We start from the raw sequence: 230686 nt of genomic DNA on the forward strand, positions 1-230686 counted from the left end.
CGTGTGTATTTCCCTTTCAAATATATAAATTAATTGAGGCTATATTCTATTAAATAGAGAGAAATGGAATACGATTAGGGCTATAAGCAATGTGATAAATATTATATAAAGCTTTAACTAACTTTCTATGCTCAATTTTTCAGTAGAAGATATAGAAGGAGCTATTGAGCTAGTTTTTTAGAAAGCATTGTTGGAAACAGACTTTTTATTTTAGCCATAATTTAATTCCTATTAATGAAATAGCAGCACAAAGAATACAAACTCCGTAAATAATACGTTCTTTTTTTACTTCTAATTTAGCACGCTCACGAATTAGCAATTTTATTTTTTGGAGTTCTTTTTCAGATACAATTTTAAAATTCAGTTGTTCTGGTTTCTTGTTAGTCGAGTAAATCCCTTCACGATTATTCTCTTTAAACTTACCTCGATTTGAAGGACGTTGAGCTCGGTTCTGTTTCATCCGATTAATCATATCCAATACATGTCCTGCTCCAGCTCCCATTTTATTTTATAATTTAATTATAGTATAGGCTATATTTAAGGAAGGTTAAAAACTTGTTTTGCTAAGCTACATCTAGAATAAGTTTTTATTGCACTTCGATATATTATAATCAACTAAATATAGTAAATAATTTTTTATTTTAAGCAGGAATAGCTCCAAAAGTGAGTATAATAAGGACTAATAATAGTTATCAATTTTAGAAGTTTACTTTAGTGATTTTAGTTTCTCCGATAACAATCCCCTTATTTAATTCTGGAGTTCCAGAGTAGCTTACAGTCGCCTCTCCGTATGAATTGACTTTTAGTTTATCGGAAACATTCAACTGAAAAGAGCCATCGCCATATGCTGTTAATTTCGTTTCGTTGCTAGAAACATTAGATACGTTTATAGTGCCTTCTCCATAGGCTGTAAATCGCTGATTTTTAACTACTCCATCCTTTATCTCTAAATAGCTTTCTCCATAAATAGAGACCATTAGTTTATTTATATCCACAGAGTTTATATAAACTTGTGATGTGCCAAAAACTTTCAAGCGGAGCTTATCTGCTACTATATTATCTTCAAAAACAAACCTTTCTTCCCCTCTTAAATCGACAGTGCTTAATTTTTTGTAGTTTATAATTGCTCTCACAACGGTACCATCATAACTAGCATATTCAAGTTTATTTCCACTTATATATTCTTCATTATCATCACCAGTTATTTTTGCGCCTTCTAAATATACATTAAGCGTATTATTTTTTACATAAACGTTTAGGTTTTCCATCGGAACATTTATAGACTCTATGGTTACAGATTCTGTGTTGGCTTCTTTAAAAACAACTTGTATGTGCGGACTAATAACAACTCTTTCAAAATTTGCAACAGCTATTTCCTTATGTTGCGCAGTAGAATAATTGGAATATAATAAGAACGCGATCATTAAAAATATGGTAAAGATTGCCTTTTTTGAGTTATCTTTTAACTGAAAATGTGTTTGATTACTAAACATCTTTTTTTTGGTTTTAATGGTTATACCTATCTTAAAGATGATTTATTTCTTGTATTGTTACAGTTTTTAATTATTTAAACTTTTATAAGTGATTAATCAACCTCTGAATTAGATTTAGAATTCATTAGAAAAGTCTTACTTTGGTATAAAAATTATCTTTTAATGAAACCCATTTTTACAAGCTTACTTATTCTCCTTTTTTCATATTCTTATGCACAGCAAACTCAGTACATAGATATAAAAAAGGGAACTGTTAATATTACTATCGATCCTGATGCAGAAACTGTTTCTGGGGAAGTCATTTATACTTTTAAAGTCATAGAAACAACGGATACTCTTGTTGTTGATGCTCTGAATATGGAAATTAAAAGTCTTTCTTTAAATGATAAAGAACTTGCTTATAGTAATACTGGGTCGCAATTAATAATAAATAAAACCTTAAAACCTCGTGAGAATAATAGTTTAAAAATAGCATACAAAGCATCTCCAAAAAAGGCTTTGTATTTTGTTGCTGAAGATAATGACGATCAAAAGCAAATATGGACGCAAGGGCAGGGGAAATACACTTCCAATTGGTTACCGAGTTTTGATGATATGAATGAAAAGGTGGAGTTTGATCTTTCTATTACCACCAATTCGTTATATAAAGTAATGGCCAACGGAAAGCTGATTGATAAGAAAGTAAATAACAATACAACCTCTACTTGGAAGTTCGATATGCAACACCCGATGAGCAGCTATTTGGTGGCTCTTGCTATTGGGGATTATAATGTAAAGGAGGAAGTTGCTAAATCTGGAATCCCTTTACAGCAATACTATTCTCCTGAAGATGAAAAATATGTTACTTCTACATATAAGCACTCTAAGCGTATTTTCGATTATTTGGAGGAGGAAATAGGTGTTCCTTTTCCGTGGCAGAATTATAAACAGGTTCCTGTAAAAGATTTTTTGTATGCGGGAATGGAGAATACTTCATTGACCATCTTTTCTGACTCTTATTTGGTGGATTCTATAGGTTTTGTGGATAGGAATTATATAAATGTAAATGCACATGAATTGGCACATCAGTGGTTCGGAAATTTGGTAACAGAAGAAAGTAGTACGCACCATTGGTTACAAGAAGGTTTTGCTACTTATTATGCCTTGCTAGCGGAGAGAGAAATTTTTGGAGAGGATTATTTTTATGAACAACTTTATAGCTCGGCTAAGCAATTAGAGGTTTTAAATGATAATGGAGGCGAGAGCTTATTAAATCCTAAAGCGAGTAGCCTTACTTTTTATCAACGGGGTGCCTGGGCAGTCTTCGCTTTGCGTAAAAAAATAGGGGATAGGGCTTTTGAAAAATCCGTTAAAAAGTATCTTAAAGACTATGCTTATAAAAATGCTAATACCCACGATTTTATAAATATAGCTGCGGCAAAGAGTCAGATTAAGTTAGAAGATTTTGTGGAGAAATGGCTAGTAAACACAGAATTTCCTTTGGAAGAAGCAGAACAATTATTACTTGAAAATGAAACTTCTAAAACTTTGTTAGCGATAGATGCTATGAGTAAAGAAGAAGTAGTAACGTATGCACAAAATAATTCTAAAATTTTTACTTCTGAAGAGCAATCTGCTATTGCAACACATATTCTTAAGCGACTTATACCAACTTCTGAAGCTGAGAAAACTATTTTTTTAGCAGCATTACAATCTGAAGTATTAAAAACTAGACAAACGGTAGCGCTTTATATGAATCCTATTCCTGAAGAATTTAAAACTGATTTTGAGAAGTTATTATCTGATGGGAGTTATCTGACCATAGAAAAAGCGCTAATGAAGTTATGGGTTAGTTTTCCTTTTGTAAAAGACAGAGCTCAGTTTCTAGATCAAACAAAAGGTATAACAGGATTTAGAGATAAAAATGTAGAAACATTATGGCTTACTCTGGCTTTAATTACGGAGAATTACCATCAGAATGATAAGAAAGAATATTACGATACATTAGTGAGCTATACAGATCCAACGCAGCATTATGAAGTTCGTCAGCATGCTTTTCAATATCTTTATCAGATAAAAGGCTTTGATGAAGCGGCACTTAAAAGTTTAATTCAGGCTTGTAAGCATCCTGTGTGGCAGTTTTCAAAGTTTTCTAGGCAATTGCTAGAAGAGTTATTAACGGATAAAGATTATAGAATTGTTTTAGAAGGAATTGTAAATGATTTGCCTTCCGAAGAAAAAGTTTTTTTAGAACAGAAGCTGAAAGATAATTAATAATGAAAGCACTCGTAATTTCAGGAGGTGGATCCAAAGGCGCTTTTGCCGGCGGAGTAGCCCAGTATTTAATAGAAGAGCTAAAAATAGATTACGATTTATTTTTGGGAACGTCTACGGGGAGCTTATTGGTAAATCATTTGGCGCTAAATGAGGTGGAAAAAATAAAGGAAGTTTATACCTCTGTAAATAATGAGAGCATTTTTAATATTTGTCCATTTCGAATTAGAAAAAAATATGGAGTGGAGCAAATTTCTATTCATCATTTAAATGTAGTTCGTAATTTTTTAAGAGGAAGTAAAACGTTTGGTGAGAGTGAGAACCTAAAAAAATTAATTCGTAAAACCTTAACGGAAGAGGAGTTTTTACAATTAAAGCACAGCACAAAAGAAGTAATAGTTACGGTTTCTAACCTTTCTTTAAATCAGGTAGAATATAAATCTATCAATGATTTTAGTTATGATGATTTCTGTGATTGGGTTTGGATCTCTAGTAATTATACTCCTTTTATGAGTTTAGCGCGGAAAGAAGGTTGTGAGTATGCCGATGGAGGCATCGGAACTATGGTTCCTATTGAAGAAGCTATCCGCCGTGGTGCTAAAGAAATTGATGCTATTATTCTACAGACAGAAATTACGCAGCTAAACCGACTCCCATCTAGGAATCCGTTTTCATTATTAACGACTATGTTTAGTTTTATGTTAGATAGAATAGAGCATCAGAATATTCGGATTGGGAAATTTGTAGCCTCTAATAACGATGTCATTATTAATTTTTATTATACACCGACGGTATTAACTACAAATTCCTTAATTTTCGAAAAGGTTAAAATGACTCGTTGGTGGCAAAGTGGATATGATTTCGCGAAGTTTAAAAATAAAGAAACGAGTCAGCTATAATTTTAAAGCAATTCCGTTGGAATTTTCATAATTATAACGTACCATAATCAACCTAAAATAAAAATATGCGAGCACTAGTTATAAGTGGAGGAGGAAGTAAAGGGGCATTTGCCGGCGGCGTTGCACAATATTTAATGGAGACGGAAAATAGAGACTACGATTTATATTTGGGAACTTCTACAGGGAGTTTATTAATTCCGCATTTAGCGAATAACGATATTGAAAAGATTTATAACGTTTATACTTCTGTAACACAACGTAAAATTTTTAGTAATAACCCTTTTGTAACCAAAAAGCGTGGTGATGAAGAGTATGTTGCAATTAATTACCTAAATGTTATGTGGCAGCTAATAAAGCGTAAGCGTACTTTTGGGGAGAGTAAGAATTTAAGAAAACATATAAGGAAACATTTTTCGGAGGCTGATTATAATCGCTTAAAGGAAAAAGGGAAAAATGTAATTGTTACAGTTTCCAATCTATCTATGAATCGTGTGGAATATAAATCGATTATGGACTATGAGTATGAAGATTTCTGTGATTGGATTTGGCTTTCTTGTAATTATGTTCCATTTATGTCGCTCGCAGAAAAGAATGGATTTGAATATGCAGATGGCGGTTTAGGATGTGTGGTTCCAATTCGTGAAGCCGTTAAAATGGGAGCTACGGAAGTAGATGCTATTATTTTGGAGACCGAGAATATGGAGCATAAAAAAGTATTAGGAAAGAATCCATTTTCACTAATGGTAAATCTCTATAGTTTTGTGTTGGACCAATTAGAGTCTCATGACGTTGTCGAAGGAAAATTGGCAGCTTTAAATAAGAATGTACGACTAAACACTTATTTTACTCCAACGCGACTAACAGAAAACTCTCTTTATTTTAACAAAGAATTAATGGCAGAATGGTGGGTACAAGGAAAAGAATACGCAAAGGAGCGTGTAAAGGCTCAAAAGGGCGCTAAAACAGTAGATTTGGCAGGATAGTCTGTTAGTTACTGGTTGTTATTATTAAATAGGTTTAGTGTGTTATGAAATTTCTCCCTTTTTAATATATACATAATACGCAGGGTATTTATTTCCTTCTTTATCAATTAACCATGCCTTAATCATAGTATTACCTTCTTGAAGTGGTAGATTAAAAACTGAACTTGTGTCTGAACTTGATATTTGCTTAGTATATGTTTTATTTCCTATTTGCAATTGCACCTTTACAGCAGGAATAGCAATACCTTCGCCTAGTAAGACTAGATTACCCTTATTATAAATATCCCCCTGTTTACTTTTAGGTAGCGATTCTGATATAGGATGATTTACTTCTTTTGCCCATCTCCTTATTTCAAAAATGTAATTAGCTTTTTCGGCAATCTTTATAGGCCAAAAACCACTATTGTTGGCAGCCCTTAATATATGTGTTTGGTTCCAAGTGGGGGGAGTTGATTTTTTTAAAACCCATGCATCAGATGTGAGGACAGTTTCTAAATCGTGTTCTGTACCAACAATTGGTCTTGGGTAGGGTTGATCCATTACTTTGACTTCATTCCAAAAAGAATCATATTCCTTTCGTAAGCTATCTACTATTTGAGGATATTGATCTGCTAGATTCTCTTTTTGACTGGGGTCTTTTTTAATATTGTATAGTTCAGCACCATTTATAAGTCCCCAATTAGATGTATACACTAAGCTATTTTTCCATTTGATATAAGTTTCTTCTGTATTTTGATAATGCTGAAAAAGAGTTCGATCTTCCCAATTAAACGATGAATTATTTAGTAGAGGCATCAAACTACGCCCGTCAAATTTAAGGTGTCCTTTTTTTGGTGTTTTCAAGTCACAAAGGTCAATTAGCGTAGGGAGAATATCGATATGAGAAGTAAATTTAGAAACATCTTTTTTTGGAGTCATATTTCCTTTAGGCCAATGAATCATTAACGGAACACGATGGCCACCATCAAACATACTCCCTTTTTTACCACGCATACCTGCATTAAAAATTTTATCACCTCCAGATGTACCATTATCAGACAAAAATATGATGATTGTATTTTCATCTAAATTATTCTTCTTCAAGAAGGTTCTTAAATCTCCTAAGTTCTTATCAAACCTTGTTATTGTAGCCATAAAATCTACTTCTGACTCCCAGTCAGGAGAACTTTTATCTATGTTACTGTACATATTTGTCCACTCTTTTTTAACGTTCCATGGAAGGTGTGGAATATTTGTAGCTAGATATATAAAAAAGGGATTATTCATATTCTTGGAAATAAATTTCTTTGTTTCATTGAAAAAGTTATCGTTGCCATAACCATGAAATTCCTCCCATTTTCCATTTCGCATATAGTGGTCGTTCATTTTATCATTGCTCCAATAGTCGCTCGCTGTCCCTGTACCTCCGTCACCATGTCCAACCCATTTTTGAAAACCTCTGTCAATAGGACGGTAGGGGTAATTTTGTCCTAAATGTCATTTTCCGAATAAAGCAGTTTTATAGCCACTTTCTTTGAAGAACTCCGCCATGGTAGTTTCTTCTTTATTTAGGTGATTACGTAGATATACAGTAGAACGAACATGAGTTCTATCAGACATTCTTCCTGTCATTAAAGCTGCTCTTGTTGGTGCACAAAATGCATTTACATGGAAGTCTGTAAATCGTATACTTTCTGAATATAGAGTGTCTAAATTGGGTGTTTTTATAATAGGATTTCCATGAATTGCGATATCACCATAACCCTGATCATCAGTCATAATTAAAATTACATTAGGACGATTTGTACTCTGAGCGTGATTAAATTGTATTGATAAAAAGAATAGTATAAAGAATATTTTTCTTAAAGAAAGAAAGTCTGGCTGAGATAGCTTCATCATTTGTATGTTTATATCATATAAGTAACGAATATGTAATCCGTCGCTTATATACAAGATACAATGAATACGAACTCAAAACCAAGTATTATTTATGCAGAATATAATACTTTACTGGCTGATGGGAATTAATTCTATAGTATGCTATAGTTGGTTATGTATGTTGACTTATAGCCATTTTTTTCTTTTGAAATAGATAAATGGTAAGATGGCAGAAATTATCATTGCAACAATAACAATAGGATATCCATAAGTGGCATCGAGTTCTGGCATGTATTTAAAATTCATACCGTAAACTCCAGCGATAAAAGTAGGAAGGGAAATACAAACGGTAACTACGGTAAGCATTTTAAAAATATAATTCTGTTCTAAATCGATTTTACTAGAGATATTTTCTTTTAAATCGTCCAATCGATCGAAATTAAATTGGATATAATCCGAAATCACATTCAGATCATTTAATTCAGCTTTTATCTCTTTTTTAAGTCCCATTTTTTTATCCCAATCACTTCTCATGTATAGCGTGTATACCCGAGTAGTTTCAATAAGAGATTCTTTTATCAGCAAGTTATTAAAGTTGTATTCTGTAATGATATCCATTTCATAACCTGAAAATTTGTTTTCGATTAACACTCTATTTGCTAGCATTTTAATTTTCTTGGTTTGACTTTCTGTAATGTCAGCAAAATAGTCGGAGATGAATTCGAATTGGAACTTAAAAATACTCTCTGAGTTGGATTTCTTCTGAAAGGATAAAAGTTTATTCGGATAGATTTTATTGAAATAATCGTCTAGAGATGCACTTGTAAAAAGAAACAGCCCTGCTTTGGAAAGTATTATAAAAATAGGCTCTTCTACCATTTTATGATCTATGTTATAAAAGGGAATCGAAAAGTGAAATGAAGCTTGATTGTCATCCTCTAAAAAGTGAGAACTGATTTCAATATCTTCAAAATGCTTCATGATCGTGAAATCGAGTCCATAATTTTTTTCTAGCCACTCTACATCCGAAGTACTGTAATCTATGAATTGCATGATATAGAAATCCAAATCAGAAACAACAATTTCACTTGTGTTTTGTATTTTGAGTAGTTCTTTTTCTTTTGACAAGATCTCAATCATGATAAATATTTTTAAGAAGGAAACTAAATGTTTAACTGTGTTTTGTAGCTACCAAATAACTTCTAGTTTAGAAAACAAGTTAGTAAAAGAATGAGGAATATTTTATAATAAAGTTAAAATAAATCTTGATTATTACATTCTAAAAGGAATGTTATATTGAGTTTAATTAAGAAATATATTTCCTATGAGTACAAACAAGTAAGAGAGGAGTAGCATCCGAGCACATAAAAAAAAGAAAAGCCCCTAAAAGTGTTATTACTTCTAGGGGCTTTGTATATTTTTCAAGTTTAGCTTAGCTAAATAAATCTCGAATTTCTTTTTTAATATAACCTAATGCGGCGCTAGAAGGAGGTTGTTTGTCTAAAAGGTTGTTTAAGACTTCTTCTCTGAGTTTGTCTGCCGTTTCAGAATTCATTCCAGCTTTTCTAATAATTTGGATTGTTGCATTTTTCGATGCTTTGATAACGTTCCAACATTCATCAGAAATATAAATCTGTTGTGCTAAATTATGGTCAAATTCATTTTCAATATTTGCAATAAGCTGTGCTTCATATAAATTCTTATCTGTATTCTCAGGAGAAACTCTAATTAGCAGTTTAGAAGGGTTTATACGTTCTAAAAACAAAGCCATCCTTTCGTATGCTTGTAGGCGGATTGGAAGTGTGTTTTTATCCATTTCCTTATGGAGTAAAAAACGTCTTCGTCCTTCTTCATTTTTAGTATGAAGATTAAAAAAGTAAAAAGCTATAGCTCCTGTAATTAATGCAGGAAGTAGGAAAAATAATAGGTTGATGATGTTTAATTCGTTCATGGGGATTTTAATTAATAACGTACTTGTTTATGTTTAAACTTATCTATTGCAGTTTTTGTGGTATAATGACCGCCTAAGTGAGGGCAATTTAATAAACTTTCTGTCCCAGTAAAAGGAACTTCTACTTTATTATACCCATATACGTTTGCTAGGGGTTGGGTTAAACTTTTATCTCCTAAGTTAACATCTACATCTTCCATAGTAAGTTGTGAAGGATGCTCGTAACCACAAGCATGTGTGATTTCTAAAAGTTCTTTTTTAAAGTTTTTAAAATAATAACTTACTCGTTCTGCTTTATCTTCAATATTAATTCCTGCTTGTAGCCATTTATTTTGCGTAGCCACACCACTAGGGCAAGTATTATTATGACACACTTTTGCTTGAATACAACCAATACTCATCATAGCTTCTCGTGCTACATTCACTAAATCTGCTCCCATAGCAAAAGCCATTGCAGCTTTAGAAGGGAAACCTAATTTTCCACTTCCTATAAAAACAATTCTTTCGGTTAGGTCTTGGTCCTTAAATACACGATACAAATCGCTAAATGAATATACCCAAGGTAAAGAAACATGATCTGCAAAACTAGGAGGAGCTGCTCCTGTACCTCCTTCACCGCCATCTACGGTAATAAAGTCTGGGCCTCTATTAGTTTTTTTCATGATGGTAGCAAGTTCACGCCACTGTTCTAATTTTCCTATTGCCGCTTTTATTCCAACAGGTAAACCTGTTTCTTTAGCAATCGCCTCTATAAAATCTACCATTTCTGGCACTGAAGAGAATGCAGAATGGTTAGGTGGTGATAATACATCTTGCCCCATTGGGACATGGCGAATTTCAGAAATCTCTTTTGTAATTTTTGATGCTGGTAAAACTCCACCCTTACCAGGCTTTGCACCTTGAGAAAGTTTAAGTTCTATAGCTCTTACCTGTGGATATTCTTTAACAAGAGCTTTTAATTTTTCCATGGAGAAATTCCCGTTATCATCTCGAACACCAAAATAACCTGTTCCAATATGGAAAATTACATCAGCTCCTTTTTTATGATACGGAGAAAGTCCGCCTTCCCCAGTATTATGATAGGCATGAGATAAATAAGCTCCTTTATTTAAAGATTCTATTGCGCGAGCAGATAGAGAACCGAAACTCATAGCAGAAACATTAATGATAGAAGCAGGGCGATAAGGACGCTCTCTTTTATTATAACCTCCAATGAGTTTAGCACAAGGTAAAAAATAAGGATCACTAGCATTTGGATGATCCATTTTTATCTTATAAGGCATCATTGCATTGTTTATAAATACATAATGCGACTCATGAATATCTCTATCTGTACCAAAACCTTCATAGTTGTTTTCGTTTTTTGCTGAAGCATAAATCCATCCACGTTCAATTCTATTAAATGGAAGTTCCTCACGGTTATTAGCAACAATATATTGCCTTAACTCCGGCCCTATACTCTCTAGCATATATCTAATGTGGCCTACAACTGGGAAATTATGAGTAATAACATGTTTTTTATTAAAGAAAATATCTCTAATAGCTATAAGTCCTAATGCGATGAGTACCCATACCCACCAGCTTATATTTTGTAAAAATTCTAGAATCGTTTCCATTTTATTGTGCTAAATAATCGTTTACTATTTGTGTGAAAGCTTTTACTCCTAATATAAGCCCGCTTTCGTCTATATAAAAATCTGGAGTGTGGTGAGGAGCTGCTTCTGTACTATTTATGGGCATTCCCCCTAAGAAGAAATAAAACCCAGGTACTTTCTCTTGAAAGAAAGAAAAGTCTTCACCTCCAGTAGTTGCTTTTACTAACTCTACATTGTCTTTTCCAGCCACTTTCTCTAACGAAGGTAACATTTGTTCTACTAATTTCTCGTCATTATATGTGATAGAAGTGAAATTTTCTATTTTAAGGGAAGCTTCGCCTCCATAGGCCTTTGCTATAGTAGGCACCATTTCTTCCATTCTTTTTAAAATTAACGCTCTCATTTTAGGATCCAATGTTCTTATAGTTCCTATCATTTGTGCAGTTTCAGGAATAATATTAAAGCGTACGCCACTAGTAATTTTTCCGACAGAAATGACTGCCGCTTCATTCACTAAAGGAGCGTCTCTACTAATAATAGTTTGTAGTCCATCTATTATTTTTGCTGAAATTAGAATCGGATCAACACCGCTCCATGGAGCAGAGCCATGAGTTTGTTTTCCTTTTACATCAATAACAAAACGCTCTACAGCTGCCATTGTGCCTCCGGGCTTATATCTTATGGTTCCCACTGGGGTAGCAGAATTTATATGGAGTCCAAAAATGGCATCTACTTTAGGATTTTCTAATACTCCTTCTTTAATCATCAGTTTAGCTCCACCTTCTTCACCAGGCGGTGGGCCTTCTTCAGCAGGTTGGAAGATAAACTTTACAGTCCCAGAAAAGTCGTTGTTTTTACTAAGAATTTCTGCAACTCCCATCATAATGGCAGTGTGTGTATCGTGTCCGCAGGCATGCATAACACCAGTTTCTTCCCCTAAAAAATCGGTAACTTCATTAGATTTAAAAGGGAGGTCGTTTCTTTCTTTTACAGGGAGCGCATCTATATCTGCACGTAAAGCAATTACTTTGCCTGGTTTATTACCTTCTAAAACAGCAACAACTCCAGTTTTTGCAACACCAGTAGTTACTTTTAGTCCAAGGTCACTTAAGTGTTTGGCTATTACTTTTGAAGTATTATACTCACGGTTTGATAATTCCGGATGTTCGTGAAAATAGCGTCTCCATTCAATAACTTTATCTTCAATTGCAGCGATATCAGAATCGATATCCTGCTGTGAATAGCTATTATAACTCACCATTATCAGAAATAATGTCAAGATATTGAGTTTAATCATTTATATAAATCTATAGGTTATATTAAGTTAAATAGAATATAATACGAAGGTATTTATTTTTCAGTAGTAAATATACCTAATTTTAAAGTTATGTTTAAAAATATTTATGGATTCTATTAAAAAATAACAGCATAATAATTAACTTGAACGCCCAAATAAATTGCATATTTTTGCTTATATTATTAGCAATAAAATCTACTTATTATTGTAGTTTACAATACCTATAAAAACTTAGAATTCGATTGGAAAAGTATTTAGCAGAGTTAAATGACGCGCAACGAGCGCCAGTATTACATAAAGATGGTGCTTTAATGGTTATTGCTGGAGCAGGATCAGGGAAGACCAGAGTATTAACATATAGAATTGCCTATTTAATGAATCAAGGGGTGGATGCTTTTAATATCTTATCCTTGACGTTTACAAATAAGGCTGCCCGCGAGATGAAAAAGCGTATTGCTGATATTGTGGGGAGCAGCGAAGCAAAAAACTTATGGATGGGAACATTCCATTCTGTTTTTGCAAAAATACTTCGTATTGAAGCTGATAAATTGGGGTATCCTAGCAACTTTACTATTTACGATACTCAAGACTCTCAACGTCTTATAAACTCCATTATTAAAGAAATGGGGTTGGATAAAGATGTTTATAAATATAAGCAGGTTCAAAATAGAATCTCCTCTTATAAAAATAGTCTGATTACCGTTAAGGCATACTTTAATAATCCTGAGCTAATGGAAGCGGATGCGATGGCAAAAAAACCACGCTTAGGAGAAATTTATAATCAATATTGTGAACGTTGTTTTAAAGCGGGAGCAATGGATTTTGATGATTTATTACTGAAAACAAATGAGTTATTAACTCGTTTTCCTGAAGTTTTACAGAAGTATCAAAATAGATTTAGATATATTTTGGTGGATGAGTACCAAGATACAAACCACTCGCAATATTTAATTGTAAAGGCTCTTTCTGATAAATTCCAGAATATCTGTGTTGTTGGAGATGATGCACAAAGTATTTATGCTTTCCGAGGTGCCAATATTGGGAATATAATGAACTTCCAGAAGGATTATGATAATGTAGAAATGTATCGATTGGAGCAAAATTACCGCTCTACACGAAATATTGTAAATGCAGCGAATTCTGTTATTGAGAAAAACCAAACGAGGTTAGATAAAATTGTATGGACAGATAATGATGATGGGAACGCTATTCTTGTTCATCGTTCTGTTACCGATGCTGAAGAAGGACGTTTTGTAGCTTCTACAATTTTTGAAACTAAAATGCAGAATCAACTTTTAGATAAAGATTTTGCTGTATTGTATAGAACCAATTCACAGTCTAGATCGATAGAGGATGCATTGCGAAGAAAAGACATTCCTTATCGTATTTATGGAGGACTTTCTTTTTATCAACGGAAGGAAATTAAAGATGTATTGTCTTATATGCGACTCATTTTAAATCCTAAAGATGAAGAAGCTTTAGTGCGTGTAATTAATTATCCTGCTCGTGGAATAGGACAAACAACAATAGAGAAACTTACGGTGGCTGCAAATCATTATAAGCGTTCTATTTTTGAGATTATGGAAAATCTGGATAAGATTAACCTTAAGATTAATTCTGGAACTAGAAGGAAGCTTGAAGATTTTACAACCATGATTAAGAGTTTTCAAGTAACAAATCAATCTGCAGATGCTTTTGTGTTATCAGAACATGTTTGTAAAAAAAGTGGTTTGTTACAGGAGTTTAAAAAAGATGGTACTCCAGAAGGGATTGCTCGTATGGATAACGTCCAAGAGCTTTTAAATGGTATTCAGGATTTTGTTGAAGGGCAAAAAGAGATTGTTGATGCAACGGGAAGTATGTCCGAATTTATGGAAGATATTGCCTTAGCAACCGATTTAGATAATGATACCGGTGATGACGATAGAGTAGCTTTGATGACAATTCACTTAGCAAAAGGATTAGAGTTTCCTTATGTTTTTATAGTTGGTATGGAAGAAGATTTATTTCCATCGGGAATGAGTATGAATACCAGAAGTGAATTGGAGGAAGAGCGTCGTTTGTTTTATGTAGCGCTTACTCGTGCAGAAAAACAAGCCTATCTTACATATACGCAAAGTAGATACCGTTGGGGGAAACTAATAGATGCTGAACCGAGTCGTTTTATAGAAGAGATCGATGAGAAATATATTGAGTATCTAACGCCACCATTAGATGGAAATTACCGCTATAAACCGTTAATCGATTCTGATATTTTTGGAGAGGTAGATAAGAGTAAGTTCAGATTGCGGAAACCAGTTTCTAGTACACCGCCGTCTTCTCATAAACCATCGCAAGAGAAATTGCGTAAGTTGAGAAAATTAAAGCCAGATTTAGGAGAACCATCTGTGAATACAGCTTCTATGGATAGTGAGTTAGCCGTAGGAAATAAAGTTTCTCATACACGTTTTGGAAAAGGAGTTATTATTAGCTTGGAAGGTGTAGGAAACGATAAAAAGGCAGAAATCCGTTTTGATACTGGCGGATTGAAAAAATTATTATTGCGTTTTGCAAAGCTTGATATTATTGGATAGGGGTTGAGTTTGAAGGTTCAAAAGTTCAAAAGTACAAAAGTTTGAAAGTTGAAGGTGTTTAGCTGAAGAACTAAAAGGTTTGGTGCTAAAACCCAAAACCAATATCTATTACATTAAAAACTAAAAAAAATGGCGGAATTAATACGTATTTATGAAGAGAATCCTAACCCTAAAGAGATAAATAGGGTAGTGGATGTGTTGCGTAATGGCGGACTCGTTATTTATCCTACCGATACCGTTTATGGGTTAGGTTGTGATATTACAAATTCAAAAGCCCTCCAGAAAATTGCACGTATAAAAGGGGTGAAGCTCGATAAGGCTAACTTTTCATTTATCTGTGCCGATTTGAGTAATATCTCAGATTATGTGCGTCAGATAGATACTGCAACTTTTAAGATATTAAAAAGGACTTTGCCAGGCGCTTACACTTATATATTACCTGGAAATAATAGCCTCCCTAAAGATTTTAAAAAGAAAAAAACAGTTGGGATTCGGGTTCCAGATAACAGAATTGCAAGAACTCTTGTGGAGCAATTAGGAAACCCTATTGTATCTACTTCTATTCGTGATGAAGATGAGCTTATTGAATATACAACAGATCCAGAATTGATTTTAGAGAAATGGGATAACCTTGTAGATATTGTTATCGATGGTGGGTATGGAGATAATGTCGCCTCTACAGTTATTGATCTTTCTGGTGATGAACCTGTTATTATTCGTGAAGGAAAAGGTTCTATTGATGATGTTTTTTAAATAATTAATAATATGATTGGAAGTAAAGTACTTTTTATAGGCTACGTTTGGCCTGAGCCAAATTCTTCAGCTGCAGGAAGTAGAATGCTTCAATTGATTGATTTTTTTAAAAGCACTGGTTCAAAAGTTACATTCGCTTCTCCAGCAAAAAAAGGAGCTCATGTTTTCGATCTTGAGACAATTGGTGTCCATCAGCAGGAAATAGAATTAAATAACGGCTCTTTTGATACTTTTTTAGAGAAATTACAGCCTACAATAGTTGTTTTTGACCGCTATATGATGGAAGAGCAGTTTGGTTGGCGTGTTGCAGAACATGCTCCTAATGCGCTAAGAATATTAGATACCGAGGATCTTCACTTTCTAAGATATGAAAGAGAACTAGCTCTAAAAGGGAAATCTAAAGCTGATAAAAATGCACTTTTAAATAGTGAACGTGCAAAGCGAGAATTAGCGGCTATTTATAGATGTGATCTTACGTTGATTATTTCTGAAGTTGAAATGGATATTTTAAAAGAGGTTTTTCAAGTTGATGAAAAGCTACTTCTTTATTTACCATTTCTTTTAAAAAAATCAGAAAAGAAAGAGATTCCTCTCGAAGATAAACAAGACTTTATTTTTATTGGTAATTTTATTCATGCTCCAAATTGGGATGCGGTATTGGCGCTCAAAGAAACGGTATGGCCACTCATAAAAAAGGAACTCCCAAAAGCGAAGCTGCATGTGTATGGTGCTTATGCTACCGAGAAAGTATATAATCTTAATAATTCTGCGGAAGGATTTATAGTTCATGGATGGGCAGAAGATGCTGTTGAGGTTATCAGCAAGGCTAAAGTTATGCTAGCTCCCTTACGTTTTGGCGCAGGTTTAAAGGGTAAATTAGTAGAGGCAATGCAAAGCAATACACCTAGTGTTACCACAACTATTGGGGCAGAGGGAATAAATGGTTCTTATAATTGGAATGGTTTTATTTACGACAATCCACTAGATTTTGCGTATGCCGCCGTTTCTCTATATACTGAAGAAAGTAAGTGGGAACAAGCTGTTAAAAATGGGCATAAGATATTAAATATGCGCTTTGATGTTTCTGTTCATAAACTAAACCTAAAAACTGCAATAGATTCTATTAAAGAAGAGTTAGAACAGCATAGAACTACAAATTTTATTGGCAGCATGCTGCTGCAACAAACTACACAGGCAAGTAAATATATGTCGAAGTGGATTGAGACTAAAAATAAAAAGTAAGCTACAAAAAAGGTTTTATAAGTATGGTTTCTGCTTTACTTATTGTAAATGTCCTTTATATTTTAAAATGATGAAGACTTTCTACTACTTCGTTTTTCATGTACCAATCATTATGAACTAAATCCATAGCGTCTACATTGGAGCTTCCGAAATCATAATTTCTATATTTATCTAAAAAGGAAATTAGTTTTTCTGTATTCTGAATTGAGTTTAAAAAGCGTGCAATGGTAACATGAGATGTCTTTATAGCATATCTTTTATCGAGGCTTTGTTCTAGCGTAGTGCTTTTAAAATCAGCACGCAATCTATCTCGAAAATCATTTAAAATAGTAGATTCTGTAAAACCTTGAACCATTATTCCAGATGGAGAAGCTGTAATACCTTTATAGTCAATTTTAAAAGGTTTAATTTCTGAAATACAATTTTTAATTATAGAAATGTATTTAGAAGGATCAATATCAGTAAGACGGAAGCCATTATAACATGAAATAATCGACATTACGGTAATGTGTACATCGGTTTCGGGGTAAAAGTATTGATTAGGAATAACAAGCTTCAATTCTTTTAAAAAGGCTTCAATATTGGCTTTAACTTCTGCGTTAGGACGAATTACAAGCGTAATACCACGTCTTTTATCCGTTGGATTATTTATTAAAGAATCGGTTTGATAGTTATCTGCTAAAATCTGAGTTTTAGCGTGCTCATACATTTCAGAATAATGTGTTTTTAAATTTATCAAAACTAGGTAAACATATTTTTCAGATCTTCTGTAAGTCTAATCGGGCGTTTATTTTCCTTATTTATTAAACACCATTCTGTTTTAGAATGCAACAGTAGTTTATCAGTTTTATTATTATAAATTTCTACGATTCTTGTTGAGGTCACTCCAGCGGCTTTTTTGATATAAGTTTTCAGTAATAATTCGTCCCCTAAAAAAGCTTGTCCTTTATATTCTATGTAATGCGTAAGAACCATCCAGATGTAATTCTCCAACATTTCTTCGGTAGCTTCCGTTAACCAATGGTTTTTAGCTACATCCTGTACCCATTGTATATAGCGAACATTATTCACATGAAATAAATCATCTAAATCGTCTTCCTTTACTGTAATAATCTCTGTGAATTCTTTCAAAATCTAACTTTTAACTATTAGCTACTAAATAGTAATTCTATTTCTTCTCTTTTATAGTTACTTCAAACATTTTATCCCAGTTTTTTCCGGTAACGAAGAAAGTTTCAGTTTTTGGATTGTAGGCAATTCCATTAAGCACATCTAAATCGGCATGTTGCTTTACTTTATCTTTTAAGCCTCTAAAATCGATTACACCAATAATAGCACCCGTTTTCGCATCTATAATCATAGCGCTATCTTTTAAATATACATTGGCATAGATTTTTCCATCCACATATTCCAACTCATTTGCCTTATTAAAAACAGAAGTATTCGTTACCGTTTCTATAAAATCTTCTTCCACTAATGTCTCTGGATTAAGAATCCAGATTTTATCACTTCCATCGCTTTTAAAGATCCTTTTACCATCATTGGTGTGTGTAAGTCCCCAACCTTCCTTGCTCTTGTTATATTTAAAAGAGTCTATTTTTTCAAAAGTATTAAGGTCATATATAAATCCAGTTCCTGCTTGCCAAGTGAGCATATATATTTTATTGTCGATAATAGTTATACCTTCCCCAAAGTAGGTATCGTCTAAATCAATTTTCTTTAATACATCTCCAGTTTTATAATCTACTTTTCGAAGCGAGGAAATACCTTTTCTTCCTGTACTTTCGTATAAAGTGTCATTATGAAATTCTAGCCCCTGCGTATAAGCTTTCATATCGTGAGGATAGGTGTTTATAATCTCATAAGTATATACTTTTGGAGCTTCCGAAGCCAAAGCAGTGATATTTTGTGAAACGGTAGCTTTTTCTCCTTCATAAAATACAGTAGCTTCTAGGGTTAAGATTCCTAACTTATCTGCATTTAGTTTAAAAGTGTTATTGTTTACATCTATTCTTTTTTTATTCAATTGATAAGAAACAGAGTCGATTTCTTTATTTTTTTTATTCTGAAAATCGATTTTAAGGGTGCTTCCTTGCTGAATTTTACCTGATTCGGCCGTTACTTTAAGGGAAAATAACTTTTTTTCAGAAGATTTTTCAGAGTTACATCCACTTGCAGATGCTATTAAAAAGCTGATGATTAAAAACTTACAAAAATACATGGGCTATTATTAATTTTTAAGCAAGTTATTTAATAAAATTAAGATTGAAAAATTATTGTGAGAAGATAAAAAGTTTGTAAATTTGCCCTCGGCAAGTCCTACACGACTAGCTCCTATAGAATCCCCCAGGGCGGGAACGCAGCAAGGGTATATGGTTGTAGCGGTGCGATGTAGGTAGCTTGCCTTTTTTTATGCCTTAATTTTAACTTCTCTTTACAAACTTTTCCTTTTATTTAAGTTATATTATCGATACCTATAATCACAAAGATTTTTTAATTGTTTGTTGTCTGCAATAAATAAATTATAACTTTGTTTATGGTATTTGTTTTTTAACGTATAAAGACAAATTAGAGCATTATATTTACTTAATAATTAATTGTAAAACTAGAATATAAATAAGCTATGAAATTTTTTATAGACACAGCAAATCTAGAGCAAATTGCGGAAGCTGAAGCACTAGGAGTTTTAGATGGAGTTACTACAAACCCATCTTTAATGGCAAAAGAAGGAATTACTGGAAGAGAGAATATCTTAAAGCACTACGTAGATATCTGTAACCTTGTAGAAGGAGATGTTTCTGCGGAAGTTATAGCTACAGATTATGATAGTATCATTAAAGAAGGAGAAGAATTAGCTGCATTGCATCCACAGATCATTGTAAAAGTACCAATGATCAAAGATGGTGTAAAAGCAATAAAATATTTTTCTGATAAAGGAATTAAAACAAACTGTACATTGGTATTTTCTGCTGGACAGGCACTTTTAGCTGCAAAAGCAGGGGCAACATATGTATCTCCATTTATCGGTAGATTAGATGATATTTCTACTGATGGATTAGGACTTATTGCAGATATCCGTTTGATTTATGATAACTATGCTTTTGAAACGGAGATTTTAGCAGCTTCTGTACGTCATACAATGCACGTTATAGATTGTGCTAAGTTAGGAGCAGATGTAATGACAGGACCACTTTCTGCTATTACAGGACTTTTAAAACACCCACTTACAGACAGCGGATTAGAAAAATTCTTAGCTGATTACGAGAAAGGGAATAAATAAAAATGAAAATAATATTAATAGGAGTTCCTATTCAAAAAAAAACCTGCCGATCGGCAGGTTTTTTTAGTTCTTCATGCTTTCGCTGAGACTGGTTTCAAGATTTTTGTGCTTATAGATATCTCCAAAGCCATCCATAATTTTACCAGTTTTATCAACTACAATAATTTTATTAAGGCTCTTAATTACCAAAGTACCTAAGAGTTCTTCCATATTATCTGTTTGATATTGATCTAGAGTGTCACCAGTTTTTGAGATGTGAGCTAAATTTTTCAACCACTCATTGCGGTCTTCATTTACATTTATCCCAATATAATTATAGTTAGGATAATCTCTCTTCAATCTATTTATTCTTGTTAAAACGTTTGCTTGATGATTCTTCTGGTTATAATTCCAGAAATAGAAAATCGTATTCTTTTTATAAGTGCTAGAATCTATTGTTACCTTATTTCCTTTCATATCTACCAAATGGATAGGAGGGAGCATAAGTCCTTTCTGAAGGTTCTGAACATTTTTGTAAAAAGTATTTATTTCTTCTTCATGCTGGTTGTCTTTTGCATGTTTATGGAAAGCTTCAATAAACTTCTTATTGTTTTCTGCGGAATGTCCTCCAAGTAAATAAGAGTAAGCAACGTTTCTATTAAGGTTATCTTTTATAGTTTTATTTTTTGTAACCGCGCTATCTATTAATTCAAGCTTATGAGTACTGTAATGTAAAGAGCGCTGTATATGGTTTAAATCACCATTACATTCATCTTTACAGTGATTATATGAAAGGTTATTAAAATGAGTTACTAGATAGTTAAAATAAGGTCTGTAAAACATCAATAGCGTATCATTATAATCTACATCACTTCTAAAACTATAATAGCTAGCTGGTAGTTCAGGTGCTTTCTTTAATCCGTTACGTCTCTTATTTATAAAAGGATACTCTTCCATATCGGTAAAATATCTATAGTTTATTGCACCTTGAGCAATATGTCGAGCTTTTACAGATAGTGGTTGCTTTATATTAATATCGTTTAGAAGCTCTTCTTTCATTAATTTTAAAGAGTCGATTTTCTTTAAAAACTCTGAAGGAGGTAATTCACTAAACTTATTTACAGCCTTTTCTTCATCTTCATATATAAGAAACATGTCGATTAAGAAGTTATTTTTTTCTGAACCTATTCCGGAGTATACTAAAGATTCATCAAAATCTAAGGTGTTAAGACGCATGAGTAAGCTGTCTCCCTTTTCTAATATAATATACTGATATTCATTATGGTCAAAATGATAAAGGCCTTCTTTTACTTTATCAATTTCAAAGAAAAAACGATTGTTAATGTCTAATTTTGAGGAGTCTATGATGCTGTTGTCATAATATAAATGGACATAGTCTGAGCCTGGGTTTACAATTTCTCCAGCAAAATAAGTTTTGGTGGGAGCATCTGTACAACTGTAGGTGAGGGCAATAATAAACGCTAAAAAAGAGTACTTCATATAACGATGTCATGTTTATAAGCATCAGTTCTAACAAATCTATAAAAGCCCAGTATAGTATAATGTTAATAGGAAGTTAAATAAGTGTTTTTAACGTTTGCTATTGTACCCTATTTGTCTAGTTATTTTGTTACTTTTGCGCAGTGAATAACTAAAAACAATTGTGAATGTTATCAGTTTCTAATTTATCTGTACAATTTGGGAAGAGAGTTTTGTTTGATGAAGTAAATGTTGCTTTTACTCAAGGGAATTGTTACGGAATTATTGGTGCCAATGGTGCCGGAAAATCTACATTTTTAAAAATATTATCAGGGAAACAAGACCCAACTAGTGGTCATGTTCATTTGGAGCCTGGTAAACGTATGTCTGTTTTAGAACAAGATCACTACGCTTATGATGAAACTCCAGTTTTAGAAACCGTATTGAGAGGTAATAAACCATTGTTTGCTATAAAGAAAGAAATGGACGAGCTGTATGCCGACTATTCTGATGAAAATGCTGATAGAATTGGGGAGTTACAGGTTCAGTTTGAAGAAATGAATGGATGGAATGCTGATAGCGATGCTGCTGCTTTATTATCCAATCTAGGAATTTCTGAAGATCTTCATTATAGTTTAATGGCAGACCTTGATGGGAAGCAAAAAGTACGTGTTTTATTAGCGCAAGCATTATTTGGAAGTCCAGATGTTTTAATTATGGATGAGCCTACGAATGACTTGGATTTTGAAACTATTAGTTGGTTAGAAAACTTTTTAGCGAATTACGAGAATACTGTAATCGTTGTATCCCATGACCGTCACTTTTTAGATGCTGTTTGTACAAGTATTGCAGATATCGATTTTGGAAAGTTAAACGTATATAGTGGTAACTACACATTCTGGTATGAAAGTAGTCAGCTTGCTGCAAGACAGCGTTCTCAGCAAAATAAAAAGGCTGAAGATAAAGCAAAAGAATTGAACGAATTTATTCAGCGTTTTAGTGCCAATGTAGCGAAAAGTAAGCAAGCTACATCTCGTAAAAAAATGTTGGAGAAGTTAAAAGTTGACGATATTAAGCCTTCTAGTAGACGTTATCCTGCTATTATTTTTGAGCGTGAGCGTGAAGCTGGAGATCAAATATTAAATGTACACGGACTTTCTGCTAGTATAGATGGCGATGTGTTATTTAAAGGAGTAGATATTAATCTTGCTAAAGGAGATAAAGTAGCTATTATCTCTAAAGATTCTCGTGCTACGAGTGCTTTTTATGAGATTATTAACGGGAATGCAGAAGCAGATAGCGGAGAATATAAATGGGGAATTACAACAACCCAAGCATATTTACCATCAGATAATGCTTCGTTCTTTGATAATGACGATACGTTAGTAGATTGGTTGCGCCAATATGCTAAGACAGAAGAAGAAAGAGAAGAGGTTTTTGTACGTGGATTCTTAGGGAAGATGCTTTTTAGTGGAGAGGAAGCCTTAAAAACAGGGCGTGTACTTTCAGGAGGAGAAAAAGTACGTTGTATGTTGAGTAGAATGATGATGATACGTGGAAACGTATTAATGTTGGATGAACCTACAAACCACTTAGATTTAGAGAGTATTACAGCTTTTAATAACTCTTTAAAGAAGTTTCCTGGAACGATTATGTTAACTTCTCATGACCATGAGTTTACACAAACGATAGCCAATAGAATTATTGAGCTTACTCCAAACGGAACTATAGATCGTTACTTAACTTTTGATGATTATATGAGCGATGATTCTATAAAAGAACAACGTGCAAAAATGTATCAGAAGTAAGATACTTTTAAATTATAATTAGAAAGCCTGTCAATTTTTATTGACAGGCTTTTTTAGTTGAAATTGCCTAGCCCTAAATTTGTTATGTAGGGCGAATGACTGGATATAAATATTAATTAGCTTCTATAAACTGTATTATTTCATTTAATGCTACGTCATCTATTTTATAGTAAGAGGAGGACATTTCTAATGCTGAATGATCAATCTTCTCTTCTGTTAAATAATGATTTAAGTTTTTAAGTACTTCAACCTTTATGTGTGGATTGTTAAAGCTGGCTAACAATTCACTATTGGCTTTAGGGTCTACAAAATTATCTTCTGCTCCTATTATATAAAGAATAGGGATTTTAGCGTTTTTATATGTAGATTCATAATCTTGTCTTAAGAGATCTTTCATGCTTGGAAATGTCCAAAGAGGAAACCGAGTATAATTGCTTCTTTTAAAACCATGTTTTTTAGTTTCTTTTTTTATTTTTTTTGATAATGTTAAATCGTCATCATTAACGTTTTTACGAACTACTTTTTGAGCAACGGTAAATATTTCTATTTTTTTATTCAAATCGTCATATATAAGTTCATCATCAAAGCGATTAACTCCAGTTCTCATCTGGTATTTTAAAAACTCACCATTTTTTTGAACGGGAGCTGCCCACTGTACTAGAAAATCAACATTTTCATTTTGTTGAAGGGCGCCTATTGTTGCCATTCCACCTTGGCTATGCCCAATTAGGCCTAAAGACTTATTCATTACAGATTTATCGTTTCTTAAAGCTCTAATGCTAAAGAGTAAGTCATTTGTTATTTTAGAAATGCCATAGTTAACTGGAGAGTTGTCTCCTTCAGATTTACCAACTCCACGCTCATCATATCTGTAGACTGCTATATTTTTATCTAACAAAGCTTGAGTTAATTTATAATGACTGTGTCTTGTATCTAGGCCAGAACCTGGAACTATTATGACTACTTTTTTAAAGTCTATTTTTGGAGTTATTAAGGTGCCTGATAATTGTATATCTTCCTTTAAATTTTCGAATGTTATTTCATGAAAATTATATTTTTCTTTATTGGTAATCTCTTTTTCATATTTAAATACTTTTTGAGCATTACTTGTAAAGAATAGGCATGTGAAGATAAATATTAATAGTTTTCTAATCATTATTATTAAGTTATAAAAGCACCTTTAATAGCAGTCTACTTTTTTGAGTGCTTCTTCTTCTTTAAAATCTATTTTTGTGCTGTTTTTGAAAACAAACTTTCCGTCTTTTTCTTCCGATTCACCATAACCAGGAATATAAGTGTTGTTTTTCTTCATAAAAACTACTTCACGAATGGAAGTTGTTCCTTCTGATTTATATGTGTAATCGGCTTTTAGAATAGAACCATTTAGCTTTCCTTTAATGGTACCGTTGCTTTTATCTTTTTCAAAAAACTTATAGTTTAAAATACCGATTATAGCATTATCTTCATTTTCTATTCTTAGCTGAATAGAATCTTTACCTCTGGTATATAAATAGCATTCTACGGAAGGAATGTCTGATAAAATACTATCTTTTGGTGCTTGATTCAACTCAATAATATTACTCTCTTTACTTTCTTTTTTACAGGAGAAACTTAATATTATGATGAATAAGAAACTTAGCTTTAGTATGTTTTTCATGGGAAGGTTTTAAAATTGTTTTTGAAAAGTAATAAAAAAAGCTGAATGGAAAAATGATCCATTCAGCTTTAAAATATATTTATGATTTTTGGGATATATTATTTTAATCCGCCTACCATATCTTCTGGTTTCACCCATTCGTCAAATTCTTTCTCGGTAAGATAATTCAATGTAACGGCAGCTTGTTTTAATGTAGTACCTTCTTCATGTGCTTTATTTGCAATTTCAGCAGCTTTATAGTATCCAATTTTAGTATTTAAAGCAGTTACAAGCATTAAAGAGTTGTTTAATAGTTCTTTAATTCGCTGTGTATTAGGCTCGATACCGCTAGCACAATGTTCTTCAAAACTAACACAAGCATCTCCAATAAGTCTAGCCGACTGTAATAAGTTGGAAGCCATCATTGGTTTAAAAACGTTAAGCTCATAATGACCTTGAGTACCACCAACAGTGATAGCAACATCGTTACCCATTACTTGAGCACAAACCATAGTTAACGCTTCACATTGAGTTGGATTAACTTTTCCTGGCATAATAGAACTTCCTGGTTCGTTAGCTGGAATAATAATTTCTCCAATTCCACTTCTAGGACCAGAAGCCATTAATCTGATATCGTTTGCTATTTTGTTAAGAGAAACAGATAATTGTTTTAGTGCTCCATGTGTTTCTACAAAAGCATCGTGAGCTGCTAATGCTTCAAACTTATTATCAGCTGTTTTAAAAGGGTGTTCAGTAAACTTAGCAATAAATTCCGCTACACGTTTCGCGTATCCTTTAGGTGCATTTAAACCAGTTCCTACAGCAGTACCTCCAAGAGCAATCTCAGAAAGGTGATCCAATGTATTATTTAATGCTCTAAGACCGTGGTCTAATTGAGAAACATATCCAGAAAACTCTTGACCTAAAGTTAGAGGAGTAGCATCCATAAGGTGTGTTCTACCTATTTTTACTACGTTTTTATACTCTTCAGATTTTTTCTTTAGTGTGTTTCTAAGCTGTGTAACTCCAGGGATTGTTTTTTCAACAACCATTTTATAGGCTGCGATATGCATTCCAGTAGGGAAGGTGTCGTTTGAAGATTGAGATTTGTTTACATCATCGTTTGGTTGTAAAGTTTTATCTCCTTCTCCTATCTTTTTTCCTGCAATTTGGTGCGCACGATTAGCAATCACCTCATTAACATTCATATTACTTTGTGTACCAGAACCTGTTTGCCAGATTACAAGTGGAAACTGATCGTCGTGTTGTCCTGCTAGTATTTCATCACATACCTGCGCTATAAGGTCTCTTTTGTCTATTGGTAAAACTCCCAATTCACAGTTGGTATAAGCAGCAGATTTTTTAAGATATGCAAACCCATAAACTACCTCTAAAGGCATTGATGCAGGCTCACCAATTTTAAAATTGTTTCTAGAACGTTCTGTTTGCGCTCCCCATAATTTATCTGAAGGAACTTTAACTTCCCCCATTGTATCTTTCTCTATTCTAAAATCCATAGTTGTATTCATCTATTTTGATGTACAAATTTACATTTTTATTCTTTTGAGAATTTCAATTTTCACATTATTTAGTATTAAAATACATTTAAATTTAAGCCTTCATTTTTATAAAAGATAGATTTAAATGTATTTTAAACATTCTCAAAATTTATATTAATTTGACCCTTAATGAGGTATAAAACGCTGTTATTCGTTTGCTAGAAAATCTAACTTAGCTCCTTCTACAACATTATCAAGATATTTTTTCAGAAAAAAGAAATTAGTAGCTTTCTTAACACCAATAGCTTTTACAAATTTATTGTAATACTTTTTATCTGTTTTTACCTTCTGAAGATCTGTTTTAATAAGCTCTTTGTTTAGATCATTAATTTGATCTGGAGTATAAGACGCTATGTTTGTAGCATAGTTTTCGAAAAGCTCTGTTTTCTTAACGGAAACTTCTCCACTTTCATCAAGGTATTTATTGAATACAGGAGAGAATGCTTCTCTTTCTGCAGACGTTAATTGAAGCTCTTCGTAGATGAACGATTTTACTTCAAGATTTAAATTTGATTTAATTAGGTTTAGATAATCTTCTTTATCCTGCGCTTGCAATGTTAAAACGCTTAATAATAATGCTGTTACTAATACTAATTTTTTCATGTGTTTATATTTATTTTATTTAACTTCTAAGTAATCTTCAGATTGATCAAAAGCTTCATCAACTCTATCTTGGATAAAGTTTATGTTACCACTTTGGTCGCCTCTAACAAGCCCATTGATTCCTGCTCCCCAAACAATATCGATTTCTTTATCTTCTTCATTTAAAGTGGTAGCATCTCCCATTTCGATCAAAATAGTTCCTTCTGTCCATTCATAATAAACTGGGTACCATCCACCTGGGTAGAAAGGATCGTAATATCCCCACCAATCGTACCATCCGTCCCAAATTATATCTACATCAGCATACGTTGTGGCAACAGCCTGTGCAGCTATAATTAAATCAGGAAGATTGGAATCATCTATAGAAGACACTTTTGTGTATCCTAATGAAGCCATATTAGTTTCAATACTAGATAAAATGGCAGCGTCAAAATCTCTTGTTATATTAGGATTAGAGTTGCCAATACCGTTAGGATCTTCAATCCATCTGATTTCGTCTACAAGGTAATAAGTAGAAGGGTTTTCTGTATTCCAGTAAGTTTCAGTATTTTTTGTAATAACCTGATCGTAATCAGAAATGTCGTCATCATCATTATTACAACCAACTAAGAATAGGGTAGCAGTAAGAAAACTGAGTGCAATTAGTTTTTTCATTTTAATATATTTTTAAGTTAGTTTTCATATTTAATCAGTTTACTAACCTATATTAAGCATCTGTTTAGGTAGCACATACGAGTAGTTGGAAGATTAATATACTACTGTAAAATTAATTAAAAGACTTTTATTAGCCACTTTTTTTAATCTATAATTCTGAAAAAATACTATAGTTTGTATTTAATGCTGAAATAATTAAATTTAATTGGCTTTAAATTAAGAATTGTCCTTATCTTTGAGCCGAATTCAGAAAAAAAATTTCCGGAAACTATGTTTGAATTTGATCAATACCTTGGCTTTTTAGCATTCTTATCCATTCTAACTATTGGATTTTGGTTAATGATATTTTTATTAACCTTTGTTATTCCTTATTGGTTAGGAGGATCAATCATCGAATTGATTAAAGAGAAAAGAGCGGCTAAAAAAGCAAAGCGAGACGAATAAAAAAAGAAGCCTATTGGCTTCTTTTTTTGTATCTATACTTTTTGGATTACGCTATTTTACAGCGTAATTGTTACTTCTTTTTATTGAATATATAGGTTTGTTTAATATACAAGCAAGATTATCTATTGTTCTTTCCTAGCTTTAATTTTATGAATCTTACAGCGTATTGAGAACTAGTAAATATCTCTTATATTATTCTATTGTTAAAATTTATCAAGCTATGTAGATCTACAGAAACTTAGCACTTAGATATTATAATTTTTGATTTTGAATTATAGCTTTTATATAGTTCGAAGTCAAAAAAAAAGAAGCCATCGGCTTCTTTTTTTATCTTTATATCTAACAGTTTTTATCCTTCAAATTCTCCACCGTCGTCACCTCCATTACCACCATTTCTATTTCCACGTTCTCCACGTGTGTTTTTAGGTTGGTTGAATCTATAGATAAACGATACTGTAAATTGACGTTGTCTCCACTGGAACTCACTATCCGATGTAAACGATAGTTGTCCTGCATCGTTATAAGACTCTGTAAAAGATTGTCTCTTACGAGAGTTGAACAAGTCGTTTACGTTCATAGAAATTGTAGCATTGTCATTTAAAATATCTTTACTTAATGCCATGTCTATAGAATACATTCCTTCAGATTTTGTCTGAGAGTTTTCTCTTGGTCCCATGTAAAAACCATTTGTTTGCCAGTCTATGCTTTGTGGAAGTTTTACTTTAGCACTTAAACGAGAAAACCAACTTGTACTCTCTGTTCCGTAATCAATTCCGTTATAATCACCTTCAGTAATAAATTTAAAGAAGTTAAAACTTCCATTAAACTGTAACCATTTTATGGCATTATACATAACTCCAACTTCACCACCATAACGCTGATTGGTAGCAAGGTTTATAGGGATGGTTCTAATAATATTAATACCATCTGAAGTTTGCTGTCCTGTTTCTGTTTGTACTCTCTCAAAAGCGTCTGTTTCTCTTTGGTAATAAACAGAGGATGTTAGCGTAAGTTTTTCCCATCTTTTTAAGTATCCAAGATCAAAAGCATCTGCAAAAGCAGGGTTTAGATCAGGATTACCTTGAAATACATTTGTTCTACTAGATCTAGAAGGAAAGGGGTTAATAAAGAATCCTCTAGGTCTATTAATTCTTCTATTATAACCTAAAGTAATGTTTTCTCGGTCGTTAATTTCATAACTTATGTTTACAGTAGGGAAGAGTCCTAAATAATTTTTATCAAAATCTGGATCAAAGTCAAAACCAAGTGTATCTACAAGTTCTTCATCTGTAAGATCAGATTCAACCTTTCCTTTAAGTCTCGTGTTCTCTAAACGTAATCCTAATAAAACAGAAAACTTACCAAATTTATCACCATATTGAGAGTAAACAGCATTTACATTTTCTGTATATGTAAATTTATTTGTTAGGTTATAATTAGTCTCAAATTCGCCTGTAGCTTGGTTAAATTGATTTAATTCATAGTCATTAACCGTTTCCTCAAAATTACCACGGTATCCAGCTTCAAATTGAGCATCTCCCATAGGAAGAACATAATCTGCTTGTAATAAATATTCGTTTTGAGTTTCTCTTTCATTTACCTCCTCTAAAGCGATAAGCTCTTCTGTAGGTAGAATTTCATTCTCATCGATATTGGTTAGAATTTTCTCATTATCGTAAGAATATTGAAAATCTGCCGTTAACTTATGTCCATCGTCATTAAAGTTATTGGTATAATTAAGAGAAGCTTGGTAAGTTTCATCATCTTCATTTTCAATCTCTCTACGAAGTGTAGAGCTATCAAAACCAGATTCTTTATATCTTAATGTGTTATTGTCTGTTCCATCCATTTCATCAGATTGGCGTGTAAATATACTCCCCGTAATCGATGATTTATCAGTTAAGAAATATTCCATTCCCAGATTAATATTCACACCTTTATCCTCTCTATACATATCTCTATCCTCAGTAATTCTTGTAAAATCAGAATTCAAGAAATAATTATTATCAAAATAAGCATTTCCAGGTGGTTCTCTGTAATAGTAACCTATAGTTGTAAAAAGGTTGTATTTATTAGTTCTAAGATTAAGATTAGCATTTACTTGACTGCTAGAAGGGTATCCTGTATTTAAATTTATAGATCCATTAAAACCTAATGTTTTTTCTTTCTTTAAAACGATATTAAGAATACCAGCAGTACCTTCAGCATCATATCTAGCTGAAGGACTTGTAATAACTTCTACTTTCTCTATAGCATCTGCAGGAAGTTGTTTTAATGCGTCTGTAGATCCATATCCTGCAATTGCAGAAGGTTTTCCATTAATTAAGATACGTACATTTTCGTTTCCTCTTAAACTTATAGCACCTTCTACATCTACGGTTACAGAAGGTACATTTCCAAGGGCATCACTTACAGAAGCACCACTAGTGGTAAGATCTTTACCTATGTTGTATACTTTTTTATCGAGACGTATTTCTACGGTGGTTTTCTCACCAACAACTTCTACAGCGTCTAATTGTGCAACATCTAGCGCTAATTTTATAGTTCCTAAATCTTTAGATTCAGAAAGATCTTGATTGTTAAGTGTATAAGGACGGTAAGAGATATACTCTAATCGGATGTTATATTTTCCTGCTGGAGCTTCGACTTTAAAATTTCCCTTTTGGTCGGTAACTCCACCAGTTACTTTACTTGGGTCGTCAATGCTTTGTAGAACAAGCGTAGCGTATTCTAAAGGTTCTGCAGTTTCTGCGTCTATTGCTTTCCCTGTAACAGTAATTTGTTTTTTTTCTCCTCTATCCGGTCGTTGAGCAAATAAAAATGTAGAAAAAAGTGTCGCTGCAAGCATGCAGTAATGTCTAAATTTCATAGTTAGCGTATTAGTAGTCGTTTAGTAAGTTTGACGCCAAAATTAGACCATGGTTTAACCTTAAAGGGTTAAATTTTTCATAAAATTGACTTAATATTTTCAACCGGTCTACCTATTACCGCAACGTTATTTTTTATAACTATAGGACGCTCAATTAGTTTAGGATTATTAAGCATAGCCTCAATAACTTCGTCATCTGTTAAAATTTTATTTTTAAACTCTTCTTTCCAGATGCTTTCATTTTTTCTTACCAAATTGATTGGCTTGATACCCAAACATGTAATAATATTGCGAAGCTCTTTTTCTGATGGAATCTCTTCTAAGTATTTTACAATTTCATACTCTTTTCCAGATTCTTCTAAAACCTGAACTCCTTGTCTTGATTTGCTACAACGTGGATTGTGATATATTTTAATCATAATTTTAATTTATTTGAAAACTTAATTTTCCCAAAGATGAATATAATTATTGGTGAAGATTTAAAATTACTATCTGTTTAATTTATGGTTTGATAAAAAACAATTATTTTACTCTTCGTCTCTTTGTCCCATCATCATTAAATAGGATTTTAAAAACTCATCGATATTACCATCCATTACCGCATCAACATTTCCTGTTTCATGCGTTGTACGAACATCTTTTACAAGTTTATATGGATGCATTACATAGTTTCGAATTTGAGAACCCCATTCAATTTTCATTTTTGAAGACTCAATTTCATCTCTAGCAGCTTGTCTTTTCTTAAGCTCAATTTCATATAACTGAGACTTTAGCATTTGCATCGCTTTTTCTCTATTTTCCAATTGAGAACGAGTTTCAGAGTTATGGATTATAATTCCAGAAGGGTGGTGGGTAAGAATGGCTTTTGTTTCAACTTTATTTACATTTTGCCCTCCAGCACCACTAGAACGTGCAAAATCCCATGAGATTTCTGATGGATTAATATCAATCTCAATAGAATCATCTGCCAACGGATATACATATACAGAAGCAAAAGATGTATGTCGCTTGGCGTTACTATCAAACGGGGAGATTCTAACCAATCTATGTACTCCATTCTCTCCTTTAAGCCATCCAAAAGCAAAATCTCCTTCAAATTCTAAAGTGACTGTTTTTATTCCGGCAACATCTCCCTCTTGTAAGTTGAGTTCCTTTATTTTATAACCATTTTTTTCACCCCACATTAAATACATTCTCATAAGCATAGACGCCCAATCGCAACTTTCCGTTCCACCAGCACCAGCCGTAATTTGTAATACGGCGCTCATACTATCTCCTTCTTCAGAAAGCATGTTTTTAAACTCCATACTTTCTATTAGAGATTTTGCTTTTTCGAATTGATTTACAAGGTCTTCTTCCGTAGCTTCTCCTTCTTTATAGAACTCAAATAAAACATCTAAATCGTCAACTAGGGTATTGGCTTTATTATAATCTTCAACCCATTTCTTTTGGGTTCTAAGCTCTCTCATTATTGCCTCCGCTTCTTTTGGTTTATCCCAAAAATCTGGAGCAAAGGTTTTTTCTTCTTCATTTTGGATTTCAATAAGCTTTTGCTCAATATTGAGGTATCCCTTTAAAGCGTTCGTTCTTTCTGCAAGATTTTTTACCTGATCGGTAGTAATCATATCTTCTTATTTTCTTCAAAAGTAAAACACTTTTTTAAATGATAAGAAGTTTTTCATGGATGTGTCTTAACTTTGTGTAAAATATATAGTTTTTATGAAAATAAATCTGATAAGCGATACAGTAACCAAGCCATCTAAGCAAATGTTAGAAGCTATGATGAATGCAGAAGTTGGAGATGATGTTTTTAAAGATGATGCTACTGTAAATGAGCTGGAAGCTAAAGTAGCTGATATGTTTGGAATGGAAGCTGCGTTATTTTTTCCTAGCGGAACAATGGCAAATCAAACAGCAATAAAAGTACATACGCAACCTGGAGAGCAACTTATAACAGATAAAGATGCTCATATTTTTAATTATGAAGGGGGAGGAGTAAGTTTTAATAGTGGTGTTTCATGTAAGCTTATAGACGGGAATAATGGGAGTTTTACTGCTGAAGATGTTATAGATGCTATCAATCCCCCAGAATTTTATCATAGTCCTTTAACTAGTTTGGTTTCTCTTGAAAACACGGCAAATAGAGGAGGAGGAGCTTGTTGGGATTTTAAAGAGATCTTAGAAATAAGAAAAGTATGTAACGAAAATTCTTTGGGTTTACATTTAGACGGAGCAAGATTATGGAATGCTTTAGTTGCAAAAGGGGAAACGCCAGCGCAATATGGTAAAGTATTCGATTCTATTTCTGTATGTTTAAGTAAGGGCTTAGGAGCTCCAGTGGGTTCTGTTTTAATGGGGTCTAAAGACTTTATGGGGAAAGCATTACGAGTTAGAAAAGTTTTAGGAGGCGGAATGAGGCAGGCAGGATATTTGGCTGCAGCTGGTATTTATGCATTGGATAATAATATAAGCCGACTTAAAGAAGACCACAAAAGAGCCAAAGAATTAGCAGAAGTTCTTTCTAAAGCGCCTTATATAAAAGCAATAGATCCTGTAGAAACTAATATTGTAATCTTCTATTTAAAGGAAGGAATAGATTGTATAAAATTTATGGATACGTTGCATGAGAATGATATTTCAATCATTAATATGGGGCAAGGGAAGTTAAGAATGGTTACTCATATTGATTATACTCAAACCATGCATGAGAAAGTGCTAGAAGTACTAACAAATAGCAAATAAGATAGTTATTCATAAAACAAAACTGTCTCAAAAGTATTGTTTTCAATAATATATAGTTTTAATAGTTCTAACTGTATATTGTTGAGATTACCTTCGAGACAGTTTCTTTATTTTATATTGACATGTGAATTATACAAATACTTCTTGTTGTATACCTTCTACTTTAGCTTTTGATATATTTAATTGATTTATCAATGCAGTACTATCTGTTGGTGAAAAAATAGCATTATCAAGAAATATAGACGTGTAGTATTCAATCCCTTCTAAAAGATTTTTTGTGTAATTACGAATATGCTTCTCCTGTTTTCTGTCTAACACATTTGGCATTTCCTTAATCTCATTTATTAAATAATCAATATAGATATTCAATTCTTTAATAAACATATGTGGACGGTCTGTTCTAGAAATTACGTTTGTTTTTCCATAAATATGCCCAACCATTTCCTCTAGCTTTAATACTTTAGAGTAATATGCCATGTTTGGACCAGGACAAATAGATACGCCTTCTCCTTCTTTTTTAGTGTCTAAATCATTTGCTAGAAGAGCAGAAGTTCCTAAACCTACACAAATACAAGATTTCTCAACTATTTTATCATAAGCTTTTTTGTAATCTTCTGGATTTAGATTTTCCTCTTCAAGAGCCTCTATTTTTTTATGCTGATATTGTCTTGAAGCGGTACAAATAGACTTATCTGTAAACTCTTTATTTAATGAGACATATTTTTTAGGACAAGAGCTTCCAGGTCGTCCTTTATTTATCAATTTGTCTTTCTCTAGGTCTTTAGTATTCCCTCTTAAATTATTAAAGGGAACTCCTAAAGGTGAAATATTACTTAGATATAAGTCATTTTCTTTAGCATTAGCTAGTTTTTCTAATGTTTTTGGATCTACTGTAGTAGCTTCAGGAACTAATAAGAAAGGAGAACCCCAACCTACAGAATCAACCTTATAATAATCTAATAGAAACTGTTGCTCTTCATGCGTTCCTACACCTCCTTGTGCGGTAACTTTAATAGCTAGTGGCTCTGTTGGGCAATCGATTTCCTTTTCTGAAAGTGCTTTCTTGTAAATTTCATGAAGTTCTTGCTTTAAGTCTTCTTTATTACTTTTAAAAACTTCTAATATAGGACCTAAAAGAAATCCTTCCGTAGCAAAAGCATGTCCGCCACAATTTAAACCAGATTCAATTCTATACTCAGAAACCCAGATTCCCTTTTTGGCTAAGAATTTCCCTTGAATAAGTGCAGAACGGTAATCACTTACTTTTAAAACGATTTTCTTTTTTAATGTATTGTCTTTAGGATAGAAATCATCAAACTGCTCAATATAACCGTATAATCTAGGATTCATTCCGGCGGAAAGTACGAGAGATCCAGTAACATCACTTTCTGCAAAACCTCTAAGGGCAGCATGTGCGTCGTTATATATGGAAGGGAGCTGTTCGTTATCTTTATAATTATCCTTATCGATTTTGGTCATAATATTTACATCAATACTTCCTTTATTGATGTTTTTATGAATCCATTTTCTAATTTCTGAAATACATTCTGTGTTGGCTAGTTTGTCTAAAAACTCTTCTTTTACTCCTTCAGAAGGCAATAAATTGAAGTATTTTTTTAACTCATCTATCTTATCTATAGATGCATTTTTTAGTTGATCAATTTTTTCATCAACCAATCCGTTCATCATATTAAGGTAAGAAGTAATTCTTTTGGCTCTGTAGTCGTCTATTTTTTCAGTTATTTCTGAATACATGAGATCATATTTTTCACAATAGTTCTTTCTCATTTTTTCAATCAGTATATCATCAACTAGAGAAATAACAGAATCGATCCCGTAATGCGCTACTTTTAATGGAGAGTCTATTGTAAATCCAATTCCCATAACAGGGATATGGAAAGAATGTGTGTTGGTTGTCATAATGATGTTAATATTAAATTAAAAGGAGCTGATTACAGCTCCCTTGCAATATTATCCATCTTAAGGCAATAAAAAAATGATAAATATCAGTATTAGGTGTTAATTAACTTGAAATAAAATGATGTAGAAAATAAGTAAATTTTTTGTGTCAAATTGCTGTTATAGAAAGCTTTAAAACTTACTGTAGATCTTTAATTATAGCTTTTTTCATGCTGTTTTTAATAGTATTTATGCTATTATTCATACCTGCTTCCGAGGAGTAAGACCCACTTTTACCAATAGAAATACCACCATTATTCTTTATAATAAAATAGAATTTTCCATCTACCGTTGTTTTACGTTCATAGCTTGCTATAGAGTTGTTAATGATGATATTAATATCTGAATCTAGATCATCTTTATCACTATAGTTTTTACTTATAAAAATGAGTTTACCATCTGAGTTGCAGAGGTGGAAATAAAAATTATTATTTTTTTTATTGAAAAAAATTTTAAACATATAGTAAATAATTTATATTTGCACTCGTAAAAAAACAGCAAATAGGTTATTAATTAATTTTAAGGTTCTATTTATCAATAATTTACTCAGTTTTAATTTGATAAAGAAGAAAGTTTTACTTAATTTTATGTTAAATACACTTCCCTCAAGCACTATTTGCTGCTTAATACTAATCATTTTAATTTAAAAAGAATTATGAAAAGAATTTTATTTTTATTCTTATTAGCATCTAGTTATGGGGCATTTTCTCAAGACTTACCGGCAAATCCAGAACCGGGTAAATGTTACGTTCGTTGTACAACTCCAGACGTATATGTTAATGAAGATGTACAAATTATGGTAAAACCTGCGTATAAGGTTTTAAAAACGTATCCTGCGGAATACAAAACAGTAACAGAGCGTGTTCTTGTAAAGGAAGCAAGTAAAAAGTTAACTATTATTCCTGCACAATGGGGAACTGAAACGGTTTCTTTTGTTTCTAAAGAACGTTCTAATGAATTGGAAGTTATTCCAGCAACATTTTCTCCAAGTTCAGAAACTATAGAAATGAAACCAGCGTATGCACAATGGGAATTGGGTGCTCCAGCTCCAGATTGTGATTCTTCAAACCCAGACGATTGTAGATACTGGTGTTATAAAGGATATCCTGCTGTTTACGAAACTTTTCCTAAAGAAGTGTTGAATGTAGATGCATCAACAGTTTCTTCACCTGTAGCAGAAAAATCTAATTCATACACAAAGAAAGTTATTGTAACTCCTGCGAGAGTAGAAGAAGTTGAGATTCCTGCTGAATATGATGAAATTACTAAAGTTGTTTTAGTAAAAGATGCTTATTCTGCTGAAGAAACAGTTCCTGCAGTTTATGAAACAGTTTCTCGTGAAGTTCTTAAAGAAAAAGGAGGATTAACTACATGGAGAGAAGTAGAGTGTAAGCTTGTTGAATACAATGCTTTACCTATAAACTGGAACTTAGCTAGTTATACATTAACTCCAGAAGCTAAAAGAATTATTGATGAAAACTTAATGCCTGTTTTAAAACAAAACCCTGGTGTTAAAGTTGAATTAGCTTCTCATACAGATTCAAGAGGTTCTAAAGAAAGCAATAAATTACTTTCTGAAAGAAGAGCTCAAGCAGTAGCAAATTATTTACAAACTAAAGGTGTAAATTCTAGTTTGTTAGTTGCGAATGGTTACGGAGAATCAAAACTTAAAAATAGATGTTCAGACGGTGTATCTTGTACAGAACGTGAACACGCTGTAAATAGAAGAACTGAATTTAGATTGATAAATAACTAACCAACTTTCTTTATCTAAATTCATAAAAAGGAGCTGCAAACGCAGCTCCTTTTTTGTTTAAATCACTTGTCTCTTATACTTTGGTAATTTGGGTATGAAGAGACTTAAAAAGCTGTATAAGACCATAGATATGCTTGTTAAGTTTCATATAGAGCTATTTTGAATATTGTTAATGATTTGTTTCTAAGAGCTAATAGTTTTACTTAAAGTTAATAAGAGAAACGTATTGTTGTGTCGATTTTACTACTAAAGATAGAAGAGAGGAGTGCGTATAGATAAAATATAAAGGGTTTTACTTTTAAAAGTAAAACCCTTTATTATAATAGATAATCAAATAGTATTTTTTAATATAGACTATTGATATTTTTTTATCATTTCAAAATAATGACGTGGGTCTCTTAGTGAGTTATAACCTTCAACTTCGTTCATTTTTTTCCCTCTTGGATTAAGAAAAACTATTTTAGGAAATACTTTGTCAGAATTATAAGTTCCTAATAATTCTTTATTCTTTTTTAATTGTTCTTCAGAGATAATATCTACTCTCCTTGGAATATCAACTTTAACGAGAACATAGTTTTTAGAAAGCTCCTTAAACTCTTTACTGTCAAATAAATCCTCTTTTAGCATTTTACAAGGACCACACCAGTCGCTTCCAGTAAAATACATCATGATATTCTTTTTTTCATGCTTCGCAATACTTTTTGCTTCAGAAAAATCTGTCTTCCATTCTACATCGCTAGTGCTTGTAGCAAGGATTGTGGTTAAGAATAGGGATATTATAAATTTCATTACTAAGGTATTTTTTCAAGGTTAATAACAAAGACTACGCCAAACTATTTAAACATATCCATTCCAGGGATATCTGGCATTCCATCTTTGGCAGCTGCACCAAGTTCAGCTTCATTGATCTTACTAGCTTGCGAAATAGCTTTATTAAGGTATAAAACCAAATAATCTTCTAATTGCTCTTTATCTTTCAACAGTTCGTCATCTAAACTTATCGATTTTAATTCTCTGTTGGCAGTCATTTCTATTTTAAGAAGTTTATCTGTACTTTCTTCAGAAATAGTAACCGTATCTAATCGTTTTTTTGTCTCTTCAATTTTTTTCTGGGTTTCTTTTAATTTACCCATCATTCCCATAAGGTCTCCAAACATAATATTATAATTTTTGTAACTGCAAAATTACTAAATTAGTAGTTAACAATCTTAATTTAAATAATTATGGGTATCCGTCCTTTAATTCTTGTACTATGTCTTATTTTTGTGGCTTCCTGTAAAAAGAAAGAAATTAAAGACATGAAAAATATAACTCCTCCAATTGCCGAAAAGAAGCCTAAAAGATTAGAAAAACATGGAGATGTTAGGGTGGATGATTATTATTGGATGAATGATAGAGAGAACCCAGAAGTTATTGATTATCTAGAGAGAGAAAATGCTTATTTTAAAGAAATGACTGCGCATACAGATTCTTTTGAAGCCGATTTATTTAAAGAAATGAAAGGCCGTATAAAAGAAGATGATGAGTCGGTTCCTTATAAATATAATGGATACTGGTATATTACAAAATTCCAAGAAGGGAAAGATTATCCTATTTTTCTCCGTAAAAAGGACAGTGAAGGTGCGGAAGAAGAAGTGATGTTCGATTGTAATGAAATGGCAAAAGGATACTCTTATTTTAACTTAAGAGGAATTAATATTAGTCCAGACAATAAATTAGCCATTTTCGGAGTAGATACATTAAGTAGAAGAAAATATACCCTTCAGATAAAAAATCTACAAACAGGAGAGATTTATCCATTAAAAATAGAAAATACTACGGGGGGAAGCACATGGGCAAATGATAATAAAACATTCTTTTATACCCGTAAAGATGATCAAACTTTAAGATCGGATAAGGTTTATAAGCATGTTTTAGAACAGCAGAAAGAAGAAGATGAATTAGTTTATCATGAAAAGGACGAAACATTTAATGCTTTTGTTTATAAAACTAAATCTAAGAAATATATCATTTTTGGCTCTGGAAGTACATTAACCTCAGAATTTAGTTTCTTGGATGCTGATAATCCTGACGATCAGCTTACCGTTTTTCAACCTAGAATAAGAGGGCTAGAATATAGTATTTCTCATTATCAAGATGCTTTTTATATCATTACAAATGCCGATAAGGCGACCAATTTTAAATTGATGAAGACTTCCGTAGCGAAGACTACAAAAGAGAATTGGGAGGAAGTTATTCCGCATCGTGAGGATGTTTTACTGGAAGATATAGATATTTTTAAAGATTATTTAATAGTTAGCGAGCGTTCTAACGGACTAAATAAAATAAAAGTATCGCGTTGGGATGGAACTAATGAATATTATATCCCTTTTGATAATGAAACTTATACAGCTTTTACATCAACAAACTTAGAGTTCGACACAGACACGCTTCGTTATGTTTATAACTCATTGACGACACCAGCGAGTACAATCGATTTTAACCTGATTACAAAAGAAAAAACAGTTAAAAAAGAGCAAGAAGTTCTTGGAGGGAAGTTCGATAAAGACAATTATGAATCTGAGCGTGTATGGGCAAAAGCTGCAGACGGTACGATGATTCCTATTTCTATAGTTTATAAAAAGGGAATAGAGAAAAATGGTAAGAATCCATTATTATTATATGGATATGGTTCTTATGGAGCCACTATAGACCCTTATTTTTCAACTGTAAGACTTTCTTTATTGGATCGAGGTTTTATTTATGCAATAGCTCATGTTAGAGGAGGGGAATACCTTGGTAGAAAGTGGTATGAAGACGGAAAGTTATTGACAAAGAAAAATACATTTACAGATTTTGTTGACTGCTCTAAATTTCTAATTAATGAAAATTATACTTCAGAAAAACATTTATATGCAATGGGCGGTTCTGCTGGAGGATTGTTAATGGGAGCGGTTATAAATATTGCTCCAGAACTCTATAACGGAGTGATTGCAGCGGTACCTTTTGTAGATGTTGTTACAACCATGTTGGACGAATCGATACCGTTAACAACAGGAGAATATGACGAATGGGGAAATCCGAATGACAAAGAATATTACCAATATATAAAGGAGTATTCTCCTTATGATAATATTGAAGAAAAAGAGTACCCAAATTTATTAGTGACAACAGGATTGCACGACTCTCAAGTACAATATTGGGAACCAGCCAAGTGGGTAGCAAAGTTAAGAAGTGTTAAAAAAACTGATAAACTTTTATTGTTCCATATTAACATGGATGCAGGCCACGGGGGAGCTTCAGGGAGATTTGAAGCTTTAAAAGAGGTTGCAGAAGAATATGCTTTCCTCTTAGATTTGGAAGGAATAGGGCAGTAATTAAAAAAAATAATTAAATTTGCATGGTTTGGAGGAATTCAAAACTATTTTGTATCTAACCAAATTGTTTATATGAAACAAAAGATAAATGCTTACGATAACGTTTTAGATTTAATAGGGAATACCCCATTACTAAAGCTTAGAAAAATAACCCAGAATCTTATTGGAAATTTTTATGCAAAAGTAGAAGCTTTCAATCCGGGTCATTCTAGTAAAGATCGTATAGCACTCCACATTATTGAAGAAGCAGAACGTAAAGGAATTTTAAAACCTGGAGACACAATCATAGAAACTACTTCTGGAAACACTGGTTTTAGTATCGCTATGGTAAGTGTAATTAAAGGATATGATTGTATTCTTGCCGTTAGTTCTAAGTCTTCCCCTGATAAAATAGATATGTTACGCGCCATGGGTGCAAAAGTGTATGTTTGTCCAGCACATGTTAGTGCAGATGATCCAAGATCGTATTACCAAGTGGCGAGGCGTATGCACGATGAAATGAAAGGTTCGGTTTATATAAATCAATATTTTAACGAGCTTAATATCGATGCACATTACCAATCTACAGGGCCAGAGATTTGGGAGCAAACAGCAGGACAAGTAACACACTTTATTGCTTGTAGCGGTACAGGAGGAACTATTTCTGGAACAGCTAGGTTTTTAAAAGAGAAAAATCCCGCAATTAGAGTTATAGGAGTTGATGCTTATGGTTCTGTGCTTAAAAAATATCATGAAACTAGAGAATTTGATTCCGATGAAATCTATCCATATAGAATAGAAGGTTTAGGAAAGAATTTAATTCCAACAGCAACCGATTTTGATGTTATTGATAAATTTATCAAAGTTTCAGATGAAGAAAGTGCTCACACAGCTCGTGAGATTTCTAAAACTGAAGGTTGTTTTGTAGGGTATACAAGTGGTGCTGTTATGCAGGCAGTAAAACAACTAGCAGAAGAAGGAGAATTTGACGAGAATAGTAATGTTGTTATGATTTTCCCTGATCATGGTTCACGTTATATGAGTAAAATTTATAGTGACGATTGGATGCGTGCTCAAGGTTTCTTTGATGCTATTAATACAGAAGAAACACAAAAAATAGAATATATAAAGTAAATTTTGAGATGTCTAATTTCAGTTTGGTCGATAAAGTAGAGAACATCACCAAAAAGGAATTTAAAGAAAGGTATCTTTCAACCAATACACCAGTAATATTTAAAGACTTAGCCAAAGATTGGAGAGCGACTACGAAATGGACTTTTGATTTTTTTAAAGAAAATTACGGAGATTGGGAAATTCCTATGTATGATGATTCTTATCATAACCCAGGAAATGGTTATATGAAACCCGTTTCTCATAAAAAATTTAGAGATTATCTAAATATTATAGAAACAAAACCCACAAATCTAAGATTTCATAATTTTCAAATAATGAAACGAGCTCCTGAGCTTGCAGAAGATTATGAAACGCCTACAATTATGGATGGTTTTTTAAAATTCGCTCTGATGTTTTTTGGAGGTAAGGGCTCAGCACTAAACCTTCACTATGATATTGATTGCTCACATGTGTTTTTAACACATTTTCAAACGCAGAAAAAAGTATATTTATTTCCGCAGGAACAGTCAGAATTGTTATACAAATTACCTTACACCAATCACTCACATTTGGATGTTTTGAATCCAGATTATAATAAATACCCTGCTTATAAATATGCCAAAGGCATGGAAGCAACGATAGAGCATGGGGAAACACTATTTATTCCGAAATTGTGGTGGCATTATGTTTATTATGCTGAAGGAGGTTATTCTTTAGCTTTAAGAGCTAATGACTCATTAAAAACCAAAGCGAAAGGACTTTCAAACTTGGTACGTCTTTTTACCGTTGATAATGGAATGAATTACATCGCTGGAGAGCGTTGGAAAAATTACAAAGATGAAAAAGCTGAAGCAAATGCCATCAAGGCAGTGCAAGAAATAACATCAGCTTAAATAGTTCAGCTTTGCTATAAAAACATATAAATGAAAAACATATTAATTACCGGAGTTTCCTCTGGAATAGGGTATACAACCGCAAAATTATTTCTAGATAAAGGTTTTTTAGTCTTTGGAAGCGTTCGAAAAAAGGAAGACGCAGATAAGTTGTCACAAGAGTTAGGAAGTAATTTCCATGCTTTGTTATTTGATGTTATAGATGAAGCAGCTATAAAAGAAGCTGTTATTGAAGTCGAAAAGATCTTAGATGGAAGCTCTCTAGATTGCTTAGTAAATAATGCTGGAGTGTCTGTTAATGGACCTTTAGCTTACATTCCAATCAAAGAGTTTTCAGATCAGTTGGATATTAATGTTCTAGGTGTTCTTCGTGTTACCCAAGCTTTTTTACCACTTCTAGGCTTTGATAATGATCGTCCTAAAGGAAGAATTATAAACATAAGTAGCGGTTCTGGAAGAGTAACAAGACCATTTATGGCACCATATTCTGCATCTAAATATGCTGTAGAAGCACTTTCTGATGGTTTTAGAAGAGAATTAAGTGATTTTGGAATTGAAGTTTCTATAATAGAACCAGGACCTATAAAATCACAAATTTGGAGCAAAGCCAAAGCAGATGCCGATACGCAAGTAAATAAGTATAAAAATACTCCATACGAGAAAATCTACGATAACATGGATAAAGCAGTTCAAGGTATGGAAGGAATTGCATTAGATGCTAGCGAAGTGTCGAATTTAATCTATGGGATATATGAAGGTAAGAAAAGGAATACAAGGTATCTTGTAGCCCCTAAAAAATGGCTATTTTGGCTAGCTATTAATGTATTTTCAGACAAGTTCTTAGACAAGATGTTTAAAAAACAGTTTAAGAAACTTGTAGAAGAAAAGTAAATAATTTATGATAAGAGTTTAAATTTAGTTACTTTTGCGTGCTGTAAATTTAACGTTTATTTGAACATAAAAGAAACTCCATTTACATGAGAGATTTATTTGATAGGATTATTGAGAACAAAGGACCATTGGGAAAATGGGCTTCTCAGGCAGAGGGATATTTTGTTTTTCCAAAATTGGAAGGCGAAATTTCAAACAGAATGAAATTTAATGGGAAAGAAGTTATTACCTGGAGTATCAATGATTACCTTGGTCTTGCTAATCACCCAGAAGTATTAAAAGCAGATGCAGAAGCAGCTGCAGATCACGGTGCTGCGTACCCAATGGGTGCCAGGATGATGAGTGGACATACAGACCTACATGAACAATTACAAAACGAACTTGCTGAATTTGTTAACAAAGAGGCTACATATTTATTAAATTTTGGTTATCAAGGAATGGTATCTTGTATAGATGCTTTGGTTACTAAAAATGATATTATTGTATACGATGTAGATTCTCACGCCTGTATTATCGATGGAGTTCGTCTTCATATGGGTAAACGTTTTACATATCAACACAACGACATAGATAGTCTTGAAAAGAATCTAGAGCGTGCTACTAAGATGGCTGAGCAAACTGGAGGAGGTATTCTTGTTATTTCTGAAGGAGTTTTTGGAATGAGAGGTGAACAAGGTAGATTAAAAGAAATTGTAGCTTTAAAAGACAAATATAACTTTAGATTGCTTGTTGATGATGCTCATGGATTTGGAACACTTGGTGCAACAGGTGCTGGAGCAGGTGAGGAGCAAGGAGTGCAAGATCAAATTGATGTTTACTTTGCTACTTTCGCAAAATCTATGGCCAGTATAGGAGCTTTCTTAGCTGGAGATAAAGAAGTAATAGATTATTTAAAATATAATTTACGTTCTCAAATGTTCGCAAAATCATTACCAATGATTTTTGTAAAAGGAGCATTAAAGCGTCTGGATATGTTAAGAACAATGCCAGAACTTAAAGCTAAACTTTGGGAAAATGTAAACGCACTTCAGAATGGATTAAAAGAAAAAGGTTTTGATATTGGAACAACGCAGAGTTGTGTTACACCAGTATATCTTAACGGTAGTATTCCTGAAGCAATGGCGCTTGTTAAAGATTTAAGAGAAAACTACGGTATTTTCTGTTCTATTGTTGTGTATCCTGTAATACCTAAAGGTCTTATATTATTACGTATGATTCCTACAGCTACACATACATTAGAAGACATTGAAGCTACTTTAGATGCGTTCTCTGCTATTAGAGATCGTTTGGAAAATGGTACTTACAAAAGACTGTCTGCTGCTGTAGAAGCTGCAATGGGAGATAAATAGTCCTTATTCTATCATATATAAGAAACCCGCTTTATAGCGGGTTTTTTGTTTTTGAGATATTTTTTTGCTGAATTTTGATATTGGGTAGTTAAAAGAGTGATTATTTAAAAATTGTTTTATATTTTATGCATAACCAACTAACTACCTATTTAAAATGAATATTGGATCATTTAAACATATATACTTTTCTACATTATTAAACATCTTCCTTTTATTAATCATTACAACGGCTCATGCTCAGAAGGAAAATGCCAATCAAGCTAAAGACTCTATTAGAGAGCTTCCTGAAAAGGAAAGCGTTCTACCTGAAAGTAAAGTTTATAAAGACAATCCTATAGGAGATTATAATGAGGCGTATTATAAGGTAAGTAGGTTGAATAATGTAATGGGGCTTCCTCCAAATAAATATAATTTACAGACGCCTCAAGCTACTTTGGAGCATTTTATTGTTCATTGTCGTAATCAGGATTACAAAGCGGCAGCTTATGCATTAAATCTCAATTTATTGCCAGATAATATTGATGAAAAAGCGATCCAAGAACTAGCACAGAAATTATATATCGTATTAGATTCTCGGGTTAAAATTGATTGGGATGGATTATCAGATCGTCCAGATGGACAATCGGACATTCAGACAACCACAAATCAGGCTATTGCTGGGAATCCACGTCGGAGTGTAGTTTTTGGTGCTGTAGATCTAGGAGAAAGGGATATTGTATTAAGATTGCAACGTGTTAAATATAAAGAGTATGGTGCTTTTTGGTTGGTGTCATCTAATACAGTAGAAAATATTGAAGATTTATATACAGAATATGGTCCAAGAAAATTAGATCGTATGATGCCAAGTTGGGCAAGGTTTAAACTTTTTAATGCTCCGATATGGAAATTAGTGGGGACATTTATATTGATGGGAATATCCTTTTTAGTTGGATGGATATTTTATAAGCTTTTAAAGTTTATTTTCAAACGTTTTAAAAAAATATGGCTAACTACCATAGCATCAAAATTGGCAAAGCCAGGCGCGATAGCTTTTGGTGTATTATTTTTTTATATCACTTTGAATGAGTTGATATCGTTTGCAGGGCCTTTTGCAAGCAATATTTATACGTTATTATTGATATTAGTGGTAGGTTCTATAACTTGGTTTATCATGAAGTTTATAGATTCTTTTATGATTTATGTTGCTGAAAACCAAATAGCAGATGTTTCTATGGAAGAAAATTCTGAGGCAAGACAATCGTTAACTTATATTTCAGTAGCTAGAAGAATCATAACATTTCTGGTAACAATAATTGGAATTTCAATTGTGCTATCTCAATTTCGTTCCTTAGAAAAATTAGGAATATCTCTGCTTGCTTCAGCAGGGGTTGTTACTGTAATTTTGGGTGTAGCTGCACAAAGTACGCTTGGTAATATTATTGCAGGGATACAGATAGCTATAACTAAACCAGCAAAGATTGGAGATACTGTTATAATTAATGATAATTGGGGTTATGTTGAAGATATTAGGTTTACATATATGGTTGTTAGAACATGGGATTTACGTCGCTTAGTGGTGCCATTAAAGGATATTATTTCAAAGACTTTTGAGAATTGGTCTATGACAAGCGCCAATCAAATCCGACCTATTACTTTATATGCTGATTACCATGTTGATGTAGATAAGATTAGAGAGAAATTCAAGGAATTTTTAGAATCTTCCGATAAGTGGGATAGAGAGACTTCACCAAGTGTTCAAGTAGTAGAAGTAACAGACAAAGCTATAAAAATTAGAGCGCTATGTAGTGGTAAAGATGCTACAACGTCATGGGATCTACACTGTGAGCTTAGAGAAAAATTGGTTAAATATATAAGTTCCTTAGAAAAAGGAAATTACCTTTCCAGATCACGTTTATTGGTGGACACAAAATGGGATCAAAACCAAAATAATCTCTAAGCTGAGTTCTAAGATTACTTTATAACTTCTTTGTATAAGTACGCCATTTCTTTATTAATTTAGGATCATAATCCTTCCAAAGAGCTTGTACTTGATTATTAGTTTCTAACTCAGGATTTGTTTCTACGATTTTTATTCCTCGGTTAACAAAGACTTCGTTTACTTTATAAAAAATAATAGCGGTTAGCCCTTTTCTCATATATTCTGGATCAATACCAATAAGAAGCATGGTCGCTTTATCATTTTTCTTCTGAGCCTTTAAGAGATGATAAAAACCAAAAGGGAAAAGTTTGCCATTTGCTTTTTGTAAAGCTTCAGCAAAAGAAGGCATTATAACAGAAAAACCAACAAGTTTGTTGTTTTCATCAGCAATAAGATTAACATAATCAGGATCCAAGAACTTTAAATATTTGTTCTTGTAATGTTCAATTTGATAAGGCTTTATAGGAACAAAAGATTCTAAATCCTTATGAGATCTATTCATTAAATCAAAAATATCCTGCGCATATGGAAGTAGAGACTTAGTAGTAGGAAGGTCTATAAGTTTTAGATTATATTTCTTCATTATGAGGTTTGAAAATTTTTCCAATCGCTCATAAACTTCTGTTGGAGCTTCTATTTCAAACTCTTTCCAATCCACCTCCTTAGAAAACCCTACGTGCTCCATAAGGTTCGGATAGTATGAATAATTATAATTTGTGGTCATACTTCCAATCCTGTCAAAGCCTTCAATCATCATTCCGGCTTTATCCATGTTAGAAAATCCCGCTGGACCCTCTATGTATTCAAGATCGTTCTGTTTTCCTATTTCAGCAACTTTATTAAAAAGCGCTTCTGCAACATTTGGGTCTTCGATACTATCAAACCATCCAAAACGAAGCTTTTTCTTTCCTAGGTTATTAACCTCATTCCAATTAATAATAGCACATACACGTCCAACAATTTGTTTGTCTTTATAGGCTAAGAAAAACCATGCTTTAGCATCTTTAAAAGCTGGATTTTTCTCTCTGTCAAAATTATTGATTTCTTCATTAATAATTGGTGGAACCCAATTCTTGGACTTTTTATAAAGAGAGAAAGGGAATTTTACAAATTGTTGTAATTCCTTTTTAGTATTTATTTCTTTAACGTGAATCATATATTATTCGTTAGTATCGATCTCCTCAAAAGGATTTTTATTTTTTCTATTTTTCTTAGCTTCTTTGATAAACTCTTTGTCTTCATCAGAAAGGTTATCAATGTTTTTAGGTTTGTCTTTATGGTTATCTAAACGATAAGAAAGACCTATAGATCCGAAGAATCGGGAAGGAGTATCTTTTATATTTATTCCTAAAGAAGCATCTACCTGAAGATTTTTTTCAAATAAACGGGCAGCACCTGCTCTAAAAATACCATCTCCGTATGCGTCGCTTTTGTAACCTTGGTGTTCTACAAATATAGAATATCTTGGATCTGGAAGTGCATGTGTAAGTGTAATTACATAATTAAAAAGTGGATCGTCAGAAGTAAACTTATCATAAACAAAATTCATAACCAACACCCAATTTGCTGTAAAATGATTCTGAGTAGCAATCATTACTTTTGGGCTTACTTGAGGATCATTAGGGTAAAAAGCATTATCTCCAAAGTTGAAGTTAGCTCCAGCGTATACAGCAACAGCAGGAATTAAATCACGCCATTGCACATGGTTGTTAGCTTTCCAGCTGTAAAGATTAGGCTTGTTATTTTCTGGGTTTTTATATGGATCATAGACTAAGTATTTTACTCCGATAGTGTTTTGTGTGAAATTACTTCGTGTGTAATCTACGCTGGGAGAAACTGATAAATCAGTTAAATTTTCTTTTATAAAAGTACCATCTAAAATAACCTCTAATTGCTCAAACAAAAAACCATAACGAATAGCGTAATCGACCCCATAACGATTGGCTTCGGTTTCTAAAAGAGAATGGTCTTGACGTTCGTAATAGAAACCAGCTTCTCCTTGGAGAACATTCTTTCCAACAGCAAAAGCACTGTAGGAAGCACCTGGGCGGTTAGAATTAATTACTTCGGTATATTGGGCGTAGGATAAATTGGTAATAAAGAATAAAAAGACAACAATAAAGTATAATCTGTTCATGTCAAAATTTGGTTTAATTCTTATTTTTTGATAAAAATAATTAACAGCGAATTTACTATTAATGATAATTAAAGGGGGTGTAAATATCGTGAAAATATCTCTTTTTATATAGCTATTATATTCCATATACTTTACTAAACTCTTTTTTTAGTGATTTTATTATTTTTTTAAGGAATTATATCCTGTTTTATGGTCAATCTATTGTATTTTTGAAAGTATTTTCAAAGAGGAATTCAATGCAATTATTAAGAACAATTTTAATTATACTTCTTGTTTGGTACGGTTTCAAAATACTATCACGTTTGTTTGGACCTTACTTAATAAAATACGCATCTAAGAAGATGGAAAAGAAGTTTAGTCAACAATTTGGGCAACAACAAAATCAGAATCGTCAGCAGACAAACTACAAAGAGGGAGAAACGGTAATCGATAAGAAACCTCAGAATTCAAATACAAATTCTTCAGGAAAAGTTGGAGAATACATAGAATTTGAAGAAATTGACTAATTAAACATTATTTTAATGACCAACCAATTAAAAAAGATACTGCCACATTTTGTGGTATTTTTAGTTTTTATACTCATCTCCTTAATATATTTTTCTCCTGTTTTACAGGGTAAGAAGATCTTCCAAAGTGATATTGTTCAATATATCGGGATGTCTAAAGAACGTAATGACTTTAAAGATAAAACTGGAGAAGAGTCATATTGGACAAATAGTGCATTTGCAGGGATGCCAACCTATCAATTAGGAGCTAATTACCCTCATAATTATATTAAAAAGCTTGATAAAACAATTCGCTTTTTACCAAGACCAGCAGATTATTTATTCTTATACTTTATAGGCTTTTACATACTTTTATTAGTGCTAAAGGTAGATTGGAAATTAGCTGGAATAGGAGCCTTAGCTTTTGGTTTTTCTACCTATTTAATAATAATTTTAGGTGTTGGTCATAATGCTAAAGCACATGCAATAGGTTATTTCCCTTTCGTATTAGCTGGAATTTTGTTGGCTTTTAGAAAGAAGTATATAGTTGGTTTTTTATTGACTGCTTTTGCAATGGCTTTAGAGATAAATGCCAATCACTTTCAGATGACTTACTATCTATTTTTATTAGTGTTGGTATTGGGAGTGGTCTATTTAATTGATGCATTTAAGAAGAAAGAATTGCCTCATTTTTTTAAAACTATTGGAATTCTTTCTGTAGCCGTTATTATTTCTATCGCTACAAATGCTACCAATTTAATGGCTACACAAGAGTATGCGAAGTGGAGTACAAGAGGGCAAAGTGAGTTAACTATAAATCCAGATGGATCTCCTAAAGAGCAGACAGGCGGTTTAGATAAAGAATATATTACAAGTTATAGTTATGGACTTTTTGAGTCTTTAAATCTTTTCGTGCCACGGCTTTTAGGTGGAGGAAATGATGAAAATTTAGACAAAGATTCTAATAGTTATAAGTATTTAGTAGGGCAGGGAGTACCGCCAGCTCAAGCACAAGACTTTGTTAAAAATCAAGCAGCTAGAATGATGTACTGGGGAGACCAACCAGGAACTTCAGGACCTGCTTATGTTGGAGCTGTAGTTATATTCTTATTTTTAATAAGTTTATTTTTACTGAAAGCAAAGCTTAAATGGTGGCTTGTTGCAGGTTCGATAGTATCTTTAATGTTGTCGTGGGGACATAATTTCAATTTCCTCACTAATTTAATGATTGATTATTTCCCGTTATACAATAAATTTAGAGCTATTACCTCGATACAAGTGATTTTAGAACTTTGTATTCCTGTGTTGGCAGTACTTAGTTTAAAGGCTCTATTTGATAAAGATGTAGAGAATTCTCAGAAATTAAATGCCTTAAAGTGGTCTTCTATTATTGCTGGAGGAACAGTGATTTTATTATTTCTATTGAAAGGAACTTTTGATTTCGCTCATGCAAATGATGCATATTACCGCCAACAGTTTGATCAAATGGGAATGAATCAGTTGATGAGTAATATAAAGAAAGATAGAATGTCTTTATATACCTCAGACCTTTTGAGAACTTTTATTTTAGTAGTTATTAGCGCTGGAGTTATTTGGATGTTTATCAAGCAAAAATTAAAGGCTAATTACGCAATAATAGCTTTTGGTTTACTTTTTATAATTGATTTAGTAGGGATAGATAGACAATATGTAAATGATGATAATTTTGTTTCTGCTAGAGTTTTAGATAAGCCTTTCCAAGAATCTGCGATAGATAAGCAGATTTTAGAAGATACAGGATATTATAGAGTTTTCAATTCTCAAGAAAGTATCAACGGAGCAAGTACTTCTTTTTATCATAAATCAATTGGAGGATATCACGCAGCAAAACCTAAGCGTTTACAAGATTTATTTGAATATCAAATAGCGAATAATAATGTTGGAGTTCTTAATATGCTTAATGTAAAGTATATTATTAGGGCTAATGAAAAAGGAGAAGTATATCCAGCTACCAACCCATATGCAAATGGGCCTGCTTGGTTTGTAAGTAAATTGATTCCTACAGATAATGCTGATGCTGAAATGAAAGCTTTAGGAGATTTAAATGTAAAAACTGAAGCTGTTTTTAACCAAAGTAAGTTTTTAGATATTTCTGAAAAAAATTATGAGGTTGATAGTTTGGCGAGTATAGCAATCGTAAATTATAAACCTAACGAGATAAAATATAAATCATCAAATTCGAATGATGGTTTAGCTGTTTTTTCTGAAATGTATTATCCTCATGGCTGGAAAGTAACTATAGATGGACAAGAAGTTGATGAATTTAGAGTAAATTATGCTTTAAGAGCATTAGCTATTCCTGCTGGAGAACACGAGATAACTTTTAAGTTTGATCCTGAAGTTGTAAAGACTGGAAGTACTATAAGTTTGACTAGTAATCTGTTATTATTCTTACTACTAATTGGAGGTGTTTTTTATCAGCAAAAAAATAAAAGGGAAAAAGAATCTTAAATATCTTGAAGTTCTTAAAGGGCTTTAATGTTTTGAAGTTGTAGATTTATTCACTCTTAAATTTTACGGATGAAAAAAATTTTAATCATATGTTACTATTGGCCGCCAGCGGGTGGGCCAGGAGTGCAACGTTGGTTAAATTTCGTAAAGTATTTACCTGAGTTTGGTGTTGAACCAATAGTTTTTGTGCCTAAAAATCCTGATTACCCTATGGAAGACGCTTCTTTTCTTTCTAAAGTTCCAAAGGATATTAAAATTATCAAGCAGCCTATTTTTGAACCTTATAAACTGGCCGCTTTTTTATCAAGTAAGAAGGCCAAACAAATTAGTAAGGGAATTATAACAACAAAAAAGCAGACATTTTCAGAGAAGTTTTTATTATGGATTCGTGGTAATTTTTTTATTCCTGATGCTCGAATATTCTGGGTAAAACCTTCTGTTTCCTATCTTAAGGATTATATCAAAAAAGAAAAAATAGAGACTGTTATTACTACAGGTCCGCCGCATAGTGTTCATTTAATAGGAATGAATTTAAAGGAGCAGTTAGACTTTAAGTGGATAGCTGATTTTAGAGACCCATGGACTAATATTGGATATCATTCTGAGTTGAAACTTTCCAAAAGAGCTTCACAAAAGCATAAAGAGTTAGAAGCAAAAGTTTTAAATAGAGCAGATCACGTAGTAACAACTAGTTTTACTACAAAGGAAGAGTTTGAAGCAATAACTAAAAAGCCAATAGAGGTAATTACCAATGGATTTGTTACAAATAAAGTAGCTGTTAAATCGTTGGACAATAAGTTTACAATTTCACATATAGGTTCGCTTTTATCGGGAAGAAATCCAGAGAATTTATGGGGTGTAATAGAAGAGCTCCTTACAGAAAATATAGGCTTCAAAGAAGACTTTAATTTGCAATTAGCAGGTGTAATAAGTGATGATGTCCTCGCTTCTATAAAAGAGCATGTACCTAGCGAGAATTTAAGCGTTTTAGGATATGTGTCACATAACGATGCTATTAAGTTACAGCGCTCGGCACAAGTATTATTGCTCATTGAGATAGATGCAAAAAAGACCCGAGGGATAATTCCAGGTAAATTATTTGAATATTTTGCTGCGGAACGTCCTATTTTAGCTTTAGGGCCTGAGAAATGGGATGTAGAGCAGTTATTAAACAAAACAAATGCAGGACTTTATTTTAATTATGGGGATAGAGATAAATTAAAAACAGCTATACTTTCACTTTATAAAGCATATAAAAATGATAATTTGTATGTAAATTCGGTTGGCATCGATAAATACCACCGTAAATCGCTTACTGAACAACTAGCGGGTATCATATAATATCATGGGAATAGTTTTAAATCAGACCGTTAAAAACACATTTGTTACCTACATAGGTTTTGCAATTGGAGCTGTTAGTACCCTTTTTTTATACACAAATTTTCTTTCTGATAATTATTATGGATTGGTAGCTTATTTACTTTCCGCTGCTAATATCATGATGCCTATTTTAGCTTTTGGAGTCCAGAATACTCTTATAAAGTTCTATTCGTCGTATACAAATAGTAAAGAGCAAAATGCCTTCACGGGTTTTATGTTTTTATTGCCATTGGTCATTATAATTCCCGTTGGATTATTAGGAATAGTATCTTATAATTATATAGTGTCTTATCTCACGGAAACTAATAAAATCTTAGAGCCTTATGTGTGGACCATTTTTATATTGGCTTTTTCAATGGCCTATTTTGAGGTTTTCTTTGCTTGGGCAAAAGTGCATATGAAATCTGTTTATGGTAATTTCTTAAAAGAAGTTTACCATCGAGTAGTAGTAATGATTTTACTTTTTCTTGTTCATCTTGATGTTCTTAGTATTCCAATGTTTATATATTCTTTAATTGGCGTATACTTCAGTAGAATGATTTTAATGTTAATTAGTGCTTTTATAATCAAGAAACCTGCATTTATATTTCGTTTACCTACAAACTATATAAATGTATTAAAATATTCTTTTTTAATAATACTCACAGGTTCTATCGCTGCAGTATTACTAGATATAGATAAGGTTATGCTTGGGCAATTTAAAGAAATCGAAAATATAGCATATTATAATGTAGCGGTCTTTATTGCCATAGTAATAGCTGTTCCGGCTAGAGCGATGCACCAAATTACATATCCGATTACAAGTAAACTTCTAAATACAAGAAATTTTAAGGAGCTCGATGTGCTTTATAAGAAGAGTTCGATAAATCTATTTATTGTTGGTGGATTTATTTTTTTATTGATAATATTAAATATAAATGAATTGTATAAACTCCTGCCAGAGCAATATAGTGGGGGAGTGGTTGTGGTTTTTTTGATATCCCTAGCTAAGCTTTTTGATAATCTAATTGGGAATAATAACGCAATAATATTTAATTCGGATTATTATAGAATGGTATTATTTTTTGGAGTGCTCTTAGCGATACTCACAGTTCTTCTTAATGTCATCTTTATTCCTATTTGGGGTATAAATGGAGCAGCATTGGCTACTTTTTTAGCTTTTACACTTTATAATATCGTTAAACTCTATTTTGTAAAGGCTAAACTTAATTTACAGCCATTTTCGCTGAATACTTTCAAAACTGCACTACTGATAACCATTTTATTAGTTAGTTTTTATTTCTGGGATTTCAACTTTTCTCCTATTATAAACATCATCTGTAAGTCTTTATTAGTGAGTTTAATCTTCGTATTCTCTCTTTATAACCTTAAGCTTTCAGACGATATTAATGCCGTTATAAATAAATATATTAAATAAAAAATCCGCTAGCTATTGCATGCGGATTCTTGTTATTAACGAACTATTAAATTCCACTAAGTGGGTTAATGCTGTGTTGTAACATTAAATTGTAACAACTTATTTTATTAGTAATCACTGGTTCTACTAGATGTAGTAGATCTTGTAGATGAAGATCTGCTTGGAGAACTGCTACTACGAGTTGATTTAGAAGATGAAGCTCTAGATGAACTACTTCTGCTAGTACTCGTTGGTGTAGATTCTCTTGAAGTTGAGTAATTACTATTTCCAGAACTTCTACTGCTACTAGATCTAGAAGTTGATGTACTTCTTGAGTTAATAGGTGTACTTGAACTTCTTGTATTTGTTGGTGACGCAGATCTACTGTAGCTACTTCTTCCTGTGTTATTACTTGAATTAGTGTTGCTGCTTCTAGAATAGCTAGGAGAACTACTTCTGCTAGAGCTATTAGTATTTCTAACTTCAGTACCTCTATTAGTTTCGTATGCTAAACTTCTACTACGTACATTATTTTGTACCTTACTATCGTTTCTCACAGTTACTCTTCTATCATTTGAATAAAGAGATTTACGACTGTTACTTTCTTTATAATGATATGTTCTACCAACGCTTGCATAAGATCTTCTTCTGTTATCATTATAAGGTTTGTAATACGTGTATCTTACAGGTCTGTAATATCTTCTGTAAGGTTGACGATTTACCATACAATAGCTAGGACGAGGTCTTTCAAAATAACGATGATAAGGACGGTATACATAAGTTCTATTATAAGCATTTATATATCCTCTAGAATTTACATATACACCATTATTATTGTAATATACCTGTAATCCTCCAATTCTACTTACAAAATTACCACGGTAAAATACGTCTAAGGAACCAATTCTGGTAACACGACCATAAAAATCATAATATATAGGAGTGTTCTCTACTTGAATTACAGCTCCATAATCATCATACTGTACATAAGGATCGTAGCGATAACCTGAATTAAATGTAATGCTAATGTTGTCTGTATGTAATCCTGTATGAATAATTTCAGGAGTATCTATATAAAAGTCAAATTCTCCATCAGGGTAAACAGAGAATGTTATTCCATTTTCTACAAATATAAAAGAACTGCTATATGCAGGATTGTAATTGTTATTAGCTTCATCAGATTTTGCAACAGCTGTTCCACTAAGAAATATTGACAATAGTATTATTAATGTATGTTTCATATTTTCTAAGTTTTAGGTTGAAAATTAATCTTTCGATTACTCTTCTCTTATACCAATACAAACTGTGTGCCAAAAAGGGTTATTGACCGAATATATGAAAATTTCTTGTAAGATTTTACTTTGAAAAATACTATAAAGCAAAAGAATATCTTATTAGTAAACTTTACAGTGTTAATATATGTTGTAGTAAAGGAGTGTGTTGAAGGTGAAGCGTGTTGTTTTAAATAGTTTTAAGTAGTAGTGCTAAAGCAAAAAAATAACTGGAGCAAAGCTCCAGTTATTTTTTTAAAAACTATAAATATTTTTAATCTGAGCTACGATTAACTCAAAGAAGATTGAGTTTTTGTTTTTCTATATAATAAAAAAAAACATTAGTCCTCATCTTCTTCCTGATCTTCAGGAATATCTAAATTATCTGTTTCTAGCGTATCATCATTCGCAAATTCATCATCGTCATCGTCTTCAAACTTCTCCATTGTATTAGCAAGACGTGTACTTACTTTTACTAAATAGATAGTTTCTTCTGTTCTTACTTCAACAGCCTCAACGGTTTCATTATTTGCATTTTTAAATTTAATGATGTCATCATCACCATATCCATCAGGATATTTGTCTACCAGCATAGATAGAATCTCGTTGGTTAATTTTTTGTAATCTACAATTACACGTTTCATAATATTGATAATTAATGCAGGTTCTTAAATATTTTATTAAAGTTACATATCTAAAAGATATGCAAAAATAAGTGGAGCAACAATAGTTGCATCCGATTCTATGATAAATTTAGGCGTGTCTATATCAAGTTTACCCCATGTTATTTTTTCATTTGGAACGGCTCCAGAATATGAACCATAACTTGTGGTAGAGTCGGAAATCTGACAGAAATAGCTCCAAAAAGGAGTTTCTGGTCTTTCCATATCTTGATATAACATTGGAACAACGCAGATAGGAAAATCTCCAGCAATTCCTCCTCCGATTTGGAAGAAACCAACTCCGTTTTCAGAATTTTCAGTATACCAATCTGCTAAATATGCCATATACTCAATTCCGCTTTTTACGGTAGAGGCTTTTAATTCGCCTTTCATTACGTAAGAAGCAAAAATATTTCCCATAGTGCTATCTTCCCATCCAGGAACTACAATTGGAAGGTTTTTTTCAGCAGCAGCATACATCCATGAATCTTTTAAATCGATTTCATAGTATTCTTCTAATACTCCAGATAATAACATTTTATACATAAACTCATGTGGAAAATAACGTTCACCGTTTTCTTCCGCATCTTTCCATATTTTAAAAATATGCTTTTGTAGTCTTCTAAAAGCTTCCTCTTCAGGAATACAAGTATCTGTAACTCTGTTTAGTCCTTTTTCTAATAAATCCCACTCTTCTTTTGGAGTAAGGTCTCTGTAATTTGGTACGCGTTTATAATGAGAATGAGCTACTAAATTCATAATATCCTCCTCAAGGTTTGCTCCAGTACAAGAAATGATTTGCACTTTATCTTGACGTATCATTTCAGCAAAGATCTTTCCTAGTTCTGCAGTACTCATAGCCCCAGCTAGAGTTACCATCATTTTAGCTCCGCTTTCTAGTTGTGCTTCATATCCTTTTGCGGCATCTACTAATGCAGCAGAATTGAAGTGGAGGTAATATTTTTCTATGAAATTTGAAATTGCTCCTTTATTATTCGTCATCTTCGTCTTGATTTTTTGAGTTTGCGTACTTAAATTTATAAGCTAACATTTTATAATACAACTTTGCAGCTAAGAAATCTGAAGATTTTTCGTTTTCATTAGGACAAAGCTCTACAATATCAAAGCCAACTACATTTTTCTTTTTAAATACTCTTTTTAAATAATCTAATGTCTCATACCATAGTAAACCTCCTGGCTCTGGAGTTCCAGTTGAAGGAAGTATAGATGGATCAAAAGCATCTAAATCTATAGTAATAAATACATTTTCACTCATTTGATGAATAGAATCGTCTACCCAATCATCGCTAAGATTAATATCTTCAGCAAAATAAGTTTGATCTTCTACCATATTATCAAGCTCAGAAATATCCATACTACGTATTCCTACTTGAATAAGTTTTGTGGTCTTACTAGCCTCATAAACAGCACATGCATGATTGCATTTGCTCCCTTCATAAGATTCTCTTAGATCTGCGTGGGCATCTATTTGTAGCACGGTAAGATCGTTAAACGACTCATTAAGAGCTCTAATAGAACCTATAGAAATAGAATGTTCTCCTCCAAAAAGGGTAACAAACTTTTCCTGTTTTATATAGTTTTTAGTTGTTTTATAAACTGCTTCTACCATTTTCTCCGGAGAGCTATTTTCCGTAATCGCAGGAGCCAAGTAAACGCCTTTTTTATAAGGTTCGCTTCGTGTCTCAATATCAAAAAGCTCCATGTTTTCAGATGCATCTAAAAAAGCATCGGGACCCTTATCGGCTCCTTTTTGCCATGTGCTTGTACCATCGTATGGCACTGGAATGAGTACTACTTGAGCGTCATCCAAACGTGCGTACTTTTCCGGGATACCGGCATAATGTTTCTTACTCATCGTAACCTAAGATTTTTAAAAAGTCGTTTGCTGTTTGTTGTTCAGAAAAAAGTTTAGTGGTAATATTACCTTCATCATCTTTATTGATAAGAATGTGTTTTGGAGAAGGGATTAAACAATGTTGTAAGCCTCCAAAACCACCTATAGTTTCTTGATATGCACCTGTATTAAAGAAACCAATATACAATGGCTTCGCTTTATCATACTTAGGCATATAAATGGCATTCATGTTTTGCTCAGAGTTATAATAATCATCGCTATCACAGGTCAGTCCTCCTAAAAGTACACGTTCATATTCATCATTCCAACGGTTTATAGCGAGCATAATAAATCGTTTACTAATAGCCCAGCTGTCTGGTAATGTAGTAATGAAAGAGGAATTAATCATGTTCCACTTTTCACGATCGTTTTGTTGCTTCTGATATAAAACTTCATAAATAGCACCTCCGCTTTCTCCTACGGTAAAACTTCCGAATTCTGTAAAAATATGAGGAACAGGAACATTTGCCTCATCACAAGATGTTTTTATCTGGTTGATGATTTCATTTACCATATACTCATAATCATAATCAAATGCTAATGAGTTTTTAATAGGAAATCCTCCTCCAATATTTAATGAATCTACTGTAGGACAAATTTTACGTAATTGGATGTACACTTTTAAACATTTTAGAAGCTCATTCCAATAGTAAGCATTATCGCGAATCCCAGTGTTTATAAAAAAGTGAAGCATTTTTAAGTTCACCTTTTTATTGTCTTTAATCTCACGATTATAAAATGGTACAATATTTTTGTATCCGATTCCTAGTCTACTTGTATAGAATTCAAATTTAGGTTCCTCTTCCGAAGCAATTCTAATCCCTACGTTAAAAGGTTCGTTTATAGATTCTTCTAAAAGGTTTAGTTCTTCATAGTTATCTATAATAGGAATACACTTTTTGTGGGAACCATTAATTAGTTCCGCAATGTTTTCTATATACTTATCTCTTTTAAAGCCATTACATAGCACATAATTATCTTTAGACAACTTGCCTTTTGCAATTAGGTTTTTAACAATATCAATATCAAACGCAGAAGAAGTTTCTATGTGGATATTATTGTTTAAAGCCTCATTTAATACGTGACTAAAGTGCGAGCTTTTTGTACAATAACAATAGTGATAATCTCCTTGGTAGTTATGCTTTTCGATAGCATTTTTGAACCAATATTGAGCTCTTTTAATATTGTTAGAGATTTGAGGTAAATATGTAAACTTTAATGGAGCACCATATTTTTTAACAAGTTCCATAAGATCGATGTCATGAAACTTTAACTGGTTACCATCTAGTTTAAATTCCTCTTGAGGGAAATAGTAGGATTGATCTATAAGATCGAAATACTTCGTCTTCATAGTTGCTTTTTTGTAATATTAAAAAAATGATATTTATTTTATTTTAAATTTATGTTATAAATAGCATTTTTATTCAAATACGCAAATAGGCAGGGAGGTAAGCTATAGATATAATAGCAGATTTTTTTAAAATGTTTTTGGAAGTTAAATTTAAGGACCGAGACCTTGTTTTACAAGATACATATAAATAGGACTTCCTAATATTTATACACACGGAGTTTAAAAAACAGCTCATTAAATTCTATAAAATACAAGAGCAAAAATCACTATTTTTTTTTAATACGCAAGAGAAAAAATTAATTTTTATAGTATTCTAAAGATTTGATTAATAAGTCTTTATTTACAGTGACGTCTAATTTAGGTTTTGAAATGTTTTCTAAGAGGACAAAATTGACATTACCATGCGCATTTTTCTTGTCGAATCTCATCAGCTTAATAATGGCATCCATATCTTCATTTGTAATAGTTACTTTGTCAAAATATGAAAGAAAGTTCGCTTTTACTTCTTCTAATTTATCTTTAGGAAAATCTAAAAGTTCAGAGGAAAGATAAGTTTCCATGATCATTCCAATAGCAATAGCTTCTCCATGTAAAAGAGTTGTTTTTTCTTCTGACTGCAAAAAATAAGATTCTACTGCATGTCCTAAGGTATGTCCGTAGTTTAGTATTTTTCTAAGTCCATTTTCACGAGGATCTTCAGTAACAACTTCATTTTTTATGACAACAGATCTATGTATAAGCTGGTCTAAATCTTCAGGAGATAATTGATTCATGTTTTGTAATTGCTTCCAATAGGTTTCATCATAAATGAGACCGTGTTTTAGCATTTCTGCCAATCCACTTCTTAATTCATTCTGCGGAAGTGTTTCAAGGTATTCAGTATCAATTAAAACCATAATAGGGTTAATAATAACGCCAACTTGATTTTTTAATGGACCTAAATCTACGCCTGTTTTACCTCCAACGGAAGCATCTACCATAGAGAGTAGTGTTGTAGGGATATTTAGGAAATCTATACCACGCATATATGTTGCGCCAACAAAACCTCCTAAATCTGTAACCACACCACCTCCTAAATTTATAAGTAACGATTTACGATCGCCTCCAAGTTCAGAAATAACTTTCCAAACTTCACTACAGGTTTCAATTTGCTTATTCACTTCTCCAGCTTCAATTTCGATAATTTCAAACTCAGGAAGTGTAGTTAATTTCCCAAGAAAAACAGGTAAACAGTTTGCATGTGTATTTTCATCAACTAATATGAAAATTTTAGAATAACCTTTTGTTTCCAAATGAGCATTAAGTTCCTCATAAGATTTTTCATTGAAATGTACTTGGCAACCGTTGCTGTTAATAGAATTAAGCATGAATCTTGAATATAAATTTAGTTACTAGCAAAATAACGAGTTTTTCATGTAAAAAAGTAAAATATCTAACACTATATTTGCAAAAATTTATAGCGGTTTATTGAATGAAGAATTTTTTTGATAACACGGAGATTGCTTTTAAATTAAAAAGCGACTCTGAACTTGAAAGAGCTTACTTTTTATTTAAAATGATAGCTCACCAACCTTTAGTTAGGATTGGAACTGCGGTTACAAATTTTGCTATTAAAGCACACTTGCCAGTAGAGGGTTTGATTAGGGCTACTGTTTTCGATCATTTTTGTGGAGGTGTGAGCGAGTTGGATTGTATGAAGACTGTAGATGCTATTTATACTGCAGGAGTATGTTCTGTTTTGGATTATTCTGTTGAAGGAAAAGAAACGGAAGAGGAGTTTGATGCTGTAGTTGCTAGAACTTTAAAATTAATAGATTTTGTAAAGGAAAAAGAAGCTATCCCTTTTGCAGTTTTTAAACCAACAGCATTGGGTCGTTTTGATCTTTATGTGAAGGTTGGAAATGGAGATACACTTACCAGTGAAGAGAAGGAAGAATGGGAGCGTGTTATATTAAGGTTTGATACCGTATGTAAAAAAGCATATGAATTGGAAGTTTCTTTGCTTATAGACGGGGAGGAAAGTTGGATGCAGACTGCTGCTGATACTATTGTGGAGCAGATGATGCGTACTTACAATAAAGAAAGAGCGGTTGTTTATAATACACTGCAATTATATAGATGGGATCGTTTAGATTATCTAAAAGGTTTACATGAAAGAGCTAAAAAGGATGGCTTTATTATAGGAATGAAGTTTGTTCGTGGAGCTTATATGGAAAAGGAAAATGATCGTGCGGAAGAAAAAGGATATCCAACGCCAATATGTGCTTCTAAAAAAGAAACGGATGATAATTTTAATGCTGCCGTTCGTTATATGATGGATAACCTAGATACTATGGTATTATTTTTAGGAACTCATAATGAAGACAGTACTTTGTTAGTATTGTCTATTATGGAAGAAAAAAATATAGCTAAGAATGACGATCGTGTTTGGTTTGGGCAATTATATGGAATGAGTGATCATATTAGCTATAATTTATCACATGTAAAATACAATGTAGCTAAGTATCTCCCTTTTGGGCCTGTTAGAGACGTGATGCCATACCTTATTAGACGTGCAGAAGAAAACACTTCTGTGGCTGGGCAAACAACACGCGAATTAACTTTATTATCTACAGAAAGAAAACGAAGAAAACTATAAGAAGCTTATTCTATAGTTTCCTTTTTGATATCAAGAATATCAGCAACAAATTTACAATTCTTTACAACGAGCTCTACGGGCTCGTTGTTTATTTTACCGTTTATGTAATAAGTGCTACATTTATCTTCCGATGATGTTTGACTACGAGCAATATCGCTTTTATCAAAATTAACATCACCATAAGTTAATACGGAATCTATCTGTTCTTCAGTGATAGTTTTATTGTCTAATAACTGCTGCATATTAGGAGCAAAATTGATTTTCTCTTGTGTTCTTATGGATTTTAGTGTTCTGCAATTTGGAAGATAACAGAATTCTGCTCTTTTCTCTTTGAAAAAATAAGCAAGGAAAATCAGTCCTAGAGCAAGACCGATAAAAAAGAAACCGAATCTTTTTATTAGTGGCATAGTATTTAAAATATCAATAGATTTATATCGCGGTGAGAAAGGTCAAACCATTCTGCAACCGATTTGCTTGTTAAAATTCCGTGGTAAAAATAAAGTCCATTTCTCAGTCCTTTATCAAATCTTAGAGATTGTTCTAATCCGCCATCTTCACCAATTTTTAATAGATAAGGAGTAAAGATATTACTTAGAGAAACCGAAGCTGTTCTAGCATATCTTGCAGGAATATTTGGTACAGAGTAATGAATAACACCGTGTTTTGTAAATGTTGGTTTATCGTGTGAAGTTACCTCACTAGTTTCTATACATCCGCCCATATCGATACTTACATCAATAATTACAGCTCCTTTTTTCATGTTTTCAACCATGGTTTCAGAAACAACAACAGGAGCTCTATCAATACCTCTTACTGCGCCTATAAGAACATCACAACGCTTTAATGCTTTTAATAAATTTTTAGGCTGTAGGGTAGAGGTGTATAACATCCGACCGAGATTATTCTGGATACATCTTAACCTAGTTATGGAGTTGTCGAATATTTTAACGCTAGCTCCAAGTCCAATTGCGGATCTAGCAGCAAATTCACCCACGGTACCAGCACCAATGATAACGACGTCAACAGGAGGTACTCCAGTAATATTTCCAAACATTAATCCGTTACCGCTATTCGCATTTGTCATGAGTTCTGCTGCTATTAGGACAGAAGCAGTTCCGGCAATTTCACTTAATGCGCGTACAGCAGGATAGTTTCCATCATCATCTTTTATAAATTCAAAGGCTAATGCTGTAATTCGTTTATTGGCAAGGGTTTCAAAATATTTTTTACTTCTCGTTTTTATTTGTAATGCAGAAATAAGTATGGTCTGCGGATTAATTAGTTCTAATTCAGAAAGTGATGGTGGCTCTACTTTAAGAATGATAGGGCAGGAAAATACTTTTTTAGTATCAGTAGTAATCTCTGCACCAGCTTCACTGTATTCTTTATCAGAATAATTGGCATGGAAGCCTGCTTTAGACTCTATAATCACACGATGTCCATGTGATGTTAATGCATTTATAGCGTCGGGAGTTAAGCAAACTCTATTTTCTTGATAGGAAACTTCTTTGGGGATCCCAATAAATAATTCCCCTTTTTGCTTTAGCAATTCTAGGGTCTCCTCTTGAGGAATAAGTTCCTGTTTTGTAAACGGAGTATTAGGATATGACATGGTATTTTCTTAAAAACTCAAAGGTAGTTAAACTTTTTAAGTCTAAAAGAATTTGTTGTCCTTTTCAGGGTCACTTTCTAGGTTTTCGTATTCTTTTAGCTCTTTATCTATCTTATCTAGATCTATTCCATGGACAACTTTATCAAATAATTTTAATCTGATAAGGTATACTACGGGAATAACAATCATCATTACTGGAATAATATAGTATATTTCAAACTCATCTATATATTCAATGTCATCATTTAAAGAGCTTACCAGTTGAAAGATATACATACTGATAGGGATTAGAATAACGTGATACCACCAATGTTTACAGGTGAAAAACCATATAATTAAGAGTAGTAATGGAACAAACTTATTCATGAAGTTCCATGCTGCCATATATAATGAAGAGTAATAAGAGGTTTTGAAGGTAACAAAAAAGGTTTCCCAAGTCTGTTCTTGTGGAAAGCTTTCGTATAGGTAAAAGATATAAGGAGATATAGCTATAATAAAAGCCATGACTGAACCTAAGGCTAGTACTCTAGCTTTATTGCTTTTTTCTAGCTCAAAGGAGTTTTTACTCTTTTTTTTCAAAATTATAAGATTTGGATCTAAACACAAATTAAGCGAATCCAAAAAACATAAACAAATATTTAATTACTTTATGGAATCTTATTTAAGTGAAGAGTTACCCGTTAGAAGGCATTTCTATATTAGCTTTTTTAACTCCTTGATTATAATACATACCATCTTGATATGCAACTCTATCATTAGAGCATGAAGTTAATGATATTGAAAACAAAGTAATGACAGCTCCAGTGATAATTATTTTAGTTGAAGACATGTTGGTTAATTTTGGGGTTGTTTAAGTTTATTTTAATTATCCGTTAGAAGGCATTTCTATTTTAGCTTTTTCAACAGCTTGTGTGTTGTAAAGACTTTCTTGGTCAGCAACGCTATCATTTGAACAAGAAGTTAGAGAAATAGAAAGTAAAGCGATTGCAGCTATAGCGAAAGTTGTTTTTTTGAAAGACATAATAGTGAGTATAAAGGGTTGTTTAAGTTTATTTTAATTATCCGTTAGAAGGCATTTCTATTTTAGCTTTTTCAACAGCTTGTGTGTTGTAAAGACTTTCTTGATCAGCAACGCTATCATTTGAACAAGAAGTTAGAGAAATAGAAAGTAAAGCGATTGTAGCTATAGCGAAAGTTGTTTTTTTGAAAGACATAATAGTGAGTATAAAGGGTTGTTTAAGTTTATTTTAATTATCCGTTAGAAGGCATTTCTATTTTAGCTTTTTCAACAGCTTGTGTGTTGTAAAGACTTTCTTGATCAGCAACGCTATCATTTGAACAAGAAGTTAGAGAAATAGAAAGTAAAGCGATTGCAGCTATAGTAAAAGTTACTTTTTTAATAGGCATTTTAAGATAGTTTTAGGTTTTTTGATGGGTCAAACATACCAAAAACTTAGATGCGGAGAATAAAAACATTTGTCGTACATTAGTAAGTTTTTAATATACAACTAGTTCTGTCTTATTTTGTAGTAAGTAAATATAGTTTTTTAGTTGATTACCAGCGTTCTTTCATCGTTTAAGTGTGTTTTAATATCGATGACCGTCACTTCTTTAGGTAGAAAATCCATGATTTTATCAGGCCATTCTATAAAACACCAAGCATTACTATATATGTAGTCTTCAAATCCAATATTATGGATTTCCTCAACATCTTCTATCCTATAAAGGTCAAAATGATAGATTGTATCATTCGTTCCTTGGTATTCATTAACTAGTGAGAAAGTAGGACTAGAAACATGGTCTTGACTTCCTAATTCCTCAACTATTTTTTTTATCAAGGTTGTTTTCCCTGCACCCATTTCACCTTTAAATAGGATTATTTTATTTTTAGCGTGTAGAACAATCTCTTTGGCTATTTTGTCTAATTCATCAAGTGTGTATGTTCTTGTAATCATCTTTATAGTCTTTAAGCAAATTTAGTAATACTTTATATTTAATTCCTTTTTCTATACCTTAGAAATTATATTGATTAAATTTGAACTTAAATAAAATATAAAAATTGAATTTAAAACGCAGAAGAAGGGTAAGCTATGATATGCTAATTGTAGTTATTATTGTAGTATCATCTTTTATGGTTTATGCACATGTTTTATGTCCTGTGGATGATAATTGGGTAACTAGCCTATTTAGTTTTACTACCAGTTATTACTCTACAGTGGAGATGTATTGTTTTCAGGTTTTATTGTTCTTGTGTAATACAATTTTCTTGTCAATATGGTATATTACATGTAGATATTGGTGGAAGTCTTCTGTTTTTATTCTGCTTGTGGTTGGTTTGTATAAATTATTTGTGGTTGTTTTTTCTGAAGTCCAGCTGTCAGATATAGTTAATAAGATAGTCGTACTTTTCCTTACAATATTAGTGAGTTACGCTGTTTATTTAATTTCTAAAAAGGTGAATTACCCTCTTTGGAATAGGCTTAATCTAGATGCTATAGATTCAGAAGAGATTTTAAAATATAAATTTAAGAACACGAATCATTATTCTCGCGTATTAAATAGTTTTAATGAAGAAGCTTATGTTTCTAATGTAGATGATCTTAAACAACTGGTTGCGAAAGCTGTTTTAATGTCTGAAGATGAATCAAAAGAAGAGGAGGATAAAGATACATTCTTTAAAAACCCACTAAAGAGGAGAACTCTTGGAGGATATTTGATGTTCTTTTTAATTATATCAATTGTTTTCATTGCTAGAATTTACAAACTAACACCTAGAGATGCTACAATATGGGATTTAGGTTTTATGGAAATTGGATCATTTGAATTTCAAAGTGTTCGAATCTTTTTTTGGTTTACCTTAATAAAAGTAACCTCCTTTATTATATTAACAATATGGTTTTTGAGTAGTAGGTATTGGTGGAAGTATTTTTTATTGATTCCATTAACAATAGTAAGCTACCAAATTATAGCTGTGTTTAACGTAAACGAAAAGTTTGTTCATGAGAATGAAGTATGGCAAGCTTTTCCAGTATTAATACCTTTGATGTTATTTTTAGTATTCCTTTCTTTTAAGCTGAATAATTTCACTAAAGTAGAGAAGTTGAAAAATAAGATTAAAGCAGAAACCTTTAAGGTGATATCTTTTTTAGCTAAAGATGAAGAGAGTTGTTCTGAAGATAAATTGGCACTAGCAGCTTTAATTGCAGATAAAGATTCATATGAACCAACAGAGTATTTAAAAAAGTTAGAAGAACTGAATGATAAATTAAAAGCAAAAAAAAGCATCCAATAGTTAAAAGGATGCTTTTAAGTTTTAAACACTAAAGAAATTAGCTTAGCTAATTTCTTTTTTAGTAGTGCTAATTTCAGTTTTAATCTTGTCCATCAAGTTTTTCATTTCGTCTTCTTGATGTGCTTTAATTTTTTGTTCTATTATCGCTTCCACTTCTTTGTATGTAAGCTTCTTTTCTGGGTTTTGTACTTCCGAAGAACTAGAGTCGGTTCCAAACATGGTTCCGTGACCAGTAACTACCCAGTTAATGTTTACAAATGGATACTTTTCTACAATTCTTTCTAGAATATCGCTCCCTACGGATGCATTATTCTTTTTCATACGTAGTGTGTAACCATTAGATGCGCCAATAGACATATCAAATTGTCTAGCGCTCATTCCAAGAGATTGGATAATAGAAAAAATTCTATCAATTGCTTTTGCCATTGTTTTAATTTTGAGGGTTTGGCCAAAAATAGAAAAAAAACTATGTTCGATGCAAGTTTTTTCTTTTTTTTGCATAATATTAACACTATACGATATCAAAACCACCAAATTTGGTGTAGTCTAAGATGTATGGTTTTCTACAAAAAATAGTATAAATGCATTATTTGCGCTATAAAACTTCCCTTAATTGGCTTTTCTACTTCGGACTCAGTACTACATAAGGAATAATAATTTCCTCAAGAGAGATTCCGCCGTGCTGGTATGTGTTTTTAAAGTAGTTTACATAATGATTGTAATTGTTAGGGTAAGCGAAGAATAAATCTTCCTTGGCAAAAATAAAAGAACTACTCATGTTAATTGTAGGTAGTTTAATTTCCTTCGGATTTTTAACTCCGAGAACCTCTTTGTCTACATAAGAAAGACTCCTTCCTGTTTTGTATCTCAGATTTAAACTTGTATCCCTATCTCCAATTACTTTAGAAGGTCTCTTTACATTGATAGTCCCGTGATCAGTAGTGATGATGAGCTTGAACCCTAATTGTTGAGCTTGCTGGATAATATCTAATAAAGGTGAGTTTTTAAACCAACTTTGAGTTAAAGATCTATATGCTTTATCGTTTGAAGCAAGCTCTTTTACAACTTCCATTTCTGTCTTAGAATGAGACAGCATATCTACAAAGTTGTATACAACTACAGTTAAGTCGTTGTCTTTTTGAGATTTAAAATTTTGTGCTAATTGTTTTCCTAATTTTAAGTTTGATATTTTATGATACTCCCATTTAATATCTAACCCTAATCTTTTAATTTGTGACTCAAGGAAAGCTGCTTCATGTAAGTTTTTACCACCTTCATCTGTATCGTTTTTCCATAATTTTGGATATAATTTTTCCATTTCGGAAGGCATTAGCCCTGAAAAAATGGCATTTCTAGCATATTGCGTAGCAGTAGGAAGGATGCTGAAGTAAGGAACTTCTTTATTTTTTTTGTAGTAATTGGTTACAGTCCCTTCAAAGGTTTTCCATTGGTCATACCTTAAATTATCAATTACAACGAGTAAGGTTGGTTGTTTTTTATCAATCTCTTTAGCTATTAATTCTTTAAATAATGTATGAGACATTACAGGGCCATCTTCTCCTTGAAACCATTTCGGATAGTTTTTTTCAATGAATTTGCAGAATTGAGTATTAGCTTCCGTTTTTTGAGATTCTAATATTTCTGTCATCCCCGTGTCTTCAATGTCTTCTAATTCAATTTCCCAATAAATTAATTTCTTATAAAGATCCACCCATTCATCAATAGAATTAACCATTGTTAAATCCATTGCTATTTTACGAAACTCTTGTTGGTAACTAGAGGTCGTTTTTTCTGAAACGAGTCTAGAATGATCTAAATTCTTTTTTAAACTTAAAAGAATCTGATTAGGGTTTACAGGCTTAATTAAGTAATCGGCAATTTTAGCACCAATAGCCTCTTCCATAATATCTTCCTCCTCACTTTTGGTAATCATAACAACTGGGAGAGTTGGTTTTAAGCTTTTAATTTCACTTAAAGTCTCTAAGCCTGAGAGACCTGGCATGTTTTCATCTAGAAAAACAATATCAAAGTTTTGACCTCTAACTTCTTCTATAGCTTCAGTTCCACTTTGACATGTACTCACTTTATAATTTTTCTTTTCTAGGAATAAAATATGCGGTTTTAGAAGTTCAATTTCATCATCTACCCAAAGTATCTTTATATCATTCATTCTATTGATGTATATTTGTACGTAATTTTACAATTCATTTAGTTTGAACACAGCAAACAAGCTCAAAATATTCAACGATCCAATTTACGGATTTATTACCATCCCTAACGAACAGATTTTTGATTTAATCGAGCATAAATATTTTCAGCGATTACGGAGAATTTCCCAAATGGGACTTTCTTACTTGGTATATCCAGGAGCGCATCATACAAGATTCCATCATGCAATTGGTTGTATGCATTTAATGCAGAAAGCCGTTCAAGTGCTTAGATTTAAAGGTGTTGACATTTCCGAAGAAGAAGGGAATGCTTTGCTAGCGGCCATACTTTTGCATGATATTGGTCATGGTCCTTTCTCTCATGCAATGGAGCATAGTATTGTAAATGGAATCTCCCATGAGCATATTTCGCTTCAGTTTATGGAGGAGTTAAATAAAGAGTTTAACGGAACTTTAACGCTAGCCATCAAAATTTTCAAGGGAGTTTATCATCGAACGTTCATGAATCAGCTAATTTCAGGTCAATTAGATATGGATAGAGTTGATTATTTGAAGCGCGATAGTTTTTATACAGGTGTTTCTGAAGGAAATATAAATTCCGAACGAATCATCTCTATGTTAAATGTTGTAGATGATAAATTAGTAGTAGAAGAAAAAGGGATTTATTCAGTTGAAAAATTTCTTGTTGCCCGCCGATTAATGTACTGGCAGGTGTATCTACATAAAACAAGCTTAGCGGCAGAGCAGCTGTTAATTAGAATATTACAACGAGCTAAGCAACTTCATCACAATGGAAAATCTCTCCATGCAAGTAGAGCTCTTCAGTTTTTTCTAGATAATGAAATAGGAAAATCTGACTTCAATGAAGAAATATTAGAGACCTTTTCTCGTTTGGATGATGTTGATATTTTATCAGCAATGAAAGAATGGCAATTTAGTGACGATTTTGTTTTATCTAATTTATGTAAAATATTATTAGAGCGAGACCTTCTTAAAATTAAGATTAAGAAGAATCCGATAAAAGAAGCTAAATTAGCAGATCATATTGAAGATTTTATTAATAAATATAACGTAACCGAAGAGGAGGCTAATTACTTTGTTTTTAGTGGTTTAATAGAGAATCAGGCGTATTATGTAGACAAGCAAAATATACATATTTTAATGAAGTCTGGAAAGATTGTAGATGTAGCTAAAGCATCCGATCAATTAAACCTTAAAGCCTTATCAAAAACGGTTACAAAATATTACATGTGCTATCCTAAAAAATAAATAGTACTTTTTTTATACTTTTGCGTGGAAATGAAATTTACAGCAACTCAAATAGCAGGAATATTAGAAGGTGAAATTATAGGCGATCCAGATGTGGAAGTGTCTAAACTTTCTAAAATCGAAGAAGGAACTCAAGGATCGTTAACTTTTTTAGCGAATCCTAAGTATACTCATTATATATATTCAACAGAAGCATCTGTGGCTATCGTTAATAAAACGTTGGTTTTAGATCATGATGTAAATACAACCTTAATAAAAGTTGACGACGCATATAAGTCGTTTTCTAAATTATTAGAGTATTACAATGAGGTGAAGTTGAATAAAACAGGAATAGAGCAACCTATCTTTTTAGCATCTTCTTCTTCATACGGAGAAAATGCATATATCGGGGCATTTGCTTATATAGGAGAAAATGTAAAGATTGGAAACAATGTAAAGATTTTTCCAAACGCCTATATCGGAGATAATGTTACGATAGGAGATAACGCAATCATTTTTGCTGGCGCTAAGATTTATTCTGAATCTATAGTAGGTAAAAATTGCGTAATCCATAGCGGATGCGTAATTGGAGCAGATGGATTTGGTTTTTCTCCAGATGATAAAGGAGAATTTCAGAAAGTGCCACAAATAGGAAACGTTATTCTTGAAGATTATGTAGATGTTGGTGCAGGAACAACTATAGATAGAGCAACTTTAGGATCTACAGTTATTAGAAGAGGTGTAAAACTCGATAATCAGATCCAGATAGCTCATAACGTTGAGATAGGAGAAAATACTGTTATTGCAGCTCAAACAGGAATTGCAGGGTCTACCAAAATTGGTAAGAACTGTATGATTGGTGGGCAAGTAGGTATTGTTGGGCATATTACAATAGGAGATAGAGTTAGAATTCAGGCACAGTCTGGTATCGGAAGAAATGTAAAAGATGACGAAGTTTTACAGGGGTCTCCAGCATTAAATTACGGCGATTATAATAAATCGTACGTACACTTTAAGAATTTACCGAAACTTGCAGATAAAATTAATCAACTAGAAAAAAAGTAAAAGATATAACAATGAGTAATCAGGTTATAAAACAGAAAACCATAGCCAAAGAGGTATCCTTAACGGGTGTAGGCTTGCATACTGGAGAAAATGTAATAATGACATTTAAACCGGCTCCAGAAGATCACGGATTTGCGTTTAAACGTTTAGATGTAGAAGGAACGCCTATAATAGAAGCAGATGCTAACTATGTTGTGAATACACAACGCGGTACGAATCTAGAGAAACAAGGAGTTAAAATTCAGACTTCGGAGCATGTGTTGGCAGCTTTAGTAGGTTTAGGAATAGATAATGTTTTAATTGAATTAAATGCACCTGAACCTCCAATAATGGATGGATCTTCTAAGTACTTTATAGAAGCGTTAAAAGAAGCTGGAATTGTAGAACAAGAAGCAGATCGTGATGAGTTTATAGTTACTGAAGTTATTTCTTACATTGACGAAAAATCAGGAAGTGAAATAACAATTGTTCCTTCTGAAGAATACCAAGTAACGGCAATGGTGGATTTTGGAACTAAGGTTTTAGGAACTCAGAATGCAACATTGACTAACTTAGAGCAGTTTGAAGATGAGATTGCAGATTCTAGAACTTTTAGTTTTTTACATGAAATTGAAACATTATTAGAGCATGGCCTAATTAAAGGAGGTGACCTTAATAATGCTATTGTTTATGTAGATAAAGAGCTGTCTAAAGAAACAATGGAAAAGCTAAAAGTAGCTTTTAATAAAGATTCTATTTCTGTTAAGCCAAACGGAATATTAGATAATTTAACGCTTCATCATCCAAACGAGGCAGCAAGACATAAGTTATTAGATGTTATTGGAGATCTTGCATTAGTAGGAACTAGAATTAGAGGAAAAGTTTTTGCAAATAAACCTGGGCATTATGTAAATACTCAGTTTGCAAAGAAACTTTCTAAAATTATAAAAGCAGAGAAAAGAAATAAAGCTCCAAAGTACGATCCAAGTATTCCACCATTAATGGATGTGAATCAGATAATGAAAATGTTGCCACATAGACCACCATTTTTATTAGTAGATCGTATTTTAGAATTATCAGATACACATGTTGTGGGAATGAAAAATGTGACTATGAATGAACCTTTCTTCGTAGGACATTTTCCTGGAGCACCTATTATGCCGGGGGTTTTACAAGTAGAAGCCATGGCGCAGACTGGAGGGATCTTAGTACTTAATACAGTTCCAGATCCAGAGAATTACCTTACATTTTTCATGAAAATGGATAATGTTAAGTTTAAAAGACAAGTACAGCCAGGAGATACATTGGTTTTCAAAATGGAATTGATATCTCCTATCCGTAGAGGGATTTGCCATATGAAAGCGCATGCTTATGTTAATGGTCAGCTTGCAACAGAAGCAGAGCTAATGGCTCAAATCGTAAAAGTTAAAGAAACAGACAAGAAATGAATCAGCCACTAGCATATGTGCATCCAGGAGCGAAAATCGCTAAAAATGTAGTGATAGAGCCTTTTGCTACTATTAATAATAATGTAGTAATTGGAGAGGGCACTTGGATAGGAAGTAACGTTACCATTATGGAAGGGGCTCGAATTGGGAAAAATTGTAATATTTTTCCTGGTGCTGTAATTTCAGCAGTTCCCCAAGACATAAAATATAACGACGAAGATACCATCACCCAAATTGGAGATAACACAACTATTAGAGAATGTGTTACCATTAATAGAGGGACTACCGATAGAATGAAAACTGTAATCGGAAAAAATTGTTGGATTATGGCATATAGCCATATTGCTCACGATTGTATTGTTGGAGATTACTGTATTTTCTCAAACAATAGTACTCTTGCAGGGCATATTACTGTTGGAGACTATGTAGTTCTTGCAGGAATGACAGCTGTGCATCAGTTTTGTTCTATTGGAAATCACGCTTTTGTAACTGGTGGTTCATTAGTACGTAAAGATGTTCCTCCATACGCTAAAGCAGCGAGAGAACCTTTATCTTACGTAGGGATTAATTCAGTAGGATTACGCAGAAGAGGGTATTCAACAGAGAAAATTAGAGAAATACAAGATATTTACCGAATATTATACCAAAAGAATTACAATAATTCTCAAGCTGTAGAAATTATCGAAGCAGAAATGGAAGCCACTCCAGAGCGTGACGAGATTCTTCAGTTTATCAAAGATTCTCAACGTGGAATCATGAAAGGGTATTTTAGTTCAAATTCAAATCATTAAAATAAAATTATGGCATCTACATCAGATATTAGAAAAGGATTATGTATAAGATATAATCACGATATATATAAAATCATTGAGTTTTTACACGTAAAGCCAGGAAAAGGACCTGCTTTTGTTAGAACAAAATTAAGAAGTGTTACTTCAGGAAAAGTATTAGATAATACATTTTCAGCAGGACATAAAATTGAAGATGTTCGTGTAGAAACAAGATCTTATCAGTTTTTATATCCAGAAGGAGATACGTTTCATTTTATGAATACAGATGATTACAATCAAATCACTATTCAGAAAACAGCAATAGACAATCCAGATCTTTTAAAAGAAGGAGAAGTAGTTACGATATTATTTAATACAGAAGATAGCATGCCACTTTCTGTAGATTTACCAGCACATGTTGTTTTAGAAATAACACATACAGAGCCTGGAGTAAAAGGTAATACAGCTACCAATGCAACAAAACCTGCAACAGTAGAAACTGGGGCAACGATAAATGTTCCTTTGTTTATTAATGAAGGAGATAAGATAAAAATTGATACTGATAAAGGTGCTTATATGGAGCGCTATAAAGGATAAGTTTTTATAATATTTTTTTTAATCATATTTTGTTGATTTTAGTATATCAGAATAGTTTACGATGAAGTTTCCTCAAAAGCATACCTTAAAGCAAATAGCAACTATCTTAAGTTGTGATTATGTTGGTCCTGATGATTTTCCTATAACAGGAATGAATGAAATACATGTGGTAGAGCCAGGTGATATTGTTTTTGTTGACCATCCTAAATATTATGATAAGGCGCTAGAATCTGCCGCTACCGTAGTTCTTATAAATAAAGAGGTTGAATGTCCGCCAAATAAGGGATTGTTAATTTCTGACGATCCATTTAGAGATTTTAATACGTTAACAGCTTTTTTTAAGCCTTTTGAGAAGGCTACAGCTACCATTGCTGCTTCAGCAAAAATAGGAGAGGGAACGGTTGTACAGCCAGGAGCTTTTATTGGTAATAATGTAGTCATCGGAAAAAATTGTTTGATTCATTCTAACGTTAGTATTTACGACAATTGTATTCTTGGGGATAATATCACTATTCATGCTGGAACTGTTTTAGGAGCAGATGCTTTTTATTATAAAAATAGACCAGAAGGATTTGATAAATTATTGTCTGGAGGACGTGTAGTTTTAGAAGATAATGTAGATTTAGGAGCTCTTTGTACAATAGATAGAGGAGTTACTGGAGACACTTTAATAAAAGAAGGCACGAAGATAGATAATCAGGTGCAAATTGGACATGATACTGTTATAGGTAAAAAATGTTTAATAGCCTCACAAGTAGGAATTGCTGGTTGTGTAATTATTGAAGATGAAGTGACCATCTGGGGGCAAGTGGGAATTGCTAGTGCAATTACAATAGGATCTAAGGCAGTTTTATTGGCACAGTCTGGTATTAGTAAATCTTTGGAGCCTAACAAAGCGTATTTTGGTTACCCTGCTGAAGAAGCAAGGAAGAAATATAAAGAATTGGCATCGATACGAATGATACCATCAATTATTGAAAAATTACGATAGAGATATGGGACAGTCAATAAAAAAGATTGCAAAAGATTTTTACGAACTTGAGCCTATTAAAAATAGAGCTATTTTAATGGATTACCTCCATGATGATTGTGAGCTTTATTGGAATAGTAGCAAAGGTTTTACTAAATTAAACAAGGAAGAACTTGTTGCTTTGGCCTCAAATATGGAAAATGCATATCATTCTGTAAGAACAGAGATAAGTCATTTGTTAAAAGATGGGAATAGTGTTACGGTACGTTATACCTATCATGTAAAAACAATTGAAAATCCAGATGAAGAGCAGCCATTAGCTCATTTTATAACTATATGGGAGTTTAAAGATGATAAACTTTACAAAGGGTATGAGATTAGTCAGCTTGCTGATGACAACCCCGTAAACTTAAATTCTTTTATTCCAACAAGTCAAAAAAATTAACATAAGTAAAATAATTATTTATTTTTTGAAGTAGATTTCTTAAATCGTATTCAAAAAACTATTTTTGTATAGCTTTAAATAAAATATAACCCTAATGAGTGTATTAGTAAATAAAGATTCTAAAATAATAGTACAAGGATTTACAGGTAGTGAAGGAACTTTTCATGCCGAACAAATGATTGAATATGGTACCAACCTAGTTGGTGGTGTAACTCCAGGAAAAGGAGGTCAAGAGCATTTGGGTAAACCAGTTTTTAATACTGTTAAGGAAGCGGTAGATAAAGTAGCTGCAGATGTATCAATCATTTTTGTTCCGCCAGCTTTTGCTGCTGATGCAATAATGGAAGCTGCTAATGCAGGTATCAAAGTTATAATTACTATCACGGAAGGTATTCCTGTAGCAGATATGATCAAAGCTTCAGACTATATTAAAGATATAGATTGTAGACTAATCGGGCCTAACTGTCCAGGTGTAATTACACCAGGTGAAGCTAAAGTTGGTATTATGCCAGGTTTTGTATTCAGTAAAGGTAAAGTAGGAATTGTTTCTAAATCTGGAACGCTTACGTATGAGGCTGCAGATCAAGTTGTAAAACAAGGTCTTGGTATCACAACTGCAATTGGAATTGGAGGAGATCCAATTATCGGAACTACAACTAAAGAAGCTGTAGAATTGTTAATGAACGACCCTGAAACAGAATGTATTGTTATGATCGGGGAAATTGGAGGTCAACTGGAAGCAGATGCTGCTCGTTGGGTGAAAGAAGACGGAAATAGAAAACCAGTAATAGGATTCATCGCGGGAGAAACTGCACCTAAAGGTAGAACTATGGGTCATGCAGGAGCTATTGTTGGTGGTGATGATGATACTGCTGAAGCAAAGAAACGTATTATGGGAGAATGTGGAATCCACGTTGTAGATTCTCCTGCTGAAATAGGTAAAAAAGTAGCTGAAGTTATGGGCTAAATAGCTCATATATAAAATATTATCTATATATTTATCCATCCCCTGATTTATTTAGGGGATGGATTTTTTTTTAACCAAACTATTTAAAATATGACACTTAAACTATCAAGACTCCTCCTGTTGACTATTTTATTTGTTTCTGTTAGTTGTAAAAACAATTCAGAAGAAAAAATAGTAGCAAAAACGCATACTGATGCAAACGGGTATACTTATGAAACCGTTGAGAACGATCCAACAGGATTACGCCTGTATACACTAGAAAATGGATTAAAAGTTTATCTAAGTAGAAATACAGACGAACCAAAGATTCAGACTTTTATACCTGTCAGAGCTGGTTCTGTTTATGATCCTGCAGATAATACTGGGTTAGCTCATTATTTGGAGCATATGGTTTTTAAAGGGACTCATAAATTTGGAACTACAGACTGGGATAAAGAAAAAGTACTTATTGATGAGATTTCAGATTTGTATGAAGCTCATAAGAAAGCTACCGATACCATAGAGAAAAAAGAAATATATAAAAAAATAGATAGTGTTTCTCAATTAGCTTCGCAGATAGCTATTGCTAATGAGTATGATAAAATGACGGGTTCTATAGGTGCGGAAGGTACAAATGCATGGACTTCTGTTGAAGAAACGGTATATGTAAACAAAATTCCTTCTAACGAATTGGATAAATGGCTTACTTTAGAAAGTGAGCGTTTTAGTACGTTGGTGCTTAGGTTATTTCATACAGAGTTAGAGGCAGTGTACGAAGAATTCAATAGAACACAAGATAGCGATCAGCGAAAAGAATATTATGAGATGCTTTCTACGCTATTTCCTAAGCATCCATACGGGCAGCAGCCAACTATAGGGATTTCAGAGCATCTTAAAAATCCATCTATGGCAGCTATTAATAATTATTTTGATACATATTATGTACCTAATAATATGGCAGTGATTCTGGTAGGAGATTTGGAGTTTGACGAAACTATAAAAATGGTAGATAATGCTTTTGGAGATTTCAAGCCCAAAGATGTAACCTATCCAGAGCGTCCTACAGAAGCTCCTATTACTGCTCCTATCGAAAAAGAAGTTTTTGGACCAGAAGCAGCTAGAGTTAGTATTGGTTACAGAACTCCTGGAATAGGAACAGAGGATGAAAAGTATGTCACTCTAATCGATATGCTTTTAAGTAATAGTCAGGCTGGATTAATTGATTTAAACCTTAATCAGAAGCAAAAAGTACAGCGAGCGGGGAGTTATCCAAACTTTAATAATGATTATGGGGTGCATACTTTATATGGATATCCTAAGTCTGATCAATCTCTGGAAGAAGTAAAAGATCTTTTACTATCTCAAGTTGATAAAATTAAAAAGGGAGATTTTGACGAATGGATGATTCAAGCTGTAGTTAACGATCTTAAGTTGTCTCAGATAAGAAGGTATGAAGATGCTTCTGGTGTAGCTTATGCCTATGTAGATGCCTTTGTTCATTTTCAAGATTGGGAAGATGAAGTTAAAAAGTTAGAAGAGCTTAGAAAGGTTACCAAAGAAGAATTAGTAGCGTATGCAAATAAGACATATATTGATGATTATGCTGTTGTGTATAAAAGACAAGGGGAGAGTAGAGATCTCGTAAAAGTAGAAAACCCTCCAATTACTCCAGTAGCTTTAAATAGAGATAAACAATCAGATTTCTTACAAGCATTCAATAAAATTGAGGTTCCGCCTATAAAGCCACAACATATAGATTTTGATAAAGCTATTAAAGAAACTAATACTGATAATGAATTAGAGGTTTCTTATATCGAGAATAAAGCGAATGATTTAGCTGAAATAGATATCATTTTTGATATGGGTAAAGATAACGATAAGAAGCTGCAATATGCAATTGGTTATGTTGAGTATATCGGAACAGATAAATATTCTCCAGAAGAGTTGAAAAAAGAATTCTATAAGCTTGGAATTGAATACAGCGTACGTGCTGCAAACGATAAGGCGTATGTTACAATTAGCGGACTTAGCGAGAATATGGATAAAGGATTGGAGTTGTTAGATCATTTATGGTCTAATGCAGTTGCAAATCAAGAGAGTTATGATAAGTATGTTCAGAATATCGGTAAGAGCAGAGAAGATAGCAAAGCTAGTAAAGGGAATATCTTGTGGAACGGACTAATGAGTTATGGGCAATATGGTGATAATTCTAGATTAAGAGATATTTATACCATTGATGCTCTTAAAGATATTAACCCTGAAGAATTGGTGAATATTTTTAAAGATTTGAAAAACTATAAACAACGTATTTTTTACTTCGGAAATAATATTGATGGGGCAATTGCTTCTTTAAATGAAAAGTATACGGTACCAACTACTTTAAAAGAATATCCAGATGCTAAGTTATATTTAGAAAAAGAAACTGGCGGTCATGTTTACTTTGTAGATTATGATATGGTACAAAGTGAGATGTTATTCTTAGCAAAGGGAGAAACGTTTGATCCAAAGCAAATGGCGGCTTCATCTTTATTTAATACTTACTTTGGTAGCGGATTGTCTTCGATCGTTTTTCAAGAAATAAGAGAGTCTAAGTCGCTTGCTTACTCTGCTTTTGCAGCATATAGTAATGCTTCTGAAGAAGGAAAACCTAATTATACGTATGCTTATATCGGGACACAAGCTAATAAAATGCCACAAGCTGTAGAAGCTATGATGGAATTGATGACAGATATGCCTGAAGCAAAAGAACAATTTGAATCAGCTAAAGAGTCTACATTAAAGAAATTAGCGTCAAACCGAATCAATAAGCAGGATATTTTTTGGGAATATGAGCGTTTAAAGAAAAGAGGAATTACAGAGGATACAAGACAAGCAATGTATAATGAGATTGAAAAAATGACTTTTGATGATCTAAAAAGTTTCTTTGAAGAGAATATAAAAGGAGAAACTTATGATGTAATGGTAATAGGGAACAAAAATGATGTGGATATCGATGCATTAAGAAAATTAGGAGATGTTGAGGAGCTGGAAGTTGATTATTTATTTAATTATGAGCAGCCAAAACCTCTAAAATCATAATAACATATAATTTGTAGAACTAAACCCTGCATTTTTGCAGGGTTTTTTGTTGAGAAAACATGGTATTTGCTATATTTGATATTCAGTAACAAAAACAAAAAATCTAAATATTACAGATGAAACTTTTAGAAGGTAAAACAGCGATTATCACTGGTGCTAGTCGTGGTATAGGGAAAGGAATTGCAGAAGAGTTTGCAAAACAAGGTGCTAATGTAGCGTTTACTTATAGTTCGTCCGAAGGACCAGCAAAAGAGTTAGAGAAAGAATTGTTGGCAAGTGGTGTAAAAGCAAAAGCTTATAAAAGTAATGCGGCAAGCTTTACAGAATCTCAAGAATTGGTAGATCAAGTAGTAAAAGAATTTGGAGCTATAGATATCCTTGTAAACAACGCTGGAATTACTAAAGACAACCTTTTAATGCGTATTTCTGAAGAAGATTTTGATAACGTTATTGAAGTAAATCTTAAGTCTGTTTTTAATATGACAAAAGCAGTGCAAAGAACTATGCTTAAGCAGCGAAAAGGTTCTATTATTAACATGAGCTCTGTTGTTGGAGTAAAAGGAAATGCAGGGCAAACAAACTATGCAGCGTCTAAGGCGGGAATTATTGGTTTTTCAAAATCGGTGGCTTTAGAACTTGGTTCTAGAAATATCCGTAGTAACGTTGTGGCTCCAGGATTTATTGAAACTGAAATGACAGGGGCTTTAGATGAAAAAGTAGTACAAGGTTGGAGAGATGCTATTCCATTAAAAAGAGGGGGTAACCCAGAAGATATAGCTAATGCATGTGTTTTCTTAGCATCAGATATGTCTAATTATATCACTGGTCAAGTATTACAGGTAGACGGAGGAATGCTTACTTAATATTTCCTTCGCTAGATGTAAAATTAATATTTCGAGGTATTTCTCGAAATTCTTGATTATACAATAGTAAAAACTATAATTTAGAGCGTAATCGGGTTTAAAGATTTGCTTACGCTCTAATTAAAGTTTGATTTTCATTTTTCTTTATTTTTGAAGAAATAAATATCCCATTTTAATGATAGGAGCAAGTCCTGTAATTTATGCTTTACTAGCTGCCGTTATTTCTTTGCTAATTGCCTTTTTCTTGTATAGAAAAAGAAGTCGAAAAGGTAAAGTTTTTATAGCGATGGCAATTCTTCGGTTCGTAGCTATTTTTACATTATTACTGCTCTTAATAAATATAAAATTCTCTAATAAATCCTTTTATACTGAAAAGCCTTATTTGTCAATTCTGGTAGATAACTCAAGTTCAATTAAAGAATTGGGTTATGAAGATACAGCAAGAGAATTATTGAATGAGTTGACTAATGATGAAGAGCTGAATAATCGTTTTTCAATAGAAGAATATTCTTTCGATACTGATTTATTACCACAAGATAGTTTATCGTTTTCTGGAAATCAGACTAATATTTCAAATGCATTACAAGCTTTAGAGAATATCAATCGAGGTTCAAACGGTGCGGTTTTGATGCTTTCGGACGGGAATCAAACTTATGGAGCGGATTATGCTTTCACTTCTAAGAGTCTTCAGCAGGAAGTATATCCAGTTGTGTTAGGAGATTCTACAACATATAACGATCTGAAGATTTCACAGCTGAATATAAACAAATATGCATATTTTAAAAACAAGTATCCTGTAGAGATATTTTTAAGTTTTGAAGGGAAATCTTCTGTTAAATCGGTGCTTAAAATTTATAGAGGGAACCAATTGCTATATTCAGAAAAGGTTTCTTTTGATGAAAAAAACACTTCCAAAGTTATAAAAACAGAGCTTCTAGCAGATAAAATAGGAGTACAGACTTTAAAAGCTGTTTTGGAGCCTCTTTCAGAAGAGAAGAATAAAGAAAATAACAGTAAATTATTTGCTCTTGAAGTTATTGATCAGAAAAATAACATTGCAATAGTTACTGCTACAAAGCATCCAGATATTGGAGCTTTAAAAAAAATTGTAGAAAGTAATGAGTTTCGAACGGCTTCTATCGTAGATGTAGGTGCGTTTAATGCATTGGAGAACAACTTTCAATTAGTAATTTTATATCAACCAACAAATTCGTTCAATACCGTTATTAAGGAGCTAAAGAATCGAAAACAAAACTATTGGATTATATCTGGAGAGGATACAGATTGGAATTTTCTTAATAGAGCTGAGCTTGGTTTTAATCATGTTTTGAGTGGTGGGAAAGAGGAAGTGTTGCCTCTTTATAACGATACCTATAATTCTTTTCAAACTGAAGATATTGGTTTTGATGATTTTCCACCGCTAACTGCACGTCTTGGAGGAATTGATTTTCTTGGAGCTTCTCACACATTGTTATATAAAAAAATAGGAAGTATAGCTACTGATGATCCGCAATTGGTGACTTTTGAAAAAAACGAACAAAAAGCTACAATATTACTGGGAGAAGGAATTTGGAAATGGCGAGCAGCAAGTTTTATTGAAAATGAAAGTACAGCATCTTTTGATACTTTTTTTGGGAAACTAATTCAGTATTTGTCTTCAACGGAAAAGCGAGCGCGATTAACAATAACGAGTGAATCTTTTTATTATGGTAATTCCCAAGTAAAAATAGGAGCTTCTTACTTTGATAAAAACTATGTTTTTGATCCTAATGCAACAATAAAAATAGAAGTAAAAAATAAAGAAACAGGTGCTGAGATTGTATATCCTATGCTTTATAAGGGGTCAGGTTATGAAGTAGATTTAAGTTCACTTCCTGCATCAGCGTATAGTTTTACGGTGCGTGTAGATTCAGAAAAGATCTCAAAATCTGGGAGTTTTACCATTTTAGCATTTGATGTAGAAAAGCAATTTGTAAATCCAGATACTGGGAGGTTAAATACACTGGCAGAGAATACAGGAGGAGTATTATATTTTAGCGATACTTTTTCAGATTTAAAGCAAGATCTTTTAACGAATTCTAAGTACCAATCTGTACAAAAAAGTAAGGAAAATATTGTACCTTTAATAGATTGGAAATGGTTGCTTCTAGTAATCATTATAGCACTTTCTTCGGAATGGTTTCTAAGAAAATACAATGGCTTAATTTAAAATTATATCATAAAATCGTAGGTTTTCAGATTATATTAATTATACTGTGACTTACTTTGATTGAGATTAAAAATTAGAGCATTGTATCCTATAAATAAATAGCACAAATAATTTTATTAATAATTCACTTAAACTTTTAAATACTAAAAAATGGATAAATTACCTAAGATTGGGATTCCTATTATTATCATTGCAATAGCAGTAGTTATTATACTTTTTAAATCTGCAGTAAACATTGGTTCTGGAGAGGCTGGAGTTCTTTTTAGACCTTTTTCAGATGGGGTGGTTACAGATGAGCCAGCTTTATCAGAAGGGTTTCATATTGTGGCTCCTTGGAATAGTGTTACTCTTTATGAAGTTCGTCAGCAAGAGCTTTCAGAAAAAATGCAAGTATTATCTTCAAACGGACTGGAGATTAAATTGGATGCTTCTATATGGTTTCAACCACAATACGATAATTTAGGTGTATTGCATCAAGAAAGAGGAGTAGATTATATTTCTCGTGTATTGCAGCCTGCAATTAGATCTGCAGCTAGAAGTGTGGTAGGTAGATATACACCAGAACAATTGTATTCTAGTAAAAGGGATGCGATACAGGAGGAGATTTACGATGAGACGAGAAAGATATTATCGAATCAATATGTGCAATTAAATCAGATTTTAGTTAGAGATGTTACGCTGCCTGCAACTATTAAAGATGCGATAGAACGTAAACTTCGTCAGGAACAAGAGTCGTTAGAGTATGAGTTTAGAATAGAGAAAGCAGAGAAAGAGGCTCAAAAGCAAATAATCGAAGCGCAAGGTAAAGCAGATGCAAACCAGATTTTAAGTGCATCTCTTACAGATAAAATTCTTCAGGATAAAGGAATTGAAGCTACAATTAAATTATCAGAGTCTCAAAACTCTAAAGTTGTTGTTATTGGTAGTGGAGATGATGGGTTGCCTATTATTTTGGGGAATCAATAAGATAATATAACAATAAGTGTCAGCAATATCAGCTGATGTAAGGAATAATGAAAACTGGGTTTTTAAGTAAGCTCAGTTTTTATTATTTTAAAGAGTCTTTAAGTTTTTGTGCTTTTCCTTTCCAGTCATCTCTTTTAATGCGTCCTGGAAAAAACTCAATGAGTTCAGTTACAATTTCAATATCTCTATCGTTCAATTTACTTAATTGATCGTATTTGTAGATCCCAATTCCGTTTAACTTCTTTTCAATAAAAGGGCCAATTCCTTCAATCAATTTTAAGTCATCTTTAGCTTCTTCAGAGGCAATACCTATAACATTAAAATCGAGTTTAAGATTCGAAGAAGGCTTTTTGATAGTAGTAACCTTAAGTTCCTTATCCATAGACATTCCACTTCTTCCTCGAGTTTGTACCGCTTTTATCTTACTGTCTTCAGCAAAATTAATAGCTTCACTTTTAAGGTTGTTTACCAACGTACTTTTATCTAGCAAGCATTTTTCAAGTTCATTTTTATATTTATTATTCTTTAGGGCTCTGCCTATAAACAAACCAATAAAAAAAGCTAAAGTTACTATTGCGGGAATAAAATAGGGGTTTGTAGTTAAATTTGATGGGTCTATCTGTGCTATCATAGGGGGTATGTGAGGTAATAATTTTTACTAAAGTATAAAATAGTACCAAAGTTTTCAATCTTTTTCGAGAATAAAATAGCAATTAGAGGAATATAAGTCTAATAGAGGCAAAAAAAAACTGACGTTAAAACAAATGCTTAACGTCAGAGATTATAAATAATTTATTTTTTAAGCTTATAGCTTTTTTAGATCATCACGAACTTCTAAGTAAAAGGCATTGAAATCTGGATGTAAGAAAATGTATGATACATTTCCACCTCCAGTATTTGTAGTCACTTTTAATCTTGTTGGTGCAATTTCAAAATCTTCTTGAAGTGTTTTTGTAATAGCAGAAGCTCTTAAAGAGTTAATTCTCCAATCATCACCAGCGCTCTGTGCTGATACTGATAATTCTGGGTACTTTGTTATTGTAGCTGCAAGTCTTCCAATAAAGTCTTTGGCAGAAGCTGTTACTTCAGGATTGTCTTCTTTTCCGCTGAAAAGAGTAGAATTTTCCATTTTCACGATAATAGATCCTTTTTCAACTCCAATTTGAGCGTTTTCTCCTAGTGTTTTTTTAAGGTCTGTTAATACTAATAATGCTACAGAGTCGTTAGCGCTAAAAGTATCTCTAATTCCTTTTATTTGTTTTTCTCTTTTTCTTAAAGCTTCTAAAGTTCTACTAATACTGTTGGATTGTTGTGTGGAAGTAGATAAGAAATTGTTCATATTATCTAAAAGTCCCTTATTGGTTTCTTCTAGTTGCTCCACCTGAAATTCTAAGCTTTTAACTTTATTCTGTGATACAGCTAAGTCAGATTGCGTTTGTTTTAAAACTTTAACCTTGTCGTTTAAGGTTGCAACTTGTTCTTTTAATTCCTTTTTACTCTGAGCAGAAAGGGGGGTATTAATTGATAATACTAATAAAAGCAAAGTAATAGTAAAAGTTCTCATTATAAGTATTTGTTTATTTTAAATGCAGCACAAGATATTATTTTTTAATAAGATGACATAAAGAAGAATGCAAACCTTTAAATTTTTCTGTATTTTTTATTCAGAACGACTTTTTAGGTTTTATTAATAGAAAAAATATAACTTTTCTTATTAAAATCGAGAGATTTAATATATTGTGATAAAAAAACTCAATATTATTTGCATATCTTTTTTATAATGATTTAAATTTGTAGAAGATTATAATAACAATGACAATATATACATCACATCATCATCATTTTCATACTTGCGCTCAAGCGAGGTGAGATTGTTATGTGTGATTTTTACATAATAAAAACCCGTTTGAGTAATCAAACGGGTTTTTTTATTGATTTTTTTTAAATAAAACCGTACCAAGAAATAAGTATTTTTATAAAAATTATGGAAGAAAGAAAAATAAAAATTGCGATTCAGAAGTCAGGAAGGTTAAATGAAGATTCTCTGAAAATCTTAAAAGACTGTGGTATTTCTATAGATAATGGAAGAGAGCAGTTAAAGGCTTCTGCTAGAAATTTCCCTTTGGAGGTAATGTATTTACGAAATGGAGATATCCCTCAGTATTTAAGAGATGGAGTTGTAGATCTAGCTATTGTTGGCGAAAATCTACTAATTGAGAAGGGTAAGGACTTACAGATTGTAGAAAAGTTAGGATTTTCTAAGTGTAAAGTTTCATTAGCAGTTCCAAAAGGTAGTGACTTCACTTCCGTTAAAGATCTTGATGGAAAAAAAATAGCTACGTCTTACCCAAATACGGTAAATGAGTTTTTGCAGAGAGAGAAAATCAATGCAGAACTTCATATAATTAGTGGTTCTGTAGAAATAGCCCCTAATATTGGACTTGCAGATGCTATTGTAGATATAGTATCTAGTGGAAGTACCCTTTTTAAAAATAACCTTAAAGAGGTAATTACAATTCTTAGAAGTGAGGCTGTTCTAGTTGGTCCACCTATAATCGATGAAGAAATTAGGGCTGTTGTAGATAAGCTGAGATTTAGAATCCAGTCAGTTTTAAAAGCTAGAGATTCTAAATATGTATTGCTTAATGCTCCAAATGATAAAATCGATAAGATCATAGAATTGCTTCCAGGAATGAGAAGTCCTACTGTATTACCTCTTGCAGAAGAGGGTTGGAGCTCTATTCATACCGTTATCAATAAAGATAGATTTTGGGAGATTATAGATGAACTTAAAGCGGTTGGAGCTGAAGGGATTTTAGTTTGCCCAATAGAAAAAATGGTAATGTAGTAAGTAGATTTATTTAAATCATAATAAAAATAAAAAATGAGCAACATATATAACCCAAAGCGAGAAGAATGGTCGGAAATATTACAACGCCCTACGCAAACTATTGATGATATTGAGGCAACTGTATATGAGGTTTTTAATGAAGTAAAGCAAAAAGGAGACGAAGCTGTTAAAAAGTATACCAGCCTTTTTGATGGAGTAACTTTATCTTCTAACATTGTTTCTGAAAAGGAAATAGAAGAGGCTAATAGTCTTGTTTCTGAAGAGTTGAAAGCGGCAATTGCATTAGCTAAATCTAATATAACAAGCTTTCACAAAGCACAAAAAACAGATAAAGTAACAGTAGAGACAACTGCAGGAGTATCTTGTTGGCAAGAAAAACGTCCGATAGAAAAAATTGGACTTTACATTCCAGGAGGAACTGCGCCTTTATTTTCTACAATTTTGATGTTGGCTATTCCTGCTCAAATAGCAGGTTGTAAAGAGGTTGTTTTGTGTACACCTCCAAATAAAGAAGGTAAAGTAAATCCTACAATTTTGTATACAGCAGCGCTATGTGGGGTTAGTAAAATATATAAAGTAGGAGGGATACAAGCTATTGCAGCAATGACTTTCGGAACAGATTCTATCTCTAAAGTTTATAAAATATTTGGACCAGGGAACCAGTTTGTAACAGTTGCAAAGCAATTGGCAACACGTTACAATGTAGCTATCGATATGCCTGCTGGCCCGTCAGAGTTATTAGTAGTTGCAGATGAAACAGCAAAGGCTGCTTATGTGGCTTCAGATTTGCTTTCTCAAGCGGAACACGGTGCAGATAGTCAGGTGGTTTTGGTTTCTACTTCTAAAGATTTGATTGAAGCGGTTTCTGAAGAAATAGAATTACAGATAAATGAATTGCCAAGAGTAGAAATAGCTAAGAAAGCTATTGAAAATTCAAGATTTATTTTAGTAGATAATGATGAAGAGGCTTTGGAGTTGATTAATGAATATGGTCCTGAGCATTTTATAGTGGTTACGAGTAACGAAGATTTTTATGTAAACGGAGTTACCAATGCTGGATCTGTCTTTATAGGAGATTATACTCCAGAAAGTGCTGGAGACTATGCTTCGGGAACAAATCATACGTTGCCTACTAATGGGTATGCAAAGCAATATAGTGGTGTTAACCTTGATAGTTTTATGAAGAGTATGACTTTTCAGAAAATATCGAAAGACGGAATTAAAAGTATAGGTCCTGCAATTGAGTTAATGGCAGAAGCAGAAGGTTTACAAGCACATAAAAATGCTGTTACATTACGTTTAAATGACTTAAAATAAGGGAAAGTATATATTGGTTAACGAACAATAGAAAATGACATTCGATATAAATAATTTGGTTCGCGAGAACGTAAAGAAACTGAAACCTTATTCGTCGGCGAGAGATGAGTTTAAGGACTTTGATAAAGAGATGGTTTTTTTAGACGCTAATGAGAACCCGTTTAACAATGGTGTAAATAGGTATCCAGATCCACAACAGCGTTCTTTAAAAGATGTTTTGGCGCAACAAAAGCAAATAAAGACCTCTCAGGTTCTTTTAGGGAATGGGAGTGATGAAGTTCTAGATCTTATTTTTAGAGCTTTCTGTGAGCCTAAAAAAGACAATATTATAACGCTTCCTCCAACCTACGGAATGTATAAAGTGTTGGCAGAAACAAATGATATTGAAAATAGAGAAGTACTACTTACAGAAGATTTTGAACCTAATGTAGAGGCGATCATAAAAGAAGCTGATAGCAACTCTAAGCTTTTATTTATTTGCTCTCCTAATAATCCTACTGGAAATATATTCAATATTAAAAAGGTAGCGCAGTTGCTCCAAAATTTCTCTGGTATTGTTGTAATTGATGAAGCATATATTGATTTTTCTGAAGCTCCAAGTTGGGTTTCTAAATTATCAGAGTATCCAAATTTAATAATAACGCAAACCTTGTCTAAAGCATATGGAATGGCTGGAATTAGATTAGGGATATGTTATGCTTCTGAAGAAATAATTTCAGTAATTAATAAAATAAAACCTCCTTATAACGTAAATGAGCTAACTCAAAAAAGGGCTTTAGATAGAGTTCTTGATGTAGAGTCTGTTAAAAATGAAATCAACTCAATTTTAAGTGAAAGAAGTGTTTTATATAAAGCTTTACTTGAAGTTAATTTTGTCGATAATATTTATCCATCAGATTCAAATTTTGTACTAGCTAAAGTTGATAATGCAGATTTACGTTATCAACAATTACTCGAAAAAGGGGTGGTTATTCGTAACCGTTCTTCACAGCCACTTTGTGAAAACACACTCCGATTTACGATAGGAACTCCTTCAGAAAACAAACAATTAATAGAAGTTTTAAAAGAATTATAATGGCAAAAAAAGTGCTTTTTATAGACCGAGATGGGACACTCATAAAAGAACCCGCAGATGAGCAAATTGATGCTTTTGATAAATTAGATTTTTACCCGCAGGCGTTTACATATATGAAAAGAATTGCGGAAGAGTTCGATTATGAATTGGTAATGATTACAAATCAAGATGGACTCGGTACCGATGTGTATCCGGAAGATACATTTTGGCCTGTTCATAATTTTATAATGCGATCTTTTGAGAATGAAGGGGTTGTTTTTAAAGAAGTGTTTATAGACAAGACTTTTGCAAAAGATAATGCGCCTACAAGAAAGCCAAATACAGGGCTACTAACTAAGTATTTCTCTGAAGAATATGACTTGGCTAATTCTTTTGTGATTGGAGATCGTCTAACAGACATTGAGTTAGCTAAGAATTTAGGTTCTAAAGGTATTTTTATTAATGATGAAAGTTATTTGGGAGCTGATGAGATATCGGTAAAAAGAAATGACCTTGATGCTTTTATAGCCTTGGAGACAGCTAGTTGGAAAGAAATATATGACTTCTTAAAACTAGATAATCGTGTTGCTGAGATTACAAGAAAAACGAATGAAACGGATATTTTTATAAAACTTAACCTAGATGGAACCGGAAAGAGTGATATAGCTACAGGTTTAGCGTTTTTTGACCATATGTTAGATCAGATTTCTCGTCACGGGCAAATGGATCTAACGGTTAAAGTTAATGGGGATTTGGAGGTAGATGAGCATCATACAATAGAAGATACTGCAATTACATTAGGTGAAGTTTTTAGTATGGCGTTAGGAAATAAGTTAGGTATAGAACGATATGGATTTTGCTTGCCTATGGACGATTGTCTAGCACAAGTTGCTATCGATTTTGGAGGAAGAAACTGGTTGGTTTGGGACGCCGATTTTAAAAGAGAGATGATAGGGCAGATGCCTACAGAAATGTTTTATCACTTTTTTAAATCGTTTACCGATGGTGCAAAAGCTAATCTAAATGTAAAGGCTGAAGGGCAAAATGAGCACCATAAAATAGAGGCAATTTTTAAAGCTTTTGCCAAAGCAATTAAAGTAGCTGTTAAAAGAGATACTGAAAAAATGATTCTCCCTTCCACTAAAGGGATGCTTTAAGTAAATCATTTAATTATCTGGTAATAAATACATTAAATTTAAATATAGAAAATATACTCATAGCGAATTTTTAACTTTTAATTTGAATTTTTAAAACATAATAGTGAATATAACAATCATAGATTACGGAGCAGGAAACATACAAAGTATAAAATTTGCTTTCCAAAGAATAGGTATAAATCCTGAGTTAACTCATGATGCTGAATTGATAATGAAGGCCGATAAAGTAATTTTTCCTGGAGTTGGAGAAGCGAGTAGCGCAATGCATAAATTGGAAGCTACTAGTCTAGATGTTTTGATTCCAAAATTAAAACAACCTGTTTTAGGAATTTGCCTAGGGATGCAATTAATGTGTAATGCATCAGAAGAAGGAGCTACAAAAGGATTGGGTATTTTTGATGTTGATGTAAAAAAATTCAGCAATAAAGTAAAGGTGCCACAGATTGGATGGAATCAGATTTCAGATTTAAAAACGCCACTTTTTAATGAAATTTCAGAAAAAGAGTATATGTATTTAGTACATAGTTTTTATGCACCAATTTGTTCAGAAACCATAGCAACTTCTAATTATGAATTAGATTATTCGTCTGCATTGCATAAAGATAATTTTTACGGAACACAGTTTCATCCAGAAAAAAGTAGTTTAGCAGGTCAGCGAGTTTTGGAGAACTTTTTGAAATTATAGTGAAGTTAGCCAATTGGCAGAATTGCAAAAGGTGTAAAGAATAAGATAATTCTAAAAGAAAAAAAATGAGAATAATACCCGCAATAGATATAATAGAAGGCAAGTGTGTGCGTCTTTCTAAAGGAGATTATAACACCAAAAAGATATATAATGAGCACCCGTTGGAAGTGGCTAAAGAGTTTGAGGCGCATGGGATAGAGTATTTGCATTTGGTGGATTTAGATGGCGCAAAGAGTAAGCACATTGTAAACTATAAGGTTTTAGAAGCCATAGCTAGCAAAACAAGTCTAAAAATAGATTTTGGAGGCGGATTAAAATCTGATGAAGATTTAAAAATAGCTTTTGAAAGCGGTGCAAATCAAATTACTGGAGGGAGTATTGCAGTTAAGGAGCCAAGTGTTTTTGAAAGTTGGATCAATAACTACGGAAATGATAAGATTATTTTAGGAGCAGATGCAGATAATGAAAAAGTAGCTGTTTCTGGATGGCAAGAAGAATCGGATGAAGAATTATTACCTTTTATATCAAAATACCTTCAAAAAGGGATAGAATATGTAATTTGTACCGATATTAGTAAAGACGGAATGTTGGAAGGACCTTCATTTGCGCTTTACAAGAAGATTATAGAGACTTCTAAAGAAATTAAACTAATAGCTTCAGGAGGGATTTCTGCCTTTGATGAGCTTCCTAAATTGGCCGAAATAGGTTGTGAAGGAACAATTATTGGGAAAGCTATTTATGAAGGTAGAATTAGTTTAAAACAGTTGGAAGATTATATTTTGAATAAATAAGAACATATTGCTGTCTCCATTTTAGGGAGATGGTATTAAAAATTAGAAAAATGGAAGTAAAAGACAGTAATGGAAATGTTTTAAATGACGGTGATTCTGTACACTTAACAAAAGATTTGAAAGTAAAAGGGATGTCGAAAACCTTAAAACGTGGTAATGCGATTAAGAACATCCGTCTTACAGGTTCTCCAGATGAGGTAGAATGTAGAGTAGGGAAAAGTACAATAGTATTAAAAACACAATTTTTAAAGAAGTCCTAAATGCTAACAAAACGGATTATTCCTTGTTTAGATATTAAGAATGGTCGTACGGTAAAGGGCGTTAATTTTGTTGACTTAAGAGATGCTGGTGATCCAGTAGAGTTGGCCAAATTATATGCTGAAAACGGTGCTGATGAATTGGTTTTTTTAGATATTTCTGCTACGGAAGAAAGAAGAAAAACACTGATAGATTTGGTGCTTCGTGTGGCAGAGAATGTTAATATTCCATTTACAGTTGGTGGCGGAATATCTTCAGTTGAAGATGTTGACGTTTTACTTAAATCGGGGGCTGATAAAGTATCTATAAATTCTTCAGCAGTTAAAAATCCGCAGTTAATAAATGAGCTTTCAGCTAAATTTGGAAGTCAGTGTGTGGTTGTCGCTATTGATGCTAAACAAATTAACGGACAATGGAAAGTGCATTTAGTAGGTGGAAAAGTACCTACGGAGCTTGATTTATTTGACTGGGCAGAAGAAGTAGAAAAACGTGGAGCTGGAGAGATATTGTTTACTTCCATGGATAATGATGGTACAAAAGACGGCTTTGCAAACAAGGCATTAGCAAAATTATCTACAGATTTAAATATCCCGATAATAGCTTCAGGAGGAGCAGGGAAAATAGAACATTTTACAGATACTTTTGTTGAAGGAAAAGCTGATGCAGCATTAGCGGCAAGTGTTTTTCATTTTAAAGAAATAGAAATCAATGACCTAAAGGAGGTCTTGAGAGAAAATGGTATTCCTGTAAGATTATAATAGATTTAGAAGAAGTATAAAAATGAAAATAGATTTTAATAAAAACGGCGACTCTTTGGTTCCAGCGGTAATTCAAGATGTAAACACTAAAAAAGTGTTGATGTTGGGATACATGAATGAAGAGGCATACAAACAAACCTTAGAAACTGAAAAGGTGACTTTTTTTAGTAGAACGAAGCAACGTTTGTGGACAAAAGGAGAGGAAAGTGGAAATTTTTTATTGCTGAAAGACATTAAAGTCGACTGTGATAATGATACTCTTTTAATTCAAGTTTCGCCTGTTGGTCCTGTTTGCCATAAAGGAACAGACACATGTTGGGAGGAAACTAATGAAGCTAGTTACGGATTTATTAGTAAGTTGGAAGCGATAATTTCTGATAGAAAAGAAAATAAAGATAATGAAGAGAGTTATGTAGCGTCACTTTTTAGAAGTGGAATCAATAAAATAGCTCAAAAAGTAGGAGAGGAGGCTGTTGAAACTGTAATTGAAGCCAAAGATGATAATGCAGATTTGTTTTTAAATGAAAGTGCAGACTTACTTTTCCATTACCTTATTTTACTACAAGCAAAAGGATATACTTTAAAAGACATTGTAAAAGTGCTTGAAGAGAGAAATTAAGTTTTATTATCTTTATAAAAAGCATTATTAAAATTTATGAGTAAAAAGAAGATAGATCTTAAGAAAGCGATACGTAAACCATTTAAATCGCTCCGAAAAGTTGGTAAAGCTCCAGGAACGATCACTTATATGGGGCATCGCGAAGGTGGAGAGAATAAGATTACTGTAACAGACTATTCTGATGATTTTTGCGTAACAAAAGATTTTGATGATGTTAAGGAGGCTTTTGTATTTCGGGATACAGATACCGTTTCTTGGATAAATGTTCAAGGATTAAGTAATGAGGTTGAAATAGAAAAGCTTGGGGAGTACTATAAAATTAATCCGTTAGTTTTAGAGGATCTTGTAAATACTAATCAGCGGCCTAAAATCGATGAGTACGACGAATATGTGTTTTGTGTTTTAAAAATGCTGTATTTGGATGATGATTGTAAGTTGATTACAGAGCACGTAGCTGTTATACTTTGTGAGCATACAGTACTCTTTTTTCAGGAGGTGGAAGATGATGTTTTTAATGGAGTTCGAGATCGTTTAAATAATAAATATGGTAGAATTAGAACCAGAAATGCCGATTACCTTTTCTTTGCACTTATAGATGCGATTATTGACCAGTATTTTGTTGTTTTAGAGAATATAACGAATCAGATAGAAATTCTAGAAGAGGAAGTTTACAATAACCCAGAACCAGAGGTGGTAAATCGAATCCAACGACTTCGAAAAGAGGTTTTGCATGTAAGAAAGAATATATATCCAGTTAAAGAGATAACCAATCGTTTAACAAAAACCGATCACCGTTTAATACACAATGAAACAAAGGTTTTCCTGAGTGATGTACACGATCATAGTATTCAGATTCATGAAACTTTAGAAATGCTTCGAGAAATGAGCATGAGTTTAATGGAGATGTATATGAGTAATGTAAGTAATAAAATGAATGAAGTGATGAAAGTATTAACTATTATGTCTAGTATTTTTATTCCGCTTACATTTATTGCAGGGGTGTATGGAATGAACTTTCAATATATGCCTGAATTACAAGAAAGGAATGCCTATTTCGTAGTTTTAGGTGTTATGTTGGTTGTATTTATTCTGATGGTTATATACTTTAAACGTAAGAAGTGGCTCTAATTAAACGCTTTTTATTTTATAATAAAATTAGACATCATTACTAAAGCAGCAAGCACTAATCCCATTCCGATTAGCTTTTCGAGTGTTTTATTTTTCATTTTTAAATTTAACCGTTGTCCTCCTAATGCACCAGCTGCAAAGCCGAGCATAATTGGCCATGCTTTATCTAATTCAATATGGCCTAGCATAAAGTGGCTAAATGTACCCGTTGTGCTTGTAATAACAATCATAAATAGAGCAGTGGCTGTTGCTATTTTTGCTGGCATTTTAAAAACTTTTAGCATAATTGGAGTTTTTAAAAATCCGCCACCAATTCCAAACAGACCGGCTAATGTTCCTGCTAATAGCCCAAAAAACAAAACCATCCAAGCACTAAATCGGTAAGCTACATGGTTTCTTTTATTCTTAATAATATATCTAGGCTTGTATTTATTTAATCGGTAGAAAAACCCTCCATTTCCTTTTTTGTCTTTCTTCCCCTTTTTTAAGAAGAAAGAGATTCCGAGGAATAGCACTAATACAGCAAATAAAACTTCTAATCTTTCTGCTGAAATATAAGATAGTAGTAGACTTCCAATGACCACACCCAAAATGGTAGGGATTTCAAGGAGAATTCCCATTTTAAAATCGACATATCCTTCTTTTCTATTTAAATAAGTAGAAATTAAAGAAGAAGGAATGAGAGAGATCATAACTGATCCAACGGCAGTCGTTAGTGGAAAATGAAAAACAGTAATAAGTATGGGAACCATAAATATTCCACCACCAAAACCAACTACAGATCCAAACATGCTTATGGTGAAGCTGATTAAAATTAGAATAATAGTGATGATAATTGCTGTTTCCATGCGTTTTGATATAATATAAAGTTACAAATTTAAAGTATTTCTTTTGTAAGAAAATCTATTAACTAGATAGGGAATTTTAATAATCTCATCAGAATTAATTTAAAAGTAGATCTAAAAATTGAAACTTATAGATTATCATTTTGTGAATAGATTCTTAGATTAAGTGTTTTTTAACTTTCATTCTTATTTATAACTCTATTTTTGTAACCGTGATGTTAAAGAGTTTACACATAAAATGTGGAGTACATTATTTTGTGCTGATATTGCTAAGTATTTTATTACTAGCATCACCATGCGCTGCCAGAAATTCTATGCAGGATTTTGCAGGTATGAAAAAAACTTCTACGCTTAATAAAAGCAAAGCAACCAGTTTCTTTGGTGCGTGTACTGCAAATAATAAACTTTATAAAGTAGAGAAAGCCAAAGTAAAAAAAGATAAAATTTTTCTTTTTACGCGCAACTTCTTCAGGTTTTGTATGACGCCTTCTTTAGAGGTGTATCATAGTAAAAAACGTTATCTCTTTGTTCTATATAGCTATAACTACCTGGAGATTCCTATGTATATTTTGTATCGAAATATGAAAAACTTATCTCGCATAAACTATTATTGACTTACAGAAGATTTAGTTCTTCTAATGACTATTTAAATATTCTATTGTAAATGAATATCAGTCTTTGTAAGTGTATGTTTTATAGTTAGATAATATATTTTAATTCAAAATTTAATTCAATGAATAGAATTAGTAATCAGTCATTTTCTATGGCTGGACTTTTTACATTATCCCTACGTTTAGTAGTGGGATGGACATATTTTTCTGCCTTTTGGAGGCGATTAATTTTAAAGGACAAGCTAGATCCTGAGCTCCCTGGATATATAGGAGAAAAATTTAATCACTTTCTGCCAAACGCTTTAGGAATCAAGCCAATTATTCAATACTTAGTTGAGAATCCTGATCATTTATGGTTTGCAATGATGAGCTTTACTATTATAGAAGGTATTGTAGGACTTTTTATAATGTTTGGTTTATTTACTCGTGCGATGAGTGTAGGTGTTTTTGGATTAGCCATGGGAATTTTATTGGGTTCTGGGTGGATTGGGACTACATGTTTAGATGAGTGGCAAATTGGTGTTTTGGGAATTGCAACCGGGTTTACGTTGTTTTTAAGTGGTAGCGGATACTTTTCTTTAGACCGCTATATTATGAAAAATGAATTTTCAATTACTAAATGGAAGTATTGGAATTGGATTGGTTCCGGTAGCTTACCTATTAATCTTAATGTTTATAAGCGAATTGGACTAGTAGGAGCTATCATGATTTTATTTATGACTCTTTATACGAACCAATATTTTCATGGCGGACTTTGGGGGACATTGCATAATAAATCTGTAAAACCTAAAGTGGAGATTCTCGAGGCTTCCATAAAAGGATCACAATTGACATTTGATGTATATCGAGTGGAAGGGGTGGATGTTTACGGCTCTTTTTTAATAGGGATATCTGTAAAGGATCAAAAAGGGAATGATGTTTTTCATATAGATGGAGAAACATTAGCGGCACTAGAAAACGATCAGATAGATAATTTTTATATCGCTAAGGTGAAGCCAGGTAAACATAGTTTAATAATTCCTTTAGGAGCCAAAGCAACCATAAACTTAAATAATAACAAATTCAATCAACTTCCAAAAGGAGATTATACACTAGTACTTACAGATATTAGTGGAGTTACTTGGAAAAAAGAATTAAAAATAAAATAAAATAAAATAAAATGAAAAGAATGAAAAGAATGGTAAAATTTTTAGGATTGATAATAATGCTAGCCTTTGTGGGTAATGTAGTAAATGCACAAGAGGGACAAAAAGATGATTTTAATAACTATTTTGTTTTAACTAGAAAATTAGAACAATTAAAGCCGATTGCTTTAGCAGCCAAAGAGCTAAAGATTGAAGACGGTAGTGATTATGGAGAGTTTCATGTAGTTATTTGCGGTAAAGTAGTTGAGCAATTAGTAGACAAAGAACTTATGAAATCATATTTAGACTTGTTATCAGAAAATGGTGTTCATGTTTTTGCTTGTGGATTTTCATTGAAGAAGTTTAATTTAAAAGAAAGGAAATTAGTCAAGGGGATTGATGTTGTAGAAAATGGAATTCTATATGCATTTCAAGTTCAAAAAAAGGGATTTTTAAATGTGAGTTTATAATCAAAAAAAAAGAGACTGATTTTTACCAGTCTCTTTTTACTATATGCTGAATTATTTTAAAAGCCCTTCTAATGTAGCCCATTCCGTCCATGAACCGTCATAAATAGTTTTTTTACAGCTAATAATATTCTCGGAGGCTAAAAGTAAAATGCATGCTGTAATTCCAGAACCACATGAAAAAACTAATTCTGAAGGATTCATTTCAATAATATCTTTAAAAACAAGTTTTAATTCGGTGTCTGTTTTAAAACACCCGTTTTTTAATACTTCAGTGTATGGAATATTTATGGAATTTGGAATATGACCACTTTTTAACTCCTTACGAGGATCTTCCTCAGTATTATTGAATCTTCCTTTCGATCTAGCATCAACTGTGATTATATTTTCAGAAGAAATATGTTTTTTTATAAAATCATGCTTCCTAATAGCATCTATACTTGGTAAATCTATTTTAAAATTACTGGATTTTATTGTTGTATTATAGTTGTTGACGATATTATATCCGTCGGCAATCCATTTCGTAAGGCCTCCATCTAATATATATACATTATTAATGCCTATAGTTTTAAACATCCACCAAATTCTAGGGCTTGTATAAATGCCAGTCTTATCATAAATAACAATAGTGCTGTCTTTCTGAATTCCGAGTTCTCTACATCCTTTTTCGAACTGTTCTATGGATGGAAATGTGCTCGTAAATTTAGCCTCTAAATCACTAAACTTATTTTTTATGTCAAAATACTGAGCATTTTTTATGCATTTTCCTTCGAGTCCCTTAGGAACTTTAGCTGGAAATGTAGCATCGAGGGTAATCAAATTAGGATCGTTTATGCTCTTAGCTAACCACGTTGTGGAAACAATATTTTTATTCAAAATTAAGGTATTAATCAAATAGATCTGAAGAAAGGTAACGATCTCCACGGTCACAGATAATAGCTACAATAACTCCTTTATCAATAGTTTCTGTTAGTTTTAATGCTGCTGTAACTGCGCCACCGCTACTCATACCAGAAAACACACCTTCTTTTTTAGCAAGTTCTTTGGCCATATTTCTAGCATCTTCTTCGCTAACTTCAATTACTTGATCTACTTTTTTAGGATTGAATATTTTAGGTAGATAAGCTTCTGGCCATTTTCGGATACCAGGAATTTTTGAGTTATCTGTAGGCTGTACACCTACAATTTGCACCTGATGATTTTTTTCTTTTAAATATGTAGAAGTCCCCATTATAGTTCCTGTTGTTCCCATTGAAGAAACAAAATGTGTAATTTCTCCATCAGTATCTCGCCATATTTCTGGTCCTGTAGTTTTATAATGAGCTTTCCAGTTGTCATCATTTCCAAACTGATTAAGCATAACATAGCCTTCATTTTTAACTTTGTTTTCTGCATAATCTCTAGAGCCTTCGATACCAACATCGGCAGAAGTAAGGGTTAGTTTTGCTCCATAAGCACGCATAGTCTGAATCCGTTCTTTAGTAGAATTCTCTGGCATTACAAGCTCTAAATCTAAATGAAATAGGCTCGCAATCATCGCAAGTGCAATACCTGTATTTCCACTTGTTGCTTCTATTAATTTTGTGTTTTCAGAAATATCACCTCTTTCTAAAGCACTTTTAATCATATTATATGCAGGACGGTCTTTTACGCTCCCCCCAGGATTATTACCTTCTAACTTTAGTAAAAGTTTTACACCGGGTTTATTCAAAAGTACTTTAGCTTCCACTAAAGGAGTGTTTCCTATTTGGTCTAATATAGAAGTACTATTCATTAGTAACAGTTTTAATTTTAATATCTGGAGTATGAGAAACTATCGAATTTGCAGGAATGGATTTTGTAAGCCAAACGTTCCCTCCAATAATACTATTCTCTCCAATAACAGTATTTCCTCCTAAAATAGTAGCATTTGCATAAATGGTTACATTATTTTCAATAGTAGGATGTCTTTTTGTGTGTTGTAAATTTTTAGCAACATATAAAGCTCCAAGAGTTACCCCTTGGTAAATTCTAACATGTTCTTTTATAATGGCAGTTTCTCCAATAACAATTCCTGTAGCATGATCTATAAAAAAAGATTTTCCAATTACAGCGCCAGGATTGATATCTACACCGGTAAGCCTATGTGCATACTCGGTCATAAGTCTTGGAACCAAAGGGAAACCAACATCATAAAGCTCGTGGGCTAATCTATATATTGCAATTGCATAAAATCCAGGGTAACATAAGTATACTTCTTCTTGAGAAAGTGCAGCAGGATCATCTTCAACAAATGCCTTAGCGTCAAGATTTAGTAGTTCTAATATATGCGGTAATTTTGCGGTGTAATTTTCCCAAACTTTAGCGCAAGGTTTTTCCACATCCCAACAAGCTAGGTCTACCAATTCTTCAAAAGTAACCTCTAGCTTTTTCATATTTTCAGCTACAGGGGTTTCAGCATCAAAAAGCGTATAGAAAAGTAGGTCTGTAAACTTTTCTGCTGTTTCTTTTAATCTGAACTTTAGATTGGGTTGTTGTTTATGTTTTTCGATACTATCAACAATTGGATTTCCCATTACAATTTCTTTTTAAATCAAAATTAAGAATAAATATAGCCAAAGCATATTCAATTTGTATAACTTTATCAGAGTATAACAAAACAGTTAAGTCGTATGTCGGATACTCACATTTCATCTTCCGTGTATAATTTTTTAAATAAGTTAAAAAAGAATAATAATAGGGAGTGGTTTAATGAGCATAAAAAGGAATTTAAACAAGAAGAACAGAAGGTAAAGTCTTTTTACATTGACCTGATGTCAAAATTAAGGATGCATGATGAAATAGATGACATGAAGATGTTTCGTATTTATAGAGATGTTCGTTTTTCTGCAAACAAGCAACCTTATAAAGAACATTTGTCTGGAACGTTTAGTAGGGTGAAACCAAGATTAAGAGGAGGCTATTATTTACATATAGAGCCAGGAAATACTTTTTTGGCCTGTGGATTTTGGGCTCCTGAAAAAGATGATTTAAAGCGTATTCGAAAGGAGTTTGAATTGGATGCTGAAGAAATCCGAGAGATAATAAACAATCCTAATTTTAAAAAGGAGTTTGGAGCGTTAGAGGGAGAAGAGCTTAAAACAGCTCCAAGAGGCTTTGATAAAGAACATTCTGCTATAGATTTAATAAAGAAAAAGCAATATATAGTTACTAAGAACTTTACTGATAAAGAAGCAATGTCTCCTGGTTTTATAGATAAAGTAGACGAATCGTTTAAAACAGTTCGCCCATTTTTTGATTATATGAGCGATGTTTTAACGACAGATCTTAACGGTGTATCTACCTTAGATTAGTGTATTTTAAGTATTTGGAAGCTATTTGTATTAAAAGTAATAGTATCACCTACTTTCTTGTCTAATAATAACTGTCCAACAGGAGCTTCTTTAGATATCGCAAAGTATATGGTGTCGTCTAATGTTATTTTACCTAAAGGAATCGATAGAAAGAAATTACCATTGCTACATTCTACTAAGCTTCCTTGTTTTACAGTATCGTTGGACTGAAAAATATCAACTTGCTTTAATTTAGCCTTTAAAGAGTTTGCTTCTTCTAAGTATTCTAGAGTTTTTGTAAAGTTACTTCCGTACCCACTACCACTGCTGCCTTCATCTTCATCTCCTTTGGTTCTGTCTTCATTTTCTACAGACTCCTTTATGATGTTTATTTCAGCTCTGTAACGCTCTATTCTTTCATTTAAAGTGGTTAGGCACTTTCTATATAGTTGTTCTTTTAGCATTATTTATTATTATGATGTTGTAGTGTAAAAATAATAAATAATGATTTTAATTTGCAGGAAAGAATACTATAATCATATAGTTTTTTTCTGAAATAAAAGCATATAATCTAGCTCCTCAAAAGGATTATTTAAGGAGCTAGATAGCTTATGAATTGTTTAATTAAACAAGGACTTCGTTTTCTAAAAGCTGAATTTGATCTTTTAAGCGCTCTACAACAATGTTCATCATACGTTTATTTAAAGCAGATGAATTTTCAATGTAGATATTGTATTCATCAACAGTAAACTGACCTATAACCATCCCTTTTAGGGAATTTCTAAACTTGATATCTTTTTGAATTGCATTTTCAATGTATTGAAATCGCTTTTCTAGCGTATAGGTAAAAAAAATACCCTTGTGTTTTTGGGCATAATTTTTAAAAGCTTCTATTAATAAATCGTTCTGTAATTTGATAATGGGTCTTAACGTAGCGTTTTGAAATCGCTCATCTTTGCTCATTGTATCATAGATAATTGCTGATGGAATTTCTGGACGTACACTGAGTAAATCCGCTGTTCTAGTGTCCATAATAAAGAAGTTTTCTTAAAGATATAAATTTATAGAGCGCTATAATTTGGGATTCAAGGATAGTTTTCAACTATCTTATAAACAAATAACATTCTTTTATGAATAGAAAAATATTCAAATTGGTAACTTAGTAAAAAACATAAATAATGATATATTCCATAAATCCATATACTGAAGAGAAAATTTATAGTTTCACTCCTTTAACATCTAGTGAGGTTTCTGATAAAATTGATGCTGCAGATTCTGTCTACAGAGATTGGAAGGAAACATCTTTTGAAGAGCGTGCAGAATTAATGAAGCAAGCTGCGGCAATATTGAGAGACCGAAAGAAAATTTATGGAGAAGTGATTTCTAAAGAAATGGGGAAACCTATTACTCAAGCAATTGCTGAGGTAGAGAAATGTGCATGGGTTTGTGAGTATTATGCTGAAAACACTGTAGATTTTTTAGCTGATGAGATTATAGATACAGATGCTCAGAAAAGTTATGTCTCTTATGAACCTCTTGGTGTTCTTCTAGCGGTGATGCCATGGAATTATCCATTTTGGCAAGTATTTAGATTTGCTGCTCCGGCATTAATGGCTGGGAATGCAGCTGTTTTAAAACACGCATCTTCTGTGATGCAAAGTGCAAATAATATACAGGAGGTATTTGAAGATGCAGGTTTTCCTATTGGACTTTTTCAGAATCTGGTTATTGGAAGTGATGCGGTGTCGGAAGTTATAAAGAATAAAAAAATAAAAGCAGTTACTTTAACAGGAAGTAAGCCTGCCGGAAGTGCTGTAGCTGGCACAGCAGCGAAAGAGATTAAAAAAGCAGTATTGGAACTCGGTGGGAGTAATGCTTTTATTGTTTTGGACGATGCAGATTTGGATAAAGCTGTTGAGGTTGGTGTAAATGCACGCTATCAAAATACTGGTCAGAGTTGTATTGCTGCCAAGAGGTTGTTATTACATGAGAAAGTTGCGGATGCATATTTAGAAAAATATGTGGCAAAAGTTAAGGAACTTAAAAGTGGGGATCCATTAGATGAAAATACATATATAGGCGTCATGGCTCGAGAAGGCTTAGCAAAAGATATAGAAAAGCAGGTGAATGATTCTGTAGAAATGGGAGGGAAGCTTTTAATAGGCGGTAAGCGTAATGGAGCATATTACCCTCCAACTATTGTTGCTGATGTAACAGATGGCATGCCAGTTTTTAATGAAGAGACTTTTGGTCCTGTAATTGGTGTACGAACATTTAAAACAATAGCTGAAGCGATAGAGATCTCTAATAACTCTGAATTTGGTTTAGGGGTTTCCCTTTTTACAGAAAATATTGATAAAGCATTAGAGATAGCTCCTAAATTTGAAGAGGGAGCAGTATTTATTAATGAATTGGTGAAATCGGACCCTAGATTGCCATTTGGGGGGATTAAAACATCAGGTTTTGGAAGAGAGTTAAGTAGTTTTGGTATTAGGGAATTTATAAATGTAAAAACGGTATATGTAAAATAAATAAAGCCTCCTAAATTTAGGAGGCTTTAAAATTATAAGCGGATTATTAAATATTAATATCCAGGATTTTGTGTTAAAGTAGGTTGTCCACTTTCATCGATACTTAAATCAATTTGCGCTTGTGGAATAGGGTAGTATTCACTTTTTCCAGGAATAAATTTCCCTCCACGAACATCAGTAGTAATACTACCTTGATATGCAAAGTAAGCATTTAAGGTTTTTTCAGCTGTTCCCCAACGTACTAAATCGAAGAAGCGGTGTCCTTCCATAGCTAATTCTAATTTTCTTTCGAAATAAATAGCTTTAAGAGCGTCTTCTTTTGATCCGAATTGCGCCATTGTATAGTCGCTAATATTGTAATTAGCAGCGTATGTATTTGGATCGAATCCAGCAAGAGGATCACTTTCATCAATATATTCTTTTAAGAACCCATCTGGATTGGCAGCTCTTTCTCTTACTCGGTTTACATACCCCATAGCAACAGAAAGGCTTCCAGTTTGTGCTTCTGCTTCTGCAGCCATTAGTAGTACATCAGCAAAACGAATAATATGAACATTAATAGCTGTTCCAGGAGCCCAAGATGTCTGATCAGCATATAAATCTTGTGTTGCTTGCCAATAAATGTTTTTCTTAGGAGCATAAGGTCCACCATAAGCTTGATCTCTTACCCATGCAGCACCAGGATGATCTCCCCAATCATGAAAAGGAACACCTCTACGTCCAGCCGTCCAATCTAATCTAGGATCTAGCGATCCTGTGTATGGAGTAAAGCTTTCATTAGCGCCAATCCCCATATCATTTTTAACCGGATTCTGATTAAAATTATCTAAATCTGGTAATCCAGTAGTTTCATCAGTTTTATAAGAGTTTACGAGGTCTTGTGTAGGTTGTAAAAATCCGCAACATCTAAATGGACTGTTGTATGGAAAGTTTAATTTACCACCTTGATTGGAGTTGGTAATGTTACCAGTCCCATCATTAGCAACCATTTGAATGTCAAACACTGTCTCTGCATTGTTCTCTGTAGCAGCGTCAAAATTATCTTTAAAATTGGCTACTAGATCGTACTTAACTCCGCCAGAATTTACACCCATGTTTATTACATCAGTAAAAATAGCTTTAGCTTCTGTAAATTTCTTCTGATAAAGATATGCTTTCCCTAAATATGCAGCTGCCGCCCATTTATTTGCTCTTGCAAACTCTCCTTGCGTTGCAGGTAAGTTATCGTAAGCAAATTGAAAGTCAGCTTCAATCATAGGCCAGATATCTTGATCATTCGGTTGCTTTGGATTTTCTGTAGTTTCATCTATCCAAGGAACCATATTGAACATTTTTTTAAGTTCAAAATAATAATGACCTCTTAAAAAACGTGCTTGTCCAGCTAGGTTTTTTCTATCAGCATCAGAAATATCATCTGCAGCATTTATGAGTTTTAAAGTATTATTACATCTAGTAACTCCTTCATAAGAAGCATTCCATTTTGAATTAAAGAATCCATTAGAAGGGTCAGAGGTAAACTTTGCTATAGGGTCGATGGCGGATTGATCCCCTCCAAAACTTCCTTTACTAGCAGTACCTCCAGCAACAGCTCCGTAGATCCAATTATCAGGAGCGGCTTCCCATGGATTTCCTCCTCCAAGAGAACCGTCATTTCTTTGTCCATCTAATGCCCCGTATGCTCCAATTAGAAGCTTTTCAATACCAGGCTGATTTGCAACAACATCTTCACTAAGTGCACCCAATGCAGGTTGGTCTAGAAAACTATCTGCGCATGAGCCAAAAAGCATGAGGAGTGTAATAATAGGTGCGTAGATGCGTCCTATCTCTTTTATAACTTTCATATATATAAATTTTTTAGATTTCATGATTAAAATATTACGTTAAGACCTAATAAAAGTTGTCTTTGATTAGGGTAAGCCCCTTCATCAATACCAAAATTCACCGTACCTCCAGAAATCTCAGGATCCAATCCAGAATAATTTGTAATGGTAAAGGCATTTACAACTTGCGTGTATAACCTTAGCTTAGTGATATTCATTTTCTCTAACAGCGAAGAAGGTAATGTATATCCTAATTGGATTTGACGTGCTCTTAAATAAGAACCATCTTCAACGAAGTATGAATTAGGAACACCAGCTGTACTAAATGAACCTGTAGTTTCCTGAATAGGAGCAGATGCATTTGTATTTTGCGGCGTCCAAGAGTCGTATAAAGCTGTTTTACTTTTAGCTCCTTGGAAAGAACTGTTGAAGTCTGTCCACCAACGTACATTGTTCCATATATCATTTCCGTGTGACCCATATAAAAACATACTAAAATCTAAGTTTTTATAGATAAGTTCGATGTTAATACCGTATGTAAAATCTGGATTTGGATTTCCGATAAATGTACGGTCATCTTTGTTCACAATATTATCACCATTAATATCAGCATATCTAAATCTACCAACCGCAACATCGTTTTGGTAATTTGTATCTGGATTTCCAGTAGCAGCTACTGCAGCTGCATTAGCTTGATCTATTTCGTCTTGTGTATCCCAGAAACCTTCAATTTGGTATCCAAAAAATTGACTTACAGAATGTCCTACTTGGTTTCTTATAAGGTTGTTCCCAGGAAAACGCCGACTTTCTCTGTCAAAATAGTTTTGACCATCAGATACTTTTGTGATTTCGTTATCATAAGTAGTGAGTGTAAAAGAAGTATTTAATCTAAGTTCATTACCGATTTTAAAATAGGTAGATAAATCTAAATCAAAACCACTATTTGTCATTTCAGCAACATTTGCAAAAGGAACCGTTGCGGAACCAACTGTACCTGGTAAATCAGGATTGTATAAAAGGTCTTCGATATCTTTTCTATAATAGTCAGCAGTAAGTTGAACAGTATTATTGAATAAAGTTAAATCGATACCGATATTTGAATTGATATTTTTCTCCCATCCAGCGTTTGGATTACCAATTCTAGATTGTTGGAATCCTTCAGCAATAGAACCATTACTTCCTGAGATAGGGTAGTAAGAAGTTCTATTATTCCCACCAAAAGTAGTAAATGCATTCTCTGGAGCAACGTTAAGCTGATTCCCCATAATACCGTAACCTCCTCTAATTTTGAAATCATTTAACCAGTTACTTTCTGGGAAGAAATTTTCATTTGTAACATTCCATCCAGCACTTACTGCAGGGAACCATCCGTATTGGTCGTTTAAGAATCTAGACGATCCATCACGACGAATCGTACCACTTATTAAATAGCGGTCATCAAAATTATAATCTACTCTACTAAAGAAAGAAGATAAGGCATCTGCATATTTAAAACTATAGTTAGTTTGCGTACCCGAACCTGTAGTTAATGTTACGTAATCTGGATCAAAAGAGAAATAGTCTAACATTGTTCCACCAACTTCTCTTCCTTTATTCTGATAGGCCTCTGTACCTACTAAAACAGTTAGATTGTGTTTGTCATTGAAACTGTTTTGATACTTAACAGTGTTTGTCCATGTCCAGTTGAAATTCGTTGCTGCAGCTTCTGTGTATGAGTTCGTTGGATTATTTTCAGCATTTTCATATTCAGGAAACTGAAAAGAATTAAAGCTATTAGAATAATACTGTCCTCCAAAACTAGTTCTAAAAGTAAAATGCTTTAGAAAGTCTATTTCAGCAAAGATATTTCCGAAAACTCTAGAAGAGACACCTCTATTATTTTTAATTCTATCTTGAATTGCAACAGGGTTTCTAGCATTACCTAATTCTTGTCCAAAAGAACCTGCAAAATTACCCATAATATCATAAACAGGTATAATTGGTTGTTGTCTAAAGGCCATACCGATAGCACTTCCTTCTGTTAGCGCATCAATTTGTGGATTGTCACGAATGGTAAAACTCATGTTTTCTCCAATTCTTACATTTTCTCCTAAATTATACGTTGCGTTGGCACGAATCGTATATCTTTTTAGATATGTATTTTCTAAAGTACCTTCTTGATCAAAATAGTTTAAAGAGAATAAGTAGCTTCCTTTATCGGTACCATTACTAACAGATAAGTTATGACTGGTAATACTAGCTGGGCTAAATATTTCTTGGAACCAATTTGTACCTTCTTTATTAGCTTCTACGATACGATAAAAATTACCTAAATCATCAGAATTTGTATAATTAGGATTTACATTGTAAAGCGATTCATCTACACTATTAACTCCTTCAGGAGCAATATAGTTTGGTAATACAGGATTTGCACCGTTTCCGTATTGAGCGCTAGAAGGAGCTTTTCCTGGATTTGTGTTACGCTGCGCTTGGAAATTTAACTCAGCCATTTCTTGTGGGTTAAGAATATTCCAAGGGTTTCCTTTTTGCACCAATTGCATTCCGTAATAGGTGTCGTAAGTAACCTTCATTTTTCCCTTACCTTTTTTAGTAGTAATAATAATTACACCATTAGCGGCACGAGAGCCATAAATAGAAGCAGAAGCAGCATCTTTTAGTACTTGCATTGTTTCTACATCATTTGGGTTTAAATCACCAATACCATCAGTAGGAATTCCATCTACAACATATAGAGGTGTATTATTACCAAAAGTATTTGCACCACGAATTTTTACTTGAGGAGCTTCCCCTGGTTGTCCACCACCAGTAATGGTAACCCCAGAAACTCTACCTTGAAGCTGACTTGTAACTTCGGCAGTGGGTTGTTGTACTAGTTCATCTGTTTTAACAACAGAAATAGCACCTGTTAAATCTTGTTTACGTTGCGTACCGTAACCAACCACCACAATTTCATCAAGTGCAGTAACATCTTGAGAAAGTGTAGCATTAATAGTTGTTTGTCCATCTACAGGGATTTCTTTATTCTGAAACCCTATGTAGGAAAAAGTAAGAGTAGCATCACTACTTACAGTAATAGAATAGTTTCCATCAAAGTCTGTAGTGGTACCATTGGTACTTCCTTTTTCGATGACGTTAGCTCCAGGAATTGGTGTTCCTGTTTCTGCATCGATAACAGTACCTGTAACTTGTTGTTGATCTTCTGATTTTTCATCAATCAGGTTCCCTTTGTTAGCATAAATACTTACACTGAAGAGCATGAGTATTAAAGGGAAAAATAGCTTTTTGAAAGTTGTCAAATAGTTTTTCACACATTTAATTTTGGTTAAACAATAGTTAGTTTTATTATGTTAATTAAATCATAATATGGATAAATGTAGCTAAAAAATATTCATTTTGTAAAAATTTTATGTGATATTTTATCAAATTAATGATTAGTGGTATTGATAATTAGCAATGTTTCAATGGAAAATTTTCGTACGTAAATTTTCTGCTAAGTATTAATGAAATATTAATAGAAAATTAATGAAACACTATTTGATAAATTTTAAAGATGATTGTATTGATCGCTATTAGTATCTTTAATGATTTTATAATAAATAATTAGTTTATGAAGTTTGGTAAAGTAGAAAATCCTGAAAACGTAGATTTTAGTCTAAAAGAAGATCACCCTAAAACGGCGATAACGTTATCCAAAAACCGCATAAATAATACTGCTGTAAATGTGCATGTTGGATGTGCAAAATGGAATAAGCAAGATCTTAAGAATTTTTATCCTCGTGGAACAAAAGATGAGCTTATTTATTATGCAACACAGTTTAATTCTATTGAAATGAACTCTACATTTTATAGGAATTTCCCAATAGCACAATTTGAGAAGTGGCATGATAAAGTCCCGGCTGACTTTAAGTTTTTCCCTAAAGTGAATCAGATGGTGAGTCACATGAAAAGATTGATTGATTTTGAGAGGTATTTACCTGAATATTTGGATGGTGTTGTTCATTTTAAAGAAAAGTTAGGAACGATATTTTTACAAATGCATAATAACTTTGGACCAAAGAATTTTGATAGAGTAGTGTCGTTTATTGAATATTGGCCAAAAGAGCTGCCATTAGCGGTTGAGTTTAGGCATACAGATTGGTTTAATGATGAAGTAGTTGCAAATGAATTGTATAGCTTATTAGAGGAAAACAATGTTGCAAATGTATTGGTTGATACTGCGGGAAGAAGAGATTTAATGCATATGAGATTAACAAATAATGAAGCATTTATAAGATATGTTGGAGCCAATCATCCAAGTGATTATGACCGATTGGATAGTTGGGTACAAAGATTAAAGAAATGGCAATCGGAGGGATTGTCTAATATTAACTTTTTTGTACATCAGAACTTAGAAGAGGCATCTCCTTTATTATCAGCATATTTTATCAAAAAGCTTAATAAAGAGTTGGGCACAGAATTAATTATTCCAAAAACAAAAGACGATGCGCTGCCAACTCTATTCTAAGTTTAGAATTACTTATTTACTTTGTTATCAAATCCTGTAAACCTATTAATATCAGAACCAGAAGGAGCTTCAAAAATCTCTAAGTCGAAATGAGGAACTGCTGCTATGATGTGCTCAAAAATATCGGCCATTATGCGCTCATAGTTTTCCCATCTTTTATCACTAGAAAAGACATATATCTCAATAGGAATTCCTTGCGGAGTAGGAGCTAGATGGCGTGCCATCATAAGCATATCTTTATTAGTAGCAGAATGATTCTGCAAGTATAAATCGCAGTACTTTCTAAAGATTCCAAGATTGGTTTGATTTCTTCCGTTAACGATATTTTGTTCTTTATCGTAACCTTGATCTTTATTGAACTTATTGATATCTTTTTGACGATGGTCTATATATTGTTTTATAGCTTGAATACTGTTATATTTTTCAAGGTCTTCAGAAGTAAGAAACTTAACGCTAGAAGCCTTTAAGAAGATAGCTCTTTTTATACGTCTACCGCCACTTTCTTGCATACCTCTCCAGTTTTTAAAGGAGTCGGATATAAGCGCATAAGTTGGAATTGTGGTAATAGTATAATCAAAATTCCTAACTTTTACAGTAGCAAGGTTTATTTCGACAACATCACCATCTGCATCATATTTTTCCATTGTAATCCAGTCTCCAATACGAACCATGTCGTTAGCTGAAGTTTGGATACTCGCTACAAAACCTAATATAGTATCTCGAAATATTAATAGTAAAATAGCAGAAGCGGCTCCTAATGTAGTTAAGAATTTTGCTATTGAAAGTCCTGTTAATTCAGAAAAAATAAAAAGTAAACCAAAGAACCAAATAAAAATAATGACTACTTGTGCATAGCTATCCAAAGGTTTGTCATAAAAACGATCTGTAGTCCTAAGATAATTCTTTGTAGTTCTTACAATACTTCGCAATATAAAAACTACTAATAATATTAAGTATATATCTGTAGCTTTAGTAAAGAAAACTAGCAGCCCATGATAGTCTGTAAACACATAGGGAATTACATTCTTAATAAATATAAAGGGAGCTATGTGTGCGATGTATTTAGGGAAGTTACTTTTTACCAAGAAATCATCAAAAGTAGTTTTACTTTTATTGGTAAATGCTAAAAAGAATTTTACCACAAAAGTTCTAATGATAATATCAAGTAAATAAACTATAGCTGTAACGACTAAAATATTTGCGATCAGATTTAGCTTTTGGGCGGTACCAATAGCATAATCATGGTCTATTAACCAGTCGTGGATATAGCAACTTAAGCGAGATATTAATTCTTGATTTTCTTCCATAGGAGATTTATATACGATACAAAGTTACTTTAAAAAATAGAGAGTAAATTTAATTATTACCTAGTTTTAAACTTTTTACTTTTCTTTTTATTTGGATTAGAGAATAATCGCTTAAAAAAGCCATCTCGCTTTTCTGGATTACAGTCTAAACTTTCTAAAATTTCTTTTGAAGGAGTATCGAATTTAGCTTGTGTAATGGAACTTAATTTACTGTTGTTATTCATTTTTTGCATCCATCTACCAAAAATAGGAAGTGCGGCATTTGCACCTTGTCCCATTGCAGTTGTTTTAAAACCAATTTGATGATTATCTAAACCGACCCAAGTTACACTCACCAAATTTGGAGTGATACCAACAAACCAAGCATCTTTATTATTTTGTGTAGTTCCTGTTTTTCCAGCAATATCATTTTTTAATCCATAGCTATTTCGGAGTCTAGTGGCAGTACCGCTATTTATTGTAGACTTCATCATTTCCAGCATTACTTCTCTAGTTGTATCCGAGAATGCTTTCTCATTTTTATCCTCCCGTTTATTTTCCATCAGAATATTTCCTTTATCATCTTCAATTTTATTGATGAAAAATGGATTCGTAGGAACGCTATTATTAACGTATGTTGTGTAAGCTTTAGCCATTTCCATAAGGGTTACTTCTGCTGTTCCAAGTGCCAAAGAAGGAACCTCTGGAAGGGTAGTGGTAACTCCCATTTTCTGGGCTTGTAATATGGTATTTTTAATACCAGCTTTCTCCAATACTTTTACGGCAATGGTATTTATAGAATTACTCAAAGCATGCTGCATTGAATAATTCATATATTCCTCTTCGTCATCATTACCAGCATTTTTTGGTTCCCACCCTTTCATATTTTCGTATGCTACAGGTTCGACGGAAAAATAGGTGCAAGGGGAAATACCATTTTCTAGGGCGGCAGTATATACAATAGGTTTAAATGTAGATCCAACCTGTCTCTTACTTTGTATTACATGGTCATATTTAAAAAACTCATAATCAATCCCTCCGATCCATGATTTTAGTGCTCCATTTTTTGGATTAATAGCTACAAAACCACAATTAAGAAATTTTAAATAATGTTGAATACTATCTATTGTACTGAGATTTTCTTTTGAAATTCCTTCCCAATTAAATACAGAGACCTCTTTCTTTTTCTGAAGGGAGTCTATAATTTGGTCATCTTCTAAACCTTTAGCTTTAAGTTTTTTGTAAGCGATGTTTTTTTCAATTTCAGGTTTAAGAATAGCCTCATCAATTAACCAAGGAGCATTTTCACCATAACTATCTTCAAATTGATTTTGAAGTTTACTTAAATGCTCTTTTACAGACTCTTCAGCTAATTGCTGCATGTCATAGTTTATAGTAGTATAAATTTTAAGTCCGTCGGTATAAAAATTTATGGCTGTATCCTTTTTTTCATTATAATCTTTAAGCCAATCTTTTAAGTAAAGACGTACTTGTTCTCTAAAATAAGGAGCAATCCCTTCATTGTAGCTATATTCTTGAATAGATAGTTTTAAAGAATCTTTAATAAGTGTATCATAAGCTTCTTCGTTTATATATTCATAATTTTTCATCTGGCTCAATACAACATCTCTACGGAGTTTACTGCGCTCTGGAAATAACTTCGGATTGTAATAATAAGTAGCCTTTAAGGACCCAATTAGGGTAGCTGCTTCTGGAGTTGTTAAATTCGCAGTAGATTTATTAAAGAAATGTTTTGAAGCACTTTCAATTCCATACGTATTATCGCTAAAAGGCACAGTATTTAAATAATGCAATAGAATCTCATCTTTAGAATAGACATCTTCTAGTCTTTTTGCGATTATAGATTCTCGAAGTTTATGAACGATAATTCCTAAAGAACCAAGGTTTTTTCGGGGATATAAATTTTTTGCGAGTTGCTGTGTAATTGTACTTCCGCCACCAGAAGATTTATCTTGAAGCAATATAGATTTAAAGAATACACGTAGTAAACTTCTATTATCCACACCATTGTGCTCATAAAAACGAGCATCTTCTGTAGCTACCAACGCATTAATTAAGTTTTTTGGAATACTATCAAAAGGAATAGGTTGTCTGTCGTTTATATATATCTTTCCGAGTAATTGTCCGTCATCGGCTAGAATCTCTGTAGCTTGATCAAGTTTTAGATCCGATAATTCTTCTTCAGAAGGCATATGTCCCCAGGCGCCAAGGTATACACTAATTACAAAAATTATGAAAAGAGCAATTATACTTCCAAAAGCAATTAATAGTTGCTTTTTATATTTTTTAAGGTAGGTTTTTATCATAATAACAAACAAACAAAAATATTAGTCAAAGTATGGTTAAAGGACTATTAAATCTGAATAGCCAAAATCATACAATCGTACTATTTATACGAAAAAAAATCCCGCTTGGATGAAGCGGGATTTAATTATTATATAGATTAGGTATTATCCTAAATACATTTTTAAGATTTTACTTCTTGAATTATGTCTTAATCTTCTAATTCCTTTTTCTCGAATTTGTCTTACACGTTCTCTTGTTAAGTCGAAAACATCACCAATTTCTTCAAGTGTCATTGGTTGTTGGTCTCCAATTCCGTAGTTTAAGCGAATCACATCAGCTTCACGAGTGGTAAGCGTTTCTAAAGCTCTATTTATCTCAATATTAAGTGAGTCATGAAGAAGTTGTAAATCTGGTGTCGGAGATTCTCCAGAGCGAACAACATCATATAAATTTGATGTTTCTCCTTCTTTAAGTGGAGCATCCATAGAAAGATGTCTCCCAGAGTTACGCATAGATTGCTTAACATCTTTAACCGTCATTTCAAGCTCTTTTGCAATTTCTTCTGCAGATGGAGCTCTTTCATGTTCTTGTTCTAAGAAAGAATATGCTTTATTGATTTTATTTATAGAGCCAATCTTATTAAGTGGCAACCTTACAATTCGAGACTGTTCTGCAAGCGCTTGAAGTATAGACTGACGAATCCACCATACGGCATAAGATATAAACTTAAAACCACGGGTTTCATCAAATCTTTTAGCAGCTTTTACAAGTCCTAAATTCCCTTCATTAATAAGGTCAGGAAGTTTAAGTCCTTGATTTTGATATTGTTTTGCTACTGAAACAACAAAACGCAGATTTGCCTTAGTCAACTTTTCCAAAGCAATTTGATCACCTTCTCTAATCCGTTGTGCCAATTCTACCTCTTCATCGGCTGTAATCATATCAATTTTACTAATATCCTGAAGATACTTATCTAATGATTTAGATTCACGGTTGGTTACCTGCTTTATTATCTTAAGTTGTCTCATATATTTTCTCTATATTTTTGATGCGAACTCCATTAGTAACACTTTTTTTTCACAAAAGCAAATTATATCGTGTCTTAATTCGTTTTACGTCAGTATTTTGGCTTAATTTTAAGAATTTAGTGGTTTTGGAGGTGATTTTTGCGATTTTATTCTAAAAAAAAGTGCCTGAGAATTATTTCATCTCAGGCACCATAAATATTTTAGAAACTATAAAATTACTTAATTTCTAGTACTTCTATTTCAAATGTAAGGTCTTTTCCTGCCAATGGGTGGTTTGCATCAACAACGATAGAATCGTCTTTTACATCTGCAACTACTAATTGGATTTCTCTACCATCTGGAGTACGAGAAACAAGTCCCATACCTTTTTGTGGTTCGATATCTTCTGGAAGCTCCTTTTTAGGAATCTCTTGAAGTAATTCTTCTCTAACTTCACCGTATGCTTCAGAAGATGGAATATTGATAGTCTTTTTTTCGTTAACCGCCATATTTAAAATTCCATTTTCAAACCCAGGGATTAATTGTCCTTCACCAAGAGTAAACTCTAAAGGCTCTCTCTCTAATGAACTATCGAAAACTTGACCGTCTTCTAATTTTCCTGTGTAATGAACTTTAACTGTGTCGTTTTCCTTTACTTGACTCATATAAAAATTTTAATTGCGTTTGTATTATGTTACAAACCTTAGTTTTTACTTAAGCAGCGAAACTACAGTAAAATTCTGGAAGCGCAATAGTAATTATGTTAAGGATTGTTTAAAAGGTTTATAATCAGAAGTTTTAATATGAAACGTGTATAAATAAGAGGTTTCTTTGTTAATCTTGTGTTTATCCTGGCCTAAAATTTCAATTTAACCATAAAACTAGCTAAATTTGCACGTTTAACCATTTACCATAATTATAAAAGCATGCTAGCGATTGAAGAAGTAGAAAAAAAGGAGCTTTACGATTATCAAAAAGGGGCTATAGACAAGATTTTTGATCGTATAGAGAATAAACCTAATAATTATCATCTTTTATATCAACTACCAACAGGTGGGGGAAAGACGGTTATTTTTTCTGAAATAGTAAGAAGATATATTCAGGAATATAAGAAAAAGGTTGTTGTTCTTACGCATAGAATTGAGTTAAGCAAGCAGACCTCAAAGATGTTACGTGGCTTTAATGTTAAGAACAAGGTTATTAATAGCAAGGTAAAGGAGCTCCCAGATCAAGGAGAATATATGTGCTTTGTTGCTATGGTAGAAACTCTTAAAAACAGGCTTAATGATAATAAGCTGGAAATAGAGGACGTAGGACTTGTTATTATTGATGAGGCACATTATAACTCTTTTAGAAAATTACTTTCTTATTTTAAGAATAGTTTTATTCTTGGGGTTACTGCTACGCCATTAAGTTCGAATATTAAACTTCCTATGAAGGATAATTATAATGAACTTATAATTGGAGAAGCTATAAAAACATTAATAAACAAAGGGTTTTTGGCGAATGCTGAAACTTTCTCTTATGATGTAGGTTTAGGAACATTAAAAGTTGGTATTAACGGAGATTATACCGTTAAATCTTCTGAAGCCTTGTACTCAAATTTAGAGATGCAAGAGAAACTTTTATATGCCTATGAGCAAAAATCTAAAGGAAAGAAAACCCTTATCTTTAATAACGGGATTAATACATCTTGGTATGTTTATGAAATGTTTAGAGAAGCGGGTTATCCTGTTAGGCATTTAGATAATACACATAGTAATAAGGACAGAAAAGAGATTTTAAAGTGGTTTAAAAATACTCCAGATGCTATTTTAAGCTCGGTAAGTATATTAACTACAGGTTTTGATGAACCTTCTGTTGAAACAATTGTTCTAAACAGAGCAACACGTTCTCTAACCTTATATTTCCAAATGATTGGGCGTGGATCCCGAGTTTTAGATGGAAAAAATAAGTTTACAGTATTAGATCTTGGTAATAACGTAGCTCGTTTTGGACTATGGAGTGAACCAGTAGATTGGCAACATATCTTTAAATATCCAGATTTTTATCTTGAAAATATTAAGGATGATGAGGAGATAGAAAGTAATTTTGTTTACGAGATGCCTTCAGAACTCCGTAAGAAATTTGCTAAAACTGAAGATGTGACTTTCAATATTGAAGATTTCTATGATGAAACAATAAAGAAAGGAATGCGCTCAAAAACAATTTTAGAGAAATCTTTAAAGCAACATACAGAAATGTGTGTTGATAATAGTGAAGATGCTTACGATGCTAGAATGCTAGCCATGGAATTAAAAGATGATATTGATAGTAGAATAAAGCGTTATTCACATTGTATAAGTAAAAGTACTAAGAACTATCGCGATTGGTTGGCTGAAGATTATTTCAGAAAACTACGTATGAATATTGTAAAAGAATATCAGTCGTAAATAAAGGCGTTGTGGAAATGTAATATTCACAATGTTTAAACTAAGATTGAGACTTTAAATAATATGCTTATTACATAGTATAAGCACAAAAAAAATAGGCTGCCTTTTCTGGCAGCCTATTTTTTGTTATAAATCTATATTATTTCAAACTAGCTAATAATTTTTCAGCTACTAGCTCAGAAGAGGCTGGATTCTGACCAGTAATAAGATTTCCGTCCTGAAGTGCATACGCAGCCCAATCGTCTTTTTTAGAATAGATTCCGCCATTCTTAGCTAGCATATCTTCAACTAAAAACGGAACTACATCTGTTAATTGTACCGCTTCTTCTTCTGTATTAGTAAAGCCTGTTACTTTTTTACCTTTAACTAATGGATTTCCATCTTCTCCTTTTACATTTTTTAATGCACCAGGCGCATGGCAAACAAATGCTATCGGTTTGTTTTGAGAATTGAATTTTTCGATCAATTCAATAGAAGTAGTGTCGTTAGCTAAATCCCATAACGGACCGTGACCACCAGGGTAAAATACAGCGTCAAAATCATTTGGATTCATTTTAGCTAATACTTTTGTATTTGCAATTCTTTTTTGGGCTTCTTCATCTTTATCAAAACGTTTTGTAGCTTCGGTAGCAGCGTCTGGAGAGTCACTACTTGGATCTATTGGCGCAGCACCTCCTTTTGGCGTTGCTATTGTAATATCTACTCCTTTATCTAATAATGTATAATAAGGATTGGCAAATTCTTCTACCCAAAATCCTGTTTTCTTTCCTGTGTCTCCTAATTTATCGTGAGATGTTAATACAAATAATACTTTCATTTTTTTCTTTTTATAGTTTTTTCTCTTCTGAAATTCTTTCAGAAATAATAGCATTGAAAATGAATTAGTAGGCCATTTTCACAATCTTTTCAACCTTATCAGGAGTAAGCGATTGATGCTCTCCTAATCCTAACCAACCGCGATCTGTAAAACGTTTTGCGATCTCCTCTGCGGTACCTTCATAATCTTTAGTGTAATCAGACAATTTTGTTTCGATCCCCAATTGATGGAAAAAAGTTTCTGTCTTTTCGATGGCAACATAAGCTTTATCATCTGTACTACCATCTGTTATATTCCAAACACGCTCGGCATACTGCGCTAATTTTTCCTTTTTAGCTTCAAAATTATATTTATAATGACTAGGGGTAATTACTGCCAAAGTACGTGCATGATCAATACCAAATAGTGCTGTTAATTCATGACCCATTGCATGCACAGCCCAATCGGTAGGAACTCCTTTTTGAATCAGCCCATTTAATGCCATTGTGCAGCTCCACATAAAGTTGGATGTTGCTTTATAATCTGTAGGGTCTTCTAATACTTTTGGAGCAACTTCCAATAAAGTCTGTAAGATGCTTTCTGCAAAACGATCTTGGAGTAAGGCTCCAATAGGATACGTCATGTATTGCTCTAAAACGTGCGTAAAAGCATCTGTTAAACCATTTGCTAACTGACGTTTAGGAATAGAAGAAATTACTTGGGGATCTAGTATTGAAAACTCTGGAAATAACCCAGGGCCACCCATAGCAAGCTTTTCTTTAGTTTCTTCTCGAGTAATTACTGCTCCAGAATTCATCTCAGAACCTGTTGCTGGAAGCGTCAAGACTGTACCGAAAGGCATTCCTTTTTCTGTTCTAATTTTATTGGATAAAATGTCCCATGGCGTATCTCCATTATACAATGCAGCGGCAGATAAAAATTTAGTTCCATCAATAACAGAACCTCCTCCAACAGCTAGTAAGTAAGTAATGTTTTCATCCTTAATAATTTTAAGGGCTTTCATTAGAATGCTGTATTCTGGATTTGCAGGAATTCCTCCAAATTCTATTACCTCAAGATTAGATAATGCCTTTTTTACTTGCTCATAGATTCCATTTTTCTTGATACTTCCGCCGCCATAAAGCATTAATACTTTTGCATCTTCTGGAATCTCTGTATTTAATTTTTCTATAGTGTCCTTTCCAAAAATTATTTTGGTAGGGTTCTTAAATTCAAAATTATTCATTTGTTATTTTTTATGCTGATTAATATTATTAGATTTTAACTATCATTTTCCCTTTGTTTTTACCGTCAAATAAATCGATAAAAGCATTTGGAATATTATCAAAACCATCAACAATGGTCTCGCTATAAGTTAGTTTTTCTTCAGATAACCAACCAGATAAGTGTTTCATAGCTTCTGGGAATTTATCAGAATAATTAGAAACAATAAATCCTTGCATCAACGCGCTGTTTTTCACTAAGAAAGGTTGTACACTAATGCTTTTAGGTAATTCAGTTTCATTGTAAACAGAAATAGCACCACAAATAACGATTCTAGCGAATTTATTGATATTGAATAATAGAGCATCAGAAATTGGTCCACCCACATTATCAAAATAGATGTCTACACCATTTGGAGCAGCTTCAGCAATAGCGCCTTTAATGTCTTTAGTAGTATTATAATTTATACCAGCATCAAATCCGAATTTGGATTTTAGCATTTCAATTTTTTCATCAGTTCCTGCAACTCCAATAACACGAAGTCCTAATATTTTTCCTATCTGACCAACAACACTTCCAACAGCACCAGCAGCACCAGAAACTACAAGTGTTTCTCCAGCCTTAGGTTTACCGATTTCATTAAGTCCTAAATAAGCAGTCATTCCTGTCATTCCAAGAATACCCAAATAAGCACTTAAAGGAGCTTTATTTCCATCTACTTTTAGAAGTCCTTCACCATTAGAAACTTGTTTTGTTTTCCAATCTAACATTCCTGAAACAAAATCTCCTTCATTAAACTTACTGTTCTTAGAGGCTACTACTTTAGCAATTACACCCGACTGAATAGGTTTATTAAGCTCAAAAGGAGGGACATAAGATTTAGCATCACTCATTCTCCCTCTAAGGTATGGATCTACAGAAACATATGTGGTTTCTAGAAGTAACTCGCCATCGCTAATTTTTGGGTCGTTATCTTCAGTTACAAATTCAAAATCTGAAGTTGTAGGTCTTCCTTTTGGTCTATTTTTTAATAATATTGTCTTAGTCATAACTCTATTTTTTATTTTAAATTATTATTTAAACTACTTGTTACAAGCTTTTATACTGTTCCAAGCTGATTGATATGCTTCTTCTAAGTGAGATTTATTAAGTTTAAAATCTCCTCGTTTTTGGGTAATCATTAAATACGACAACGGGTTGATGGAATAGGCATACAATAAGTAATCTGAAGAATTTTTTATGATTCCTTCATTTCTACCACGTTCCCAAAGGTCGAGTAGGGGTTGCAAATGTTTAATGCCTTCTTGTCTACTAGGTTCATCTATAATAGGCGTATTGTCGCATTGTGCTAAAAACATTGCGTGTTCACACTCCTTAAGTTTAAAATCTGCAATACGCTTCCATATAATTTCAAAACCTTTTTCTATAGTCATTTCCTCTTTATAGGTAGCAAATGCATATTTTGTATAGGAAGCTTTAACTTCGATATAAGTTTTGTTTACTAGATCTTGCTTATTTTCAAAATATAAGTAAATAGTAGCAGGAGAGACGTTCGCCATTTTTGCAATTTTACTCATTGGGGTTGCATGAAAACCATTATTATTTACTAATTCAATGGTAGCCTTTATTAATGCGTTACGTTTATCTATACTTTTTTGAAGTGTTGCCATATCATTTTAAATTCTATAGCAAAGGTATAAAAAATGAACGTTCATTCTTTTTTGTTAACAAAGATTTATAATGGAGGTGAAAATAGGGGAAGGTTTTTGCTGATAGGTGTTGGTGATTAATGCAGAATTTTAAGTTATAAAAACTTTATAATGAATGCTTAGCATTATTAAATATTATCATAGGGATAATTTATTTGAGCCTACCTGTAATTAGGTAATCTGAATAAAGAGAAGTTTTAGATTAATGGTAATCGCTTGGTGTTACGAGAAGATTGGTAATAATGCATCAATAATTATAAAGGAAACTTGCGCCTTTATATTTGCACGAAATGATTAACTAATAACTTTATAATCATGTAGCAGTTAACAGTACTAAATTTACTTAAAAGTGTGACGTTGTTCTTGAGTTAGTGAAGCGTTTAATAAAAGATTAAAAGAGCGGATGTTATTAAAATTACGAGTAATTTTTTCTGCGACTGCAATTCCTGAGACTCCAGTGTCTAAAATTTCTTTTACATCTTCTAAGGTGATCCCACCGCAACCAATAATAGGAGTCTTCGTTTTTAATACATCTACAATTGCGTTATAACCACTTAGTCCTATAGCTGGATTTAAAGTGTCTTTTGTAGTAGTCGCTCTAAAAGGAGCTAAACTAATGTAATCAACTTCTTTTTTTAGTAATGTTTCGCATTCCTGTAAATTATTTGCAGTTCCACCAATCATTTGCCAAGTATATAAGTACTTCCGAGCAATAAGTGGGCAGGTATCTGTTTGACCTAAATGAACGCCATCTGCTTTAACTTCTTTGGCTACTTTATAAAAATCATTAATAATCAATCTTGTTTGGAAGTGAGCTGTAATTTCTCGAGCTTCTTTAGCAAGCTTTAATACTTTCTTTTCTGAAGTATTTTTAATTCGTAGTTGTACCAATTCAGCACCAGAAGTGCAAGCCTTTTGAATGTTCTCTAAATGCTCTTTTGGAGCGTTTCCTTGGGAGATATAATGTAATTTAGGTATAATCATAACTTCAATATAATACCGTTATTAATAGCAATCTATTCAGACACTATTTTAGCATATTCCATGAAATAAGACTCAAAACGTTGTAAAACGGGATGCATCTTTTCTGAATACATTACAAATTGACATCTTTGAATACTTTGCGTGATCGACATAATAGCATTGTAAGCGGTAGTTTTAGTTAGAAACTCAGCATCATCAATACTTAAGATCTTTAAATCGGCAATGTTAACTCCATTTAATAAAAGTAGCTTATTCATTGATTCAGGAGTAGAAATAAGAATATCTATACCTTCAAATATCTCTGATTTTTGTACATCGATATGGAGCTGCTCATAACCAACATAAACACGTAACGAATTATATTTAGTGTAGTTTATAAAAGAGTCATATAACTCTAATGCTTTCTCTTTATTTTCTACAAGAACAATAGCTCTAGGACTATTACCAGCAGCTTCACACTTTAACTTTTGCAACGTTGTCAATATTAGCGTAGTCGTTTTACCGCTATCTTTTGGTGCTGTGCAATAAACATTAGCACCACTTTTTATAACAGGAATACTATTGCTTTCAAAAGAAGTTGGAGTTGTTATTTTTAGACGCTCTAACGTCTCTTTTATATCGGAATGTAATTTTCTAAAAGGCATGTGGCAAATATACTACTTTATAAAAGCTAATTCATTGCTTTTGGAGAGTTGTTTTTCTTTTGAAATTTAAATGATAAGCTAAAGGTGAAATTGATAGAAGTTGCATAAATAAGTTAGAAATTACATCATAAAATTTTAATTATAAAAATGTTTATAGCGTATAGTTTGTTATAAAAGCTATATTTAATTAAAAAAGCGGTAACTTGCAAAAACTAATAAAATATATCCTTAAATAAAAGAATGGCTAAATCCCAACAGACGTATAACAAAACAGAAAAAGAGAAAAAGCGTTTAAAAAAGCGTGAAGACAAGAGAAAGAAGATGGAAGCCCGCAAGGCGGAAGCTAAAGAATCTAATAAGAAAGGAATTGAATTTGCTTATGTAGATTTCAATGGTAATTTAACAGATACTCCACCAGATCCTTCTATGAAAGTAGAAGTGGATGCGGAAGATATCGAAATTAGTATTCCAAGAATATCTGATGAGGATAGAGAAGCATTTGATCCTGTAAGAAAAGGGACTGTTTCTTTTTTTGATACTTCAAAAGGATTCGGATTTATAATTGACGCTGAAGATCAAGAGAAATACTTTACTCATGTAAGTGGTTTGATTGATGAAATTGCAGAAAATGATAAAGTTTCATTTGAACTTGAAAAAGGACTTAAAGGCTTAAATGCTGTTAAGGTAACTTTACAAAAATAAGATCCGCTTTTTATACTCCAAGCTTGGAGTTATTATACTTTAAAAGCTTAAACAATATTATAATAAATACCCGCCTGAAGGAGTTTTCTTTCAGGCGGGTTTGTTTGTATGCGGTGTAGTGTTTGTGTTTTTATATAATTGAAATCTGTTTTTTCTAAAATGTATATCATATGAGCTAATTAATTTTCAACATAAAATCTTTATTTAAACATTCTATTTTTATATAACTACCTGTTTTAATGGGAGGTATATTTTCGCAAACATCAACATATATAGTCTATACATACAAAAAGGGTGCTTTTGCAACATAAAGTTTAGTTAACTAATAATAGCGTGTATATTCGTATTGAGTTTAAGGTGCTTTTGTGAGCCCCAAATACAAAAGCATCTAAACATTATAGATTTCCCCTAATCTATGAATACTACTTTTAAAACTCCCTAGGTAATGCTTAGGGAGTTTTTTATTTCTAAAATCTAAATATTTTAATTTTTATGTAATTATTCTTGTCATTTACTGACTAATAGTAAATTATATAAAAATTATGTATCTTTTATAGGTTAATAAATACTACTAAAGTTTATGAAAAAACTAATTAACATAAAACCAATTTTATTTTTACTATTCCTATTATGCACTACACATAATATGTTTGCTTTTCAGGTAGATTTAATGAACAGTTACCCTCCAGATTCTTTACTTTTTAAAGAGTATAAAGGAGTTATTATAGATGATAAAACAGGAGACGAATTAGTATTTGCAACACTTACAATTGAAGATACCAATATTAGCTCTATTACAAATTCTGAAGGGGAGTTTGCGTTAAAGGTTCCAGACTCATTATCGAGTTCTAGTGTGTTAGTTTCTTTCTTAGGATATAAAGAAAGAAAAATTCCAATTTCGTCTTTACAAGAGAGAGAAAATGAAATTTCATTAATACCAGTTTCTATCGAACTCATGGGAATAGATGTTACAGCCCCTAAAGATGCTTTAGAATTAGTAAAGCGGATGTTAAAAAAGAAAGGCGATAATTATATTGAGTTTCCTGTTAAGATGACTGCATTTTATAGGGAAACTATAAAAAAGAGGAACAAAGATGCTTCTCTCTCAGAAGCAGTAGCTTATATTTATAAACAACCAAATTCATCTGGAAAAAAAGATTATATTGAGTTATATAAATCTAGAAAAAGTACCGATTACCATAGGTTAGATACCGTAGCGTTGAAGTTACAAGGAGGACCTTTCACGCCACTATATGTGGATATTATGAAGTACCCAGAATATATTTTTACAGAGGATCTTATTAAGCATTACGATTTTAAATTTACTACATCTACTACCATAAATGAAGAACCTGTCTATGTAGTTAGTTTTAAGCAAAAAGAAGGAGTTATTGATCCATTATTTTACGGTAAGATATATATCAGTTCTAAGTCAGAAGCGTTAATGAGCGCTGTTTTTAATCTTAATGTCGATAATAAAGAACTTGTAAGTGATCTTTTGGTAAGAAGTAAACCTAATGGAATAGATGCATATCCAACGGAGGCATTGTATAGAGTGGATTATAGAATTAATGAAGGAAAGTATTATTATGGCTACGGAAATGTTCAATTAGCTTTTGTGGTTGATAGAAAGGGGAAATTATTTAATTCTAAATATTTTGTGAGTAGTGAGATGGCTATTACAGATTGGGAAGAAAGTGAAGCGGGTAAAGATTTGAGATATAGAGACCGAATGAAGAGTTCTATTATTATTGTAGATGAAGCGTCTGGGTTTTCTGATCCTGAATTCTGGGGAGCGTATAATGTGATAGAACCAGAAAAATCTATAGAGTCGGCAATAAATAAAATTCAGAAGCAATTAGAACGCGATAGTGATTAATTCGCTGTTGATTGCATAATTTTAAATTAAATAGCGGTATTAATTTTATTTAAGAGTTAATAATAAGCGCCAATCTTTTAAGATTACTAAGTGTAATTTTTAAAAGATTGGCTTTTTTTTACATTTTTAATTTTCAAATTAACATAAATTAAGTGTTTGGCATAGAATTGGATATTATTTTTACGGCCATAATGGGGTTTATCAATAATAAAGAGATAAAATTTTATTAAAACATTGATGTTTAGGTTTTATAAAAAGCTTTATCTAATTATATTTATCGCTGTCATGAATTATTAATGATAATATGAGATTTTTAGTAACTATAATTATTATACTTTTTGGATCTGTTGCTTACGCTCAAGGGGATTTGCCAAATGCGCCAATTCCATTAGAGGGGCTTAATGCTACGCAACAACAAAATGATGATGCTAAGAAAGAAAAACCATTAGATATTAAAGCTGTTCCAGATTTGGAGATTCCAGATGCTCCTGAAGCTCCTAAAGAGCGTTCTGCAACAGATATTGCTAACAAAGAAGTAAACCTTTTGGCACCAACAGAGGTTTTTCTAGACCCAGGAGAACGTTTTCAGAAGAAAACTAATAAAGACTTCAGCAAAGGAGACAATCAGAAGATTGGAGCCACAACAACTCAGTATTTTGGAGATTTTAAAACGAATGCCAAAGCAGTAAAAATATTATGTAGAGACCACCAATACGTAGATGGAGATCGGGTGAGTGTTATTGTAAATGATAAAGTGGTGGTTCCTAATGTATATTTAGATTCTAATTTTAAATCATATTTTCTTGAGTTAGAAGCTGGCTTTAATAAAATTGAGTTTAAAGCTTTAAATCAAGGAACTTCAGGGCCTAATACCGCACAATTCGCAATTATAGACGATCAAGGAGTGCAGATATCTTCCAATATTTGGAATTTAGCAACTGGAGTAAAAGCATCTATACTGATAATTAAAGAATAGCAAGAACATACATCTTCTCAAAAGCTTTTATAAAATCTTAACGCGCCTTAGATAGAAAAAATCTAATCAATTTTATATCTTTAGAGTACAGTATCTTAATATCTCATTATATTATAGTTAATGGGTATAGATTTCGTATCATTTTAAAAATATAAATCATGGAACGTGTATTAATAGCTATCGATTACAACCCTACTTCAGAAGAAGTTGTAAAAAAAGGATATCAATTAGCAAAAAAGTTAGGAGCAGAGGTTTGTTTAATGCATGTAATAAGTAATTTGCAGTATTATGGTATCCAATATCCTAGTTTTATGGGGTATGATACAATGAATATTCCTTACGATCCAAGTATCCAAGATGAGATGAAAAATGTAGCTAAAGATTTCTTAGATACGGCTACAAAACATCTTAACGATTCTACTATTTCTTCTCACATTGCAGAAGGAGATACTGCAGACGAAGTCCTAGAATATGCAAAAGAGTGGGATGCTTCACTTATTGTAATGGGGACACATAGCCATAGTACATTAGAAAAGATATTAATAGGTACAGTTGCATCTTCTGTGTTAGAGCACACTAAAATACCTGTTTTCATGGTTCCTATTAAAAAGGACTAAATTGGAACAACTTTCAATTAATAATTTTATTGCTGAATTTCCTTTTTCTGATAGCGAAATAGAATCTCCATGGAATTTCACTTCACTAATAAAAGAGTACATTCTTAAATATATTAAGTCGTTAAATGACGATTTCCAGATTACAAACAATATAGCGATTCATAAAACGGCAATTATAGAGAATGGTGCAGTACTTAAATCTCCAGGCTTTATAGGAGCAAATAGTTTTGTAGGAGCGAATTCATATTTAAGAGAAGGTTTTTTTATTGCAGACAATGCTCATATTGGAGCTAATTGTGAGATTAAAAGCAGTTTTATAGGAAAATCTTCTGCTATAGCACATTTAAATTATATAGGAAATACTATTATTGGAAACAATGTAAATTTTGAAGCTGGATCTATTGCTGCCAATCATTATAACGAAAGGGACGATAAATCGATTTTTGTTTCTTATAACGGACAACTAATAAAAACAGGAGTTACCAAATTTGGTTCTTTAGTAGGAGACGGTTGTAAGATAGGTGCTAATGCAGTTTTATCTCCAGGAACACTCATTTTAAAGAAAACAATTGTTAAGCGTTTAGAGCTAGTAGACCAAACTACTGAACAGTAGCTATATAAACTTATTTTCAAAATTATTATATAAATATATTAGTCAGTAATAACATTAATTTAACGTTAGATAATCATATTAATTGTAATATTGCAATAAACAAATTGATATGGGATTAACAAAGGCAGAAATTTTTACGGAAGAGCAAAATGAAATTGCAAGTATTGCCAAAGTATTAGGGCATCCTGCTCGAATAGCTATTTTACAATACCTTTTTAAAACAGAGGCGTGTATCTGTGGAGATTTGGTAAATGAAATTGGATTAGCACAGCCTACAATATCTCAGCATCTAAAGGAGCTTAAAAATATGGGGATTATTAAAGGAACCATAGAAGGTACTAGCGTTTGTTATTGTATTGATAAAGATAATTGGCAACGTGTATCTGGTACTTTAGGAGTTTTTATTAATAAGAAGCCTTTTTCTATAGATGATTGCTGTTAGGAGGCAACATAGAGCTAGACTACTAACGTTCAACGAAAATTAAAAAAATCACATTTAAATAAATAATAATGAAATTATCAGAATTTAAATCAGAATTAAAAGGAAGAAAAGAGATTGCTTTTCAGTTACCTAACGGAAGTTTAGTACCAAGTCATTTCCACGTTACGGAAGTAGGGGCAATAACTAAAAAGTTTATTGACTGCGGAGGAACTTTAAGAACAGAAGAAGTAATTAATTTTCAACTATGGGAAGAAAATGATTATGATCATCGTTTACACCCTGAAAAGTTAGTTAACATTATAGAACTTTCAGAAGAAAAGTTAAATCTTGAAGATCATGAGATCGAAGTAGAATACCAAGGAGAAACTATCAGCAAATATGGACTTTCTGTAGCTGGAGATGCTTTTCTTTTGACAACGAAGCAAACAGATTGTTTGGCTAAAGATGCTTGTGGTATTCCTGAAAAGAAAAAAGTTGAATTATCATCTCTAAATGCCGATGCAGGAAATTCTTGCGTACCTGGTTCTGGATGTTGCTAAATTAAATATACTATGTATCAAGATATTCAAGACGTAATCGCTTCTTTTAGTGGTAATAATGTTCCTAATGAGCGTAAAGAGATACTTAATTCTTTAGTAAACTTTATTAACGACAAATACGCTGATAGTAAGCAGGTTAATATTAATTTTATTTGTACTCATAATTCAAGAAGAAGTCACTTGTCTCAAGTATGGGCACAAGCGATGGCTAATTATTTCGATTTAAAGAATATCTATTGTTATTCGGGAGGGACAGAGCAGACAGCTATGTTTCCAATGGTTGCAGAGACCCTAAAATCTAGCGGTTTTAAAGTGAATCCTATTTCAGAAGGAGATAATCCTGTGTATACAATTAAATACAGTGCTAATAATCATCCTATCATTGCTTTTTCAAAGAAGTATGATGATGTATTTAATCCTGAAAGTGGATTTGCTGCTATTATGACTTGTTCGCAAGCAGACAGTGGTTGTCCGTTTATTGCAGGTGCTGAAAAAAGAATTCCAATAACTTATGAAGATCCAAAAGCATTTGATGGTACTCCAGAGCAAAAAGAAAAGTATCAAGAAAGAAGCTTGCAAATAGCTGAAGAAATGTATTATGTCTTTTCTAATATAAATAAGTAATGAAGGATAAAAAGAAATTAAGTTTTTTAGACAGATACCTAACGCTTTGGATATTCCTAGCAATGGGAATAGGTGTTTCTTTAGGTTATTTTTTTACTGATATTCCGGAGTATATTAATTCATTTAATAGCGGTACTACAAATATACCTATCGCTATTGGGTTAATTTTAATGATGTATCCTCCATTAGCAAAAGTAGATTATGCATTGCTTCCAAAAGTTTTTAAAAACGTAAAAGTCTTATCGATTTCATTAGTCTTAAATTGGATTATTGGTCCTTTTCTAATGTTTTTTTTAGCGATTATATTTTTACAGGATTATCCAGAATATATGGTAGGATTAATATTAATAGGACTTGCAAGATGTATTGCAATGGTATTAGTATGGAATGATCTTGCAGAAGGGAGTAATGAATATGGGGCTGGATTAGTAGCTCTTAATAGTATTTTCCAAGTATTTGGTTATAGCTTCTATGCGTGGTTTTTTATAACGATACTCCCTCCATATTTTGGGTTTGAAGGCGCTATTGTAGATATTCCAATAGAAACAATTGCAGAAAGTGTAGCGATATATTTAGGAATTCCTTTTTTACTAGGATTTTTAAGTAGATATATTTTAGTAAAAGTAAAAGGAGAAGATTGGTATACAAATAAGTTTTTACCATTTATTTCTCCAATTACATTGATTTCACTTTTGTTTACGATTGTTATAATGTTCTCTTTAAAAGGAGAGCTTATCGTAGAAATCCCAATGGACGTTATTATTATAGCTATTCCATTATTGATATACTTTACAGTGATGTTCTTTATAGGTTTCTTTGTTAGTAAAGCAAAAGGAACTCCTTACGAAACGAATGTTGCAATTGCTTTTACAGCAGCCGGAAATAATTTTGAACTTGCAATTGCTGTAGCTATTGCTGTTTTTGGCCTTAATTCTGGACAAGCATTTACAGGGGTTATTGGTCCTTTAGTTGAGGTTCCAGCACTTATTCTTCTAGTGAAAGTAGCTTTCTGGCTTAGAAAAAAATATTATCCAGAATCGGTATAACTATTTTAATGATTCCTGTATTTATTTTATGGTTTCTACACTATGGAAACTTTAAAATAAGTACAGGAATTTTTTATTGAATAATATTTACAACCAATAATTGTAAATAGGCTTTAGTCATCCTCTTATTCACTTTTCATTGAGATTATTAATAATATATAATTCCTCATCGCCATTTTCTTAACACCCTAATTTCAGATTATATTTAGTAATTCAGAAAACTTATAGTATATTTATTATAATAACTTTTAAATACTAACTGCTTACCTAGATTTAAGGTTTATAATGATAGAAGTTAATATAAATTGCGACTTAGGGGAGGGTACTTCAAACGAAGCGTCCATAATGCCTTACATACAATCTTGTAATATTGCTTGCGGTGGTCATGTAGGAAATCGTAATACGATAGCGGAAGCAATTCAAATAGCTTTAAAAAATGATGTCGCTATTGGAGCTCACCCTTCTTACCCTGATGTTGAGAATTTCGGAAGAGTTTCTATGTCTATTTCAAATGAAGACCTAGTAAATACCATACAAAAACAGATGAAGCTCTTTGATGAGGTTTTATCTGAATATGATGCTACATTACACCATATAAAACCACATGGCGCTCTTTATAATGACATAGCAAAAGATGATAAATTAGCAATTGTTTTTTTATCCGCAATAGCGGATTATAAAAATAGAGCAGCTATTTACGTTCCCTTTGGGAGTGTTGTTGCAAAAAAGGCTTTAGAAGAAGGCTTTACAATATATTATGAAGCTTTTGCAGACAGAGCTTATAATGACGATTTATCTTTAGTAAGTAGAAAACTACCGAATTCATTGATAACAGATAAGAATCAGGTTTTGGAACAGATCATGCATATTAAAAATAAAGAAGCTGTAATAAGTATAAATAATAAAGCAATACCGATGGAGGCTGCTACATTTTGTGTACATTCGGATACAGAAAATGCTATAGAAATAGTAGAATTTCTTTATAAAAATTTTCAAACCGCTAACATTGGATAAGTTTAAATTAGAGTATCGGAGATTCGGAAATAAGGCCTTATTAATTGAATGGCCTAGAATGGTTAATGAATCCATTTTAAATGATATTATAAAGTTTAAGAAGCTCATTTTAGAAAATTTAGACGCCTATGAACTTATTCCAGCATATAATTCTCTAACTATTATTTCTAGTGAAGAAATTGATCATGACTCTCTGGTCAAAAAGTTAAAAGAGATTTATAAGCAGAATTATACCCAAGCTAAAATTCAGCGAAAATTATGGCATATTCCTGTTTGTTACGATACAGAGTTTGGAATTGATATGGAAGATTACTCTCTTTCAAAAAAAATGAGTATCGAAAAGATTATAGACTTACATGTAGCGCCATTGTATACTATTTATTGTATTGGTTTTTTGCCAGGGTTTATGTATTTAGGAGGGTTAAATAAGGCTTTACATCATCCAAGGAGAGATACCCCGCGCTTACAAATTCCTCAGGGTTCTGTAGGAATTGGAGGAGAGCAAACTGGTGTTTATCCTCAAGTTTCTCCTGGTGGTTGGAATATTATAGGAAATTCTCCAGTCAAAATTTTTAATGCTGCAAATGAAAATCCTTGTGGTGTGAGTGTTGGCGATAAAATAAAGTTTTATTCTATAGATAAAGCGGAACATGAATTAATAACAATTCAGGTAGATGCTAATATATTTCATTTAAAAACATATGAATTAGATGATACAAGTAAATAAACCTGGGTTTTATTCTTCGGTACAAGATTTAGGGAGATTTGGATATCGAGATAAAGGGGTTCCAATAAGTGGAGTCATGGATTCTATTTCTGCAAAATTTGCGAATAAATTATTAGGGAACGATGAAAATGATGCTGTCTTAGAAATTACAATGACGGGACCTGAATTAGTTTTTAGTAGAGCAACAGTTATTGCTATTAGCGGAGCCATTATATCTCCTAAAATAAATGGTGCTGAGATTTATAATGATGAGGTTTATGAAATACAACCTGGTGATATTTTAAGTTTTGGTGAACTTAAAACTGGATTTAGGTGTTATTTAGCTGTCCAAGGAGGATTTAATACGGAGACTATTTTGGGGAGTAAATCTTGGTATGTTTCATTAACAACGTATTCTCATCTTTTACAAGGAAAAAAAATTGAAGTTGATGAAAGTAGTAAACAGGATATTAAGGATGATTTACCAGGAATGAATCATAATTTCGATTCTAAAAAATTGGAAGTATACAAAGGGCCAGAGTTTCATTTGTTAACGGAAGAGCAGGAGCAGCAGGTCTTAAACGGAATTTTTAATATTGCTAAAGAGAATAGTAGAATGGCATACCAATTAAAACAGCAACTTTATCCTCATAATTACTCTATATTAACTTCCGCAACCACTCCAGGAACTGTACAGTTTACGCCAGCAGGAAAACTAATTATTTTAATGAAAGATGCACAAACTACAGGCGGGTATCCAAGAGTATTACAATTAACAGATAACGCAATAGCATTATTGGCTCAAAAAAGAACAGGGGAAGAGGTTATCTTTTCTTTGAAAGAGTAACTGTTATGATATCATTTTATTAGTATTTATTTCTTCTGAAAGAAGAGTTAAAATATCGAGTTTGTTTAAAGAAAGCGATATTTCATTGGCTTTTTTATTTAAAATCTTATGGTTCAATAAAGAATGCCATATCTTATTAATATGATCGGCATGATTTGTATTTTCTTCATAATTGATTATTTCTTCTTCATATGCTTTTAAAATTAGTTCCTTGATAATAATACGAGAGGTATTGATTCTTTCTTCAATAGGTTTTAAAGCATTTGATAGTGTTTCTGTAATTGTTGGAATTAAAGCGGAAGCACGTTCTAATTGATATTTCTTTAATGGAATTCTTTGATCTATAGCAGTGTTAAATCCTAAAACTTCTATTCTATGTGCTGCAATATGTGTATAATCTGCTATTTTGTTTTTTCTTAAAACATCTTCTATGTCTTTTAAAAAGCTATATAGTTCTTCTGAAGCAGAGATATCTTCTTCCTCAATTAAATTTAAAATCCTCTCAAGAGAATAACTTGTTTTTAACTTTATTTTGTTGTGAATGTCTAAATAAGAAGTCTCCCTTTTCATAGCCTGAATTTTTATTTGCAAGATATAGAATATACACATTGATAAAAAGGGGGAAAATCCTGATATATTAGTTTATTATAATCAGTAATATTATATGTTTTCTGTGCTCAAGCATATTTACTTTGTTTACGAACATCTGTTGTAATGTATTTTCAAATATTATGATTATAAAAATGGAGATTACATATTCTGATTACAGAGAAACCTAAACTTTAATCGAATAAATCCTAAATATATATTTAATAAAAATTAAAATATATATTTTAGTCAAAGAGAGTTATAAACTCTCCACTTTAAACCAATAACAAAACTATTAATGATGGAAAAAAAACCTAAAAAGTGTATCACTTCAAAAAAGGCAAAAAAACTTCAAGACAGGTACGTTAAAGTAATTGAAAAGGCTTTAAAAAAGGAATTCAAGAAAGATATCTGTAGAGACTTCAGCTGGTCTTTAGAAGAGCTAGAGGATTATATTGCTTATGTAAAAAGTGAAGCTAAAGAAAAAGGGTACAAAGATCTTGGACTCCGATTTTTTATGGGGAAATATGAAGATGATGAAGAGAAAGGAGATGTAACTATGTTTATAGCTCCAACGGGAACCAAAGAGAATATGGTTCTTAAATCTGCAGTGAGTGATGACGACGATGATACTATTGAAGATATTGATCCTTACAATTCTGGACACAGTAGAATCCCCCCAAGAAATTACTAAATGCTGGATTTTTTACTGACAGATTATTTTTATCACTTAGAGATTATTGCGGCAATTGTTGCCACTTTAACCTATAAAAAATATCTACACACACCGTGTAGATATTTTTTGTTTTATTTATGGGGAGTAGTCATAATTGAGACTATTGGTCTTATTCCTGTATTACATTATTTTAATCCTTCGTCGGAGTTTATAATATGGTTAACAAGCATTTTTAAAGAGAAATATGTAGTCGTTAACGATTGGTTGTATAATACCTACTTTATACTTCATTATTTATTCTATTTGGCTTTTTACTGGAGGATTTTAAAACTTGAAAAGTTTAAAAACATAGTAAAATTATTAGTGTTAGCATTCATTATTGTTGCTGTAGGGGATGTGGTTTATAATTTTAATGAATATAGCAGTCAATATTTAATAACGTTACGTATTGTGGGAGCTATATTTTTAACTATAGCTATTTTTCTTTATTTTATGGATATAATTTATAATGACGAATTATCTAAATTTTATTTGACCCTACCATTTTGGATTTCGATTGGTGCATTGATATTTAATCTATTAATTGTTCCAATAAGTATTTTTTCTGACATGATGTTTTCATCAGATCTTTTTTATGAATGGTTCCATATCATACTAAATATCTCTAATTATTTTCTTTATTCTTTTTTTATTATTGGATTCATTGTTCATACATATCGAGAAAAAATAGAGCAATCGTTTCATAAAAGATGAACTCAAAAAGGGTGAAAGTACCCTTTTAGCATTTATGTGATATATTAAATTTGCAATGTTTATAATAATAGTATTTGATAAAAAAACAGTAAACTATAAATCCCCAAACAACAAACCTTAGTGTTTATAATATATATGGAAAATGAAAAAGAGATTGTAAGTCTAATTATATATGTAAGTGCACTTATAGTTATTCTCGTAATATTTGTAGTTGCCTTTTTTTTAGTTTACCAACGAAGAAAAACTCAACTTCTCTTAGAGAAAGTAGAAGAGCGTCGGAAGTTTGAGCACGAACTGGCAAAAGCACAAACAGAAATTCAAGAACAAACATTTAAAAATATAAGTTGGGAATTACATGATAATATAGGTCAGTTGCTTACGGTTGCAAAAATGCAATTAAATATGTTGCAAAGCGGTTTACCAGAGGAAAAGCAAAAATCTTTTGATGAAGCTTCGAATGTTTTAGGACAAGGAGTAAATGAGATTAGGCAACTTTCTCATTCCTTAAACACTAATTTTATTTCGAAAATAGGGTTACAAGAATCTTTGGAAAGAGAAATAAATAGGTTTAAAAGGCTTAATTTTCTTGAAGTTGAATATGAAGTTGAAGGAGATCCTTATGCTGTTAATAAGAAGGATGAGATTATTATTTTCAGAATTTTCCAAGAGTGTTTTTCTAATGTAGTTAAATATTCAAAAGCTACATTATTAACTATTAAATTATCCTATACATCAAATCAATTATCAGTAGTTGTAAAAGATAATGGAGTAGGTTTTGATATTAATGAAGAAAAAGAGGGGACAGGATTGTTAAATATGAAGATGCGCGCGGCGCTTATTGGTGCAAATTTTTCTATTCAAACTCAAAAAAATGAAGGAGTTTCAGTAACTTTGGTGTATCCAACGAACTAAGACTATAATGAAAAAGTATTCCATTGCTATTGTAGATGATCATCTTTTGTTTGCTAAGTCTCTTACATCTTTAGTAGGATCTTTAGACAATTATGAGGTTTCTTTTCATGCAAAAAATGGAAAAGAGTTTATTGAGGCTCTAAAGAATAGTTCAAAGCCAGATATCGTTCTTTTAGATATTAACATGCCAATTATGAATGGAGTTGAAACTATGGAATGGCTAAAGGTAAATTATCCACTCCAAAAAGTTATAGCGCTTTCGATGGATGATCGAGAAGAAACGATTATTCAAATGCTCCGTTTGGGTGCTAAGGGGTATCTTTTAAAAGATATTCATCCAGATGTATTTGAAAGTGCTTTAAATGATGTAATTCTTAAAGGTTTTTATTATTCTGATAAAATTACAAACAAGCTTTTAGATCGGATTGATAAAAAGGAGAGTAAGGAGAACGGTATAAAGTTAAAAGACAGAGAGATTCAGTTTTTAAAACTTGCCTGTACAGAAATGACTTATAAAGAAATAGCTGCTGAAATGTGTCTGTCTCCGAAAACTATAGATGGATATCGTGAGAGTCTTTTTGAAAAGCTCGAAGTTAAAAGTCGAATTGGAATTGTACTTTATGGAATAAAAAATAAGTATATAGAAAATTAAAGAAATAACTATATACTTATTTTAAATCAAATATATTTTACGTGTATTTATTCACGTTTAAATGAGTGTCGTGCAACCATTATTCTTTATAATACTCCAATAATTCTTTTAGTTTATCTATAGAATCTTTAAGTCCGCCTTCTCTATTTCTTAAGAACCAAGTTGTTTCTTGATTTTCAATAATAGGAGCTAATTCAGCGGCTAAACTATCCTTTTCTATCGTTGGGATATTTTTGGTAGCATAATCATTAGCTTTTAATCGAGCTTCTCCTAAATGCGCTCCATGTAATGCTAAAGCTGCTGCTTGTTTGGTTTCTTTTAATACAATTTCAGCATCTTTTGAACTAGGTTTTCCTTTAGCTAAGATAGCTAACGCATCATTAACTTCTTTTTCTGCTGCTTGCAATCCTTTTACTGTTAAGTGTTTTGTTTGAAAGTGACCTTTCATGGTCCATTTAAACCTTCTTAACATTAAGTGAAATGCATTAGCATTTCCATTTGGAATATCAGCCTTTAAATAAGCGTCTCCAAGCATAAGTATCGCTTTACCAGTATTTCCAGTTGGATCTTTAAACACATAATGGTTTAATTGAAACTCAAGGTTCTTTGTAGCCTCTTCTTTATAATTCCAAGAATACGAAGCTCCAAGCAATAATGGAGCGTAGGTTACAGAAAGTGGCTGAAAGTGTCCAAAATCCCCCCAATTAGTATTTAAAAATCCTTTAGCTTCATTTTTATATCCCTCTACAGCGGCATTCTTTAGATTTATAAAGGCATTGGTATTTCTTCCAATTTCAGATCGCCACGTAGAAGTCCCTGGGCAAACGTAAAAATCTAGACCTGCTTCTTTAAATTTAGGAAGGTTTTTATCAAAAGGGTAAACGTCATCGTAACCCCAAACAACAGCAGTCATGTTTTTTGGAATGTCTTTTATTAACTCAGGATGATTTAATATTATATCTCCCCAAAACTGAGCTTTAAACCCTTGTTTATTAACTTCCGTATTTAGCTTTTTTAAGTAGTTTAAATATACTTGTCCTTTGCCAATTTTCTCGCATTCTTCTTTTGATCTACCTTCGCATAATTCTACGGTTTCGTCTCCACCAATATTAAAATATTCACTAGAAAAATTAGGGAGTAATTCTTCATAGAGGCTTTTCATTAGCTCTAAGGAGGCAGGATCTGTAGTATTTAAACTTGTACGATTTCTGTTTCCCCATATAGTTTTACAGTCGGTTGGACACTCTGCAAGGTCTAAGTATTCATCATGCTTCAACCAGTTCTCCATATGCCCAAAAGAGTTCTGATTAGGAACTAGGTCTATGTGTCTTTCTTTACAATATGCATCTAAGAGCTGGATTTCTTCAGCAGTAAGAGGGCTAGCATCTTTCCATACTTCCTTATGATCTTTATACGCAAAAGTATGTTCTATGTATAATTGCAGTTCATTTTGCTTCCAAAAAGCAAGTTTATCGATTAACTGATACAAAGTTTCCATAGTTGGAACTTTATCGCGACTTACATCAAGCATAACACCACGACGAACAAAATTTGGCCAATCGTTTATTTCTAGACAAGGAAGCGCCTTCTTTTCTGTAGTTGAGTAAGAGAGAAGTTGTAAAAGTGTTTGTTTTCCGTAATAAAGACCTGCGGTATTCTGTCCAGTAATAGAGATAACACCTGGTTTAATTTTTAAAATATATCCTTGAGGCTTTATATTAAGAGAATCAATTGTAAAATCTAAATCTAACTTTGGAGCTCCTACTTTAGGGAATAACTTTAGCTTCCCAGTAAAATCTTGATGTTCCAAGAGAGTTACTATTTTTGATATATAATGAGAGTTACTATCAGAATACGCAGCACAAGTATCACTAATTGTTATTTCTTGAGGCGGATTGATAAGGTACTTTTCTAAATCTTGTGAAGAACTATAGAAAAAAGTAAAACAGATAAAAAAACTTAGTAAGATGCTTTTCATAATTTTAAATAAACATTGAGGTTAGAAAGATACTAATTAAACATAAAAGTAGTAATAGTATGACTCTTTTGTAGTAAGATATTCTATTTTTGACTTTTAATTATGGCACGAGAATTGACTATACAGAGTGAAATAAACGATCTCGGCTTTAGTTTGAATACGAACTCGCAGAGTTTTAAGGCAATGAGATACTACTGAAAACAAGAATCGAACTCATTCTGAATGACAGAATGACTTATAAAGAACTATGAGTAAAAACAAATTTATAAATATGGACAGTTTGTCATTGCAAAATATTGATGATGATGCAGAGTTAATCCCATTGATGACTCCAGAAGATGAAGAAGAGATAAACAATGAGACGCTACCTGAAACACTACCTATTTTACCATTAAGGAATACCGTACTTTTTCCAGGGGTTGTAATCCCAATTACAGCTGGAAGAGATAAATCTATAAAGCTAATAAAAGACGCTTCTAATGGTAGTAAAGTTATAGGAGTTGTTTCTCAAAAGGACGAAAATGTTGAAGATCCAGAAATTGGAGATCTTAATACTACAGGAACAGTAGCTAGAATACTACGTGTTTTAAAAATGCCTGATGGGAATACTACTGTTATAATTCAAGGGAAAAAGCGTTTTGAAATAGAGGAAGTTACAAGTACGGAACCTTATTTTACAGCTAAAATAACAGGATTACCAGAGGAAAAGCCTGAGGCTGATAATAAGGAGTTTGCAACAATAATAGATTCTATAAAAGAACTAGCATTGCAAATTATTAAGGAGAGTCCAAATATCCCTTCAGAAGCTTCATTTGCTATAAAAAACATTGAAAGCGATTCATTTTTGATCAACTTTATTTCTTCAAATATGAATTTGGAGGTAAGTGATAAGCAAAAGCTTCTTGAAAATAAAAACTTACATGAAAGAGCGCTTGCGACTTTAAAATTTATGAATGTTGAGTTTCAGAAATTAAATTTAAGAAACGATATTCAGTCAAAAGTACGTTCTGATTTAGATCAGCAACAACGTGAGTATTTTCTTCAGCAACAAATGAAAACCATCCAAGAAGAATTAGGAGGGGGGTCTTATGAAGAAGAAGTGGAGCAAATGCGTGTTAGAGCTAAGAAAAAGAAATGGGACGCAAAAGTAAAAGAGCATTTCGATAAGGAGCTAGCAAAGTTACAGCGCATGAATCCGCAGGTAGCAGAATATTCTATTCAGCGTAACTATTTAGACTTATTTTTAGATCTTCCTTGGAATAAATTCTCTAAGGATAAATTCGATTTAAAAAGAGCTGAAAAAATACTAGAAAAAGATCATTACGGATTAGAAGACGTTAAAAAACGTATCATAGAATACTTAGCTGTACTAAAGTTAAGAAACGATATGAAGTCTCCAATATTATGTCTTTACGGACCTCCAGGAGTTGGTAAAACATCATTAGGGAGATCTATAGCAGAGGCCTTGGGGAGAGAATATGTGCGTATTTCTTTAGGAGGATTGAGAGATGAAGCAGAAATAAGAGGACATAGAAAAACGTATATTGGAGCAATGCCAGGAAGGATTATTCAATCCCTAAAAAAGGCAGGGACTTCAAATCCTGTATTTATTTTAGATGAAATAGATAAGCTTTCTTCAAGTCATAATGGTGATCCTTCTTCTGCAATGTTAGAAGTTTTAGATCCAGAGCAGAACAAGGAATTTTATGATAATTTCTTGGAAATGGGATACGATCTATCTAAGGTTATGTTTATTGCTACTGCAAATAACCTTGGGGGGATTCAGCCAGCATTAAGAGACCGTATGGAGATCATTAATGTTACTGGTTATACTATCGAAGAAAAGGTTGAGATTGGTAAACGTCATTTACTTCCTAAACAATTGGAAGAGCATGGACTTACTAAAACAGATCTTAAAGTAGGGAAGAAAGAGCTTGAAAAAATAGTTGAAGGATATACTAGAGAATCTGGAGTTAGAGGTTTAGAAAAGCAGATTGCTAAGATGGTACGTTATGCTGCTAAATCTATTGCGATGGAAGAGGAGTATGATGTTAAGGTAAGTGTTGAAGATGTAGAGAAAGTATTAGGTGCTGCTCGTTTAGAAAGAGATAAATATGAGAATAATGATGTTGCAGGTGTTGTTACAGGACTAGCTTGGACAAGTGTTGGTGGTGATATTCTCTTTATAGAATCTATACTTTCTAAAGGTAAAGGAACGCTTTCTATTACTGGGAATTTAGGGAAAGTGATGAAAGAATCGGCTACCCTTGCCATGGAATACATTAAATCGAATGCAGAAAGTTTAGGAATAGATCCAGAAGTTTTTAGCAAATACAATGTACATATCCACGTTCCGGAAGGGGCAACTCCAAAAGACGGACCTAGTGCTGGGGTGACGATGTTAACTTCTTTAGTTTCGTTATTTACTCAGAAAAAAGTTAAGAAGAGCATTGCAATGACTGGAGAGATAACACTTAGAGGTAAAGTGTTGCCAGTAGGTGGAATCAAAGAAAAAATCCTTGCAGCAAAAAGAGCTCGTATTAAAGAGTTAATTTTGTGTAATGAGAATAAACGTGACATTTTAGAGATCAAAGAAGAGTATTTAAAAGGACTTACCTTTCATTATGTAAATGAAATGAGTGAAGTTATTGATCTTGCAATCACGAATCAGAAAGTTAAAAATGCCAAAGAATTATAATAGGTGTTAAGACAACTCCATTGGATAGTATCCATTTACTATCCAATGGAGTTTTCAAAATAATAAAGCTCAACAGATGAAAAAGATAACCATTGCCATAGACGGATTTTCATCCACAGGTAAAAGTACAATAGCAAAACAATTAGCTAAAAAGTTGAACTATGTGTATGTAGATACAGGAGCAATGTATCGTGCGGTAGCATTATATGCGCTTAATAATGGTTATATTGATGAAAAGGGGAAAGATCTAACTGGATTACTACAAAATCTCTCAAATATTACCTTAAATTTTAAGCTTAATGAAACTACAGGTAATGCAGATATGTATCTTAATGATGAGAATGTTGAAAAGGAAATACGCACGTTAAGAATTTCTAATGTTGTAAGTATTGTAGCTGCAGTTTCTGAAGTCCGTAAAAAGTTGGTAGAACAGCAAAAGAAAATGGGAGCAGAAAAAGGAGTTGTAATGGATGGAAGAGATATTGGAACTGTTGTTTTTCCTGATGCTGAATTAAAATTATTTATGACAGCTTCTGCTGAAACTAGAGCTCATAGACGTTATAAAGAGCTTGTTGATAGAGGAGAAGATGTGAACTTTAAAGATGTTTTGAAAAATGTTCAAGAGCGAGATCATATAGATTCTACACGAGAAGATTCTCCGCTTTTAAAAGCAGATGATGCTATTGAGTTTGATAATAGTGATATGGGATTGGAAGAGCAATTTGAACGTGTTTATAATTTCTCTCTTCGTATTATAGAGAAACAGTAGTCTAGGTTCTTCTTGATATCTGGCAAGGAATGTTTATGGATCAAAATCAGAAATTACCTAAATCTTTGCTCTATTTGATGGCCTTTGGAGCCGGGCTCATCGTTGCAAATAATTATTACAATCAACCTTTACTAGGTTTAATAGCTAAAAGTTTTCAGGTTTCAGAATCCGAAGTAAGTAATATTCCTCTATTTACTCAAGTAGGATATGCTTTTGGATTACTATTTCTAATTCCGTTAGGAGATAAATTCAACAGAAAGAAATTAATGTTAGTAGATTTTCTACTGATCATAGTTTCATTGATTATTGCTGCCACTTCATCTTCGCTAATAATTCTGATAATAGCCAGTTTTATGATTGGTTTTTCTTCAGTTATTCCTCAATTTTTTGTTCCTATGGCTGCGCAGCTAGCTAATCCTAATGAGCGAGGAAAAGCGATAGGCATTGTTATGAGTGGTTTATTAATTGGGATACTTGGGAGTCGCTTTATTAGTGGCTTTGTTGGAGAATATTTTGGTTGGCGTGCTATGTATTATATAGCAGCTGTAGCAGTTTCACTATATGGTATTTTGATTTATTTTAAGCTCCCTGCTATTACTTCAGAATTTAAAGGAACTTATAAGGAGTTGATGAAATCTATTTGGTTTTATTTTAAATCTGATAGCACTTTACGTTTAGCTTCTTTACGTGGAGCTATAGGTTTTGCTGGATTTAGTGCTTTTTGGACCACTCTTGTTTTTTTATTAGAAGATGTGTTTAATTATGGTAGCGGTGTAGCGGGAGCTTTTGGAGCCTTGGGTATCTGTGGAGCTTTAGCAGCGAATGTAATGGGGAAATTGAGCGACCGAATGAATAAGAATAAAGTAATTCTTATTGCTATTATAATTATGATATTCGCATGGTTGGTATTTTACTTTTCTACGGCATCTATTATAGGATTGGTAATTGGTGTTATTTTACTTGATATGGGACTACAATCGTTACACATTACGAATCAAAGTATCATTTTATCTGGTAGCCCTGAAGCAGGAAATCGGATCAATACCATATATATGGTAATTTACTTTATTGGTGGAGCACTTGGCACCATAACTGGAGCTCAGATATGGGAAATGTTCCATTGGAAAGGAGTAGCAGTGCTAGGAATGACCTATACCGTATTCATATTGTTTTTTCATGTATTGTATAAAAAACCAATCAATACACAGTCTTAAGATGATAAAGATTGATTTTTGTCTTCCTAATTATTTGAATATCAAAAATTAAGTTGTAAATTTGCACTCCTTTTTAGCAAACCAAAGAGAAAAAAAGGGTTTTTAAATAATTTATATATAAACATCTTCTGTGTTTAAATTTTGCTAATCTCTTGATTTAATACAGAATACAAATCTTAATCAGCAAACATGGCTGAATCTAAAGAAACACAAAAAGAGCAAGTTGCAGAAACTAAATCTGCAGAAGCTACACAAGAAGTAAAAGAAACAGTTTCTCAGGAAGAGTTTCTTAAAAACTTTAACTGGCACAATTACCAAGAAGGTATTGACCAAGTTGAAGATTCTAAATTACAAGAATTCGAAAACTTAGTTGCAGAAAACTTCGTAGACACCGCTGATGAAGAGGTTGTTGAAGGAACTGTAGTTCACTTAACAGACAGAGAAGCGATTATTGATATCAATGCGAAGTCTGAAGGAGTTATTTCTTTAAACGAGTTTCGTTACAATCCAAACTTAAAAGTAGGAGACAAGGTTGAAGTTTTAATCGACGTTCGCGAAGATAAAACTGGACAATTAATATTATCTCACCGTAAGGCTAGAACTATCAAGGCTTGGGATAGAGTTAATGCAGCTCATGATAAAGCTGAAATCGTTAATGGTTTTGTTAAGTGCAGAACTAAAGGTGGTATGATTGTAGACGTATTCGGAATCGAAGCGTTCTTACCTGGATCTCAAATTGATGTGAAGCCAATTCGTGATTACGATGCTTATGTTGGTAAAACAATGGAATTCAAAGTGGTTAAAATTAATCATGAGTTCAAAAACGTTGTTGTATCTCACAAAGCTCTTATCGAGGCAGATATCGAAGAACAGAAAAAAGAAATCATCGGGCAGCTTGAAAAAGGTCAAGTTCTTGAAGGAACCGTTAAGAATATTACATCTTACGGGGTATTCATCGATCTTGGTGGCGTAGATGGTCTTATCCATATTACAGATCTTTCTTGGTCTCGTATCAACCATCCAAATGAGGTTGTTGAATTAGATCAGAAATTAAACGTTGTAATCTTAGACTTTGATGATAACAAGTCTAGAATTCAATTAGGTCTTAAACAATTACAGAAACACCCATGGGAAGCTTTAGGTGATGAAGTAAAAGTTGGTGATCAAGTTAAAGGTAAAGTAGTTGTTATTGCAGATTACGGTGCGTTTATCGAAGTAGCTGACGGTGTTGAAGGTCTTATCCACGTTTCTGAAATGTCTTGGTCTACACACTTACGTTCGGCTCAAGATTTCGTGAAAGTTGGAGATGAAGTACAAGCAGTAGTGCTTACTTTAGATCGTGAAGATCGTAAAATGTCTCTTGGTATCAAGCAATTAACGCCAGATCCATGGACAGATATTACAACTAAATATCCTGTAGGTTCTAAGCACACAGGAATCGTTCGTAACTTTACAAACTTTGGAGTTTTTGTTGAATTAGAAGAAGGAATTGACGGATTGATTTATATCTCTGATCTTTCTTGGACTAAGAAAATCAAACACCCATCTGAATTTGTAAATGTTGGTGATAAGTTAGAAGTTGAAGTTCTTGAACTAGATGTTGATGGACGTAAACTAAGCCTTGGTCACAAACAAACTACTGAAAACCCATGGGATAAGTACGAAACAGAATTTGCTGAAGGTACTATTCACAATGCGGAAATCGGAGAGATTGTAGATAAAGGTGCTACTATCGATTTCAATGAAGATATCGTTGCTTTCGTTCCATCTCGTCATTTAGAGAAAGAAGATGGTAAGAAGTTGAAAAAAGGAGATACTGCTGATTTCAAAATCATTGAGTTCAATAAAGAATTCAAAAGAGTAGTTGCTTCTCATACAGCTATCTTCAAAGAAGAAGAAGAGAAAAATGTAAAAGCTGCTACAAAACGTAGTAACCAAGCAGAGAAAACAACTCTTGGTGATGCTAATGCAGAGCTTCAAGCATTAAAAGATAAAATGGAAGGGAAATAATAATTTCCAATTCATTTAAAAATTAAACCCTCCAATTTTTGGAGGGTTTTTTTATGCTTTAACTTTAAATTAAAGTCTGAATATTCACTTGATAATTAATATTTCTGTTACGTTGTGTAGTTATTAACTCACTGCTTCTTTGTATACTTTTAAGCAGCGTTCTCTCGCTTCTTTATGGTCCACAATAGGATCCGGATATGTAAGTTCATTTAAATCTGTCACCCAAGTATTAATATATTTTAAATCTTTATCGAACTTTTTAATTTGAGTGGTAGGATTAAAAATTCTAAAATAAGGAGCAGCATCAACGCCACTTCCTGCGGCCCATTGCCAATTACCAACATTACTAGAAAGTTCGTAATCTAAGAGCTTTTCTGCGAAATAAGCTTCTCCCCATCGCCAATCGATTAGCAAATGCTTGCACAGAAAACTAGCAACAACCATTCTAACTCTATTATGCATGTATCCAGTGGTATTCAATTCTCGCATTCCAGCATCCACTAATGGATAGCCAGTTTTCCCTTCACACCACTTCTTAAATTCAGCTTCATTATTTCTCCATTCTATTCGATCATATTTCTCTCTAAAAGCATTATTTACTGTCTTAGGGAAGTGCCATAGAATCTGCATAAAAAACTCTCTCCAAATCAGTTCATTCCAAAAAGTTTGCTCTTCAGCTTCTAACGCTTTCTTTAATATTTTTCTGATACCTACTGTCCCAAATCTTAAGTGTACACTTATGTTAGAAGTTCCATTTTCAGCAGGAAAATCTCTGTTCTCCTTGTAGTTATCAATTAGTGTAGGAGTAATATCGTAGTCTTTTACTTCAACTGTAGATTTTGTAAAACCTATTTCAGATAAACTAACATGTGGTAAGCGTGTATTCTTAACTAAGTTGTTTAAATACTGACTCGTATAATGAACGTTTAAATTCTTTTTACTGAAGTGTTCTCTCCATTTTTTCATGTAAGGAGTATACACAACATAAGGGTCTCCGTCGTCTTTTACTACTTCATCCTTTTCAAAAAATACTTGGTCTTTATAAGTTTCAAACTCTATTTTTTTACTAGCTAATAATTCCTTTATTTCTTCATCTCTTTTTTTAGCGTATGGCTCATAATCACGGTTTGTAAAAACTTTATTGATATTATATGTAGATGAAAGTTCCTTAAATATTTCTTTAGGTTCCCCGTAGAATAGTGCTATAGAACTATCGAGCTTATCTTGTAGTTCATCTCTCATATTTTGTAGAGTTTTAAAAATAAAACTTACTCGAGCATCATTTTTTGGGAGATCTTCAAGTATTTTCTTGTCGAATATGAAGATTGGCATTACTGGATTCTCAGCTTTTAAAGCTTCCAAAAAGCCCACATTATCGTCTAATCTAAGATCTCTACGGAACCAAAAAATATTAATATTATTTTCCATCTGAATAGTTTTCCATACAAAAGTAGTATAATTTTGTTTATTATTTAGTGATTTTCATTAAACAATATCGTTAGTATTATTTAAGATTTTGTTAACATTTCAACTTTACTTAATACGTAAATTCGTGTGATAAAAAACTAATTAAAAACAAACAATGAAAAAATTAATCTTACTAATTTGTGCTGTTTTAGGGTCTTATGCTTTAAACGCACAGGTAACAACGCCGCAGCCAAGTCCAACTTCAAAATTGGAGCAGAAAGTTGGTTTAACAGAGGTTACAATAGCCTATTCAAGACCATCTATGAGAGGTAGAGCTATTTTTGGAGAATTAGTGCCTTTTGGTGAAGTCTGGAGAACTGGAGCTAATCAGAATACAATAGTTACTTTTAGCGATGATGTGAAAATAGGAGGGAAAGATGTGAAAAAAGGGAGTTATGCGCTTTTTTCTAAGCCTAACAAAAATAGTTGGGATGTATACTTTTATAATGATACTAATAACTGGGGAAATCCTGAAAAATGGGATGACAGTAAAGTAGTAGCCAAAGTTACAGCTACACCTTATGAATTACCTTTTGAAGTTGAAACTTTTACTATCGATGTAGATAACTTAACTAATAATGGTGCTTCTTTAGGAATCGTTTGGGAAAATACATATGTGGGAGTTCCTTTTGAAGTTCCAACTAAAGAGAAAGCTACAGCAAGTATTAAAAAAGTAATGAATGGGCCACAATCTGGCGATTATTATGCTGCAGCTGTTTACTATTTACAAGAAGGTCAGGATTTAGATCAAGCTCAAGAATGGATGGATAAAGCTATTTCTGAACAAAAAGAAGCTCCTTTTTGGATGTTAAGACAGAAGTCACTTATTCAAGCTAAACAGGGAGATACAAAAGGAGCTATTGAGACTGCGAAAAAGTCTTTGGCTGCTGCTGAAAAAGCTGGTAATAAAGACTATGTAAAGCTTAACCAAGATTCTATAGCAGAATGGGGAGCTAAATAGTTTTTATATTATAAATGAATTTGAAAGAGACTGCTTAAATGCAGTCTTTTTTGTTTTTAAATGAAATTTTTTAGTTTTCTTACAAGGTTTAATTTTCCTTCATAAGGGGCATATTTCAATGGGATATCCAACCATGTTCCTCTTCTTACAACCGACTTATGATGTGAGAAAACATCAAAAGTTAGATTTCCATGATAGGCTCCAATACCACTTTGTCCAACACCACCAAATGGGAGTCTCTTGTTTACAAAATGCACAATAGTATCGTTTATAACACCTCCTCCATAAGAGAATTGGTTCATTACTTTATTAGAAAAGTTCTTGCGACTCGAAAATACATATAAAGAAAGGGGCTTCTCATATTTGGAAATAACATCACTAATTTCTTCTTCAGTATTATAACTGATAATCGGTAGCAATGGTCCAAAAATCTCCTCTTTCATAACATCACTATCTAAACTAGGTTCCGTTATTAAAGTTGGAGAAATATAGCAATCAGTTCGATCAATTTGACCTCCAAAAGTGACTTTTTCATAGTCGATTAAATCGGCTAGTCTGTCAAAATTACGTTGGTTTACAATTCGAGGGTAATCAGGAGAATTCTTCGGGTTATCAGAATATGCAGCGATTATTTCTTCCTTTAAAAAGGCTATCAACTTATCTTTAACTTCGGAAGCTACCAGAATATAATCTGGAGCGATACAGGTTTGTCCACCATTTAAAAACTTACCCCAAACAATTCTTCGTGCTGCTTGTTGTAGTTTAGCTGTTTCATCAACAATGCATGGGTTTTTCCCTCCTAATTCTAAGGTTACAGGAGTAAGGTTATTAGCTGCAGCTTGGTAAACAATTTTTCCCACTTGCGGACTCCCAGTAAAAAATATATAATCCCATCGTTCTTTAAGCAGTGCTGTAGAAGCATCTTTATCACCTTGAGTAACACTTACATAGTTTTCAGGAAATACTGCACTGATAATTTCTGAAATTATATTAGCCGTATTTGGGGTTAACTCCGAAGGCTTAATCACTGCTGTATTTCCCGCTGCAATGGCTCCAATTAAAGGGGATATGGCTAATTGAAACGGATAGTTCCAAGGAGCAATAATTAATACTGTTCCATAAGGTTCTTTAATGATTTTAGCAGAGGAGGGGAAGTTGATTAGCGAAGGTGATACCGCTTTTGGCTTTGCCCAAGAGTAGATCTTTTTTATGGCATCATTGAGTTCTCCTAAAATATATTGTGTTTCACTTAATAATGATTCAAATTCTGATTTTTTAAAATCTGCATACAAAGCATCGCAAATGTCTTTCTCACGAATTTCTATCTCAGATTTTAATTTTCTTAGAATATTTTTTCTCGCTTTTAAATCTCTTGTAGTCCCTTTGTTATAGTAAGCTTTCTGCTCTTCTAAGACCTGTTTAATTTGATTTTCCATTTGCAATTAAAGTAAAAATGTTTTTTCAAGTTAGAAATTATATCTAATATTGTAGTAATGAAAACGCAAATAATTAATATCATTTCTATTCTAGTCGCTGTGATTATTTCACGGGGATAGGAAGGAGTGTATATTATATCAATATAGCAAGCCTTCCTTTTTGGAAGGCTTTTTTAGTTTATGGCAATACCTAAAAACTATATTGTTATAGTAAAATAGCTAGCTAAGGATTGATTGATAAAGTAAATAAACGCTCTTAAAAAAGGTAAATAAAAGCGTTTGAATGTCCTAAAAATATACATTTAAATAGCTGTATATCAGTAATGTAGTTATTTATTAAGGGTGTTGGATTTAAAGTTAAAAAAGAAATGCTTTAAAATTTATAAATACAATAGTATATTTTTGAATAAAATTAGATAATACTTTAAAATTTAACATATAAAGTGAATTTAAAAAAATTTAGTCACCAAGTAACACAAGACCCAACGCTTCCAGCTGCACAAGCTATGTTACACGCATTGGGCTTAACAGATGAAGATTTACAAAAACCTTTTATAGGGATTGCAAGTACAGGTTATGAGGGAAACCCTTGTAATATGCATCTTAACGACCTAGCAAAGCATGTTAAAAAAGGAACTGCTAATGCAGACACGGTAGGATTAATTTTTAATACTATAGGAGTTAGTGATGGTATTTCTAACGGAACACCAGGAATGAAGTTCTCACTACCTTCTAGAGATATTATTGCAGATTCTATGGAAACTGTAGTAGAGGCTATGAGCTATGATGGTTTGATTACAGTAGTAGGTTGTGATAAAAATATGCCAGGAGCTTTAATGGCGCAATTGAGGTTAAATAGACCGTCTATTTTAGTGTATGGAGGAACGATTGCTTCTGGATGCCATAATGGAAAAAAATTAGATATTATATCTGCATTTGAGGCTTATGGCCAAAAAGTAGCAGGAACTATAGATGAGTCAGAGTACAAAGAAGTGATTCATAAAGCATGTCCTGGAGCTGGAGCTTGTGGTGGGATGTATACTGCAAACACAATGGCTTCTGCAATAGAAGCTTTAGGGATGTCATTGCCTTTTAACTCTTCAAATCCTGCGATTAGTAATAATAATCTTAAGGAAGAAGAGTGTGTAAAAGCAGGAGAGGCGCTTCGTTTATTATTAGAAAAAGATATTAAACCTTCTGATATTGTTACTAAAAAATCTTTAGAAAATGCCTTTAGATTGGTAACAGTTCTTGGAGGTTCTACGAATGCCGTTCTTCACTTTTTAGCAATTGCTAAAGCTGCTCAGGTAGAATTTACTTTAGACGATTTTAAAAAGATAAGCGATAATACTCCATTGCTAGCTGATTTAAAGCCTAGTGGTAAATATTCAATGGAAGATTTGCATGGTGTAGGGGGAATTCCTGGAGTGCTTAAATATATGTTAGATAACGATATGCTTCATGGAGATTGTCTAACGGTAACAGGTAAAACTATAGCTGAGAATTTAAAAGATGTTCCAAATTTAATTGCGAATCAAGAGATTGTAAAAACTTTAGACAAGCCTATTAAAGAAACAGGACATATTAGAATATTATTTGGAAATCTAGCTACAGAAGGTGCTGTTGCTAAAATTACAGGTAAAGAAGGCTTGTCTTTTAGAGGAACTGCAAATGTTTTTGATGGAGAAGATGCTGTAAATGAAGGGATAAAAACTGGAAAAGTAAAAAAAGGAGATGTCGTCATTATCCGCTACGAAGGGCCAAAAGGTGGACCAGGAATGCCGGAAATGCTAAAACCGACTTCTTCAATTATGGGAGCTGGTTTAGGTAAAGAAGTAGCATTAATTACAGACGGGCGTTTTTCTGGAGGATCTCATGGTTTCGTAGTGGGACACGTAGCACCGGAAGCACAAGTTGGAGGTAATATCGCTTTAGTAGAAAACGGAGATATTATTGCAATCGACGCTGTTAATAATACTATTAATATCGAGATTTCTGATGAAGAGCTTGCAAAAAGAAAAGAAAAATGGAAAGCTCCAGCTTTAAAAGTACAAAGAGGAGCATTATATAAATATGCAAAAACAGTTTCATCAGCTTCAAAAGGTTGTGTAACTGACGAGTTTTAGAAAAAATCCAATACTGTTTTATTATTCAGCAATAAAAAGACTAGAATACTAAAACGTCAATTTGATAATTGCGGACTCGATTCGTAACTAATAGATTGTTACTTATGGAAGTAAAGACATTAAGAAAAGAAGAAAGTAAAACCGGAACTAAGATAAGAGTTACGGGAGCAGAAGCAGTAATCCACTGTTTACTTGCCGAAGGGGTAGATACACTTTACGGTTATCCGGGAGGAGCTATTATGCCAATTTATGATGAACTTTATAAGTTTAAAGACAAACTTCATCATGTATTAACAAGACACGAGCAGGGGGCAACTCACGCTGCTCAAGGTTACGCTAGAGTTTCTGGGAAAGTAGGTGTTGCTATGGCTACATCTGGACCTGGAGCTACAAATCTGATTACTGGTATTGCAGATGCTCAGATAGATTCAACCCCAATGGTTTGTATTACTGGGCAAGTAGCACGTCATCTTTTAGGTTCGGATGCATTTCAAGAAACAGATATTGTTGGTATTTCAACACCAGTAACAAAATGGAATTATCAGATTACAAATGCTTCTGAAATTCCGGAGGTAATGGCAAAAGCTTTTTATATAGCTAGATCTGGACGTCCAGGACCTGTGTTAGTTGATATTACTAAAAATGCACAATTTGAGGAGTTTGATTTCGATTATCAAAAATGTACAGCTATCCGTAGTTATACTGCAAATCCAACTGTAGAAGCTTCGAAAATAGAAGAGGCTGCAGCTGCTATTAATAATGCTAAAAAACCTATGATTGTATGGGGGCAAGGTATTATTTTAGGAAAAGCAGAAGCAGAATTAAAAGAATTGGTAGAGAAATCTGGTATTCCTGCTGCTTGGACAATTTTAGGAGCCTCCGCTTTACCATCTACGCATCCTTTAAATGTAGGTATGGTTGGTATGCATGGTAATTACGGCCCTAATGTTTTGACTAACGAATGTGATGTTCTTATTGCATTGGGAATGCGTTTTGATGATCGTGTTACGGGAGATTTATCTACGTATGCTAAACAAGCTAAAGTTCTTCATTTTGAAATAGATCCTGCAGAAATTAATAAAAATGTGCATGCAGATGTTCCTGTTTTAGGAGATGTAAAAGAGTCTTTAAAGCAATTGCTGCCACTTATTAAAGAAAATAAGCATGAAGCTTGGCACAATGAGTTTAAAGAAAAATATAAAGTAGAATTCGATCAAGTAATAAATGGTGACCTTAATCCGACTACGGAAGGAATTACCATGGCAGAAGTTATTGAGCAGATTAATGTTTGCTCCAATCATGATGCTGTAATAGTTTCAGATGTTGGACAACACCAAATGATAGCTTGTAGATATGCTAAATTCAATAAGTCTAAAAGTAACATTACTTCTGGAGGATTAGGAACAATGGGATTTGCTCTTCCAGCAGCAATTGGTGCTAAAATGGGAGCTCCAGAGAGAGAAGTTGTTGCTATTATTGGAGATGGAGGTTACCAAATGACAATTCAGGAATTGGGTACCATTTTTCAGACACAAGTTCCAGTAAAAATTGTTGTTTTAAATAACGAATTTTTAGGAATGGTACGCCAATGGCAACAGTTGTTTTTTGACAAACGCTATGCATCCACAGAAATGATAAATCCAAATTTTGTGGCTATTGCTGAAGGATATCATATTCAAGCTAAAAAGGTAACTAAGCGAGAAGATTTAGAGGACGCTATTAAAGAGATGATAGCTTCTCCAGACGCATATTTCCTTGAAGTTTGTGTAGAAAAAGAAAATAATGTGTTCCCGATGATTCCTACAGGAGCTTCGGTTTCAGATATTCGTTTGAGTTAATATAAATTAGTTTATAAAGTTGTAATGTAGCTATGGATGTTATCTTTTTCAGGGTAATAAACATTGTAAAACATTCGGATAATAGCATGTAAAATGGAAGAAAATAAATCATATACAATATCGGTTTATTCTGAAGATAATGTGGGTTTATTAAATAGAATATCAGGAATATTCTTAAAAAGACACATTAATATAGAGAGTTTAAATGTATCTAAATCAGAGATTGACGGAGTATTTAAATTCACAATAGTTATTTTTTCTACGGAAGATTGGGCTCGTAAAATTGTAGGACAGATCGAAAAACAGATCGAAGTAATTAAAGCATATTACCATACAGATGATGAGACTATTTTTCAAGAATCAGCGCTTTTTAAAATAGCATCTAATTTATTATTTGATGAGCGTAAGATTCAGAATATTATAAAAGATAACCATTCAGAAATAGTAACAGTTTCTCCAGAGTTTTTCGTGATTTCAAAATCAGGAAGACGTGAAGAAATTGAAGTAATGTACGAACAGTTAAAACCATATGGAATTATGCAATTTGTTCGTTCAGGAAGAATATCAGTATCAAAATCAGAAATGAAAATTTCGAGTCTATTAAAAGACTTCAATTAAAGAATTAAACAACTAAAATTTATAATTAAAAATGGCAAATTATTTTAATACACTTTCACTTAGACAGCAATTAGAGCAATTGGGAGTTTGTGAATTTATGGATATTTCAGAATTTAGTGACGGTGTAGAAAAGTTAAAAGGCAAAAAAGTAGTTATCGTGGGATGCGGTGCGCAGGGTCTTAACCAAGGTCTTAATATGAGAGACTCTGGATTGGATGTTTCTTATGCATTGCGTGAAGGAGCTATTAAAGAAAAGAGACAGTCGTTTGTAAATGCATCAGAAAATGGATTTACGGTAGGGACATATAAAGAATTAATTCCTACTGCAGATTTAGTTTGTAATCTTACGCCAGACAAGCAGCATACAGATGTTGTGAGTACGATTATGCCACTTATGAAAAAGGGAGCTACTTTATCTTATTCTCACGGTTTTAATATCGTTGAAGAAGGGATGAAAGTTCGTGAAGATATTACAGTTATTATGGTGGCTCCAAAATGTCCTGGTTCTGAAGTTAGAGAAGAATATAAAAGAGGATTTGGAGTACCTACACTTATAGCTGTTCACCCAGAGAATGATCCTGAAGGAAAAGGATTAGAGCAAGCTAAGGCTTATGCAGCTGCTACTGGTGGACATAGAGCTGGAGTTTTACGTTCTTCTTTTGTTGCTGAAGTAAAATCTGACCTTATGGGAGAGCAAACCATTTTATGTGGATTGTTACAAACAGGTTCTATCTTGAGTTTCGATAAGATGATAGAAAAAGGAATTGATGCTGGATATGCTTCTAAATTAATCCAATACGGATGGGAAACAATTACTGAGGCTCTTAAATATGGTGGGATCACTAATATGATGGATCGTCTATCAAATCCTGCTAAAGTAGAAGCTTTTAAAATTTCAGAAGAATTAAAAGTAATAATGCGTCCTCTTTTCCAAAAACATATGGACGATATTATGAGTGGTCACTTTTCTAAAACAATGATGGAAGATTGGGCTAACGACGATAAAAACTTACATACTTGGAGAGCTGCAACTGGAGAAACTGCTTTTGAGAAAACACCTGCAGGAGATGTCGCTATTTCTGAGCAAGAATACTTTGACAATGCGGTGTTGATGGTAGCATTTGTAAAATCTGGAGTTGAATTAGCGTTCGAAACGATGACTGAAGCTGGAATTATTGCCGAATCTGCGTATTACGAATCTTTACACGAAACACCGCTTATTGCTAATACAATTGCAAGAAAGAAATTGTTTGAAATGAATCGTGTTATTTCAGATACAGCAGAATATGGTTGTTACTTATTTGATCATGCTTGTAAGCCTTTATTAAAAGACTTCATGAAAAATGTAGATACTAATATTATAGGAAAAGCTTTTTCTGATGATAATGGTGTTGATAATAAAGAGCTAATAGAAGTAAACAGTCAGATTCGTAATCACCCTGTAGAAGAGGTTGGAGCGTGGCTACGTTCTTCTATGACTGCCATGAAAAAGATTGTTTAATTCTTATGGGAGGATTTTAGCCTTGTTTAATACAGGCTTTAAAATTCCTAATTCTATATAAAATTATGCAGACAAAAACAGTTTACATACCAAAATTAGAAGATGTTAGAAAAGCTGCTGCAACCCTAAATGGGGTTGCAGCAGTTACACCTTTAACCTATAGCTTGCGCTATTCTAAAGAGTTTGAGGCTAATGTTTTACTTAAAAGAGAAGATTTACAGGTAGTTCGTTCGTACAAGATTCGTGGTGCTTATAATAAAATAAGTTCGCTTACCGAAGAAGAAAGAGCAAAGGGAATTGTTTGTGCTTCCGCAGGAAATCATTCCCAAGGAGTTGCATATTCTTGTAAAGAGTTAAAAATTAAAGGTACCATTTATATGCCTTCTCCAACACCAAGGCAGAAGATTGAGCAGGTAAAAATGTTTGGTGAAGATTACATAGACATTGTTTTAGAAGGTGATACTTTTGATGATGCCTATAAAGCCGCAATGAAAGAATGTACACGCGTTGGAAAAACTTTTGTTCATCCTTTTGATGATGAAAAAGTTATTGAAGGTCAGGCAACTGTTGGATTGGAAATTCTTGAGCAAACTAAAAAGAGAATCGATTATGTGTTTGTTGCCGTTGGTGGTGGTGGACTAGCTTCTGGTTTAGCGAGTGTTTTTGATGTACTTTCTCCTCAAACTAAAATAATAGGAGTGGAGCCTCAGGGAGCCCCTTCTATGAAAACATCTTTAAAGAATAAAGAAAATACGGAACTTAAAGAGATAGATAAATTTGTAGACGGCGCAGCAGTACAGCGTGTTGGAGACAGAACATTTGCTATCTGTCAGTATCTCTTGGACGAAATGGTAACCGTTCCAGAGGGTAAAGTTTGTCAGGAGATTTTAGATCTTTACAATAAAGATGCAATTGTTGTAGAACCAGCGGGTGCATTAACACTATCTGCTTTGGAGCAATATAAAGATAAGCTTAAAGGTAAGAATGTTGTATGTGTGGTAAGTGGTAGTAACAATGATATTACTAGAACTGCGGAGATAAAAGAACGTGCGTTGCTATATGCTAATCTTAAGCATTATTTTATAATCCGATTCCCGCAGCGTGCAGGAGCTTTAAAAGAGTTTGTTGCTGAAATATTAGGGCCATCAGATGATATTACTCATTTTCAGTATACAAAAAAGAATGCTAAAGAAAATGCTCCAGCGGTGGTTGGAATAGAACTAAAATCGGAGGCCGATTTAGAACCGCTAATTGCACGTATGAAATCTAAAAATTTCTTTGGTGAATACTTAAATAATAAACCTGATCTTTTTCAGTATTTAGTATAAAATAAAGGATCATATTTAACATTATTAATACATTAAGGATGTATAAACATTTTTAATTTCCCCCTAAAAATCACGTACTTTACTATTTAGTGTATAAAAATATAAAGCAGTATTTCCTGCTAAAAAAGATACAAACTATGGAAACTAAGACTAAAAATTTTCAAGAAATACCAGAAAAATATCAAATAAAAGAGCTTGTTCATCAAAACAAGTTTTTGGTTGGGGGACAACTAAAACCGTGGACAGGAAAAACTACGGAGGTATATTCTACAATTTCATCTACAGAAGATTATAAACCTACACTTTTAGGAACGATTCCATATATGACAGAGCCAGAGGCTAACGAAGCTTTAGACGCTGCTGGAGTTGCTTTTGATAAAGGTAAAGGTTTGTGGCCTACAATGAAAGTTGGAGACCGTGTTGCTTGTATGGAGAAATTTGTAAAGCAAATGGAAACCAAGCGTGATGAAGTTGTAAAACTCATTATGTGGGAGATTGGGAAAACACTTCCTGATTCTGAAAAAGAATTTGATAGAACTGTAGAGTATATCTATGACACTATCGAAGATTTTAAGCAACTGGATCGTGATTCTGCGAACTTTAAAAAGCGTGATGGTATTTATGCTCATATCCGCAGAGGACCATTAGGAATTGTTCTTTGCTTGGGGCCATATAACTATCCGCTGAATGAAACTTTCGCACTTTTAATTCCCGCTTTAATTATGGGGAATACGGCTATTTTTAAGCCTGCAAAACACGGTGTTTTATTGATTACTCCTTTATTAGAAGCTTTTAAAAATAGTTTTCCAAAAGGAGTTGTTAATATTGTTTACGGTAGAGGTAGAGAAGTAGCTGCACCGATTATGAAATCTGGGAGAGTAGATGTTTTAGCTCTTATTGGAAATAGTAAATCTGCAGTAGCACTTCAAGATCAACATCCACATAAAAACAGACTTCGTTTGGTTTTAGGATTGGAAGCAAAAAATCCAGCGATAGTTTTGCGAGATGCAGACTTAGATTTGGCTATCAATGAGTGTATTGCAGGAACATTGTCATTTAATGGTCAGCGTTGTACTGCTCTAAAGCTTGTTTATGTTCATGAAGATGTTATTGAAGAATTCAATAAGCGTTTTTCTAAGCGTGTAGACGAATTAAAGTTTGGAAATCCATGGGAAGATGGTGTAAAATTAACGCCATTACCAGAGGAAGATAAACCTAGTTATATCCAAGAGCTTATCGATGATGCGAAAGCAAATGGAGCTAATATTATAAATGCTAAAGGAGGAGAAGTTACAGATAATTATATCTTCCCTGCGGTTTTATATCCTGTAAATAAAGAGATGCGCGTGTTTAAAGAGGAGCAATTTGGACCTGTTATTCCAATCGTTCCTTTTAAAGATATTGAAGAACCTTTAAATGACGTTGCGAATTCTAATTACGGACAACAAGTAAGTCTGTTTGGAGCAGATATTAGAACGCTAGCGCCGCTAATAGATACTTTGGTAAATCTTGTTTGTAGAGTTAATTTGAATAGCTCTTGCCAGCGTGGACCAGATGTGTACCCATTCACGGGTCGTAAAGATTCTGCTGTTGGGACATTAAGTGTGCACGATGCTCTGCGTTCTTTCTCTATTAGAACTTTTGTAGCTTCTAAAGATAATGAGTATAACAATCGTATTTTAAATGATTTATTAGGAAGTAAAGCCTCTAACTTTATAAGCACTGACTATATTTTATAAACTTAAACCCTACGCCCAATAAAACGTTAAAGAAAGTAGGGTTTAAATTTCTGAAGAAGTATAAAACTATTCTAGGTTCCTTAAATTTTGAGCAAGAAGTAAATCGTTGAGTTTTAACAAAAACTAATTATATAAAGTTGAATGCTTTATAACCCAAGTGAAATTCATTGTATAAAAGAAACCCCAAAGATTTAATGTCTTTGGGGTTTCTTAAATTATAAAATAAGTCTTTATTCTTCTGAAAATTCTTTTTCTATTCCTGCTAAAATTTCTAGTGCTTTTTCATGCTCATCTTTGTGCACAAATAATTGCACCTGATTGATAACAGAAGGACCAAAACCAGCTAATCGAGCTGACTCTGTTTCATTTTTAATCACAGGACTTATAGCGACTTCTTCAAGTCTGCTTTGTAATAACCCTGCTTGAATACTACTTCCAGTAAATATTCTTATGTAATCTTTATTTTCCATAACATAAAGTTAAGCAATAAAATGCATACTTTTTCATATAGTATGGTTAAAATTCATGGTGTAATTCTGGTATCGTGATAGTTTGATTTAAATAAATAATTCTTTTCTATTGATGTTTTTTCGATTCCAATACGTGCTATTTTCCCCATAATTCATTTTTTTTGGCATTCTGAATTATAAACTGCTATTAGATCATATAGTCCAATTAATTTGATACTAGTAGTTTATAACAATATTTGAAATCTTTTTTCACATTAATACAATTAAAATAAAACCCTACCAGATAAACTTGCGTAAGTGATTGTATAAAACAAAAAATAGTCACTATGAAAAGTAACAGTATTAAAAACGGAATCTTAATAGCGGTTTTTGCATTAACTTCTATGAATGCTTCGGCACAAGACACAAAAATGGTTGGAGGTGCAGAAATGTATCCAACAAAAAACATTGTAGAGAATGCGGTAAACTCCAAAGACCACACGACGCTTGTAGCTGCTGTAAAAGCTGCAGGTTTGGTAGAAACTTTGCAATCGGAAGGTCCATTTACAGTATTTGCACCAGTAAATAAAGCTTTCGAAGCGTTACCAGAAGGAACGGTAGAAACATTACTAAAACCTGAAAATAAAGAACAATTACAGGCAGTTTTAACGTATCATGTAGTAGCAGGTAAAATGGATGCTGAGGCATTGATGGAAGCTGTAAAAAAAGGAATGGGGAAAGCTAAACTTAAAACTGTAAATGGAGAAGAGTTAGTGGTAATGCAAAAAGGAAAAAAACTTTGGATAATGGATGCTAAAGGAAATAAAGCTAAAGTAACTATTGCAGATGTTTATCAATCTAATGGTGTTATTCATGTTATAGACACTGTTTTGTTACCTTAATTTGGGAATTAATTGCTAGAGAAAAGAAAGCGCCCTTCTGTTAAAGAGGGGCGCTTTCATTTATATTAAATTAGAGAGTGCTTTAATCTATTACAGTAACTAAATCTTCAGTACTTTTTCTAACCTTAACTAAGTTTACCAACCAGTCTTTTTCAGTTTCACGGTAACCCAATGGTAATAAAACTGCACTTCTAAGGCCTTTTTCTCTTAATCCTAAAATCTCGTCAACAGCAGTAGGATCAAACCCTTCTAAAGGAGTTGCATCTACGCCCTCAAAAGCTGCTGCAGCAATAGATTGTGAAAATGCAATATAAGCTTGTTTAGCGGCGTGATTGAAGTTTTCTTCAGCATCTTTCTGAGGATAAGAACTTAATAACATCTGTCTGTAGTTCTCCCAACCTTCATTTTTAAATCCTCTAATTTCATTGGTAAGATCAAACATTTTATTAATTCTTTCTTCAGTATAAGTGTCCCAAGCAGCAAAAACCAATAAGTGTGAGCAATCAGTAATAACCGACTGGTTCCAAGCTACAGGCTTGATTTTTTCTTTTATCTCTTGATTTGTAATTACAAAAATTTCAAACGGTTGTAACCCACTTGATGTTGGAGCTAAGCGTGCAGCTTCAATAATTCGATCGATTTTATCTTGATCAACCTTTTTACCATTCATTGCTTTTGCAGCATATCTCCACTTTAATTTATCTAATAATTCCATGTTCTTTATTTTATATATAAACTTTCATTTTGAAATCTGGTTATTTACATTAAATGCTTTACATATTTATATAAGAATGATTCTTTACAAATAACAACTAATTTCAGCCTACAAAGTTATATTATAAAATGAATGTTCATTCTCTATTATGAATCTTTAACATGAATATAATATAGCTTAATGCTAGGGCAATTATCACTTATTTTTTAACTTTATCATATTCAAATTAATTTACAAACAAAGTTGTGAAGAGTAGTACAGCGCATTTAGAAGATCATAAGATAAGACCAACAGCAATGCGAATTCTAATTTTAGACTTTCTTAAGGATAATACCTATGCGGTTAGTTTAAAAGATATTGAAGATAATTTTGAAAAATCAGAAAGAACAACTTTATATAGAACATTAAAAACATTTGAAGATAGTGGTTTAGTGCATCAAATAAACGATGGCTCTACCATTCCTAAATATGCGCTTTGCGTACACGAAAATCACTTAGAAAAGCATACAGATTTGCATTTACACTTTTACTGTACTAAATGCGAGAATACAATGTGTTTAACAGAACATAAAATCCCACAAATAGCGCTTCCAAAGGGGTATATACCAGATGATGTAAATATGATTGTTAGAGGAATATGCGATGGCTGTAATCAAGAATAATGCACATACTGTGCATTAGGTATTGTTTTATATTTGGGTAGTATAAAAAGCAATATTGATGAGTAAGCATGAACATAAAAATTCTTCAGAGGGATGTAACCATGAGCATAACCATGGTATCTTCGGAAGAAACACAGAATTATATTTTTCTATTTTAAGTGGGATCTTTTTAATCATTCCTTTTATAATCAGTAAAATGGTTTCTTGGGATGGGTATATATATTTTTACATGATAGCCTATTTCTTCGGTGGCTATTTTACTTTAAAAGAAGCTATAGAAAAAATTGCTAAAAAGCAGTTTGAAATAGATTTCCTAATGATTGTTGCCGCTTTAGGAGCTGCATACATTGGGAGTTGGGCAGAGGGAGCTTTATTATTATTTTTATTCAGTTTGGGGCATTCTTTAGAGCATTATGCTATGAATAAAGCTAAAAAATCTATTGAAGCTTTGGGAGAATTATCTCCAAAAACAGCACTTTTAAAAGAAGGAAACACTACTAAAGAAGTTTCTATAGAAGCACTTAAACTGAATGACATAATTGTCGTAAAACCAAATAGTAAAGTGGCAGCAGATGGTGTTATTATCAAAGGAAATAGCAGTGTTAATCAGGCTTTTATTACTGGAGAGAGTATTCCTGTGGATAAAACAGCTATCGTCGATAATAGTCAGGAGTTAGATTTTAATACTTTGGATAATCATCATTTGGTATATACGGGATCTTTAAATGGGAATAATGTTTTAGAAGTTCAAGTTTTAAAGTTAAGTGAAGATTCTTCTATCTCTCGTTTGATAAAAATGGTTAGTGAAGTAGAAACCCAGAAATCACCAACACAACGCTTAACTAAGAAATTCGAAAAGTGGTTTGTCCCTGCAGTAATTATTTTGGTAATAGCATTGTGCTTTGCATATTTAGTAATCGATGAGACTTTTAAAGAAAGTTTATACCGTGCTATTACGGTATTAATTGCAGCAAGTCCATGTGCATTAGCTATATCTACACCAAGTGCTGTGCTTAGCGGTGTTGCAAGAGCAGCAAGAAGCGGAGTGTTGATTAAAGGAGGAAGGGCTTTGGAAGATTTAGGCAGCCTAGATACCATAGCTTTTGATAAAACAGGAACTCTTACAGAAGGGAAACCTAAACTTACAAACATTATCTCTTATAATGGTTTTGATGAAGAAGCTCTCAAACAATTGGTTTTAGATGTTGAGAACTTAAGTAATCATCCGTTGGCAAAAGCAATTTCAAAAGATATTATTTCTAAATATGACTTAGAGGTTAGTAACAGCGCTTCAGAGATTGAGGTCATTCAAGGAAAAGGAATCCAAGCATTATATACTTCAAAGAAAGTTTTTATAGGAAATGAAGCGTTGATGAGCGATCAAGGAATTATTCTTTCTGAAGAGGTTAAAACTGAAATGTACGATTTATTGGCTAGTGGACACACGGTAATGATAGTAGCTTTAGATAACGAGCTCATAGGATTAATTAGTGTGATGGATATTCCAAGAGAGACAGCAAAAGGCACTTTAGAAAAACTTCAAGAAATAGGGATAAAAAATATGATAATGCTTACCGGGGACCACCAAAATGTTGGCGATGCAATAGCAAAGCAAATAGGACTTACGGAAGCTAAAGGAGGATTGTTACCAGAAGAAAAGGTAAAAGCAATTCAAGAACTAAAAAAGGGAAATATAAAAATCGCCATGGTTGGAGATGGTGTTAACGATGCTCCTGCAATGGCAAATAGTACTGTTGGAATTGCAATGGGCGCAGCTGGAAGCGATGTTGCTCTGGAGACTGCAGATGTAGCCTTAATGTCAGATAAAATTGAAATGCTTCCTTTTGTAATAGCATTAAGTCGCGAGTCTAAACGTATTATTAAGCAAAATTTATTTATCAGTTTAGGGATGGTAGCTATATTAATTCCAGCTACATTATTCAGCTTTGCTAACATCGGTATAGCAGTGGCTATGCATGAAGGATCTACTTTAGTTGTAGTTTTAAATGCTTTAAGATTATTAGGGTTTAAACTTAAATAGGACTTACTATTTATCTATAATTAATGCCCATTTTAAGCTCATTACAACGAAATAGACGTTAATGTTTGATTTTCATACTTTATATATAATAGATTTTTATTAAATTAATCAAAAAAGAAAGTATGCCTAATTACAAACTTAATATTAATGGAAAATCGCATAGTATAGATGTAGATGCTACTACGCCTATGTTATGGGTTTTAAGAGATCATCTTCGTTTTGTTGGAACCAAATTTGGTTGCGGGATTGCTCAATGTGGCGCTTGTACTATCCATATTGAAGGGGTCGCTGTTCGTTCTTGTCAGCTTCCAGTTTCTGCAGTTGGAGAGCAAAAAGTAACAACAATAGAAGGATTGTCGGAAAAAGGAGATCATCCAGTTCAAAAAGCATGGTTAAAACATGATGTGCCGCAATGTGGTTATTGTCAAGCAGGGCAAATTATGTCTGCGGCTTCTTTGTTGAATAACAATCCTAACCCTACAGACGATGATATAGACGATGCCATGAATGGTAATATTTGCCGTTGTGGTACTTATACTCGGATAAAAGCTGCTATTAAAACAGCTGCTACAGAGTTGTAAAAGCCTCTATTAATTAATCTCTAAAACAAAACTTGTGACTCTTATAAAAACATCATACGGTAGAAGATCATTTTTAAAAACCTCTGCATTAGCAGGAGGTGGTATCGTTATTGGCTTTAGTTGGCTTGCGTCCTGTAATCCATCTCCTGAGCAAGTAGCAGATTTACCAAGAGAATGGTTTGAAATAAATGGATATCTTAAAATTGGCGATAATGGTATGGTTACTATTATGTCTCCTAATCCAGAAATTGGGCAGAATGTAAAAACTTCTATGCCAATGGTTGTTGCTGAAGAATTAGATGTAGCTTGGAAAAATGTTATCGTAGAACAGGCTCCTTTAAACACCACAATATTTACACGTCAATTGGCTGGTGGAAGTCAGTCTATTCGCCAAGCATGGGACGGTCTCAGAATGGCTGGAGCAACAGCTAGACATATGTTAAAAGCTGCTGCAGCGCAGAAATGGGAAGTTCCTATTGAAGAAATTACTACGGAAGAAGGAATCATATATCATAAAAAAAGCGATCAATCCATAGGATATGGAGAAGTAGCTTCATTGGCTGCTACATTGGAAACTCCAGAGGAAGTAGCGCTTAAAGAACTTGATGATTTTAAAATAATAGGAAAGCAAACTAGAAATGTAGATGGAGAGAATATTGTAACAGGAAAACCATTGTTTGGAATTGATCAATATTCCGATGATATGCTGATTGCAATGATTGTTCATCCTCCTGCTTTCGGGATGAAATTAAAATCTTTTGATGCTGCGGAAGTGAAGAAAATGCCTGGAATTAAAGATGTTTTCAGTATAAATACCTATGAAAAGGGTTATCTGAAAAGTATGTTTGATGCTGATGCTTTTCCTGAACTTGTTGTATTGGTAGGTAATTCTACTTGGGAAGTTATGAATGCTAAGAAAGCATTAAAAGTAAATTGGGAATCTTTTGAAGGTTATGACGAGGAATACACCAATTTTTCTGGAGATGGTAGTTTTAAACAATCAATTCCTGCAGGTGGGGAAAATACATCTTCTCACCTCGAAGAAATGAATAAACTTTCTGGAAAGCTTTCTAAGGAAGTCAGAAAAGATGGAAATCCCGCTGAGGCTTTTAAAAATGCAGATACAATCATAGAGCGTAGTTATACAGCTCCATTTTTAGCGCATAATACAATGGAGCCGATGAATTTCTTTGCAAATGTTACTGCAGAGAAAGCCATGTTAAGTGGACCTATTCAAACTCCAGAATTTATGGAGAAATCTGTTTCTGCTAGAATCGGATTGCCATTGGATAAAATAGAATTAGATATGACCCGTCAGGGTGGTGGCTTTGGAAGACGACTCTATGGACATTTTGTTGTGGAGGCTGCTGTAATTTCACAAAAAATGAAAGCTCCCATAAAATTAGTTTATACGCGCGAAGACGATATGACTTTTGGAAATTATCGTCCTGCATACCATGCTACGTATAGAGCAGCTTTGGATAAAGACAAAAATTTAATAGGCTTTCATGTGAGAGCGGGAGGAATTCCAGAAAGTCCTCTATTTGCAAATAGATTCCCAGCTGGTGCAATAGATAATTACTTAGCTGAGTCTTGGGAATTAAAATCTAATATTTCAATTGGGGCATTTCGTGCACCTCGATCAAACTTTATTGCTGGAGCAGAACAGTCTTTTTTAGATGAACTTGCAGAGAGCATGGGGAAAGATCCTATCGCATTCCGTTTGGAGCTTTTAGAAAAAGCAACTAATAATCCAGTTGGAGAAAATAACGATTACGATCCTAAGCGTTATGCTGGCGTCTTAGAATTGGTGCGAGATAAATCTAATTGGTCACCTAAGGATGATAGTAACGTATTCCGTGGTTTTTCTGCTTATTTCTGTCATAATTCTTATGTAGCTAATGTTTTAGAGATGGTTATGGAAGAAGAAACTCCTGTTGTTCAAAAAGTATATTGTGCTGTAGATTGCGGAATTGTAGTTAATCCAATCGCAGCAACAAATATGGTAGAAGGGGGAACTGTAGATGGAATTGGACAAGCAATGTACGGGGGATTAACATTTAAAGATGGTAAACCTCAGCAAACAAACTTCGATCGCTACAGAATGATTCGTCATAGAGAAGCACCAAAAAGTATAGACGTTCACTTTGTGCAAAATAAAGAACATCCAACTGGTTTAGGAGAGCCACCTTTCCCACCAATAATGGGTGCTCTAGCAAATGCTTTATATAAAGCTACTGGGCAAAGACATTACAATCAGCCATATATTACTCAAAAGGAAATTGTTGGCTAATAGCTTATAAATAAACAATAAAATCGTCATTAGGAATAATGGCGATTTTTGTTTTTAAGAACTTTATGATTACCACCAAACAACAAAAAATTTCTTTGTTAATCCATTCGGGAATTTGATCCAACAAAGGGGAGACATTTTCTGTTCGGTTAGTATATTTATTTGCTCAGAAAACTGTTTATAAACCATCCAATCAACTTGTAAATGTACTTCTGATAACCAGTTCTTTTTCGATGGAATATAAAACTTGCAATCGTGAAACTGATTAATGTCAGAAACGTTCACATAGAATCCCTTTAAACAGTCTTTATTTAAGTTTTCGAATCCAATGGTTTCTTTATAGGGTGTGAATAACTGTGCTTTAAATAAAACAGCTTGCGATATTTCTTCAGACTTAAGATGGAGCTTATCTAAGATTGGCTCTGTGTATTCATTATAAAGTAAAGGAAGTTGTTTTTCTTTTAGTTTGGATAATTTTTTAATAAGGGTGTCATTTCTATTAGGACCAATCCAATGTTCAATCTCTGTAGTTCCGACATTTTCATCATATAGATAGAACTTATATACAACTTCTAAATGAATAGGCTTGTTTTCATGCAATAATATGCAATCAATCTCTCCAATAGTATGCTTCCCATTTTGAACTTGATAATTTTCGAGTAATGTTTTAATATCATTATTTTGCGATAATTCGCTGCTAACAAAGAACTCTACAAGTTTTCCTAAGCGAAGGTTCTTTGGAGTTTCACGATTAAAAACAGTTATTGCTTGTTTAGGAGTTTTAAATTGATGGAGCCCAAAAACAGGAACATTCTCCCATAAAGCTGGCGTTTGTAAATAGCCTTCGTATTGCTGTTGGATATGTTTTGATTTTATGTCCATTACTGCTAAAATACAGTATTTAGATTTCATTATTAGAGTTCTTCTTTTTAAGCTTTATAAATTCCTTAACTACATTTCTTCTCAATAAGTTTTTTAAGACTAATATATCGTAGTAATTTTGCATCCTTAAATTTCTAAAGAAACAGATGAATAAAAAGAATGAAACGCTACTGATCCTAATTCTAGGGTTAATAACGGCCATTGGTCCATTATCTATAGATATGTATTTACCAGCCTTTGCAGATATAGCGAAAAGCCTAAATACCGATGTAGCAAAAGTATCTTTATCGTTATCTAGTTTTTTTGCTGGACTCGCAATAGGTCAGTTAATGTATGGACCATTATTAGAGCGTTTTGGGAGAAGAACACCTATTTTTATTGGTTTAATAATTTATATGATAGCTTCCATTGGTTGTGCTTATGTAGATACTATTTTTGGACTGATACTTTTAAGATTTTTTCAAGCAATAGGCTCTTGTGCAGGATTAGTAGGAGGGAGAGCTATAGTAAGAGACTTATATAAAACAAAAGAGGTAGCGCGTAAATTTTCAATGCTGATGATGGTAGTTGCGGTATCTCCAGTTATTGCACCTACGTTGGGTTCTTTTATCACGACTTCTTTTAATTGGCAGTTTATATTTATTACCCTTGCAGGATTTGCACTGGTGCTATTGGGTGTTGCCGCTGTGTTTTTACCAGAATCGGCTGCTCCTAATAAGAGCTTTTCATTAAAACCAAAAACTGTAGTTAGAAATTATATCAATATTCTTAAAGACCGTCAGTTTTTAATCTTTTCTTTTGGTGGAGCTATTGCTTATGCTGGGTTGTATGCTTATTTAAGTGGTTCTCCACATTTGTATTTAGAAATTTTCAATTTAAATGAAGCTCAATACGGAACCGTGTTTGCAATAATTGCAGCTGGGTTATTTTCTGCAAGTCAGATAAACAATATAATATTAAAGAAGCATTCAGAAATGAAAATCATCTACATTGCATTAATTGCCCAATGTGTTGTTGCTACTTTGTGGGCTTTGGTAACTTATTTTGAGCTCTCAAACCTTTATATCACTACATTTTTAATCTTTAGCTATTTATTCTGTTTAGGTTTTATCTTTCCTAATGCTTCTGCATTATCATTAGAAAGATTAGGGCACACAGCAGGAAATGCTTCCGCATTAATGGGAGCTATTCAGATGCTAATGGGGTCTGTAGCCTCCAGTATGGTCGGAATTTTTCAGAATGAAACTGTTTTTCCTATGATTATTGTGATGCTTTTTTCTGCTCTTATAGCAAGTACTATTCTATTGAGAAAGAAGAATCATATTATTGCAGCCAAACTGAAGTTTAGTTAATTACATTATTTAATAGCTATACTTTTCTAATTCATAGCCATTTATAGTATTAGAAAAAGTCAGCTTTGTATTGTTAAATTAATGCTAATTTAGGCGGAATCTTTTCATCATCTAGAATAAAATGTATCTTAGAATGATAACCCATTTAACTTAAAAGTCTATGAAAAAAATAATTTATTTACTAGCCATACCAATTGTACTAGCTAGTTGTAAGGATCAAAATACGGATACTGCTGAGGCTACTCCAGATGAAGTAGCTAAAGATACAACCACTGTTGTAGAAACTGCTATTGGTAGTCTTGAGTTGCCAGCTCCTTTTTCTACAAAATCTGTAGCTAAATCCAGTACTGTAATCGATTGGCCTGAAGGTAAAACTCCTGAAGCATTGTCTGGTTTTACAGTTACAAGATATGCAGATGATTTAAAACATCCACGTTGGACATACATTGCGGATAATGGAGATGTTTTTGTTTCTGAAGCAAATACAGGTAAAGATACAGCAAATAGAATTACTTTATTAAGAGATACTAATGGTGATGAAGAAGTGGATGAACGTCATGTTTATTTAGAAGGATTGCACCAAAACTTAGGAATTTTAGTTGTAAACGACTATTTCTATGTAGCAAATACTGACGGACTTTATAGATATCCGTATGATGAAGGTGCAGATAAAATCACATCAGAAGGGGAGAAGATAGTAGATCTTCCTGCGGGTGGATATAATAACCATTGGACCAGAAATATAATTACGAATAAAGAAAAGAATAAAATATATATTTCTGTTGGTTCTGCAAGTAATGTAGGGGAACATGGAATGGAAGAAGAAGAAAGACGTGCGGCTATTTTAGAAGTTAATTTAGACGGTACTGGAGAAAAAATTTATGCTACAGGAATTAGAAATCCTGTTGGAATGGATTGGAATCCTGCTAACGGAGAACTTTGGACAGCTGTTAATGAGCGTGATGGACTGGGAGATAATTTAGTGCCAGATTATATTACAAGCGTTAAAAGAGGAGGTTTTTATGGTTGGCCATTTAGCTATTATGGAGCTATTAACGATCCTCGTTGGGAAGAAGATCCACATCAAGAAATGGTAGATAAAACAATTATCCCAGATGTGCCAGTAGGAAGTCATACCGCTTCTTTAGGTCTTACTTTTTATACTGCAGATCAGTTTCCTGCTAAATATAAAAATGGTGCTTTTGTTGGGCAACACGGTTCATGGAATAGAGCTAAATTTGCTGGATATAAAGTAATTTTTGTTCCTTTTAGTGACGGAAAACCACAGCAACCGGAAGACTTCTTAGGTGGTTTTATTGCTAGTGATGAGAACTCAGAAGTATACGGGCGTCCTGTGGATGTTACCGTAACTCCCAAAGGATCTTTATTGGTAAATGATGATGATTCTGGAATTATCTGGAAGGTTTCTGCCGATAAATAATAATACATTTGTACTTTTAAAAGAGGTTTTCAAAAGAGTAGTATTTACTGTTTTGAATGCCTCTTTTTATATTTTAATAAGTTAGTTATGAAAAAGATTGTTGTACTTTTTGCGTTCTTAATCACTACGTTTTCTTTGGTTGCGCAGATGCATCAAAAGGCTTCCGATTTTAAAGAGTATTATCCAATTGCAGAGAGACCGTATGTAATGGGGGGAGTGGGAAACAACCCTTATGAAACCATGCTTTTTGATGCCAAACCTGTTGTGTATTATAGTATATATAATGATATCAGACGTTCGTTGAGTGCAGATACAATTACTCCTGGTTATGCGATATATGCTTCTTTCCAGCCTCAATTGAGAATGTATAATGAAACTTCAAAGCCTATAAAAACACCTTCTTATAAGATATTATTTGGATGGCAACCAATTATTAAAACTGCTGAAAATAACTTCCTAACATTAGCTATTGAAAGTGGTCATTACTCAAATGGGCAGTCTAAAAGTGCCTTTAGTGAAGAGTTTGATGATGAGTCTGAAGAAAGTAAAGAGATTTACGCTACCATTACAGACGACACCGATTTGGCAGCAATGCTGAACAGAACCAGTGGAAATTACTCTACAAACCTAACTAGGCTTTCCTTTAATTACCGCATTAATGATCTTGATTTGGATGATTTCCCTCACCGAATTCACTCCTTTACTTTTACTTATCAGTTATATCACAATCGCTTTTTTGGATTGTTTGATTTTGGAGGTTATAATGATGAAGATATCGACTTATATGGGAGGCATCAGTTAGAGTTTAAATATGAGTATTCAGGGTATATAAATAATAAGATTAGGTATGTAGTGGGGCAAGATTTATACCTTCATTTAGGGGCGCATCCTTCTACAGATCCTTACCGAGTGCAAACTAGAGCTATGATATTTCCTTGGGATACAGATTTAGGGTTTATAGCGCAGTTTTCTGCTGGTTTCGATGATTATAACTACCGTTTTGTAGATAGCTATGCACGGTTTTCTATCGGGGTAACTTGGGATTGGTTTACTCCTTTTGTTATCAAGCCTGTAAAAGCTAAAGCCAAGAAATAAAAAACGTCTTACCTTTTTAAGAGTAAGACGTTTTCAGCTTAAAGTGTGTGTTAATTTTAAACTGTATTATTCGTTAGAAGCCATCAATGCAAAGAATTTATTGATATTCGGTAGAATAACAATTCTCGTTCTTCTGTTTTTAGCTCTATTTTCTTTTGTATCATTAGAAACTAATGGTTCAAAGCTACTTCTTCCTGAAGCGATTAGTTTTTCTGGACTTACATCAAATTCATTCTGAAGTTTTCTAACCACAGATGTTGCTCTTAATACACTTAAATCCCAGTTATCTTGAACTCTCTCATTATGGATGCTTCTTGCATCTGTATGCCCTTCAACCATAACCTCAATACTAGGCTCAGAATTAATTACATCTGCAAGCTTTTGGAGAATATCATCAGCCTTGTTGCTTACTCTATAACTAGCAGTGTTAAATAAAAGCTTATCAGAAATAGAAATCATAACAACAGTTTCTTCAATATTAATAGCGATGTCTTCATCTTCATTTAAGCTGCTATTATTCATTGATTTTTGTAGGTTATAAGAAACCGCCAGATTCATAGAATCTTTCAATGTCTTAGCCTCACTAAGTTTAGAAGGATCTACATTTTGAAGTGTAGTACGCATTCCTCTTTTAGTTTCTTCAGAAATTACAGCCACATCACCAACAGTTACCAATTTACTGTCGTTCTCTTCTGTTAGGCTGTTTATCTTGCTATTGTATTCATCAACACGATTTTGTATTGCAGAAAACTTTGTCTCCAATTCTTCTTTTTCTACTTGTGTTTTTTGAAGCTGACTTTGGATTTCTCCTTTTTCATGCTCTAACTCCACATACTTTTTCTTCGATACACAAGAAGTTAATAAGGCAATTGTAAATAATGTTATTGCTGTTTTTTTCATCTGTTAATAAGTTTAAATTTTTTAATTCTTATTGAAAAACCCATTTAATTTTCTGTTTCTGAAACGTACTTTTAAAAGAGGCATTTCACGATTCGATTTTAAGTGGTTTTGTATTATCTACGGACGCATTTCTGAATTAGATCATATGTAAATGTTAAATTTTTGCATTTCGTCGTAAAAAAATAGCACATAATCGACTGAAATTGCCTTTGGAGGATTGGTTCTCAACTGGTTGTGACTTAATTATCATTGCCGATAAAACCGTTTAAAAATTTCAGAGATATCGTTACCTTTGATTATCCATTAACAAGAATTGGATATAAAACCAACTTCAAATAATCCTACTTTGAAAAAAAACGATCCGTACGCAGCTTTACGTTTTAGAGAGTTTAATATATTTCTAATTGTACGTTTTGCCATGGTTTTTGCATGGTCTATGCAATTTGTGGTAATAGAATGGGAAGTATATAGCATTACTAAAGATCCATTATCATTGGGAATAATTGGTTTAATGGAGGTAATTCCTGCCGTTTCTTTAGCGTTATTTGCTGGTCATATTGTAGATCAGAAGGAAAAGAGAGGACTCTTATTAAAATGTATTCTTGGGTTTTCGGTAATTAGCTTCGGACTCTTTCTCTTAACGTGGCCAAAAGTAGTGGGGGCATGGTCTACAGATATTGTATTGTACTGTATTTACTTTTTAGTTTTCCTTGGGGGGATTGTACGAGCTTTCCTCGGACCAACAATTTTTTCTTTATTCTCCTTAATTGTACCTAAAAAAATATATCCAAATGCAGCTACTTGGAGTAGTTCTGTTTGGCAAATGGGGGCTGTTTTAGGTCCTGCATTAGCGGGATTTAGTATTAATTGGATTGGCGTTCATTGGTCTATGTGTTTAATATTTGCCTTTTCTTTAATTGCTATCATTAATTTATTGCAAATCCCCAAGAAGCCTATTTTAAATCCTAATATCGGGGAGAATGTGTTTAAAAGTCTTCGTGAAGGTGTAAAATTTGTCTTCAATACTAAGATTATCTTAGGAGCTATTACTTTAGATATGATCGCTGTTCTTTTTGGGGGAGCAGTAGCCTTATTACCTGTTTTTGCTCAAGATATTTTGCATGTAGGTTCCCAAGGTTTTGGAGTATTAAGGGCAGCACCAGCTGTAGGTGCCTTAATAACGATGTTTACTTCGGCCTATTTTCCTCTTAATAAAAATGCGGGATTAAAACTACTTGGTGCTATCTTCGGATTTGGAGTTTGTATTATCATCTTCGGTTTATCAACGTGGTTCTGGGTTTCTGTATTGGCATTATTCTTTAGCGGAATGTTGGATGGAATCTCTATGATTATCCGTCAAACAATATTACAATTACGTACGCCAGACCATATGCGTGGGCGTGTAGCTTCTGTAAATTCTATGTTTGTAGGATCTTCTAACGAGCTTGGTGCTTTTGAAAGCGGATTAACAGCAAGACTTATGGGAACTGTTACTGCCGTTGTTTTTGGGGGTACCATGACAATAATTACTGTGGTTGCTACAGGAATTATATCTCCTGCTTTTAGAAAACTAGACCTTAGAAAAGATATTGAAGAGCATGAGCAAGATAATGCTTAGTAGCTAGTATGAACTTTAATAAAAAGGTGTCATTTTTAAATATTTCCTGGACCTAATTCAGAAGAAAATATACTTCCTCTTTGTTGCGTCTATATGTTTGCTATAATGTAAGTTATTAGTCTTATTTCCGACTATTATATTGAAAATATACTCACCTTTAAAATTGTACTATGAGAGATAAGAAACATAGTATTTTCAATAACTTAAATCGAAGATTATACAAGCATTTATTTTCTGTTTGTATACTCTTATTAGGAGGAAATATGATAGCGCAAACAAAAACCAATGTAAGTAATCAACCTGTAGAATTAGGAAAAGTAAGCTGGTTTCGAGATTATAACGAGGCCTTGCAAGAAAGTAAAAGCACCGGTAAACCTATCTTTATGCTTTTCCAAGAAGTGCCTGGTTGCAGCACTTGTGTAAATTATGGAAACCAAGTGTTGAGTTTCCCATTAATGGTAGAAGCTATAGAAAATAGTTTTGTGCCTTTGGCAATTTATAATAATAAAGGAGGTAAGGATAAGGAGATTCTAGAACGCTATAAGGAGCCGAGTTGGAACAATCCTGTGGTACATTTTATAAATAGTAGCGGAGATGATATTATTCCAAAGGTAGCCAATACCTATCATCCTATAAGCATCTATAACGCAATGCTTAATGCGTTGGAGACTACTCAGAAAGAGATTCCAGCTTATGTAAAAGTTTTGGGGTATGATTTGGTTCATAAATATGGTGTCACTAAAGAAGCCGTTTATACCATGTCTTGTTTCTGGACGGGGGAGTCTGTTTTGGGGCGTCATCCGGGGGTGTTGACTACAGATCCTGGGTGGATTGGTTCTTATGAAGTGGTAAAGGTTTTGTACAATCCAGAAATGGTAACCAAAGAAGAGTTAGATGGTTATGCTTCTAAAAGGCATATAAAAACATTTAGTAAATCTGATGCCTATAAAACAGATAGAGACTCTCAATATTATCTTAAAAACAGCTACTTTAGGTATATGCCATTAAGTATGGTGCAACGTACAAAGGTAAATGCTGCTATTGCAGATAATGAAGATCCTACCATTTATCTTAGTCCAAAGCAATTGGATCAGTATAATGAGCTTAAAAAATCTGGAGGTTTGCCTTCTGCTGAATTATATAGCTTGCCTTTTGAAACACTTTGGAATAGTAATTAGAAATAGCTCTTAAATATTGAATAGCCATCGGTATCTATAACAAAGGTGCTGATGGTTTTTTTATGTAATTAAGTCATATTTGATAGTATATTGTTTATATATTATAATTTTTAAACTGTATTTGTATTGATTAATCTTATAATTTATTAAGTTTACTTTTTTCAATTTTAAGACACATATCCATGCACACAGGAAAACAATATACAGCAAAAGAGTTTTTAGTTTGGACGCGAAGAGCCATATATTGGTTGTTTTTTATCGCCACCATTCCCACTGTTATTTATGCAGTATTCGATATTAAATGGATTGCACTCCCATGGGTTCCAATTGCTTTAATAGGTACTGCGGCTGCTTTTATTGTAGGGTTTAAGAATACGCAAACCTATAATCGACTATGGGAATCTCGGAAAATATGGGGCGCTATTGTTAATGATAGTCGCAGTTGGGGTATTATGGTGAAAGATTTTGTAAACGACCCCGCTTCAGCTTATAAAATAAATGACGATCATAAGCGACTGGTATACCGACATATTGCTTGGTTAACGGCACTTCGTTTTCAATTACGTACTCCAAAATCTTGGGAGAATATGGATGATGTTAATTCTAAGGAGTATAAAGAACACTATCCTGTGCCAGAGTGGGAGAGCAATTTGGAAGATGAATTAAAGCCTCTTTTAAGTGAAGAAGATTTAGCTTATGTTTTAAAGAAGAGTAACAGGGCAACGCAACTTTTAAGTTTACAATCGGCAGATTTAAGACGATTGAAAGCTAAAAATGAAATCGCAGATTACCCATATGTTAGTTTAGAAAGTTGTTTAAAAGATTTCTTTGCACACCAAGGAAAGGCAGAACGAATAAAGAATTTTCCGTATCCCAGTCAGTTCTCAAGCATCAACTTATTCTTTATACATATTTTTGTAACGTTATTACCTTTTGGACTATTGGCACCATTTGCTAACATAGGCACATATGGAGTTTGGTTTACCATACCATTTAGTGTAGTAGTAGGTTGGGTTTTTGTTTCTTTAGAACAAGTAGGGCAGCATACAGCAAATCCGTTTGAGGGTGGTCCTAATGATATCCCTATGGCAGCACTTAGTAGAACTATAGAAATAGATTTACGAGAAATGCTAGACGAAACAGATATTCCACCATCTTTAGCACCTATAAACCATGTATTAATGTAATAGGTTTAGATTTCTATATGTCTAACCTCACCAGGTTGCATACCATCTAAAGTAATTTCACCAATTCTAACTCTTACAAGTCTAAGGGTAGGAAAACCTACTGCGGAAGTCATTTTTCTTACTTGATGAAACTTTCCTTCCGTAAGGGTAATACTAACCCAGCTTGTAGGGCCATGGCGTGCATCTCTAATTTTCTTTTTACGCTCGGGGAGGTTAGGGGTGTCAATTTTTTTGGCAGTACAAGATTTGGTTTTATATTTTCCTCCATCCAAACCTATAGAAATTCCTTGCTGAATTTTATCAATAGCCTCTTCAGAAATATCACCATCAACCAAAGCATAGTATTCTTTTTCCATTCCACTTCTGTTAATGGTATCGCTAAGCTTTCCGTCGGTAGTCATCAGTAGTAATCCTTCAGATTTTTCATCCAATCTACCAATAGGCATAATTCCTTCAGGAAAATCATAAAGTTCTTTTAGAAATCTTTTCTTTCGAGCTTGCCGTTCGTCATTACTGTGTGTCTGACTGATAATGCCGTAAGGTTTGTAAAGTTTATAATGTATCTGCTCGGTCGCCATTGCTCATTCTTTAAAGTGCGAATATAACTATTCAGATTAAAAATAGAATTTGATATGGTGTCAGTTTCATAAAAACTTCTCTAAATATTCTTTTTACCCATTCAGATACGTCTTTCACGCCAACAGATACGTTATGGTACGTATCTGGATACGTCTTTCACGCCAACGGATACGTCATGGTACGTATCTGGATACGTCTTTCACGTCAACGGATACGTCATGGTACGTATCTGGATACGTCTTTCACGTCAACGGATACGTCATGGTACGTATCTGGATACGTCTTTCACGCCAACGGATACGTTATGGTACGTATCTGGACACGTCTTTCATGCCAACGGATACGTCATGGTACGTATCGAGATATGTTCTTAACCCCTATGGATAGGTACTTTACGTATAATTACCTATAAACAACCCCAACAGACACCTAGTAGCACCTATCTGGAGGGATATTTAACCTCTCCAAATGGATGTTTACTGTATAAAGAGCGTTGTTTCACCCCGCAGGACACGTATTAATTAGATTTAAGCGCATAAAAAAGCCTTGAAGCATAATTGCTTCAAGGCTTTAGTACTTATATTGAGGGAAGGTTTTCTATTTCTCGATCTCGCTTTTACTTTTTATGAAGAACTGTTTTAGCTCATCTACTTTTTTCGAGTATCCGCTAACTTTAGCATTCTTTTTGTACTGAGAATAGCTATAATCGATCAATGAATCTTGGTAATTATCAAAATCGTGAAGTGTTTTTGTACTTTCTAATTGATAAACAATGCTTTTAAGTGATTGGATTTGCTTTTCTAAAAATACCCGAGTTTGATAATCTTTCTTATACTCATTCCAATCTACCTCTGGAGCACTAAGCTCTGGATTTTCAGCGTGTATAGCATGAGTTTTATTAACAAACAACTTATTAATCTCGTTAATAGAGCCGTATTTTTTGCGCTCACTTTCATTCAATGCAGTTACTTTTCCGCTAATGAGTCGCTCAATATCTTTAATATTCTTGGTAATAGCTTGTTCCTCTTTTGGAGTGAACTTATTCGTAATTAAGTTTTTCATATAATATGATTTAGGATTAAAGCAGTAAGATAGAGTAAAAAAGTTCAATAAGGTGCTTTAATTTGTAAACTTTAAAATATAATTTATTAATAATCAGTAAATTATATTATGAGCACCTATGGAGCAGCTACTAGCAACCAGTTATTCAGAATAAAACATACAATTTTAATACGCGCCACTATATTTTATAGTTTACAACAGTTATGTTTGTAAAAGATATGGATTCACTCACGCAAATAGTATTAGGAGCCGCCGTTGGTGAGGCTGTTCTCGGAAAGAAGATAGGCAATAAGGCTATGTTATATGGCGCTATTGCTGGTACTATTCCAGATTTCGATGTTTTGGCAAGTAATTTTACAGATACCGTAACAGCCTTAGAAATGCATCGTGGGTTTACACATTCTATTTTATTTTCTATCATTTTTGCTCCCATTTTCGGCTGGTTAGTTTCTAGGTACGAGTCCTATAAAGATTTTAAAGGGTGGAGTTTATTGTTTTTCTGGGGGTTTCTTACGCATCCACTTTTAGACGCATTTACCACTTGGGGAACGCAACTGTTTTGGCCTTTTGAGTATAGAGTCGCCTTTAAATCCATATTTGTAATTGATCCGCTGTATACCGTACCTTTTATAGGGTTCTTAGTACTTACAATGTTTCAGAAGAGAACCACAAAAAAACGTCGTTTTTATAATAAAATGGGACTCATTATAAGTACTAGTTACTTGGCACTCTCTTTACTTTTAAAATGGGTTTCTTATGCTAAATTTAAAGAAGCTTTAGCAGAGCAAAACATAAGTTATTCAGAAATAGACACACGTCCTTCGCCTTTAAATACCATTTTATGGAACACCAATGTAGCTACGGAAGATGCTTTTTTATTAGGAAGCTACTCTTTATTCGATTCGCAACCCATTACTTTTAATAGTCGTCCTAAAAACCATGAGTTGATTGCAACTATTATTGAAAAAGATAAAATGCAACGGATGATTAAGATCTCCAAAGGATGGTATAGCATTACAGAACACGAAAATGATTTGTTCTTTAATGACCTCCGTTTCGGATTGATGAGTATGGATCCCGATGCTCAAGATTTTGTATTTCAGTACAAAATAGAAACCGATCCCAATGGACGTTTAAAGTTCACAGAAACTGAAAAGGGAAGGGAAGATGCTCAGAAACTCATGAAAGAGCTGTGGATAAGAGTAAAAGGGAATTGATTCTCATAAAGTAATTAATAGAAATTCTTCAATTATTAGGGCTTATTTAAAAGTCAATTATAAGATTTTTTCAGTAGAATAAAACATATAATATATCGTATATACTACTTACGTGGTTGTTCTGTTTTAAGGGTTATTATACCAATTTCACATTGTTTCAAGACTTTTTTAAATGAAATTAAAGGAGGTTCGCTGAGAATATTACCTCTTTCGCTGAATATGTATTTTTTGTTTGGTTCTAATAGAGATATTTGATCCTATATAAACTTAAAAAAATTCAATAACAATGAAAAAAGCAAGCATATTATTTTTTATAGCAATGCAACTTGCCGTAGTTTTTTCTTGCTCTGATGATGATGTAGCAACAACAGAAGACGTAACGGAGGAAACAATAACAGAAGATGATTCAGATTTTGAAGCTTTAGATTGGACAGAAGCAACCCATAGTAATGATGCAGATCCTAATTTTGACGAAGTATTTGAGGATGAAGCTGTAAAACGAATAGATATCGTAATTACGGAAGAGCGTTGGCAGAGTATGTTAGACGATATGACAGCTACCTATGGTTCGTTTGGAAGTTCTTCTGGTGGCGGTCCTGGAGGTGGAGGAAATAGTTTGGTAACTACAGATGAAGATCCGATTTTTGTTCCTGCCGAAGTATTTTATAATGGGATAGAATGGTACCGTGTTGGAGTACGCTTTAAAGGAAATTCTAGTTTACAATCGAGCTGGTCTTCTGGAATCTTGAAACTATCTTTTAAGTTAGATTTTGATGAGTTTGAAGATGATTACCCACAAATTGATAATCAGCGTTTCTACGGATTTAAGAAATTGAGTTTGAAAAATAACTATAATGATAAATCTATGCTTAGAGAAAAGGTAGCTGCGGATGTATTTAGAGATGCAGGTTTAGCAGTTTCACATACAGCTTTTTATACTCTTTATGTAGATCATGGAGATGGACCAGAATATTTTGGAGTGTATACTATGGTTGAAGAGGTTGATGATACGGTAATAGATACGCAGTTCTCTGATGACGACGGGAATTTATATAAGCCAGATGGTGATGGTGCTAGTTTTGCTGAAGGGACTTTCTCTGAAGATGTATTTGTTAAGAAAACAAATGAAGACGAAGCAGATTTCTCTGATATAGAAGCTTTATTTGCAGCCTTACATGCCGATAATAGAACTACAGATCCAGCAGCATGGAGAGAAGAATTGGAGACCATTTTTTATACTGATACATTCTTGAAATATTTAGCAGTGAATACGGTGATTCAGAATTGGGATACGTATGGTAGAATGACGCATAATTATTTCCTTTATAATAACCCAGATACCGATAAATTGTCGTGGATTCCTTGGGATAACAATGAAGCCTTGCAACAAGGGAATAGAGAAGGAGCAGTGGCAATGGATTTCTCTGATGTTAGCAATTCTGAATGGCCATTAATTGGATACTTATATGAAGATGAGACATATAAAGCAAAGTATGATGCTTATGTTGAAGAAGCCATAGCTAATGAGTTTAATGTTAGTACAATACAATCTAAGTATTCTACATATTCTTCCTTAGTTGAGCCTTATGCAACAACAGAAGTTTCGGGATACACTTTCTTAAACTCTAGTTCCGATTTTCTAACCGCTATTAGCGAATTAAATAGACATGTTGAAGAACGTACTTCAACTGCAAATTCATATTTGAATAATTAAAGATTGGGTTCCCCCCTCAGAGGACTTTAATTTCTTATCACTTTATGATTGCTGTTATTTATTGAGAATTAAAGTTCTATGTAAAAAAGGTTGCCTGATAAGGGCAGCCTTTTTTATATATCTGAATTTTATTTTGAATTGAAACGACTAATTATCCTACATAGTTCTATTTTTTTTCGTCTGAAAAGCCTTATTTAACATGTGAAACTTATCCTAATTATATCGAAATGGGCTGTTAAAAAGGTATCTTTACAAAATAACAAAAACACAGAATATAAAGCCAATGAGCGAAGAAAAAAAGTATCCTATTGACAAAGTTACCTACCCAATTCAAAAATTTATTCAACAAGAAAAAGCAGGAGGGATCGTGCTTGGAATCAGCGTTATCATTGCACTGTTTTTGGCAAACTCCCCATGGTCGGATCAATATTTTGAATTTTTTCAACATAAAATAGGACTCCAGTTTAACGGAGAATCTTTTTTAAACTATAGTTTCATTCATTGGATTAACGATGGATTAATGGCCATTTTCTTTTTCGTACTTGGATTAGAATTGAAAAGAGAGATTGTAGGAGGAGAATTATCCAATCCAAGAAAAGCATTATTACCTATTGCAGCTGCATTTGGAGGAGTTGTTGTTCCTGCAATTATATATTTAATATTAAATCCCACAGGAGAAGTGAGTAGTGGATGGGGAATTCCAATGGCTACAGATATAGCTTTTGCTTTGGGGGTTTTATACCTCTTAGGGAGTAAGATTCCGTTATCATTGAAAATATTTTTAACAGCATTAGCGATCGTAGATGACCTGGTAGCTGTATTGGTAATCGCCTTTTTCTATACTTCAGAAATTTCATTTGTAAGCTTATCTATAGGATTAGGATTTGTTCTGATAATGTTTATCGGGAATAAAATGGGCGTACGAAGCATACTTTTCTATGCCTTTTTTGGAATTATAGGGGTGTGGATTGCTTTTTTACTTTCAGGAGTTCATGCAACTATTGCAGCGGTTCTTGCGGCATTTACAATTCCTGCAGATATGAGAATTGGGGAGAATGCATATATAGATAAGATTCAGCATTATCTAAAGAAATTTAAAGCCATGGATGCCAATGATGAAATCCCAACTCTAACTAATGAGCAGTTACATATTTTAGATAAAGCAAAAGAGGGAACAAAAGAAATCATTCCTCCATTACAGCGATTAGAGCATGCAATGCATCCATTTGTAACCTTTATTGTAATTCCGCTATTTGCCTTAGCTAATGCAGGAATTTCTTTATCAATAGATATCGAGCAGTTATTTAGTACAAACGTCGCAATGGGAGTTACATTAGGACTTCTATTAGGAAAAGTAATAGGTGTTGTGGGAGTTACATTATTATTAGTTAAACTTAAAGTAGCTCCTTTCCCCGAAGGAATGAATATTAGAAACCTCTTTGGAATAGGATTGTTAGCTGCAATTGGATTCACTATGTCTTTATTTATAACGTCGCTAGCATTCACGGAAGAAGTTTATATGACTCAAGCTAAAATCGGAATTTTTACAGCTTCATTAATAGGAGGTGTTTTAGGTTATATGCTATTAAACAAGAAAAATTAAGGTAAATACATATTTTTAGTTAGGCCAGAGGAATTTTATTTCTCTGGCTTTTTTATATAAAATTTTGAAGTGTTTTTATGAATTGTAGCTAAATGTTAAATATAATTGAAGGAGGAATTATATCTTTTTGTATTTTAGATTGATAAGTTTGTTTTTTTAATCCTAAAGTATGACTAGTTTAAAAGTTACTCTTCCCTCAAACTACGTTTTATTAGGAATAATTTTTATGTTTTCAATGCAGGTGTCAGCTCAAATTTCGCCAATGCATAAACGAGAACTAAAAGACAGTATAGGTAAAAAAGAATACCCCTATCTATTTCCCATTTTTGCAGAAAAAATACAAAGTATGGGGCATAGATTGCCCTTACCTTTTGGACTTATGTTTAATTATGTGCATCAACAAACACGTTTAGATATAACAAAATTAAAAGTAGGTTTTGGAGATTCTAATTTAGAGCAATTGGATTTTGTGGAATTTGATCCAGTCCAAAACACAGCAAACGTTTTTAATATTCGTGCCGATGCTTGGATCTTTCCTTTTTTAAACCTGTACGGAATTTATGCGCATTCTGAAGGGAATGCTAATATTGATATAAGGTTTCCAGTTAATTTAAATATTGCAACAACACCATCTGTAGATACCTATGGAGGTGGTATTGTTTTGGCATATGGAAGGAATAATTATTTTGGAGCTGCAAATTTAAACCTTTCGTCATCCCATACTTCAGCATTAGATGAGCCTGTTTTTGGGGTGGTGTCTTCATTGAGGGTTGGTAAGGTTTTCGATTTTTATAATTCAGATAATAGTATAAGTTTTAGTGTTGGAGCTCAAAATCAATATATAGAGCGTTTGTCTGCTGGTTCTTTAAAAATTAGTGATGGTTTTGCAACGCTCGATCCTGATAAGTTGGACGATATAAAGCAGCAAATTGGAGATTCAGCTCAAAATTGGTATGATGATTTATCTCGCCCCCAAAAGGTGGTTGTAGATAGATTGGTGGATTATATGGAAGATTGGTTGGATGGGAAAGATATTGGAGATACAGTAATTAGATACGAATTTGAAAAAGAAACTATAGGGGATTGGACCTTACAGCTTGGGGTACAATTTATGCAAGGGGACCATTATTGGTATCGATTAGAAGGTGGTTTTGGTAAAGGACGTACTCAATTGCTATTATCTTTTAATTACCGCTTTGGTCTGTAATTATGCTATTAAAAAACTATATACTTATATTATTCCTATTAATAGGAAGTTTTTCCTTGGCTCAAGACAAGGGTATAAAGAAATGGTTTAAAGAAAGGCAAGCTTTAAAAGCTCAAAAAATTGAAGCAGGAGAGCCTTTTTTATCACCTTTGTTAGGTCCTGGGTATACACCAGAGAATGGTTTTTTGATTGCAGGAGGAATGCTTTATACATTTAAAACAAATCCTAAGGACTCTTTAATTCAACGTTCATCGTTGCCTATCACAGCATTTATAAGTACGCGGGGTAATATAGGAGTGAATGTAAAGTTACAATCGTTTTGGAAAGAAGATCGCTTTCGCTTAAATGTTGTCGCCAAATATTCTGATGCAGACGATGATTATTTTGGTGTCGGAATGGAAGAGAACCAAAATATAGAAAAAGGCGATACTACATCTCTTTATCACCGCCATCAATGGTTTTTGGCTCCTGGATTTTTGTTTAGAATTATACCCAATTTATATCTCGGAGTAAACTTCAATTTAAATAAAACAAAGGTTACAGAAGTTAATCCGTTGATGGAACAAGATGCTAATTACCTACAGTTTGGTTCAGAAAATTTTAATAGCGCGACAGGTCTATCTCTAGCTTATGATAGTAGAGATATCACTGTAAATGCTTGGAAGGGAATGTATCTCCGCTTTGCTTCTCTTTTCTATGGAAGTTACCTCGGTAGTGATAATGATTATGAAACTTATGAGTTAGACTTTAGAACCTATCATCAAATTTATAGAGAAGGAAATGTTATTGCCACAAAGTTATATATGAGAGCAGCTTATGGAGATGTTCCTTATGAAGAACTGGGAAGAATTGGAGGAGGAGCGGCTTTACGTGGTTATATAAAAGGACAATATCGCGATAAAACAGCTATTTATTTTATGGCAGAATGGAGACATATGTTTTTAAAATCAGATGGCTCGTTAAGTAAGCATGGCCTAGCAACTTGGTTGGGAACAGGAACAGTTGCTCCTAGTTTGAGTGATGTTTCAGAATGGGTTCCAAATATAGGTGTTGGATATAGATTGGAAGTACAACCAAGAATGAACCTCAGAATAGATTTCGGAATCGGCCGAGAATCTTCAGGTCTTTATTTTGGTTTCAGTGAGGCTTTTTAAGAGGGGGAGTTGTTGTTCTGATTTATATGGTAGTATGAGAAAATATGGGGTCTTAATTAAGTAGCTTCCCTAAATTGTTTGTTTTTGATTACCTATGATCAATTATGACATCATAAAATTAATTATTTCCTTAATAGCTTTTTCCGTCTTGTTTGATAAGACTGGATGTAATTGCTTTTTGTTTTTTCATTGAGGTAAGAAACCTTAATGAGGTTTAATACTTTATCTTCATTAGTAATTACAGTATTAAATACCTTAGAAGCTTGCTTTTTAGAAATATTAGCTAATTCAGCTAATTTAAAAAATTGTTCTGTAATTTTTCCTTGTGCAATATTTAGGGGTAAAAGTCCATCCACAAGTGCAAAATCTCTATCCTCAATATGGATTCTACTATTTAATAGATCATAAGCTGGACTTAGTTTAAAATCTCCTTGTGGTGTTTCTATCAATGAAAAGTTTTTATAATGCGCATCTCCATTAGAAATTAAATAATTGAAAAGGATTACTTTGAATAATTTTATAGCCTCAATTTGATAGGCTGGAACATATTTTTTTAATAATTCGAATAATTCTAAATAGTTACCCAAATATTTATAGTTTTCACCATGAGTTTGTGGTGTTCTTTCTGCTAGTGAGGCAAAATCTTCTTGTGCTAACTTTTCACCGTTATCCAGAACATCAAATCGTTTTGTAATGTAAGCAGGATCTCCATTTTTAAAGAACATTAAAGCATTCTCTGCAATTTCTATATCAAACACCTGACTAGCAATTTGCATAGTTAAATGCTCATTAGCGGGCATCTGATCTGTATTTTTTCCTACATTGGGAATAGGTTTTAAAATATATAATCCTTGTTCATTTTTGTCTATTAATCTAATAAGGTTTTTATCTAGCGTTACAGAGAATTTTTCTTGAACTCCCGAGATCGATATTCGCTTTCTGTTATCTGTAAAAATAGAACTATCTATTGTACTTGATGGTGATTCGTAGGGGAGTAGTGGACTCACTTTTCTTCCGCAAAACATTTTTTTTAGGCACAGATTACTATAGGCATCATTACTTACCTTTAATGTTCCTGGGCAATATTTAATGATAGGTTTATTCATGCAGCTTAAACTTTTTTAATCTTAATAGCTCCTATGGTATCATTTTCTGCTACTGAAAGTAAAATACCAAAATAATCATCTGGATCTAATCGTAATTCATAACAAACCACTTCTTTGTTAGAACCTTCAGGAAGCATATTATAAAAAAAAGGGAATAGATGTTTTGATGTGTATTCTTGCTCATTTTTAGGAAGGGTTAAGCTAATAGCTGGTTTACTCGAATCGCTATACCAACTATCGCTGTAACAAAATTGGAAAGCTCCATCATTTTTTTGAATTAGTAATCCAGCTACTTCATCTTTATATAGTACTTCTGCTTGCCTCATTAATTATTCTATATTTTCTTAATTTGAAATGTTAATTCTAATCCAAGAGCATCTCCTAGTTTAGTTAAGGTTTGCACTGTTGGATTTCCTTTTCCACTTTCAAAAGATTTAAGCGTTCTTAATCCAACACCAGAGATATCAGAAAGCATTTCTTGAGTAACTTGTAGTGTTTCTCTTCGCTCTTTTATTATATAGATTAATTTGTCAAAGTGCATTATATGGCTCTTTTATTGTAAAAGTAATTAAATATATTTATAAAATCATAGAATAGTGCGATATATTACACTTTTCCAGTAGTTTTATTTATTGTGGGTCTTAAGGTTTATGATTAGTGTATCATATTACACTTTGGATTAGTAATGTTATAATGTTGGTTATATCATAATACTAATAAATAAAGTGATTCAGGAGTAACAGAACGTAAATACAATAAGTATAATTTCAATAAATTAAATATCAGTTAAAAGAAGGTAATGTGCGATTAAAAAAAACTACACTTACTTCCCGATACAAAAATTAGCGAAAATATTTCCTAATAGATCGTCTGTGGTTATTTCTCCTGTTATTTCTCCGAAATGGTAAAGTGCTTGTCTGATGTCGATAGCGAGAAGATCGCTGGAAATACCATTTGCCATTCCATCTTGTACGCGGTCTATTTCTTCTAGAGCTTTAAGTAGCGAGTCGTAATGACGAGAATTAGTAATTATGGTTTCATTGTTTCTTAATGCTCCTGTATTTACAAATTCTAGGAGTATATTTTTCAATTCTTCAACACCTATTCCTGTTTTTGCAGCAATAAGGAGTGCTTTAGTTTTTACATTAGCTGCAGCGATATCTTTTATTTCAGCAGCAATAAAATCTGTTAGATCCTTAGAAATAGTATCCGTTTTATTGGCGATAATCACTAATGGTTTTTGTGGGAATCTATTTTTTATCTTTTCGAGTTCTACTCTTATTTGAGAGATGTTTTCTCTATTATTAACAAGCTTAATACTGTCTATTATATAAATGACTACTTGCGCTTGCTCAATTTTTTCGAAGGTTTTTTTAATCCCGATACTTTCTACAACATCTTTAGTTTCTCTAATCCCAGCGGTATCAATAAATCTAAAACCAATTCCTCCAATACTTATTTCATCTTCAATTGTATCTCTTGTAGTTCCTGCGATATCACTTACAATAGCTCTTTCTTCATTTAAAAGGGCATTTAAAAGAGTGGATTTACCAACATTTGGCTCTCCTACAATAGCTACTGGAATTCCATTTTTAATAACGTTTCCAACGGCAAAAGAATCGATTAATCTTTTTAATACAAGCTGTATTTTGTTTAGGAGTTCTGTAAACTGGGTCCTATCTGCAAATTCTACATCTTCTTCAGCAAAATCTAACTCTAATTCTATTAAAGAAGCAAAATTTAATAACTCTTCTCGAAGCTTTTTTATTTCACTACTAAAACCACCACGCATTTGTTGCATTGCTATTTGGTGACTGGCTTCATTATCTGAGGCGATTAGATCTGCAACAGCTTCTGCTTGACTAAGGTCTAATTTGCCATTTAAAAAGGCTCTAAGTGTAAATTCTCCTGCATCTGCAACTCGGCATCCATTTCTTAAAAAGAGTTGTAATATTTCTTGCTGAATAAATGGAGATCCATGGCATGATATTTCTATGACATTTTCTCCAGTATATGAGTTTGGTCCTTTAAAAATAGAAACCAATACTTCGTCTAATACTTTATTACCATCTACTATATGTCCTAAGTGGATGGTATGGGTTTTCTGCTCCGATAGTTTTTTTCCTCGAATAGATTTAAATAAAGGTTCTACAATTGTAATTGCATCTTTACCTGAAACTCTTAAAACAGAAATGGCACCAGCTCCAGATGGAGTAGCCAACGCTATAATATTATCTTGGATTTTCATACACAGAATTTGCTGCAAAAATACAAATTGTAAATGAAGATAACTTGTAAATAAAAACTTATTAATATGCTTAACAAAGAGAGTTAAACCTTGTTAAAATATTGTAGTAAGCCTACATTATTTGTACCTTTAGAATATAATCTTAAAATTAAAACTATGATTAATTATTTAAATTTAGATAAAGATAAAACAGCAGATACAGTTAAAGAACTTAATACGCTTTTAGCGGATTATCATTTATATTACCAAAAGTTAAGAAATTTCCATTGGAATATATTTGGTAAAAATTTCTTTGATTTACATGAAAAATTTGAGGAACTTTATGATGATGCTAAATTAAAAGTTGATGAGATTGCAGAGCGTATTTTAACGCTAAGACACCAACCGGTTAGTAATCTATCTGATTATCTCAAAACTTCTAATGTTAAAGAATCCGATAGTGATAAAACGGATATGGAAATGATAGAAATCTTGTTAGAAGACCACGGTATCATTTTAAAACAAATGAGAAAAGTAGTGGAAACTGCTGGAAACGGTGGAGATGAAGGTACTATCGATTTAATTGGAGCATATATTAGAGAGTTAGAAAAAACTTCATGGATGCTAGATGCTTGGAGATTAAAAACTACAGGCGGATTAAAATAATATTATAATTAATTTCACGTAATTCTATGGAAGAGAGATTAGAATCTGCGTGGGATAAAATGTTAGAACAGTTAGGCTCATGGCTAGATGCAATAGTTGTGGGTCTTCCTAATGTTATATTGGCAATTGTAGTTTTTGCCGGTTCTTTTTTTATCTCACGATATGTTAACACATTAATGTTAAGACTCCTTGCAAAATCTTCAATGCAAGGAACTGTAAAAAAGGTTACTGCTAGACTTGTTTCTATAACTGTAATATTAGCGGGACTTTTTTTAGCACTTGGAATCCTTAATTTAAATAAAGTTCTTACTTCGCTCCTTGCTGGTGCTGGAGTTGCTGGTTTAGCTATTGGTTTAGCTTTACAAGGTACTTTAGCCAATACTTTCTCTGGAATCGTACTTTCTTTTGTGAAGTATGTAAAAATGGGCGATTGGATAGAAAGTAATGACTACACTGGAGAAGTTATAGATATCGACCTTAGAACGGTAACTATAAGACAGGCCGATAATAATATGGTTTGTATTCCCAATAAAATGGTGATTGAAAATCCTGTTAAAAACTATTCTGTAACCTCACAATCTCGAGTTATGCTTACTTGTGGTGTTGCGTATAATTCTGACCTTGAATTTGTGGAAGATTTAGTAAAGCAGACAATCGCAGATAAGTTCGATGCCGTAAAAAATAAAGATAATGTTATCTTTTTTTATACTGAATTTGGTGATAGCTCTATTAATTTTGAAACTCGTTTTTGGATAGACTCTACATCTGGATTACAAATTTCTAAAGCTAAAGGGACTGCAATTATTGCTATTAAAAAGGCTTTTGATGCGAATGATATTAATATTCCATTCCCAATCCGTACAATAGATTTTTCAAATAATTTATCGTTAAATAACGAGGGAGAAGAAAAAAATGAATAATTTCTTGTAACAAAAGTAATTTAGGCTCGTCTATATAGTATAACCATCAATCATAAAGAAATTATGCAACGAACAGACAGTCAATTATTAGTAGTTACCCATTTAAGTCAGTTATTAACTTATGTTACCGGATTTGGAGGACTTATAGCTCCGCTAATTCTTTGGTTATGTAATAAAGATAATGTGATCGATATGGATCAAAATGGAAAGAATATCATCAACTTCCAATTAAGTATTTTGATATATTCCATTTTAAGCATTCCATTAATTTTATTCTTTGGATTTGGAATCCTAACACTAATTGCAATAGGAATTATAGCTTTTATTTTTCCGATTATAAATGCAATAAAAGTAAGTAATGGAGAAGTGGCAAATTATCCACTAAGTCTACAGATTATAAAATAAGAATTGCGTAGGAGGGAGAACCCGAAAAATATAAAAACCCCGTGCTAAAATTAACACACAATTTAGACGGGGTTTAATTATATAAAATCATTAGCTCTTGCTATCTTCTTTTAGTTGTTAAGCATTACTGGCATAACAAGCATTGTAACATGTTCTCCTTCATCTAAACCATCAATAGGAGTTAAAATCCCTGCTCTATTTGGCAAGCTCATTTCCAAAGATACATTATCTGAAGTTAAATTGTTAAGCATTTCGTTTAGGAATCTAGAATTGAATCCAATTTCCATATCATCTCCTTGATAATCACAAGTAAGACGTTCTTCTGCTTTATTGCTATAATCAACATCTTCCGCAGAAATATTCAGCTCAGCACCTGCAATTTTTAAACGTATTTGATGTGTTGTTTTATTCGAAAATATAGAAACCCTTCTTACAGAACCAAAAAATTGAGAACGGTCTATTGTAAGTTTGTTTGGATTCTCTTTAGGAATTACTGCTTCATAGTTAGGGTACTTCCCATCGATTAATCTACAAACCAATTCGATATTATCAAAAGTAAATTTTGCATTACTCTCGTTATAATCTATAGTAACGTCACTTTCGTTTCCAGCTAAAATTCCTTTCAGTAAAGTTAAAGGCTTTTTAGGCATAATGAATTCTGCAACTTGACTTGCCGTAACATCATGACGTTGGTATTTTACTAATTTATGAGCATCTGTAGCAACAAAAGTTAAATTCTCAGGAGAGAATTGAAAGAATACTCCGCTCATTACTGGACGTAAATCATCATTTCCAGAAGCAAAGATTGTTTTACTAATAGCTGTTGCTAAAATATCTCCAAGAATAGTTGTAGAACTTGCATCTGCCAATTCTACAGAATTAGGAAATTCCGCTCCATCAGCATATGCTAACGCATATTTACCATGATTAGAGCTTATTTCTATAGTGTTATTATCTTCTATTACAAAAGTTAATGGCTGCTCAGGAAAAGTTTTTAACGTGTCTAGCAATAATTTTGCAGGCACCGCAACACTTCCTTCAGAATCTGAATCTACTTCTAGCACAGCACTCATCGTTGTCTCCAAATCTGATGCTGATACAGTAAGTTTATCTTGGTTTAATTCAAATAAAAAATTATCAAGAATTGGTAGTGTATTGCTATTATTAATAACGCCACCTAAGACTTGAAGTTGTTTTAATAAATATGAACTTGATACTATAAATTTCATTGAATTCTCAGTTTTCTAACACTTACAAAGATATCTTAATTGATTTTTTTAATGAAAATAACTTATTAACATTTATAGGGTGTATTTTTTCCTTTTAAGAGTTGTATATAACCACCCGAAAACAAGTATTAAAATTACGGGAACCACTATGTTTATTAGCTTCCATAGTGTTTTCTCTTGATACACTTTTTCTTTATTCAGAAAAGATAAAGCAATCTCTTTAGATCGAATGTTTATAAGTCCGCCATCATCTAATAGGTAATTAACGCTATTAATAAGGAAATCTTTATTTCCATACACTTGTTTTGTCCATTTGTCAATTCCGTTAATTAATGGCTTCTTATTTGCATAATTGTAATTTATAATATCACCATCTGCAATAACAATCATTTTATTTTCTTGAAGCGCTTCTTCTTTATTGTTGGCGCTTTTAAAAGGTTTAACTCTATTTTTAAATGCAGAGGCAAATTTACCTTCTAATAATACACCTAATGTTTTATTTCCATCATTAAAAGTAGCAATGTCTTGCTGTGTATCAAATTCATCTAAACTATATCCTTTTGGAACTCCAACTTCTTTAGATTGCGGCGAACTCTTTAATAGTATGGTTTTATCAATTCCATTTGGCAATGTATCGATAGTATTTGTAAACTCTAATTTTACAACATTTACGCCTTTTGTAATAGGGTGATTATTTCCTGTAGCAACCATAGGAGAATAAAACCAATTGATAGGAATCTCTCCATTCTGATCGGTTACTGTTACTGGCGTAGAAATTAAATCTTGAACTAGTTTTTTATTGATTCGCACCCCATAACGGAAAAGCATATCGTCGAGATTTAAATCTTGAGGATAGGCAAAAGATGAGAATGTTTCATTCTGTAGGCTGTCCAAATCTGCCACCACTTGGTCTACCATCCAAAGAGTCTTTCCGCCATTTACTATATATTGATCTAAGATATATTTTTCAGTTTCAGAAAAGGGCTCTGTAGGCTTAGCAATAATTGTAGCATCAAAGCGATTTAAATTTTCTAATACCTTTTCAGGATTATTAGCCAAAGAGTCCATATTAAATTCTCCGAGCTGGTAATAGTTACGTAAATTCATTATAAAATCTACCAGATATTTATCTTGAATTTCTCCATTTCCTTTAAGAATAGCGATTTTCTTTTTATCAGTAATCGTTAACTGTTTAAAGGCATCAGCAAAAGCATATTCTAATTGTTGTACCGAATTATTAACGCGTTGCTCACTATTGGCACCCAATTTATTCTGTAAGAGCGATACTTTTACAGTTTTCTGTCCCATATTAACCAATGCCCAAGGAAAAAGCACTTCTCGAGACATACTATTACCTTCTTCAATAGTAATAGAAGCAGGGGTGAGGCCCAGTTCTTGTAACGCTTGGATATTCTCTTCTTTAGGATTATTATTATCTAATGGATCGATATAATTTACACGAATCTGGTTATTAACCGTACCAAATTCTTCTAAAAGTTGCTTGGTTTCCGTTTGTAGTCTTTTAAATTCTGTAGGGAGGTTTCCAGAAAGTAAAACATCAATAATAATAGGTTGTGTAGCATTGCTAACGGTAGCTTTAGAAGGATCAGAAAGGGTATAGCGTTTATTTTTTGTAAGATCAAACCTTACATAAAGCTGTGAAGCTATCAAGTTAATTCCAATAAGAATTAGAATCAATACAACTATTTTTGTAGCGTTATTTTTGGGAGATTTCAAAACAGTTACTTCAATTTAAAAATGGTTACTACTAGAAAAAATGTAGAAATACTTATAAAATAGATAATATCTCTAAGGTCTATTACCCCACGGCTAATACTATCAAAATGATGTTTTAAGCTGAAGTTTTCTAAAAAAGAGAGATTTGCCATGTCTGAAAACCCCGAAAACCCATAATAAACAATAAAACAAATAAGCACAGCTCCTATAAAAGCAATAATCTGATTGTCGGTAATAGAAGAAGTAAAAACCCCTATCGATGTGTATGCAGCAATTAAAAATAGGAGTCCGAAGTAAGAACCTATAATGCTTCCGAGGTCGATATTTCCAATGGGATTGGCAAGTTGCCATATGGTAACTACATATAATAAAGTGGGGATAAGCGCTATAACTACTAATATAAAAGCACCAAAGAATTTCCCCAATACAATTTTAGATTTGCTAATTGGTCTGGTGAGGAGGAGCTCTAAAGTACCTGTCTTTTTTTCTTCTGAAAAGCTTTTCATGGTCACAGCAGGAATCAAGAAAAGTAGGATCCATGGTGCCAATTCAAAAAACGGATTAAGATCTGCAAATCCACTTTCTAAGATATTAAAATCACCATCAAAAACCCAAAGGAATAGTCCGTTAAGGACTAAAAACAAACCGATAACTAAATAGGCTATCGGGGTGGAAAAAAAACTACTGATTTCTCTTTTTATTATTGCAGTCACTTAAGTTGTTTAAATTTTAAAAGTTGTTGAATCAAGAAATATAAATATTATAATTATTTAGCATTCTTTAGGTTCAATAACGTATTCATTTATAAAAAATTCACTGTAATAGTATCTCTATAACTTAATCCTAATAGGGTAGAGGCACCGCCAACAGTATCTAAATTACTTCTGTAAATTGCGAGTTCTATAAGAGAAGAGGAGTTAAAAATAGCTAGTTTCTCTCCATCTTTATTAAGAATCTCTGGTGCAGTGAAGTTAATAATATCGCTATATTTTTTATTGATCTTAGTAAATTTATGATTGCGAGCCCATAATTCGAACTCGCGACCTCTTTTATAACGATCAAATAATTGCTTAGGGATATTAGTAATTACATTGCCATAATTATCAATATATATAACGGTTCCGGTAATTTGATTCTCCTCATTGTTAATAATTGGAGATAAACCTTTTAACATTTTCAGTTCAGAAATAGGCTTCCCAATAACCTCCAATGTTCCTCCACGAGAAATATGTCCCGCTACTTTTACAAAAACATCCATCACAGGGAAAACACTCTCAATATGGTCATGGATATTAATCTCCACCATTTTCTCAGGATTAATTTCTTTAGCAAGAAAAGAAAGAATTCCGTTATCGGCACCAATAAAATAATGACCGTCTATTTTAACAGCCACATGTTTATTTTTAGGCGTAAGCTCAGAATCTACCCCAATAATATGGATGCTTCCTTCAGGAAAAGTTTTGTAAGCATTTTTTAAAATATATGCCGCTTCAACAATATTAAAAGGATTTACAAGGTGTGAGATGTCAACAATAGTAGCACTTTCTATTTCGCTAAGGATATATCCTTTTATGGCCCCTACAAAGTGATCCCGCTCTCCAAAATCTGTAGTCAAAGTAATTATAGCCATTTTATAGAAATGTTGATGTTTTTTTAATTTAAGAAAGTGTTTTTTTGTTTAAGTTTGTTAGAAATGGTAACAAACTTAGGTTTGGATAAATGTTTAACACAAACCTACTAAAAAGTAATAGATTTTCCATTTTTATATGTACTTTTTAATGCGAATACTTTTAGATGAATAATCACTTAAAATTAAACATTTGAACGAACTGATCATAGAACTTACAGAAATCAATCCAAAAGACTTTTTTGGACCTAGTAATACGAACATAGATTTATTAAAAAAATATTTCCCGAAGCTGAAGCTTGTAGCCCGCGGAAATAAGATAAAAGCCTATGGCGATGAAGAGATGTTGGAAGAGTTTGACAAGCGATTGGATATGTTGGTTACCCATTTTGGGAAATACAACAAGCTCGATGAAAATACTATAGAGCGTATTCTTACCAGCGATAACGGTCAAGATGAAATGGATGCCAAAATTAATGGCGAAGTACTTTTACACGGTGTAAATGGGCGTTTAATAAAGGCACAGACTGCAAACCAACAGCGACTCGTAGAGCTGATGCGTAAAAACGATATGGTTTTTGCCATCGGTCCAGCAGGAACAGGAAAAACATATACAGGAGTTGCGTTGGCTGTAAAAGCATTAAAAGAAAAGCAAGTAAGAAGGATTATTTTAACAAGACCAGCGGTAGAAGCAGGGGAGAACCTAGGTTTTTTACCAGGAGATTTAAAAGAAAAATTAGATCCGTATATGCAGCCGCTTTATGATGCACTACGAGATATGATTCCCGCAGAAAAATTGGCCAATTACATAGAAACAGGAGTAATCCAAATTGCACCGATGGCCTTTATGCGTGGAAGAACACTAGATAATGCATTCGTTATTTTAGATGAAGCACAAAATACGAGTCATGCGCAAATGAAAATGTTCCTTACCAGAATGGGGAAAAGTGCTAAGTTTATAATTACCGGAGATCCTGGGCAAATAGATTTACCACGTAGAATAACTTCTGGTCTTAAAGAAGCCATTTTGGTACTTAAAGATGTACAAGGAATTGGTATTTTACATTTAGATGATAAAGATGTAATCCGACATAGATTGGTAAAAGAAATTATTAAGTCATACAAAAAGATAGAGCATCATACTTCTTAAATATTATTTTTAAGTTTTAATACAGATTTGCAAATGCACGAATCTGCAAATCTGTATTAAATACTTATCTGTACTACTCTCACAACCACTGTAGCGCTATTTTACTCCAACCGTTGCTATATATTCTATACCCTATAAATGGGAGTCTCTCCATTGCGGTGTAATTCCAAAACGTTTAGATTTTTCAGTTAAAATTTTAGGTGTTTTACAGAACAGTTTAGCAGTATTCATTAAAACTTTAGCTTTTCTGCTGATGTATTTAGGGTTATTACTAATGCTTTTAGTTACCAAGTAGCAGTATTTAGCTTGTTACCTTAAACTTTTAGGTCTGGAGACCATGCTTTTAGGTTTTTTAATGATAAGCATCATTAGTATCATAAAGAGTTTAGGAGCGTTACTACAGTGTTTAGGTCTTTTAAAGATGTTTTTAGCTCCTAAGGCGTAACTTTTAGCTCGACCACCTAAAACTTTAGGTGCCGAACCTAAAGTTTTAAGCACTTTAGTTAAAGGTTGAACTACATTTATTAAAGTTTTGGGTTGCTTAAAGTTCCACTTGGGTGTTTTAATGATATTTATGAGTAAAAAATAGATGTGTTTAAGCTCCGACCCTAAAACTTTAGGTCTGGAGGCTAAAAAAATTAACCTTTTAAGCTAAAATTTTAGGGAGTTTACCTAAAGTTTTAATCGATGCGTTTAAAGTTTTATTTAAATGACCGAAAAACATCATTAAAAGACCTAAACGGGACACCTTTTGACCTAAATGGAGGTTTATTGGTAAGTTGCTAAGTTGCGAATTTGTGAAACTGCCAATTCGCGAATCTGCGAAACTGTAAAACTGCGAATCTGCCAATTCGCTAATCTGCAAATTTGCAGAAGACATTTCTCTATTCTGTACTCTTTTATCTTTACTCTTTTTTTCTAATTACGGTTTCCCGTAAATATTTTCTTAATTGAATTGTTATATTTGAAAGAGAAATAAACGTGAGTGCGTTTGTTTGGGAGTTGTAAGTAATATAGATGAACATAGAGAAATTTAAAGAAAAGTATTGGAAAGACCCAGTTTGGAGTAAAGTATTTGCTGTTGCCATTATTGGAATTGGAGGTTCGCTTTTAACAACAATTTTCATTTGGCTCAAAAGTATTTATGAGGGAATTCCTTTCAAAGAAATATTTGAAAGTGTATTAGCTTACTTTAAGTCTAGCTCAAAAATTAACACATTCTTGCTCTGGCTGATAATAACAGTTCTAGCCGTATTTCTATTTAGTTACGCGATTTTAATTTATAAAAAAATAAAAAAATCACTCGAAAAACCGGAAAGTGATATTCTAGATGAAGAACCTGAACTTCCAAGAACAGGAATGAAATCAACCGCAATTTTTTCTGAGAAACTTGCAGGTGCTTTTACTGGGCAACGAGGGTTCAAATGGTATGAATCCAAAGAAGCAATAATGAGGTTAGAAAAATTCTTTGAACCACCATTAAAATATGAGCCGATTGGAGAAGGAGCAACATCTACACCAATTTGGTGGTTCAGAGCAGGTAGCTCAATGTATATTGACAAATTTAAAAAGTTATCTAGGACAAAATTATTGATAGGAATTAGGGAATTTAAAATAAAAAGAATCGGAGTTTTTATAAGTGATTCATATTATAAATCGTTTATCTACATAGAAACTTCGGGCGAAAAACAAACAGGTGTTTCTAAAATAACCAAAGAAGATATAAAAAGACATATTGATACTTTTGGATATTCTTCAGAGGAATATGCGATTTTTAATAATAAAATAAAACTGACAAGGGAAGAATATGATGACGCCTCAAAAGTTATAAAAGGTAAAGTTGTAGACACTTTTGGCTCTGAATTAAGAGTTAGATTTTTGAGCGACTATAATTTTCTAGTAACAGCAAATCAATCACCTTTTAATTCTAGAAAATTTGACAAAGAATCACACGAGAGTATGAACAAAATATTAAAAGGGGAAATGAAAGCAGATGATTTCATTGAAAGCCTCAAAAAATACGAAAAGAAGGAAATTTATAATTAAGAATCTATTGCCTACAATGGCTATAATTAATTGCTTGTTTTCGCCTACTTCTGAAAATCCTCGCGGATTTTCAGTTTGGCTTGTACTTGCTAAGTTAAGTGCTAACCCACGCAACTATTCATAGCCGAAACCGTTGTGAGCAAGCTAAAAAAACCAATCTGAATGAAATTAAACCAATTAAAACTTAAAAATTTTCGTAGTTATTCTCGCGAAACTAACATTGACATTTCAGATTTAAATGTAATAATAGGAAAAAACGATGTTGGTAAATCTTCAATTTTAGAAGCTTTGGACATTTTTTTCAACGGTAAACCAGACAAGAATGATTTATGTGTTGACAATGACAATTCTAAAATAGAAATCACTTGCTTATTTGATGATTTGCCCGAACAACTAATACTTGATGACACAATAGAAACGAGTTTGAGCGATGAATTTTTATTAAATGAAGATGGGAAACTTGAAATCAAAAAAACTTTTTCAGTTTCAGGAGCAGGTAGTGTTTCAGAAGAATCCGTTATTATTTCGCAATATCCAGATAACGAAAATTTAGGAGATTTACTATCTAAAAAAAGAACTACTTTAAAACTTCAATTCGAAGAATTAGGCATAGACCAAGAAGGAGTTAATAGAACAAAAAGTAGAGAATTAAGAAATGCTATTAGAAACCACTTTTATCCCGATGGAAATATAACAACAAGTAGAACGGAAATAAAAATCGATGGAAAACTTGACAATGAGGATAATAAGAAAAAAATATGGACAAATCTAAAAAAGTATTTGCCTATATATTCATTATTTTTTGTTGACAAACCATTAACAGACCAAGATTCGGATATTCAAGACCCAATGAAGGAAATCATTAAGGAAGTTTTGAAAAGAGACCACATAACACCTTTATTAGAACAATTAAAAGAAGCAGTACAAACTGCATCTACAAATCTCGCCGATGACACGATTAGCAAATTAAATGAATTAGACTCTGAACTTGCAGAAACATTGAGGTCTAATTTCCCAAAGGAGCCTACTTGGAACTCGATATTCAAACTAACTTTAGAAGATGACAGAGGAATTCCACTCAACAAGAGAGGAAGTGGAATGCGTCGTTTAGTATTATTAAGTTTCTTTAGAGCACAAGTTGAAAATAGAAGAACTGCAAATGCACCAAATATAATCTATGCTTTAGAAGAGCCTGAAACATCCCAGCATCCAGATTTTCAGTTAATGATTGTTAATGCTCTAAAAGAATTAGCTGAAACAGATAATGCACAAGTATTTTTTACAACACATAATTCCAATTTAGCGAAAGAAGTACCAAAAAAATCATTGAGATATGTTCATTGGAACGTTGACAGAATTAATGTCGAAAGTGGTTTAAATGCTGATGGAACGGATAATATAGAGATTATTGATAAAATAATTGAAACGTTAGGTGCTTTACCTGACCCAAAAAATAAAGTAAAGGTTTTAATATTTGTAGAAGGAGAAAATGATATTAACGGTCTGATAAACATTAGTAAACTTCTTAACCAAGATGATGATTCAATTATAAATTTAGAGAATAACGAAACTGTAGCGTTCATACCAACTGGTGGCTCTCAATTAAAATTTTATATTGAGAAAAAATATTTGGATGGACTTCTTCAATCGCAGGTTCATATTTATGATTCTGATATTCCTGACTATGTACAAAGTGTCAAAGCAATGAATGCAGAAGGAAATGATTCAAAAATTGGATTTAACACAGTAAAAACGGAATTTGAAAACTATCTACATCACGAAGCTATTAATGAATGTTATTCAGATTTGCATATAAATATCAATCTTGACGTAATAACTGATGTAGAAGATGTACCCTTAAAAGTAGCAATGGCAGTACATCAAGCAACAAACGGTACTGATTGGGATGAAATAAATCCTGACCCAATTAAGACAGCGGAAAAACAAAAGAAAAAAATATCAAAAGTTAAAAAGCATCTGAATAATGGAGCGGTTGAAAAAATGACAATTGATAGAATTAAAGAACGTGGCGGATATGATGAACTCAAGAGTTGGTTAGAATGTATAAAGAAATTTACAGCGTAGAAAGCCAGCTCACAACAAAGTACCGTGGTAAAAAGCAATTGAAATAGTAAAAGGGTTAGATAAAACATTTTTAGCGAAAAACATTACTGGTAACAATGTATCTAATGAAAAGCACTAGTCCAGTTTTTCAAAGTTAATATTTAGCATTGTAAAGTTGTAAAACTGCAAAGTCGCGAATCTGCAAATTAGCAGAAGGTATTTCTTTTATCTTCACTCTTTTTTCTGATTACGGATTCCCGTAAATAGTTTATTAATTGAATTGTTATATTTGGAGGAGAAATAAACGTGAGTGCGTTTGTTTGATAGTAAGCAACAATTAAAGTGAAACCGATAACAATTTTAATAACTGTCATTTTTTCTGTATCAGGATATGGGCAAGAATTTTCCAAATCTGATTTTGTAAAAACGAATTGGTTTGTGAATAATTTAGATGGAGCATTTACGAAAAATGATACTCTAAAGTTTATCAAATATTCGAATAAAGCAGGAGACGAAGAATATATCGAATACAAGGAATATGAATTAAAGTATTTTGGACACGGATATTTTGTTGAATTGGATTTTAAGCGTGGACGTAAAATGAATTATCGCTTTAGAGTGAATAATTATGCAACAGGTTACGATTTTAAAAAATACAGATGGGAATTTGATAAAAAAACATCTATAATTTCAATTTTTCAAGATGGAATAATAATGATGAAAATTAAACCGATTAAGAAAAATAAAATACAAATTGAATCACGTTTAGCGAAAGACAACGGATTATTGGAAACGACAGAAATAACATTTTTGCGGATAAAATAACTGTTGCTAACAATGGCTCCTATGAAAAGCACTAGTACAGTTTTTCAAAGTTAATATTTAGTATTGTAAAGTTGTAAAATTGCAAAGTCGCGAATCTGCAAATTGGCAGAAGGCATTTCTTTTTCTATACTCTTTAATCTTTTCTTTTTTTTTCTGATTACGGTTTCCCGTAAATATTTTCTTAATTGAATTGTTATATTTGGCTGAGAAATGAGCGTAATTGCGTTTGTTTGGGAATTGTAATTAATTTTTAGTTAATGCAATTTTTATTCCCATCAGAATAAATACTAATCCACTTAATTTATTTAACCAAAGTCCAGCACTTGGATTGTTCTTAAGTTTTTTAGAAAAAGCACTTGCAAAAATGGTTAAAATTAAAAACCAAACAATTCCAATTATCGCATAAGTAAGACCTAGTATAATAAATGGAACAGGGTTTTCCATTTGAGTAGGGTTGATGAATTGAGGAAAAAATGCCAAGAAGAATAATGCAACTTTTGGATTTAATGTATTAGTCAAAAATCCAGACCAAAAATCATTTTTCCCCTTTTCTAGAATTTGTTTCCCATCATCTGTTGGCAAAAAAGTCTTCTTGTTTTTAAACTTCAAAAACCCTAAATAAATTAAATAGAGAGCGCCTATATATTTTATTATTGTAAATGCGTATACTGAATTAGCAATAATGACAGACAATCCCAACGCAGCAAATAGAGTATGTGTTAAAACCCCTGTATTTACGCCTAAAGTGGCATAAACACCTGACTTCCGACCTTGAGCTATAGACTTGTTCAGAACAAATATTGTGTCGATTCCTGGCGTCATTATAAAATTAACGCCGTTATCATAAAAGCAAATATATTTTCGATTCCCATCATTTCCTTTTTTTTAAATTAAGCTAAAACTTTCAACAAATAAACTACTTGGGATTCAATTTTAAAATACATATTTTTGATTAATTAATGCAAAAAACGCATTACTCATGACGATACAACAAATTAAATACTTTTTAGAACTTGCTAAAGAACTTCATTTTTGGAATACGGCAGAGAAGGTTTTTATATCGCAGTCCTCATTGAGCAGACAAATCCAAGCATTGGAAGATGAATTACAAATACAACTTTTTCAAAGGGACAAAAGAAATGTCAAGCTTACCAACGCAGGTAAATTTCTTCAAGAGCATTGGACAGAGAAAATCAAGGAGTTTGAACAAATAATAAGGCAGGCAAAAAAAATTGAAGATGGAAAAGTAGGAACTATTTCAATAACTTATCCAGGTTCTATCGCTTATGAGTTTTTGCCAAAATTCTTGGAGGTTTTAAGCAATAATATGCCTGATTTAAAAACAGAATTAACAGAACCAACAGACGAAAATCATGAAAAGCTTTTATTGGACTTTAAAACCGATATAGCATTTAGTAGAGATGAAATTAATAATGCAAATATTGACACTCAAAAACTTTATTCTGAACCAATATGTTTGGTCGTTCCTAAAAACCATAGGTTAATCAAGAAAGAGATTACTGGATTAGAGAATGAAAAGTTCATTATTTCGGGTTTGCATCAAACAACCTTTTTTGCCTCATTATTAAGATCGTGGTTTTCAAAAAAAGGAATAGAACCTAAGACTATAATTGAATCGGATTTTGGAGGAATGATAATAAACCTCGTTTCAAAAGGACTTGGAATCTCTATTTTACCATTGTCGTTTAAATCGGCACAAGTAGAAAATGTTGAGTTTATAGAATTAGAAGAAAAAATAGATTTATACATAAATTGGCGAAAAAAGGAACTGAATGACACAATTAAAAAAGTAATTGAACTTGCTGAAAATATTGTGGTAAAATAAAAACTGTTCTAACAACGTACTCTTTATAAAGTACTAACTTATTATTCTATCGTCTAGATTTTTAAATTCATGAATGAACTAATCAGCAAATTGAATAAGGCATTTCTTTTTTCTATACTCTTTAATCTTTTCTCTTTTTTACTGATTATGGATCCTCGTAAACAGTTTCTTAATTGAATTGCTATATTTGAAGGGGAAGTGAGTGAGAGTACTACGTTTTGCAAATTTAAGAATGAAATTCTAAAACTGAAAAATCGGAATTGCCTTACACTACTTAAAACTCTATCATTTAGTATAGACAGAGTAAATTTTTGAACAAACTTATTGAAATTTAAATCTTGATGGAATAGCATCAATTTTGAAGTGAAAAACCTAGAACTTTAATTTAAATTTCTTGAAAAATTTACCAATGCGAAATTTTTAAAAATACATGGAACAACAGTTCATAACCTCAATTACTCTTTATTTTGTTTATGTTTAGAAAAATATCGTAAATTCACTCCGTGCCTGCGGTTATACTCTTAGTCAGCAATAATTAAAAATGAAAATGAGATATAATATCATATTGCTTTTATTAACATTCTTTTAGTTTGTTGAGAGGAAGAAAATGACTTGAAAGAGTTTAAATGGACAAGAGCTTTCGAAGGATGGTGGAATGGTTGATACTTCCATTAAAGAAAAAGAGATCGTAGAAGCTAAAACTAAGAATGATTTATAATTGTATGGAACTCCGTTAAAATAAAGTTTGAAGAGTTCGCAAATGAGATAAAAGTGTTGAATTTTAGTTTGAATATATAATAATGAAAGATACTAAGGAAAGGTGGTTGAGAGATTTTCGGAGATTTCTTCCTTTAAAAAGTCAGTTTGTCCTCTCTGGAAACACAAAGGATCTACAACTAACTTCAAATGATTCTAAAGGTTTTGGGTGGCATAAACTTGAAAATGTGATTGATGTAGAATTAAAGAATTACGGATATAGTCAGGTAGTTTATTACAATCCACTACAAGGATTTGAGATTCCTTTTTTCGAAGGAGAAGTTAAAGAAAAAGAAGCAATGTTCAAAGAGTTGCAGATTCCTTTGAAGAGAGATGATGGAGTATATAGCAATTTGACAACTTTTGATACTGTTTTACGAAACATTGTCGATTATGGTAAGAAGCCGATTGCACTTATTATTGATTTTGCCTCTCAGTTTTTAATAAATCCTGAAAATTTGCTCAAGGCAGAACATGATACTTTTACTCAAGCACACGTTTTATCCCAGAAGGCAGAAACGAGACCGTTTGGATCACCAACAAAACCTTTCTATAGCAGCATAATTTGGGTAGTAGACAAGGAAGGTGATTTGCCAGATTGGATGATCATCAATAACCCCAAGATCCGTCATATCCCCATTGGTAAACCTGATCATATTGCACGTAGACGATTGTTAACTCCGTTGGTACAAGGGTTTTTCTATCCCCACCCAGAAAAAGCTGAAAAAGTCATCGATGATTTTGTGGAAGAAACTGAAGGATTGTTATTACTCGATTTGGTAGCGATTTTGGAATTGGCTAGATCTGAGGGAATTTCCATTAATCACATTGCGGATGCAGTGAGACGTTACAAGTTGGGAGTAACAGAAGATCCTTGGATGAAAGTTGACAGAAAGAAAATTGAAGAAGGTGAAGCCTACATCCGAACTCGTGTAAAAGGTCAGGATCATTCCGTACAGCATTTGATGGACATTGTAAAACGTGCTATCACAGGAGTTGGTTCTTCCAAAAGAAACAATCGTCCTAGAGGTGTAGTTTTCTTGGCAGGACCAACTGGAGTTGGAAAAACGGAGTTAGCAAAAGCCATGACTAGTTTGCTCTTTGGAGATGAAAGTTCTTATATTAGATTTGACATGTCTGAGTTTAGTGCCGAACATGCTTCACAACGATTGATTGGAGCACCTCCTGGTTACGTAGGATATGATGTGGGAGGGGAGTTGACTAACGCTGTTAGAGAGAAGCCATTTAGTGTAGTCTTATTTGATGAAATTGAAAAAGCACATCCGCGAATCTTAGATAAATTTTTGCAAATTTTAGATGATGGAGTTCTCACAAGCGGACGTGGAGATAAAGTCTATTTTTCAGAAACTTTAATCGTGTTCACATCTAACTTAGGAATATATAAACAGTCAGTAACAGGGGAACGCGTTCCAAATGTTCGCTACGAAAACCCTTACGAAGTAGTTGAAGAAAAGGTGAAGGAAGAAATCGATCGCTATTTCAAATTTGACTTGAATCGCCCCGAGTTATTAAATAGAATTGGAGAAAACATTATCGTATTTGACTATATACGAAAAGACGTTGGTGAACTCATTTTCGATATGATGATCGACAATCATATTAACGACATTCAAGAACAATTGGAGATCACTATAAAGTTAGATTTCAATGTAAGAAATCAATTAAAACAATTATCCATTTCCGATTTAACCAATGGAGGACGTGGTGTTCGTAATATGATCGAATATCATTTTATTACACCCATTTCAAGGGCTTTGTTTTCATTGAACCCATCCAAAGGAGATGTAGTGGAAGCAATTGAAATTTTCAACGAAAATCGATCCACTCATATTAAACTCCAATGTACTTAACTCCATGAAAATAGGAATTTCTAGATTGCATTTTCCAGTTACAACTCTTGGTCCTGGAAAACGAATTGGAATTTGGCTCCAAGGATGTTCCATTCATTGTGAAGGTTGCATTTCTGTGGATACGTGGCAATTTGGAATAAATTCTGTTTCCTTAGATGAGGTGAAAGTATTGTTGAGGCGATGGTTGCCTGAGAGCGATGGAATCACTATTTCAGGAGGAGAACCTTTCGATCAAGAAGAAGCATTGTTTGAATTGTTAAAATTTTTAAGAACATATCAAAAATCGATTTTGATGTACAGTGGATATTCTTTTACAAAGTTGAAAGCGAAAAAAGAAATTAGAGATGGTTGGATTGATGTATTAATTTCAGAACCTTATGATTATCAGCAGTCACAAACCAAAATTTTGATGGGAAGCGATAATCAACAAATTCATTTACTTACTAAATTGGGAAAATGTGATTTTGAAAGCTACTTAGAAAAATCACCTGAGAAAAAATTAGATGTACAGTTTGAAAGTGATTCAGTTTGGATGGCGGGAATTCCTAGAAATGGAATGTTTGAAATTGCGGAAACTGCCAAAAATAATAATGTTCATCTACAACACACACAAGGAGTCATAAAGCGTAAAAAGTCATGAAGTATATAAGAGTTTGTCCATCCTGTGGGAGTCAACGACCCGTCCGCGAAATGTATTGTAAGAACACAGTAAAGGAGAGTTCTTGTGATTGGTTGTTGATGAATGTCAAGCAAACTCCCATTGGTGGTACTATTGAAATTAAAGTAGAAGATGAATCAGTTCAACAGTACTGTGAAAATGGTCATGAAATTGGTTCAGGTGATTTTATGTGCATGGAATGTGGAGCCGATATTGAGGATACGCCTAATGCAGTTGAGAAAGATATAATTCGGAAAATTGAGGCTTACACGTTGGTGGAAAACATTCAAAATTCCAGCGCTATCAAAGAGTGTTTTTTAGTCAAAAACAATCAAGGAAAAATTTACTTCATGACACTCTACCATAAAGATTGTGAACCTGACAAAGCCATATACAGTGTGTTGCAAAAATCAGATACAGATCATGTAGCGGAGTTGATTCAAATAGGTATTTGGGAAGATCGTTTTTTCGAAGTTACGGAACTAATCACAGGAAGTTCTATCGAAAAAACAGCCTATTTAGAAGAAGCGAGGATTGAAAAATTAGTCGATGAGATTGGACGAGCTTTACGAGATTTTTCTGACTCAGGAATCCGCCATCGAGATTTAAGTCCAAATAATATTTTGATTCGCGACAAAGACAGTTTTGATCTCGTGATCATAGATTTTAGCTCTGCACGTTTGTCCGACTATGACTTAGATACAGATACACCGTTAGAACTCACACGATACACAGCTCCCGAAGCTATCATAGGAGGCATAAGCCCTGCTTCAGATTGGTGGAGTTTGGGAATGGTAGTTTTAGAGCAAGTTACCAAAGGAAGCTTTTTTCAAAACATTAACGACAAAGCCTTTTTGATTCATTTGGTAACTCGAGGTGTACAATTACCAACAGATATCAACGAGCGATTTTTATTATTATTAAAAGGGTTGTTGTGCAGAGATCCACTTAAACGATGGAATTGGCAACAAGTCGAAAAATGGCTGAACAGAGAATATGTCGCTCCACCTGAAGAATTCGAAAGGCCAGTTACTCAGAAAACTGAAAAAAGTATCAAACTTGGCAAGGAGATTCATGTCAATCCAAGTTATTTTGCTTTATCCGCTGCTGAAGAATCCAATTGGGAGAACGGATTGTCAGTATTCACTTCTGGTGAGTTGTCTAGTTGGATTGATGAAACAATACAAGATAAAAAATTAACTTCTACTATCAGAAATCTTCGAACTATGGAAGGTATCGATTTGGAGTGGCGATTTTCATTAACCCTGATGCATTTGAACAAATCCTTACCACTTACTTGGCGAGGTCAAATTATCATTCCCGCTTGGTTGTTAAGCAATCCAGAAATGGCAACACAATTGATTGAAGGAAAGATTCCATCATATTTAGAAGACATAGATCGTGAAAAATGGCTGGTGAGTCTAAAATCCAGAAAACTAAATATCGCCAGAAAAGCAAAGAATCTAGAAATAAATTTGAATCAAGATCGATTTACACTTAATGCCTTGAGTACTTCACGAGTGAGATTGAAATCTGAAATGGATTTATTGCGTCAACTTTATCCTGATGCAAACAATATGAGTTTGTCCAATCTAATGGGCGACCTCAGGCTTAGTGAAGAAGACTTAATTCTTATTATTAGTGCCGAACGGAATCAATTTGACGCATTAGAACAATTGGTGAAAGATACACTAGAACTTGCGAAAAGGAACCAAGTCGAAGTAAGCAATGATTTTTGCAGAGAATTTTTAGTCAAGTCGAGAGTGGAAATTTATGAGTTACTCATCCAACATTTGGAAGGATTTTCTAGAAGTAAGAACGAAGCATTGAATCGCTGGGCAGAACAATTTCGAATCGAAAAACGATTACCACTCATCCAATCTATTTTATGTTTGTCGTTGCCCAAAGAAAAATGGATTACACCACCGAAGCATGAATATGCATCAAGTTTGTTACAGTTTTATGAGAAGAAAATCATCCATGCTTCTTCCCGTGGACCTTTAGTAAGACTGACCATTTCTACACATTCTGCACGAATTGATATAGCTGAATTTGGAACATCATTCAAGCCGTCAGAAAAGATTTTACTGCGAATTATCAATCGTTCATCTAGCACCGAAACGGTAGATCCAATTGCCTTTAGTGAGAATAACTTGTTAGAACGACGTACCCGAAGAATGCTTTTGAAAGCTGACAATTTCAAACGCGATACTGGGTTGGATTCCTTGTACATGGGCTTCCCGTTCTTAGTTAGTCAAGGAAGATTAAAACATCGACCGCGAATCTTACCGATTTTATTGTGGCCTGTAAACCTTGTTTTGAATAATCGTGGTGCACCACGATTGAATATTGCATTTGACAAACACAATGGTGAAGTAAGAATTAATCCAGCATTGTCTAGTGTTTTAGATAGCGATGGTTTCGAAAGAATCAAGAAACTTTGCATTGAAATTCTAGCTAGACAAAGTTTGACTATTCAAGAAGTAATTGATGTATTGGGATCATTTATCACACCTAAAAGCATCGAATTGACAACTCATCCTTCGGTTTCCTACATGCGAAAAGAGTCTGGGCAAGAGCTCTATTGCTCCGCAGTCTTTTTCAATGCCAACTTCACAGGACAAGCCATTAGTGAGAACATGCGAATGTTGCAAAAATTACCGCATTCCAATACCGCAATGGAATCTATGTTAAAGATTAACGAGCCTGAAACTATCAAGTTTGAAGAGAAGGTTAAGGAAAGCAATCGATATACAGTCGTTGCGGTCGATCCATCTCAAGAAAAAGCAGTATTACAAAGTCGATTAAATCCTGGAATCGTCATTGAAGGTCCACCAGGAACAGGTAAAAGTCAGACAATTGTTAACATCATAGCTGATAGTATCGGGCGGCAAGAAAAGGTCTTGGTAGTGTCACAAAAACGAGCTGCCATTCAGGTAATTCTAAAGAGGTTGGAAGCTATCGGGTTGGAACAACGGGTAATCACGATTACAGATATTAGTCGAGACCGACAAGCTACGATTCAGAGTGTGAGAGAGCAGATTCCGAATTTCTTGGAGAAATTACAACACAATAGTTTACTTACAGAAATTGAGATTCAACGTAACAGTGTTGCTAAGCAAATCGATCGAATTGAATCGGAATTGAATGTTTTACCTGAAGAGATTCATAGTATGGACGACGTATCTGGGACAACCTATAGAAACATTCTTTCTGAGTTGATTGAATTGCAATCCAAAGTTTACATCGATGTTCCAGAAGCTCGCGGATTCCTAGAATTCAAAACTGCCGATGATCTCAATCGACTTGAAGAACAAATCAAAGGCTTGATCCATTATTGGATGCCTTCAGCGTATGAAAGGAGCTCTTTGGTTAATTTCAAACTTACTCAATTTGACGAATCCACGAGAAATGCTGTTCAGGCAGATTTGGAAAAGTTTCATCAAGTAGAAGAAAAACGAGTCGCTTGTTTGGAACAAACTTCCAATATATTTGATGGACTAGAAGCTCAATATTATGGGGATTGGCTAGATCAACATGGACAAAAAATAGAATGCATTTCGGAAAGTGATGTGTTCAATATTCAGCAATGGTTTGACTTGTTATACGATGAATACAATAATACTTCCATCGCTCAAGATATTTCTAAAGAACTCGATAAAATCTCTAGACAAGTAGAAGAGTTGATAGCGAGTTCACAATACGAACATTTTTCAGAAAGCTTACAAAAGTTAAGTGATAAAGAGTTAGAGAAACTCAAAAGCAGCTGTGATTATTTCTTGAGCAAGTCCTTTTTTAAATTTTTGAATCCTTTTGGTTTCGTTTACAAAGATCGACTTAAGAAAATACTGAAACCACAACATTTAAAACCCAACTCAACATCGGTTCATGAGTTAACTGTAGTTATAGGACAAGAGCAGTCATTTCGCAGTTATCGAAGTCAATTTTTTAGACGATTAGACAAGCTCAAAGTTGTTAAAGAGAAAATTGCTGGAGTCAAATTTTTGCGAGTGAAAATTGGAAGCAAAAACAATGAATTACAAGAAGCTATTCAATGGGTAGATCGCATTAAGAGTTGTCCATTAAAAAATGAAGCGAGAAAGGTATTGAAAACAGGCATCGTTTCAGAATATCAAGAATTTGTGACCAACCTAAAAGATGCCCACGAACGTTATAAATCCAAACAATCATCCCAAGAAAAATTAACTTCTTTAAGTGAATGGTTAGAGCCTAAAATTACTGAAGAGTTTGCAGCTGAAATTAGAAAGAATGGCACCAATATTTCCATGTTGCAACAAATGCTATTGGATATGGAACACTACATTCCTTATCAAAAATTCAGAATGCGTTTGGGTACTGGAAATGATCATAGTAGCTTACTGAGATTGTTCAGTTTGCTTAGAGAGTATGAAGATAAAATTGCTAACTTTCCCTCTGATGAATGGAGTAGTGTGATTCAAACAACAATCCGAAGAGAGGGATTGTTCGGATGGAAACAACGAATCGAAAAAGAATCACCATCCTTGTTGATGAGTGAACGCGAAATTCAACTCAATATTGAATCTTTGGAAAATTTACTCGTAAGAATACGTGATCTCAACCGACAATTACTCAATTTGAGTATTGACGTGAACAAGTTAGGATCGAAATCCGAATGGAATAATATCACGCGATTACGAGGAAAGAACTACAAAAAATTACGAGAATTCATCAGATTAGGAACTGATATAGGGTTAATGGATTTACGCCCTGTTTGGTTGATGAGCCCAGAAGTTGTCTCCCAAGCTATTCCATTACAATCAGGATTATTTGATGTGGTAATTTTTGATGAAGCTTCGCAAATGCTTATCGATCACTCAATTCCTGCACTCTATCGAGCCAAAAGAGTGATTATAAGCGGAGACGAAAAGCAAATGCCACCGACTGGATTTTTTGCACAAAAATTGGACGATGATGAAGATGAGCAAGAATTGAGTTTGAGTGAAGATCATTCCGAAGCAGAACTGGCACGTTATCAAGACGCTTGGAATCGCAAAGAAGTCAAAGACTGTCCTGATTTACTAACCTTGGCAAAATCAGTATTGCCAGTAACGACCTTAGAGATTCACTATCGATCTCAATTCCAATCTTTGATTAAGTTCTCTAACCATGCTTTTTATGGAGGGCAATTACATGTTCCTGCTTTTCATCCGAAGAATGTAATTATCAGCAAAAAACCACTGGAAGTTTTGCGTATTAATGGAGTTTACGATGAGCAAACCAACGATGCAGAGGCAGATGCTTTGATAGATTATATTTCAGAGCACTGGCAGCTTCCTGAATCAGAGCGATTTAGTGCGGGAATTGTGACTTTCAATAAGAAGCAGGCAGAACTCATTGAAGACAAAATTCAAGAACGTGAACTGAATGATGAAGTTTTTCGAAAAGTGTTGAATAAAGAACGAAACAAGCAACAAGAAGGAGAAGATATGGGATTCTTTGTGAAAAATGTAGAGAATGTACAAGGAGACGAACGTGATATGATTTTGTTTAGCACTACTTTCGGGTTAAATCCGCATGGGGTATTTCGTAGAAATTTTGGAGCCTTAGGTCATCGAGGTGGAGAACGACGTTTGAATGTTGCTATCACACGTGCGCGCTACAAAGTAGTTATTGCTACCTCGATGCCTATTAAAGATATTTCTGATGTTTTATCCACAGGTCGACCGCCTTCTAAACCTAGAGATTTCATTCAGTCATATCTGAACTTTTCGGAGATTCATTCCAACGGTCAGATTGACATCGCCACAAACAAAGTGAAAAGGTTCTCAGCAAATAATTCAATAGAAGACATTCAATTAAAAAACGATGGATTCAAGAATACTGTGAAATCCTATATTGAAAGTTTAGGATACGAGGTCGTGGAAAACAACGATTATAATGTGTTTTATTTGGATTTAGCCATCGAAAACAACGGTCGATTTGTTTTGGGAATTGAATGCGATTCACCGAAGAATGTCTTGTTAAAAAAAGCACGATATCGCGAATTGTGGCGATTACAAGTTTTAAAGAAAACTATCCCAACAATTTATAGAACCACGTCCTATCGATGGTTGAAAGATAGCAAAACAGAACAAGATCGATTGAAAAAAGCAATAGAACATGCCATAAATACCAACATATGAGTGGACCCAAAGTAGTACGGATTGTAACGCCAGAAGAGCGAGAAATAATCAAAGCCCGATGGTTGACTAGATTGCAACATAACATTGAAAATCTGAAGGAGTATGCCAAGAAAAGTGATGTACTTAATGACGAACTGATGCGTGGTTTAGAAGGAACCTTGTCACATTACCAAGCAATTTCGGCAGACGAATACGAAAAGATTGAACGTGAAGTTCCAAATCAAATTAAGTATTTGAAAGCTGAAAAAGCCAAATTGGTAAAGAAAGTTACCAAAGAGAAAACCTCTACATGGGATCATTATCGAAAACTAAAAAGTACACTTCATGAGTTGCAAAAACTAATGCAAGAAAGAAATGTTTCATTTGAAGCCATTGAAGAGCCCAAGTTGCTAACCAAAAAGAGTATATCGCATTTTGGGGAGCAAGTAGATGCTATGTACGATCTGTTGAAGGCAGATTTGAATCTACAAGGAAGTTTGACTACAGAGCAAAAGGAAATTCAAAAACGGCTATCAGCTGGGGATTCTTTATTGTTAGTGGAAGTTTGGAGTAAAGATATTCCCAAAGAATTAAACCGACAGCAGAAGTTTGAACAAACCTTAAGAGATTTATATATAGACGATGTTTCTGAAGATAAGATCCAAGAGTTTATACACAAAGTGAATCAACTAAATCAAAGTGATATACACTACATAATACAGCTAGACTCTTTAATTCTAGAAGCTGCAACTTTCCACAAAGAACAATTGGAACTAAGAACTGCCAAACAAGAATTAAGGGAAGCCTTACAGCTGCTAAAAGGATTAAATCAAGAATTAACAATAATCATAAAATGGGAATCGTTAATAACCACTAATAACACTAAAAAGATTCATAGAGTAACTCAAAGAGCTAAACAATTGTACGAAGAAATCTCAGAGACTATCATTGTAGAAACTCGTCGAGCAGCGATTGAGAAAGCATTAACTAAAGTAGGATACGAAGTTAACGATAACATGGAAACTGCTTGGGTAGACAACGGTCGATTGGTAGTAAAAAAAGCTAAAAACTCTTTGTATGGAGTGGAGTTTATGAGTCCAAAGAACTTGTCGAGAATTCAGGCACGAGTAGTAGCTGACGAAAATCGATCTCAAGAGAGAAGTCATAGATTGGACAAACATCAAGAAGAGATTTGGTGCGATGATTTTACCGAGATTCGAGAGATTTTAGAAAAGGAAGACTTATCTATTCGCATTGAAAAAGCAAATGCGGTTGGAGCTATTCCCATCAAGGAAGTTAAATTAGAGAGCAGGTTTACGAGAAATATCCAATCCGTCAAAAAGAAAAAAACTCTATAAATAATGTCGAGATAAAAGGTTAAAGAGAAGAAGATGAATATCAATTTGGTTGTTTAGGATTACATTTTGAAAGTTTGAGGTTGGCATATCCGAAAAAATCGTAAGGCACTTAAAAAAAAGTGTGAAATCAGCGAGTGAATATCCATGTGGAGTAAGTAAAAATAGATTTTTTTAAGATCGAGTTTGCTAAACAAGATTCTAAGAATTTAAAATAGTGCATAATCTAACTCCAATGGGATACTTTAAAAAAGCTATTATAGCTCGGTGTTTAGGGTGTACTTTGCCAGATATGCACCATACACAAAACGTTAGTAAACACTTTGTTCTTTAATCTTTTTTCTGATTATGGATCCTCGTAAATAGTTTCTAAATTTAACAAGATATGATAAACTTGAATATTTATAAACTACTGATTTCCAAAATAAAATTTTGCGTTAGTCAGAATTAAAACAAACCGCTACATGACAAAAATTCTAACTACTATTTTACTTATCTCCTCTATGATTTCATCTGGACAAGAGTTGAGTACAATAAGAGTTTCTGTTCCTAATAAAACAGACGAAGTTTTTATTGTCGGAAATCAAGAAAGTCTTGGAAATTGGCAACCGGAAAAAGTCAAAATGAACAAGACATCTGACTATGAAAGAGAAATATCCTTGAATTTAACTTTCCCAGCAGAGTTTAAATTTACACGTGGTAACTGGAACAGTGAAGCTATTATTAAAAAGCTTTATGGGCAACCTAACTTCATCTTATCTGAAAGACCAAATAAAGCCAAAAGTTATAAAATTCAAGGATGGAGTGATAAAATTGATAGCTATTCGACTTTTAACACTTTTTTAATTCAAAGTTTGTATTCAGAAATACTAAATGCTGACCGAAAAATTTACATTGCATTACCCGAAAATTATTCTAAAAGCACTAATTATCCTGTTATATATATTACTGACGCACAAAACTTAAATAATTTCGAAATTGCTCAACAAACAATTAGACAGCAATCAAAATTTAAAAATTTTCCAGAAACCATTATGGTTGGTATTTATCAGTCTGACAGAAATGCAGATTTTGGTCTGAATAAAGTAACACTATACAACGAAAAGTTTCAAAATTTTATTTTTAACGAGTTAATTCCTTTTATAGATAAAACATACTCAACAAGTGATTATAAAGCAATTATTGGACATTCAAATGGTTCTGAATATAACCATTATTTAATGTTTGCTGATAACAATCCATTTAATGCTTTTGTAAATATTAGCGAAGAGATTAATGCATTGTTTCCTTATATGGACCAAAGTTGGTTTCACAAAAGTAAGGACAAATACCAAAGTTTCTTCGAGCATTATTCAGGTAAACAAATTGACTTATTTATTGCGAGCGGAAAATATGACTTTTGGCACAGACTAAAGGCTGGAAAGGTTATAGATAGTCTTTACAAAGCTTACCCAAACACCAAGATTAACTTTAAGCACAAATTATTTTCAGCCGAACATAATAGCCTTGTCGGTCAATCAATGTTTGATGCTTTGCAGTTTATTTTTAATGACTTCAAGAATTTTGAAACTTTTGAAACAGATTTAAAAAGCACAAAGAGTTTCAAACAAGCAAAAAGTATTTTTTTAGAGAACTCAAAGCGATATGGAAATTATGAAATGTCCATAGAAGATGAAGATATAATCCAAACGATTGTTTTTAATACGAAAAACTTTGAACTTTTTCAACAATGGAATGTTAGCGAGAATGTGAACAATCAACTATACTCAAACTTGATTTTAGGAAGTATTTTAACAGACATTGACCCTGAAAAAGCTTCGCAATATTATGAAAAAGCAATAGAGGAAAGAGATAAAGAAATTTCCAATTTCCTACAATCTATTATTTACAACGAAGTACAAGTTTTAAATCGACCTAAAGAAGCAATTACAAAACTTGACAAAATCCTTGAAATTAACCATGTAAATAAATTAGCAATAAACTATTTTATTTCAAAAACGAGTATTGAAAATGGTATAGAACTCTCGAAAGGGAAAAAGGCACTTAATTATTGTGAAATGAATTATGTTGAGAACAGATATTTTACAAAAAATGATTTAAAAAGATTAATGCTCAAATAATTAGGCATAACAATGGCTCCTATGAAAAGCACTAGTCCAGTTTTTTTAAAGTTAATATTTAGTATTGTAAAGTTGTAAAACTGCAAAGTCGCGAATCTGCAAATTTGCAGAAGGCATTTCTTTTATCTTCACTCTTTAGTCTCTTCTCTTTTTTTCTGATTACGGATTCCTGTAAAAAGTTTCTTAATTGAATTGCTATATTTGAAGGAGAAATAAACGTGAGTGCGTTTGTCTAGAAGTTGTAAAGCATTTGAAAAAAAGACTCCAAATAATATTATTTTTTATGATTTGTGTTAGCTGCTCAAATGCTAACAAACAGAAAGGGGTAATAACACAAACCAGGTTCCTTTGTGGATTTTCAAATGATTCTTTGAAAATTAGAACTGAATATAAACTGATTAAGGTCTCATCTGACTCAATGATCAAGTATGATTATGTGAGTTACACTGATTCTTCTAAAAATTTTAGTTTAGAATTTAAAAAGTATAAAAATCAATTATTGATTCATCATACTGGTTATAAAAAAAAGGAACTTAATCGATTTATAAATCAAAGAATCTCAATGGATAATTTTGACGTTTATACTTTTATTGAACCTGAAATTGATGGTATGTCGCCTATCCTATTCAATTCAAGTTATGGAATTCTAGCAATTGGGAATCCATTAGGACCAGCGGCAATTTTTATTGAGAGAAAACAGGATTTTGAATTGAGCACCGAAATTTTAGACAAACTGTATTAATAAAAACGCTTTACAACAATGTATCCTATGAAAAGTACTAGTCCAGTTTTTCAAAGTTAATATTTAGCATTGTAAAGTTGTAAAACTGCAAATTCGCTAATCTGTAAATTTGCAGAAAGCATTTCTTTAATCTCTTCTCTTTTTTCTGAGTACGGATTTCGGTAAATAATTTCTTAATTGAATTGCTATATTTGAAAGAGAAATGGACGCGAGTGCGTTTATCTAGAGGTTGTGCATTATTTGACAAAATAAACTGAATGAAAGAATCTGATTTAAAAATTTTACAGAAGTCGCTCAAAATGATAGCGTATTTTCCAGAACGAGTGGACACGGTTAATTCCGCGAATGAATTTATAAATATTCATAATCGTAATCTAAAAATGCTAACAGACTTGGGAATTGAAAGGAAATCTACATTCATAAAAAAAAGGATTGAGGAATATCCAACTATAAATACAACAGAAATTGAATATTATATTACTAAGCAAAAAAAGGAAAGAAGTCTTTTAAGTGTTGTTGGTGGAATCGTAATTGATTTTGTCTACGATGTTATCAAAAATAAAGGAACAACTTTGCCTCAAATAAAAAGGAAATTAAATGAAAGCAAAAGCCTTAACGAAAAAATACAAAAAGTAATTGAGGATCCGATTTATGAGGAATTATATGAAAAAACAATGCACAACAATGTATCCTATTAAAAGCACTAGCTCAGTTTTTCAAAGTTAATATTTAGCATTGTAAAGTTGTAAAACTGCAAAGTCGCGAATCTGCAAATTTGCAGAAGGCATTTCTTTAATCTTTACTCTTTATTCTTTTTTCTGATTATGGATCCTCGTAAATAGTTTCTTAATTGAATTGTTATATTTGAAGGAGAAATAAGCGTGAGTGCGTTTGTTTTTGAGTTGTTGTATTTTTTAATCAACCATATTAAAATGAATTGAAGTCTAATTGTTTTACTCATAATTTTTTTTGCACTCATAAGCTGTAATAATTCTGAAAAGACTATTGATAAACTAGAGATTGCTAAAAGATATTTCATTGCGCTTGACGAGTCGAGTAGTTCTAAAATGGAAGATTTATTATCAGATAGTATAACAACAGCTATTCCTAAGTACGAATATGAAATAAAGTATTCTAAAAATGATTATGTTAATAATTGGCTAAAATGGGATTCAGTTTTCGAACCATCTTATGAAGTGCTTGAAATGAATTTGGAAAATGGAAATGTAAAAGCTAGAGTTTCAAAAGCAGACATAAGAATTAACTTTTTAATGCAAAAACCTTTTTTAACAAATGAAATTTTGAGGTTTCAAAGCGGGAAAATAGTATTGGTAGAAACAGAGTACTTAAACTTTGACAATGAAACTTGGGGAGAAAATAGAAGTGAACTTCTAGAATGGATTACTGAAAACCATCCTGAATTAAAAGGCTTTATCGATGACCAAACAGAGGCTGGAGGAGTGAAATTTTTAGAAGCAATTAAACTTTATGAAGATAAGTAAAAAATATTCGTTATTTAATGATAACTAAAGAGTCCAAGGATTGGATAGATTTACAAAATGAAGTGAATTTAATCCTAAATGATACCAGACAAAACCCACCAAAAATTAGAAGGATTAAATAGGGTTTACTATCAAGGTTGTATTTAATTGTTTGAATATAGACTCTGGTAGTTCTTTAGCATGGTAAATTCGAGAATTCACAAATTAGCAAACAGTATCTTCAAACCTCAATTCCATATAGGGGAGGAGTCTTTCATTAATCTTACTTTCAATGTATTTAGTGGTTTTAAATCCAGATTTTATATAGAAAGGCTCGGCATTTGGATCTGCTGTTAAAAACACACGGGAGTAGTTTAATGATTTCACTCTTTCTAGAAAATGATTCATAAGTAAATGCCCATATCCTTTACCGATACAACTTTCAGAAATAAAGAAATAATCTAATTCTATGTTGTTGTTATCTCTAATTAAATAAGCATAAAAACCAAGAATAGTCCCTTTCTTTATAAGTTTATATACACTATTCTTTTTGAGATAATCGGAAGTAATGGTTAACTCATCTTTCCATGATTCTATTTGTGCATGAGAATAACCCCAATAAGATTTTGATTGAATAGTTAACTCCGTAAGTTCCTTATTATCATCACTTGAAGCAATAATTATTTCCATTTAAAACATCAAATATTACTCGTAATAATTCAGTCCAATAATCTCTTTTACTTTATCCATGGTCTCCATCAGTTGGTGACTGAACTTATGTGTCATAATAGGACTTTCAGTTTCTCCGTTTCTTAGTAACTCATTAAAATGTGCTGCTTCATAATTATACCCTTCCGTAGTAACATCGAAATCTTTTGTAGTTTCTTTGCCTTCAGCATCTGTAAAAGTAACTTTTGTAGGTTTATGGAATTTAGTGTGGAGTTTTATAGTTCCTTTTTCGCATTTAATAATAGCTTCTGTTGGCGTTTCTTCTAAAAGTGTAGAACGTAGATTTGCTTTTACACCGTTTTCATAAGAGAAAACCATATGGCAAGAAGAATCGGCTCCAGTTTCGAAGAAAGTAGCATTTGCTTGAATCTCTTCTGGAACTCCCAATATTGAAAGTGCCGCAAAAATAGGGTATATTCCAATGTCTAATAAACTACCGCCTCCCAATTGCTTATCAAATAGGCGAGAGGTGGCATTAAAAGTTGGATGAAACCCGAAGTCGGCATCAAGGCTAATTACCTTTCCGTAGCTTCCCTTTTTAATAAAATCTAACACAAGTGTATAATGCGGTAAAAAATATGTCCACAAAGCCTCCATAAGAAGCACATCTTCCTTTTTCGCAATTTGTAACATTACATCAACATCTGCACTATTTAAGGCGAGTGGTTTTTCGCAAAGCACCGCTTTTTTATTTAGCATACAATCTATAGCATACGTTTTATGGAATGTATGCGGAGTAGCGATATAAATGGCATCTACATTAGGGTCTGTCATCAATTCCATATAATTACCATAGGCAACAGCAGCTCCATATTTATCTTTAAAATCTGTTGCTTTCTCCAAAGAACGCGATGCAATTGCATATAACTCTGCATCTTTTAAAGTGAGTAAATCTTTTACAAACTTAGTAGCGATATGTCCAGGAGCAAGAATCCCCCATTTTATTTTTTTATTTTGTGATTGCATTCGTCGTTCTATTTAGTAATTCTAGAATAATAGCAATAATAATTACCATTGCACACCCGATAAAATTAAGCCAAAGATAGCCTAGTTTTTCATCTCCAGCATCGTATTGGTGAATGGCAAAGTAATAGATTAGTACAATTGCTATTTGTGTGATTATTGCGCTTATAAAAACAGCATTCCCTCGGATAAATTTAATAAAGAAAGCGATTAGGAAAATACCTAATACATTTCCGTAGAAAATAGAACCGATAATATTTACAAGCTGAATAAGATTGTCTAATAAAGAGGCAAAATTGGCAAAGAGAATGGCAATAATTCCCCACGCTAACGTAAACCAACGTGTTGCATTTAGGTAATACCTTTCGTTATGCTCTCGCTTATTATTCCTTTTAAAGAGATCGATAGTTGTAATAGTTCCCAACGCATTAAGCTCTGAAGCGGTCGAAGACATGGCCGCAGAAAATATCACTGCGAGTAATAATCCCATAAGTCCTGTTGGAATCTTATTCAGAATAAAATGTATAAAAACGTAATCTTTATCATTTGTTTCTAAGTCGTCATCAACTTTTTGAATCAGTTCTTTAGCTTCCAAACGACTTTGTACTTCTCTTTTATTAATCTCTTGGATGTGCTTTTTTGCAGAAACAATAAGGTTATAATCTTTCACATCTAATACCGAAGAATAGCGTTCTTGAGCCATCTTCTTTTCTCTTTCTAAAGCCAGATGCTGTTTTTCTAACTCTTTATATTCATCTGCATATTCCGACTGCTCCACAGCTTCTACAGCAGCAGGATTAAAATTTAGCGGCGAGTGATTGTATTGATAAAAAACAAAGACCATAACTCCTACAAGCAGAATAAAAAACTGCATCGGCACTTTAAATAATCCGTTAAAAATAAGCCCTAACTGACTCTCACGGATAGATTTACCAGAAAGGTAACGTTGCACCTGACTTTGGTCTGTACCAAAATAGGCGAGTGCTAAAAAGAGACCTCCAGTAATACCACTCCAAAAAGTATATCTACTTTTGGGATTAAAGGAAAAGTCTAGAATATTTAATTTATCGTTGGCACCAGCTATTTTTAAAGCTTTTCCGAAAGTAATATCTTCTGGGAGGTAGCTCATTACCAAATAAAAAGCAGTGAACATTCCTGTCATTATTACAAACATTTGCTGCTTTTGGGTAACGCTAACAGCCTTTGTTCCTCCAGAAACAGTGTATATAATTACCAATATTCCGATAACTATGTTCAAGGTTTTTGTTTCCCATCCTAAAACAGCAGAAAGTATAATAGAAGGGGCGTAGATAGTAATTCCAGCAGCCAATCCACGTTGTATTAAAAAGAGAATTGCAGCTAGCGATCTTGTTTTTACATCGAATCTATTTTCCAGAAATTCGTATGCTGTATATACTTTTAATCGGTGGTAAATAGGGATAAATACAATACAAATAATAATCATTGCTAATGGCAATCCAAAATAGAATTGCACAAAGCCCATACCATCATGAAAAGCCTGCCCAGGAGTAGATAAAAATGTAATAGCACTGGCTTGTGTTGCCATTACAGACAATCCTACCGTGTACCATTTTGCTTCTTGACCTCCAAGAATAAAGTCGTTTACATTTTGACTTCCTCTAGTTTTCCAATAACCATAGGCTACAATAAATAATAACGTTCCAACTAATATAATCCAATCGATTACCTCCATAGAACTATTTGTTTGAAATCATAATTAGATAAAAAACAAAAATGTAAATAGCATTCATAATTAGTACAATAGAATACTCTCTTTTCCACACAAATTTACTCAGCATGATTATCCTTTAATGTTAGTATTGGTATTCTCTTTCTTTCCTACAGAAAGCATATTCGCAAATATTTTATAAGCTCCAGGAACTCCCGCTGGAAGTTCTCTAAAAAAACTTAAACCAGAGTAAATATAATAACCTTTTCCATAAGGTGCTATTAGTAAGCTTCCATCTTTTTTAGATTCTCCTTTATCATGCATAGAAAGCACCGACGTAAACTCATCTCCCCATGTATTTGGAAAATATAATCCTCGCTCTTGTACCCAACCTTTAAAATCACTTTGCGAAATTTTATTTGGAGTATTTAATAGCGGATTATTAGGAGCATTTAGCGTTACTTCTGCATTTTCATCGGTTACACGGTCTCTAGATAATTCTAGCTTATAAGGAGCTAAATTATCGATCCCAATACCGCTTCTACCAGCAGTATTGTACTGTACAATTAGGTTACCGCCATTTTTAACGTAATCTAATAATATATGTTGTTTAAATTTTAATGATTCGTGGATGTTATAGGCTCTAATTCCCATAACTACAGCATCGAAATTCTTTAGATAAGCAGTATTTATATTTTCTGGTTGAATAACCGTTACTTTATAGCCTATCTGACGTAAACTTGTAGGAACATCATCTCCAGCACCTGCAACATAGGCTATATTTTCTCCTGTTTTCTTGATGTTTAAACGTACCACCTTAAAATTAGCAGGCAGTAATACCGATTGTGTAGGAATATGATCGTACGCTATGGTTACCAATTCTTGATCGTATTCTTTTCCATCAACTGTTACAATTGGAGTTATGTTTTCTTGATTTTCTTCTGAAGGAGGAGTTACGGTAAAAATTACTGTCTTTGTATCTCCTTTTTTAGCAATTGAAAAATCAACTTGCTGCGGACTCACTTTCCATCCGCTGTTATATTTTAAATGAATTTTTCCAGTAACATTGTCCGTTCCAGATTTTATGGTAACAGGAATTTCCTTTGTTCTTTCATCTGAAAAAATGATGACTTTATTAGCTACAGAAACACCTACTTTAGGGAGGATTTCGAATGGTTGATAAATTTCCCCTTTATCAGGTCTTGAAAATTTATAAACTATATTTTTTTCAAAAGGAATGGTGACTCCTTCCACAGTAATATTAAAAGTTGCCTTTACGAGTCTTGGTGTTTCTGGTTTCCCCCTTAATTCTTGTGGTGCCTTGTACATTCCTAATGTGCCTTGCTCTTTTAACCAATATGGAGCTGTATAATCACTATTTTCAGGAACCTTAATTGTAGCTGTGGTATTTATAAACTCGTTATTTTCGAGTTGTTTGTTTACGCTAGCAACTTCATTTGTAGGTGTGATGGTAATGTTTTTAAGCGACATATTTACATCTGACCTGTTTAAAACAGCACTTTTTACACTGATTTTCTCTCCAGGAACAGCAGAAGCATTTTCAGCAGTAGCCTCAATAAAGAGTCCGCTACAAGCTTCTATAATTTTCTTTATTTCTTCTGATTTTACTTCACGCCAATAATCATCTTTTAAATCGGAAATTAAAGTATATGCCTTTACTAATTGAGGAATATGTTGCGAAGGGTCTTTAAAATTGAAATTAGCTTCGATATCTAATAAAATTTCAGCAATTTCTTCTCCACCTTCTACACGTCCCCAAGTGGTATTGATCCCATCAAAAATATTATTAGTATTATCTCTTGGGAAACTCCCTTTTAATAATTCTATATATTCTTTTTCGGAACCACGAGAAGAAATGCCTCCAAACCCTTGACTTAAATGCTGACTTCTAGCAATAGAAGCAATTTCATTATTACTCATCCCAAGAGCAGGGTAGTAGGTACCAATATCAAAGCTCATCATCTTTGATTTATCTGCTGATTCAAATTTATCTAGACTTCCGTAGAACCACCATGAGGTATTAAAAAACATACGCTCTGGTTGCCAAGGTTGTGTATATTCTAATTGCTTCGGATAGCTATTTTTATCCGCTGCAAGATCAAAAGCTTCTACACTAAGCATCGCAGAAGATGTATGATGACCATGAGTAGTACCTGGACTTCTGTGGTCAAAACGATTGATAATTACATCTGGTTTAAAGTTTCTAATCACCCAAACAACATCTGCTAATACTTCTTCTTTATTCCAAATTTCTAGCGTTTCATCAGGGTGTTTTGAGTATCCAAAATCATTAGCTCTAGAAAAGAATTGTTTTCCGCCATCAATATTTCTTGCAGCAAGCAACTCTTGTGTTCTAAGTACTCCAAGAAGCTCTCTTAATTCAGAGCCAATTAAATTCTGTCCGCCATCACCTCTGGTAAGCGATAAATAGGCAGTTCTTGCTTTCACTTCATTCGACAAATAAGAAATAAGTCTAGTGTTTTCATCATCGGGATGCGCAGCGATATAGAGTGCTGTACCTAGGAAGTTCAGCTTTTGTACTGCTTGATAAATATCTGCGGAAGGGTATGTTTTAGGCTTCTGCGCATAGATAGAAAAAGTAAATACTAATCCAATAAAAAGAGAGGATAATATTCTTTGCATACTTTAAGTTTTAGGTGTTACGTCAAATATAGAAATAAATGTTGGTTGCCGCCGATTGTTTTTATTTCTTTAACTATGTTTTTGCACGTGTTGGAACGTTTTATTAAATAGAATTTTTCTTAGATCTAGGTTTTTAATTTTTGACGAAGATATTTTTTTATATAGGCATAAAAAGTTCTAAAAACTAAGCTTCGTATAGTTCTATTGGGAGATTATCTGGATCAGCAAAAAATGTAAATCGCTTTTTGGTAGTATCATCAATCCGAATAGGCTCTGTGGCAATATCAAAAGAAGAAAGTTTATCTATTGCAACTTCAATATCATCTACCTGAAAGGCTAAATGGCGTAAACCTGTAGCTTCTGGACGAGAAACTCTTTCTGGAGGTGTAGGAAAGGAAAATAGCTCTATGATATATTCTCCATTTAATGCCAAATCTAGTTTATAAGAATTACGCTCTTTTCGGTATACTTCCTGAATAATTTCTAAGCCTAATATCGCAGTATAAAAATGTTTCGAAAGCTCATAATCCGAAGAGATAATAGCAATATGATGGACTTTTTTAAGCATGTTTTATAGGTTAGAGGTGCAAAATTTGAAAGTGATTATTAGTTTAGATATATTCCATTATCATCAACTGTAAACCCTTACAGAACGCGGCAACTCTTTTTCAATAGTATTAAACTCTTTCTTTAAGCCATCTTTGTAATGAATAGAAATTCTGTGGCGCTACACCGTGTCCTACAGGAAATTCCTCATAAACATGATTTATGTTAAGCGACTTCAATGCTGGAGCTGTTTTTCGAGCCCAATCTACTGGAATTACTTGATCTACACTTCCGTGGGAGCAATAAAAACTTAAATTCGAGAAATCGTTATTTTGATATCCCTCTTTAAGGATCTTTTCATTTAAATAACCACTTAAAGCGATTACGTTTTTAACTTTTTCAGGATAAGAAAGAGCTACAGCATAACTTAAAATAGAACCTTGACTAAAACCTAATAAAGTAACATTATTAGCATCTAAATGATACGCTTTACAAGACTCTTCAATAAAGTTAACAATCAATTCTCTCGATTCAATAGCTTGTTCATCATCGCTCCATTTTCCATCTTCAGCATCAAAATGAATAGCATACCAAGCGTGACCGTATGGTATTAAATCTTGTGGAGCCCTAACAGAAATAACGCAAATATCTTCTGGTAATTCTGAAGCAAAAGAAAATAAATCTTCCTCATTACTTCCATATCCATGTAACATGAATAACACAGGAGTGTTGTCTTTTTGTTCTTTAGCAGCTCTTATAATATGATGTAGTGAAAGCGTTTGTGTTTGCAAGTCTATGTGATTTTATTGTTTAATGAATGTAAACCATTTCTGAAAATATTTTCCAACTAATGGCACTTCGATATATTTTTCTTGAAGCATAGTAACAAATGCGTACGTCCAAAGGATAGAAATAAAAATATAGAAAGCAAAAGAAATCATCCAAGAATCAAAATTCCCTATAAAAATTGCGATAACAATAAACATAAGGCTTAATCCAAACCCCTGACGGATATGAAAACGAGCAAATGGATTCTGCTTTTCTAAATTCATCATAATAGCAATAAGCGATCCTACAAGCATTAAATAACCAATAATAGCTGTTGTTTTCCCTTCTCTTTTTGGTTTAATTTCCATCTTTTTTGTGTGTATTATTAAAGTATTTCTACCTGTCCGTTTGCAATAATTCCATAGGATTTACCTTTTAATTCTTCCCCTAAAAAAGCGCTGTTTTTAGTTGATGAAATAATGTTTTTAGTGCTAAAAACATATGCTTCTTCTGGATTAAAAAGGCTTAAATTGGCATTGCTGCCTACTTTTATGGTTTCTGTAGGGATTCCGAATCTAGATTTTCCATTGGTAAGAACTTCAACAGTTTTTTCTAGATCTAATATTTTATGAAGTGCTCCAAAGGCACTTTCTAATCCAATACTTCCGTACATGGCATGGTCGAATTCTACATTTTTTTGCTCAACATCTAACGGATTATGGTCACTAGTAACAAAATCTATAGTTCCATCCTTTAATCCTTTAATTAAAGCTTCCGTATCTTTTTTAGTACGTAGAGGCGGTAATAACTTATAATTAGTATCGAATTCCTCTAAAGCATCATCCGTAAGAATAAGATTGTGTATGGCAACGCTGCAACTTACATCTAGCCCCTTATCTTTTGCTTCTTTTATAAGTGAAACAGATTTTTCAGTAGAAATTGTTGGGATATGAATTTTACCACCTGTATATTCTAAAATAAACAAATCTCTCGCTATTTGTAGCTCCTCAGCAAGTGCAGGAATTCCTTTTAATCCGAGTTTTGTACCGTTAGCTTCTTCATTTACAATACCTTTCCCTGCGATTTTATTTTCCTGAGGAAAAGAAAGTACCAATCCATCAAAATTCTGAGCATATTGCAATGCTATTTTTAAAAGATTAGGATTTGAAATTGGTTGCTGATAATCTCCAAAAGCTACAGCTCCTGCATTCTTCATATCGAAAAGCTCAGCAAGATCTACACTTTCACTTTTTATAGTTAAAGCGCCGATAGGGTATAGGGCAGTAGCTTTTCCAAGCGCTTTGGCCTTTAAAAATCCAATATCAGCATTGGTATCTGCAATTGGGTTTGCGTTTGGATTTACTGCAATTCCTGTAAAACCACTCAATGCAGCAGTTTTTAAACCATTTTCTATGGTTTCTCGCTCTTCATAACCTGGCTCTCCAATACTAACACTGCTATCAAACCAACCTTCAGAAACATGGAGATTTTTTAAATCGATAACCTTCGTATCTTCCGAAGAAGTTATAGAATCTTCGATTTTTGAAATGATTCCATTTTCAATAAAAATGTCTTTTGTTTGCTGATGAAATTCGCTGTTTGGAGCTATTATTTTAGCTGATTTTAAAAGGATATTCATTTAAAATATTTTAAGATGAGCATTTCGATACATAAAAATATTAGTGCAAAAATAACAAACCATTTCCAAAGCTCATCGACATTGTTTTTACTTTTTACATTTTTAAATGCATCAGCAACACTGCTAAAGTTATTATTATTTACAATCGTGCTTATATCAAGATAGTTTAAGAGACTTTCACTTCTATTATAATTAAAACTAACATCGATTAAAGGTAGATTTCCTTTTGTAATATTATAAATCCCAGCATTAGTCGGCAACTCTTTGGTAGTAATACTTACCCGATTATTATATGTCTGCTGAAGAGGGATAAAAGATTCATTTTTGTTTGCAATTGTAACAATTTCATCATTTTCCAATTGTGCTTTGATGTCGAAAGTATTGCTAGTTCCTATCGTAAAATAGAGGTTAGGTAGCGCAAGACTATGCTTTGCCATATTGTAAAATGCAGGAACAATAAGTGGAGAACTCTGAAAATTACTATTTTCCTTGTTTAGCGGCGCATTAAAAAGATATATGTTATTTGTTTCCGCTAGAAATGAAGTATTATTAGCATACTTTATTACGCTCGTAAAATTTCCCGATAAACTATAAGAAGCCTTTGTTGTTGGATATTGAAAATTGTTAACTCGCTCTTCAAAAACATTTGCAAATAGCGGATGGTCAAAGGAAATATCTGTAATCTGGTTTGCATCTTCTTTATCAAAACTTACCAAAGAAGTATTGTTGAAACTCCCTAAAAATTGATTGTAACTAGGTATTGAAACATCATTTCCGGGAATAATAACAATGCTAATTCCTCTTTTGGAAGCATCAATTAAAGCAGTTTTTAAAGCATTCGAAATCGTGTTTACTTCATTTAAAATAATGATGTTTTGCTGCTGAATACTATTAAAATCGGTTGCTTTGCTGTTTGTAGAAGTATAGTTAAACTCATCTTCAGTATAGATTTTCCTTAAGAAATTATCATCTGATTCATTTATAGAAAGTACATTGATTTTATCTTCTTTATTGATTGAAAAAAATAGAGTATTGTCATATTGCAATCCATTATCATCAAGAGAAATAGTGCCTTTTATAGTTTCTTTTGGAATGGAGAAGCTAGCTTTCCCTTGGTTACCTTCAAAAGTGGCAGCCGTTTTTGCAATTAATTGAGTGTCGTTATGAAGAGCAATTGGAATATTACTGAGCTCGTAATTATTAGAAACTCGGACTTCAAGATTGTAATTTGAAAGATCTTTTTCACTGATAAAAACGCTGTCTATAGCGATGTTGTTTTTTGTGGCAGGAGAGAGCTTTACCAGATAAGGAGTTGTATTTTCTTCTGGGAATGTTACAGACTTACGTTGTTGGAAATCTGAAACGATAATAAAATTATGGATTGCATTTTTATCAGAAAAAAGACTATTCCCTTTTAGTAAGATCTCATTGAAATCGAGCTGTTCAGCGGTGTATGGAGTCGATAGCAGCTCATTTTTAATATCAGAAATCTTTATGTTTTTATAGCTTTTAGTATTGGTAAATAAAGAGAATACTTCGTTTTCAGGAATATTTTCAATTAATTGATTTACTGCTCTTGGAAGAAGCTCACCTTCGCTACCTTGGAGCTGCATGCTAAAAGAATTATCTAAGTAAATAGTAGTTTCTTCCTTAGTGATTTCGATATTTCTATTTGCGAAATAGGGCTGCGCAAAAGCAATAATAATAGAAGCAAATGCCAATAAACGTGCTAATAAAACGAGCCATTTTTTAAGTTGTGAGCTCTTACGTGTCTTTAAATTAATCTGCTTTAGAAATTCTACGTTAGTAAAAGGGACTTCTTGAAACTTACGTAAATGGAATAAATGAATGATAATAGGAATGATAAGTAGAAAAAGAGCCCAAAGAATTTCCGGATGTTTAAACTGCATTCCTGATAGTTAATTATATAATTTCAAATATACGATTAAAGAAGTATTTTAGGTATAAATTAATTAAGAGTTATAAAAAATAAGCCGCTAATACATAAAATAAAATGTATTAGCGGCTATATGTTCTAATTGGTATTACCGAAAATTAATATCAGCAATGAATAGTTTTAGTATTTAGCAGGCTTTCCTTGATTTGAAGTTGAAAGAATAAAGTTTCTTATGTCGTCGTTAGACGTTTTTAAATCTTCATTTCTTAAATACATCATGTGTCCGCTTCTATACCCTTTAAACTGGATTCTATCTTTCATTCTTCCAGAAGGATCCATTTGCCACATGCTGTACTTAGTATTAAAGTAAGTACATGCACCGTCATAATAACCAGCTTGATATAATACATTTAAATAAGGATTTTGTGCCATTGCTTGTCTTAAATTATCACGCGTATTATCTCTTTCATTATCCCAAGGATGCACATCTCCAAACATTTGGTATGGAATATCAGTTTTAAACTTCAATTCTTCTTGTAAATAGTAATTAATAGCTGGTGTAAAAGAGTGTAACCAAGAAGTAAGTTCAGCATTATAGTCTGGACTATCTCCTGCAGCCATTTTATCAATTCCTAGGTAACGAGAGTCTAATCTTCCTACAGTATATCCTTCATCTCTTAATAACTCTTTCCAATAAAAGGAGGTAGGAACATCTAAATTATGATCTAGAATAGATTCTTTTGAAAGTCCAGAATACTTAGCCATTTTTGTAGCTACTGCTTCCTTTTCAGTATTGGAAATGCTCCCACCTTTTGCTAGCGCAGGAATTAATGTGTTTATCGTATAGTTTTCTACCTCAGGAAGGACTTCCAAAAGGTCTTTTTGCTGTAAATCTGAGTCTAAAGCTTTTTGATGCCATGCTGCAGCTGCATAATAAGGTAAATTAAGTGCAGATGAAACAGGTCCACCCACACGAATTACTTTATAATCTGCTGGAGAAACCATAATCACTCCATTTAAATACATCCATTCTTTATTCTGAAGGGCTAAAGATAAACCGGCAACACGTGTACCTCCATAACTTTCTCCAATGATATATTTTGGAGATTTCCAACGGTTATTTCTTGTAACGAAAGTGGTAATCCATTCTGCTAAATATTTTATGTCAGCATTAATTCCGAAGAAATTTTTTCTTTCTGGTAATTTACCTTCTTTATCAGCCACCATTCTAGAATAACCAGTATTTACAGGATTTACATAAACGATATCTGCAACATCGAGAATAGAATTAGGATTGTCTTTTACGCCGTATGGTTGCACAGGGTATCCTTCATCATCGATGTTTAATATTTTAGGTCCGGTATACGCTAAATGCATCCAAACAGAAGCAGAACCAGGGCCACCATTAAAAGAAATAACCAATGGACGTTCTGTATTTTTATCAACGTCAGTACGGTAATAGTACGTATGAAAAAGAGTAGCGATAATATTTCCTTTCTTATCCCAAACAGGAAGTGTTCCCGTATTGGTATTATAGGAAACCTTCTTTCCTTTTATAGTAACTTGGTGTGAGGAAGTAATAATACTATCTACAGGAATCTTTCGATCTTGGGCTTGTAGAATTGTAATAGTAAGGATAAATAATAGTGAGAGTAACTTTTTAAACATTTAGGTAAGGTTTTTAATTTTAAAAGGCACTAAAATAAGACAAAAAAATAGTTTTTTTAACGGATTGTAGTAGTTTAACTAAAACTTCTCGAAAACTCCTAATCCAAATAGGGCAAAGTCGTATTTAACAGGATCACTGGCGTCTAATTTCCGTAAACTAGTATCTAATTCTGCCAATGCTTTTGCGTCATTTTGCTTTCTTTTAAGGAGGTTCAATTTTCTAGCTACATTTCCAGAATGTACATCTAACGGACAAGAAAGTAGGGAAGGAGAAATAGTCTTCCAAATTCCAAAATCTACACCACAGTCGTCGTTACGTACCATCCAGCGCAAGAACATATTTATACGTTTAGCAGAAGACCCTTTCAAAGGATTAGATACATGCTTTTGTGTTCTTGTGAGGTGCTCAATTTCAAAAAAGGTACTTTTAAATGCAGTGATTGCTGGTTGTATGGAAGTTTTACTTGCATTCTCTTGAAAGAGAATTTCCATGCCGCCATAGTTTTTATAGATATGCTGTAAACTTTTTATAAACTGAATGAAGTCGTGTCCATTGAAAGTTCTATGAACAAAGCTGAGGAGTGGTTCTAAGTCTTTCTCGGAATGATTCATGACAAAATCATAAGGGCTATTTCCCATTAAATCCATCATTGAGTTAGCATTTTTAATAATGCTTTTACGATTTCCCCAAGCAATAGTAGCTGCGAGAAAACCTGAAATTTCTATGTCTTCTTTTTGCTGAAATAAATGAGGAATCTGAATAGGATCGCTATCTATAAAATCGGGATTGTTATAAAACTCGACTTTTTCATCTAGAAATTCTTTTAATTCTGATTGCTTCAAAGGGATTTTATTTTTTAACTATTGTATTTCAAAATAATTTAGCGGGGATCTAAAGCTTTATCATTATTGTTAACTAACAATATCCCCATCGACCATTGTGAGTTTTCTATCTGCCATATCTGCTAACTCTTCGTTATGGGTAACAATAACAAATGTTTGGCCAAATTGTTCACGGAGCTCAAAGAATAGATTATGAAGTCGGTCGGCACTTTCTGAGTCTAAATTCCCACTAGGCTCATCAGCAAAAACAATTGAAGGGTTGTTTATTAAAGCTCTAGCGACTGCTACTCGCTGTTGTTCTCCTCCAGATAATTCATTGGGTTTATGATCTATTCTATGGGATAACCCTAAGAAATCCAACAACTCTTTAGCTCTCTTTTCTGCAGCAGCTTTAGGTGTTTTTTTTATAAAAGCTGGAATACAAACGTTCTCTAATGCTG

201 protein-coding genes, 1 other RNA gene and 1 pseudogene (1 of these 203 cut by a window edge) are annotated in these 230686 nt (G+C 33.0%); 111 read left to right on the plus strand and 92 right to left on the minus strand.

Going from position 1 to position 230686, the window contains the following annotated elements; genetic code table 11:
- Positions 1-205 precede the first annotated feature (205 nt).
- Together JM658_RS04615 and JM658_RS04620 are read right to left on the minus strand one after the other, a co-directional pair.
- Entirely contained in the window at positions 206-502 is a 297-nt protein-coding gene (locus JM658_RS04615; RefSeq protein WP_236958068.1) for a hypothetical protein, read from the minus strand.
- Between the two features lie 196 nt (positions 503-698).
- Positions 699-1493, minus strand: a complete 795-nt coding sequence (locus JM658_RS04620; RefSeq protein ID WP_236958069.1) for a GIN domain-containing protein — start codon at positions 1491-1493, stop codon at positions 699-701.
- A 162-nt stretch (positions 1494-1655) separates the two neighbouring features.
- Between JM658_RS04620 and JM658_RS04625 the strand changes: the two genes are divergently transcribed.
- The 3 genes from JM658_RS04625 to JM658_RS04635 all read left to right on the plus strand — a co-directional run bounded on the left by JM658_RS04625 (position 1656) and on the right by JM658_RS04635 (position 5628).
- Entirely contained in the window at positions 1656-3746 is a 2091-nt protein-coding gene (locus JM658_RS04625) for a M1 family metallopeptidase (RefSeq protein ID WP_236958070.1), read from the plus strand.
- A 2-nt stretch (positions 3747-3748) separates the two neighbouring features.
- Positions 3749-4645, plus strand: coding sequence for a patatin-like phospholipase family protein (locus JM658_RS04630; protein WP_236958071.1), 897 nt, complete (start codon positions 3749-3751; stop codon positions 4643-4645).
- Between the two features lie 65 nt (positions 4646-4710).
- Entirely contained in the window at positions 4711-5628 is a 918-nt protein-coding gene (locus JM658_RS04635; RefSeq protein ID WP_236958072.1) for a patatin-like phospholipase family protein, read from the plus strand.
- Between the two features lie 42 nt (positions 5629-5670).
- Here the strand turns inward: JM658_RS04635 and JM658_RS04640 are convergent.
- The 5 genes and pseudogenes from JM658_RS04640 to JM658_RS04660 form a co-directional block, all read right to left on the minus strand.
- A pseudogene (locus JM658_RS04640) lies at positions 5671-7506 on the minus strand (arylsulfatase).
- Positions 7507-7671: 165 nt separating this feature from the next.
- Positions 7672-8625: a CorA family divalent cation transporter gene (locus JM658_RS04645; protein WP_236958073.1), complete on the minus strand. Its 954-nt coding sequence runs from the start codon at positions 8623-8625 to the stop codon at positions 7672-7674.
- Between the two features lie 292 nt (positions 8626-8917).
- Positions 8918-9436, minus strand: coding sequence for a DUF7935 family protein (locus JM658_RS04650; protein WP_236958074.1), 519 nt, complete (start codon positions 9434-9436; stop codon positions 8918-8920).
- An 11-nt stretch (positions 9437-9447) separates the two neighbouring features.
- Positions 9448-11052 (minus strand): FMN-binding glutamate synthase family protein, encoded by a 1605-nt coding sequence (locus JM658_RS04655; RefSeq protein WP_236958075.1) that lies wholly within the window; start codon positions 11050-11052, stop codon positions 9448-9450.
- A gap of 1 nt (position 11053) precedes the next feature.
- Positions 11054-12292, minus strand: a complete 1239-nt coding sequence (locus JM658_RS04660) for an amidohydrolase (RefSeq protein WP_394800466.1) — start codon at positions 12290-12292, stop codon at positions 11054-11056.
- A gap of 278 nt (positions 12293-12570) precedes the next feature.
- Between JM658_RS04660 and JM658_RS04665 the strand changes: the two genes are divergently transcribed.
- The 3 genes from JM658_RS04665 to JM658_RS04675 all read left to right on the plus strand — a co-directional run bounded on the left by JM658_RS04665 (position 12571) and on the right by JM658_RS04675 (position 16896).
- Positions 12571-14901 (plus strand): ATP-dependent helicase, encoded by a 2331-nt coding sequence (locus JM658_RS04665; RefSeq protein WP_236958077.1) that lies wholly within the window; start codon positions 12571-12573, stop codon positions 14899-14901.
- Positions 14902-15030: 129 nt separating this feature from the next.
- Positions 15031-15654 carry an L-threonylcarbamoyladenylate synthase gene (locus tag JM658_RS04670; protein ID WP_236958078.1) on the plus strand — a complete coding sequence of 208 codons (624 nt, stop codon included), beginning with the start codon at positions 15031-15033 and terminating at the stop codon, positions 15652-15654.
- Positions 15655-15666: 12 nt separating this feature from the next.
- Positions 15667-16896 carry a glycosyltransferase gene (locus JM658_RS04675; RefSeq protein ID WP_236958079.1) on the plus strand — a complete coding sequence of 410 codons (1230 nt, stop codon included), beginning with the start codon at positions 15667-15669 and terminating at the stop codon, positions 16894-16896.
- 55 nt (positions 16897-16951) lie between these two features.
- Here the strand turns inward: JM658_RS04675 and JM658_RS04680 are convergent, their stop codons facing one another.
- The 3 genes from JM658_RS04680 to JM658_RS04690 are packed head-to-tail and all read right to left on the minus strand — an operon-like array spanning position 16952 to position 19117.
- Positions 16952-17635, minus strand: coding sequence for a 2'-5' RNA ligase family protein (locus tag JM658_RS04680; protein ID WP_236958080.1), 684 nt, complete (start codon positions 17633-17635; stop codon positions 16952-16954).
- Positions 17636-17637: 2 nt separating this feature from the next.
- Positions 17638-18027 carry an acyl-CoA thioesterase gene (locus JM658_RS04685; protein WP_236958081.1) on the minus strand — a complete coding sequence of 130 codons (390 nt, stop codon included), beginning with the start codon at positions 18025-18027 and terminating at the stop codon, positions 17638-17640.
- Positions 18028-18064: 37 nt separating this feature from the next.
- The gene (locus JM658_RS04690; RefSeq protein ID WP_236958082.1) at positions 18065-19117 is read right to left on the minus strand and encodes a glutaminyl-peptide cyclotransferase; all 1053 of its coding nucleotides are present in this window, start codon (positions 19115-19117) and stop codon (positions 18065-18067) included.
- An 89-nt stretch (positions 19118-19206) separates the two neighbouring features.
- On the opposite strand from JM658_RS04690, the gene ffs reads away from it, so the two are divergent.
- Positions 19207-19305: signal recognition particle sRNA small type (gene ffs / locus JM658_RS04695), an RNA gene on the plus strand.
- Between the two features lie 214 nt (positions 19306-19519).
- Positions 19520-20176 carry a fructose-6-phosphate aldolase gene (gene fsa / locus JM658_RS04700; RefSeq protein WP_236958083.1) on the plus strand — a complete coding sequence of 219 codons (657 nt, stop codon included), beginning with the start codon at positions 19520-19522 and terminating at the stop codon, positions 20174-20176.
- Between the two features lie 63 nt (positions 20177-20239).
- On the opposite strand, the gene JM658_RS04705 is transcribed toward fsa, so the two are convergent.
- Positions 20240-21655 (minus strand): thioredoxin family protein, encoded by a 1416-nt coding sequence (locus JM658_RS04705; protein WP_236958084.1) that lies wholly within the window; start codon positions 21653-21655, stop codon positions 20240-20242.
- A 167-nt stretch (positions 21656-21822) separates the two neighbouring features.
- On the opposite strand from JM658_RS04705, the gene JM658_RS04710 reads away from it, so the two are divergent.
- A complete protein-coding gene (locus JM658_RS04710; protein WP_236958085.1) occupies positions 21823-23442 on the plus strand; it encodes an ABC-F family ATP-binding cassette domain-containing protein in 1620 nt (539 codons plus the stop codon).
- Positions 23443-23554: 112 nt separating this feature from the next.
- Here the strand turns inward: JM658_RS04710 and JM658_RS04715 are convergent, their stop codons facing one another.
- The 5 genes from JM658_RS04715 to JM658_RS04735 all read right to left on the minus strand — a co-directional run bounded on the left by JM658_RS04715 (position 23555) and on the right by JM658_RS04735 (position 27894).
- The gene (locus tag JM658_RS04715) at positions 23555-24598 is read right to left on the minus strand and encodes an alpha/beta hydrolase (protein ID WP_236958086.1); all 1044 of its coding nucleotides are present in this window, start codon (positions 24596-24598) and stop codon (positions 23555-23557) included.
- A gap of 24 nt (positions 24599-24622) precedes the next feature.
- A complete protein-coding gene (locus JM658_RS04720) occupies positions 24623-25099 on the minus strand; it encodes a hypothetical protein (RefSeq protein ID WP_236958087.1) in 477 nt (158 codons plus the stop codon).
- Positions 25100-25197: 98 nt separating this feature from the next.
- Positions 25198-26595 carry a class II fumarate hydratase gene (gene fumC / locus JM658_RS04725; RefSeq protein ID WP_236958088.1) on the minus strand — a complete coding sequence of 466 codons (1398 nt, stop codon included), beginning with the start codon at positions 26593-26595 and terminating at the stop codon, positions 25198-25200.
- A gap of 189 nt (positions 26596-26784) precedes the next feature.
- Positions 26785-27240, minus strand: a complete 456-nt coding sequence (locus JM658_RS04730; protein ID WP_236958089.1) for a hypothetical protein — start codon at positions 27238-27240, stop codon at positions 26785-26787.
- A 15-nt stretch (positions 27241-27255) separates the two neighbouring features.
- The gene (locus JM658_RS04735; RefSeq protein WP_236958090.1) at positions 27256-27894 is read right to left on the minus strand and encodes a DUF4136 domain-containing protein; all 639 of its coding nucleotides are present in this window, start codon (positions 27892-27894) and stop codon (positions 27256-27258) included.
- A gap of 270 nt (positions 27895-28164) precedes the next feature.
- On the opposite strand from JM658_RS04735, the gene JM658_RS04740 reads away from it, so the two are divergent.
- Positions 28165-28338, plus strand: a complete 174-nt coding sequence (locus tag JM658_RS04740) for a hypothetical protein (protein WP_236958091.1) — start codon at positions 28165-28167, stop codon at positions 28336-28338.
- Between the two features lie 349 nt (positions 28339-28687).
- Here JM658_RS04740 and JM658_RS04745 read toward each other — a convergent pair whose 3' ends face one another.
- The 3 genes from JM658_RS04745 to prfB form a co-directional block, all read right to left on the minus strand.
- Positions 28688-31207 carry a TonB-dependent receptor domain-containing protein gene (locus JM658_RS04745; RefSeq protein ID WP_236958092.1) on the minus strand — a complete coding sequence of 840 codons (2520 nt, stop codon included), beginning with the start codon at positions 31205-31207 and terminating at the stop codon, positions 28688-28690.
- A gap of 77 nt (positions 31208-31284) precedes the next feature.
- Positions 31285-31626 (minus strand): arsenate reductase (glutaredoxin), encoded by a 342-nt coding sequence (arsC, locus tag JM658_RS04750; RefSeq protein ID WP_236958093.1) that lies wholly within the window; start codon positions 31624-31626, stop codon positions 31285-31287.
- Positions 31627-31734: 108 nt separating this feature from the next.
- Positions 31735-32832 (minus strand): peptide chain release factor 2, encoded by a 1098-nt coding sequence (prfB, locus tag JM658_RS04755; RefSeq protein ID WP_236958094.1) that lies wholly within the window; start codon positions 32830-32832, stop codon positions 31735-31737.
- 94 nt (positions 32833-32926) lie between these two features.
- Here prfB and JM658_RS04760 point away from each other — a divergent pair, with 94 nt between their 5' ends.
- Positions 32927-33949, plus strand: a complete 1023-nt coding sequence (locus tag JM658_RS04760; protein ID WP_236958095.1) for a threonine aldolase family protein — start codon at positions 32927-32929, stop codon at positions 33947-33949.
- Positions 33950-34078: 129 nt separating this feature from the next.
- On the opposite strand, the gene JM658_RS04765 is transcribed toward JM658_RS04760, so the two are convergent.
- On the minus strand, positions 34079-35869 hold the full coding sequence (locus JM658_RS04765) for a hypothetical protein (RefSeq protein ID WP_236958096.1): 1791 nt from the start codon (positions 35867-35869) through the stop codon (positions 34079-34081).
- A gap of 178 nt (positions 35870-36047) precedes the next feature.
- A complete protein-coding gene (locus tag JM658_RS04770; protein WP_236958097.1) occupies positions 36048-36368 on the minus strand; it encodes a YegP family protein in 321 nt (106 codons plus the stop codon).
- A 195-nt stretch (positions 36369-36563) separates the two neighbouring features.
- Between JM658_RS04770 and JM658_RS04775 the strand changes: the two genes are divergently transcribed.
- Positions 36564-37664: an OmpA family protein gene (locus JM658_RS04775; RefSeq protein WP_236958098.1), complete on the plus strand. Its 1101-nt coding sequence runs from the start codon at positions 36564-36566 to the stop codon at positions 37662-37664.
- Between the two features lie 354 nt (positions 37665-38018).
- Here JM658_RS04775 and JM658_RS04780 read toward each other — a convergent pair whose 3' ends face one another.
- Together JM658_RS04780 and JM658_RS04785 are read right to left on the minus strand one after the other, a co-directional pair.
- Positions 38019-38453 (minus strand): thioredoxin family protein, encoded by a 435-nt coding sequence (locus JM658_RS04780; protein WP_236958099.1) that lies wholly within the window; start codon positions 38451-38453, stop codon positions 38019-38021.
- A gap of 44 nt (positions 38454-38497) precedes the next feature.
- Positions 38498-38821 (minus strand): YbaB/EbfC family nucleoid-associated protein, encoded by a 324-nt coding sequence (locus tag JM658_RS04785; protein WP_236958100.1) that lies wholly within the window; start codon positions 38819-38821, stop codon positions 38498-38500.
- A gap of 66 nt (positions 38822-38887) precedes the next feature.
- Here JM658_RS04785 and JM658_RS04790 point away from each other — a divergent pair, with 66 nt between their 5' ends.
- The 6 genes from JM658_RS04790 to JM658_RS04815 all read left to right on the plus strand — a co-directional run bounded on the left by JM658_RS04790 (position 38888) and on the right by JM658_RS04815 (position 47181).
- A complete protein-coding gene (locus tag JM658_RS04790; RefSeq protein WP_236958101.1) occupies positions 38888-41020 on the plus strand; it encodes a S9 family peptidase in 2133 nt (710 codons plus the stop codon).
- A 72-nt stretch (positions 41021-41092) separates the two neighbouring features.
- On the plus strand, positions 41093-42133 hold the full coding sequence (locus JM658_RS04795; protein ID WP_236958102.1) for a PLP-dependent cysteine synthase family protein: 1041 nt from the start codon (positions 41093-41095) through the stop codon (positions 42131-42133).
- An 8-nt stretch (positions 42134-42141) separates the two neighbouring features.
- On the plus strand, positions 42142-43005 hold the full coding sequence (locus JM658_RS04800) for a cupin-like domain-containing protein (protein ID WP_236958103.1): 864 nt from the start codon (positions 42142-42144) through the stop codon (positions 43003-43005).
- A gap of 30 nt (positions 43006-43035) precedes the next feature.
- Complete coding sequence (locus JM658_RS04805) at positions 43036-43896, plus strand: SDR family oxidoreductase (protein WP_236958104.1); 861 nt, start codon at positions 43036-43038, stop codon at positions 43894-43896.
- 86 nt (positions 43897-43982) lie between these two features.
- Positions 43983-45245 carry an aminotransferase class I/II-fold pyridoxal phosphate-dependent enzyme gene (locus tag JM658_RS04810; protein ID WP_236958105.1) on the plus strand — a complete coding sequence of 421 codons (1263 nt, stop codon included), beginning with the start codon at positions 43983-43985 and terminating at the stop codon, positions 45243-45245.
- Positions 45246-45399: 154 nt separating this feature from the next.
- Complete coding sequence (locus JM658_RS04815) at positions 45400-47181, plus strand: mechanosensitive ion channel family protein (RefSeq protein ID WP_236958106.1); 1782 nt, start codon at positions 45400-45402, stop codon at positions 47179-47181.
- A gap of 19 nt (positions 47182-47200) precedes the next feature.
- On the opposite strand, the gene JM658_RS04820 is transcribed toward JM658_RS04815, so the two are convergent.
- Together JM658_RS04820 and JM658_RS04825 are read right to left on the minus strand one after the other, a co-directional pair.
- Positions 47201-48319: a GNAT family N-acetyltransferase gene (locus tag JM658_RS04820; RefSeq protein WP_236958107.1), complete on the minus strand. Its 1119-nt coding sequence runs from the start codon at positions 48317-48319 to the stop codon at positions 47201-47203.
- A gap of 3 nt (positions 48320-48322) precedes the next feature.
- The gene (locus JM658_RS04825; RefSeq protein WP_236958108.1) at positions 48323-49300 is read right to left on the minus strand and encodes a transporter; all 978 of its coding nucleotides are present in this window, start codon (positions 49298-49300) and stop codon (positions 48323-48325) included.
- 236 nt (positions 49301-49536) lie between these two features.
- On the opposite strand from JM658_RS04825, the gene JM658_RS04830 reads away from it, so the two are divergent.
- The 4 genes from JM658_RS04830 to JM658_RS04845 all read left to right on the plus strand — a co-directional run bounded on the left by JM658_RS04830 (position 49537) and on the right by JM658_RS04845 (position 55072).
- A complete protein-coding gene (locus JM658_RS04830) occupies positions 49537-49806 on the plus strand; it encodes a DUF4834 family protein (protein ID WP_236958109.1) in 270 nt (89 codons plus the stop codon).
- Between the two features lie 15 nt (positions 49807-49821).
- Positions 49822-52275, plus strand: coding sequence for a YfhO family protein (locus JM658_RS04835; protein ID WP_236958110.1), 2454 nt, complete (start codon positions 49822-49824; stop codon positions 52273-52275).
- Positions 52276-52344: 69 nt separating this feature from the next.
- Positions 52345-53616, plus strand: a complete 1272-nt coding sequence (locus tag JM658_RS04840) for a glycosyltransferase family 4 protein (RefSeq protein WP_236958111.1) — start codon at positions 52345-52347, stop codon at positions 53614-53616.
- A 4-nt stretch (positions 53617-53620) separates the two neighbouring features.
- On the plus strand, positions 53621-55072 hold the full coding sequence (locus JM658_RS04845; RefSeq protein ID WP_236958112.1) for a lipopolysaccharide biosynthesis protein: 1452 nt from the start codon (positions 53621-53623) through the stop codon (positions 55070-55072).
- 107 nt (positions 55073-55179) lie between these two features.
- Here JM658_RS04845 and JM658_RS04850 read toward each other — a convergent pair whose 3' ends face one another.
- From JM658_RS04850 to aroB, 6 genes are all read right to left on the minus strand, one after another.
- Entirely contained in the window at positions 55180-56292 is a 1113-nt protein-coding gene (locus JM658_RS04850) for a hypothetical protein (RefSeq protein ID WP_236958113.1), read from the minus strand.
- 371 nt (positions 56293-56663) lie between these two features.
- A complete protein-coding gene (locus JM658_RS04855) occupies positions 56664-56966 on the minus strand; it encodes a hypothetical protein (protein ID WP_236958114.1) in 303 nt (100 codons plus the stop codon).
- 42 nt (positions 56967-57008) lie between these two features.
- Complete coding sequence (locus JM658_RS04860; RefSeq protein ID WP_236958115.1) at positions 57009-57986, minus strand: deoxyhypusine synthase family protein; 978 nt, start codon at positions 57984-57986, stop codon at positions 57009-57011.
- On the minus strand, positions 57976-58860 hold the full coding sequence (gene speB / locus JM658_RS04865; RefSeq protein WP_236958116.1) for an agmatinase: 885 nt from the start codon (positions 58858-58860) through the stop codon (positions 57976-57978). The genes JM658_RS04860 and speB overlap by 11 nt, the downstream gene beginning before the upstream one ends.
- Positions 58853-60250 carry an arginine decarboxylase gene (locus JM658_RS04870; protein ID WP_236958117.1) on the minus strand — a complete coding sequence of 466 codons (1398 nt, stop codon included), beginning with the start codon at positions 60248-60250 and terminating at the stop codon, positions 58853-58855. Before JM658_RS04870 ends, speB begins: the two co-directional genes overlap by 8 nt.
- A gap of 296 nt (positions 60251-60546) precedes the next feature.
- A complete protein-coding gene (aroB, locus tag JM658_RS04875) occupies positions 60547-61617 on the minus strand; it encodes a 3-dehydroquinate synthase (protein WP_236958118.1) in 1071 nt (356 codons plus the stop codon).
- Positions 61618-61721: 104 nt separating this feature from the next.
- Between aroB and JM658_RS04880 the strand changes: the two genes are divergently transcribed.
- The gene (locus JM658_RS04880) at positions 61722-62888 is read left to right on the plus strand and encodes a proline dehydrogenase family protein (RefSeq protein WP_236958119.1); all 1167 of its coding nucleotides are present in this window, start codon (positions 61722-61724) and stop codon (positions 62886-62888) included.
- 5 nt (positions 62889-62893) lie between these two features.
- Here JM658_RS04880 and JM658_RS04885 read toward each other — a convergent pair whose 3' ends face one another.
- The 8 genes from JM658_RS04885 to tsaE form a co-directional block, all read right to left on the minus strand.
- The gene (locus JM658_RS04885; protein WP_236958120.1) at positions 62894-63295 is read right to left on the minus strand and encodes a DUF4258 domain-containing protein; all 402 of its coding nucleotides are present in this window, start codon (positions 63293-63295) and stop codon (positions 62894-62896) included.
- A 5-nt stretch (positions 63296-63300) separates the two neighbouring features.
- Positions 63301-64500 carry an alanine dehydrogenase gene (locus JM658_RS04890; protein ID WP_236958121.1) on the minus strand — a complete coding sequence of 400 codons (1200 nt, stop codon included), beginning with the start codon at positions 64498-64500 and terminating at the stop codon, positions 63301-63303.
- 42 nt (positions 64501-64542) lie between these two features.
- A complete protein-coding gene (locus JM658_RS04895) occupies positions 64543-65079 on the minus strand; it encodes a hypothetical protein (RefSeq protein ID WP_236958122.1) in 537 nt (178 codons plus the stop codon).
- A 94-nt stretch (positions 65080-65173) separates the two neighbouring features.
- The gene (locus JM658_RS04900; RefSeq protein ID WP_236958123.1) at positions 65174-65329 is read right to left on the minus strand and encodes a hypothetical protein; all 156 of its coding nucleotides are present in this window, start codon (positions 65327-65329) and stop codon (positions 65174-65176) included.
- A gap of 36 nt (positions 65330-65365) precedes the next feature.
- Entirely contained in the window at positions 65366-65521 is a 156-nt protein-coding gene (locus JM658_RS04905) for a hypothetical protein (protein WP_236958124.1), read from the minus strand.
- A 37-nt stretch (positions 65522-65558) separates the two neighbouring features.
- Positions 65559-65714 carry a hypothetical protein gene (locus JM658_RS04910; RefSeq protein WP_236958125.1) on the minus strand — a complete coding sequence of 52 codons (156 nt, stop codon included), beginning with the start codon at positions 65712-65714 and terminating at the stop codon, positions 65559-65561.
- Positions 65715-65751: 37 nt separating this feature from the next.
- Complete coding sequence (locus tag JM658_RS04915; protein ID WP_236958126.1) at positions 65752-65907, minus strand: hypothetical protein; 156 nt, start codon at positions 65905-65907, stop codon at positions 65752-65754.
- A gap of 140 nt (positions 65908-66047) precedes the next feature.
- Positions 66048-66455 carry a tRNA (adenosine(37)-N6)-threonylcarbamoyltransferase complex ATPase subunit type 1 TsaE gene (gene tsaE, locus JM658_RS04920; protein WP_236958127.1) on the minus strand — a complete coding sequence of 136 codons (408 nt, stop codon included), beginning with the start codon at positions 66453-66455 and terminating at the stop codon, positions 66048-66050.
- A gap of 104 nt (positions 66456-66559) precedes the next feature.
- On the opposite strand from tsaE, the gene JM658_RS04925 reads away from it, so the two are divergent.
- Entirely contained in the window at positions 66560-67792 is a 1233-nt protein-coding gene (locus JM658_RS04925) for a hypothetical protein (protein ID WP_236958128.1), read from the plus strand.
- 42 nt (positions 67793-67834) lie between these two features.
- Here JM658_RS04925 and JM658_RS04930 read toward each other — a convergent pair whose 3' ends face one another.
- Both JM658_RS04930 and porX read right to left on the minus strand, forming a co-directional pair.
- Entirely contained in the window at positions 67835-68218 is a 384-nt protein-coding gene (locus JM658_RS04930; RefSeq protein WP_236958129.1) for a hypothetical protein, read from the minus strand.
- 196 nt (positions 68219-68414) lie between these two features.
- On the minus strand, positions 68415-69962 hold the full coding sequence (gene porX / locus JM658_RS04935) for a T9SS response regulator signal transducer PorX (RefSeq protein WP_236958130.1): 1548 nt from the start codon (positions 69960-69962) through the stop codon (positions 68415-68417).
- A 43-nt stretch (positions 69963-70005) separates the two neighbouring features.
- Between porX and JM658_RS04940 the strand changes: the two genes are divergently transcribed.
- The 12 genes from JM658_RS04940 to JM658_RS04995 all read left to right on the plus strand — a co-directional run bounded on the left by JM658_RS04940 (position 70006) and on the right by JM658_RS04995 (position 84544).
- Positions 70006-71229 (plus strand): HD domain-containing protein, encoded by a 1224-nt coding sequence (locus JM658_RS04940; protein ID WP_236958131.1) that lies wholly within the window; start codon positions 70006-70008, stop codon positions 71227-71229.
- A gap of 30 nt (positions 71230-71259) precedes the next feature.
- Positions 71260-72273, plus strand: a complete 1014-nt coding sequence (lpxD, locus tag JM658_RS04945) for a UDP-3-O-(3-hydroxymyristoyl)glucosamine N-acyltransferase (RefSeq protein ID WP_236958132.1) — start codon at positions 71260-71262, stop codon at positions 72271-72273.
- An 11-nt stretch (positions 72274-72284) separates the two neighbouring features.
- Positions 72285-73700: a bifunctional UDP-3-O-[3-hydroxymyristoyl] N-acetylglucosamine deacetylase/3-hydroxyacyl-ACP dehydratase gene (locus tag JM658_RS04950; RefSeq protein WP_236958133.1), complete on the plus strand. Its 1416-nt coding sequence runs from the start codon at positions 72285-72287 to the stop codon at positions 73698-73700.
- Positions 73697-74491, plus strand: coding sequence for an acyl-ACP--UDP-N-acetylglucosamine O-acyltransferase (lpxA, locus tag JM658_RS04955; RefSeq protein ID WP_236958134.1), 795 nt, complete (start codon positions 73697-73699; stop codon positions 74489-74491). The genes JM658_RS04950 and lpxA overlap by 4 nt, the downstream gene beginning before the upstream one ends.
- A gap of 9 nt (positions 74492-74500) precedes the next feature.
- On the plus strand, positions 74501-75067 hold the full coding sequence (gene efp / locus JM658_RS04960; RefSeq protein WP_236958135.1) for an elongation factor P: 567 nt from the start codon (positions 74501-74503) through the stop codon (positions 75065-75067).
- A gap of 61 nt (positions 75068-75128) precedes the next feature.
- A complete protein-coding gene (locus tag JM658_RS04965) occupies positions 75129-76058 on the plus strand; it encodes a UDP-3-O-(3-hydroxymyristoyl)glucosamine N-acyltransferase (RefSeq protein WP_236958136.1) in 930 nt (309 codons plus the stop codon).
- 4 nt (positions 76059-76062) lie between these two features.
- Positions 76063-76482, plus strand: a complete 420-nt coding sequence (locus tag JM658_RS04970; RefSeq protein WP_236958137.1) for a nuclear transport factor 2 family protein — start codon at positions 76063-76065, stop codon at positions 76480-76482.
- 94 nt (positions 76483-76576) lie between these two features.
- Positions 76577-77449 carry a succinate--CoA ligase subunit alpha gene (sucD, locus tag JM658_RS04975; RefSeq protein WP_236958138.1) on the plus strand — a complete coding sequence of 291 codons (873 nt, stop codon included), beginning with the start codon at positions 76577-76579 and terminating at the stop codon, positions 77447-77449.
- A 90-nt stretch (positions 77450-77539) separates the two neighbouring features.
- Positions 77540-80506: a M16 family metallopeptidase gene (locus JM658_RS04980; protein ID WP_236958139.1), complete on the plus strand. Its 2967-nt coding sequence runs from the start codon at positions 77540-77542 to the stop codon at positions 80504-80506.
- 116 nt (positions 80507-80622) lie between these two features.
- Complete coding sequence (fabG, locus tag JM658_RS04985) at positions 80623-81369, plus strand: 3-oxoacyl-[acyl-carrier-protein] reductase (RefSeq protein ID WP_236958140.1); 747 nt, start codon at positions 80623-80625, stop codon at positions 81367-81369.
- 175 nt (positions 81370-81544) lie between these two features.
- Complete coding sequence (locus JM658_RS04990; protein WP_236958141.1) at positions 81545-83578, plus strand: VWA domain-containing protein; 2034 nt, start codon at positions 81545-81547, stop codon at positions 83576-83578.
- Positions 83579-83728: 150 nt separating this feature from the next.
- The gene (locus JM658_RS04995; RefSeq protein WP_236958142.1) at positions 83729-84544 is read left to right on the plus strand and encodes a prohibitin family protein; all 816 of its coding nucleotides are present in this window, start codon (positions 83729-83731) and stop codon (positions 84542-84544) included.
- 82 nt (positions 84545-84626) lie between these two features.
- On the opposite strand, the gene JM658_RS05000 is transcribed toward JM658_RS04995, so the two are convergent.
- Both JM658_RS05000 and JM658_RS05005 read right to left on the minus strand, forming a co-directional pair.
- Positions 84627-85175, minus strand: coding sequence for a hypothetical protein (locus tag JM658_RS05000; RefSeq protein WP_236958143.1), 549 nt, complete (start codon positions 85173-85175; stop codon positions 84627-84629).
- 174 nt (positions 85176-85349) lie between these two features.
- Complete coding sequence (locus JM658_RS05005) at positions 85350-86108, minus strand: hypothetical protein (RefSeq protein ID WP_236958144.1); 759 nt, start codon at positions 86106-86108, stop codon at positions 85350-85352.
- 420 nt (positions 86109-86528) lie between these two features.
- Here JM658_RS05005 and hisG point away from each other — a divergent pair, with 420 nt between their 5' ends.
- From hisG to corA, 10 genes are all read left to right on the plus strand, one after another.
- Positions 86529-87392 carry an ATP phosphoribosyltransferase gene (hisG, locus tag JM658_RS05010; protein WP_236958145.1) on the plus strand — a complete coding sequence of 288 codons (864 nt, stop codon included), beginning with the start codon at positions 86529-86531 and terminating at the stop codon, positions 87390-87392.
- A gap of 36 nt (positions 87393-87428) precedes the next feature.
- Positions 87429-88712, plus strand: a complete 1284-nt coding sequence (hisD, locus tag JM658_RS05015; protein WP_236958146.1) for a histidinol dehydrogenase — start codon at positions 87429-87431, stop codon at positions 88710-88712.
- Positions 88713-88746: 34 nt separating this feature from the next.
- Entirely contained in the window at positions 88747-89787 is a 1041-nt protein-coding gene (hisC, locus tag JM658_RS05020) for a histidinol-phosphate transaminase (protein ID WP_236958147.1), read from the plus strand.
- Positions 89787-90923, plus strand: a complete 1137-nt coding sequence (gene hisB, locus JM658_RS05025) for a bifunctional histidinol-phosphatase/imidazoleglycerol-phosphate dehydratase HisB (protein WP_236958148.1) — start codon at positions 89787-89789, stop codon at positions 90921-90923. The genes hisC and hisB overlap by 1 nt, the downstream gene beginning before the upstream one ends.
- Positions 90924-91026: 103 nt before the next feature.
- On the plus strand, positions 91027-91608 hold the full coding sequence (gene hisH, locus JM658_RS05030) for an imidazole glycerol phosphate synthase subunit HisH (RefSeq protein WP_236958149.1): 582 nt from the start codon (positions 91027-91029) through the stop codon (positions 91606-91608).
- A 65-nt stretch (positions 91609-91673) separates the two neighbouring features.
- Positions 91674-92399, plus strand: coding sequence for a 1-(5-phosphoribosyl)-5-[(5-phosphoribosylamino)methylideneamino]imidazole-4-carboxamide isomerase (gene hisA / locus JM658_RS05035; RefSeq protein ID WP_236958150.1), 726 nt, complete (start codon positions 91674-91676; stop codon positions 92397-92399).
- A gap of 50 nt (positions 92400-92449) precedes the next feature.
- A complete protein-coding gene (locus JM658_RS05040; RefSeq protein WP_236958151.1) occupies positions 92450-92659 on the plus strand; it encodes an alkylphosphonate utilization protein in 210 nt (69 codons plus the stop codon).
- Positions 92660-93415 (plus strand): imidazole glycerol phosphate synthase subunit HisF, encoded by a 756-nt coding sequence (hisF, locus tag JM658_RS05045; protein WP_236958152.1) that lies wholly within the window; start codon positions 92660-92662, stop codon positions 93413-93415.
- Between the two features lie 22 nt (positions 93416-93437).
- Positions 93438-94034, plus strand: a complete 597-nt coding sequence (gene hisIE / locus JM658_RS05050) for a bifunctional phosphoribosyl-AMP cyclohydrolase/phosphoribosyl-ATP diphosphatase HisIE (protein ID WP_236958153.1) — start codon at positions 93438-93440, stop codon at positions 94032-94034.
- Between the two features lie 36 nt (positions 94035-94070).
- Positions 94071-95162 (plus strand): magnesium/cobalt transporter CorA, encoded by a 1092-nt coding sequence (gene corA / locus JM658_RS05055; protein ID WP_236958154.1) that lies wholly within the window; start codon positions 94071-94073, stop codon positions 95160-95162.
- An 11-nt stretch (positions 95163-95173) separates the two neighbouring features.
- Here corA and JM658_RS05060 read toward each other — a convergent pair whose 3' ends face one another.
- On the minus strand, positions 95174-96010 hold the full coding sequence (locus JM658_RS05060; protein ID WP_236958155.1) for a sulfite exporter TauE/SafE family protein: 837 nt from the start codon (positions 96008-96010) through the stop codon (positions 95174-95176).
- 730 nt (positions 96011-96740) lie between these two features.
- Between JM658_RS05060 and JM658_RS05065 the strand changes: the two genes are divergently transcribed.
- Positions 96741-97766 (plus strand): TQO small subunit DoxD, encoded by a 1026-nt coding sequence (locus tag JM658_RS05065; protein ID WP_236958156.1) that lies wholly within the window; start codon positions 96741-96743, stop codon positions 97764-97766.
- Positions 97767-97777: 11 nt separating this feature from the next.
- Positions 97778-98212: a sulfur reduction protein DsrE gene (locus JM658_RS05070; RefSeq protein ID WP_236958157.1), complete on the plus strand. Its 435-nt coding sequence runs from the start codon at positions 97778-97780 to the stop codon at positions 98210-98212.
- Between the two features lie 51 nt (positions 98213-98263).
- On the opposite strand, the gene JM658_RS05075 is transcribed toward JM658_RS05070, so the two are convergent.
- Genes JM658_RS05075 through epsC form a run of 3 tightly spaced genes read right to left on the minus strand, consistent with a single transcriptional unit; the run spans position 98264 to position 100764 of the window.
- A complete protein-coding gene (locus JM658_RS05075; protein ID WP_236958158.1) occupies positions 98264-99085 on the minus strand; it encodes a sulfurtransferase in 822 nt (273 codons plus the stop codon).
- A 10-nt stretch (positions 99086-99095) separates the two neighbouring features.
- Positions 99096-99983, minus strand: coding sequence for a cysteine synthase CysM (gene cysM / locus JM658_RS05080; protein WP_236958159.1), 888 nt, complete (start codon positions 99981-99983; stop codon positions 99096-99098).
- The gene (gene epsC / locus JM658_RS05085) at positions 99976-100764 is read right to left on the minus strand and encodes a serine O-acetyltransferase EpsC (RefSeq protein ID WP_236958160.1); all 789 of its coding nucleotides are present in this window, start codon (positions 100762-100764) and stop codon (positions 99976-99978) included. Before epsC ends, cysM begins: the two co-directional genes overlap by 8 nt.
- A gap of 96 nt (positions 100765-100860) precedes the next feature.
- On the opposite strand from epsC, the gene JM658_RS05090 reads away from it, so the two are divergent.
- On the plus strand, positions 100861-101541 hold the full coding sequence (locus JM658_RS05090; protein WP_236958161.1) for a DUF2461 domain-containing protein: 681 nt from the start codon (positions 100861-100863) through the stop codon (positions 101539-101541).
- Here the strand turns inward: JM658_RS05090 and JM658_RS05095 are convergent.
- Both JM658_RS05095 and JM658_RS05100 read right to left on the minus strand, forming a co-directional pair.
- Positions 101538-101984 carry a GreA/GreB family elongation factor gene (locus tag JM658_RS05095; RefSeq protein WP_236958162.1) on the minus strand — a complete coding sequence of 149 codons (447 nt, stop codon included), beginning with the start codon at positions 101982-101984 and terminating at the stop codon, positions 101538-101540. The genes JM658_RS05090 and JM658_RS05095 overlap by 4 nt on opposite strands.
- A gap of 160 nt (positions 101985-102144) precedes the next feature.
- Entirely contained in the window at positions 102145-102552 is a 408-nt protein-coding gene (locus JM658_RS05100) for a glyoxalase (protein ID WP_236958163.1), read from the minus strand.
- A gap of 146 nt (positions 102553-102698) precedes the next feature.
- Between JM658_RS05100 and JM658_RS05105 the strand changes: the two genes are divergently transcribed.
- Positions 102699-104051: an NAD-dependent succinate-semialdehyde dehydrogenase gene (locus JM658_RS05105; RefSeq protein ID WP_236958164.1), complete on the plus strand. Its 1353-nt coding sequence runs from the start codon at positions 102699-102701 to the stop codon at positions 104049-104051.
- A 53-nt stretch (positions 104052-104104) separates the two neighbouring features.
- Here JM658_RS05105 and JM658_RS05110 read toward each other — a convergent pair whose 3' ends face one another.
- A complete protein-coding gene (locus JM658_RS05110) occupies positions 104105-105892 on the minus strand; it encodes a RagB/SusD family nutrient uptake outer membrane protein (protein WP_236958165.1) in 1788 nt (595 codons plus the stop codon).
- A 26-nt stretch (positions 105893-105918) separates the two neighbouring features.
- Complete coding sequence (locus JM658_RS05115) at positions 105919-109128, minus strand: SusC/RagA family TonB-linked outer membrane protein (RefSeq protein WP_236958166.1); 3210 nt, start codon at positions 109126-109128, stop codon at positions 105919-105921.
- A 350-nt stretch (positions 109129-109478) separates the two neighbouring features.
- Here JM658_RS05115 and JM658_RS05120 point away from each other — a divergent pair, with 350 nt between their 5' ends.
- A complete protein-coding gene (locus tag JM658_RS05120; protein ID WP_236958167.1) occupies positions 109479-110375 on the plus strand; it encodes a DUF72 domain-containing protein in 897 nt (298 codons plus the stop codon).
- Positions 110376-110383: 8 nt separating this feature from the next.
- On the opposite strand, the gene JM658_RS05125 is transcribed toward JM658_RS05120, so the two are convergent.
- The 4 genes from JM658_RS05125 to JM658_RS05140 all read right to left on the minus strand — a co-directional run bounded on the left by JM658_RS05125 (position 110384) and on the right by JM658_RS05140 (position 115640).
- Positions 110384-111682, minus strand: a complete 1299-nt coding sequence (locus tag JM658_RS05125; RefSeq protein ID WP_236958168.1) for a mechanosensitive ion channel family protein — start codon at positions 111680-111682, stop codon at positions 110384-110386.
- A gap of 56 nt (positions 111683-111738) precedes the next feature.
- The gene (locus JM658_RS05130) at positions 111739-113988 is read right to left on the minus strand and encodes a penicillin-binding protein 1A (RefSeq protein WP_236958169.1); all 2250 of its coding nucleotides are present in this window, start codon (positions 113986-113988) and stop codon (positions 111739-111741) included.
- A gap of 144 nt (positions 113989-114132) precedes the next feature.
- The gene (locus JM658_RS05135) at positions 114133-114996 is read right to left on the minus strand and encodes a sigma-70 family RNA polymerase sigma factor (RefSeq protein ID WP_236958170.1); all 864 of its coding nucleotides are present in this window, start codon (positions 114994-114996) and stop codon (positions 114133-114135) included.
- Between the two features lie 215 nt (positions 114997-115211).
- Positions 115212-115640, minus strand: a complete 429-nt coding sequence (locus tag JM658_RS05140) for an FKBP-type peptidyl-prolyl cis-trans isomerase (RefSeq protein WP_236958171.1) — start codon at positions 115638-115640, stop codon at positions 115212-115214.
- A gap of 261 nt (positions 115641-115901) precedes the next feature.
- Between JM658_RS05140 and JM658_RS05145 the strand changes: the two genes are divergently transcribed.
- On the plus strand, positions 115902-117407 hold the full coding sequence (locus JM658_RS05145) for a DEAD/DEAH box helicase (RefSeq protein WP_236958172.1): 1506 nt from the start codon (positions 115902-115904) through the stop codon (positions 117405-117407).
- A 139-nt stretch (positions 117408-117546) separates the two neighbouring features.
- On the opposite strand, the gene JM658_RS05150 is transcribed toward JM658_RS05145, so the two are convergent.
- The 6 genes from JM658_RS05150 to JM658_RS05175 form a co-directional block, all read right to left on the minus strand.
- Positions 117547-118224, minus strand: coding sequence for a type 1 glutamine amidotransferase domain-containing protein (locus JM658_RS05150; RefSeq protein WP_236958173.1), 678 nt, complete (start codon positions 118222-118224; stop codon positions 117547-117549).
- Positions 118225-118288: 64 nt separating this feature from the next.
- Positions 118289-119449 carry an iron-containing alcohol dehydrogenase gene (locus tag JM658_RS05155; RefSeq protein ID WP_236958174.1) on the minus strand — a complete coding sequence of 387 codons (1161 nt, stop codon included), beginning with the start codon at positions 119447-119449 and terminating at the stop codon, positions 118289-118291.
- 28 nt (positions 119450-119477) lie between these two features.
- Positions 119478-120476, minus strand: a complete 999-nt coding sequence (locus JM658_RS05160) for an NADP-dependent oxidoreductase (protein ID WP_236958175.1) — start codon at positions 120474-120476, stop codon at positions 119478-119480.
- Positions 120477-120509: 33 nt separating this feature from the next.
- Positions 120510-121097 carry a TetR/AcrR family transcriptional regulator gene (locus JM658_RS05165; protein ID WP_236958176.1) on the minus strand — a complete coding sequence of 196 codons (588 nt, stop codon included), beginning with the start codon at positions 121095-121097 and terminating at the stop codon, positions 120510-120512.
- A gap of 378 nt (positions 121098-121475) precedes the next feature.
- The gene (gene thiE, locus JM658_RS05170) at positions 121476-122120 is read right to left on the minus strand and encodes a thiamine phosphate synthase (RefSeq protein ID WP_236958177.1); all 645 of its coding nucleotides are present in this window, start codon (positions 122118-122120) and stop codon (positions 121476-121478) included.
- A 32-nt stretch (positions 122121-122152) separates the two neighbouring features.
- Complete coding sequence (locus JM658_RS05175) at positions 122153-122764, minus strand: DEAD/DEAH box helicase (RefSeq protein ID WP_236958178.1); 612 nt, start codon at positions 122762-122764, stop codon at positions 122153-122155.
- A gap of 240 nt (positions 122765-123004) precedes the next feature.
- Here JM658_RS05175 and JM658_RS05180 point away from each other — a divergent pair, with 240 nt between their 5' ends.
- The 12 genes from JM658_RS05180 to JM658_RS05235 all read left to right on the plus strand — a co-directional run bounded on the left by JM658_RS05180 (position 123005) and on the right by JM658_RS05235 (position 132769).
- Complete coding sequence (locus JM658_RS05180; protein WP_236958179.1) at positions 123005-123466, plus strand: cold-shock protein; 462 nt, start codon at positions 123005-123007, stop codon at positions 123464-123466.
- Positions 123467-124046: 580 nt separating this feature from the next.
- A complete protein-coding gene (locus tag JM658_RS05185; RefSeq protein WP_236958180.1) occupies positions 124047-125345 on the plus strand; it encodes a carboxypeptidase-like regulatory domain-containing protein in 1299 nt (432 codons plus the stop codon).
- Positions 125346-125649: 304 nt separating this feature from the next.
- Positions 125650-126321 carry a hypothetical protein gene (locus JM658_RS05190; RefSeq protein ID WP_236958181.1) on the plus strand — a complete coding sequence of 224 codons (672 nt, stop codon included), beginning with the start codon at positions 125650-125652 and terminating at the stop codon, positions 126319-126321.
- Between the two features lie 158 nt (positions 126322-126479).
- Complete coding sequence (locus tag JM658_RS05195; RefSeq protein WP_236958182.1) at positions 126480-126938, plus strand: universal stress protein; 459 nt, start codon at positions 126480-126482, stop codon at positions 126936-126938.
- A gap of 1 nt (position 126939) precedes the next feature.
- On the plus strand, positions 126940-127551 hold the full coding sequence (locus tag JM658_RS05200) for a DapH/DapD/GlmU-related protein (RefSeq protein ID WP_236958183.1): 612 nt from the start codon (positions 126940-126942) through the stop codon (positions 127549-127551).
- A gap of 109 nt (positions 127552-127660) precedes the next feature.
- Positions 127661-127993: an ArsR/SmtB family transcription factor gene (locus JM658_RS05205; protein WP_236958184.1), complete on the plus strand. Its 333-nt coding sequence runs from the start codon at positions 127661-127663 to the stop codon at positions 127991-127993.
- Positions 127994-128061: 68 nt separating this feature from the next.
- Entirely contained in the window at positions 128062-128532 is a 471-nt protein-coding gene (locus JM658_RS05210) for a DUF6428 family protein (RefSeq protein WP_236958185.1), read from the plus strand.
- A gap of 12 nt (positions 128533-128544) precedes the next feature.
- The gene (locus tag JM658_RS05215) at positions 128545-129156 is read left to right on the plus strand and encodes an arsenate-mycothiol transferase ArsC (RefSeq protein WP_236958186.1); all 612 of its coding nucleotides are present in this window, start codon (positions 128545-128547) and stop codon (positions 129154-129156) included.
- Positions 129156-130202, plus strand: coding sequence for an ACR3 family arsenite efflux transporter (arsB, locus tag JM658_RS05220; protein ID WP_236958187.1), 1047 nt, complete (start codon positions 129156-129158; stop codon positions 130200-130202). The genes JM658_RS05215 and arsB overlap by 1 nt, the downstream gene beginning before the upstream one ends.
- Positions 130203-130487: 285 nt before the next feature.
- Positions 130488-131216: a 5-oxoprolinase subunit PxpA gene (gene pxpA, locus JM658_RS05225; protein ID WP_236958188.1), complete on the plus strand. Its 729-nt coding sequence runs from the start codon at positions 130488-130490 to the stop codon at positions 131214-131216.
- Positions 131209-131943: a 5-oxoprolinase subunit PxpB gene (pxpB, locus tag JM658_RS05230; protein ID WP_236958189.1), complete on the plus strand. Its 735-nt coding sequence runs from the start codon at positions 131209-131211 to the stop codon at positions 131941-131943. Before pxpA ends, pxpB begins: the two co-directional genes overlap by 8 nt.
- Positions 131927-132769, plus strand: a complete 843-nt coding sequence (locus tag JM658_RS05235; RefSeq protein WP_236958190.1) for a 5-oxoprolinase subunit C family protein — start codon at positions 131927-131929, stop codon at positions 132767-132769. The genes pxpB and JM658_RS05235 overlap by 17 nt, the downstream gene beginning before the upstream one ends.
- 3 nt (positions 132770-132772) lie before the next feature.
- On the opposite strand, the gene JM658_RS05240 is transcribed toward JM658_RS05235, so the two are convergent.
- The gene (locus JM658_RS05240; RefSeq protein ID WP_236958191.1) at positions 132773-133339 is read right to left on the minus strand and encodes a hypothetical protein; all 567 of its coding nucleotides are present in this window, start codon (positions 133337-133339) and stop codon (positions 132773-132775) included.
- Between the two features lie 316 nt (positions 133340-133655).
- Between JM658_RS05240 and JM658_RS05245 the strand changes: the two genes are divergently transcribed.
- The 4 genes from JM658_RS05245 (at position 133656) to JM658_RS05260 (ending at position 136350) form a co-directional block, all read left to right on the plus strand.
- Positions 133656-134051: a hypothetical protein gene (locus JM658_RS05245; RefSeq protein WP_236958192.1), complete on the plus strand. Its 396-nt coding sequence runs from the start codon at positions 133656-133658 to the stop codon at positions 134049-134051.
- Positions 134052-134786 carry a hypothetical protein gene (locus tag JM658_RS05250; protein WP_236958193.1) on the plus strand — a complete coding sequence of 245 codons (735 nt, stop codon included), beginning with the start codon at positions 134052-134054 and terminating at the stop codon, positions 134784-134786.
- 135 nt (positions 134787-134921) lie between these two features.
- Positions 134922-135698 (plus strand): sensor histidine kinase, encoded by a 777-nt coding sequence (locus JM658_RS05255; protein WP_236958194.1) that lies wholly within the window; start codon positions 134922-134924, stop codon positions 135696-135698.
- Positions 135699-135705: 7 nt separating this feature from the next.
- Positions 135706-136350, plus strand: coding sequence for a response regulator transcription factor (locus JM658_RS05260; RefSeq protein ID WP_236958195.1), 645 nt, complete (start codon positions 135706-135708; stop codon positions 136348-136350).
- Positions 136351-136429: 79 nt separating this feature from the next.
- Here JM658_RS05260 and JM658_RS05265 read toward each other — a convergent pair whose 3' ends face one another.
- Positions 136430-138328, minus strand: coding sequence for a beta-N-acetylhexosaminidase (locus tag JM658_RS05265; RefSeq protein WP_236958196.1), 1899 nt, complete (start codon positions 138326-138328; stop codon positions 136430-136432).
- 247 nt (positions 138329-138575) lie between these two features.
- On the opposite strand from JM658_RS05265, the gene lon reads away from it, so the two are divergent.
- The 4 genes from lon to rpsA all read left to right on the plus strand — a co-directional run bounded on the left by lon (position 138576) and on the right by rpsA (position 145019).
- Entirely contained in the window at positions 138576-141026 is a 2451-nt protein-coding gene (gene lon, locus JM658_RS05270) for an endopeptidase La (protein WP_236958197.1), read from the plus strand.
- A 76-nt stretch (positions 141027-141102) separates the two neighbouring features.
- Positions 141103-141795 (plus strand): (d)CMP kinase, encoded by a 693-nt coding sequence (gene cmk, locus JM658_RS05275; protein WP_236958198.1) that lies wholly within the window; start codon positions 141103-141105, stop codon positions 141793-141795.
- A 35-nt stretch (positions 141796-141830) separates the two neighbouring features.
- Positions 141831-143009 (plus strand): MFS transporter, encoded by a 1179-nt coding sequence (locus tag JM658_RS05280; RefSeq protein WP_236958199.1) that lies wholly within the window; start codon positions 141831-141833, stop codon positions 143007-143009.
- 189 nt (positions 143010-143198) lie between these two features.
- Positions 143199-145019 (plus strand): 30S ribosomal protein S1, encoded by a 1821-nt coding sequence (rpsA, locus tag JM658_RS05285; protein WP_236958200.1) that lies wholly within the window; start codon positions 143199-143201, stop codon positions 145017-145019.
- Between the two features lie 123 nt (positions 145020-145142).
- On the opposite strand, the gene JM658_RS05290 is transcribed toward rpsA, so the two are convergent.
- Positions 145143-146447: a cryptochrome/photolyase family protein gene (locus JM658_RS05290; RefSeq protein WP_236958201.1), complete on the minus strand. Its 1305-nt coding sequence runs from the start codon at positions 146445-146447 to the stop codon at positions 145143-145145.
- 154 nt (positions 146448-146601) lie between these two features.
- Between JM658_RS05290 and JM658_RS05295 the strand changes: the two genes are divergently transcribed.
- Positions 146602-147447: a DUF2911 domain-containing protein gene (locus JM658_RS05295; protein ID WP_236958202.1), complete on the plus strand. Its 846-nt coding sequence runs from the start codon at positions 146602-146604 to the stop codon at positions 147445-147447.
- A 56-nt stretch (positions 147448-147503) separates the two neighbouring features.
- Here the strand turns inward: JM658_RS05295 and JM658_RS05300 are convergent, their stop codons facing one another.
- Positions 147504-148883 (minus strand): aldehyde dehydrogenase, encoded by a 1380-nt coding sequence (locus JM658_RS05300; protein WP_236958203.1) that lies wholly within the window; start codon positions 148881-148883, stop codon positions 147504-147506.
- Between the two features lie 443 nt (positions 148884-149326).
- Here JM658_RS05300 and ilvD point away from each other — a divergent pair, with 443 nt between their 5' ends.
- The 6 genes from ilvD (at position 149327) to JM658_RS05330 (ending at position 158033) form a co-directional block, all read left to right on the plus strand.
- Entirely contained in the window at positions 149327-151009 is a 1683-nt protein-coding gene (gene ilvD / locus JM658_RS05305) for a dihydroxy-acid dehydratase (RefSeq protein ID WP_236958204.1), read from the plus strand.
- Positions 151010-151113: 104 nt separating this feature from the next.
- The gene (gene ilvB, locus JM658_RS05310) at positions 151114-152847 is read left to right on the plus strand and encodes a biosynthetic-type acetolactate synthase large subunit (RefSeq protein WP_236958205.1); all 1734 of its coding nucleotides are present in this window, start codon (positions 151114-151116) and stop codon (positions 152845-152847) included.
- 93 nt (positions 152848-152940) lie between these two features.
- Positions 152941-153465, plus strand: a complete 525-nt coding sequence (gene ilvN / locus JM658_RS05315) for an acetolactate synthase small subunit (RefSeq protein ID WP_236958206.1) — start codon at positions 152941-152943, stop codon at positions 153463-153465.
- A 31-nt stretch (positions 153466-153496) separates the two neighbouring features.
- Positions 153497-154966, plus strand: coding sequence for a ketol-acid reductoisomerase (gene ilvC, locus JM658_RS05320; RefSeq protein ID WP_236958207.1), 1470 nt, complete (start codon positions 153497-153499; stop codon positions 154964-154966).
- A gap of 65 nt (positions 154967-155031) precedes the next feature.
- Entirely contained in the window at positions 155032-156294 is a 1263-nt protein-coding gene (gene ilvA / locus JM658_RS05325; RefSeq protein WP_236958208.1) for a threonine ammonia-lyase IlvA, read from the plus strand.
- A 137-nt stretch (positions 156295-156431) separates the two neighbouring features.
- Complete coding sequence (locus tag JM658_RS05330) at positions 156432-158033, plus strand: NADP-dependent glyceraldehyde-3-phosphate dehydrogenase (protein ID WP_236958209.1); 1602 nt, start codon at positions 156432-156434, stop codon at positions 158031-158033.
- A 230-nt stretch (positions 158034-158263) separates the two neighbouring features.
- Here JM658_RS05330 and JM658_RS05335 read toward each other — a convergent pair whose 3' ends face one another.
- Complete coding sequence (locus tag JM658_RS05335) at positions 158264-158503, minus strand: putative signal transducing protein (protein WP_236958210.1); 240 nt, start codon at positions 158501-158503, stop codon at positions 158264-158266.
- Positions 158504-158829: 326 nt separating this feature from the next.
- Here JM658_RS05335 and JM658_RS05340 point away from each other — a divergent pair, with 326 nt between their 5' ends.
- Complete coding sequence (locus JM658_RS05340) at positions 158830-159384, plus strand: fasciclin domain-containing protein (RefSeq protein ID WP_236958211.1); 555 nt, start codon at positions 158830-158832, stop codon at positions 159382-159384.
- An 82-nt stretch (positions 159385-159466) separates the two neighbouring features.
- Here JM658_RS05340 and JM658_RS05345 read toward each other — a convergent pair whose 3' ends face one another.
- A complete protein-coding gene (locus JM658_RS05345; protein ID WP_236958212.1) occupies positions 159467-160099 on the minus strand; it encodes an NAD(P)H-dependent oxidoreductase in 633 nt (210 codons plus the stop codon).
- Positions 160100-160344: 245 nt separating this feature from the next.
- On the opposite strand from JM658_RS05345, the gene JM658_RS05350 reads away from it, so the two are divergent.
- The 4 genes from JM658_RS05350 (at position 160345) to JM658_RS05365 (ending at position 165676) form a co-directional block, all read left to right on the plus strand.
- Entirely contained in the window at positions 160345-160761 is a 417-nt protein-coding gene (locus JM658_RS05350) for a Fur family transcriptional regulator (RefSeq protein WP_317207854.1), read from the plus strand.
- Between the two features lie 58 nt (positions 160762-160819).
- Complete coding sequence (locus JM658_RS05355) at positions 160820-162802, plus strand: heavy metal translocating P-type ATPase (protein WP_236958213.1); 1983 nt, start codon at positions 160820-160822, stop codon at positions 162800-162802.
- 122 nt (positions 162803-162924) lie between these two features.
- Positions 162925-163383: a (2Fe-2S)-binding protein gene (locus tag JM658_RS05360; RefSeq protein WP_236958214.1), complete on the plus strand. Its 459-nt coding sequence runs from the start codon at positions 162925-162927 to the stop codon at positions 163381-163383.
- A 34-nt stretch (positions 163384-163417) separates the two neighbouring features.
- Positions 163418-165676, plus strand: coding sequence for a xanthine dehydrogenase family protein molybdopterin-binding subunit (locus JM658_RS05365; RefSeq protein WP_236958215.1), 2259 nt, complete (start codon positions 163418-163420; stop codon positions 165674-165676).
- A gap of 69 nt (positions 165677-165745) precedes the next feature.
- Here the strand turns inward: JM658_RS05365 and JM658_RS05370 are convergent, their stop codons facing one another.
- The gene (locus JM658_RS05370) at positions 165746-166588 is read right to left on the minus strand and encodes a DUF1853 family protein (RefSeq protein WP_236958216.1); all 843 of its coding nucleotides are present in this window, start codon (positions 166586-166588) and stop codon (positions 165746-165748) included.
- A gap of 116 nt (positions 166589-166704) precedes the next feature.
- On the opposite strand from JM658_RS05370, the gene JM658_RS05375 reads away from it, so the two are divergent.
- The 3 genes from JM658_RS05375 to JM658_RS05385 all read left to right on the plus strand — a co-directional run bounded on the left by JM658_RS05375 (position 166705) and on the right by JM658_RS05385 (position 170446).
- Entirely contained in the window at positions 166705-167910 is a 1206-nt protein-coding gene (locus tag JM658_RS05375) for a multidrug effflux MFS transporter (protein ID WP_236958217.1), read from the plus strand.
- A gap of 160 nt (positions 167911-168070) precedes the next feature.
- Positions 168071-169351 (plus strand): PQQ-dependent sugar dehydrogenase, encoded by a 1281-nt coding sequence (locus JM658_RS05380; RefSeq protein WP_236958218.1) that lies wholly within the window; start codon positions 168071-168073, stop codon positions 169349-169351.
- A gap of 87 nt (positions 169352-169438) precedes the next feature.
- Complete coding sequence (locus JM658_RS05385; protein ID WP_236958219.1) at positions 169439-170446, plus strand: hypothetical protein; 1008 nt, start codon at positions 169439-169441, stop codon at positions 170444-170446.
- Positions 170447-170512: 66 nt separating this feature from the next.
- On the opposite strand, the gene JM658_RS05390 is transcribed toward JM658_RS05385, so the two are convergent.
- On the minus strand, positions 170513-171346 hold the full coding sequence (locus JM658_RS05390; protein ID WP_236958220.1) for an OmpA/MotB family protein: 834 nt from the start codon (positions 171344-171346) through the stop codon (positions 170513-170515).
- Between the two features lie 346 nt (positions 171347-171692).
- On the opposite strand from JM658_RS05390, the gene JM658_RS05395 reads away from it, so the two are divergent.
- The 3 genes from JM658_RS05395 to JM658_RS05405 all read left to right on the plus strand — a co-directional run bounded on the left by JM658_RS05395 (position 171693) and on the right by JM658_RS05405 (position 175329).
- The gene (locus JM658_RS05395) at positions 171693-172964 is read left to right on the plus strand and encodes an MFS transporter (protein WP_236958221.1); all 1272 of its coding nucleotides are present in this window, start codon (positions 171693-171695) and stop codon (positions 172962-172964) included.
- A gap of 170 nt (positions 172965-173134) precedes the next feature.
- Positions 173135-174142 carry a VPGUxxT family thioredoxin-like (seleno)protein, type 2 gene (locus JM658_RS05400; RefSeq protein WP_236958222.1) on the plus strand — a complete coding sequence of 336 codons (1008 nt, stop codon included), beginning with the start codon at positions 173135-173137 and terminating at the stop codon, positions 174140-174142.
- A gap of 182 nt (positions 174143-174324) precedes the next feature.
- A complete protein-coding gene (locus JM658_RS05405; protein ID WP_236958223.1) occupies positions 174325-175329 on the plus strand; it encodes a bestrophin family protein in 1005 nt (334 codons plus the stop codon).
- A 5-nt stretch (positions 175330-175334) separates the two neighbouring features.
- On the opposite strand, the gene JM658_RS05410 is transcribed toward JM658_RS05405, so the two are convergent.
- Both JM658_RS05410 and JM658_RS05415 read right to left on the minus strand, forming a co-directional pair.
- Positions 175335-175907 carry a pseudouridine synthase gene (locus tag JM658_RS05410; RefSeq protein WP_236958224.1) on the minus strand — a complete coding sequence of 191 codons (573 nt, stop codon included), beginning with the start codon at positions 175905-175907 and terminating at the stop codon, positions 175335-175337.
- 598 nt (positions 175908-176505) lie between these two features.
- Entirely contained in the window at positions 176506-176970 is a 465-nt protein-coding gene (locus JM658_RS05415) for a hypothetical protein (protein WP_236958225.1), read from the minus strand.
- A gap of 218 nt (positions 176971-177188) precedes the next feature.
- Here JM658_RS05415 and JM658_RS05420 point away from each other — a divergent pair, with 218 nt between their 5' ends.
- From JM658_RS05420 to JM658_RS05440, 5 genes are all read left to right on the plus strand, one after another.
- On the plus strand, positions 177189-178187 hold the full coding sequence (locus tag JM658_RS05420) for a metal-dependent hydrolase (protein WP_236958226.1): 999 nt from the start codon (positions 177189-177191) through the stop codon (positions 178185-178187).
- A gap of 286 nt (positions 178188-178473) precedes the next feature.
- Entirely contained in the window at positions 178474-179901 is a 1428-nt protein-coding gene (locus JM658_RS05425) for a CotH kinase family protein (protein ID WP_236958227.1), read from the plus strand.
- Positions 179902-180184: 283 nt separating this feature from the next.
- Positions 180185-181504: a Na+/H+ antiporter NhaA gene (gene nhaA, locus JM658_RS05430; protein ID WP_236958228.1), complete on the plus strand. Its 1320-nt coding sequence runs from the start codon at positions 180185-180187 to the stop codon at positions 181502-181504.
- A 262-nt stretch (positions 181505-181766) separates the two neighbouring features.
- Positions 181767-182711, plus strand: coding sequence for a hypothetical protein (locus JM658_RS05435; RefSeq protein ID WP_236958229.1), 945 nt, complete (start codon positions 181767-181769; stop codon positions 182709-182711).
- Between the two features lie 56 nt (positions 182712-182767).
- Complete coding sequence (locus tag JM658_RS05440; protein ID WP_236958230.1) at positions 182768-183865, plus strand: BamA/TamA family outer membrane protein; 1098 nt, start codon at positions 182768-182770, stop codon at positions 183863-183865.
- 122 nt (positions 183866-183987) lie between these two features.
- Here the strand turns inward: JM658_RS05440 and JM658_RS05445 are convergent, their stop codons facing one another.
- From JM658_RS05445 to mnmE, 4 genes are all read right to left on the minus strand, one after another.
- A complete protein-coding gene (locus tag JM658_RS05445; RefSeq protein WP_236958231.1) occupies positions 183988-184971 on the minus strand; it encodes a type II toxin-antitoxin system HipA family toxin in 984 nt (327 codons plus the stop codon).
- A gap of 5 nt (positions 184972-184976) precedes the next feature.
- Positions 184977-185297, minus strand: a complete 321-nt coding sequence (locus JM658_RS05450; RefSeq protein WP_236958232.1) for a HipA N-terminal domain-containing protein — start codon at positions 185295-185297, stop codon at positions 184977-184979.
- A gap of 8 nt (positions 185298-185305) precedes the next feature.
- On the minus strand, positions 185306-185512 hold the full coding sequence (locus JM658_RS05455) for a helix-turn-helix domain-containing protein (protein WP_236958233.1): 207 nt from the start codon (positions 185510-185512) through the stop codon (positions 185306-185308).
- Positions 185513-185794: 282 nt separating this feature from the next.
- Positions 185795-187219, minus strand: a complete 1425-nt coding sequence (mnmE, locus tag JM658_RS05460; protein WP_236958234.1) for a tRNA uridine-5-carboxymethylaminomethyl(34) synthesis GTPase MnmE — start codon at positions 187217-187219, stop codon at positions 185795-185797.
- 159 nt (positions 187220-187378) lie between these two features.
- On the opposite strand from mnmE, the gene JM658_RS05465 reads away from it, so the two are divergent.
- From JM658_RS05465 to JM658_RS05475, 3 genes are all read left to right on the plus strand, one after another.
- The gene (locus JM658_RS05465; RefSeq protein WP_236958468.1) at positions 187379-187864 is read left to right on the plus strand and encodes a Dps family protein; all 486 of its coding nucleotides are present in this window, start codon (positions 187379-187381) and stop codon (positions 187862-187864) included.
- Positions 187865-187890: 26 nt separating this feature from the next.
- Positions 187891-188784, plus strand: a complete 894-nt coding sequence (locus tag JM658_RS05470; RefSeq protein WP_236958235.1) for a mechanosensitive ion channel family protein — start codon at positions 187891-187893, stop codon at positions 188782-188784.
- 63 nt (positions 188785-188847) lie between these two features.
- Positions 188848-189189 (plus strand): DUF4870 domain-containing protein, encoded by a 342-nt coding sequence (locus tag JM658_RS05475; RefSeq protein ID WP_236958236.1) that lies wholly within the window; start codon positions 188848-188850, stop codon positions 189187-189189.
- A gap of 110 nt (positions 189190-189299) precedes the next feature.
- Here JM658_RS05475 and dnaN read toward each other — a convergent pair whose 3' ends face one another.
- From dnaN to JM658_RS05495, 4 genes are all read right to left on the minus strand, one after another.
- Positions 189300-190418 (minus strand): DNA polymerase III subunit beta, encoded by a 1119-nt coding sequence (dnaN, locus tag JM658_RS05480; protein ID WP_236958237.1) that lies wholly within the window; start codon positions 190416-190418, stop codon positions 189300-189302.
- Positions 190419-190490: 72 nt separating this feature from the next.
- Positions 190491-192155 (minus strand): gliding motility-associated ABC transporter substrate-binding protein GldG, encoded by a 1665-nt coding sequence (gldG, locus tag JM658_RS05485; RefSeq protein ID WP_236958238.1) that lies wholly within the window; start codon positions 192153-192155, stop codon positions 190491-190493.
- A gap of 5 nt (positions 192156-192160) precedes the next feature.
- Positions 192161-192868, minus strand: coding sequence for a gliding motility-associated ABC transporter permease subunit GldF (gene gldF, locus JM658_RS05490; RefSeq protein WP_236958239.1), 708 nt, complete (start codon positions 192866-192868; stop codon positions 192161-192163).
- Positions 192869-192957: 89 nt separating this feature from the next.
- Positions 192958-193785, minus strand: a complete 828-nt coding sequence (locus JM658_RS05495) for an SAM hydrolase/SAM-dependent halogenase family protein (RefSeq protein ID WP_236958240.1) — start codon at positions 193783-193785, stop codon at positions 192958-192960.
- Positions 193786-193975: 190 nt separating this feature from the next.
- Between JM658_RS05495 and JM658_RS05500 the strand changes: the two genes are divergently transcribed.
- The 4 genes from JM658_RS05500 (at position 193976) to JM658_RS05515 (ending at position 199867) form a co-directional block, all read left to right on the plus strand.
- Positions 193976-194932 (plus strand): PhoH family protein, encoded by a 957-nt coding sequence (locus tag JM658_RS05500; protein WP_236958241.1) that lies wholly within the window; start codon positions 193976-193978, stop codon positions 194930-194932.
- 1017 nt (positions 194933-195949) lie between these two features.
- Positions 195950-196978: a hypothetical protein gene (locus JM658_RS05505; RefSeq protein ID WP_236958242.1), complete on the plus strand. Its 1029-nt coding sequence runs from the start codon at positions 195950-195952 to the stop codon at positions 196976-196978.
- Between the two features lie 162 nt (positions 196979-197140).
- Positions 197141-199063 (plus strand): ATP-binding protein, encoded by a 1923-nt coding sequence (locus JM658_RS05510; RefSeq protein WP_236958243.1) that lies wholly within the window; start codon positions 197141-197143, stop codon positions 199061-199063.
- Between the two features lie 321 nt (positions 199064-199384).
- Complete coding sequence (locus JM658_RS05515) at positions 199385-199867, plus strand: hypothetical protein (RefSeq protein WP_236958244.1); 483 nt, start codon at positions 199385-199387, stop codon at positions 199865-199867.
- Positions 199868-200110: 243 nt separating this feature from the next.
- Here the strand turns inward: JM658_RS05515 and JM658_RS05520 are convergent, their stop codons facing one another.
- A complete protein-coding gene (locus JM658_RS05520) occupies positions 200111-200689 on the minus strand; it encodes a LysE family translocator (protein WP_236958245.1) in 579 nt (192 codons plus the stop codon).
- A 157-nt stretch (positions 200690-200846) separates the two neighbouring features.
- Between JM658_RS05520 and JM658_RS05525 the strand changes: the two genes are divergently transcribed.
- The 9 genes from JM658_RS05525 to JM658_RS05565 all read left to right on the plus strand — a co-directional run bounded on the left by JM658_RS05525 (position 200847) and on the right by JM658_RS05565 (position 216860).
- Positions 200847-201713: a LysR family transcriptional regulator gene (locus tag JM658_RS05525; RefSeq protein ID WP_236958246.1), complete on the plus strand. Its 867-nt coding sequence runs from the start codon at positions 200847-200849 to the stop codon at positions 201711-201713.
- 800 nt (positions 201714-202513) lie between these two features.
- Positions 202514-204340: an AAA family ATPase gene (locus JM658_RS05530; protein WP_236958247.1), complete on the plus strand. Its 1827-nt coding sequence runs from the start codon at positions 202514-202516 to the stop codon at positions 204338-204340.
- A 4-nt stretch (positions 204341-204344) separates the two neighbouring features.
- Positions 204345-204980 (plus strand): 4Fe-4S single cluster domain-containing protein, encoded by a 636-nt coding sequence (locus JM658_RS05535; protein WP_236958248.1) that lies wholly within the window; start codon positions 204345-204347, stop codon positions 204978-204980.
- Positions 204981-205078: 98 nt separating this feature from the next.
- Positions 205079-211162, plus strand: coding sequence for a protein kinase domain-containing protein (locus JM658_RS05540; protein WP_236958249.1), 6084 nt, complete (start codon positions 205079-205081; stop codon positions 211160-211162).
- Positions 211159-212499 (plus strand): hypothetical protein, encoded by a 1341-nt coding sequence (locus JM658_RS05545; RefSeq protein ID WP_236958250.1) that lies wholly within the window; start codon positions 211159-211161, stop codon positions 212497-212499. Before JM658_RS05540 ends, JM658_RS05545 begins: the two co-directional genes overlap by 4 nt.
- Before the next feature lie 461 nt (positions 212500-212960).
- Positions 212961-214616, plus strand: coding sequence for an alpha/beta hydrolase-fold protein (locus tag JM658_RS05550; RefSeq protein ID WP_236958251.1), 1656 nt, complete (start codon positions 212961-212963; stop codon positions 214614-214616).
- A 562-nt stretch (positions 214617-215178) separates the two neighbouring features.
- Positions 215179-215358 carry a hypothetical protein gene (locus JM658_RS05555; protein WP_236958252.1) on the plus strand — a complete coding sequence of 60 codons (180 nt, stop codon included), beginning with the start codon at positions 215179-215181 and terminating at the stop codon, positions 215356-215358.
- Positions 215359-215615: 257 nt separating this feature from the next.
- Positions 215616-216056, plus strand: coding sequence for a hypothetical protein (locus JM658_RS05560; RefSeq protein ID WP_236958253.1), 441 nt, complete (start codon positions 215616-215618; stop codon positions 216054-216056).
- A 369-nt stretch (positions 216057-216425) separates the two neighbouring features.
- On the plus strand, positions 216426-216860 hold the full coding sequence (locus JM658_RS05565; RefSeq protein WP_236958254.1) for a hypothetical protein: 435 nt from the start codon (positions 216426-216428) through the stop codon (positions 216858-216860).
- A 204-nt stretch (positions 216861-217064) separates the two neighbouring features.
- Here JM658_RS05565 and JM658_RS05570 read toward each other — a convergent pair whose 3' ends face one another.
- The 12 genes from JM658_RS05570 to JM658_RS05625 form a co-directional block, all read right to left on the minus strand.
- A complete protein-coding gene (locus JM658_RS05570; protein ID WP_236958255.1) occupies positions 217065-217529 on the minus strand; it encodes a GNAT family N-acetyltransferase in 465 nt (154 codons plus the stop codon).
- 15 nt (positions 217530-217544) lie between these two features.
- Positions 217545-218534 carry a Gfo/Idh/MocA family protein gene (locus JM658_RS05575; RefSeq protein ID WP_236958256.1) on the minus strand — a complete coding sequence of 330 codons (990 nt, stop codon included), beginning with the start codon at positions 218532-218534 and terminating at the stop codon, positions 217545-217547.
- Entirely contained in the window at positions 218518-220245 is a 1728-nt protein-coding gene (locus JM658_RS05580; protein ID WP_236958257.1) for a sodium:solute symporter, read from the minus strand. Before JM658_RS05580 ends, JM658_RS05575 begins: the two co-directional genes overlap by 17 nt.
- A 108-nt stretch (positions 220246-220353) precedes the next feature.
- A complete protein-coding gene (locus JM658_RS05585; protein WP_236958258.1) occupies positions 220354-222885 on the minus strand; it encodes a PIG-L family deacetylase in 2532 nt (843 codons plus the stop codon).
- A 184-nt stretch (positions 222886-223069) separates the two neighbouring features.
- The gene (gloA2, locus tag JM658_RS05590) at positions 223070-223453 is read right to left on the minus strand and encodes an SMU1112c/YaeR family gloxylase I-like metalloprotein (protein ID WP_236958259.1); all 384 of its coding nucleotides are present in this window, start codon (positions 223451-223453) and stop codon (positions 223070-223072) included.
- A 109-nt stretch (positions 223454-223562) separates the two neighbouring features.
- On the minus strand, positions 223563-224222 hold the full coding sequence (locus JM658_RS05595) for an alpha/beta hydrolase (protein ID WP_236958260.1): 660 nt from the start codon (positions 224220-224222) through the stop codon (positions 223563-223565).
- 12 nt (positions 224223-224234) lie between these two features.
- Positions 224235-224567, minus strand: coding sequence for a hypothetical protein (locus tag JM658_RS05600; protein ID WP_236958261.1), 333 nt, complete (start codon positions 224565-224567; stop codon positions 224235-224237).
- Positions 224568-224584: 17 nt separating this feature from the next.
- Complete coding sequence (locus JM658_RS05605; RefSeq protein ID WP_236958262.1) at positions 224585-225838, minus strand: dihydroorotase; 1254 nt, start codon at positions 225836-225838, stop codon at positions 224585-224587.
- A complete protein-coding gene (locus JM658_RS05610) occupies positions 225835-227748 on the minus strand; it encodes a BatA domain-containing protein (RefSeq protein ID WP_236958263.1) in 1914 nt (637 codons plus the stop codon). The genes JM658_RS05605 and JM658_RS05610 overlap by 4 nt, the downstream gene beginning before the upstream one ends.
- A gap of 167 nt (positions 227749-227915) precedes the next feature.
- Positions 227916-229403 (minus strand): S10 family peptidase, encoded by a 1488-nt coding sequence (locus JM658_RS05615; protein WP_236958264.1) that lies wholly within the window; start codon positions 229401-229403, stop codon positions 227916-227918.
- A gap of 78 nt (positions 229404-229481) precedes the next feature.
- Positions 229482-230246, minus strand: a complete 765-nt coding sequence (locus JM658_RS05620; RefSeq protein ID WP_236958265.1) for a TIGR02757 family protein — start codon at positions 230244-230246, stop codon at positions 229482-229484.
- 69 nt (positions 230247-230315) lie between these two features.
- A protein-coding gene (locus JM658_RS05625; protein WP_236958266.1) for an ABC transporter ATP-binding protein crosses the window boundary here: on the minus strand, positions 230316-230686 show its 3' portion. 292 nt of this gene lie beyond the right edge of the window; 371 of the gene's 663 nt are visible here — the last part of the coding sequence; its start codon lies off the right edge, out of view; its stop codon occupies positions 230316-230318.

The sequence above is a fragment of the Joostella atrarenae genome (assembly GCF_021764745.1).
Taxonomy (GTDB): Bacteria; Bacteroidota; Bacteroidia; order Flavobacteriales; family Flavobacteriaceae; genus Galbibacter; species Galbibacter atrarenae.

Excerpts from the sequence above, each read along its gene's own strand:
- JM658_RS05575 (WP_236958256.1), bottom strand. The coding sequence starts at position 218,534 with ATGCAATCACAAAATAAAAAAATAAAATGGGGGATTCTTGCTCCTGGA.
- JM658_RS05060 (WP_236958155.1), bottom strand. The coding sequence starts at position 96,010 with ATGGAAACAGCAATTATCATCACTATTATTCTAATTTTAATCAGCTTC.
- JM658_RS05520 (WP_236958245.1), bottom strand. The coding sequence starts at position 200,689 with ATGACGCCAGGAATCGACACAATATTTGTTCTGAACAAGTCTATAGCT.
- JM658_RS04670 (WP_236958078.1), top strand. The coding sequence starts at position 15,031 with ATGGCGGAATTAATACGTATTTATGAAGAGAATCCTAACCCTAAAGAG.
- JM658_RS05120 (WP_236958167.1), top strand. The coding sequence starts at position 109,479 with ATGAAGTTTGGTAAAGTAGAAAATCCTGAAAACGTAGATTTTAGTCTA.
- JM658_RS04740 (WP_236958091.1), top strand. The coding sequence starts at position 28,165 with ATGTTTGAATTTGATCAATACCTTGGCTTTTTAGCATTCTTATCCATT.
- JM658_RS04735 (WP_236958090.1), bottom strand. The coding sequence starts at position 27,894 with ATGAAAAAACTAATTGCACTCAGTTTTCTTACTGCTACCCTATTCTTA.
- JM658_RS04765 (WP_236958096.1), bottom strand. The coding sequence starts at position 35,869 with ATGACAACCAACACACATTCTTTCCATATCCCTGTTATGGGAATTGGA.
- hisF (WP_236958152.1), top strand. The coding sequence starts at position 92,660 with ATGCTAACAAAACGGATTATTCCTTGTTTAGATATTAAGAATGGTCGT.
- JM658_RS05165 (WP_236958176.1), bottom strand. The coding sequence starts at position 121,097 with ATGGCAACACTTCAAAAAAGTATAGATAAACGTAACGCATTAATAAAG.
- JM658_RS04990 (WP_236958141.1), top strand. The coding sequence starts at position 81,545 with ATGATAGGAGCAAGTCCTGTAATTTATGCTTTACTAGCTGCCGTTATT.
- JM658_RS05240 (WP_236958191.1), bottom strand. The coding sequence starts at position 133,339 with ATGAAAAGGGAGACTTCTTATTTAGACATTCACAACAAAATAAAGTTA.
- aroB (WP_236958118.1), bottom strand. The coding sequence starts at position 61,617 with ATGCTTAATTCTATTAACAGCAACGGTTGCCAAGTACATTTCAATGAA.
- gloA2 (WP_236958259.1), bottom strand. The coding sequence starts at position 223,453 with ATGCTTAAAAAAGTCCATCATATTGCTATTATCTCTTCGGATTATGAG.
- JM658_RS05405 (WP_236958223.1), top strand. The coding sequence starts at position 174,325 with ATGCACACAGGAAAACAATATACAGCAAAAGAGTTTTTAGTTTGGACG.
- JM658_RS04815 (WP_236958106.1), top strand. The coding sequence starts at position 45,400 with ATGAATATTGGATCATTTAAACATATATACTTTTCTACATTATTAAAC.
- JM658_RS05195 (WP_236958182.1), top strand. The coding sequence starts at position 126,480 with ATGGAACGTGTATTAATAGCTATCGATTACAACCCTACTTCAGAAGAA.
- hisB (WP_236958148.1), top strand. The coding sequence starts at position 89,787 with ATGGCAAAAAAAGTGCTTTTTATAGACCGAGATGGGACACTCATAAAA.
- hisG (WP_236958145.1), top strand. The coding sequence starts at position 86,529 with ATGGAAGAAAGAAAAATAAAAATTGCGATTCAGAAGTCAGGAAGGTTA.
- ilvB (WP_236958205.1), top strand. The coding sequence starts at position 151,114 with ATGGAAGTAAAGACATTAAGAAAAGAAGAAAGTAAAACCGGAACTAAG.
- epsC (WP_236958160.1), bottom strand. The coding sequence starts at position 100,764 with ATGGGAAATCCAATTGTTGATAGTATCGAAAAACATAAACAACAACCC.
- JM658_RS05615 (WP_236958264.1), bottom strand. The coding sequence starts at position 229,403 with ATGTTTAAAAAGTTACTCTCACTATTATTTATCCTTACTATTACAATT.
- JM658_RS05160 (WP_236958175.1), bottom strand. The coding sequence starts at position 120,476 with ATGACTAAGACAATATTATTAAAAAATAGACCAAAAGGAAGACCTACA.
- JM658_RS04840 (WP_236958111.1), top strand. The coding sequence starts at position 52,345 with ATGAAAAAAATTTTAATCATATGTTACTATTGGCCGCCAGCGGGTGGG.
- JM658_RS04845 (WP_236958112.1), top strand. The coding sequence starts at position 53,621 with ATGGGAATAGTTTTAAATCAGACCGTTAAAAACACATTTGTTACCTAC.
- JM658_RS05280 (WP_236958199.1), top strand. The coding sequence starts at position 141,831 with ATGGATCAAAATCAGAAATTACCTAAATCTTTGCTCTATTTGATGGCC.
- JM658_RS04745 (WP_236958092.1), bottom strand. The coding sequence starts at position 31,207 with ATGAAATTTAGACATTACTGCATGCTTGCAGCGACACTTTTTTCTACA.
- JM658_RS04965 (WP_236958136.1), top strand. The coding sequence starts at position 75,129 with ATGAAGTTTCCTCAAAAGCATACCTTAAAGCAAATAGCAACTATCTTA.
- JM658_RS05335 (WP_236958210.1), bottom strand. The coding sequence starts at position 158,503 with ATGGAAAATAAAGATTACATAAGAATATTTACTGGAAGTAGTATTCAA.
- JM658_RS05185 (WP_236958180.1), top strand. The coding sequence starts at position 124,047 with ATGAAAAAACTAATTAACATAAAACCAATTTTATTTTTACTATTCCTA.
- JM658_RS05245 (WP_236958192.1), top strand. The coding sequence starts at position 133,656 with ATGATGGAAAAAAAACCTAAAAAGTGTATCACTTCAAAAAAGGCAAAA.
- JM658_RS05260 (WP_236958195.1), top strand. The coding sequence starts at position 135,706 with ATGAAAAAGTATTCCATTGCTATTGTAGATGATCATCTTTTGTTTGCT.
- JM658_RS04630 (WP_236958071.1), top strand. The coding sequence starts at position 3,749 with ATGAAAGCACTCGTAATTTCAGGAGGTGGATCCAAAGGCGCTTTTGCC.
- ilvC (WP_236958207.1), top strand. The coding sequence starts at position 153,497 with ATGGCAAATTATTTTAATACACTTTCACTTAGACAGCAATTAGAGCAA.
- JM658_RS04890 (WP_236958121.1), bottom strand. The coding sequence starts at position 64,500 with ATGTCATATCCTAATACTCCGTTTACAAAACAGGAACTTATTCCTCAA.
- sucD (WP_236958138.1), top strand. The coding sequence starts at position 76,577 with ATGAGTGTATTAGTAAATAAAGATTCTAAAATAATAGTACAAGGATTT.
- JM658_RS04635 (WP_236958072.1), top strand. The coding sequence starts at position 4,711 with ATGCGAGCACTAGTTATAAGTGGAGGAGGAAGTAAAGGGGCATTTGCC.
- lpxD (WP_236958132.1), top strand. The coding sequence starts at position 71,260 with ATGAAATTTACAGCAACTCAAATAGCAGGAATATTAGAAGGTGAAATT.
- JM658_RS04675 (WP_236958079.1), top strand. The coding sequence starts at position 15,667 with ATGATTGGAAGTAAAGTACTTTTTATAGGCTACGTTTGGCCTGAGCCA.
- JM658_RS05410 (WP_236958224.1), bottom strand. The coding sequence starts at position 175,907 with ATGGCGACCGAGCAGATACATTATAAACTTTACAAACCTTACGGCATT.
- JM658_RS04810 (WP_236958105.1), top strand. The coding sequence starts at position 43,983 with ATGAGAGATTTATTTGATAGGATTATTGAGAACAAAGGACCATTGGGA.
- JM658_RS05005 (WP_236958144.1), bottom strand. The coding sequence starts at position 86,108 with ATGAGAACTTTTACTATTACTTTGCTTTTATTAGTATTATCAATTAAT.
- JM658_RS05235 (WP_236958190.1), top strand. The coding sequence starts at position 131,927 with ATGATACAAGTAAATAAACCTGGGTTTTATTCTTCGGTACAAGATTTA.
- JM658_RS05450 (WP_236958232.1), bottom strand. The coding sequence starts at position 185,297 with ATGAGGCAAGCAGAAGTACTATATAAAGATGAAGTAGCTGGATTACTA.
- JM658_RS04615 (WP_236958068.1), bottom strand. The coding sequence starts at position 502 with ATGGGAGCTGGAGCAGGACATGTATTGGATATGATTAATCGGATGAAA.
- hisIE (WP_236958153.1), top strand. The coding sequence starts at position 93,438 with ATGAAAATAGATTTTAATAAAAACGGCGACTCTTTGGTTCCAGCGGTA.
- dnaN (WP_236958237.1), bottom strand. The coding sequence starts at position 190,418 with ATGAAATTTATAGTATCAAGTTCATATTTATTAAAACAACTTCAAGTC.
- JM658_RS05555 (WP_236958252.1), top strand. The coding sequence starts at position 215,179 with ATGGATAATTTTGACGTTTATACTTTTATTGAACCTGAAATTGATGGT.
- JM658_RS05150 (WP_236958173.1), bottom strand. The coding sequence starts at position 118,224 with ATGAAAGTATTATTTGTATTAACATCTCACGATAAATTAGGAGACACA.
- JM658_RS05355 (WP_236958213.1), top strand. The coding sequence starts at position 160,820 with ATGAGTAAGCATGAACATAAAAATTCTTCAGAGGGATGTAACCATGAG.
- JM658_RS04995 (WP_236958142.1), top strand. The coding sequence starts at position 83,729 with ATGGATAAATTACCTAAGATTGGGATTCCTATTATTATCATTGCAATA.
- JM658_RS05130 (WP_236958169.1), bottom strand. The coding sequence starts at position 113,988 with ATGATAAAAACCTACCTTAAAAAATATAAAAAGCAACTATTAATTGCT.
- tsaE (WP_236958127.1), bottom strand. The coding sequence starts at position 66,455 with ATGATTACAAGAACATACACACTTGATGAATTAGACAAAATAGCCAAA.
- JM658_RS05250 (WP_236958193.1), top strand. The coding sequence starts at position 134,052 with ATGCTGGATTTTTTACTGACAGATTATTTTTATCACTTAGAGATTATT.
- JM658_RS05295 (WP_236958202.1), top strand. The coding sequence starts at position 146,602 with ATGAAAAAATTAATCTTACTAATTTGTGCTGTTTTAGGGTCTTATGCT.
- JM658_RS05385 (WP_236958219.1), top strand. The coding sequence starts at position 169,439 with ATGAAAAAGATTGTTGTACTTTTTGCGTTCTTAATCACTACGTTTTCT.
- JM658_RS05525 (WP_236958246.1), top strand. The coding sequence starts at position 200,847 with ATGACGATACAACAAATTAAATACTTTTTAGAACTTGCTAAAGAACTT.
- JM658_RS04830 (WP_236958109.1), top strand. The coding sequence starts at position 49,537 with ATGCAATTATTAAGAACAATTTTAATTATACTTCTTGTTTGGTACGGT.
- JM658_RS04760 (WP_236958095.1), top strand. The coding sequence starts at position 32,927 with ATGAAAATAAATCTGATAAGCGATACAGTAACCAAGCCATCTAAGCAA.
- JM658_RS05070 (WP_236958157.1), top strand. The coding sequence starts at position 97,778 with ATGAAAAGAATGAAAAGAATGGTAAAATTTTTAGGATTGATAATAATG.
- JM658_RS05105 (WP_236958164.1), top strand. The coding sequence starts at position 102,699 with ATGATATATTCCATAAATCCATATACTGAAGAGAAAATTTATAGTTTC.
- JM658_RS05545 (WP_236958250.1), top strand. The coding sequence starts at position 211,159 with ATGAGTGGACCCAAAGTAGTACGGATTGTAACGCCAGAAGAGCGAGAA.
- arsB (WP_236958187.1), top strand. The coding sequence starts at position 129,156 with ATGAAGGATAAAAAGAAATTAAGTTTTTTAGACAGATACCTAACGCTT.
- JM658_RS05495 (WP_236958240.1), bottom strand. The coding sequence starts at position 193,785 with ATGGCTATAATTACTTTGACTACAGATTTTGGAGAGCGGGATCACTTT.
- JM658_RS05400 (WP_236958222.1), top strand. The coding sequence starts at position 173,135 with ATGAGAGATAAGAAACATAGTATTTTCAATAACTTAAATCGAAGATTA.
- JM658_RS04870 (WP_236958117.1), bottom strand. The coding sequence starts at position 60,250 with ATGAAGACGAAGTATTTCGATCTTATAGATCAATCCTACTATTTCCCT.
- JM658_RS05040 (WP_236958151.1), top strand. The coding sequence starts at position 92,450 with ATGGAAGTAAAAGACAGTAATGGAAATGTTTTAAATGACGGTGATTCT.
- JM658_RS05455 (WP_236958233.1), bottom strand. The coding sequence starts at position 185,512 with ATGCACTTTGACAAATTAATCTATATAATAAAAGAGCGAAGAGAAACA.
- JM658_RS05360 (WP_236958214.1), top strand. The coding sequence starts at position 162,925 with ATGCCTAATTACAAACTTAATATTAATGGAAAATCGCATAGTATAGAT.
- nhaA (WP_236958228.1), top strand. The coding sequence starts at position 180,185 with ATGAGCGAAGAAAAAAAGTATCCTATTGACAAAGTTACCTACCCAATT.
- JM658_RS05140 (WP_236958171.1), bottom strand. The coding sequence starts at position 115,640 with ATGAGTCAAGTAAAGGAAAACGACACAGTTAAAGTTCATTACACAGGA.
- hisA (WP_236958150.1), top strand. The coding sequence starts at position 91,674 with ATGAGAATAATACCCGCAATAGATATAATAGAAGGCAAGTGTGTGCGT.
- JM658_RS04860 (WP_236958115.1), bottom strand. The coding sequence starts at position 57,986 with ATGACGAATAATAAAGGAGCAATTTCAAATTTCATAGAAAAATATTAC.
- JM658_RS04800 (WP_236958103.1), top strand. The coding sequence starts at position 42,142 with ATGTCTAATTTCAGTTTGGTCGATAAAGTAGAGAACATCACCAAAAAG.
- corA (WP_236958154.1), top strand. The coding sequence starts at position 94,071 with ATGAGTAAAAAGAAGATAGATCTTAAGAAAGCGATACGTAAACCATTT.
- JM658_RS04970 (WP_236958137.1), top strand. The coding sequence starts at position 76,063 with ATGGGACAGTCAATAAAAAAGATTGCAAAAGATTTTTACGAACTTGAG.
- JM658_RS05425 (WP_236958227.1), top strand. The coding sequence starts at position 178,474 with ATGAAAAAAGCAAGCATATTATTTTTTATAGCAATGCAACTTGCCGTA.
- JM658_RS05125 (WP_236958168.1), bottom strand. The coding sequence starts at position 111,682 with ATGGAAGAAAATCAAGAATTAATATCTCGCTTAAGTTGCTATATCCAC.
- JM658_RS05110 (WP_236958165.1), bottom strand. The coding sequence starts at position 105,892 with ATGAAAGTTATAAAAGAGATAGGACGCATCTACGCACCTATTATTACA.
- JM658_RS05000 (WP_236958143.1), bottom strand. The coding sequence starts at position 85,175 with ATGATAGCACAGATAGACCCATCAAATTTAACTACAAACCCCTATTTT.
- JM658_RS04910 (WP_236958125.1), bottom strand. The coding sequence starts at position 65,714 with ATGTCTTTCAAAAAAACAACTTTCGCTATAGCTACAATCGCTTTACTT.
- JM658_RS04885 (WP_236958120.1), bottom strand. The coding sequence starts at position 63,295 with ATGCCACTAATAAAAAGATTCGGTTTCTTTTTTATCGGTCTTGCTCTA.
- JM658_RS05065 (WP_236958156.1), top strand. The coding sequence starts at position 96,741 with ATGAATAGAATTAGTAATCAGTCATTTTCTATGGCTGGACTTTTTACA.
- JM658_RS05560 (WP_236958253.1), top strand. The coding sequence starts at position 215,616 with ATGAAAGAATCTGATTTAAAAATTTTACAGAAGTCGCTCAAAATGATA.
- fsa (WP_236958083.1), top strand. The coding sequence starts at position 19,520 with ATGAAATTTTTTATAGACACAGCAAATCTAGAGCAAATTGCGGAAGCT.
- JM658_RS04780 (WP_236958099.1), bottom strand. The coding sequence starts at position 38,453 with ATGAAATTTATAATATCCCTATTCTTAACCACAATCCTTGCTACAAGC.
- rpsA (WP_236958200.1), top strand. The coding sequence starts at position 143,199 with ATGGCTGAATCTAAAGAAACACAAAAAGAGCAAGTTGCAGAAACTAAA.
- JM658_RS05470 (WP_236958235.1), top strand. The coding sequence starts at position 187,891 with ATGGAAGAGAGATTAGAATCTGCGTGGGATAAAATGTTAGAACAGTTA.
- ilvA (WP_236958208.1), top strand. The coding sequence starts at position 155,032 with ATGCAGACAAAAACAGTTTACATACCAAAATTAGAAGATGTTAGAAAA.
- JM658_RS05390 (WP_236958220.1), bottom strand. The coding sequence starts at position 171,346 with ATGAAAAAAACAGCAATAACATTATTTACAATTGCCTTATTAACTTCT.
- JM658_RS05445 (WP_236958231.1), bottom strand. The coding sequence starts at position 184,971 with ATGAATAAACCTATCATTAAATATTGCCCAGGAACATTAAAGGTAAGT.
- JM658_RS05380 (WP_236958218.1), top strand. The coding sequence starts at position 168,071 with ATGAAAAAAATAATTTATTTACTAGCCATACCAATTGTACTAGCTAGT.
- JM658_RS05340 (WP_236958211.1), top strand. The coding sequence starts at position 158,830 with ATGAAAAGTAACAGTATTAAAAACGGAATCTTAATAGCGGTTTTTGCA.
- JM658_RS05155 (WP_236958174.1), bottom strand. The coding sequence starts at position 119,449 with ATGAATAATTTTGAATTTAAGAACCCTACCAAAATAATTTTTGGAAAG.
- JM658_RS04950 (WP_236958133.1), top strand. The coding sequence starts at position 72,285 with ATGAGTAATCAGGTTATAAAACAGAAAACCATAGCCAAAGAGGTATCC.
- JM658_RS04645 (WP_236958073.1), bottom strand. The coding sequence starts at position 8,625 with ATGATTGAGATCTTGTCAAAAGAAAAAGAACTACTCAAAATACAAAAC.
- JM658_RS05095 (WP_236958162.1), bottom strand. The coding sequence starts at position 101,984 with ATGCTAAAAGAACAACTATATAGAAAGTGCCTAACCACTTTAAATGAA.
- JM658_RS05435 (WP_236958229.1), top strand. The coding sequence starts at position 181,767 with ATGCATAAACGAGAACTAAAAGACAGTATAGGTAAAAAAGAATACCCC.
- JM658_RS05550 (WP_236958251.1), top strand. The coding sequence starts at position 212,961 with ATGACAAAAATTCTAACTACTATTTTACTTATCTCCTCTATGATTTCA.
- JM658_RS04850 (WP_236958113.1), bottom strand. The coding sequence starts at position 56,292 with ATGAAACATACATTAATAATACTATTGTCAATATTTCTTAGTGGAACA.
- JM658_RS04825 (WP_236958108.1), bottom strand. The coding sequence starts at position 49,300 with ATGAACAGATTATACTTTATTGTTGTCTTTTTATTCTTTATTACCAAT.
- JM658_RS05585 (WP_236958258.1), bottom strand. The coding sequence starts at position 222,885 with ATGCAAAGAATATTATCCTCTCTTTTTATTGGATTAGTATTTACTTTT.
- JM658_RS05610 (WP_236958263.1), bottom strand. The coding sequence starts at position 227,748 with ATGCAGTTTAAACATCCGGAAATTCTTTGGGCTCTTTTTCTACTTATC.
- JM658_RS04785 (WP_236958100.1), bottom strand. The coding sequence starts at position 38,821 with ATGTTTGGAGACCTTATGGGAATGATGGGTAAATTAAAAGAAACCCAG.
- pxpA (WP_236958188.1), top strand. The coding sequence starts at position 130,488 with ATGATAGAAGTTAATATAAATTGCGACTTAGGGGAGGGTACTTCAAAC.
- JM658_RS05600 (WP_236958261.1), bottom strand. The coding sequence starts at position 224,567 with ATGGAAATTAAACCAAAAAGAGAAGGGAAAACAACAGCTATTATTGGT.
- JM658_RS04660 (WP_394800466.1), bottom strand. The coding sequence starts at position 12,292 with ATGGTGAGTTATAATAGCTATTCACAGCAGGATATCGATTCTGATATC.
- JM658_RS04625 (WP_236958070.1), top strand. The coding sequence starts at position 1,656 with ATGAAACCCATTTTTACAAGCTTACTTATTCTCCTTTTTTCATATTCT.
- JM658_RS05370 (WP_236958216.1), bottom strand. The coding sequence starts at position 166,588 with ATGAAATCTAAATACTGTATTTTAGCAGTAATGGACATAAAATCAAAA.
- JM658_RS05115 (WP_236958166.1), bottom strand. The coding sequence starts at position 109,128 with ATGCTCTTCAGTGTAAGTATTTATGCTAACAAAGGGAACCTGATTGAT.
- JM658_RS04805 (WP_236958104.1), top strand. The coding sequence starts at position 43,036 with ATGAAAAACATATTAATTACCGGAGTTTCCTCTGGAATAGGGTATACA.
- JM658_RS04730 (WP_236958089.1), bottom strand. The coding sequence starts at position 27,240 with ATGAAAAAATTAGTATTAGTAACAGCATTATTATTAAGCGTTTTAACA.
- JM658_RS04835 (WP_236958110.1), top strand. The coding sequence starts at position 49,822 with ATGACCAACCAATTAAAAAAGATACTGCCACATTTTGTGGTATTTTTA.
- fumC (WP_236958088.1), bottom strand. The coding sequence starts at position 26,595 with ATGGATTTTAGAATAGAGAAAGATACAATGGGGGAAGTTAAAGTTCCT.
- JM658_RS04820 (WP_236958107.1), bottom strand. The coding sequence starts at position 48,319 with ATGATTCACGTTAAAGAAATAAATACTAAAAAGGAATTACAACAATTT.
- lpxA (WP_236958134.1), top strand. The coding sequence starts at position 73,697 with ATGAATCAGCCACTAGCATATGTGCATCCAGGAGCGAAAATCGCTAAA.
- JM658_RS05535 (WP_236958248.1), top strand. The coding sequence starts at position 204,345 with ATGAAAATAGGAATTTCTAGATTGCATTTTCCAGTTACAACTCTTGGT.
- prfB (WP_236958094.1), bottom strand. The coding sequence starts at position 32,832 with ATGATTACTACCGATCAGGTAAAAAATCTTGCAGAAAGAACGAACGCT.
- JM658_RS04720 (WP_236958087.1), bottom strand. The coding sequence starts at position 25,099 with ATGAAAAACATACTAAAGCTAAGTTTCTTATTCATCATAATATTAAGT.
- hisC (WP_236958147.1), top strand. The coding sequence starts at position 88,747 with ATGACATTCGATATAAATAATTTGGTTCGCGAGAACGTAAAGAAACTG.
- JM658_RS05580 (WP_236958257.1), bottom strand. The coding sequence starts at position 220,245 with ATGGAGGTAATCGATTGGATTATATTAGTTGGAACGTTATTATTTATT.
- JM658_RS05530 (WP_236958247.1), top strand. The coding sequence starts at position 202,514 with ATGAAAGATACTAAGGAAAGGTGGTTGAGAGATTTTCGGAGATTTCTT.
- JM658_RS05175 (WP_236958178.1), bottom strand. The coding sequence starts at position 122,764 with ATGCCTTTTAGAAAATTACATTCCGATATAAAAGAGACGTTAGAGCGT.
- JM658_RS05180 (WP_236958179.1), top strand. The coding sequence starts at position 123,005 with ATGGCTAAATCCCAACAGACGTATAACAAAACAGAAAAAGAGAAAAAG.
- JM658_RS04915 (WP_236958126.1), bottom strand. The coding sequence starts at position 65,907 with ATGCCTATTAAAAAAGTAACTTTTACTATAGCTGCAATCGCTTTACTT.
- JM658_RS04650 (WP_236958074.1), bottom strand. The coding sequence starts at position 9,436 with ATGAACGAATTAAACATCATCAACCTATTATTTTTCCTACTTCCTGCA.
- JM658_RS04655 (WP_236958075.1), bottom strand. The coding sequence starts at position 11,052 with ATGGAAACGATTCTAGAATTTTTACAAAATATAAGCTGGTGGGTATGG.
- efp (WP_236958135.1), top strand. The coding sequence starts at position 74,501 with ATGGCATCTACATCAGATATTAGAAAAGGATTATGTATAAGATATAAT.
- JM658_RS04715 (WP_236958086.1), bottom strand. The coding sequence starts at position 24,598 with ATGATTAGAAAACTATTAATATTTATCTTCACATGCCTATTCTTTACA.
- hisD (WP_236958146.1), top strand. The coding sequence starts at position 87,429 with ATGAGCAACATATATAACCCAAAGCGAGAAGAATGGTCGGAAATATTA.
- JM658_RS04690 (WP_236958082.1), bottom strand. The coding sequence starts at position 19,117 with ATGTATTTTTGTAAGTTTTTAATCATCAGCTTTTTAATAGCATCTGCA.
- cysM (WP_236958159.1), bottom strand. The coding sequence starts at position 99,983 with ATGAATAGTACTTCTATATTAGACCAAATAGGAAACACTCCTTTAGTG.
- JM658_RS04795 (WP_236958102.1), top strand. The coding sequence starts at position 41,093 with ATGAAACAAAAGATAAATGCTTACGATAACGTTTTAGATTTAATAGGG.
- JM658_RS04930 (WP_236958129.1), bottom strand. The coding sequence starts at position 68,218 with ATGGCAAAAGCAATTGATAGAATTTTTTCTATTATCCAATCTCTTGGA.
- JM658_RS05505 (WP_236958242.1), top strand. The coding sequence starts at position 195,950 with ATGAACATAGAGAAATTTAAAGAAAAGTATTGGAAAGACCCAGTTTGG.
- JM658_RS05210 (WP_236958185.1), top strand. The coding sequence starts at position 128,062 with ATGAAATTATCAGAATTTAAATCAGAATTAAAAGGAAGAAAAGAGATT.
- thiE (WP_236958177.1), bottom strand. The coding sequence starts at position 122,120 with ATGATTATACCTAAATTACATTATATCTCCCAAGGAAACGCTCCAAAA.
- JM658_RS05190 (WP_236958181.1), top strand. The coding sequence starts at position 125,650 with ATGAGATTTTTAGTAACTATAATTATTATACTTTTTGGATCTGTTGCT.
- JM658_RS05215 (WP_236958186.1), top strand. The coding sequence starts at position 128,545 with ATGTATCAAGATATTCAAGACGTAATCGCTTCTTTTAGTGGTAATAAT.
- JM658_RS05330 (WP_236958209.1), top strand. The coding sequence starts at position 156,432 with ATGGAAACTAAGACTAAAAATTTTCAAGAAATACCAGAAAAATATCAA.
- JM658_RS04905 (WP_236958124.1), bottom strand. The coding sequence starts at position 65,521 with ATGTCTTTCAAAAAAACAACTTTCGCTATAGCTGCAATCGCTTTACTT.
- lon (WP_236958197.1), top strand. The coding sequence starts at position 138,576 with ATGAGTAAAAACAAATTTATAAATATGGACAGTTTGTCATTGCAAAAT.
- JM658_RS05300 (WP_236958203.1), bottom strand. The coding sequence starts at position 148,883 with ATGGAAAATCAAATTAAACAGGTCTTAGAAGAGCAGAAAGCTTACTAT.
- JM658_RS04855 (WP_236958114.1), bottom strand. The coding sequence starts at position 56,966 with ATGAAACGTGTAATTGTAGATTACAAAAAATTAACCAACGAGATTCTA.
- JM658_RS04980 (WP_236958139.1), top strand. The coding sequence starts at position 77,540 with ATGACACTTAAACTATCAAGACTCCTCCTGTTGACTATTTTATTTGTT.
- cmk (WP_236958198.1), top strand. The coding sequence starts at position 141,103 with ATGAAAAAGATAACCATTGCCATAGACGGATTTTCATCCACAGGTAAA.
- JM658_RS05420 (WP_236958226.1), top strand. The coding sequence starts at position 177,189 with ATGGATTCACTCACGCAAATAGTATTAGGAGCCGCCGTTGGTGAGGCT.
- JM658_RS05265 (WP_236958196.1), bottom strand. The coding sequence starts at position 138,328 with ATGAAAAGCATCTTACTAAGTTTTTTTATCTGTTTTACTTTTTTCTAT.
- JM658_RS05090 (WP_236958161.1), top strand. The coding sequence starts at position 100,861 with ATGTCGGATACTCACATTTCATCTTCCGTGTATAATTTTTTAAATAAG.
- JM658_RS05290 (WP_236958201.1), bottom strand. The coding sequence starts at position 146,447 with ATGGAAAATAATATTAATATTTTTTGGTTCCGTAGAGATCTTAGATTA.
- JM658_RS05345 (WP_236958212.1), bottom strand. The coding sequence starts at position 160,099 with ATGGAATTATTAGATAAATTAAAGTGGAGATATGCTGCAAAAGCAATG.
- JM658_RS05145 (WP_236958172.1), top strand. The coding sequence starts at position 115,902 with ATGCTAGCGATTGAAGAAGTAGAAAAAAAGGAGCTTTACGATTATCAA.
- JM658_RS05100 (WP_236958163.1), bottom strand. The coding sequence starts at position 102,552 with ATGGACACTAGAACAGCGGATTTACTCAGTGTACGTCCAGAAATTCCA.
- JM658_RS04790 (WP_236958101.1), top strand. The coding sequence starts at position 38,888 with ATGGGTATCCGTCCTTTAATTCTTGTACTATGTCTTATTTTTGTGGCT.
- JM658_RS05475 (WP_236958236.1), top strand. The coding sequence starts at position 188,848 with ATGCAACGAACAGACAGTCAATTATTAGTAGTTACCCATTTAAGTCAG.
- JM658_RS04775 (WP_236958098.1), top strand. The coding sequence starts at position 36,564 with ATGAAAAGAATTTTATTTTTATTCTTATTAGCATCTAGTTATGGGGCA.
- JM658_RS05570 (WP_236958255.1), bottom strand. The coding sequence starts at position 217,529 with ATGGAAATAATTATTGCTTCAAGTGATGATAATAAGGAACTTACGGAG.
- JM658_RS05605 (WP_236958262.1), bottom strand. The coding sequence starts at position 225,838 with ATGAATATCCTTTTAAAATCAGCTAAAATAATAGCTCCAAACAGCGAA.
- JM658_RS05375 (WP_236958217.1), top strand. The coding sequence starts at position 166,705 with ATGAATAAAAAGAATGAAACGCTACTGATCCTAATTCTAGGGTTAATA.
- mnmE (WP_236958234.1), bottom strand. The coding sequence starts at position 187,219 with ATGAAAATCCAAGATAATATTATAGCGTTGGCTACTCCATCTGGAGCT.
- JM658_RS05540 (WP_236958249.1), top strand. The coding sequence starts at position 205,079 with ATGAATGTCAAGCAAACTCCCATTGGTGGTACTATTGAAATTAAAGTA.
- JM658_RS05565 (WP_236958254.1), top strand. The coding sequence starts at position 216,426 with ATGGAAGATTTATTATCAGATAGTATAACAACAGCTATTCCTAAGTAC.
- JM658_RS04620 (WP_236958069.1), bottom strand. The coding sequence starts at position 1,493 with ATGTTTAGTAATCAAACACATTTTCAGTTAAAAGATAACTCAAAAAAG.
- JM658_RS04770 (WP_236958097.1), bottom strand. The coding sequence starts at position 36,368 with ATGTTTAAAATTTTTTTCAATAAAAAAAATAATAATTTTTATTTCCAC.
- JM658_RS04900 (WP_236958123.1), bottom strand. The coding sequence starts at position 65,329 with ATGTCTTCAACTAAAATAATTATCACTGGAGCTGTCATTACTTTGTTT.
- JM658_RS05255 (WP_236958194.1), top strand. The coding sequence starts at position 134,922 with ATGGAAAATGAAAAAGAGATTGTAAGTCTAATTATATATGTAAGTGCA.
- porX (WP_236958130.1), bottom strand. The coding sequence starts at position 69,962 with ATGAATGATATAAAGATACTTTGGGTAGATGATGAAATTGAACTTCTA.
- JM658_RS05135 (WP_236958170.1), bottom strand. The coding sequence starts at position 114,996 with ATGAGACAACTTAAGATAATAAAGCAGGTAACCAACCGTGAATCTAAA.
- JM658_RS04880 (WP_236958119.1), top strand. The coding sequence starts at position 61,722 with ATGAAGAATTTTTTTGATAACACGGAGATTGCTTTTAAATTAAAAAGC.
- JM658_RS05415 (WP_236958225.1), bottom strand. The coding sequence starts at position 176,970 with ATGAAAAACTTAATTACGAATAAGTTCACTCCAAAAGAGGAACAAGCT.
- JM658_RS04710 (WP_236958085.1), top strand. The coding sequence starts at position 21,823 with ATGTTATCAGTTTCTAATTTATCTGTACAATTTGGGAAGAGAGTTTTG.
- JM658_RS05205 (WP_236958184.1), top strand. The coding sequence starts at position 127,661 with ATGGGATTAACAAAGGCAGAAATTTTTACGGAAGAGCAAAATGAAATT.
- speB (WP_236958116.1), bottom strand. The coding sequence starts at position 58,860 with ATGAGTAAGAAACATTATGCCGGTATCCCGGAAAAGTACGCACGTTTG.
- JM658_RS04705 (WP_236958084.1), bottom strand. The coding sequence starts at position 21,655 with ATGAAGTACTCTTTTTTAGCGTTTATTATTGCCCTCACCTACAGTTGT.
- arsC (WP_236958093.1), bottom strand. The coding sequence starts at position 31,626 with ATGATTAAAATATATCACAATCCACGTTGTAGCAAATCAAGACAAGGA.
- JM658_RS05510 (WP_236958243.1), top strand. The coding sequence starts at position 197,141 with ATGAAATTAAACCAATTAAAACTTAAAAATTTTCGTAGTTATTCTCGC.
- fabG (WP_236958140.1), top strand. The coding sequence starts at position 80,623 with ATGAAACTTTTAGAAGGTAAAACAGCGATTATCACTGGTGCTAGTCGT.
- ilvN (WP_236958206.1), top strand. The coding sequence starts at position 152,941 with ATGGAAGAAAATAAATCATATACAATATCGGTTTATTCTGAAGATAAT.